The following is a 230686-nucleotide window of genomic DNA, read 5'->3' on the forward strand; positions in this document are numbered from 1 at the left end:
CAGGATGACCTCGATTCGGGAAAGCTCGTGCCGTTGCAGCTTGAAGCCTTCCAACCGTACACGCCTCCGATCGCCATGTTTGCTGTCTACCGAAAGGACACACCGCCTGGCCCAGCTGGCCGTTGGTTCCTCAAGCGCCTAAAAGCCGGGCGCGATAACGAGCGACAGTGACGACCCCGCGCGTCCGCCCTTCCCTTCCGGAAGCAAGGCACCTCGGCTCCCCTCGCGCCCAGCCTATTGCTGATTCGGCGAAACAATCCCGAACCGCTCCATCTGGCGATAGACCGTCGCGCGCGCGATGCCAAGCTCGTGCGCAACGTGGGTGATGCGCCATTTGTTCCGGCGCAACGCAGCCAGCAGGATTTCCCGCTCGTTGTCCGGTGCGGCATCGGCCGCGACTGAAGCTGCGGCAGCCGTAGCGTCCGTCGTGCTTTCAAGAACCTCCGGCGGCAACGCGTCGACATCGATCAGGCCGTCGTCGCTCATGGCCAGCGCAAAGCGCAGCACGTTGCGCAACTGCCGGACATTGCCCTGCCACGGGTAGCTGCGCAGCACCGCCAGCGCAGCCGGCGCGAGTTGCGCGTGCATGTCGAGCTGGCGCGCTTCTTCTTCGACGATGCGGGCGATCAGGTAATCCTTGTCGCAACGCTCGCGCAGCGTGGGCAGGTGCAGCGTTGCGCCGCACAGCCGGTAGTAGAGATCCTCGCGGAAGCGCTGCTCGGCAATGAGCTGGCGCAGGTCACGGTGGGAGGCGGCAATCACGCGCAGGTCGACCGGCGTGGGCTTTTCCGAGCCCAGCGGCATCACTTCGCGTTCGGACAGCACACGCAACAGCCGGCTCTGCAGATGCAGCGGCATGTCGCCGATTTCGTCGAGAAACAGCGTGCCGCCGTCCGATTGGGCGATCAGACCGCGCATGCCCTTGCTGCGGGCGCCGGTGAAGGTGCCCGGCGTGTAGCCGAACAGTTCGCTCTCGATGAGCGACTCAGGAATGGCTGCGCAATTGACCGCAACAAACGCTTTGCTGCGACGCTCGCTCGCGGTGTGCAGCGCCTTGGCCAGGACTTCCTTTCCGGTGCCGGTCTCGCCTTGTACCAGGATGTTGAGTGGCTTGTTGGCCAGACGCTTGGCCTGCAGGATCAGCCGCTGCATCTGCGGGTCGTCGGCGCCGAGCGCCTCCAGGGCGGCACTGGCCTCGGGGCTGGGCAACACCGGCTGAGCTGCCGCCGCAGACGGCATAGACGGCTTGCTGGGCGCGCCCCTCGGCGGAATCCCCGTCGCGTAATACAGCCCGTGATCGAACATCCGAATCGCCGTGCGTTCGGATGACGTGCCAGCGCGGGCGATGCGCCACAGCTCGCTCATGTTTTCGCGAAACACTTCGGTCAGGAGGTGGCCACGCACATCGGCGTGCGGATCGCTCTCAAGCCGCAGCTTGCGCCGGCCACCGCTGTTTATGCCGCGAATCACGCCGTCGGCATCGAAGGCGACCATGATTTCGCTGTCCACATCCACCAGCGACCACGTTGACCCCAACCGCAGGATCCACTGATCGCGGAAGTAGCGCAGGAAGTTCGCGTCTTCGATCTTCTGCGCGTACATGGTGGTCATCTGCAGCGCGAGGTGCTGCCCTTCACGCGGGGCAGGCGCACTCAGTGCAGACACATCGAGCACGCCGAGGAAGTTGCCAGTCGGGTCAAACAGCGGCGCGCTGTTGCAGGTCAGCGTGATGTGGCAAGCGTCGAAATGATCGGTCTGATGACACGTCACCGGGGCCTGCTCGACGATGCAGGTGCCGACCGCACAGGTTCCGGCGCGCGACTCGCTCCAATCCGCGCCCAGGTACAGGCCAGAACGTTTCAGTTCGCGGTCGAGGTTGTCGTTGCCGATGAAGTCCACTGTGACGCCGTAGGCGTCGGTCAGCAGCAGCACGTAGTCGAGGCCGGAGACGCGCTTATAGAGCTGCTCCATGCCGGTACGCGCGACGCTCAGGAAGTCTTCGATCTGGTCCTTGTGTTCGCGCAGGCGCTGCGCCTCGACGATGTAGGCGGGTGTGGGTCGGCTGGGGTCGCGACCGTAGTCGTCCAGGCAGCGCCGCCATGAGCGCTCGATGACGCCTTGCGCCTCGCCCGGCTGCTGCGAGAAGGCGAGCAGCCGCTCGATATGTGCGCGGTGTGCTTTTTGCTGCACGACTGTCTCCTTAGCCGCCGCATTTGAAGGGTGCGATGCCCGCGCCGCCGGTCTTTGCCGGCCTTTGGAGCGAGGGCGGATGCGGTTCTACGCTAATCGATTTACCCGGTTGCCGCAACGTAGCAGCGCTGCACAGGCAACCGGGCTGGCTGGCTCAGATCTCCCTGCGGTTCAATGCCTCGGCAATGTATTCGGCCTGCCGGATCGCCAGGGCCACGATGGTGAGCGTGGGGTTGGCCGCCGAACTCGACGTGAACTGGCTGCCGTCGGAGATGAACAGGTTCTTCACATCGTGTGCCTGTCCCCAGCGGTTGACCACGCCGTCGCTGGCCTTCGCGCTCATGCGGTTGGTGCCCATGTTGTGGCTGGCCGGATAGGCAGGCATGTCGATCACCCGCGTCGCGCCCACCGCCTCGGACACCTTGCGCCACTGCACCAGGCCGTGCGCGGTGATTTTTTCGTCGTTCTCGTGATAGGTCTTGGTAACGATGGGAATCGGCAGACCGTACTGGTCTTTCTCGGTGGGATGCAGCGTGATGCTGTTCTGCTCGCGCGCAAGGTCTTCACCGCACACCCAGACGCAGCTCATGTGGTCGTACATTTCCATGGCCGAGGTGAAGTCGCGCCCCCAGCCGCCCGGCTTCATGAACGCGGCCGTGTAGGGCAGGTGAATGGCCAGACCTTCGAGGTAATAGCCGCCGACAAACCCGCGCTTGGTATTGAGCGGCACCTCATCGGCCACCACGGCCGCAATGTCGAAGCCGCGATACATGTAGACCGGCTTCTTGTGGATGGACACCGCCGCTGCCGTGGCGTGGTTCATGTAGTTCTTGCCCACCTGCCCCGACGAATTGGCGAGCCCGTTGGGGAACATGCTCGACGCCGAGTTCAGCAACAGACGCGGCGACTCGATGGAATTGCCCGCCACACAGACCACCCGTGCCTTCTGCAGCTGCTTGCGGCCCTTGTTGTCGACGTAGAGCACACCATTGGCGCGGCCCTGCTTGTCATGCTGAATCTGCAGCACCATCGATTCGGGCCGCAGTTCGACATTGCCGGTGGCCTGGGCACGCGGCACTTCGGTGTAGAGCGTCGACCATTTCGCGCCGATCTTGCAGCCCTGCATGCAAAAGCCGATCTGCATGCAACCGGGGCGGCCGTCATACGGTTCGGAGTTCGACGCGGCGGGGCGGACGATGTGCTTGTAGCCCACCTTTCTTGCGCCTGCTTCGATCACCTTGTAGTGGTTGTTTGGCGGCATGGGCGGCAGGCCGCTGGCCTTGGTGCCGCACACGCCCATCTTCTTCTCGGCCAGTTCGTAATACGGTTCAAGTTCGGACAGCGTGATCGGCCAATCCAGCACATTGGCCCCCTGGATTGCGCCGTACGTCGTTTTGGTGTGGAAGTCGTGTTCCTGAAAGCGCAATGCCACGCCGGACCAGTGCACCGTAGACCCGCCCACGCCCTTCACGATCCAGGCAGGCAGGTTTGGATACGTCTTGGTGTGATGCCAACCGCCCGCCGAGATGCGTTTGTCCAGCCACGAGATCTTGTTGAACATGGCCCATTCGTCGTTCTCGAAATCGGCCTGCGTGTAGTGCTTCCCGGCTTCCAGCACCACGCATTTGACACCGCGCTGCGCCAACTCGTTGGCGAGCGTGCCGCCGCCCGCGCCCGAACCGACGATCACAACGACGCTGTCGTCGTCGAGGGAAAACCTTGCCTGATCCGTCATGATGGTTGTCTCCGTTTTTTTTATGCGCTGGCGCTCAGAGCCAGTCGATGTCGTCGAAGCCGCGGTGCAGATAGCCGCCCTTCTGCCACGAGGAGCCCTCGTAGCCGAACAGCGGCCATAGCTTCTTGTTGTTGTAGAGGCCGGTGACCAGATCGCCCTGGACCTTCTTGAAGAAGGGCGTGGACTCGATGTCCTTGAGCAGCGCCACACGTTCGTTCTCGGTCTTCACCTGGATGTACGGCACGCCGTAACGCTGCCTTGCGCGTTGGTCCAGGTCGTGCACGCCGTTGATCAGCAGCGTCTTCACTGTCGAATCCTTGCCTGCAGCGGCGTCATAGGGCGCCACGGCCTCCACGTAGAACTTTTCGGCCAACTTGTCGTGCGGATAGATGTCGCGCGCCATGCGCACCAGCGTCCTGCCGGTGGCGGTGCCCAGCAGGGGAAAGCTGTGCTCGACCACGACGTCCTTGGTGACCGCCATGGCCGACGGCACGACCGTGACGCTGATGGCGGCCAGGCCGCTGCCGCGCAGAAAGCCGCGTCGCGACACCTTGGGTTGCTTGTCCAAAACGCGCATGGCAGGGCCAGCGGTTGGCGTGGGTTTCATGTTGGTTGCCTCCGTTATCGGGCGTGCACCGCGCGCGCCTTATCTTGTTGAAATGCACAACGTTGCCTGGCGGCTCATGGTCCCGCCGCGGCGGTCCGGGACACCTGCGACGCATATGGCGCGCCGTGGGAATGACGGGGTTCATTTGTGAGATCGTGCTCGCCAAGCACATCGACCAGCATGTGGTGCAGTCCTTCGGCCAGTACGGTGGCCAATAGCGGCGCGCCCAACTGCTCGGTACAGGACGTCGTACACGCTTGCAGGCGCTCCGCCTGCGCCGGATTCGCTCCCAAAGCCGTGCACAGCAGCGGCCAGTCCGGCGGCGAGACGAGCGTGCCGCACGTCAGCAGCACGCCCGTGCGGCGCCGTACCTGCGCGAGACCGACGATCTTGCGATGCCCGACCACCACTTCCCACGGCGACAGCGAGCCGAAGCAGGCCCACTTGAGCGACGGGGCCGGCGATGCTAACCGCACTTCCTCCGGCGGCACTGCATAGGCCGGAATGCCGAGGTCTCGCAACAGCCCTGCGTGCAGCACGCCCAGCCACCGGTAGCTCGACACCGTGCCGGTCCCCGCGACGAGCGGATGATCGGCGGGCAGCACGATCGATGCCGACAACATCCAGGGCCCGGCCAGCACCGCGCCGCCGCCAGCGTCGCGCACGACCACCGGCGTGGCGCCGCCTGCCATGCCCGGATGCAAGGCCGCCTGCGCACGACCGAGCACGACACCGGGGCCCGCATACGTCCACAGCCGCACCGCTGGCCGCAGGACCGGTTGCGCAAGCTGCGCGCGGTTCCAGTCCTGCTCGTCTGCGCAATGAATTCCATCGGAGAGGAAGGCGGCGGTCAGCATCACAGACCTTCAACGGTTTCCAGCCGCACCTTCAGATCGGTCAGGAAGCGTGCGGCCGGGTAACCGTCCACAGCGCGGTGATCGAAGATCAGATGCAGGCCCATCATTGGCGCGACCACGATGCTGTCGCCCTTGACCACCGCCCGCTTGGCAACACGCGTCACACCGAGGATGGCCACCTGCGGCACGTTGATGATGGGCGTGAAGCTGTCGATGCCCGTCATGCCGAGGTTGGTCACGGTGAAGGTGCCGTGCTGATAGCTGCCGGCGGACAACGTGCCAGCGCGGGCTCCTGCAGCCAGGCGGCGGCTTTCGGCGGCAATGTCGGCCACTGACTGCGCGTCGACATTGCGCAGCACCGGCACCATCAGCCCTTCATCCAGGCTGACGGCCAAGCCGATGTTGACGTCGGGCATCAACTCGATTTCTTTCTCGAGCGCGCGGGCATTCAGGCGTGGATGCTCGCGCAGTGTCAATGCCACCGCACGCAGCACGAAGGCCGTCAGCGTGACCTTGCACTGCGGCCCGAGCTGCTGCTGCAGTGCCTGCACGGCGGCTTCCAACCGGGTGGCATCCACCTCGATCGACTGCGCCACGCGCGGCACCTGCCAGGCAGCGCTCATGGTGCGGGCGATGGCACCGCGCATGCCCGCGAGCGGCACGACACGACGCTCGCCGGCATCGGGCACGAAAGCGACGGCTTGGTTCATGCTTTCGGCTCCAGCCGCGCCAGCACCGCGCCGCGCCCGAAGGTGTCCTGGGCCGCGACCTCCAGTGCGGCGACAACGCCATCGGCCGGAGCCGCCACCTCGTGCGTGGTCTTGACCAGCTCGACCACCGCCAGGGCCTGCCCCGCGCTCACCGCATCACCGGGCTTGACGAGCCAATCCTGCAACAGGGCCTCGGTGCCCTCTTCCACGTCCTGCCAGGCGGCGTCAGACATCAGTACGTCGATCATGCTGCTTCTCGCTTGAGTGAATGGAAAGCCGGTTGGTGCTGCACGAGTGCGCGCACCTGGGTGACGATGCTGTCGACCTGCGGAATGACGAACTGCTCGAGCGGTCGCGAGTACGGAATGGGCACGTCGGGCACCGCCAGCCGCCGCACGGGCGCGCGCAATGCCACGGTGTCGAGGTTCTCCGCCACGATGGCGGCAATCTCGCCTGACAGGCCGAAGCTGAGGTAGTCCTCGTCGGCCACCAGCAGACGGCCCGTCTTGGCCACCGAGCGGAGTACCGCCTGGCGGTCGAGCGGCACGATGGTGCGCAGGTCGATCACCTCGACATCGATGCCCTCGGCGGCGAGCTGCTCGGCCGCCAGCAACGACTTCTGCACCATCTGCGAGAGCGTGACGATGGTCACGTCGCGGCCTTCGCGCGCCACACGGGCCTGTCCGAACGGGATCGTGTAGGCCTCTTCGGGAACCGCGTTCGTGCTGCCCTCGAAGTAGGACATCCACGACAGGCCCATGATGCCCTTGTGGTAGCAGAAGATGACGGGGTTGTCGTCGCGGATGGCCTGGGTCATCAGGCCCTTGGCGTCGTACGCGTTGGACGGTACGACCACCTTCATGCCGGGCATGTGGGCAAAGCTGGCATACAGGCATTGCGAGTGCTGGGCCGCATCGTTGTAGCCCCCGCCGATGCCGGTCGTGATGACGGCGGGCAGCGCGACACGGCCGCCGGACATGTAGGTGTTCTTCGCCAGGTGGTTGTAGATCTGGTCGAAGCACACCCCGAAGAAATCCACGAACATCAGCTCGGCGATGGGACGCAATCCTTCCGCTGCTGCGCCGAGTGCCGCGCCGATGAAGGCCGTCTCTGAAATCGGCGTGTCCATGATGCGATCCGGCCCGAAGCGGTCGAGCAACCCGGTGGTGGCGCTGAAAATGCCGCCGTACTTGCCGATGTCTTCGCCCATGACGAAGACACGCGGGTCGCGCTCCATTTCCTGACCGATGGCTTCGGAAATGGCCTGCGCCATGGTGAGAGTGCGCGCGCCCTGCGCCGCGCCTTGTGAGGCTTGCATGGTGAGTCTCCTGTGATGGCCGCAGGGGCTGCTTAATGAACGAAAACGTGATCCAGCGCTTCGCCGGGTTCCGGATACGGGCTGTTGCGGCCGAAGTCGTAGGCCGCGTCAATGCGTGCCGAGATGGCGGCCCGCAGCGCGCTGTCGGCGTTGTCGTCGAGCAGCCCCGAAGCCCGCAGACTGTTGCCAAGGAGGTTGATGGGATCGGCCTCGCGCAGGTGCTTGGCCTCGTCCTTCGGGCGGTACGTTTCCGGGTCGCCCTGGAAGTGGCCGAGGTAGCGATCGGTCTTGACCTCGATGAGCGTCGGCCCCTCGCCGCGTCGCGCGCGGGCGATGGCCTCGCCGGCCGCGTAATAGACGGCCACGGCGTCGTTGCGGTCCACCAGCACGCCGGGCATGCCATAGCCGGCAGCACGTACATCGTTGGAAGGCACGGAGGTCGAATCGGCCTTCTCGACCGAGATGCCGTACTTGTTGTCTTCGCAGATGAAGACGACAGGCAGCTTCCACAGCGCCGCCAGATTCAACGACTCATGGAACGCGCCCTGATTGGCCGCGCCCTCGCCAAACACCGCAATGGCCACCCAGTCCTTGTTCAGCTTGCGCGCTGCGAGCGCCGCGCCGCAGGCTTGCGGCATGCTCGCGCCGACGATGCCGCTGCACGAGAACTTCGTCTCCGGGTGAAACAGGTGCATGTGGCCGCCCTTGCCGCGGCCGAGCCCCGTTGCCTTGCCGAAGATCTCGGCGGTCATTTCATTCAGGGGCACGCCCTTGGAGATGGCGAAATGGTGGGCGCGGTGCGGGCCAACCACGGTGTCTTCCGGCCGCAGATGCGCACACACGCCCACCGCCACCGGTTCCTGCCCCGCCGACAGATGCATCTCGCCAGGCACTGGCCCGGCGCCAATATCAAAGGCCAGGCCCTTCTGGATTTTCGGCGGCAACTTGCCTTCCAGATAGACCTTCGCCATGGCCTCTTCGTACTGGCGAATCTCGATCATCTTCTCGTACATCCACAGAAGATGTTGCGGTGTGGGGTCCATGCAAAGTCTCCTCTTGCTCTCGTATCGGTGTCCGGCTGCTGGGCCGGCTGACCGGGAATTGCAAGAGGGGTGCCAGCTGCAAGCGCAAGCGGCTCGCGTGCATCGAGAAAGCGCGCAGAGCCTTTAGTGGCAAGGGATTGCCGTCATGCGACCCGCGCTTGCGGCGCACCTGAAGTCGTCTCGTTAGAGACCAGCGGGGCGAGACAGACGTCGCAGCGAATGCGACAGGTGTCTCGCTCAACCGTCATGCGCCGGCAAAAGAAAAAGGGCCCGAAGGCCCTCTGTCTTGATGCAACCGCCAGCCAGATCACGCCGCCGGAATGCGCAGCTTCTGCCCCGGATAAATCTTGTCCGGGTTCGACAGCATCGGCTTGTTGGCTTCGAAGATGGCCGGGTACTTGTTGGCATCGCCGTAGAACTTCTTGGCGATGGCCGAAAGCGTGTCGCCGCGCTCCACGGTGTGCCACTGTGATTCCTGCGACTCGGTATTGACCGACATCTGATCATCGACCGACTTGATGCCTTCGACGTTGCCGCAGCACAGGATGATCTTCTCGCGCGTGGCTTGGTCGGGCGCCACGCCAAACACCTTGGCGGCATCGCCTTCCACCTGCACCGACAGTGCCGTGGCACTCAGGCCTTGTTGCGCGATGTAGTCCTGAATGGCTTGGCCCTTGGCATCGTCGGCTGCCTTGGCGGCACCGGCATCCGCCGGCGCATCGGCCGGGGCGGCTGCGGCGCTGCCGTGGAACAGCTTCTCGCCAGCCTCTTTGATGAAGTCAAAAAAACCCATAACGACCTCCATAAGTACACAACGGGGAACGGGAAAGCCGAAAGGCGAGCCCTGCGAGGCCCGCCCCGCCGCGGCAGTGTAGCCGCTCACCAACGGTGTCTCCATGACAGTCGCGTGCAATTGCAAACTTTCGACCTCGACCGGGCGGCCATGAGGCGCTTCGCCCACTTTGAATGCTGCGTCGCAACAAAATCACTGGCACACTGTCTTACCAAAACCGAAACCACTTGCGACCTCTCGGAATGCACGGGCACCATCGTCCCCATCCGAGCCCCTTTGCCGCCGCCATGCACCGTAATTGGATGAAATCCATCACCCGGCTGGTCGACGCCCTGACCACCCCGGGCTTTGGCCGCCAGTCGTGGCCGCCCAAACCCGTCAAGCCGCTCAAGCCGACCGCCCGCAGGGAAAGCCCACGCCGCGTGCGTCCGACGCCCACCCAGGGCACCTTCGTCCGCGAGCAGTTCATCTACGAACCGGAGTCGCCGGTCGTGGTGGCACGCCGGCCGGAATACTGGCTGTACACACCGCCCACGCGCGGCAGCAAGCCCCCCGCGCTGATGGTGATGCTGCATGGCTGCAAGCAATCGGCAGAAGTGCTGGCACACGGCACGCGCATGAATGCACTGGCAGATCGCGAGGGCTTTATCGTCCTGTACCCGGAGCAGCCGCGCCGCGCGCATCCGCAATGCTGCTGGCACTGGTATGACCCGGAGCACGCTGGCGCCCGCGAGGCGGACGGCATTGCCCAACTGATCGAGCAAACCCTGGAACAGACTGGCGCCGATCCTTCACGCGTGTATCTGGCAGGCTTGTCAGCCGGCGCCGGATTGGCCGGCCTGATCGCATTGCGTCATCCGAAGCTGTTCGCCGCATTGGCGCTGCATTCAGGCCCGGCGCTGGGCGTGGCGCGCTCGCCGGCATCTGCGTTGAACCTGATGCGCCGCGGAGCACGCGTCGACGCCGTCGAGGCGCTCTCCAGCGTGGTGAACGTGGCCGCCTACCCCGGCATGCCGACGATGCTGTTGCACGGCCTGCGCGACGAGGCCGTCAACCCCGCCAACCAAGCGCAACTGGCCGCGCAGTTCCGCGCGCTGAATCATCTAGGCGATGGGGGCACCGTCTCACGCGAAACCGCGCGCGGCGAGGGTTATGTCCTGCGCAACGACATGCGCGACGGCGAATGCATCGTCAGCCTGTGCCAACTCACCACGATGGGCCACGCCTGGAGCGGCGGCGACCCGCGCTACGCCTTCCACGCGCCGGGGCCAGACTCGACGTGGCTGTGGTGGCAATTCGCGCGCCGACACGTTCGCGACGCAGCGCTGGCCGCGTAAGTGCGCGTCAGAGATCGATCGACTGCTGGACGGGGTTCCGCCCCAGCAATTCATCGATCAAGCCATAGCCGCGCGTAAGCCCGGCATCTTCAGCGGCTTCACGCGTGGGCAGCGGGCGCTCGTCATGCGAATGAGCGACAAGAGTTTCGACCGCGGTTGGGTCTGCGCCTGACTCGCAGATGCGCACGACAAAATCCCACTGCGCGGGCCCCTGCCCGCTCCTTTCCGATTTGCGCTCGGCACGCGGAATGGCCAGTACATAGACGTCGAAGTCCTTGTACAGCTCGGTGCGCCAATTCGATTCCATTGTCATGTTGCCTCCCGGACGGCGCCGCTGCCGCTCATCCGGCGATTACGGCGTCGACAGAACTGCCTGCAAAAAACAGGCCGGTACATGAGCGGCCTGTCGTTGCATCATCAGCATTCGCCCTTGCGCGCGTGGCCCGGGGGGCAGTGATAGCGGTCATCGCGATCACGACCGCGCCAGCGGCCGTCGTCACCGCGGTCCCAGCCGCCGTCACGCATTTGCCAGCCGTGCGGCCCCTGCTCCCAGCGCGGCTCGCGCCAGTGGTAACCCGGTCGGCCGTGTTCGCGATAGCCGCGACGCCAGACGTAGCGGCCGTCACGCCATTGCCAGTAACCCGGCACCCAGACGTAGCCCGGCTGCAAGACCGGCACGGGCTCATATTGAGGCGGCGGCGGCGCGTAGGTCGGGCCGATCTGCACACCGATCGACACCTGCGCCTGCGCCGGCAAGGCGATCGAGCCTGCCACACCGGCCGCGGCCAGGCATGCAGCGAGAATCCATGCGTTCTTCTTCATATTGGGGACCTCCTTTTCAAACCCATCGAACTTGAGTGGATCGTAGCACCGGGTTTCGCCCGCGCCTCTAGGGTGTTACGCGGCGTTACCTCCGTTACCGGAAGCCGGAAATGTGTTCACGTTTGCGTGACGTTGCGGCCGTTCCTCGCCCAGCCACGCACAAAATGCCTGCACCACTTCGTCACCGAGATTGCGCGCCGGGCTGTACCAGTAATAGCTGCGCGCGACCAGTGAAAGGTCCGGAAACGGCGCGACGAGGCGCCCCTCCTCAAGATCCTCCGTGACGAGCGCCGATGGCCCCATCGCGACACCCAGCCCATCAATGGCAGCTTGGATCGACAGATAGAAATGCTCGAACGTCAGCGCATGCGCGGGACGCAGGTTCGGCACGCCGGCCAGCACCAGCCAGCTGGGCCATACCGAAGGCAACGTGTCCGAATGCAGCAGCGTGTGATGCCGCAAGTCCGACGGGGCCGCGAGGGGCAAGCGCTCCAGCAACCTCGGGCTGCACACCGGAAAACGGCTCTCGTCCAGAAAGCGCCCCGACTGAAAGCCCGCATGAATCTCCGGCCCGCCGCGGATGATGACGTCGAAATGATCGGGCAGGTCCGCGATCTCTTCGATGGACGTGGTCAGGCGCACCTCGACGCGCGGAAAGCGCATCTGAAACGTGGAGAGCCGCGGAATCAGCCAACGCATCGTGAACGTCGGGATGCTGTTTACGCGGAGGATGCGCACCGCGTCGCGGTCACGCAGCGCCTGGCTGGCCGTGCTGATGCGGTCGAGTGCCACCCCAATCTCGGCCAAGTAGCGCTGCCCCGCATCGGTCAGTTCAACACGCCGATTCAACCTGCGAAACAGCGCCACACCCAGCCACGCCTCCAGCGCCTGGATCTGACGGCTGATGGCGCCATGCGTGACGTTCAGTTCTTCGCCTGCGCGCGTAAAACTCAGATGGCGCGCCGCCGATTCAAAGGCGCGCACGGCATTCAGAGGGGGCAGTTTGCGCATATCGCGTGAGTTTTTTGCACAGATCGAGTCAGTATATATCGATTGTTGATCATGCTTGACGGCGCTACGCTGTCGCTTTCCTGCTCTCGCCGATTCAGCATCGAGTGAGAAAAATCGACTCGATTTTCACTTTCGCGCTCCGCGCACCCCGTCATCGTGACCCCCGCCGTCATCGCCCTGGTTCTCTGCGCCGCCCTGCTCCACGCGTCATGGAATGCGTTGCTGAAAAGCGGCTCCGACCGCCTGCGCGCCATCACGCTGATGACGCTGGCCTCGGGCGTGGCCGCAATACCGATGGCGATTGCATTGCCGTTGCCGGCGCCGGCTGCATGGCCCTATGTGGCGCTGTCCGCGGTGCTGCACGTCGGCTACAACGTGTTTCTGGCGCGGGCGTATCGGTTTGGCGAGTTCGGACAGGTGTACCCGATCGCGCGCGGCTCATCGCCGCTGCTCGTCACGGTGGGCGCGTCGCTCTTCGCGGGTGAAATGCCAGGCGCGATTGCACTCGCGGGCGTGGTGCTGGTGAGTAGCGGCATTCTGAGTCTCGCGCGCGGCCGCAAGGCCGATCTTGGCTCGACGCTGGCGGCCCTCACCACGGGCGTATTCATCGCGTGCTACACGGTGTGCGACGGCATCGGCGCGCGGGCGGCAGGCAATGCAAATGCATACTCGGCTTGGCTGTTCATGCTCGACAGCTTGCCGATGGTGCTGCTCTATCGCATGTGGAAAGGCCCGCTGAACATCGACGTGCGCGACGCCACTACGCTCAAGACGTTTGGCGGCGGCGTGGTCTCGCTCATCGCCTACGGCATCGTCATCTGGGCTGTGACGCTCGCGCCGATGGGGCCTGTGTCAGCCCTGCGCGAAACGTCGGTGGTGTTTGCCGCGCTGCTCGGCCGACTGTTCCTGAAAGAGTCGCTCACGGCGCGGCGCCTGTCGGCCTGCTCCGTCATCGCCTTCGGGGCCTACTGCCTCGGCCACCCGGCCTGAGTAAAAAAACTCACGCTGAGCGCGGCGGATATTTGACCTCGAGGATGTCGATCTGCTCGACGCCGGTCGGCGTTCTCAGCGGCACCGTATCGCCCTCGCGCGCCTTGATGAGCGCGCGCGCAATCGGCGAAATCCAGCTCACGTGCCCGATGTCCAGATCGACCTCGTCCATGCCGACGATGGTGATGGTCGTCTCTTCACCGCGCTGGTTGGCGTAGGTGACTGTCGCACCAAAGAAGATCTGGTCGTTGTCGCCCTGCAAGCTCGCGTCGACAACCTCGGCCTTCTCGATACGGCGCGTGAGAAAGCGGATGCGGCGATCGATCTCGCGCAGGCGCTTCTTGCCGTAAAGGTAGTCGCCGTTTTCAGAGCGATCGCCATTGGATGCGGCCCACGACACGATGCCGACCACCTCGGGCCGCTCGGTGTCGATCAGGTGCATCAGCTCTGTGCGCAAGCGCTCATAGCCCGCTGGCGTGATGTAGTTCTTGGAACCCGGCGGCAAGGGTGCAGCACCCTCGGGCAGATCGTCTTCGTCATCGCCGGAATCTTCCCGGACGAAAGCCTTGTTCATGATGGAAGCCACGGTGGATCAAGGCTCCATTATAGAAAGTTGGTCCCTCTCGAAGAAAAAGTGAAGAAGGGGGTTCACAAGACGGAAAATCTCTGTATAATCTCATTTCTCGGTTGCGGCTGTAGCTCAGTTGGATAGAGTACTTGGCTACGAACCAAGGGGTCGTGGGTTCGAATCCTGCCAGCCGCGCCAACCTAATACGAGAATGAAAAGGGCTTCCAGAAATGGAAGCCCTTTTCTTTTGTCCGCTTCGGACTCGCATACAGCGCTGCGTCAAAGCGATCTCGTCGCTCTACGTGTGCTGCAAGCGGACTACAAACAAAAAAGGCGAAGCCCGGTGGCCTCGCCCTTTCTTTGTTCCACCCGGAAGCATCAATCTCCGCCGCGATCCCGCGCAATGCGAATCACATCCGGGTTGCGTCGCAGCGCGCGCATCACATCGGCCAGGTGCACGCGGTCATGCACCTGAATCAGGAACGTCATGTACGTCGCTTCCTGATCGCCCTCCTGCTCCATCGACACGTGCGCCACGTTGGCATCGGCCGAGGTCAAATCCGCCGCCACGCGCGCGAGGATCCCCTTCGTATTGCGCACCAGCACCTTGATCGACACATCGAAGGCGCGTGTGGTGTGCTCGGCCCACATGACGTCGATCCAATGCTCCGGATCCTTGCCATGCAGGCGCTTGGCCACGCGACATTCCTGCACGTGGATCTGCAAGCCTTCACCCTTGCCGATATAGCCGACGATCGGGTCGCCGGGAATCGGGCGGCAGCATGACGAGAACACCATCGCCATGCCTTCGTCGCCACTCACGGTGACGGCAGGCGCCTCGTCGCCAGCGAAGGTGTGCACGGCCGCCATCAAGGCCTCATCACCGTCGTGACCGCCTTCTTGCAGAAGAATTTCCAGCCGGCGCGCAACCACGGCAGCCACCCGGCGACCCAGCGCCAGATCCGCGAAAACATCTTCACGCGCCTTGTTGCCCGTCCACTGCACGATGCGCTCCCACACCTGGGCCGACACGGCCTTCATGTCGATGCCGATCTGCCGCAGCGCCTGTTCGAGCAGACGCTCGCCCAGTTGAATCGCCTCATCCAGCTTGGCTGTCTTGAGGAAATGTCGGATCGCCGCGCGCGCCTTGCCCGTGCGCACGAACGTGAGCCATGCGGGGTTCGGCTTCGAGTACGGCGCCGTCACCACTTCGACGATGTCGCCGTTCTTCAGCTCCGTGCGCAGCGGCAGCAGCTCGTTGTTGATCTTGACTGCCACGCACTGGTTGCCCAGATCGCTGTGCACCGCGTAGGCAAAGTCCAGCGCCGTGGCGCCGCGCGGCAGTGCGCGGATCTCGCCCTTGGGCGTGAACACGTAGACGGCATCCGGGAACAGGTCGATCTTGACGTGCTCCAGAAACTCCTGCGAGTCGCCCGTCTGGCTCTGAATGTCGAGCAGCGACTGCAGCCACTGATGCGCTTGTTGCTGCGCGCGATCGGGCTCGTCGTGGTGCTGCTTGTACATCCAGTGCGCTGCCACGCCGGCTTCCGCAATCTGGTTCATCTCGCGCGTGCGGATCTGGAACTCGACCGGCGTGCCGAACGGCCCCACCAGCGTCGTGTGCAGCGACTGATAACCGTTGATCTTGGGGATGGCGATGTAATCCTTGAACTTGCCGGGCATCGGCTTGTAGAGGCTATGCAGCGCACCCATCGTCATGTAGCACTGCATCTGCGTGTCGACCACCACGCGAAAGCCATACACATCCAGCACCTGCGAGAACGACAACTGCTTGTCGTGCATCTTGCGGTAAATGCTGTACAGCGTTTTCTCGCGACCCGTCATTTCGGCCGGGATGCCCGCGTCGGTCAGCGCGCGCTGCGCCGTCTCCAAAATGCGGCTCACGACTTCGCGCCGATTGCCGCGCGCGGCCTTCACCGCCTTCTCGAGCGTGGCATACCGGAACGGCGAGCCGATTCGGAAGCTCAGTTCCTGCAACTCGCGATATGTCGTATTCAGGCCAAGGCGGTGCGCGATCGGCGCGTAAATCTCCATCGTTTCGCCCGCAATGCGGCGCCGCTTCTCCGGCGGCACGTGGTCGAGCGTGCGCATGTTGTGCGTACGATCGGCGAGCTTGACGAGAATCACGCGCACATCGCGCGCCATGGCGAGCAGCATCTTGCGGAAGCTCTCGGCCTGCGCCTGCTCGCGGCTCTGGAATTCGAGCTTGTCCAGCTTGGTCAGGCCGTCGACCAGTTCCGCGACCTTGGGGCCGAACTTCTCGGCCAGCTCGCTCTTGGTCACGCCCTGGTCTTCGATCACGTCGTGCAGCAGCGCTGCCATGATCGATTGCACATCCAGCTTCCAATCCGCGCAGATCTCTGCCACGGCTACGGGATGCGTAATGTACGGCTCTCCGCTTTGGCGGTACTGGCCCAGATGCGCTTCGTCGGAGAAGTGGAACGCCTCCTTCACCAGCTTGAGATCCGCCGGCTTCAGATACGACAGTTTCTCAGTGAGCCCAGAGATGGAGACGACTTGCTGCCGAGGCGGCGCTGCCGGCTGCGAGGTCGGGCCGAACAGATGCCGATAGGTCTGCTCCAGCACCGCATCGATGAAGAGCGTGTCGGCACCCTCGGGCCGGGCTGTCGGCTCGGCGGCGTCAGCGCTTGCGCTCTTGTGTAATTTTGGCGGCAGGGCTGCCCGCTCCCCTACCAGGTCGGCACCACGCGGATCAGGCAAGTTCGGCGCGCCCGTACGAGGCGACGCAGGGCCGGAGCCGGAAGCGGAGGACGGCATGGAAACGATGGATGCGGTAGAAGACCCCGAAGGCACCGTGGAGGCGCCCGGCGCAGAACCGGACGACCTCGCGGACGATTCCACCGACGGCACGTTGTGTTCGTGCGTGGCGGAATGTTGGGTCCTGGGCGAAGAAGAAGCGGGCGAGGTAGGCATGCCGGGGTCTAGTGCGTTCGCGGCTTTCACATCCATGAAAGATCGCTAGAACGATCAGTGACCGAGGCAGCGTACCACGCCGGGTAATGCCAAGTAACGCGCGTCAGCTCAGGACGGAACCTTCTTGAGCATCTCGATACCAACCTGGCCCGATGCGATTTCGCGCAATGCGGTCACGGTCGGCTTGTCCTTGGCATCGACCTTGGGCGTGTGGCCCTGCACCAACTGACGGGCGCGGTACGTTGCGGCCAATGCCAGTTCGAAGCGATTCGGAATCTGTTTCAAGCAATCTTCGACGGTAATACGCGCCATGAAAACTCCACCTGGTGGCAAATCTTGTTGATCTCGATATTTTAGCAGCAGCGCAGCACTCCCTTCGGACAGCCCTTGGGCGCAGGCGCTACCACACTTTCGCAGTCGCGCTGAAAAACGCGATTGCGCTGCGTGCTTCAGTGAATGCCCAGCTCGACGAACAGCTCGCCGTGGCGCGCCTTCTGGGCACCGAATCGCAGGCGCGTGGCCTGGACCACCGTGCGCAACTCGGCCAATGCCGTATCGAACACTTCGTTGATGATCACGTAGTCGGCCTCGGGCGCGTGCGCCATCTCCGAGCCCGCCGCCAGCAGGCGACGCACGATCACGTTCGGCTCGTCCTGGCCGCGCTTCTTCAGGCGCTCTTCCAGAGCCGTGAGCGATGGCGGCAGGATGAAGATTTCGACAGCGTTGGAGAAACGCTGATGCACCTGCTGAGCGCCCTGCCAGTCGATTTCGAGCAGCACGTCGGTACCGGCGCGCATCTGTTCCTCGATCCACACGCGCGAAGTGGCGTAGTAGTTGCCGTGCACCTCGGCCCATTCGAGAAACTCGCCGCGGTCACGGCAAGCCTTGAATTCCTCGACGGTCATGAAGTTGTATTCACGGCCGTGCTGCTCGCCCGGGCGCGGCTTGCGCGTGGTGGCCGAGACCGACAGGCGGATCGACGAGTCGTGCGCCAGCAGCGCATTCACCAGCGTCGACTTGCCGGCGCCGGACGGCGCCACGACCATGAACAGGCTGCCCGGAAAATGATTCTCGATGGGCGTATCGACGGCGGAGTGCGCTTGAGAGGATGGCATGTTCTAGTTCTATCGTTTCGAGTTATTCGAGGTTCTGGACCTGCTCGCGCATCTGCTCGATGAGCAGCTTGAGTTCCATCGATGCATCGGCCAGCTCCTTGGCGGCGGCCTTCGAACCGAGCGTGTTCGCCTCGCGGTTCAGCTCTTGCATCATGAAATCCAGGCGCTTGCCGATCTGGCCGCCCTTCTCCAGGATGTGGCGCGTTTCGCGCAGATGTGCCTGCAGGCGCGAAAGTTCTTCGGCGATGTCGATGCGGATGCCGTAGACGGTGGCTTCCTGGCGAATGCGCTCGGAAAGCTCATCGCGCGTCAGCGCCGGCGTGCCTTCGGGCGCTGCCAGGCCAAACGCCTCGCGCAGGCGCTCGGTCAGCTTGTCTTGATGCTGCTGGATCAGAACGGGCACCATCGGCGTGAGCTTGTCGACGATGGCCAGCATCGCGTCAGCGCGGTCAAGCAGCACAGCCTTGAGCGCATCCCCTTCGCGACGGCGCGATTCCAGAAGTTGCTTGAGCGCCTCTTTGGCAGCTTCGATCACGGCATCGCGCAGCGCGTCTTGTGTCAGCTGGGGCTCGGCCAGCACGCCGGGCCAACGCAGAATTTCACCCATGCGCAGCGAACCCGATGCCGGCAGATACCGCGTAACGGCCTGCTCGAGCTTGGCGAGTTGTTGCAGCAGCTCAACATTGAGCGCCGCGACATCGCTGGCAGCTTCCTGGCGCTGCAGATTGATCCGGCATTCCAGCTTGCCGCGCGACAGTGCGCTCATCAGCATTTCGCGCAGGGCCGGCTCGAAGGCTCGGCACTCTTCAGGGGCGCGGAACAGCAGATCGAGGAAGCGGGAGTTGACGGTGCGGAATTCGACCGAGACGGTAGCGACGCTGCCGCTGGGGGCGCCATGGGCATCGGTAAAGGCTGCCTGGCGTGTGGCAACGCCGTAGCCGGTCATGCTGTGGATCATGGAATCGTGGTGTGTTGTTCTTGGTCGAATCGGGAAATCCGGTGGCGGTATTTAACGCCTGGAATTGGCGGGGAATCCCCCACCTTTTGTCGCTTTACAACGTGTGGACTGGTCAGGGAGAATCCGACAGCCATTTCGCCACACAAACCCATGACAGAGTCAAAAGGCTCAGGACAGCCGCGCAGTGCCCCGTTGCCGGTCGGCACCTTGCTGTCCAATTATCGTATTGTAAAGAAGTTGGCCAGCGGGGGGTTCAGCTTCGTCTATCTTGCGACCGACGAGCATGGGACGCCGGTGGCCGTAAAGGAATACCTTCCGTCTTCGCTGGCCCGTCGCGCGCCGGGCGAATTGATTCCTGTCGTGCCCGAAGAAAGCGCGAGTGCGTTCCGCCTCGGGCTCAAGTACTTCTTCGAAGAAGGCCGGTCGCTGGCCAAGATTTCGCACCCCGCTATCGTGCGCGTGCTCAATTTCTTCCGGGAAAATGGCACGGTCTACATGGTGATGACGTATGAGCAGGGTAAAACGCTGCAGGAACACATCCTCACCGCGCGCCAGCAAGGCAAGCTGAAGATGCTGCGCGAGCGCTTCATCCGCCAGGTCTTCCATGACCTGATGAGCGGGCTGCGCGAAGTCCACATCCACAAGCTGCTGCACCTCGACATCAAGCCCGGCAACATTTACCTGCGCGAAGACTTTTCGCCGATCCTCCTCGACTTCGGCGCCGCGCGGCAGACGCTCACCGCCGAGGCCTCGCGCTTCCAGCCGATGTACACGCCGGGCTTTGCCGCGCCGGAGCTGTACCGAAAGCACAACGAGCTGGGCCCGTGGACGGACATCTACAGCATCGGCGCCACGATCTATGCCTGCATGGCCGGCACACCGCCCCAGGAAGCCACGCAGCGCGAAAAAGACGACAAGCTGGAAGAAGGCCTGGAACGCCTGCGCAAGGTCTACACGGCCAGCCTGATCGATCTCGTTGGCTGGTGCCTGAAGATGAAGCCCGAAGAACGCCCGCAGAGCGTGTTCCGCCTGCAAAAGGTCCTGCGCGAAGAAAGCAACGCGCTGACCGAGTTGCAGGCCTTGACCGCCGTTACGCAAGGCGGCCCGGTGCCAGAAGAGAAAGAGGCGTTGACGACACGTTTCATGAGCCGCCTGTTGCGCCGCCGGGACAGTTGACCGCCCAGTCGCCGCCCATAGGCGGAGTATGATTCCAAGATGGTGCAACACAGGGCTCGACTGACCGCCCGCACCGCCTCCCTCACCGAATACTCATCTAGCCGCAATGCGATTCTCGGTTTATCAGGAAAGCAAAAAAGGCGCGCGACGCGTCAACCAGGACCGCATGGGCTACTGCTTCACGCGTGACGCCATGCTGATGGTGCTGTGCGACGGTCTGGGCGGGCATTCCCTGGGCGAAGTTGCGGCCCAGCAGGCGCTGCAGACCATGGCGCGCCAGTTTCAGCGCCACGCACGTCCGTCGATCCGCAATCCGCGCGATTTCCTGCACGAGAGCATCATGCTCGCGCACCGCGACATCCATCGCTATGCCGAGACAAACGGCCTGCCGGACGCGCCACGCACGACCATCGTCTGCGCCCTGGCCCAGCGTGGCTCGCTGCACTGGGCGCATGCTGGCGATTCGCGCATGTATCTGATGCGCAAGGGCGAACTGGTGACGCGCACGCGCGATCACTCCAAGATCGAAAACCTGCTGCAACAAGACCGTGTGCTGCCGATGCAGGTTGCGAACCACCCCGAGCGCAACAAGATCTACAACTGCCTGGGCTCGCCCAATCTGCCGCTCATCGACATCGGCGGGCCGGTCAACCTCGAGCCGGGCGACGTCGCCATGCTGTGCTCCGACGGCCTGTGGGGCAGCGTGCAGGAAGACGAACTCATCGACACCTGCACCAGCTTCTCGGTCACGCAGGCGATTCCCGAACTGATCGCCCGCGCGCTGCGCAATGCCGGCGACACGGCCGACAACACCACCGCCATCTCCATGATGTGGGAGCTGGACGCCGTGACCACCACACAGGATTCGGTGCAGACCGACACCCTGCCCCTGAACGCCTTCACGACGTCGATCCTGGACGCGCCGCAAAGTGAATCGGGGCTGATGTCGGAAGAGGAAATCGAGCGCTCCATCGCTGAAATCCGCGCCGCCATCGACAAGACGAGCAATCTGACGCGCTAAACGCCGTCGCGCAGTCATCGCAGTCCTCGCATTCCCCACCTCCGGCCCGCCCTGCCGAGCGCAGCGCGGGCCGGTATCATGTCGGGCTATCCGTTTTCTTAAGCGAGACCCCACATGCGACCCAGCGGCCGCCAGCCCGACCAACTCCGCCCTGTCACCCTCACCCGCAACTTCACGCGCCACGCCGAAGGCTCGGTGCTGGTGTGCTTTGGCGACACGCAAGTGCTCTGCACGGCCAGCGTGCTGCCCAAGGTGCCGCCCCACAAGAAAGGCAGCGGCGAGGGCTGGGTGACGGCCGAATACGGCATGCTGCCGCGCTCGACCCACACGCGCTCCGACCGCGAGGCCGCACGCGGCAAGCAGACCGGCCGCACGCAGGAAATCCAGCGCCTGATCGGCCGGGCGATGCGCTCGGTGTTCGATCTGCGCGCGCTCGGCGAGCACACGCTGCACCTCGACTGCGACGTGCTGCAAGCCGACGGCGGCACGCGCACGGCCAGCATTACCGGCGCGTTCGTCGCGGCATATGACGCAGTCTCGGTCATGCGCGAAAAGGGTCAGTTGGTCGGCAACCCGATCCGGGATTTCGTGGCCGCCGTATCGGTGGGCGTGGTCGACGGCGTACCGGTGCTCGACCTGGACTACCCCGAAGACTCCGCATGCGATACCGACATGAACGTCGTCATGACGGGCAGCGGCGGCTTTGTGGAAGTGCAAGGCACCGCAGAAGGCACGCCGTTCTCCCGCGCTGAAATGGATGCACTGCTGGGCCTGGCCGACCAAGGCATCCGCACGCTGATCGGCCTGCAAAAGCAGGCGCTGGGCCTGTGATCGACACGGCCATGCGCAAGATCGTCCTCGCATCGAACAACGCCGGGAAGCTGGCCGAATTCAACGCGCTGCTGGGCACCCTTGGGTTTGACGTGACGCCGCAAGGTGCGCTCGGCATTCCCGAGGCGGAGGAGCCCTATGCGACCTTCATTGAAAACGCCCTCACCAAGGCACGCCACGCGAGCGGCGCATCTGGCCTGCCCGCGCTGGCGGACGACTCGGGCATCTGCGTGCATGCACTGGGCGGCGCACCGGGCGTCTATTCCGCGCGCTATGCGCAACTAGCGGGCGGGCCCAAATCGGATGCCGCCAACAACGCCCGCCTCGTCCGCGAACTGGCCGGCAAGGCCGACCGCGGCGCGCACTATGTTTGCGTGCTCGTCTACGTGCGCCACGCAGATGACCCACAGCCAATCATTGCTGAAGGCAACTGGTTTGGCGAGGTGATCGACACACCGCGCGGCGACGGCGGCTTCGGCTACGACCCGTACTTCCTGCTGCCCGATCTCGGCAAGACGGCCGCCGAGCTGACCAAGGCCGAGAAGAACAGCGTGAGCCATCGCGCACAAGCCCTTGCGCAGCTCGTCGAACGGCTGCGCACCTTTGAAAACGCCTGACGTTCCGATGATTCCGATTCACCCCGCCGGCGCAGCCAAGACGCCCTCCGCGACCGCCGCTGAAACCGGTGACAAGGTCACCTCCGTCTTCCTGCAGCCGGGCAAGATCAGCCTGCCCGCTTCGCCGCCGCTGTCGTTGTACGTGCACGTGCCGTGGTGCGTACGCAAGTGTCCGTACTGCGATTTCAACTCGCATGCGGAGCCGGAACAGGGCATCCCGGAGGAGCGTTTTCTGGCCGCCGTGCGGCAAGACCTGGAGGCCGCCCTGCCGATGGTGTGGGGCCGGCATGTGCACACGATCTTCATTGGTGGCGGCACGCCGAGCCTGTTGTCGGCGCAGGGGCTAGACCGGCTGCTGTCGGACATCCGCATGCTGCTCCCGGTCGATGCCGACGCCGAGATCACGATGGAAGCGAACCCCGGCACCTTCGAGGCCGAACGCTTCCGCAGCTATCGCGCCAGCGGCGTGAACCGTCTGTCGATCGGCATCCAGAGCTTCAACGATGCGCACCTGCAGGCGCTGGGCCGCATCCACAGCGCCGCTGAAGCGCGCGCCGCCATCGACATCGCCCGCGCGCACTTCGACAACATCAACCTCGACCTGATGTTTGCCCTGCCCGGCCAGACACTTGCCGAGTGCGAAGCCGACGTGGAGGCCGCGTTGTCGTTCGATACGAACCACGTGTCGCTGTACCACCTGACGCTGGAGCCGAACACGTACTTCGCCAAGTACCCGCCCGCGCTGCCGGATGACGACGCGGCGTTTGCGATGCAGGACTGGATTCACGCGCGGCTGGCGGCGGCAGGCTACGAGCACTACGAGGTGTCGGCATACGCCAAGGCGGGCAAGCGCTGCAAGCACAATCTGAACTACTGGCAATTCGGCGATTACCTTGGCATCGGCCCGGGCGCGCACGGCAAGCTCAGCTTTCCGCACCGGGTCATCCGCGAGATGCGGCACAAGCATCCGGACACGTATCTGCGTCAGGCCGAGACTGCCGGCGGTGCGGCCGTCATGCAGGAGCAGCGCGAAGTCGACGCCGCCGACCTGCCGTTCGAGTTCATGCTCAATGCGCTGCGCTTGACGGATGGGTTCCCCGTCACGCTGTTCCAGGAACGCACGGGTCTGCCGCTGCGCTCGATCGAGCGACAACTCGATGCCGCAGAGCAGCGCGGTTTGCTCACGCGCGACCATGTCGCCATCCGCCCGACCGAGCTGGGGCAGCGATTCCTCAACGATTTGCAGGAATTGTTCTTGGCCGACGACGAAAACTGACAGTACCCGGTGCCAAGTTGCGCCAGGTACCGTTACAATGGCGCCCTTGCTCGCAACGAGCAGCGCAGTACGAAGGAAGCGTGGCCGAGTGGTTTAAGGCAGCAGTCTTGAAAACTGCCGATGGGGTGACCCATCCGTGAGTTCGAATCTCACCGCTTCCGCCAGTCCTTGGTTCCAAGGCGTTCCAGATTCCCCCCTACTCTTCCAGCCCGCGCCGCTTTGTCAGTGCCGCGCCATGGGCCAAAGCACATCGGCGTCTTCTCCGAGCGCCTGGGCAATGGCGAGGCGAACGCGCTTCGCTCCATTGCCCGCGATGGAAGACGACAGCAATTGCGGAGTGACGTCGTCCAAACCCAGTTTTTCCGAGAGCCCACGCAGCGTGGTCTTCCCGAAGCGCTCTTCAAGAAGGCGTTTAACGAGTGGGACAGCGCGGGAAACTTCACGGGGACCAGACGGCAGTCCTCCTGCCGGGCTTCTCTTCTGGCGCTCTTTCGACTTGATGGGGAGATCTGCCGACTGAGGGAGTGGACTCTCGGCCATTGAGCGGCCTAGATTTGTCAAAGCTTCAGCTGCATTACGCCCTGTGCTGGAGCACATGGTGTCCGGTGCGACCAACACCGCAAAATAACGTCCGCGATCTTGGTATAACCTTACCTTGCAAATCAAATCCATATTAATCGGGCGTTAAATCAAAACAGGCTTATTGATTATTCTTTTCTCGAATGGAATAACCTGACGGGCTCTGCTGCGCGTTGCCGCCAATGCCAAGGACAGAAGCGCTGCCCCAAGCCCCCCGGGCTTGGGGTTGGTCAAGCGCATGAAGACGCTCCCCCGTTCTTCAAAGTTGCGGCTCGTTCTTATGAGGTTCCCTCACCAACGATCGGATTGGTGATGGTCCGCGCATCAACGCCGAAGCCATATCGCTGGAACGCCAACTCGCAAAGACGCGGGGAATATCCGCTCACCCCGCGCCGATGAGTCGTGTTTGGCCTGCGACGGCCAGGCGACCTGCTGTTTTCCCCGTTGCCCGCCCTGCGTCGGCTCCATGGAACCGCACGGGCGCTGAACTTTTTATCAGGCCTGATGCTGATGCCGAATATTGTCGGAAACGATAGCAGACGCTATTCTGGCTGGCACCCTGCTAATTAGAGGTATGAACCCGCCAGCAGACGCCGTTCATGCGGCTGCAATTGGGTGCAACGAGCTTAGATCAACATTTTCCAAAGCGCGGCAAGTTCTGGCAGCGCTGTCATATCGCCGCTATCCGGGATGGCGACCACGCATTGGTCATGCGCATTGGCGCTTTGGCATCGGTTCTTTTGTATTGCAACTCAACGCGTCAAACCATGGAAGTCCTCAAGGATGTAAGCGCGATCGCTTTGGCCGATAGTCTTCCGGATGGCGTCTTTCTGGTCGACGAGCGTGGGCGGATCCGTCACGCCAATGCTGCGTGGGAAGACATTCTTGGTTACCGCCCCTCCGACCTGCTTGGGCAAACCATGCTCGAACTCGTGGCGCCTGACGACCGCGACAGAACGCAAAAGCAAGCGGGTCGCGTTCAGGCTGGCGTCAAGTGCACCGGATTTGAGAATCGCTATCGGCACCAGCTTGGCACCGATGTCCATTTGTCGTGGTCCGCACAGTGGAACGTGGAGCATCGGCTCCGCATCGGCGTGGCACGTAACGTCACCGCAACAAGAACGGCGGCCGAGCACAGTCCCTTGGCGCAACTGCAGGCGCGTCTCGCGCCTCATGAATCCAGGGTATTGCAGTTGTTATTGACTGAAGCCGCAGAAAAGCAGATTGCGGAACAGCTCGGTCTGGCCACGTCGACCACGCACTCTTACATCACGAGCGTCTATCGCAAGTTCGGCGTGCGTGGCCGCGCTGGGCTGATGAGCCTGTGGCTCAAAGAGATGCAGAGCCGCTGATACCCGCTTTGTTCATGGCCGGGCCTTGGCAAGGGAGCGTTTGCGCTCGCCGGTTTCCTTTGTCACCGGTACGCCAACCTCGCCTTGTGCCCGGCCACCCCATCGTTGCATCACCATCTGGCACAAATAGGGCATGCCCCCTGGGCTATACTGCGGCCCGTCACGCACACAACGTGACCTCGGATTGGCGTCCGAGAATATCGCAGGCGGGTACGACCGCCGGTTGGCGGTTTTTTTACGCCCGTACATCAAGCGCCTCCTATGGTCGGGCCTTGGTGGGGGAGCGCTCGCGCTCGCCGGTTGCCTGCGATACCGGTACGCCAACTCTACCTTGTGCCCGGCCACCCTGATTGGCGTCAGAGAGCGGGATACCAACCCATCGCAGGAGGCCCCAACGTGCGCCATGCCATCGCTCGCCCCGAGCAATCGCAATCCCCCTCCCCAGACGGCAGCCGTGAACTCCAGCGCGAGTTTGAATCGCTTCAGCAGCAACGCGCCGACCTCGTGCGAGCGTTGGCAGCGGCCGAAGCATCCGTAAGAACATTCCCCATCGGCTCATTGCAACAGGCCAACGCACGGGCTCGCGTCACGCGTTTGCAGAGAGAGTTGCGGCGCTTGAAAGCCGAGCTTGGCACGTCAAAGCGGCATCAGGACGTCGGCGACTTCCTGATCGAGATGTTCCGCGAGCGCGTTTCTTTCAGCGAATGGCAGTGCATCGTGGCCGAGGCGCGACGCCGCCATGATTCAAAGGCGACGGAAGGTCAAATCGGTACGCTGGCTGCGGGGCCGGGCGCACAAAGCTGATATAGTCGCGTCGCCTCCGATTTCTGAACTTTGCGATGTCCCTCGTACTCCGCCGAACCGTCCTCACGTTCGTTGCCGCAGCCTCGGTTGCGGGCGCCGGCCTCGTCCACGCGCAAGTTAGTGCACCACAAGCGCCGGCAGTGTCCACGGCTGCGTCGGGCGGCACCGTCGCTGAACTGCAGCAATTGCTGGCGCAGAAGCGCCTGACCGAACTGCGCACGACCTACAACGGCGACTACGGCACGAGCCTGCTGCTGGTCAACGAAGACACCACGGCCTACGTCGCGCTGTCGTATCGCAAAGAACTGTGGCGTGTGTACAAATTTGCGTCGGTCGCTCCGGCCGAGGGCGCGTACGAAACGCTGGCCGGCCAGACCCGTACCTGGGCCGAAGACGATCTGCGCCGCGCCGTCACGGCGGGCCAGAAAGCGCAACTGGAGCGCGAAGCCCAGGCGGCACAGCAGCGCGCCGCATCCCTGAGCCAGGAAGTGCGCATCATGCAGGCGCAGCGCCAGAAAATGCTGACCGAACAGCAAACCATGCGTCAGGAAACGAAGGCACTGGACATCGAGCGCCGCGCGTACCAGACCCAGGTCGAATCGCTGCAGCAGCAGATCCGCTTGCTGGAAAAACAGCTCAACGATCCGCACTGGTCGCCGGCACCGTAAAGGTCTGCGGCATTCACCTTCCTGGCCTGGCGCAGCTGCGGCGGGCCAGCGACCTCTCCGCCTTTGATGCAGCACGCATCGAGTTAAGACCAATCTGATCGACCACCGTCCATCTGCCGCTTAGCATGGCGCCTGCTCGCGCAGCCAGCTTGGATGCGCGCTGCGGCCATCAGCGGAGACGGACGTGGAATCCCCCAACTTCATCATCGACGGACACCTGCGCCTACCGGGCTTGGTGCGTATGCCGCCGCCCTTCGGGCCTGCACTCGACAGCGCGCCGCCCAGCGCCGCGGCACAGGTCAGCGCATCGTCCGATCCGGTAGCCCACACGTGCGGTGACACCGGCACAGCCGGCCGTGGGCAGTGGCGTCGACGCATGACCGGGCTGTCGATTGGCATGGCGTGCACGTTGGCGGCCGCACTGCTTGGCTGGCAGACCGGGCAACATCGGCAGCCAGCCGCAGGGTTGGATCAAGCAACCGTGGCCGCCATCGCCCCGCAGACCGTACCGTCTCTTCCGCTCGAATATTCTCCTGCGACGTTTGCGGAAACCAGCGAAGCTACAGAATCCGAAGGCGTTACCACAGCCGCGACCAACGTTGTCCAGGCACCCGACATGGCGCTCGACGAAACGGAAGTTGCCGCGCCGGTCCTCGCTGCAGCACCACCAGCCTTGACGCAATTGCCGGTGAAACGAATACGACCGCGAGCATTGCCGCAGCCCGTCGCGCACGCGAAGACGGCGCCCGAATTGCAGCGCTCGCCCGTATTGCACGACGAAGCGCCCGCGGCCATCGAAGTCGAATGGCCCACGACCGACACGGCACCGATCACCTCCGCCTATGCGGCGCCGGGCACGCCGGTGCGCATTGAGCTGCAACGACATACGCGCTTCACGGACTGACCGGAGCGCGTGCCGCCGCGCCGGCTCAGTGCAGCTGGCCGCCGGTTTCCCGTACGTCGTGCAGCGTGCGCAGCGTTGTCTCGATGGCGATGCGCAGCCCGGCGACGATGGTGTCGTGCGCCATGCTCGGTTGCCCCGGGTGCTTGGCCGCCTGCGACGGCAGATACGGGATGTGGATGAAGCCGCCGCGCGTGGGCAGCTTGTGGCGGGCGATGGCGTGCATCAACCCATAGAAGACGTGATTGCAGACAAAGGTGCCCGCCGTCTGCGAAACCGACGCAGGAACACCGCCCGCACGCAGTTCGCGCACGATGGCCTTGATCGGCAGCGTTGAAAAATACGCGGCCGGCCCGTCACTCGCGATGGCGATATCGATCGGTTGCTTGCCGGCGTTGTCGGCAATGCGCGCATCGTCGACATTGATGGCGATGCGCTCGATCGCCATCTCGGCACGGCCACCGGCCTGCCCCACGGCGATCACCACATCCGGCTGCAGCGTCTGCAGCAACTTGCCGAGCACTTTGTTGGACTCGCCAAAAATGGTCGGCAACTGGCGCGCGACGATGTCGGCGCCTGCGATTCCCTGGCCATCGAGGGTGCGCACGGCTTCCCACGACGGATTGATGGGTTCGTTCTCGAACGGATCGAAACCGGTGACGAGGACGGTAGGCATGACGTTCTCCTGCTTGCTGCGTAAGACAAAAACGATGATAAACGTCCGTCGAACATCATGCCCAAGCGCGTTGCGGCGTCAGTTTGCCTTGCTGCGCTTGTTCTCGAAGTTCAACAGGATGTCGACTTCTTCCGTGCCCGCGGTGTGCAGCCATTCACGCGTCAGACGCTCCCCCAGGCGGCGCATGTCGCCTTGCAGGGTCACGTCGGGATTGAGCACGCGCACGCCGGTCTTGGCGAGTTCGGCTTCATCGCGCTCGTAGGTCTGGCGGCTGGAATCCCAACCGCGCGTTTCGTAATCCTTGGCGAGCTTCAGCACCGTCTGCTGCATTGCGGGCGGGAGCTTGGCAAAGCGCGCTTCGTTCACGAACACGGCGTTCTTGGGAATCCACGCATTGACCTTGTAGTAGTAGGTCATGCGCTGGCCGGCCTTCGTCTCCAGACCGGTGGACGGCGAGGTGACCATGGTGTCGATGCGGCCACCGGCAATCGCGGCGGTCAGATCGGCGGCTTCCACCTGCACGGCCTGCGCGCCATACAACTCGGCAATGCGCTTTTGCGCCGCGTTATACGTGCGCAAACGATGTCCCTTCAGGTCAGACAAACGGGCAATCGGTGTTTCGGAATACAGGTTCTGTGGCGGCCAGGGCACGGCGTACAGCAGACGCAATCCGTTGGCCTTCATCAACGCTTCGATGTGGCTGCGCGAGGCATCCCACAGCAGGCGCGCATCGTTGTAGCCCGATACCACGAAGGGGATCGAATCTACGCCGAACAGCGGATCGCGCTGGGCCAACGTCGACAGCATCACTTCGCCCGCCTCGGCCTTGCCGTCCTTGACGCCGTCAAAGATGGCGGCCGGCTTGAGCAGCGTGCCGTTCGGATAGACCTCAAGCTTGAGCCCGCCATTGGTGGCGCTGCTGACGGCACTTGCGAAGGCCTGCAGGTTTTGCGTATGGAAATTGAGGGCCGGATACGGCGTGGCCACTCGGAGCGTTTCCGCACGGGCTTGCGCGGCGGAAATCAACGACAGCGCGCTGGCTGCGAGAACACAAAAAAAGCGGCGTCCCGACATGGAACGGCCGCTCGTCATCTGGCTGCTCATGAATCCCCCCGGAGAAGAGCACGATGCGAGGTCTACGACCGCGTGCCCTTGTCTCGCGGGCAGCGACCGCGCTCGGTGGCGTCTGCCGGCTGAGAACCGCCAGCGTGACGCGCACCGCACGCGTCGCATTAAACACGATTAGTGAAGCATCAGGAAGTACAAGAGCACGATATTGGCTGCAAGCAACAGTAGCGCGGTCGGGACTTGCGCTTTGATCACAGCGTTCTTATCGGACAACTCCAACAGCGCGGCGGGCACGATATTGAAGTTCGCCGCCATCGGGGTCATCAGCGTGCCGCAGTAGCCCGAGAACATGCCGATCGCCGCCATCACGGCGGGGTTGGCATGGAACACGCCCACCAGAATGGGCACCCCCACCCCGCCCGTCATGACCGGGAACGCCGCAAAGCCGTTGCCCATGATGACGGTGAACAACGCCATGCCCACGCAATAGACGATGACCGCGACGAGGCGATAGTCCATGTTGATGTAGGCGGTGGTCAGGTGCGCCACGGCCTTGCCCACACCGGCATCGGCAAAGACGAGACCCAGCATGGCCAGCATCTGCGGCAGCACCAGCGCCCAGCCGAGCGACTCCGTCAGCCGACGCGACTCACGCATCGCCTGCACCGGCGTGTCACGCGTCAACCAGCACGCCAGCGCCAGCGAGATGATGCAGCCCAGGCCCAGCGAGACGAAGGTCTGGTTCTTCGGATCGAGCAGCAAATCGCCGCCGATCTTCACGTCCTTCAGGAATACGCTGCCGATGACGGTGACCAGCGGAATGGTCAGCGCCGGAATGAAGAGGCGGTTGCCCAGGCGCTTGGCGGATGCGCGGCGCTCTTCCGCCGGCAGTTCACCGTGCTTGCCCAGCGTCACGCCGCCCGTGCCGGCCAGCAGTGCCATCACCACGGCACCCACGCCCACCACGATGGGCGGGAGCTTGTCGCCAACAAGGAAGATGACGGCGAAGATCGCCCAGAACAGGCCCGTGGTCCAGCGGCGCGGGTGGTTCTTGTCGGCAAAGGTCATCAGCGCGGTGATCGTCAGGATGATCCCGGCCAGCCAGTACAGATAGTTGATCGACAGAATCATGGCTTACCCCTGCTTGGCCGCAGCCGTGTTGGTATTGCCGGCGGCGCCGCGCTGGTTACCCATTTCACGGGCAAGCCAGCCGTCCAGGCGCTTGAGGCGCACCGAGTGGATCAGGAACGCACAGACCGCAGTCGGGATGCCCCACACGGCGATATGCAGCGGTTCCACGTCGATGCCCGAGCCGAGCAGGAACGTGTGCATCAGCGCGATGGCGCCGAAGGCCACGAAGATGTCTTCGCCGAAGAACAGGCCGACGTTGTCGGTGGCGGCGCAGAAGGCCAGCAGGCGTTCGCGCACCGGCGCCGGCAGCTTGCCGAAACGGTTTTCGGCGGCGCCTTCGGCCATCGGGGCCAGCAGCGGACGCACCATCTGCGGATGACCGCCGAGGCTCGTCAGACCGGCAGCTGCCGTCAGCTCGCGCACGGCGAGGTAGACGATCAGCAGACGGCCAACGGTGGCCGATTGAATGCGCGAAATCCAGTTCTGCGCGTGTTCACGCAAGCCGTGGCGCTCGAGCAGGCCCACCACCGCGAGCGGCAGCAGGATGATCAGCGGCAAGGTCCGCGTCTTGATGATGCCCGTCCCGATCGCCGTCAGGATTTGTTCGATGGACATCGATGCCGCAAAACCGGTGGCGATGGCGGCCACAGCCACCACCAGCATCGGATTGAATCGCAGGATGAACCCCGCGATGATGACGACCACCCCGATCAGCGGCCATAGATTCACTGCCGTACCCATGTGGTGCTTCCCCCCAAGTTAATAAAAAGCCCCGCTGGAAGGACGGGGCCGTGGCTCAGGCGCCGGCACGGACAGCGATGCCTTCGCTGCCAAGCCGTTCCCGAATGCGTCGCGCGAACGCCAGCGCATGCGCGCCGTCGCCGTGCAGACAAACCGTTTCCGCGCGGATCGGAACCCACGTGCCGTCGATGGCCTTCACGCGCTGCTCGCGCACCATCGTCAGCGTCTGGTCCAGCGCGGCATCTTCGCTGTCGATGAGGGCGCCGGGCGTGCCGCGTTTGACGAGCGAGCCGTCCGGGTTGTAACCGCGATCGGCAAACACCTCTTCCTTGGCCTGCAGGCCAAGTTCACGCGCGGCCTTGACCAGCTCACCGCCCGCCAGGCCAAACACCACCAGCGACGGATCGAAATCACGGATCGCGCGCACGATCGCCATGGCCAGCGGCCGATCGCGCGAAGCCTGGTTGTACAGCGCGCCGTGCGCCTTCACGTGCGCCAGCTTGCCGCCCTGCGCACGCACGATCGCCGAAAGGCCACCGATCTGGAACAGCACGCCCGCGTAGATTTCATCCGGCGGGAGGTGCATTTCAGTACGGCCAAAGTTTTCGCGATCGGGAAAGCTCGGATGCGCGCCGATCGAAACGCCCTGGCGCAGCGCCCAGCTCACCGTCTGGCGCATCGTGTTGACGTCGCCGGCGTGCCAGCCGCAGGCGATGTTGGCGGAACTCACCAGGGTGAGGAGCGCCTCGTCGGTATCGCAGCCTTCGCCGAGGTCGGCGTTCAGATCAATTGCAGTCATGATGTTGTCTTCCGGTGCATCAGGCGTTCAGTCGCGTCTTGGCGGTGCGATGCGCGCTCGACAGAATGCCTTGGCGTTGCCAGTCCAGCGCGGTTTCGATTTGCTGCAGATACCGTGCCACGTCGGCGCGGGCGGCTTCGGCCTCTTCCAGCGTCACACGCTCGAAGCGCACGCGCGTACCGAGCGGAATCTGCGCCAGGCGCCATTGGTCGGCCAGGATGACGGAGCCGATCTTCGGATAGCCGCCGGTGGTTTGCGCATCGGCCATTAGCACAATGGGCTGTCCGGACGGCGGCACCTGGATCACGCCCGGCACCACGCCGTGCGAGAGCAGATCGCCGCCGCGCTGCTTCTTGCGTTGGAGTTCCGGCCCCTGGAGGCGAAAGCCCATGCGGTTGCTGTTGGGCGTGAGCGTCCAGTCCGATTCCCAGAATGCGGCTTGTGCGTCGGCAACGAAATCGTCGTATTCAGGACCGGGCAGTACGCGCATGACCGGCGTGTCCTTCTGCGCGCGGTCGAACGTCCAGCGGGCTGCCTTCACGGCAACGATGTCACCGCTGATGTCAGGGGCATACGTCGTATCGGCGGGCAGCACGGGCAGCCTGTCGCCGTCCTTGAGCGGGCGGCCTTCGAAGCCGCCGAAGCCGGCTTTCAGATCGGTGCTGCGCGAGCCCATCATCTCCGGCACATCGATGCCGCCGGCCACGCAGAGATACGCGCGCACGCCGCCCTGCGCCACACGCAATGTCAGCGTCTGACCGCGCTGCACGGGAATGGCGCGCCATGCATGGACCGGCGCGCCGTCGAGCGTGGCGCGGCAATCGGCGCCCGTCAGCGCGATCAATCCATTGGCGTGGAAGCGAAGCGTGGCGTTGCCCAGCGTGAACTCGATGCCCGCGGCATCACTGCGGTTGCCGACCAGGCGGTTGCCGACATACAGCGACAGCGGATCCAGCGCGCCCGACGTGCACACGCCAAAGCGGCGATAGCCGGTGCGGCCCAGGTCCTGCACAGACGCCAGCACGCCGGCCCGCACGATCTCGATCATGGGTTGGGGTTTCGAACTCATGCGCGCACCTTCGAGGCAACAAAGCGGATGCGGTCTCCAGGCGCCAACAGCGTGGGGGGATTGCGCTGCGGCATGAAGAGCGCCGCGTCTGTGCGGCCAAGCAGTTGCCAGCCACCGGGGGATGCGGCCGGGTAGATGCCGGTCTGCTCGCCGCCGATGCCGACCGAGCCAGCCGGCACGGCCATGCGCGGTTCGGCGCGACGCGGTGTGGCGAGCGACTTGTCGAGCCCGCCCATGTAGGCAAAGCCGGGCTGGAAGCCCAGGAAATAGACGATGTATTCCGGCGCAGTGTGGCGGCGCACGACTTCAGCCGTACTCAGGCCGGTGTGCTTGGCGACTTCGCGCAGATCCGGACCTTCGTCACCGCCATAGGCGACTTCGATGTCGACGAGTTTGCCGTCGGCCACCAGCGCCTGGCTTTCGTCCCAGGCTTCGCGCAGTTGGGTGGTCAATCGCTGCGCATCGGCCAGCGGGCCGAACACGAGCGTGAGGTTGTTCATGCCGGGCACCACGTCGACCACGCCCGCCCAGTTGGACGCGCGCGACGCCATGGCCCAGATCCGCTGCTGGCAATTCAGGGTGGCCGGTGGCGGCACTTCGCACAACAGCGCGAGTTCGCCCAGCCGGTGAATCGTGCACTGCAACTTAACCCCCGTCTCGTCTGCACCGTTGGCGGGAAGATCCCGGCAAAACGACGCGCGTTTGAAAACGAAAGCGATACGTTAATAAATTGTCGATAAATTCTGTATAAGAAGTAACCCTTAGTCACTCAGGGCCAAGTCGGTGCTGAACGCGGTCCGGCTGCACTCATCATAGGTGCCGAACACGATCAGCGTGACGGGCATGTTATGCCAAAGTCATATGAAAGGATGAAGACGCCCCTAGAACAAGAGGCGTAGATCGAGACCGGAAGTGAGAGTCAGGCGGCGGGCTCTTCGCGCGTGATGCGCAGGCCCAGAAGGAGCGCGACGATGGCGCACACAGCCATCATGCCCAGCAGCGGCAGTGCGGTCTGCCCGATGGCGGCGACCACCGTGCCCGTCACCATGCCCAGGCCGAATTGCATGGCGCCCATGAGCGCCGAGCCCGTCCCCGCACGCGCGCCCTGCCCCGCCATTGCGAGCGCGCCGGTGTTAGGTGAAATGCAGCCGATCGACGCGATGTAGCAGAACAGCGCCGCGAGCACGAGCGGCAGCGGCGTAAAGCCTGCCGCAGCCGCCGCGGCGGCCAACACGCTCGTGATGGCCGGCACCCACAGCGCCCGCCGCAGCACGCGCGCCGGCGAATACTTGCGCACCAGCCGCACATTGACGCGCGAGGCGGCGATCATCCCGGCCGCATTGCTGCCGAACACCCATGCATAGTGCGACGGGGTCAGCCCGTAACCATCGATCAGCACGAACGACGACACGGTGATGTACGCAAACATGCCCGACAGAAACACCGCCCCGCACCACATATAGGCAGCGTAGTGGTGATCGCGCAGGAGCTCCCAGTAGTCGCGCAGCACGTGGCCGACTGCCAGCTTGCGCGCCTGCTCAGGCGCCAGCGACTCGCGCATCAGGTAATGCACCGCCACCAGCGACAGCACCCCAAATGCCGTCAGCAAGGCGAAGATGACGCGCCACGTTGCGAACTGCAGCACCGCGCCGCCAATCATCGGCGCCAGAATGGGCGCCACGCCCATCACCAGCATCAGCGTCGAATACGCCTGTGCGGCACCGGCCGGATCCATGCGATCGCGCACGGCAGCACGCGCGATGACCATGCCCGCACAGCCGCCAAACCCCTGCACGCCGCGCAGCACGGCCAGCATCGTGGCGTCCTTGGCGAAGGCGCAGCCGATGGAGGCTGCGACGTACATCGCCAGGCCGATGTAGAGCGGCGGCTTGCGGCCAAACCGATCGCTGGCCGGGCCGTAGATGAGCTGGCCGATTGCAAGGCTGATCAGGAAAACGGTCAGCGTGAGCCCCGCCGCAGCCGACGACGTATTCAGATCGCGCGCGATGGTTGGCAGGCTCGGCAGGTACATGTCGACCGACAGCGGGCCGATGGCCGTAAGCGCGCCAAGCAGCAGGAGCCAGCCAGGGATTGGGCCGGGCATGCGGGATCGTGCGGGAGCGGGAGCAGTCATGAAGGGAGAACTTGACGCGCCGGCAGACGGGAGGCCCGCGCCGGAGCAAACCGAGAACTGTAGCGCAAAGCGGCGCGCCGCGTGCGCGCACCGGGCAGGTGCAAGACGGCCTGCGCGCCCCACCCGAGGGCTGCGCGTGCCACCTGCATACGTCGGCATGACAAGCTGCAACCGGCAAATGGCCCCAATGCGCCCGGCACGGGATTTGCACTCCGCCACCCCTCGTACGAGGCAGGCGCAAGCGGGCCGAAATCGCCGCCCGGCGCGATGCCGAACGATATAATTTGCGGCTGATGGCAAGCATCACTCAACCATGATGATTGCTGCGATGCGTCGGCGCGAACCTGCGTCGGCGTTGCCTGTTGTGAAGTGTCGTCAACACCCAAAAAGAGACCGCCTCCGATGCATATCCGCACGGTGAGCGGCACGGAAACCACGAGCCAACTGTTGTGACACCACTCCCACCACGCCTGTCGCTGACGGGCATGACCAAGCGCTACCCGAGCGTGGTCGCCAACGACGGCGTCAGCCTGACTGTCGCGCCGGGCGAGATCCACGCCGTGCTGGGCGAAAACGGCGCCGGCAAGTCGACGCTGATGAAGATCATCTTCGGCGCGGTGCAGCCTGACGCCGGTGAGATGCAGCTCGACGGCCAGCGCGTCGAGATCGCCAATCCGCACCAGGCGCGCGCGCTGGGCATCGCCATGGTGTTCCAGCACTTCTCGCTGTTCGACACGCTCACGGTGGCGGAGAACATCCTGCTCGGCCTGCCCGCAGGCACCGACCTGCGCGACGTGGCTGACCAGGTGCGCAGCACGGGCGAGAAATACGGCCTGCCGCTGGAGCCGCATCGCCATGTGCATACGCTTTCCGTGGGCGAGCGCCAGCGCGTGGAAATCGTGCGCGCGCTGCTCACTAAGCCGCGCCTGCTGATCCTTGACGAGCCGACCTCGGTGCTGACGCCGCAGGCCGTCGAAAAGCTCTTCGTGACGCTGCGCCAGTTGGCCGCAGAAGGCACGAGCATCCTCTACATCAGCCACAAGCTCGACGAGATCCAGGCCCTGTGCCACACCGCCACGGTGATGCGCATGGGCAAGGTCACGGGCGTGTGCGACCCGCGCCAGGAAACGGCGGCGTCGCTGTCGCGCATGATGATCGGTGGCGAGCCTCCGCGCGAATTGCGCCCCCAGACCACACCGGGCGAGGTGCGCATGGAGGTGGCCGGCCTGTCGCTGCCCAAGGCCCACGCCTTTGCGACGGAGCTGCGTGACATCGCCCTGCAATTGCGCAGCGGCGAGATCGTCGGCATTGCAGGCGTATCGGGCAACGGGCAACAGGAACTGCTGGCAGCCCTGTCCGGCGAAGACACCCGCGCGTCGGCACAGACCATCAGCATCGGCAACGAGCCGGTCGCCAAGCTGGACCCGCGTGCGCGCCGCAAGCGCGGGCTGTCGTTCGTGCCGGAAGAGCGCCTGGGGCGCGGCGCCGTGCCCTCGCTGTCGCTGGCAGCGAATACGCTGCTGACGCATCAGCGTGCGCCGCAGGTGCGCGGCGGGCTCATCGACAAGAAAGCCGCCGCCAAGCTGGCTACCGCCATCATCAGCCGGTTTGGCGTAAAGGCTGGCGGCCCCGATGCATTGGCCAAAAGCCTGTCGGGCGGCAACCTGCAGAAATTCATCGTCGGCCGCGAAATCGAATGCGCGCCGCGCGTGCTCATCGTGGCGCAACCCACCTGGGGCGTCGACGTGGGCGCGGCGGCGCAGATCCACAACGAAATCCTCGCGCTCAAGGCGGGGGGCTGCGCCATCCTCATCGTGTCGGAAGAACTCGACGAACTTTTTGCGCTGTGCGATCGCCTGCACGTGATCGCCAATGGGCGCCTCTCGCCCTCCACGCCCACGCACGCCACCGACCGCGAACAGATCGGCCTGTGGATGAGCGGCATGTGGGACAAAGCGTCGGCGCCGGCCGCCGCCAGCTCGGAGGTAGTCCATGGCTGATGTCATGCATGGCAGCCGCCTGGCGCTGCCGGTTTCGCTCGAGCTGCGGGCCATTCCGTCGCGCACCATGGCCTACGCCTCGCCGCTCATCGCGCTGGTGCTGACGATGGTGTTCGGCTTGCTGCTGTTCGCGCTGCTCGGCAAGGATCCGGTGGCGGGCCTGCGCGTGTTCCTGGTCGAACCGCTGGTCAGCAAGCGGGCGATTGGTGAAGTGCTGCTCAAGACCGTGCCGCTGGTGCTGTGCGCGCTGGGCTTGTCGGTGTGCTATCGCGCCAACGTGTGGAACATCGGCGCGGAGGGGCAGCTCATCGTGGGCGGCATCTTTGCAGCGGCCACCATCATCTACTTCGATACGCCGACGCCCGCCATCCCCGGCGGCGTTGCGCTGGTGCTGGCCATCGTTGCCGGCCTCATTGGCGGTGCGCTGTGGGCGGCGATCACCGCGCTGCTGCGCGATCGCTTTCATGCCAACGAAATCCTCGTCTCGCTGATGCTCACCTACATCGCGCAGTTGCTGCTGCTGTACGTGGTCAACGGGCCGTTGAAAGACCCGAACGGCATGAACTTCCCGCAGTCGATCGTGTTCGACAGCGCATTCGTTCTGCCGACGCTCGTGGCCGGCACGCGCCTGCACGTCGGCTTCCTGTTCATGCTCGTGATGACGGCGGCGATGACGTTGTTCGTCTTTCGCAGCTTTGCGGGCTATCGCCTTCAAGTCGGTGGCCTGGCGCCGCAAGCCGCGCGCTATGCAGGTTTCTCGTCGCGGGCGGCGCTGTGGACGGCGCTGCTGGTGTCGGGCGGCCTGGCAGGCGTTGCCGGCGCCTTCGAAGTCACCGGGCCGATCGGGCAACTGCTGCCATCCATTTCCCCCGGCTACGGCTTTGCGGCCATCGTGGTGGCGTTCGTCGGGCGTCTGAATCCGGTCGGCACCGTGCTGGGCGCGATCGTGATGTCGCTCTTCTATATCGGCGGCGAGCTTGCGCAATCGCGCCTGGGGCTGCCGTCGGCCATTACCGGAGTGTTCCAGGGGATGCTGCTGTTCTTCCTGCTCGCCTGCGACACGCTCATCGAATACCGCCTGCGCTGGCGCGCGCACCACTGATATGGAAAGTCTCGCTCCCCTGATCGCCGCGTCGATCAACGCCGGCACCCCGCTGTTGCTCGCCGCCCTGGGCCTCTTGATGAACGAGCGCTCCGGCGTGCTCAACCTCGGCGCCGAAGGGATGATGCTGGTGGCGGCCGTGGTCGGCTTCATGGTCGGCTACCAGACGCAGATTCCGCTGCTGGGTTTTGCTGCCGGCGCGATTGCCGGCATGGTGATGGCGTCCCTGTTTGCATGGCTCGCGCTGGTGCTCGTCACCAACCAGGTCGCCACGGGCCTCGCGCTGTCGATTTTCGGCACCGGGCTGTCGGCCTTCATGGGCCAGCGCTTTGTCGGCATGTCGCTGCCGGCGCAGGCGCACGGCATCCCCGGGCTGGAGTCGATCCCGTTTGTCGGCCCCGCCCTCTTCGCGCACCACTGGATGGTCTATTTCAGCCTGCTGCTGTGCGGCGCGATTGCGTGGTTCCTGTTCAAGACGCGTGCTGGCCTCACGCTGCGCGCGATCGGTGAATCGCCGGAGTCGGCGCATGCACTTGGCTATCCGGTGCGCACCGTCCGCTTTGGCGCGCTGTTGTTTGGCGGCGCATGCTGCGGGCTGGCAGGCGCGTACCTGTCGCTGGTCTACACGCCGATGTGGGTCGAGAACATGGTCGCCGGCCGCGGCTGGATTGCCCTGGCGCTAACCACGTTTGCCACCTGGCGCCCGCTGCGCATCCTGTTCGGTGCGCTGCTGTTCGGCGGGGTGACGATCCTGCAATTCCACCTGCAAGGGATGGGCGTGTCGGTGCCGTCGCAGATTCTGTCGATGGCGCCGTTTGCGGCCACCATCGTCGTGCTGGCCATCATCTCGCGCAATCCGGACTGGATTCGCCTGAACATGCCCGCATCGCTTGGCAAGCCGTTCCGCCCCGGGGCTGCCTAAACTGCATGCAGCCTCAGCTTCTGCATTCCGCTTTTATTTGCTTCAACACAGTCAACGAGCCACACAACAGGAGAAATCGATGAACGTCACTCGCAGGATCACGCTGGCCGCCCTGGCCGCCGGCGCTGCCCTGACCCTCTGGGGTTGCGGCAAGTCCAACGACAACGCCGGCGGCAATGCCGCGCCCGCAGCGTCGTCGGCCCCCGCCGCTGCCGCACCGGCGCCGGCCAATGAGCCGCTGAAGGTTGCGTTCGTCTACGTCGGCCCGGTGGGCGACGCAGGCTGGACGTACGCCCACGACGCCGGCCGCAAGGAGGTCGAAGCCAAGTTCGGCGACAAGGTCAAGACCAGCTTCGTCGAGAGCGTCCCCGAAAGCGCTGCGGACGCCGAGCGCGTGTTCCGCGATCTCGCCACGCAAGGCAACAAGGTCATCTTTGGCACGAGCTTCGGCTTCATGGAATCGATGCTCAAGGTCGCCAAGGAATTCCCGGACGTGAAGTTCGAGCACGCCACCGGTTTCAAGACCGCCGACAACCTCGGCCAGTACGACGTGCGCACGTATGAAGGCGCGTACCTCGCGGGCGTGGTGGCCGGCAAGATGAGCAAGTCGGGCAAGCTCGGCGTGGTGGGTTCGGTGCCCATCCCCGAGGTGATCCGCAACATCGATTCGTTCACGCTGGGCGCGCGCAGCGTCAACCCCAAGGCCACCACCCGCGTGGTGTGGGTCAACAAGTGGTTTGACCCGGGCAAGGAGCGCGAAGCGGCCACCACGCTCATCGGCCAGGGCGTCGACGTGCTGATGCAGAACACCGACTCCGCCGCCGTCGTGCAAACGGCCCAGGAAAAAGGCGTCTACGCCATCGGCTGGGACAGCGACATGACCAAGTTCGGCGAGAAGGCCCACCTGGCCGCCTCGATGAACAAGTGGGGCGTGTACTACACCAAGGTCGTCGGCGACGTGCTCGACAACAAGTGGAAGCCGGAAACCGTGTGGTGGGGCCTGAAGGAAGGCGCCATCGACCTGGGCGCCTACAACGCTGTGGTGCCGGAAGACGTGAAGACGCTGATCGAAACCCGCAAGAAGGGCATCATCGACGGCTCGGCACCGATCTGGAAGGGTCCGCTCAAGGACAACACCGGCAAGGAAGTCCTGCCCGCCGACAAGGTCGCCGACGACGGCTTCCTGCACGGCATCAAGTTCTACGTGGAAGGCGTGGAAGGCAAGATTCCGGGCTAACCTGCCCACGGTCCTGCTGCGCGCGACGGACCTTGAACAGATCCGTCGTGGCAAAAAGCCGGCACCTCGTAAGAGGGCCGGCTTTTTTCATGGACGATGGGGCCCCACCTTGAAAACCGGGCCGTTTCCCCAAGCTGATACGATGGTTTGCTGGCCAAACGCCCTCATGTGACGCCGGCTTTTCATCAAGGAGCCCACGATGTTCGGACGACTTTTCCGCCTGTGGAGCGTGGTGCGCAACGACGTGCGCCTGCTGTGGTTTGCGCTGCGCCATCCCGACAAGCCGTGGTGGCTCGCGCCGGCTGCGCTGCTGCTGGTGGGGTATGTGGTATCGCCGGTCGACCTGATCCCGGATGTCATCCCGGTAATCGGCTGGGTGGACGACATTGTGCTGGTGCCGTTCGCGCTGCACATGCTGCTGCGCGGCCTGCCCCACCGCGTGCGCGAGGATGCGCGCTTTGCCGCCGCCCGGCGGGTGAAGCCCTCCGGGCGGTAACGTCTCAACTTACGGCAGGAGGATCGTCGACCCGGTCGTCTTGCGCGCTTCCAGATCGCGGTGCGCCTGCGCCGCGTTCTGCAGTTCGTAGCGCTGGTGAATCTCGATCTTCACCTTGCCGCTGCTCACCACATCAAACAACTCTGCCGCCATCGGTTCCAGCAGCTCGCGCCGCGCCGTGTACGTCATCAGCGTCGGCCGCGTGATCTTGAGCGAGCCTTTTGCGCTCAGCACGCTGAGGTCAACCGGCGGCACCGGCCCCGATGCGTTGCCGTACGTGACCATCATCCCGCGCGGCGCGAGGCAATCCAGCGAGCCCGTGAACGTGTCTTTGCCAATGCCGTCGTAGACCACCGGCACGCCCTTGCCGCCCGTGATTTCGCGCACGCGTTCGGTGAAGTTCTCGCGCGTGTAGACGATGGTGTGATCGCAGCCGTGCGCGCGGGCAAGTTCAGCCTTGGCATCGCTGCCGACGGTGCCGATCACCGTGGCGCCAAGCGCCTTCAGCCACTGGCAAGCAATCAAACCCACCCCGCCAGCGGCTGCGTGAAACAGCGCCGTATCGCCGGGCTGCACGCGGTAGCTGTCGCGGATCAGGTATTGCGCGGTCATGCCCTGCAGCATCATCGCTGCGCCGGTTTCAAAGTCGATCGCATCCGGCAGGCGCACGAGAATGTCGGCCGGCATCGTACGCACCGCAGCGTAGGCGCCGGTCGGGCGGCCGGCATAGGCGACGCGGTCGCCGGGCTTGACGTGCGTCACGCCCTCGCCCACGGCTTCCACCACCCCTGAGGCTTCCATGCCGATGCCGCCGGGCAGCGGCTGCGGATACAGCCCGGTGCGGAAATAGACGTCGATGTAGTTCAGGCCGATGGCGTGCTGCTTGATGGTGGCCTCGCCGGGGCCGGGCGCGGGCACGTCGACATCGACGTACTGCATTACTTCCGGACCGCCGGTCTCGAAGATGCGGATGGCTTTCGCTTGTGTCATGCGTGGATCTCCTTCGGGTCGGGCGCCACCCGTTGCAGGGCCGACATCACCAGGTCGGCGGTTGCGAGGTTGGTGGCGCAGGGAATGTTGTGGACGTCGCAGGCACGGACCAGCGCGTTGATGTCGGGTTCGTGCGGCTGCGGCGTCATCGGGTCGCGCAGGAAGATGACGGCGTCGACACGGCCTTCGGCCAGTTGCGCGCCAATCTGCAGGTCGCCGCCCCACGGGCCGGACAGCATGCGCTGCACGGTCAGGCCGACTTCCTTCTCCAGCCGGCCGCCGGTGGTGCCGGTCGCCAGCAGGTCGCATTGCGAGAGGAAGGCCTGGTGTGTTTGTGCGAAAGCGACCATGTCGTCTTTCTTGTGGTCGTGTGCGATCAGGGCGACGCGGCGTTTGCGGACTGCGCTTTCGGGCGTAATTGGCGTAAGGGTGGTCATGTCGATTGGCTTAAAAGGTGCCAGGGAAGCTGCCGCCATCCAGCAGGATGTTTTGGGCATTCAGGTAGCCGGCGTGCTGGCTGCACAGGAAGGCACACACGGCGCCAAATTCGGCAGGTTGGCCGAAGCGTCGGGCCGGATTGCCCTGCCGCTTGCGGTCGAAATTCTCTTCTGCGCTGATGCCGGCCGCCTTGGCGCCCGCTTCCAGCGTCTTGGTCAGGCGGTCGGTCTCGAACTGGCCCGGCAGCAGATTGTTGATGGTCACGCCGTGCTTGGCGACTTCACGGGCCAGGCCGGCCACGAAGCCGGTCAGTCCGGAGCGCGCGCCGTTGGACAAACCCAGCACGTCGATCGGCGCCTTGACCGCACCGCTGGTGATATTGACGATGCGGCCCCAGCGGCGCTCGATCATCTTGTCGACGGTGGCTTTGATGAGGTCGATGGGCGTGAGCATGTTGGCGTTGAGCGCGGCATTCCATGCGTCGCGATCCCAATCGCGGAAGTTGCCCGGCGGCGGGCCGCCTGCATTGTTGATGAGGATGTCGGGCGAGCCGCCCAGGCGCTCGCACGCGAGCAGCGCTTCGGCGCGGCCTTCCGGCGTGGTGATGTCGGTCGCCACGGCTTCCACGCGCACGCCATGCGCCGTGCGGATGCGCTCGGCCGCTGCCGACAACGCTTCGGCACCGCGCGCGACAATCACCACGTCCACGCCTTCGGCAGCCAGCGCGTCGGCGCACGCAAAGCCCAATCCCTTGCTTGCGCCGCACACCAGGGCACGCTTGCCTTTCAGGCCCAAGTCCATGTGTCTGACTCCTTGTGATTGTTATTTGGATTATTTCGATCGGCCGCCCGTCAGCCGCGACGGCGTGACAGCAGCGCCATACCGGCAAGCACCAGCGCGCTGCCGGCAATCTGCCAAATCGTGATCGGCTCGCCCAACAGCCACCAGCCCAGCAGCAGCGTCGACACCGGGCCGATCATGCCCGCCTGGGACGCCACCGGCGCACCCACGCGCGCCACCGCCATCATCGTCATCGTGACCGGCGCCACCGTACAGAACACCGAGTTGATGGCCGACAGCCCATACACCTGCCACGGCAACACCAGCGCCGACATCGGCCGCAGCACCAGAAACTGGACGATACAAGCCGCGGTCGACACGCACATCGCATAGGCGACGAGCCGCATCGAACCCACGCGCTTGACCAGCTCACCGCTGGCCAGCAGATAGATACCGTAGCTGACGGCGCTGGCAAGCACCAACCCGCCGCCCAGCCAGACGTTGTTGCCCCCCAGGTTCAGGTCGTGCGCGAACACCAGCACGATGCCGGCATAGGCCAGCGCCAGCGACACCCACTGCAAGCCGGTAATGCGCCGCTTGAATACCGTCGACGTGATCAGCAGCACGAACGACGGCGTCAGAAAGAGGATCAGCCGCTCCAGCCCGGCCGTGATGTACTGCAGTCCGAGGAAGTCGAGAAAGCTGGAGAGGTAATAGCCGATCAGCCCCAAGCCGACGATGCGCCAGCGGTCGGGCACGGTCAGGGGCTCCGCACGGCGCGACTGCCACCACCCCATCGCCATGAACAGCGGCGCGGCCAGCAGCATGCGAAGGGTGATGACCATGACAGCGTCCACCTGGTAGCGATACATCAGCTTGGCGACGATGGCCTTGGCGGAAAACAGCACAGCGCCCGCGGAGGCAAGCAGCAGCCCGCCGGTGTCGGTGGTTCTTGCGGGAGTGGTGGACGCAGAGGACGCGGTGTTCACAGCGGAACGCGGAAGAACCGCGGGCGGTGTTGGAGAGCGTCGTCGATTGTATTGGAATTCAACAAAACGTTCCGGCGCGGGGTGCGCTGCACTTGGCACAGCTTTCGCTTGAGCACGCCGGGGAGCGCCGTACAATCGCGCCTGCATTCCGAATATCTACAACGACAACGGATCCCACATCGACATGAGCCAAACCACCTCTTCCGCCTTTTCCGCGGATGCCGCCGGGGCACCCGACCCGACCCTCTGGAACGAAGACCTCAACCCCACGCCGCCCGCGGCCCGCACCTGGACGGCGACCAATTACGCCGCGCTGTGGGTGTCGATGGTGGTGTCGGTGCCGGCCTACATGCTGGCTTCGGGGCTGATGAGCGAGGGCATGAACTGGTGGCAGGCGGTGCTGACGGTGTTCCTCGGCAACCTGATCGTGCTCGTGCCGATGGTGCTGGTGGGCCACGCTGGCACCAAGTACGGCATTCCCTTTCCTGTGCTGGTGCGGGCGTCGTTCGGCGTGCGCGGAGCGCAACTGCCGGCCATTCTGCGGGCCATCGTGGCGTGCGGCTGGTTCGGCATCCAGACGTGGCTCGGCAGCCAGGCGATCTACACGATCCTCAACGTCGTCACCGACAACATGCTGGTCGGCAGCAACATTCCGGGGCTGGGCATCAACCCCGGCCAGGGATTCTGCTTCCTGCTGTTCTGGGCGCTGCACATCTGGCTGATCACCAAGGGGCTCGAATCGATCAAGCGCTTCCAGGCGCTGGCGACCCCGCTGCTGATCCTGGCCGCGCTGGGCTTGGTCTGGTGGGCGTATGTCCATGCGGGCGGCTTTGGCCCGATGCTGTCGGCGCCGTCGGCGTTTTCTGCAGGCGGCAAGCGCGCCGGCGAGTTCTGGGGCTTCTTCTGGCCGTCGCTCACCGCCATGGTCGGCTACTGGGCCACGCTGGCGCTGAACATTCCCGACTTCACCCGCTTTGCACGCAGCCAGCGCGATCAGCTGGTCGGGCAGGCGATCGGCCTGCCGCTGCCGATGGGGCTGCTGGCGTTGGTGGCCGTGCTGGTCACGTCGTCCACGGTGGTCATCTACGGTCAGGCCATCTGGGATCCGGTCACGCTGGCCGGCAAGATGACCGGCCCGTCGGTCATCGTGGCCCTGCTGGCGCTGATCACCGCCACGCTGATGACGAACATCGCCGCCAACGTGGTCTCGCCGGCGTATGACTTCTCGAACCTGGCGCCGCACCGCATCTCGTTCCGCATCGGCGGCTACATCACGGCGGGCATCGGCCTGGCCATGATGCCGTGGAAGATCCTGGAAACCACGAAGGGCTACATCTTCACGTGGCTGGTTGGTTACGGCGCGCTGCTGGGCCCTGTGGCCGGCATCATGATGGTCGATTACTTCCTGGTGCGCCGCACGGTGCTCAAGACCGGAGAACTGTTCCGCGTAGACGGCCCGTACGGTTACGGCAACGGCTGGAACGGCCGCGCCATCGTCGCGCTCATCATCGGCGTGCTGCCCAATCTGCCGGGCTTCTTCAAGCAGGCCGGGTTCGTCGCCAGCGTGCCGGGCGTGTTCGAAGCGCTGTACACGTATGCGTGGTTCGTGGGCCTCGCGATCTCCGCCGTGGTGTATGTGCTCCTCATGCGCGGCCGCCGCTGAGCGCTTCCAAAATCGACACGGGGTGCGCCGGTACAATGCGCCCCATCTGAGAATCCCTTGCCGCCATGAAACAAGATCCGCGCTTTCCGAACCTGTTCATCCTCAATCACCCGCTGATCCAGCACAAGCTCACGCACATGCGCGACAAGGACACGTCCACGCGCACGTTCCGCGAGCTGCTGCGTGAGATCACGCTGCTGATGGGCTACGAAATCACGCGCAATCTGCCGCTGACCAGCCGCCACATCGACACGCCGATGGGCCCGATGGAAGCGCCCGTCATCGCGGGTCGCAAGCTGGCCGTGGTGCCGGTGCTGCGCGCAGGCGTGGGCATGAGCGACGGGCTGGTGGAGCTGATTCCGTCGGCGCGCATCGGCCATATCGGCGTGTACCGCGATGACCAACACCGTCCGGTGGAATACCTCGTGCGGCTGCCCGACCTGGAAGACCGCACCTTCATCCTGTGCGATCCGATGGTCGCCACCGGTTACTCGGCCGTCCACGCGGTCGACGTGATGAAGAAGCGCGGCGTGCTCGACGAGAACATCCTCTTCCTGGCGCTCGTGGCGGCGCCCGAAGGCGTGGAGGTGTTCCAGCAGGCGCATCCGGGCGTGAAGCTGTTCGTGGCATCGCTCGATTCGCACCTGGATGAAAACGCCTACATCATCCCGGGCCTGGGCGACGCGGGCGATCGTCTGTTCGGCACGAAAAACTGATCGCGCACGGTCTCAGCGCAAACAAAAACAGCCGGCAATGCCGGCTGTTGTCTTTGGTGCGTCGGATGCGCTCAGCGCTTCTTCGATCCGCCCAGAATGCTGCCCAGCACGCCGCGTACGATTTCGCGCCCGACGGTGGAACCGATGGTGCGCATCGTCGACTTGGCCAACGTTTCGACAATCGAATCGCCACGACCGCTGCGGCCCGTGCCCTTCGTGAGGATCGAGCCGACATCGCCCAGCCAACCGCCGCCGCTCTCCTGTTGCGCAGGTGCAGGTCCAGGCGCGGGCACTGAGCCTGTCGATGCCCCGAAGTCCGTGCCGATGGAACCCGGAGCCGGCGCCGATGCCGCCCCGCCCTTCGCCACGCGGCCGCTCAGGATTTCGTACGCCGATTCACGGTCGATTGCCGTGTCGTAACGGCCGGCCACCAACGAATTCGTCATCAGCGTGCGACGCTCGTCGTCCGAGATCGGGCCGATGCGCGACGCGGGCGGGACGACAAACGCACGCTGCGTGATTTCCGGGCGGCCGCCCTCGTCCAGCATGGAGATCAGCGCCTCGCCCACAGCCAGTTCGCCGATGGCCTCTTCGATGCTGAACTCGGGGTTCGCGCGCATCGTGGTGGCCGCGGCCTTCACGGCCTTCTGGTCACGCGGGGTGAAGGCCCGCAGCGCGTGCTGCACGCGGTTGCCGAGCTGGCCGAGCACCGTGTCCGGCACGTCGGCGGGATTTTGCGTCACGAAGTACACGCCCACGCCCTTGGAGCGGATCAGCCGCACCACCTGCTCCACCTTCTGCAGCAGCGACGGCGGCGCATCGTTGAACAGCAGGTGCGCCTCGTCAAAGAAGAAAGCGAGTTTGGGCTTGTCCACGTCGCCCACCTCGGGCAGATGCTCGAACAGCTCGGAGAGCATCCACAGCAGGAACGTCGCGTACAGCTTGGGCGCGTTGAGCAGCTTGTCGGCCGCCAGGATGTTGATCACGCCCTGGCCACGCACGGTCTGCATCAGATCGTTGATGTCGAGCATCGGCTCGCCGAAGAACTGGTCGGCGCCCTGCTCTTCGAGCGCGATCAGGTTGCGCTGAATGGCCCCGATGCTGGCCGACGAGATATTCCCGTACTTGTTCGTGTAGTCCGACGAATGCTCGCCAACGTGCTGGAGCATCGCGCGCAGGTCTTTCATGTCGAGCAGCGCGAGGCCCGCGTCGTCCGCAATCTTGAAGACGAGGTTCAGCACGCCGGTCTGGATGTCGTTCAGGTCGAGCATGCGCGAAAGCATCAGCGGGCCCATGTCGGACACGGTGGCGCGCACGGGGTGGCCACGCTCGCCGTACACATCCCACAACGTGACGGGGCAACCGGCCCATTGCGGCTCTTCCAGCCCGCGCTCCTGCAGGCGGGCCTTGAGCTTGTCGTTTGGCTGGCCGGGCTGCGAAATGCCGGTCAGATCACCTTTCACGTCGGCCAGGAAAACCGGTACGCCAATCTTTGACAGGCCCTGGGCGATGGTTTGGAGGGTGACGGTCTTGCCGGTGCCGGTGGCGCCGGTGATCAAGCCATGCCGGTTGGCGAGCTGGGGCAGCAGCACCAACTCGGCTTTGGCGTTCTTGGCAATCAGGATGGGATCGGTCATGGCGTTTGGACGAGGATCAATCTGGGGGGACGACACACCGCCAAATCGACCGGATGGACGGGGCGGCAGGCGTGTGCAGCATGCTAAAATCCGCGACCGATTATAGAGCGTGCAGGTGGCGTCAAACCGCCATCTGAGCGCCAGATTCCACTGCATTCCGCTCGGAGAGTTTCATGGCCGGTCATTCCAAATGGGCCAATATCAAGCATAAAAAAGCCGCTGCCGACGCCAAGCGCGGCAAGATTTGGACGCGCCTGATCAAGGAAATCACCGTGGCGGCCCGTCTGGGCGGCGGCGATGCCGACTCCAACCCGCGCCTGCGACTGGCCATGGACAAGGCCACCGACGCGAACATGCCCAAGGACAACATCAACCGCGCCATCCAGCGCGGCGTGGGCGGCCTGGAAGGCGCGAACTACGAAGAAATCCGCTACGAAGGCTACGGCATCAACGGCGCAGCCGTGATCGTCGACTGCCTGACCGACAACCGCACGCGCACCGTGGCCGAAGTCCGTCACGGGTTCGACAAGTACGGCGGCAACATGGGCACGTCGGGCTCCGTCGCGTTCCTGTTCGACCACATCGGCCAGTTCATCTTTGCGCCGGGCACGCCCGAAGACAAGCTGATGGACGCCGCGCTGGAGGCCGGCGCAGACGACGTCATCACGCACGAAGACGGCTCGCTCGAAGTCATCTGCCCGCCGCACGATTTCGCCAAGGTCAAGACCGCGCTGGAAGCCGCCGGCTTCAAGGCGGAACTGGCTGAAGTCATCATGAAGCCGCAGACCGAAGTCGTGTTCACCGGCGAAGACGCGGTCAAGATGCAGAAGCTGCTCGACGTTCTGGAAAATCTGGACGACGTGCAGGAAGTCTTCACCAACGCGGTCATCGGGGAGTAAGCCCCGGACGCGCGCATAACGGCGATCGACCTCACGATCGCCGTTTTTGTTTTCCAGATTTCGAATCGGATTTGCAATTTCAGGTAGGTACAGCATGAAAGTGATGGTGGTCGGTTCGGGCGGTCGAGAGCACGCCCTGGCATGGAAGCTGGCACGCTCGCCCAAGGTACAGGTGGTGTACGTGGCCCCCGGCAACGGCGGCACGGCGCTCGACAAGCGCCTGCAGAACCTCCCGATCACGGATCCGGAAGTGCTGGCCGCCTTTGCCGAGCGCGAAGGCATCCACTTCACGGTGGTGGGCCCGGAAGCGCCGCTGGCGGCCGGCATCGTCGACCTGTTCCGCGCCAAGGGCCTGCGCATCTTCGGGCCGACCAAGGCCGCCGCGCAGCTCGAATCGTCGAAGGATTTCGCCAAGGCGTTCATGCACCGCCACGGCATTCCGACCGCCAAGTACCAGACCTTCGGTGATGCTGCGCAGGCACATGCGTACGTTGACCAGGAAGGCGCCCCGATCGTCATCAAGGCCGACGGCCTGGCCGCCGGCAAGGGCGTGGTCGTTGCGATGACGGTCGAAGAAGCGCACAGCGCCATCGACATGATGCTGGCCGACAATCGCCTGGGCGACGCCGGGGCACGCGTGGTGATCGAAGAATTCCTGGCCGGCGAAGAAGCCAGCTTTATCGTCGTGTGCGACGGCAAGAACGTCGTGGCGCTGGCCACCAGCCAGGACCACAAGCGCCTGCTCGACGGCGATGCCGGCCCCAACACGGGCGGCATGGGCGCCTACTCCCCTGCGCCAGTCGTTACGCCCACGCTGCACGCCCGCGCGCTGCGCGAGATCATCATGCCGACCATCCGCGGCATGGAGAAGGACGGCATCCCGTACACCGGTTTCCTGTATGCCGGCCTGATGATCGATGCAGAAGGCAATCCCAAGACGCTCGAATTCAACTGCCGCATGGGCGACCCCGAAACGCAGCCCATCATGGCGCGCATGAAGACCGACCTGTACGACGTGCTCGACCGCGCCATCGACGGCAAGCTCGACGGCATGGAGCTGGACTGGGACCGCCGCACCGCACTGGGCGTGGTCATGGCCGCCCACAATTACCCGGACACGCCGCGCAAGGGCGACGTCATCACCGGCATCCCGAAGGAAACCGAAGACAGCGTCACTTTCCACGCCGGCACCACGCTCAAGGACGGCGTGCTGACCACCAACGGCGGCCGGGTGCTATGCGTGGTCGGCCTGGCCGACACCGTCAAGGCGGCGCAGCGTGCGGCGTACAACGCCATCGAGCAGATCCACTTTGACGGCGCCCAGTACCGTACCGATATCGGACATCGCGCCATCCGCCATTGAGCGACCGCCCGCCGCGCCCATGCCCCACGATGGGGCAGGCGCGGAATCCGTCACCCCGGGTGATCCCCAACTTGCCCGCGCGGCCCGCCCGCTACAATGGTGACAACCGTATGACTCGGCCCGACTCGCCCCTACGAGCGGCCTCCTTCTGATCGCATGGATACCCAAGCCGTCCGCGCCTACCTGCTGGACCTGCAGGACCGCATCACCACTGCCGCCAGCGCGCTGGACGGCGGCACGTTCATCACCGACGCATGGGAGAAGCCGCCCACCGAGCGCCTGCGCGGCAGCGGCCGCACCCGCATCCTGGAAGGCGGCACGCTGCTCGAGCGCGGCGGCGTCGGTTTCTCGCACGTGATGGGCGACACCCTGCCCCCGTCGGCGACGGCCAACCGGCCCGAATTGGCCGGACGCGGCTTCGAGGCGATGGGCGTGTCGCTGGTCTTCCATCCGCGCAACCCGTACGTGCCCACGGTGCACATGAATGTGCGCTGCTTCGTCGCCGTGCGCCCGGACGCCGAGCCCGTCTGGTGGTTCGGTGGCGGCATGGATCTGACGCCTTACTACGGCTTCACCGAAGACGCCTCGCATTTCCACCGCACCTGCCAGGGCGCCCTCGCCCCATACGGCGACGAGCTGTACCCCCGCTTCAAGCAATGGTGCGACGACTATTTCTATCTGAAGCATCGCAAGGAAGCGCGCGGCGTTGGCGGCATCTTCTTTGACGACTTTGCCGAACTGGGCTTCGAGCGCAGCTTCGAGATGATGCGCTCGGTGGGTGACGCCTTCCTGCCGGCGTGGCTGCCCATCGCCGAGCAACGCCACGCCACGCCCTATGGTGAGCGCGAACGCGCCTTCCAGGCCTATCGTCGTGGCCGCTATGTCGAGTTCAACCTGGTATTCGACCGCGGCACGCTGTTCGGCCTGCAAAGCGGCGGCCGCGCGGAATCGATCCTGATGTCGATGCCGCCGGTCGCCAACTGGCGCTACGACTGGCAACCGGAACCGGGTTCGCCGGAAGCCGCCCTGTACACCGATTTCCTGCCGGCGCGCGATTGGGTATGACGCTTCCCACATTCGTGCGCCCCGATCTCGATCGCCCCTACCGGCTTGGTTTGCTGGGCGGCACGTTCGATCCGCCGCATGTCGGCCACATCGCCCTGGCCGAACTGTGCATCGCCCGCCTCGACCTGGATGAGCTGCTGTGGATTCCCACCGGCGTGTCGTGGCAAAAGGCCGCCGACATCACGCCAGCACCGCTGCGCTTCGCCATGACCGAACTGGCCGCCAAAGCGGTACGCGGTGGCCGCGCGCGGGTCCACGTGAGCAGCATGGAAGTCGACCGCCACGGCCCCAGCTACACCATCGACACCGTGCGCGAATTGCGCGGCGTCTACGGCCCGGATACCTCCATGGCGTGGCTGATGGGCGCCGACCAGCTCGTCGGCCTGGACACCTGGCACGGCTGGCAGGACCTGTTCGAATACGTCCACCTGTGCGTCGCCACACGCCCGGGTTTCGACCTCCAGGCATTGCATGTGCCGGTGCAGCGCGAACTCGATGTGCGCCGCGGCGACACGGCATTGATACAATGCGCACCCGCCGGCCACATGTGGATCGACCAGACCCTGGCCGTCGACCTGTCTTCCACCCGCCTGCGCCAGCAGTTGGCGACGGGCGCTCGGTGCGACGCCGACCTGCCCGCCGGCGTGGCCGACCTGATCCAATCGCATTCGCTGTACCGCCGTGCCAATGGCACAGTCAGTGCTTGACCGCGTGATTGACCGCATTCACGCGCTTTTTTGACCTTTTTTCTCGCCCTTTAAACGTTCTTCTCACTCAGTATGGATATTCGCAAACTACAACGCGTGATCGTCGACGCGCTCGAAGACGTCAAGGCGCAAGACATCAAGGTCTTCAATACGACGCACCTAACCGAACTGTTCGACCGCACGGTCATCGCCAGCGGCACGTCCAATCGCCAGACGAAGGCCCTCGCCGCATCGGTGCGTGACGCCGTGAAAGAAGCCGGCGGCCACATCATCGCCGTGGAAGGCGAAGACGTGGGCGAATGGGTGCTGGTCGACTGCGGCGACGCCGTGGTCCACATCATGCAGCCGCAACTGCGCCAGTACTACAACCTCGAAGAAATCTGGGGTGACAAGCCTGTGCGCATCGAACTCGGCGGCACGGGCAAGCGTGGCCTGCCCAAGGCCAGCGAAGGTTACGACGACGAGGAAGACGAGGCCGAAGAGGTCACGCCCGCCAAGCGCCGGACCACCAAGCCGAAGCTGGCAGGCGAGCGCCCGACCAAGGCTGCAGCGCCGGCCAAGAAGGCGCCTGCCAAGACGGCTGCCAAGAAGCCCGCCACCAAGCGCGCGGCCGGTACGGGCAAGACCGCCACGAAGACGGCCACCAAAACCGCTGCAAAAACCGCCACCAAAACGGCAGCCAAGCGCGCGCCGGCCAAGAAGCGCGCAGCGTAACGTCGGGCAGGCTGTCTCGCCATGCAGTTGCTGATCGTCGCCGTCGGGCACAAGATGCCGTCCTGGATCGAAGACGGTTTCTCCGAGTATGCCAAGCGCATGCCGCCCGAACTGCGCATCGAACTACGCGAGATCAAGCCCGAGCAGCGCTCGGGCAGCCGCACCGCCGCCACCGTCATGCAGCTCGAAGCGGCGCGCATTGAAGCCGCGCTGCCCAAGGGCTGCCGCATGATCGCGCTGGACGAGCGCGGCAAGGACCTCACCACCGTCGCGCTGGCTGAGTCGCTCACCGGATGGCAACAGGAAGGCGGTGACATCGCCTTCGTCATCGGCGGCGCGGACGGGCTGGACCCGGCGCTCAAGGCGAAAGCCCGTACGCTGATTCGTCTGTCGAGCCTGACGCTGCCGCACGGCATGGTGCGCGTGCTGCTGGCCGAGCAGCTCTATCGCGCGTGGAGCATCACGCAGAACCACCCGTACCACCGCGTATGACCATGGATGCACCCGGCGCGCCGCACCTCTATCTCGCCTCGCAAAGCCCGCGCCGTCAGGAACTTCTGCGCCAGATCGGCGCGCGCTTCGAGCTGCTGCTGGCCGGCGACGACGAAGACGCGGAAGCGCTGGAAGCCGTACTGCCCAACGAGACGCCCGACGACTACGTCCAACGTGTCTGCGCGTTGAAGGCACAGGCTGCGGTGCGCCGCCGCATCGCACGCAACCTCCCCGCCCTGCCGATCCTCACGTCGGACACCACGGTATGCCTGGGCGGCGAGATTCTCGGGAAACCGTCTGACGCCGCCGATGCCCATCGCATGCTGCGCGCGATGTCCGGCCGCGAGCACCGTGTGCTGACCGCCGTAACGGTCGTCACCGCCAGCGGCACGCCGATGCACGCGCTGTCCATTTCGGACGTGCGCTTTGCCGTGCTGACGGACAACGACATCGCCCGCTACATCGGCAGCGGCGAGCCTTTCGGCAAGGCCGGCGCCTACGGCATCCAGGGCCGTGCAGCCGCCTTTGTGGCCCATATCTCGGGAAGCTATTCGGGTATCATGGGTCTTCCCTTGTTCGAGACCGCCGCACTGCTCGCGCAGGCGGGCATCACGCTGTAACTCGCCCCTGACCGGCCGCTGACGCACGCACCGGGCAGCGTGCGAGAGCCGGTTTCAAGACACGCTTCGGGCGCATACGATCGAGCCCAGAGGCGGGTGCTGAAACCCGCTCTCCTGGTACCTCTCCATGTCCGAAGACATCCTCGTCAATATCACGCCGCAAGAAACGCGCGTGGCCATCGTTCAGCAAGCCGCCGTTCAGGAGCTTCATATCGAGCGCACGCTAACGCGCGGCCTGGTCGGCAACATTTATCTTGGCAAGGTGGTGCGCGTGCTGCCCGGCATGCAGTCGGCCTTTATCGATATCGGGCTGGAGCGCGCCGCGTTCTTACACGTGGCCGACATCTGGCACCCCCGCGACGCCAAGGACGCGCCGCCCACGCCGCAGGTCGCCATCGAGAAGACGCTGTTCGAAGGCCAGGCGCTGATGGTGCAGGTCATCAAGGATCCGATCGGCACCAAGGGCGCGCGGCTGTCCACGCAAGTCAGCATTGCCGGCCGCACGCTGGTGTATCTGCCGCAAGACCCCCACATCGGTATCTCGCAGAAGATCGGCAACGAGGCCGAGCGCGAAGCGCTGCGCGCGCGCGTGACCGCCATGGTCCCCACCGATGAACGCGGCGGCTTCATCGTGCGCACGATCGCCGAAGAGTCGACCGACGAGGAGCTCGCCAACGATGTCGCTTACCTGCGCAAGATCTGGGCGACCATCCGTCACAACGCGACGACCCTGCCCGCGCCGTCGATCCTGTATCAGGACCTCAACCTCGCCCAGCGCGTGCTGCGCGATTTCGTGACGGACGAAACGCGCAGCATCCAGGTCGATTCGCGCGAGAACCATCAGAAGCTCATCGAGTTTGCACAGGAATACACGCCGGCCGTGGTCGAGCGCCTGACGCACTACACGGGCGAGCGGCCCATTTTTGACCTGTACAACATCGAGGCGGAAGTCGAGCGCGCGCTGTCGCGCCGGGTCGACCTGAAATCGGGCGGCTACCTGATGATCGACCAGACCGAGGCGATGACGACAATCGACGTCAACACCGGCGGTTACGTGGGCGCGCGCAACTTCGACGACACGATCTTCAAGACGAACCTGGAAGCGGCGCACACCATCGCGCGGCAACTGCGGCTGCGCAACCTGGGCGGCATCATCATCATCGACTTCATCGACATGGAGTCCGCCGAGCATCGCGATGCGGTGCTGGCGGAACTGCGCAAGGCGCTGTCGCGCGACCGAACACGCATCACGGTCAACAGCTTCTCGCAGCTGGGCCTGGTGGAGATGACGCGCAAACGCACGCGCGAATCGCTCGCGCATGTGCTGTGCGAGCAATGCCCCGTGTGCCAGGGCAAGGGCCAGGTGAAGACGCCGCGCACCGTCTGCTACGACATCCTGCGCGAGATCATGCGCGAGTCGCGGCAGTTCAATCCGCGCGAATTCCGCATCCTCGCGTCGCAGTCGGTCATCGACCTGTTCCTGGAAGAAGAAAGCCAGCACCTTGCGATGCTGGGCGACTTCATCGGCAAGCCGATTTCGCTGCAGGTGGAATCGTCGGCGGCCAGCCAGGAGCAGTACGACATCATCTTGATGTAGTGCTGCACGAACTGGCGGCATAGACGCCGCCTGCGCCCTACTTCTTCTCGCGCGGCACGCGGCCGAGCAGGAAGAACTCGTCATTGGGCCGCATCGAAATCACATTCGCCATGCGGTTCGAGAGGCCGAAGAAGGCCGTGATGCCGGTGATGTCCCAGATGTCCTCATCATCGAAGCCGTGCGCGCGCAGCGCCTCATAGTCGGCGTCATTGACGGTGTGCGATGCGGTGCAGACCTTCATCGCAAAGTCGAGCATGGCCCGCTGGCGCGGCGTGATGTCGGCCTTTCGGTAATTGACGGCCACCTGGTCGGCCACGAGCGGATTCTTCTCGTAGATGCGCAGAATGGCGCCGTGCGCGACCACGCAATACAGGCACTGGTTGGCGGCGGACGTTGCGACGACGATCATCTCGCGCTCGCCCTTGGTGAGGCTGCTGCCTTCGCGCAGCATCAGCGCGTCGTGGTACGCGAAGAAGGCGCGGCATTCGTCGGGCCGATGCGACAGCGCCAGGAAGACGTTCGGCACAAAGCCGCTCTTCTCCTGCACCTCGAGGATGCGCGCGCGAATGTCTTCGGGAATGTCGGCCAGTTCAGGAACGGGAAACCGGCTGATGGGCGGCGTGGTGGTCGTCACGATGTCTCCTTTGATTGAGCGTCCTGAGCACGCCGCCCGCGAGGAAGGGCCTACTGGGTGGCGAACTGGATGCGATGGAGTCCAGCATACAACCCATCGCGCTCGATGAGTTCGCGGTGCGTGCCGGCTTCGGCAATCTTGCCGTGCTCCAGCACGATGATCCGGTCGGCATTTTCGATGGTCGACAGGCGGTGCGCGATCACCAGCGTCGTACGGCCTTCCATCAGGCGTTCGAGCGCCGCCTGCACCTGGCGCTCGGACTCCGAATCCAGTGCGGACGTGGCTTCATCCAGGATCAGGATCGGCGCGTCCTTGTAGATCGCGCGGGCAATCGCCAGGCGCTGGCGCTGTCCGCCGGACAGCTTCGAGCCGTTATCGCCGATATTGGTATCGATGCCCTCGGGCAGGTTGTCGACCACATCGGTCAGGTAGGCCGCTTCGAGCGCGCGGCGCACGCGCGCCATGTCGATCTCGGAGGCGTCCCGCGCGCCATACGCCACGTTGGCAGCGATGGTGTCGTTGAACAGCACCACATCCTGGCTCACGAAGGCAATCTGGCGGCGCAGGTCGTGCAGCGCCAGATCTGCCAGCGCATCGCCGTCGAGCGAGATCGTGCCCGAGGTCGGATCGAAGAAGCGCGGCAGCAGGTTCACCAGCGTGGTCTTGCCGCTGCCCGACGGCCCGACCAGCGCCACGACCTCGCCCGGCTTGACGTGCAGATTGACGTTGTCGAGCGCTGCCCGGCCGTCTTCACCATAGCGGAACGTGACGTTGTCGAAGCGGACATCGCCGCGGGCGCGATCGATCTTCTTGCCGCCCTCTTGCGGTTCGATCGGCGTGTCGATCAGGCCGAAGATGAATTCGGCGGCGGTCAGGCCGCGCTGCAGCGGCTGGTTCACGTCGGTCAGGTGCTTGAGCGGCGAGATCAGCAGCAGCATCGCCATCACAAAGCCGGTAAAGCCGCCGACCGTGGTCTGGTTAGCCTGCGCCTGCAACATGGCAATGGCGAGGATGACCGACAGCGCCAGCGCCGCCAGGAACTGCGTCACCGGCTGGTTCAGGCCGCCCGCCACGGCGACGCGCATGGCGTAACCGCGCAGGCGATTCGTCATGGCATTGAAGCGCAGCGATTCGTACGCCTCGCCACCATGCAGCTTGACGACCTTGTAGCCGCCCACGGCTTCTTCCACCACATAGGCTGCCTGGTTGGTCAGGTTCTGGCTCTCGCGGTTGAGCGAGCGCAGGCGACGGTTGATACGCGACATCAGCAGCCCGATGATCGGCAGGATCACCGCCACTACCAGCGTCAAACGCCAATTGGTATAGAAGAGGAAGACCAGCAGCGCCAGCACCGTCATCGAGTCGCGCACCAGCGTGATGAACACGCCGGTCAACACCTGCAGCACCTGGTTCACTTCAAAGATGACCGCGTTGATGATCGACGCCGCCGTATTGCGCTGATAGTACGAAGCCGGCGCCTGCAGCAACCGCTCGAACATCTTCATCCGCAGATTCAGCAGCACCTTGTTCGAGACGAGGCTCAGCAGATACGTCGACGCAAATTGCGCAATGCCGCGCACCACGGCAATCCCCACCAGCATGGCCGGCACCTGCCACAGCTTGCCGGCGTATTCACCGCCGAAGCCCTGATCCAGCAAATCCTTCACGACCTTGGGGATGATCCCCTCCGTGGCCGCCACCACACCCATGGCGACCATTGCCAGGATGAAGGCGGTCAATTCGGGGCGAAGGTAGCCCCACAACCGCTTGAGCATCGGCTTGGCGGGCGCTGGGTGATCAGACTTTGCTTGTATACTCACGGCGTTTTCAAATGAGGGTGGGCAGCGTGCGTCGCATGGCGATCGCATGGCCGCCATAAAGTGCGTCGCAGCGGCTGTCATCCGACAGACGGGCGACCCGGCATTTTAGCGGCAATCCACCACCCGGCCCATCCTGCTGCGCAATGCCCGGTCCAGACTGGCCGGCGGATCAACTGACGCTTCCGCAATGAGTTCGCGCGTTCCCACGTTTTTCATCAATCTCGATCATGACGCCGGGCGCCGCGAAGCGCTGGAGCGACAACTCGATGCGTTGGGCCTGCCGCATCGCCGCTTCCCCGGTGTGTACGGCAAGACACTTCCCGCCGACGAACTTGCCCGCCACTATGACCACGCACGCGCTACGAGCCAAAGCCGCGAATTGACCGTCGGCGAAGTCGGCTGCGCGCTCAGCCACCTCGGCGTCTACCGCGCAATGATCGAGCAGGACCTGCCCTACGCGCTCATTCTCGAAGACGATGCGAAACTCGGGCCGGATGTGCCCGCCGTGGTCCAAGCTCTGGCACAGAGCGTGTCACCCGACGAACCGGTCGTCACGCTGCTCACGCACATCGACCGTTACTACAAGCGCAGCGCCCGGCCCCTGACGGCGCACCACCGCACGGTCAAACTTGCCAACTATCAGTGGCTCGCGCATGGCTATTTCGTCACGCGCGCCGCGGCTAAACGGATGGTCGAGCAGCTCTATCCTGTGTGGCTGGCCGCAGACTATTGGTACAAGTTCGAGCGCGAAGGCATCGTCCAGATGCGTGCCGTCGTGCCTTATGTGATTGGCGTGCAGAACTTCGATAGCGGCTCGAACCTCGAAGCCGATCGCGCCATCAAAAGCCGTGAAGCCGACAACCGGCTGGGCCTCGGCCACCATCTGCGCCAGATTTTCGTGCGCAAGTTCCTCTATCAGATCTTCGTGCGGCCGTTCCTCGGCATCGTTAAGCAGAAGAAGACTTGGTGAGCATGACGGCGCCCGCTCAGGCGCCTCGCTCTCGCAGTTCTGCAAGCCCCACGTCTGCGCGGATGATGTCGGTATCGCGCCGAGCCATCATGCGTTGATAGTTGGGGCTTTCCTGCTCGCGCGATTGCTCGCGATGCCATAGGTGAAAGACTTCGGTCGCGCAGAAGCCGCGCTTGCGCCGCACACCAGCGTTGTATAGGCGGACCGCCAGATCGGCGTCTTCATGACCCCACCCGACGAAGCTCTGATCGAAGCCGTTCACGCGCTCAAAATCGCTGCGCCAGACGCCAAGGTTGCAGCTCTTGATGCCGCGCAGGCTGGTGTCCTTGAAAGTGCGCGGCACCGGCAAACCCGGCACCAATAGCGGCAAGAATTTGTTGATGCGGCCCGCGCGCCAGGCGGCAAACCAATACGCGCGGTCCTTCAGGTGAATGTCGATCTGCTGGGTGACAACCTCACGCGTCATCGCCTCATTCAGCAGGATGCGACTACCGGACAGCAGGCGACCCCGCTCGGCCAACGCGCGATGCCGGGCAACGAAATCCGGACGCGGCACGCAATCGCCATCGAGAAAAACGAGGTAGTCGGCGTCCGTCGCCAGCACGCCGCGATTGCGGATTTCGCCAGCGCGAAAGCCGTCGTCGGGTTGCCAAACATGGCGCAGGGGATACGGCGCGGTCTTGGCAGCGGTTTCGACCGCCACGCGTGTGTCATCGCGCGAACCGTCGTCGGCGACAATGACGTCGAATGCGCGATCGGTCTGTGCGCCACAGCCGGCCAGTACGCGAATCAGCGCGTCCGGGCGGTTATACGTCGTAACGATGAGGGCGATGCGACGCGGCGGTTCAGCGCTTGCCATGACGATGCAGCATCATCAGCTTGACGTAGCGGTAATACGTGCCCTCGGCGTTCGACACCGCGAGCATGAAGCCCTCCGCGCCATCTAGGAAACCCCGCTGGATGATGTACGTACGGATGAACGCCCACAGCCCGTGGCCGATCGCACTGCCCAACGACGCGCGCTTGCCCTTGGCATAAGCTGCGGCCGCTCCGGCGGTCGAATAATCGTTGGCCTTGTCCAGCGCAGCCTTCAGATCGGGAATCGAATAGTGGATGATCGGTGCGCGGAAGTCGCCCACCGTACCCTCGAAGACCAAGTGGGAGTGCACCGGCGCATCGAAGAACGTCACCTGCTCGCGCTTGAAGAAGCGGCGAATGCGGTCCGGCCACCAACCCGAGTGCTTCATGAAGCGGCCGCAAAAACTGGAGCTGCGCGGCATGGAGTAGACGGTGTGCGGGCTCCCCGATTCGAGTACGGCGATCATCTCGGCACGCAATTCGGGGCTGATGCGCTCATCGGCGTCCAACGAAAGCACCCAGTCGGTACGGGCTTCGCGCAAGGCACGGTTGGACTGCTCCCCGTAGCCGGGCCAGTCGGTCTCGAACACGCGCGCACCGAGCTGGCGGCAGATGTCCTGCGTGCCGTCCGTGCTGCCCGAGTCGAAGACGATGACATCGTCCGCCCAGTCGCGCACCGAGCGGATGCAGTCGCCGATATCAGCGGCTTCATTCTTGGCGACGATGATGACGGCGAGCGTGGCTCGATTGGATGCGGACATGCGAAAGCGATCTCAGAGAACAGGAGCGGCGCCAAGCTGCTGTCGGCGCCGGTGAATATGCGCGGTGAATACGGCCACCATCACGCTGTAGAACACGACCGTCTGCGCGATGATCAGCATCACTTCGGTCAGGCCGAACAGGACGAAACCGACGCATAACGTGAGGCCCATCGCCCCCGTTGTACGCAGGACGCGATCGTCGCACAACGCAGCACGCAGAAAGTACGCGGCGGGTACCAGATACAGCGCCAGCAATGCGCCGATGCCCAGCATGCCAAGCGTGGCGCCATTGTATAGAAACTCGTTGTGGGCATGCTCGAAGGCAGTCGCCTCCTTTGTGATCAGGCCTTCCGCGTGAATCGCCTTGAGGGCGGGTTCGAATTGCCCTCTTCCCACTCCGGCTAGCGGGTGGCGCGTCAGCATCAAGGTCGCGGCTTTCCAGAGTTGGAAGCGGATACCGACCGACGTGTTGGTCTGACCCGCTTGATAGGCGTGCAAATCGCTGACTGCCTGATCGAACCGGGCACGAACCATACTCGACGACACGCATACCGCCGCCAACAGCGCGAAGAACACCAGCAACGCTGCCACTCGCTTCTTCCAGCTCACGTGACGCAGTGTCGCCACGGCGATCAGGAGCAGCACGGGGATTGCAACCCAGCCGCCCCGCGACTGCGACATGTACGACGCAACAAGCCCTGCCCCCCCTCCCAGCAAACGCAACGCAATAAGGGGCCACCCATCTCCTTTAGACCAACCAATGGAAATCAGCGAGAACAGGCCCATCAGCAACGATAGATTGCCGAAAGGGATTGTGTTGGCGAATGCCCCGATCTTGTCGGGCCGTCCGATGCGCAATTCGAGATAAGCCCACACAACGGAGGCCAGCGCGCCGGCAACACATCCCCACTGCACACTCTCCAGCTGTTTAGGCCGCAATTGCAACAGCGCAAACAGCGCCAGCCCGAACAGCCAGAGCCGGCCATAGGCAAACGGCACACTGCGCGGTGCGGCAGGGTTCAGCTGAGCGCTGACCAGCATCGCGGTGGGCATGGCCGCCATGGCGAGAATCAGCCAGCGATGTTCGCGCCACATCGTCCGCAGTCGGCTCAAGACCTCCGCAGGCGCGGCCAGCATCGACCAGAACGCGGCAACCAGCAGCAGGGAAAACGACAGGAACGCCGCACCGCGCACCGACAGCATGAAGGCCGGGAGAACGGCGATTCCGAACACAGCCAGAGCCGCCGGCGCGCTGGATAACAGCGTCCGGCCCCTTTGCGTCAGGCCGCTCATCGCAGTGTCCCTGCGCCGGGCGCAAGCGCCAGGAGAGCATCAATGTGCGCAGCGATGCTCGGGTCATAGCGAAGGTGCTCGCGCGGATTCAGCAGGCGCGCTTGCCCAGCGTGCGCACGCGCTACGACCGTCTCAATCGTGCGGGCCAACGTGGCCGGGTCATCGAGATCGAAGGTGGGCGCCCCTTCTTCCGAGATCACCTCAGTGCAGGCGATATTGGCTGCGAGCACGGCAGGCGTGCCGCACAGGACGGACTCCACACCAATCAGCCCGAACGGCTCGTAGTGCGAAGCGAGGATCGTGTAATCCGCCGCGCGGTAGACGTTTTCGATGTCCTTGCGGTATCCCAGGTAGCGAATGTTGGGCGAGGACGACGACACCGGCCGCCCGATCACCGCCAGCTGCACAGGCAAATCCGTCTTCGAGAAAAACGCCTCCAGCAGCGGATAGCCCTTGCGCTTGTGACTCGACGACGGGAACACAAACGTGACGCGGTCCTTCGCGAAGCCCAACTCATCGCGCAGGCGCTGGCGCTGTGCTTCATCCACCGGCGAGAACTTCGTCTCACTCACGGGGGGGTACACCGTCTTTACCTTGTCAGCCGGAATGTCGTAGTAGTCGAGCACTTCCTGCGCCATCAGTCGGGAGTGCGCAACGACGACGTGCGAGCGCACATAGTCGCGGCGCTCCAGGGCAATCTGCTGGCGATCCCAGAAGGCGGGCTCTTTTGAAAAGCTCTTCAGATAGCCGACGTGGGTACCGCCGCAAATCGCGATATCCGAAGCGCCCGTGCGATTGCAGCCGATCATCAGATCGATGCGCTCGCGCTTGGCCAGATAGCGCACAAGCCAGCCGAACGCGTGGTCATTCAATTTGCCGGGCAGCTTGCGCGTGGGCAATGCAACGGCCTTGACCTGGCGGTATTCGGGAAGCGCCTTGTCCACCATCTTGGCGAAGAACACAGGACGGATGGCGCGCTCATGCAGACCGCGCACCAGGTCCATCGCGTAGCGCTCGCTGCCGCCGCTGTAGCCCAGCGCGTTGCACGAGATTCCGACGTTCATGGATGCTCTAGTAATAATCGTATTGAGACTGCAGTCGTGCCGAGCACCCGCCCGGCAATGGCGCCCCCCGCGCCATCTTCGAACTACTCGTACACCGTTGCCACGTTCTCGGCGTCCAGCGCCTGACGCAGCGCGGCGATTGCCGCTTCGCTCGGAACAATGCGCCATGCGTCGCCAAGCACGGCTTCGCAGCGGGCCTGCTCGCAAACGTAGTTGATGCGTACCGAGACGCCGTTGCCATCTGCCGCCACATGCGGCGAAAGCAGATCGCGCAGCTTGGCCGCTGTCGAATCGCCGTTCATCGACAGCCGAATCGCCCGCGCAAACTTGGCGCGCGCCTGGGTCATGTCCATGACGGATTCGGCGGTCACACGCACACCGCCAGTGAACATGTCATGGCGAGCGCTGCCCTGCACGATCAGCACTTCGTCTTCCTTGAACAGCGCGCGATTGGCCTCGAAGACTTCGTTGAAGACCGTCACTTCGGTGGCTTCGCTGGCGGAGCCGTCGTCGAGCATGACGATCAGCATCTTGCCGCGCTGCGTCATCTGCGTGCGCTGCCCGACAATCACGCCGGCCACCGTCTTGTTACGTGCATCGCGGTTGCCGTAGCCGCCGCCGTTGCCCTTGTCGGTCACTTCGCGAGCCAGATCGGCCAGCGTCGTACGCGCAAAGCGGCGCACTTCGTCGCGGTATTCATCGAACAAGTGGCCAGAGAGATAGAAACCCAGCGCCTGCTTTTCTTCCTGCAGCTTGCGCTTGGTAGACCAGGCCGGCTCATCGACGAGTTCGGGGCGATGCTGCTCGGCATCGTCACCGCTCATCAGATCGAACAGCGACACCTGGTTGGCAGCCGCTGCTTTCTGCTCGGCGGCTTCCATGGCCAGGCCGATCGAGGCGAGCAGCTGCGCGCGGTTGGCGTTGAGGCTGTCGAAGGCGCCGGCGCGCACCAGCGCTTCGATCGTGCGGCGATTGACCTGGCGGCGGTCGACGCGTTCGCAGAAGTCGAACAAGTCCTTGAACGGGCCGTCTTCGCGTGCACGCAGGATGTCTTCGATGGCGCCCTGGCCGCTGCCCTTCACGCCGCCCAGGCCGTAGCGGATGGTCTTGGCGTCGGTCGGTGCAAAACGATACTGGCTGGCGTTGATATCAGGCGGCAGGATGGTCAGGCCGTTCTTGCCTCGGGCATCGTCGTAAAGGATCTTCACCTTGTCGGTGTCGTCCATGGCGAGCGACATGTTGGCTGCCATGAATTCGGCCGGGTGATGCGCCTTGAGCCACGCCGTGTAATACGCCAGCAGCGCATACGCGGCCGCGTGCGACTTGTTGAAGCCGTAGCCCGCGAACTTCTCCATCAGGTCGAAGATTTCATCGGCCTTTTCGGTGGAGAGCCCGTCCTTGGCAGCGCCCGCGCGGAACAGCTCTCGGTGCTGTGCCATCTCTTCGGGCTTCTTCTTACCCATCGCGCGGCGCAGCAAGTCGGCGCCGCCAAGCGAGTATCCGCCCACGATCTGCGCCATCTGCATCACCTGCTCCTGGTAGACCATGATGCCGTAGGTCTCCTTGAGCACCGGCTCGACGCGCGGGTCGGGGTACTCGACCTTCTCGCGGCCGTGCTTGCGCGCGCAGAAGCTCGGAATCAGGTCCATCGGGCCCGGGCGATACAGTGCCACCAGGGCGATGATGTCCTCAAAGCGGTCAGGCTTGGCGTCCTTCAGCATGCCTTGCATGCCGCGGCTTTCCAGCTGGAACACGGCGACCGTGTTGGCCGTCTTCAGGATGTCGAACGCCTTCTTGTCCGTCAGCGGAATGTGGCTGCAGTTCCAATCCGCCTTGGACGGATCGAGCATGCGGATGTAGCGCTCGGCCCAGTCGAGGATCGTCAGCGTGGTCAGGCCCAAGAAGTCGAACTTGACCAGGCCGACGGCTTCCACGTCGTCCTTGTCGTACTGACTGACGACGCCGGCGTCTTCACCGCCTTGCGTGTAGAGCGGGCAGAAATCGGTCAACTTGCCCGGGGCGATCAGCACACCGCCAGCGTGCATGCCGACGTTACGGGTCATGCCTTCGACGCGCTGGGCAAGTTCCAGCAGCTGCTTGACTTCTTCTTCGTTGGCCTCGCGCTCGGCCAGCAGCGGCTCTTCCTTCTTCGCTTCTTCCAGCGTGACGAGCTTGCCCGGCTTGAACGGGATCAGCTTGGCCACGCCGTCTACAAAGTTGTAGCCGAGATCGAGCACGCGGCCCACGTCGCGCACCGCAGCCTTGGCGGCCATCGTGCCGAACGTGGCGATCTGCGAGACGGCGTCCTTGCCGTACTTTTCCTTCACGTACTGGATGACGCGGTCGCGGCCGTGCTGGCAGAAGTCGATGTCGAAGTCGGGCATCGACACACGTTCCGGATTCAGGAAACGCTCGAACAGCAGGTTGTATTTGAGGGGATCCAGATCGGTAATGCCCAGCGCATACGCCACCAGCGAACCTGCGCCCGAGCCCCGGCCCGGCCCCACCGGCACGCCGTTATTCTTGGCCCAGTTGATGAAGTCGGCAACGATCAGGAAGTAGCCCGGGAAGCCCATCTTGATGATGGTGCCGGTTTCGAATTCCAGGCGGGCGTAATACTCGGCGCGTTTGGACTCGCGTACGGCTTCGTCCGGGAACAGCACTTCCATGCGCTTTTCCAGCCCTTCCTTGGCGAGCTGGACGAGATAATCGTCCAGCGACATGCCATCGGGCGTCGGGAACAGCGGCAGCTTGGGCTTGCCCAGTTCCAGCTTGAGGTTGCAACGCTGCGCGATCTGCACCGAATTGGCCAGCGCGGAGGGGATGTCGGCAAACAGCGCGCACATCTCGTCCTGCGTCTTGAAATACTGCTCCGTCGTGAAACGACGGGCGCGGCGCGGATTGGCGAGCAACTCGCCCTCGGCGATGCAGGTGCGCGCTTCGTGGGCCGTGAAGTCATCCGGCGTCATGAATTGCACCGGATGCGTGGCCACCACCGGCAACTGCATCGCCGAGGCCAGCTTCACAGCCTGCTGAATGTAGGCTTCGGTGCCGGCGTGCCCGGCGCGCTGCAGCTCGATGTAGAAAGCGCCCGGAAACACGCGCGACCAGTTCGTTGCCAGCTTGCGCGCCAGCGCATCGTTTCCGTTGGCCAGCGCCATGCCGATATCGCCGGCCATGGCGCCCGAAAGGGCCAGGAGGCCGGTGGCCAGCGGCGCGTTCTCAACGCCCGGCTCATCGAACCATTCGGGGGCGATTTCCGCGCGGCCGCGATGTTGATTGGAAAGCCACGCCCGGGCCAGCAACTGGCACAGGTTCAGGTAACCCTGCTTGTCACGCACCAGCAACAGCAGGCGCGTCGGCTTGTCGCGCTCGTCGTGATTAGTGATCCACACGTCGGCCCCGACGATGGGCTTCACGCCCTTGCCACGCGCTTCCTTGTAGAAACGCACCAGCCCGAAGGCGTTGGCGAGATCAGTCAGCGCCAAGGCGCCCATGCCGTCTTTGGCGGCAGCCTTGACGGCATCGTCGAGACGGACGTTGCCATCGACGACGGAATATTCGGAGTGGAGACGGAGGTGGACGAAGCGCGGCGAATTCATCCGCGTATTGTAACGGGTGACACCTTCCGCAAAGCATTCCGGGCGCGCCCTGTTGACCGGCGACAACCCCGCGCAGCTGCGCGGGCGGCTATAATTTCGGCTTACGAATCAACGGGTTACCCAAGGCGCCAGAAAATGGCGCGGCAGCACATGCAGATCGTCAATATTTCCGCTTACAAATTCGTCACCCTCGATGACCGCGAGACCCTGCGCCCCGCCCTGCTGGCCGAGTGCCAGGCGCGCGGGCTGAAGGGCACCGTGCTGCTGGCGCCCGAGGGCATCAACATCTTCCTGGCCGGCTCGCGTGAGGCCATTGACGGCATCGTCGGCTGGCTGCGCGCCGACCCCCGTTTTGCTGACCTGGCACCGAAGGAAAGCCTGTCCGACCACCAGCCGTTCCGCCGCCTGCTGGTGCGCATGAAGAAAGAAATCATCACCATGCGCCATCCGCTGATCCGCCCCGAAGAAGGCCGCGCGCCGTCGGTCGCGCCGCCGGACCTCAAGCGCTGGCTCGACCAGGGCCACGACGACGAAGGCCGCCCCGTGGTGATGCTCGACACGCGCAACGACTATGAAGTCGCCGTGGGCACGTTCAAGAACGTCGTCGAATACAACCTCAAGAAGTTCACTGAATTCCCGCCCGCCATTGCCGCGCACAAGGACGACTTTGCCGGCAAGACGGTCGTGTCGTTCTGCACCGGCGGCATCCGCTGCGAAAAGGCAGCAATTCACATGCAGGAGATCGGTATCGAGCGCGTCTATCAGCTCGAAGGCGGCATCCTCAAGTATTTCGAGGAAGTCGGCGGCGCCCATTACGATGGCGATTGCTTCGTGTTCGATCACCGCACAGCGCTCAATGCCGAACTGCTGCCGGCTGGGCCGAAACAATGCTTTGCCTGCCGCGCCGTGGTGACGCCGGAAGAACAGCAGTCCCCCGACTACATCCCCGGCCAGCGCTGCCCGCATTGCGCCGGCAACCAAACACGCGCCGCCGCATGAAGTGCCTCGCCGCCCGCCTCCTCGTCACCGCGCTGTGCCTTGCGGCACTGGGCGGTTGCGCAGCGAGTTGCGAGGGCGGATCGAACCGCGGCGTCTTCTGCGGAGCGGGCACGCGCTTCTGACCTTTCGCAGCGCGCCAGCAAAAAAACGCCGGACATGCCGGCGTTTTTCTTTGAGACATCCGTTTTACTGACGGCCGCGCACGAACTGGTTCGTGATGGCAACAATACGTTCACCGAACAGCTTGGCGGTTTCCAGGTCGCCGGGCAGCGGACCTTCTTCCGGGCTCGCATCCGACGGCGACTGCGCAAGCGCGCCGCCAAAACCCGCGAGGTAATTCACATCGTTGCGCGTAGCGGCCTTGCTGTTGGCCGGCATCATGCCCGTGCCGACCCAGATCATTCCGTGCTGCTGCGACAGCGTCCACAGATACTGGATCGACGCGTACTTGTCACCGTTCATCGATGCGGAATTCGTGAACCCCGCAGCGATCTTGTCCTTCCACGCACCGGTAAACCACGCCTTGGACGATGCATCGGCAAACTTCTTGAAGTCGCCGGAAACGCCGCCCATGTAGGTCGGCGCGCCAAAGACGATCGTGTCGACACCGGCGAGCAGCGCCCAGGTATCGTCGTTGACGTCCGTGACGGAGATCAGGTGTGCTTCGGCGCCGGCGCCTTGAATGCCTGCAAATACGGCCTCGGCCTGCTTCTTGGTGTGGCCATAACCGCTGTGATAAACGACTGCAACTCGTGCCATGGGAATCCTCTTGGGGTTAGGGGTACGGCGGGGAACAACGGAAAAGAAAAATGGCGCACAGAGCGTGCGCCATCCACATTACGGCAGATCGAACACCAGCACTTCGCCGTCTTCGCCGCCGGAGAGCATCACCGTCTCTTCCTGCGTCAGCTTGGCTGCGTCGCCGCCGACCAGCGTGCGACCGTTAACGCTCACCTTGCCGCGCACGACGTGCACATAAGCGCGGCGGCCTGCGGCGATCGGCAGGGACGCAGTTTCTGCGCCATCGAACTTGCCGGCGTAGAGCGCCATGTCCTGGTGCACTTTCACCGATCCGTCACGGCCGTCGGCGCTGGCGATCAGGGCCAGCTTGCCGCGCTTGGCCGCCTCGTCGAAATGGCGTTCTTCGTAGCCCGGCGTCAGGTTCAACTGCGCCGGCAGCACCCAGATCTGCAGGAAATGCGTGGTCTGGTCCTGCGCGTGGTTGAACTCGGAGTGACGCACGCCTGTCCCAGCCGTCATGCGCTGCACGTCGCCCCGGCGCAGCACGCTGCCGTTGCCCATGCTGTCCTTGTGCGCCAGCTCGCCATCCAGCACGTAACTGATGATTTCCATGTCGCGGTGGCCGTGGGTGCCAAAGCCCATGCCGGCGGCGACGCGGTCTTCGTTGATGACGCGCAACGGCCCGAATTGAACGTGCTCCGGGTCCATGTAATCAGCAAATGAGAAGCTGTGATACGACTTCAGCCAGCCGTGGTCTGCGTACCCGCGATCTTGAGAGGGGCGGATTTCAATCATTTTGATGAATCTCCTATCCAAATTACTGCGTCGATGTGTGAATGGTACGCAGATTGGCTATAGTTGCGCGGTAAGGCTTTGATTCAATACATCAAAAATTCTGAATATGGCGCTCTCGCTGGAATCTCTAGAAGTGCTGGACGCGATCGAACGCAAGGGCAGCTTTGCCGCCGCAGCGCATGAACTCGGCAAAGTGCCGTCAGCGCTCACCTATGTGGTGCGCAAGCTGGAAGACGATCTCGACGTCCTGCTGTTCGACCGACGCCGCCACCGGGCTGAACTCACACCCGCCGGCCGCGCGCTGCTCGACGAAGGCCGCCATCTGTTGCAGGCGGCCGATGAACTCGCACGCCGCGTCAAACGCCTCGCCACCGGATGGGAAGCCACGTTGACCATCGTAGTCGACGATCTCGTGCACTTCCGCGCACTGATGCCCGTCATCCAGGATTTCTACGCCGAAAACACCGCCACGCGCCTGCGCTTCTGCCGTGAGGTGCTGGCCGGCACGTGGGACGCACTGCTTTCTGGCCGTGCGGATTTGCTGATCGGCCCCGCACAAGTGATGCAGGTGCAGGGCATTCAGACGCGTACGGTGGGCAATATTCCGTTCGTGTTTGCGGTCGCCGCACATCATCCACTGGCGCAAATGGAGGAGCCGCTGCCCGCAACCGCCATCACGCGGCATCGCATCGTTGCCGTGGGGGATACGTCGCGCAACCTGCCCGCACGCACCATCGGCGTGATGGCTGGACAGGACACGCTGGTCGTGCCGTCCATGGCGGACAAGGTGCAGGCGCAGATTCGCGGCCTGGGCTGCGGCTGGCTCCCGGTGCCGTTGGCGCAACCGTATCTCGATTCCGGCGTGCTGATCGCCAAGGAAACCACCGAAGACAAGCGCGCCGGCACGTTTCAGGTTGCCTGGCGCAACAACATGCGCGGCAAGGCACTGCAATGGTGGGTCGACAAGCTGGAAGACCCGCGCCTGGGGCAGGCCTTGATGATGCAGTAGGCGCCTCAGGCCGCCAAATCGCGCACAATAGCGCCATCGACTTCTGCGCCTGGAGCGTTGCGTTGTCCCAAGCCAATCTCGATTTTCCGGAATCCATCAACGCGTCGCGCGGCCAATACCGCGGCCGCTTTGCGCCCTCGCCCACGGGCCCGCTGCATATCGGCTCCCTGGTCACCGCATTGGCAAGCTGGCTGGATGCGCGCGTACACGGCGGCACGTGGCTCGTGCGGATCGAAGACATCGACTTCCAGCGCAACGTGCCCGGCGCCGACCGCGACATCCTCGCCACACTGGATGCGCTCGGGCTCATTCCCGACGAAGCCCCGCAGTGGCAGAGCACGCACCTCCCGCGCTTTGAACAGGCGCTTGAGCAGTTGCAGGCCGTCGGCCGCCTCTACCCGTGCGGCTGCACGCGCCGCGAAATTGCGGATTCCGTCACCAGCATCGACGCGAACGGGCACGTGCGTCACCAGACGCTGATCTATCCCGGCACGTGTCGCAACGGGCTGCACGGCCGCCCCGCGCGCGCATGGCGCGTGCGTGTGCCAGAGGCCGATGCGGCCACGATCTGCTTCGACGACCGCTGGCAAGGCACGCAATGCCAGAACTTGGCTGAAGCCGTCGGAGACTTCGTGCTCAAGCGCGCGGACGGCATGTGGGCATACCAGATTGCGGTGGTGGTGGACGATGCCGCGCAAGGCATCACGGATGTCGTGCGGGGCGCCGACCTGCTCGATTCGACGCCGCGGCAGACCTATCTGCAGCAGCTGTTGGGCCTGCCCGCGCTGCGCTACCTGCACGTGCCCGTGGTCGTAAATGCTGACGGCGAAAAGCTCAGTAAGCAGACGGGTGCACGCGCCATCAACCGCAATCAACCGCTAGCGGCGCTCACCGAAGCGGCGCAGCACCTCGGGCTGGAAATTCGTGCAGAGGATGTGGAGGGGTTCTACCGGGACGCCGTCCCGGCATGGGCCAATCGCTTGGCGCAGCTGGCCTGATGCAATTGACCCGGGCGGCAGGAGCGCCGCCGCTTTCCGTCGACTGACTTAACGCTTGCGCGGCACGCCACCGAGCAAGGCCGCAATCGGCCGCTTGGCGGTGCGCGGGTGTCCGGCGGGCTGTGCCGGCTTGGCGGCCTCCGCCGATTCCGCCGGCACAGACGATTCGTACGGGCGGTTGAAGAACGGATCGTCCGATGGGCGGAACGCCGGGCGTACGATCGTGTGATCGAGCACGCGCGCACCGTTACGCTCATCGCGCTCACGGGCGCGACGGACTTCGCTGCGGACACGCTTTTCGTCGCGCTCGCGGCGTTCACGGTCACGCGCCTGTTCGCCGGTCGGATCGAAATCGGCCAGTTGCTCGCGCGGCAAATTGCGCTTGATCAGCTTTTCGATATCGGCCAGCAGACGTTCATCGCCCGGGGCGAACAGCGACAGTGCGTCGCCCGAAGCGCCGGCACGACCCGTGCGGCCAATGCGGTGCACGTAATCTTCTGCGTTGAACGGCAGGTCGAAGTTGATCACGCACGGCATCTGCGAGATGTCGAGACCGCGCGCTGCCACGTCGGTAGCGACCAGCACATCGACGGTACCTTGCTTGAACGCTTCGAGCGTCTGCATGCGTTCGGTCTGCGTCTTGTCGCCGTGGATGGCGTTGGCGTTGATGCCTTCGCGCTCCAGCGCGCGCGCCAGGCGCGAGCAGCCGATCTTGCTGTTGGAGAACACGATGCACTGGCGCGGCAAGCCTTGCTCGGCGCGCTGCTTCAACAGGTGCACGAGCGCGGCTTGCTTGTGGTTGTCCGGCACCGTGTAGATGACCTGGCGGACATTCTCTGCCGTGGCGTTGCTGCGGGCCACTTCAATGGTCTGCGGATGACGCAGGTAGCTGGCGGCCAGCTTCTTGATCTCCGGAGAGAACGTCGCCGAGAACAACAGCGTCTGGCGGTGTGCCGGCAGCAGGTTGATGATGCGCTGCAGGTCAGGCAGGAAGCCCATGTCGAGCATGCGGTCGGCTTCGTCGAGCACCAGCATGCGCACCTGCGACAGGTTCACGCTGCGCTGTTGCACGTGGTCCAGCAGGCGGCCCGGCGTGGCCACGAGGATTTCGACGCCGCGGCGCAGTTGCTCCGTCTGCGGGTTCATGTCGACGCCGCCGAACACGACGGCGCTGCGCAACGCCGTGTACTTCGCGTACTTGGCGACGTTGTCGTACACCTGGTCGGCCAGCTCGCGCGTGGGCGTGAGGATCAGCGCCCGCACCGGATGGCGTGCCGGCGATGCGCTCGTGTTGGCGTCGGGCAGCAGGTTATGGATGATCGGCAGCGAGAAACCGGCGGTCTTGCCGGTGCCGGTTTGCGCGGCGCCCATGACGTCGCGGCCAGCGGTGACCACCGGAATGGCGGCGGCCTGGATGGGCGTGGGCTTGGTGTAACCGCTTTCGGTCAGCGCGCGGAGGACGTCCGGATGCAGGCCGAAGCTGTCGAATGTCACCGATTCATTGGCCGGCGCTTCTGACGCTTCAGACATCGTTGCAGTATTCATAGGGGAGATGCGGCATGCCGGTTGGCATGGCGGCGCGCCAGACCGAAGCGGAAACCCCGCGTGCGGCTCGCGCAAAGCGTTAAAAATCAAAAGTTTATCACGTGAGAACCGGCCCGGGACGGATGATTGGCACACCCTCGCCAATGCCGGCGTCACACCTGCCTTGACACGGATCAAGTGCGGCAGGCGCGCGCTGCGCCACCATCCAGGCATTCCCATCCGCGCCCTGCCCTCTCCCATGGTCACCACGCTCTATGAATCGCCCGAGCATGTCTGCCTGATGTTTTCCGACCTGGTCGACGATCACGACGACCTGCCGGTGCAGACCAACCAGTTCCTCATCGTCGATCATGGCCACGGCGCGCTGATCGACCCGGGCGGCCAGATGACCTACAACGCGTTGTTTCTGGCGATGAACCGGTACTTCCCGCCCAAGCAGCTCGACTACGTGCTCGCCTCGCATGCGGACCCGGACATCGTCGCTTCGGCGGGACGTTGGCTGACGAGTTCAAGTTGCGACATCCTGATTTCGCGCGTGTGGGAGCGCTTCCTGCCGCATTTCTGCAACGTCGGCAAGACCGACGGCCGCATCGTGCCGATCCCGGATACGGGCATGGCGATTCCGTTGGGGAAATCGCATCTGCTGGCCGTGCCGGCGCATTTCCTGCACTCGGAAGGCAATTTCCAGTTCTACGATCCGGTGTCGCGCATCCTGTTCTCGGGCGATCTGGGTGCATCGATGGTGCACGCCAACGTGGCCGCCAAACCCGTGGACGACTTTGATGCGCACCTGCCGTTGATGGCGCCCTTCCACCGCCGCTACATGAGCGGCAACCGGGTGTGCCGGCTGTGGGCGCAAATGGTGCGGGGGCTGGACATTGAATGGATCGTGCCGCAGCACGGGCAGCCTTTCCGCGGTTCAGCCATGGTCAACCGGTTCATCAATTGGGTCGAAACCCTGGACTGCGGCATCGACCTGATGACGCCGGAGATTTTCCGCCTCCCCGCCTTGCCCAACGCACCAGCGGGCGCGACGCTCAAGACGCGGGCTTAGCTGCGGGGCTCGGGGCGGCGGGCAGGATGATCTTCATCATGGCGCCCGACAGCTCCACCGCCAGCACCTCGGCATCGATGCGCGACGGGTCGTGCCAGGTGTACATGAAACCCATGACGCCGCCCATCGAGTGCGCTGCGACGCGCGCATCGCCAAAATCGAACACACCGGCGCGCTTGCCCTCATCGAGCAGCGCATAGAGATCGCGGTAATACGCCCGCGACATGCCGTGTAGCCACTCCACCGTTTCGGGACGCAGGTATTGCCGATCGCGATACGTCAGCGCAGCGGCGTAATGGCACGCGATGCAACGGCGCGCCATTTCCAGCAGACACGCCTGCAAACGCTCCCGCACGGGCAGCGCCGGATCGGCGGTTTCCCGAATGGCCGACAGGCAGATCTGCGCGGCCTCGCGGCACAGGATGTCGAATATCTCGTATTTGTCGGTGAAGTAGTAGTACACCGCCGGCTTGGTTACGCCGAGCGCGTTGCACAGGTCGCTCATCGTCATGCCGGCATAGCCTTTGGTGAAGAAGAGCTGTGCGGCGGTGTCGAGAATCTGCCGGCGGCGCGCCTCCTGCCGCTCGGCAATGTGCGGGCGCGTGGCCGGCGGTGTGACGCCGGAGGCATCGACGGCGTCGGTTTCAGCAGACGGTTGCACGTCGGAAACGGCAGATTTGCGGACGGTGGACATGACACATATTTTCGCATGTCGCCTGCAGATGCGCCGTGGCATGTGCGCATCCTGGCGACATCTTTGCGCCTCGATGCTTGACGCATCAAAGAACGCTTTCTATATTCATACCCGTTGGTATAAAAAATTACCTCTGAGTATAGACAGTGAGGCGCCACGCTGCGCACGCACTGCACAACCCAACGGAGACAAGCTTTGGCGATGGACGAGTCCGAGTATCTCGGCCGCGTTCGCGCGCTCTGGGCGCGCGCATGGCCGGTCGATACCCCACGTGAGCCGCATTACCCGATCGGGCGCGTTGCCCTCACCGACTATCTGCGGCACTGGGCGCGCACCACGCCAGACAAGCCGGCCATCCACTTCTACGGGCACGACACGACGTTCGCCCAGCTCGACGATCTCTCCGACCGCTTCGCCGCGCTGCTCGCGCAACACGGCATTGGCGCGGGCGACCGGGTGGCGGTCTTCCTGTCGAATTGTCCGCAATTCAATGCGGTGTTCTTCGGCATTCTCAAGCTGGGCGCCGTGTACGTGCCGATCAGCCCGCTGTCACAGCGCGCCGAGTTGATGCATGCGCTGAGCGACGCGACACCGCGCGCCATCGTCACGCTGGACCGTCTCATGCCGCTGGTGCGTGACGTGCGGGCTGAAACGTCGATCGAGCACGTCTTCGTCACACGCTACGCAGATGTGCTCCCCACACAGCCGACGCTGCCGCTGCCGGCCATGCTGACCGAGCCGGCGATGCCCTGCGAAGACGTCATCGACTTGTTGCCGGCACTGGCGCAGACCACGCCGATCCCCCTGCCGCCCGGTTCGCTCGATGCGGTTGCCGCGCTCAACTACACCGGCGGCACGACGGGGCTACCTAAGGGCTGCATCCACACGCAAGGGGACATGGTCGACATGGCGGCTGCGTTCTCGGCCGTGTCGCTGCGCGCGGATGCCGACACCGTCCTGCTCAGCTTCTACCCGCAGTTCTGGATTGCGGGGGAAAACACTGGGCTGATCTTCCCTGCCTTCCTTGGCGTGCCGCTGGTGTTGCTCGCCCGCTGGGATGCCGAGGCCTTCATGGCTGGCGTGCAGCGCTACCGCGTGACCAACGGTTCGATGCTGGTCGACAGTGCGGCGGAGGTGATGGCGCATCCGCGTGTGCATGCGTACAACCTGCGTTCGCTGCGGCATACGGGCGTGTCGTCGTTCGTGAAGAAGCTGAACCCGGAATACCGGCGCGCGTGGCGCGAATTGACCGGCTCGATGATGGCCGAGAGCGCCTGGGGCATGACGGAAACGCAGACCTGCAACAGTTTCACGGTTGGCATGCAGGACGACGATTTCGATCTGCGCTCGCAGCCGATTTTCGTGGGCCTGCCGGTGCCCGGCACTGATTTCAAGATCTGCGATTTCGACACGCACGAACTGATGCCCATCGGCGCCGAAGGCGAACTCTGCGTGCGCACGCCAACGCTGCTGAAGGGCTACTGGAACAAGCCCGACGCCACCGCCCAAACGCTGCGCAACGGCTGGTTCCACACCGGCGACATCGGCTGCATCGACGAGCAGGGCTACCTGCACTATCTCGGCCGCCGCAAGGAGATGCTTAAGGTCAATGGCATGAGCGTATTTCCGGCGGAGATCGAAGCCATGCTCGGCAAGCATCCGGCCATCCTCGGTTCTGCCGTGGTCGGCCGGGCCGACGAGCAGCGCGGCCAGCTTCCCGTCGCCTTCGTGATGCTGCGCCCCGAGGCCGTCGGCACATTGGATGACGCCGCGCTCACCAGCTGGTGCCGCGAGAACATGGCCGTCTACAAGGTGCCCATCGTGCGCATTGTCGATGCACTGCCGCTCACGGCCACCGGCAAGGTGCGCAAGCAGGACCTCGCGCCGCTCGCTGAACAGCTCTAACCCACCTCCGCTCCATGACGTTTCGCAAACTGCTGATCGCCAATCGCGGCGAGATCGCCATTCGCATTGCCCGCGCAGCTGCCACCATGGGCTTGCCCTCCGTCGCCATCTATTCCGAAGACGATCGTGACGCGCTGCATCCGCTGCGCGCCGATGAAGCCGTGCCCTTGCCTGGAACCGGCCCGCGCGCGTATCTCGACGGTGTGGCCATCCTCGACGCTGCACGCGCAGTTGGTGCCGATGCGGTGCATCCGGGCTACGGCTTCCTGAGCGAGAGCGCCGCCTTCGCGCGACAGTGCGCACAGGCCGGCGTGCAGTTCATCGGACCGCCGCCGCGCGTGCTCGATCTCTTCGGCGACAAGGCACGCGCTCGGGCCCTTGCACACGAGGCCGGCATTCCCGTCGTCAGCGGCACGCAAGGCGCGACCACGCTGGAAGAGGCGCGCGCCTTCTTCGCCGCGCTGCCGCCCTCGCACGGCATGATGATTAAGGCCGTATCCGGCGGCGGTGGACGCGGCATGCGCGCCGTGCACGATGCGCAGGCCATTGCCGACGCGTACGCGCGCTGCGTATCTGAAGCGACTGCCGCAGGTGGTGGCGGCGACGTCTATGTGGAAGCGCTGGTGCCCGCGCCGCGCCATATCGAAATCCAGATCGTCGCAGACGCGCACGGCCACGTTACGCACCTCGGCGAGCGTGAATGCAGCCTGCAGCGCCGCCACCAGAAACTGATCGAGATCGCGCCCAGCCCCGCGTTGGACGATGCGCTGCGTGCACGCATTGCCGAGGCCGCCGTCACGCTCGCCAAGGCGGCAGGCTACAGCGGCATCGGCACCTTCGAGTTTCTCGTGGAAGGCGCCGGCACGCCCCACGCCACCTTCTACTTCATGGAGGCCAACCCGCGCGTGCAAGTCGAACACACGGTCACGGAAATGGTGACGGGCGTCGACCTGGTCGCGACACAACTGGCGCTGGCGCAAGGTGCGTCGCTCACGGATTTGGGGCTCGAGCGGCCCATCGCACCGCGTGGCCACGCCGTGCAGGTGCGCATCAATGCGGAGACCCTCGACGCAGGCGGCCAGCCGCACCCGTCCACCGGCACGCTCACCGCATTTGAGCCGCCCAACGGCCCCGGCGTGCGTGTCGACACCTGTGGTTATGCGGGCTACCGCCCGAACCCGCGCTTCGATTCACTGCTGGCCAAATTGATCGTCCACGCGCCGCACGGCACGTATGCGCAGACGCTGACACAGACGTACCGCGCGCTGTGCGAATTCCGCATCGAAGGGCTGGCCACCAACAAGCGGCTGCTGCAAGACCTGCTGCGCGATGCTGACGTGCAGGCCAACGCCGTGCACACGCAGTTTCTCGATGCGAAGCTCGCCGACTTGGCCGCCGGCAACGGCGAAGCGCATCCCGCACTGCACGCCACGTCGGCCGCCACCCCGGACCTGACGCCCGCAACGTCATTCGTCGATGACCTTCCTGACGACGCTGAAGTGCTCACGGCGCCGATGGATGGCGCACTGATCCAGATGCATGCACTAGCCGGTGCCACCGTCGCGCGCGGCGAGGTGCTGGCCGTCATTGAAGCGATGAAGATGGAGCATGTCGTCACCGCACCGGCTGCTGGTCGTGTGTTGCAGGTCTGCGCGCAGTCAGGCGCAACGGTGCGCGAAGGCCAGCCGCTGGCCGTGCTGCAGCCCGCCGACGCACAACATGACACCGCAGCCGCCAATGCCGAAATCGACCTCGACCACATTCGCCCCGACCTGCAAGCCGTCATCGAGCGCCATGCGTTCGGCCTCGACGCGAACCGTCCGGAGGCCGTCGCCCGCCGCCGCAAGACCGGGCAGCGAACCGCGCGCGAGAACATCGCACACCTGTGCGACGCCGACTCGTTCATCGAATACGGTGCACTCGCCATCGCAGCGCAACGCCAGCGCCGCGCACTCGACGACCTGATCCGCTCGACGCCGGCCGACGGCATCATCACCGGCATCGGCACCGTCAACGGCTCGCAGTTCCCCGATCAGGACGCGCGCTGCATGGTGCTCGCGTATGACTACACCGTGCTGGCGGGCACGCAGGGCACCTTCAACCACAAGAAGACCGACCGTGCGCTGGAATTGGCGCAGCAATGGAAGCTGCCCGTTGTGCTGTTTGCCGAAGGCGGCGGCGGTCGGCCGGGCGACACTGAAAAGCGTGGCGTCAGCGGCCTGGACTGCCCGACCTTCATCCACTTCGCGCGTCTTTCAGGGCTGGTGCCGACCGTCGGTATCGTCTCGGGCCGCTGCTTTGCGGGCAACGCTGCGCTGCTCGGCTGTGCAGACGTGATCATCGCCACGCGCGACGCGACCATCGGCATGGGTGGCCCCGCCATGATCGAAGGCGGCGGTCTTGGCGTCTACGCGCCCGAGGAGGTCGGCCCGGTCAACGTGCAGGCGCCGAATGGCGTGATCGACGTGCTCGTCGAAGACGAAACTGAAGCGGTCGACGCCGCGCGCCGCTACCTGAGCTATTTCCAGGGGCCACTCGCCGACTGGGAAGCCGGCGACGTACGCCACCTGCGACACGTGATTCCCGAAAATCGCATGCGCAGCTACGACATGCGCGCCGTGATCGATGCGCTGGCCGATACAGGGTCTGTGCTGGAACTGCGTCAGGCGTTCGGCGTGGGCATCATCACCGCGCTGATCCGCATCGAGGGCCGCGCCTTCGGCTGCATTGCCAACAACCCGCGTCATCTGGGCGGCGCCATTGACTCTGCGGCGGCGGACAAGGCGTCGCGCTTCATGCAGTTGTGCAACGCATTCGATCTGCCCATCGTCTCGCTGTGCGACACACCGGGTTTCATGGTCGGGCCGGAGGCGGAGAAGACGGCCACGGTCCGCCACGTCAGCCGCATGTTCGTAACGGCCGGTAACTTGCGCGTGCCTTTCTTCACCGTCGTGCTGCGCAAAGGCTACGGCCTTGGGGCGATGGCCATGGCAGCCGGCGGTTTTCACGCACCGCTGTTCACCGCGTCGTGGCCGAGCGGCGAGTTTGGCGGCATGGGCATCGAAGGCGCCATCCGTCTGGGTTACCGCAAAGAGCTGGAAGCCGTGGAAGACCCGGCAGAACGAGAGGCGTTATTCCGCAAGATGGTCGATGCCGCTTACGAGGAAGGCCGCGCACTCAACATCGCCAGCTATCTGGAGATCGACGCGGTGATCGACCCGGCCGATACGCGCCGCTGGCTGTTGCGCGGGTTGCAATCGGCGCCGCCCGCCCCGCCGAGGCACACACGCGACCCCGCCACACGCCGCTTCATCGACACCTGGTAGCCGAGAACACACACAAGGAGGAGACATGCCCGCAGCGATCCGCTTTGCCCGTCCGTTGTCCGCATCGGCCTGTGCGGCAGCGTTGCTGTTCGCACCGCAGGCCCATGCCGCAGACCCGGCGCCGATCAAGGTGGCGTTCATCGATCAGCTGAGCGGGCCACTCTCGAATGTGGGCGAGCAGTTTCTAGCGAATCTGAAACTCGGTATCGACGATGCCAACGCGCAGCCGCAAGGCGTGCTCAACGGTGCGCGTTACGAGCTGTCGACCTACGACAACAAGCTCTCGGCGCAAGACAGTCTGTCGGCGCTGCAGAGCGCCATCGACGCGGGGGCGAAGATTGTTTTCACCGGCGGCTCTGGCTCTTCTGTAGTGGCGGCCATGGTGGATGCGGCCACCAAGCACAACGAGCGCAATCCGAACAGCCGTGTGCTGATCATCAACTACGCATCGATCGACCCAGACCTGACGGGCGCGCATTGCAGCTTCTGGCATTTCGCCACCGAGGCCAACACGGCAATGAAGATGCGCGCGCTGGCCAACTTCGTGAAGACGCAGCCCGATATCCGCAAGGTGTATTCGCTGAACCAGGACTACGCGCACGGCCGGCTGTGGGCGTCGCTGGGCAAGCAGATGATCTCGGCCGCGCGGCCCGACGTGCAGTTCACCGGAGAGACACTGCACCCGATCGGCAAGGTGAAGGACTTCGCGCCTTACGTCTCGAAGGCCAAGGCGACGGGCGCAGACACGCTCCTCACCGGCAACTGGGGGCAAGACCTGAACCTGCTCATCAAGGCCGCCGGCGACATGAGCTACGACGTGCGTTATCTGAACCACAGCGGCGCGGGGGCGCCGGGTACGGTGCTCGCCGTCTCGCAGGCCAAGCTCGGCAAGGTGACCTGGGTGTCGGAATGGACGCCGGGCAACGGCAACGCGCAACTGATGCAGATGGATGCGCGCGTGCGGCAGACGCCCGCCGGCGAGCACTTCGCGCCGCGCACCGTGCTGTCGGTCGAACTGGTGACGGACGCCATCCGCAAAGCCAATTCGACCGACCCGTTGAAGATTGCGCTGGCGCTGGAAGGCATGCAGAAGCCGAGCTTTCTCGGCGACGTCACGATGCGCAAGGTCGACCACCAGTTGCTGCTCCCGCAGGTGGTCTCGACCATCGCGCCGGTGGACGGAAAGACCGTCAAGGTCGGCTACGACGGCACCCAATGGGGCCACAAGACCGAGAGCACAACCGCAGCCAAAGACCTGGACCTGCCGACCGTTTGCAAAATGAAGCGGCCGGCGGGCGCTTAAACGGTCGGGCCGAAAATCAATCAGCGCGGTCCGTGCGCAGGGGGCCGTATTCGATTGGCACCCAAGCGAAGGCGTTGCCGTCGCGGCGCACGTGGCCCAGGCCCGGGAACGGCAGATGTGCGCCGGCCACCCAAAGCTTGTCGCGCGCTGCTTCTGCAAACAGCTTGCGGCGCGAGGCGATGGCGGCCTTCTTGTCGACGTCGTATTCAAACGCGACCTCGGGGTGCTGGAACTGCACCGCGTGGCTGTGCACGAGGTCGCCCCAGACGAGCAGGCTGCGTCCCTTCGATGCAAACAGATAGCCGCTGTGCCCCGGCGTATGCCCGTTCGCGACGACCGAGCGCACACCCGGCACCACCTCGTCGCCCGGCTTGAACTGCTTGAGCTTGCCCGCTGCCGCATACGGCGCCACGGAGTCGCGCGCCATCTTGAAGAACGGCTGCATGTCGCTCGGCTTGGAAGCGGCGATCGTTTCGCTGAGCCAGAAATCGGCTTCCGGCGCGGCCACATACACCTGCGCATTCGGAAAGGCCGGCTGGCCTTGCGGCGTCAACAGACCGCACGCGTGGTCCGGATGCAGGTGCGTCAGAAGCACGGCGTCGATCTGCTCGGGCTGGTAGCCGGACGCGCGAACGTTGCCGGCCAGACCGCCCATCGTCGGGCCGAAACACGTGCCCGAACCCGTATCGACGAGGATGCGCTTCGCGCCCGTGTCGATCAGAAAGCCGTTCACCGCCGTCTGCATGCCGGGCGTGTTCGATACAAACATCCGCGCCAGCAGGCTCTGCACGGATTGCGCGTTCAGACCAAGCAGGGTCTTGGCGGGCAGATCGGTGTAGCCGTCGTAGAGCGCTGTGACCACGTCGTCGCCGAGCGCCATGCGGTAATAGCCTGGCACTTGCGTGCGTTGTTGCGTTGGCGCGGCGGCGGCAGATGCTGGCGTCTGGGCATAGGCGGATCCGATGGACGCCACCATCGCTGCGGCCACGGCGACTGAAGTAAGCAAACGCATGTCTTGGCTCCCGTAAAAGGCCGCTGCCCCGGTGCAGCGGCAAAAGCCGGATCATGCCACCGCCTCGGCACATTGCGTTGCCGCCATTGGCGACAGGGGTATTGCCCAGAGGGAAATGCGCCGCATAAAAAGAAACAAGGCCCGACATGCCGGGCCCATGCTTCAGACCAATCGACGGCGGCTGCGCAACCGCGCGTCAACCGGGTACGTGCTTATTGCACGTGGAACTTCGGCGTCGATACCACCGTGCCGCTCACCGTACAGTCCGGCGTGAGCAGTGCGTTGGTAAACGTGAGCGACGAGTTCGGATCGTTCCAGGCCGTCACGACCTTGCTGGGGCCGCAGCTGCCCAGCAGGAACACGTTGACCGCCGCATTGTTGATCGACAGCTGGGTGGTGCTGTCGGCCTGGCCTGTCCACGGGGTCGCGCCGGAGATGAGGCCGCACGTCCCGCCGCCGGTAAACGATGTGGACGTGATGTTGACGATGCCCGAAGGCGTGATCGTGCCGGTGAAGGTCGCTGTGCAATTGGCGCTGATGGAGCCTTTGGACAGCGTGGTCTGGCCGGTGACCGAGAATGGCTCGCCATTCGGGTTCATCGGTTGACCATCGACACGCGAGACGGTGACGGCAAGTGCGGGTGTGGCTGCTACGGTGGCAAGTGCGAGTGCAACTGCAAGAGATACGACTTTACGTGTGCTCATTTATTGCCTCACTAGAACTGACGGTAGAAACCGCCTTAAGAATGCGGCGCAAACCGGTTCCCGCTCGATTCACGCCGCGCCGATTAGCCAGGCGCAGACAGCCGACACCCGGCTAAAACTTGTACGACACCCCAACGAACGTGATGATCGGATTGGCCTTGAGCGTGGTCTTCGTGGTGGCCAGCGTGGTGCCGTCCGCCGCCTTGATGACGGTCGCCGCTTCGGTCTTGAGCGGCAGGTACGACACCGTTGCCGTCAAGGCCCATTGCTTGTTGATCGCGTAGCTCGCACCGAGGTTGAAGATCGGCGCCCACGACGAAGACGATTTACCCTCGACATACGTCGGCCCCGGTTTGCCCGCCCCCGCCGCCAGCACGCTGCCCAGCTCGCGATTCACGGCCGCCGCAAAGTACGGATTCAGCTCGATGTTGGTGAAGAAGCTGTAGACCACACCCACGCCCACGAACGGACGGAAGGTCGACTGCGCGTGCCCGAAGTACCACTGCAGGATGACCCCGGGGCTCCATTGACGCGCCTTGCGCACGGCGGGCTGGTTGGACGGGTCGTCCAGATCGACGTGGCCGAGCGCGCCAGCAGGCCCGGGCGCGCGGATCACGCCATGTCCGGTCAGCTTGAATTCGGGCGGCACGCCGGCGATCGTGGTCAGCGCAATGTTGTCGGTAAAGAAGTGCGTGAGCGTCAGGCCCAGCGTGTTGGCATTACCCACGCGCAGCCCGCTGTTGGGTGACGTGAAGCTGCCGGGCAAGCGCAGCGGATCATTGATCGGCGCATTGATCACGCTCGTGGTCAGGTTGTTGCTCGAGTCCTGCGGCATGATGTGGAACCAGCCCACCGTCGCCACGTTGTCACCGGCCTGCTGCGCCATGGCACCTGCGGATGCGCAGGCCGCCATCAATGCGACAGTCAGTTTCTTCATGATGCTTCCTCCTGTTGTTCTGAGCGGAGCGCGGTTGTCTGTGCCGCGCCCCGTGGCGTGTTATTCCGGAAACGTCACTGCACGAAGGCGCCCACGGTGAAGTACGGGTTCTTCGTATCGCTCATGTCCAGGAAGCCGAAGGTCTTGCCGGTAAAGATCAGCTTGCCCGTCGGGGCCGAGCCGGCCGGTGCGCTGGTCTGCGTGGTGCGGATCACACCCGGGACGGCTTGCGTGAAGTCGAGGTTCAGCGGTCGCGCCAGCGCAGCCTGCGATGCGTTGAACGGATCGAGCATCGTGGCCTGCGCACCGACCAGCGCCGTCGCACGGTAGTTGAACGTGCTGTCCACACCCGTGTATTCGCCGTCTTGCGAGCCCTGCGCGATGTTGCCGACCGGCGCCATGAAGGAAATGCCGGACTCGTCATCCGCCACCGGGGGGCCGGCCGTCAGATCGGAGTTGGCGGCGCCCACGCGAATGAAGATCGGCACGAGCTGGCCATACAGCTTGCCCACGATCATCACGCCCTTGCCTGCCTTGGCCGGGTCGAGCGACGACACCGTTGCCGGCACCTGCGGCTGATAGTTCAGCGTGGTGAAGGCCGGCGCGTCGCCGCGCAGCGTCAGCTTCTGGTTGACCGTCGCGCTTGACGTCAGGCACGCCCCGCCGTTCTTCACGCCGAGGTTGTCGCACTCGGTGTAGGTGCCGTCCGCGTTGATGGTGAAACGCGCATCGACCGCCTGCTGCGAGAAGTTCTGCGACGGCACCTGGTGGTAGCCCAGCTGGTTGTAGTTGCCCGCAATCTTGTTCAGATCGGTCTCGGTGTTCGAGAAGCTGATGAACGGGTAATACGGGAACGTGGTTTGCGCAATCTTGCCCACGCCAACGATGCCGTCGAACTGGATCGTCGCCCCCGGAATCGTGCCGCCCAGCACGCCCTGCCCCAGGAAGAACCGCGCCGGACGGCTCGGATCGAGGCTCGCGTTATTCAGGCGGAACGCGCACTGGTTCAGTTTCTCGGTCGGCAGCGCCGTCTCTTGCGTGAGCGTGCCGGTCTGCACGTTGTTGGGCGCCGTATCGCGGGTGGGCGCCACGGTGCCCGTCTTGACCGGAATCGGCGAGGCCAGATACGTGATCTGGTACGTCATCTTCGTCGTGTCGAGCTGCACCTTCACGAGTTCGCCCGAACCCGACCCGCCAGTGAAGACGGTGTTGTAGTCGATGGCCTGCGGACACAGGCGCTGGATCACCGGAGCGGGCGAATCATCACCGCCGCCTCCGCACGCTGTCACCATCGGTGCGCAAGCGAGCACGACCAACCATTTACGCCATTGCATTTGCGTTTCCTCCGTGTTGTTGTTCCGTCGCGGCGGCGCAGCGTGCACAGGTCACGCACGCCGCCGCATGTGGTTTCGTTGTTGCGCGCCTCACTGGACGAATGCGCCGACCGTGAAGAACGGGTTGTACTTGTTGTTGTTCATGAGCATTGCGTACACGTTGCCTACCTTGACCGCTACGCCGGTGTCGCCGGCCTTGAACAACGCAACGTTGCCGCTGGCGCCCTGCGCGTTGAAGTCGTTCTGCGCGGTCACGATCAACTTGCCCGGCGAGCTTTGCGTGTAGTCGAGCCCGAACTGCGCCGTCACACGTGACGTAAGCGGGTTGATGAAGGCGGCGGTGCCGTTCTGGAACAGCGTGGAGGTGTAGTTGGCGGCCAACGTCGACACGGCCGTGCCATCGCTGCAGTTACCGGCGTTCGCGTGGAAGAAGCCACCGCTATAGGAGCCTGACAGTTCAGGGTGATCGACCGTCGCGTTCAAGCCGTTGCCGCTGGCAGGCGCACCACTTGGCCCGTTGTTGGTGACCACACCGCAAGCCGAGCCGCTGGTCGCACCAACATAGCCGCCCTTGAGCGCGTTGGCCGGGATTGCCGTTGCAGGAGAGAGGATCGAGATACCGATCTGGTCATCCGCCACCGAAGCCAGCAAGTTCGCGGCATCGCTATGCGAGTAGCCCACTCGGATCACCACCGGCACCACCTGCCCGTTGAGCTTGCCGGCAATCAGAATGCCCTTGGCTTGGCTCGGCGCCAGCAGCACCAGCGGCGAGACCTGGCCTACATACGGATACGGCACGCTGCTGCTGGTCGGGTTGCTGACGAACACGTTATCCTGCGAGCCATCGGCGTTCTGACGCAGCGTCCACGGCGTGCCGGTCGTGTGGCAGGAATAATCGATCCCTTCCGCCGTACAGGTGCCGTCGGCATTCAGCGTTTGCGTCCAGTTGACAGCATCGGGTTGCCAGCCTTGCGGTGTGGAGGTCTGATTGCCGGAACCCGTGGGCGTGACATGCACGCCAACTTGGTTGTAGCGCCCCGCGACCTGCGAGAAATCGGTCACGGTCTCGGAGAAGCCCAGGAACGGGTAGAAATCAAACGTCCGCGACGGCACCGCGCCAATCACGACCCCCGGAATCGGCTGGATGCCGTCAAACTGGATAGTCGCCCCCGGAATGCCGCCACCCACGATGCCCTGGCCGACAAACAGCATCGGCGGGTCTTGCGGATTGACCGTGATCGCGTAGCTGTTGTCCGCCGTCTTGCCCGACTGCAGCACGAAAGCGCAGCGGTTCTGCTCGGGCGTCGGCAGGTTCGTCGGATGGACGAACGTGCCATCAATGGTCAACCCCTTGCGCGTCGTATTGACCTGCCCCGCCGAAGTCGGCACCGACGACTCGAGGAACTGCATCTGGTACGTGTTCTTGCTGGTGTCGAATTTGACCTTGATGTACTCGCCGCTGCCGGAGCCGCCGGTGTACGTGGTCGTGTAGTCCAACGCCGCCGGGCAAAGACTTGTCGGCGTGCTGGGCGTGGTGACGGCTCCGCTGGGCGGGCAAGAGCTGCCCGAACACTGCGCCACATCCGACGAGCCGGGGTCGTCCGCCCCACCGCACCCGCCAATAAACGGCATGGCCACTATGCAACTGGTTGCCATGACAACAAAAAGATGACGTCGACTACCCATGGTTGTCTCCTCACGTTTTGAAACTTGTTGTGTTTTGGGCCGGCGAATGTGTGCAACAGCCGGTCAATACCCCCGCCTGCCGGCAAACGACAGCCGACAGCGCACGACCTGCCCCATCGGCAGATCGACCTGCAAACGACAAAAACGACGGACGTGCTTTGGTCGCGTTAACCGACGGCCAGCCGGTCTCACGCAGATCGGCCGGGCGCCGATCCCAAGAACAATCGAGGTAACGTTACTAGCGTGGACCCGCCCCGCCACCGCAGCTGCAGCGACGACGATGGCGATGACGCGCGTGGGCACGCGCAGAAGCGGAATGCTGGAAGGGCCCGTTTTGAATGCGTAACATCCTGTGTCTCCGAAGGGTACGCTACTGGCTATTTACTTATCGTTATGGCCGAAACTATGGTCCGCTCAGAGTATGAAGTAAATAGAGATTTCATTCAAAACAACTCCCGCAATCTCCCGTACAAGCAGGCACGGCGCGGTTCGGCGACTTTTCAAACGAGAGAATGAAACCGATTCGTTTGAAGCGTTTTAAACTCCCCCCTCCAATTGGGGGAAAGCTTACGCACTGAGACGTTATTCAAATATGTCGAAATGAATATATTTCGCCGAAAACTGCAGGCGTAGCAAAATACGATCCCGAACAATAACGCGCGCTAACGAACAGAAGACGGCCATGTGCCATGGGCACGCAAACGCGGATGAACCGAGGGAAAAGGCGGGGGAGCAAAAGATGGTGGGCCGGGTGGGATTCGAACCCACGGTGTCCTTTCGGAGGCGGATTATGAGTCCGCTGCCTGCAACCAGCACGGCGTCCGGCCCTGTCAAACAGGAAAAAAAGAGACCCGGCGCTTAGGCCGGGCCTGGTGCGGGATTTTACCCGAAAGTGGGCGCAAGCCCACTCGGAAAATCGCCTGCCTCGCTAGAATCAGCTTCCCTCGAGGAAGCTCTTCAGCTTGTCGGAGCGGCTCGGATGGCGCAGCTTGCGCAGTGCCTTCGCCTCGATCTGACGGATACGCTCGCGGGTCACGTCGAACTGCTTGCCGACTTCTTCCAGCGTGTGGTCAGTGCTCATTTCGATACCGAAGCGCATGCGCAGCACCTTGGCTTCGCGCGGCGTCAGCGAATCGAGCACGTCCTTCACCACACCGCGCATGGAGCCATGCAGCGCTGCTTCGGCCGGGGCCAGCGTGTTCGTATCCTCGATGAAGTCGCCCAGATGGGAGTCGTCGTCGTCACCGATCGGCGTTTCCATGGAGATCGGCTCCTTCGCGATCTTCATGATCTTGCGGATCTTGTCTTCCGGCATCTCCATCTTCTCGGCCAGCGTTGCCGGATCCGGTTCGTTACCGGTTTCCTGCAGGATCTGACGCGAGATGCGGTTCATCTTGTTGATCGTCTCGATCATGTGCACCGGAATACGGATGGTGCGCGCCTGGTCGGCGATCGAACGCGTAATGGCCTGACGGATCCACCACGTGGCGTACGTCGAGAACTTGTAGCCGCGACGGTATTCGAACTTGTCCACCGCCTTCATCAGGCCGATGTTGCCTTCCTGGATCAGGTCGAGGAACTGCAGACCGCGGTTCGTGTACTTCTTGGCGATCGAGATCACCAGACGCAGGTTGGCCTCGGTCATCTCGCGCTTGGCCTCACGGGCGCGGCGCTCGCCTTCCGACATCTTGCGGTTGACGTCCTTCAGCTCGGTCAGCGGCAGCACCACGCGCGCTTGCAGGTCGATCAGCTTTTGCTGCAGTTCGTGCACGGCCGGCACGTTACGCTCGACGATGGTGCTGTACGGCTTGCCGTCAGCCACCACGGTTTCAATCCACTTCAGGTTCGTCTCGTTGCCCGGGAAGCGCGCAACGAAATCGCCGCGCGGCATGCCGCACTTGTCGACCACGATGTTCAGGATGGCACGCTCAAGCTTGCGCACTTCGTCCACCTGGCCGCGCAGCGTGTCGCACAGCCGCTCGACGTTGCGTGCCGTAAAGCGGATCGTCATCAGCTCGGCCTGGATGGCTTCCTGCGCCTTCACGTAAGGCTTGGACTTGTAGCCTTCCTTCTCGAAGGCACGGCGCATCTTGTCGAACTGCTCGCCGATCACACCAAACTTGACCAGCGCAGCCTGCTTGAGCTCTTCGAGTTGACGGGCCGAAGCTGCCGCAGCGCCGGCACCTTCATCGTCCTCGTCTTCCTCTTCGTCGCCTTCTTCTTCGGCTTCTTCTTCCTCGAACTCCTCTTCTTCCTCGGCAGCAGCAGCGGCCTCGGCTTCAGCGTTCGGGTCGATCAGGCCGTCGATGAATTCGTCGATCTTGGATTCATCGTTGGCCACGCGCTCGCCCATGGCCAGGATTTCCGAAATGGTGACCGGGCAGGCCGAGATGGCCATGACCATGTCTTTCAGGCCGGCCTCGATGCGCTTCGCGATTTCGATTTCGCCTTCGCGCGTGAGCAGCTCGACCGTGCCCATTTCGCGCATGTACATACGCACCGGGTCGGTCGTGCGGCCGAATTCGGAGTCAACCGTCGACAGCGCGGCTTCGGCTTCTTCTTCAGCCTCTTCTTCCGTGGTCACGGAAGGCGCGTTGTCGTTCAGGAGCAGCGTTTCGGCGTCCGGAGCCTGCTCGTACACGGCAACGCCGATGTCGTTGAGCGTGGCAACCAACGTTTCCATCGACTCCACGTCGACCATGTCGTCGGGGAGGTGGTCGTTGATTTCAGCGTAGGTCAGGTAGCCGCGCGATTTGCCCAGCTTGATCAGCGCCTTGAGCTTCTGGCGGCGGGCCTCAAGCTCTTCTTCCGAACCGCCTTGCTGCGAAGCAGCGAATTCCTTGAGCAGGGCTTTTTCCTTGGCCTTGCGGTCACGGGCCTTCAGCTTTTCGGTTTTCGGTGCCGGAGCGGCGGGGGTGTCAAATTCTTCAGTCACGTCCGTGCTGCTGTCATCGTCTGCCTGCGTCTCTGCCTTGGGCTTGCGGCCGCGCTTCTTGGGCTCGGCTGCGACCTCGGCGCGGGGCGCGGGAGGAGTTGTGGGGGTGGCCCCTGCCTGGGCGGTGCGCTTGGTGTCTTCCGCGGTTGCCTTGGCTGGCTTGGCTGCGGTGCTGGTACGAGCGGTACCCGTCTTGGTTGCGCTTGCGCTGGCAGTGGTCTGCTTGCTCTCGACTTCGGTAACTTTCGATTTCGCCACGGTGGTTGTCTTGCCCTTGAGTGCGACGGAAGCGGCTGTGCCGCCAGGTCTGGCGCTCGTGCTCATCGACGTCGAGACCTTGCCTGAGGTTGAAGATTGGATCGCGCCCTTTGTGCGCGCTGTCGGTTTGACAGTCTTGGCGGCGACGGCGATATCGGCGGTCTGGCGCGGCTGGGTTTTCCCCGTCTTTGCCGGCGCAGTGGCCTTCACTCCTGTCGATCCCGCCTGCCCCACATGAGTCCGACCATTCGCGACTTTCGCCGTTCCCGCTGAAGTCTTTCCTCCCCCCGAGCCGCGCGCCGATGAGGATCGCTTGGCAGAATCAGAAGCAGGACTGGCCTTGGAACCGGCCTTCGCGGAGGTCTTCACCTTCACCATGGGCACGCTCACTCCCCCAAAAATGGGAAAAAGGACTTGCAATCCAAACCGGCTATTCTAGCACGCCAGACCCAGCCGGTCTAAACGAAAATCGGGTTTTCGCCTGAAAAATCAAGGGGCTACCCGCAATTGCCCGCCCCGCTTGGAGCTTGCCTCTGCGGCGTGTGCGCTACACGAGCTGTCGACGGCGGCTAATTTCGCCCACCAGCCAGCGCATGCGCTCCTTGTCGTCGTCGCCGGCATGGCCGGCTTCCATCTTGCGCTGCAACATCTCCAGCTCGCGCTTCAGCGGCTCGGCGAGCATCTTTTGTACGGCGGTGTCGAATTCGGACATGGCCGGCTCCAGTTCGATGTCGTCCTGGAGCACGGCCGGACGCAGCCCGGCGAAGGCTTCGGCGTAGGGCGTCTGACCCAAGCGCTCAACAAAGGCGCCGAAGTGCACTTCCGGCCCCGCAGCATCGCATTCAGCCAGCAGCGCCGCCAATACCTCACCTTGGGGCAATTGCGGCGCTGTCAACTGGGCGCGGGCATCGGCGTCGAGCCGAGCGGCCAGCCCGGGATAGCGCATCAGGAGGCGCAGCACCTTCTGTTCAAGCGCCGTAGGTGCGGTGCGCGCCACGCGGGGCCGCTTCTGCGTCATGCGGCCCGCTTGGGCTGGGTCGCTGCGCAAACCGCACAGCGCTTCGATATCGGCGGGTGTGGTGCCGGTCATCTCGGCCAGACCGCGCACGATCTGCAGGCGCAGCCCACCGGCCGGCATGGCATTCAGCAGCGGCTTGGCCTCATATTGGGCGCGGGCACGGCCCTCGGGCTGGCGCAGGTCCAGGTCTTCGGTCACCGCTTGAAGCAGGAAGCGCGACAGCGGCATCGCGTTGTGCACTTCGCGGGCGAACGCCTCGGTGCCCTCTTCACGCACGAAGCTGTCTGGATCGTGCTCCGAGGGCAGGAAGAGGAACTTGATCGTCTTGTTGTCGGTGGCGTGCGGCAGGCAGGCTTCAAGGGCGCGGCGCGCGGCCCGGCGCCCGGCGCTGTCGCCGTCAAACGAAAAGATGACGGTGTCGACCTGCCGCAGCAGCTTCTGCACGTGGACGGGCGTACAGGCCGTGCCCAGCGTGGCCACCGCATTGGCAAACCCCAGCTGCGCCAGCGCGACGACGTCCATATAACCTTCGACGACGAGCACGTAGTCGAACTCGCGGATGGCGTTGCGCGCCTCGAACAGACCGTACAGCTCGGTGCCCTTGCTGAACAGCGGCGTTTCGGGGGAGTTGAGATATTTCGGTTCGCCCTGCCCCAACACCCGGCCGCCGAAACCGATCACCACGCCCTTGGTATTGCGGATCGGGAACATGATGCGATCGCGAAAGCGGTCGTAGCGGCGGTGCGATCCATCGGCGCCCGTCTTCTCGCTTTCGATGACGAGGCCCGCCTCGATGAGCGGTGCCGCAGTGGCGTCTTCGCGATACGGACCGAACACGGCTTCGAGCGATTGCCAGTCGTCCGGCGCATAGCCGAGACCGAAGTGCGCGGCGATCTCGCCGGTCAGCCCGCGGCCTTTGAGGTACTGGATCGCGTTGGGGGCGCTGCGCAGCTGCTTGCGGTAGTGATCGCAGGCGCGGGCCATGACGTCGCCGAGCGCGACGGTCTTGGCTTGCTGCTCAGCCCGCGCGGCGGGCGGCAAGCCACCGCGCTCTTCGGGCACCACCATGCCGACGGACTGCGCGAGGTCCTTGATGGCCTCGACGTACGACTGCCCGGAAAACTCCATCAGGAAGCCGATTGCCGAGCCATGCGCGCCGCATCCGAAGCAGTGATAGAACTGCTTCGTGGGCGACACCGAGAACGACGGCGACTTCTCGTTATGGAACGGACACAGCCCCATGAAGTTGGCGCCGCCCTTCTTCAACTGCACGTAACGGCCCACCACGTCGACGATATCGACGCGGTTGAGCAGGTCGTCAATGAACGGCTGCGGGATCACGCGGAGTGCGCCCCTTCGATGCTGCGAGTGTGCGGATTCAGGCGCCGGTCAGGGCAGCCTTCACGCGGGCCGAGACTTGCGTCATGTCGGCGCGGCCGGCCAGGGCCGGCTTGAGAATGCCCATCACCTTGCCCATGTCCTGCGGGCCCGAAGCGCCGGCCTTGGCCACGGCGTCACGCACCGCGGCATCGACTTCGGCTTCCGTCAGCTGCGCGGGCATATAGACCTGCAGCACAGCCACTTCTGCCGCCTCCTTGGCGACGAGGTCCTCACGGCCGGCTTGCTCGAACGCGGTGATCGAATCCTTGCGCTGCTTGAGCATCTTGTCGATTACGGCCAGCACGGCAGCGTCATCCAGCTCAATGCGCTCATCCACTTCGCGCTGCTTGATGGCGGCCTGCAACAGGCGGATCGTGCCGAGACGATCCATTTCCTTGGCGCGCATGGCCGCCTTCATGTCTTCCGTGATCTGGGCCTTGAGGGACAACTGCGACATTCCGAACTCCGATAAACGGCAAAACCCGCTTGGACAGTGGTCCAGCGGGTTGCAAACTTTGAAAAATGGATCACTGATCGTAGCACAGAACCCGAACAGTTCCAGGACCGATCCGTGGGGGGGTCAGCGAGCGGAAGCGGCCTCTCCCGCCGCGACGGCCGAAGCCCACGCCCACTGGAAGTTGTAGCCGCCAAGCCAGCCCGTCACGTCGACCACCTCGCCGATGAAGTACAGGCCGGGCGCCGATTGGGCCTCCATGGTGGCGGACGACAGCTCGCGCGTATCGACACCGCCGCGCGTCACTTCGGCTTTCCGATACCCCTCGCTGCCGGACGGAGTCAGTTCCCACCGGTTCAGCGCCGCGCCAAGGGTGCGAAGCACCTTATCGGGCAACTCCGCAATCGGGGCGTGCGGGTTGGCACCGTGCGTGGCGCACCACGCCTGCGCGACGCGTTCGGGCAGCCGCTGCGCCAGCACCGTACCGAGTTGCTTGCGCGAGCCGGATTTCTCATCGCACAGCCATTGCCCGGCGTCGGTGTCCGGCAGCAGATCAATAAGCAGCGGCTGACCGGCATTCCAGAAGCTGGAGATCTGCAGCACGGCCGGACCCGACAGCCCGCGATGGGTAAGCAGCAAGTCTTCGCGGAACGTCGTCGCGCTCCCCTTGCGACCGCCCTTGCCCGGCGGCTGCGCAACGGTCACGTCCACTTCCATCGACACGCCCGACAACGCCGAAAACGGCGCCCAATGCTCGGCGTTGAAGGTGAGCGGCACCAGTGCCGGGTGCGTCTCGACGATCTTCAATCCGAACTGCCGCGCAATGCGATACCCGAAATCCGTCGCGCCGATCTTGGGGATGGACAGGCCGCCCGTGGCGAGCACAACCTTGCTGGCAACGATCTCGCCTGCACTGGTCGATAGTCGATAGGCCTCGCCATCCTTGCCGACTTCAGCGATCGAGCAGCCGGTGCGCCAGATCACATTGCCGCGCCCGCATTCCGTTTCGAGCATGCGGATGATGTCTTCCGCGCTGTCGTCGCAGAAAAGCTGGCCCTTGTGTTTCTCGTGATACGGAATGCGGTAGCTGGAGACGAGGCTGATGAAGTCCTGCGCCGTGTATCGCGCCAGCGCCGAACGGCTGAAGTGCGGGTTGTTCGACAGGTAATTGGCGGGGCCCGCATTGACGTTGGTGAAGTTGCAGCGGCCGCCGCCGGAGATGCGAATCTTCTCGGCCAGCTTCGTCGCGTGGTCGATCAGCACCACGCGCGCGCCGCGCTGCCCGGCCACGGCCGCGCACATCATCCCGGCCGCGCCTGCGCCGATCACCGCTACATCGCACCGCATCATGATCGCTGCGCCGCCCTATTCTTGAAGAAACCGCGCATTTTAACTTGTGCTATCTTCGGCGGTCTTCCCATTGCAATTCCTCACGCCCCGCTTGCCATGCTGGTCCTCGGCATCGAATCCTCCTGTGACGAAACCGGCGTCGCCCTGTACGACACCCATGCCGGCCTGCGCGCGCATGCGCTGTATTCGCAGATCGCCATGCACCGCGAATACGGCGGTGTGGTGCCCGAGCTGGCCTCGCGCGATCACATCCGGCGCGTGATTCCGCTGCTGGAAGAGGTGCTGGTCAAAGCGGGGGCGACGCGCGGGGACATCGACGCGATCGCTTACACGAAAGGCCCGGGGCTGGCCGGCGCGCTGCTCGTCGGCGCTTCGGTGGCCAATGCGTTGGCGTTTGCGCTCGGCAAACCGCTGGTGGGCGTGCATCACCTGGAGGGGCACCTGCTCTCGCCGCTGCTGGAGGCGGACCGGCCGGAGTTTCCGTTTCTGGCGCTGCTCGTCTCGGGCGGGCATACGCAGTTGATGCGCGTCGATGCCGTCGGCCAGTACACGCTGCTCGGCGAGACGCTCGACGATGCCGCGGGCGAAGCCTTCGACAAGACCGCCAAGCTGCTCGGCCTCGGCTACCCGGGCGGCCCTGCCGTTTCGCGGCTGGCCGAGTTTGGCAACCCGGGCGTGTTCGACCTGCCCCGACCAATGCTGCATTCGGGCAATTTCGATTTCTCGTTCGCGGGCCTCAAGACGGCGGTGCTCACCCAGGTGCGCAAGCTCAACCTGACCGATAGCGAAACCTGCCACCAGCCGCGCGCGGATCTTGCCCGTGCGTTTGTCGACGCCATCGTCGAAGTGCTCGTCAAGAAGACGCTGCGCGCCGCACGCGAGCATGGCCTCAAGCGCATCGTCGTGGCCGGCGGCGTGGGCGCCAATCGCCAATTGCGCGAAGGGCTGAACGCCGAGGGCAAAAAGCGCGGCCTGCGCGTTTATTACCCCGACCTGCAGTTCTGCACCGACAACGGCGCCATGATCGCCTTTGCCGGGGCGATGCGGCTGCAGGCTGATCCCACCCAGGTGCAGGACGGCTACGGCTACGGCGTCACGCCGCGCTGGGACCTCGAAGACATCCGCATCCACCAGGCATGAAAAAAGCCGCTCGGTTGAGCGGCTTTTTCTTGGGGCAGCGCGTCGATTACTTGTCGGTGCGCTTGTCGCGCTCGATCAGCGCATAGGCGCTGTGGTTGTGAATCGACTCGAAGTTTTCCGCTTCCAGCGTGTAGGCGACGATGCGATCGTCCTGGTTCAGGCGCATGGCGATATCGCGCACCAAGTCTTCCACGAACTTCGGGTTTTCATACGCACGCTCCGTCACGAATTTTTCGTCCGGACGCTTGAGCAGGCCCCACAGTTCGCACGAGGCTTCTTCTTCGGCCATGCGGATCAGCGCTTCGACCGGCGTATCGGCGGCCAGCTCGGCGTCGATCGTGATGTGCGAGCGCTGGTTGTGCGCGCCGTACTGCGAAATCTTCTTCGAGCAGGGGCACAGGCTCGTCACCGGCACCAGCGCCTTCACGCGGACCTTGGTGTGGCCGTCACGCACTTCGCCAATCATCGTCACTTCATAGTCCATCAGCGACTGCACGCCCGACACCGGGGCCGTCTTGCTGACGAAATACGGGAAGTGGACTTCGATACGGCCGGCGTCGGCTTCGAGCTTCTCCAGCATCTTTTCCAGCAGCAACTGGAACTGCGCCAGATTCAGCGGCTCGCGCTCTTCTTCAAGCAGCGCGACGAAGCGCGACATGTGCGTGCCCTTCTGGTCAGCGGGCAGATGCACGTCCAGGTTGTAGGTACCGACGGTGTTCTGCACGCCCGAGGGGGTCTGCAGCGACATCGGGTAACGCACGCCGCGCACGCCAACGCGCTGAATTGGGATCTGGCGGGTATCGTGGCTGGACTGCACGTCCGGCATCGCGAAAGCCGGGTTCATATCGTTCATGATCGGTTTCCTTTACGGTCGCCCGGCCATCGCAGTCGGCCGGTACGCAACGAGTGTGAAACCGCGGAACCTGGCTGACGATGACCACCCCTCAAGTGATCGAATCTGCCCATCCCGCGACTGCGCACACAATTCAGAAATAAGACTGGCGGAGTGTAAAAGAAATTTCCTACCTCTGCAGTCAACTACTCATACCCGTGGATGCAATACGGGTGATTGATTCTGCCTATAGGCCAGCGCCAAAGGTGAATCACGCGACGCGCGGGGCCGCTGCGCGCGGCTGTACGGCAAAACGCTCGCGGATGGATGCGAGGATGCCGTTGGCATCCAGCCCGCATTGCGCCAGCAGCGCAGCGTGATCGCCGTGATCGACAAAGCGATCGGGCAGGCCCAGTTGCAGCACCGGCGTCGAGACGCCAGCGGCAGCCAGCGCTTCTAGGCAGGCGCTGCCGGCGCCGCCCATCACGCAACCTTCTTCCGCGGTGACCACGTAATCGTGCGTGCGCGCCATTTCCAGCACGCAGGCCACGTCGAGCGGCTTGACGAAGCGCATGTTGACGACGGTGGCGTCCAAACGCTCGGCCGCTGCCGACGCCGGGGCCACCATCGAGCCAAAGGCCAGAATCGCAACGCGCTGGCCGGCGGGTGCGGTGGACGTGCGGCGCACTTCGGCCTTGCCTACAGGCAGCGGCTCCAGGGTCGGCTGCACCGCCACGCCCGTGCCGGCACCACGCGGATACCGCACCGCTGTCGGGCAATCCTGCGCGAAGGCCGTGCTCAGGAGTTGGCGGCATTCGTTCTCGTCGGCAGGCGTCATCACCATCATGTTGGGGATGCAGCGCAGGTAGGCAATGTCGTAGGCACCCGCATGCGTGGCACCGTCCGCACCGACCAGGCCCGCACGGTCCAGCGCAAACACCACCGGCAGATTCTGCAGCGCCACGTCGTGAATCAGCTGGTCATAGCCGCGCTGCAGGAACGTCGAATAGATGGCGACGACCGGTTTCAGCCCCTCGCATGCCAGGCCGCCGGCAAAGGTGACGGCGTGCTGCTCGGCGATGCCGACGTCGTAATAGCGGTCGGGAAAGCGCTGTTCGAACTCCACCATCCCCGAGCCTTCGCGCATGGCGGGCGTGATACCCACCAGGCGCTTGTCGGCCGCCGCCATATCGCACAGCCACTGGCCAAACACCTGCGTGTACGTCACCTTGGCCGGACGCCCCGAAGGCTTGATGCCCTCCTGCGGATTGAACTTGCCCGGGCCGTGATAGAGGATCGGATCAGCCTCGGCCAGCTTGTAACCCTGGCCCTTCTTGGTGACGACGTGGAGGAACTGCGGGCCGCCGCCTTCGCGCGCGCGCTGGCGGATGTTCTGCAGCGTCGGCACCAGCGATTCAAGATCGTGCCCGTCGATCGGGCCGATGTAGTTGAAGCCGAATTCCTCGAACATCGTGGCCGGCACGAACATGCCCTTGGTGTGTTCCTCGAAGCGCTTGGCAAACTCGAGCACCGGCGGCGCCACCGACAGCAGCTTTTCCACGCCCTTCTTGGTGGCCGCGTAGAACTGGCCGCTCATCAGCCGCGCCAGATAGCGGTTCAGCGCTCCCACCGGCGGCGAAATCGACATGTCGTTGTCATTGAGCACGACCACCAGCGGCAGGTCTTTATAGACGCCCGCGTTGTTCATCGCCTCGAACGCCATGCCGGCGCTCATCGCACCGTCACCGATGACGGCAATGGCGACGCGGTGTTCACCGTTGGTCTTGGCGCCCAGGGCCATGCCCAGCGCGGCGGAAATCGACGTGGACGAGTGCGCGGTACCGAACGTGTCGTACGGGCTCTCGCTGCGGCGCGGGAAGCCGGAGATGCCGTCCAGCTGGCGCAGCGAGCCCATCTGGTCGCGGCGCCCGGTCAGGATCTTGTGCGGATAGCTCTGGTGGCCGACGTCCCACACGATGCGGTCTTCCGGCGTGTTGAAGACGTAATGCAGTGCGATCGTCAGTTCGACCGTGCCCAGGTTCGACGACAGGTGGCCGCCCGTCTGCGAGACGGAATCGAGCACAAAGGCGCGCAACTCGTCGGCCAGCGGCCCGAGCTGGCGGCGGTCCAGTCGGCGCAGGTCGGCCGGATCGTCGATGGTGTTCAGAAGTTCGTACGTCATGTGGGACCGCCGCTCAGGCGTTTTGGCAAAGACTTCTAACGTCGATGCAATGTTGTTCAGTGGCCACGCCGCACAATCAGGTCGGCCATCTCGGCCAATCGGAGGGTACGGGCCTGGCTCGCTTCACCGCCGATCTCGCGGGCCAGTTGGGCGACCGCCGCACCCGCTGCGGCGTGCAGCTCATCAGCCAGCGCCCGGGCCTTGTCCAACCCGAGGATGGACACGTAAGTCGGCTTGTCGTTGGCCTCGTCCTTGCCGGCGGTCTTGCCCAGCGTTGCAGTATCGGCCGTCACGTCGAGGATGTCGTCGACCACCTGGAACGCGAGGCCGACAGCACCCGCATACGCATCGACATGCTCCAAGGCAGCGGCATTCACGCCAGCACACAGCGCGCCCATCCGCAGGCTCGCCCGCAGCAACGCTCCGGTCTTCATGCGGTGCATCGCTTCCAGCTCGTCTTGCGACAGCGCGATACCCACGCTTTGCAGATCGATGGCCTGACCACCCGCCATCCCCAGCGAACCGGAAGCACGCGCCAATTCACCGACCAGCATCGCCCGCGTTGCGGGGCTTACCGCTCCCAGCTCGGCCAGCACGATGAACGCCTGCGTCTGCAAGGCGTCGCCGACCAGCAGGGCCGTCGCTTCATCATAGGCGCGATGCACGGTGGGGCGGCCGCGGCGCAGGTCGTCGTCGTCCATGCAGGGCATGTCGTCGTGGACGAGCGAATAGGCGTGGATCATCTCCACGGCACAGCTCACGCCGTCAAGCGCCTCCGGCGATGCGTCGCCCAGCGCACCCGCAGCATGTGCCAGCAGCGGACGCACGCGCTTTCCCGCACCCAGCGTGGCATAGCGCATGGCGGCATGCAGACGTTGCGGCGCGACGGTTTCGGCGGGCAAGGTGTGCTCGAGCGCGCTTTCCGTCCGCGCGACCACGGACGCCATCCATTGGGCGAAATCGCTCATGCGTCGCCCTGCTCGTTCGCGTTGGAGTCGTCTCCCAACGGCTTCAGCGCATCGCCGTCCAGCACGCGCACTTGCTGCTCGACACGTTCCAGCACCTGCTGGCAGTACTTGACCAGCTCAGCCCCGCGTCGATACGCCGCAAGCGAGGCCTCCAGCGGCAATTCACCGGATTCCATGCTCGCGACGAGGGTTTCGAGTTCGGCCATCGCCGCTTCATAGGAAGCCGGCGTAGCGGAGGGCGTGGCGGACGCGCTGCTGGAGGCGTCGTTTGAGGCACGGGGCATGCCGGTTGCGAATCAGAAAAGGACAATCCGGCATTTTACGGCAATTCCGCGTGCGTTCTGCGCACATCCCACAGGGTGCGAGATGACGATTCGTGGCTGCGACGCGAGGCATCACCCATCTGACGGTCGAATAGCCGGCGGCGGAAAGGGTTCGAAAATCAGGGACTTATCAATTTCCCTGGGGTACAATCCCCCCCTTTCCTCCAAAGGCCGGGCCGGCGTACGCCGCTCCGCACGATGGTCTGGGTCTGTTGGCCCATTGAACGTATGGTCGTTGGCCCAAGCGGGGGCCGGCAGCGCTCGTTTCCTACCTCAACAGACCCTACGCCACCTGCCGATGGCGTCCTTTCCCAAATCGAATTTTTCATCGAATTTTTCGATGGTTGGGTTGTTCACTGCTTTCACCGTTATTGGGAGTGGGGATAATGTCCAATCTCAGCGCCGCACTGAATCTGGTGCCGTCTGAAACCCAGTTGCCCGTCTCTGCTTACTTCGACGAGGCGCTGTATCAAACTGAAATCGAACGTCTGTTCAAACATGGCCCCGGTTACGTCGGCCATGAGCTGATGGTTCCGGAAGTCGGCGACTATCACACGCTTGCCGCCGAGGCCGAGGGCCGCGTGCTGGTGCGCAATCCGAACGGCGTCGAACTGCTTTCCAATGTGTGCCGGCATCGGCAGGCCATCATGCTCAATGGGCGCGGCAATGCCCAGAACATCGTCTGCCCGCTGCATCGCTGGACGTACGACCTGCAGGGCGACCTGCTGGGCGCGCCGCATTTCGAGAAGCAACCGTGCGTGCATCTGTCGCGCTCGCCGCTGCAGAACTGGAACGGCCTGCTGTTCGAAGGCAAGCGCGATGTGCGCGAAGACCTCGCCCGCTTGGGCGTGGCGCGCGATCTCGATTTTTCCGGCTACATGCTGGATCACGTCGAGGTGCACGACTGCAACTACAACTGGAAGACCTTCATCGAGGTGTACCTCGAGGACTACCACGTGGTGCCCTTCCACCCCGGCCTCGGCCAGTTCGTCTCGTGTGACGACCTGGAATGGGAGTTTGGCGAGTGGCACAGCGTGCAGACCGTCGGCATCCATGCCAATTTGCGCAAACCCGGCACGCCGGCTTACCAGAAGTGGCACGACGCTGTGCTTCGCTTCAACAACGGCGAGATGCCGAAGTACGGCGCAGTGTGGCTGACGTATTACCCGAACGTGATGGTCGAGTGGTATCCGAACGTGCTGGTGGTGTCGACGCTGCACCCGCTCAGCCCGACCAAGACACGTAACGTGGTCGAGTTCTACTATCCGGAAGAAATCGTGCTGTTCGAGCGTGAGTTCGTCGAAGCCGAGCGCGCCGCCTACATGGAAACGTGCCTCGAAGACGACGAGATCGCCGAACGCATGGACGCCGGGCGCTTGGCGTTGCTCAAGCGTGGTACGAGCGAAGTCGGCCCGTACCAGTCGCCCATGGAAGACGGCATGCAGCACTTCCACGAATGGTATCGACGCACGATGAACTACTGAGCGACGACTGAAGGTAGGCATCCGCCCCCTTCCGCGTCACAATAGGAACGGTGCAGCCCTCACAGGCCGCACCGTTTTTTTTCGCCCCCTCCTCGCCATGCCCGCCGACACTGCAACCGCCGCCCAGACTGCCGCCCAGACGGCCGAAAGCTCCTCTCGCCAATCGCTGTGGATGATCCTCGCCGCGTTTGCCTTCTCGGCGATGGGCGTGTGCGTGAAACTGGCCTCGGCGCATTACAGCACCGGCGAGATCGTCTTCTACCGCAGCGTGATCGGCATGACGCTGATGGGCGCCGTCCTCGCCAAGACAGGCGCGGGCATCCGCACGCCCTATCTCGTGGCGCATATCAAGCGCAGCGTGTTCGGGGTGACATCGCTGCTGCTGTGGTTTACGTCGATCAGCCTGCTGCCGCTGGCGACGGCCATGACGCTGAACTACATGTCGCCGGTATGGATTGCGTTGATCATCGGCGCGGGTGCTGCAATGGCCGGCAAGGCCGCGGGTGCCGACAAGAAGATGGTGGCAGCGATCCTGATGTCGTTTGTCGGCGTGCTGTGCCTGCTGCAGCCCAGCGTCGGAAGCGGGCCATCTCAGCTGGCCGGCGGCATGGTCGGGCTGGTCTCCGGCGTGTTCACCGCCCTCGCCTATGTGGAGGTCCGCCAACTGGGCGACCTGGGCGAGAACGAGGCACGCATCGTGTTCTACTTTTCACTGGTGAGCGCAATCGCCGGCGGCGTGTGGATGCTGATTGGCGGCGCCCAGTCGCATACGTGGCATAGCGCCGGCCTGCTGCTGGCGGTCGGGCTTCTTGCGACGCTGGGCCAGACCGCCATGACGCGCGCCTACAAGCGTGGCAACACGCTGCTGACGGCTAACCTGCAATACACCGGCATCGTCTTTGCGAGCGGGTGGGGTATGTTGCTGTGGAATGACCACCTGAACGCGCTGTCGTGGGCGGGCATGGCGCTCATCATAGGGAGCGGCATCGTCACCACCGTCATGCGCGCCCGTCAGTCGGGCAGCGAACATCCGACGCCGCAGACAGCCGTGTCCGGCCCGGAAGCCGAGATTCACCCGGAAGTTTGATCGACCCAGGAGATTGCCGCCATGAGCGAACGCGCTCACTACGCCACCCTCATCACCGCACCGCAACTGGCCGCACTGCAGCAGAGCGCGCCCGAAGCGGTGGTCGTTATCGATTGCAGCTTTGACCTCGCCAACCCCGCCGCGGGGCGGGACGCGTATCACGCGAGCCACGTGCCCGGCGCGTTCTACATGCATCTCGACAACGAACTGTCGGGCCCCAAAACCGGTACCAATGGCCGCCACCCGCTGCCCGACGCAGAGGCACTCGTCGCGCGCCTGCAGGCGCTCGGCGTGAACGACGACACGCAAGTCGTCGCGTATGACCGCCAGGGCAGCATGTATGCGGCGCGCCTGTGGTGGCTGCTGCGCTGGGTCGGCCATGCCGATGTGGCCGTGCTCGATGGCGGCCTGCAGGCCTGGGAAGCCGCGCACTTTCCCGTCGACCAGATCGTGCCCGAAGAACCGCAGCTCAATGCCACGCCCGGCAACATCACGCGCAAGCCGTCGCTCGTGCAGATGGTCACGGCAGATATCGTGCAGAAATACCTCGGCCACGCCGACAAGCCCGTCGTCGACGCCCGCGCCCCCGACCGCTACCGCGGTGAAAACGAAACGCTCGATCCCGTCGGCGGCCACATTCCTGGCGCGCGCAATCGCTTCTTCCGCGACAACCTGCAGGCCGACGGCACTTTCAAGCCGGCAGAACAATTGCGCGCCGACTTTACGGCCGTGCTGGCCGGCGCCAAGCCGCAAGACGCGACGCTGCAATGCGGCTCGGGCGTGACTGCCTGCCACAACGCATTGGCCATGGAGATCGCTGGCCTCACGGGCGCCGCGCTCTACGCCGGCTCATGGAGTGAATGGTGCAGCGATCCGTCGCGACCGGTGGCGACGGGGCCGAACCCGTAATTTGCCAAACCAGCGCGCAACAAAAAGCCCGGCATCGACCGGGCTTTTTTTCTAAGCAGAATGCGTCGCCTCAGTGCGCGTGGCCGTGCAGACCTTCCGTCAGCAGAAAGATCATCGCGATGCCCGCCGCAATCAATGCCACCTGCACCGCCGATTCCTGCCAGCGCGGCCGGCGTTTCATTTGCGGCATCAGATCGCACACCGCGATGTAGATGAAGCTGCTCGACGCCACCACCAGCACGTACGGAATCCACGACGTCAAGCGGTCCAGCAGGTAGTAGCCCAGCACCGCGCCGACCAGCGCACAGACGCTGCAGATCAGGTTGTAGACGAAGGCGCGCGTCTTGGAGAATCCGGCGTTGAGCAGGACCATGAAATCGCCGATCTCCTGTGGAATCTCGTGCGCAGCAATCGCCAGCGCGGTGACGATGCCGACCTTGGTGTCGGCCAGGAACGCCGCGGCAATCACGATGCCGTCCGAAAAGTTATGCAGTCCGTCGCCCACCAGGATCATCAGGCCGCTGCGCCCGGCTTCCTGCCGGTCGTGGCCGTGGTGATGGCCGTGCCCGTCGCCCTCGTGATGATGAGAGTGGCGGATCAGGGAAATTTTTTCCAGCAGGAAGAATCCCAGCAGCCCGGCCAGCAACGTGGCGAACAGCGCATGCGTATTGGGCTCAATGCCGCGATGCGCTTCGAACGCCTCCGGCAGGGAATGCAGCAATGACGTGGCCAGCAGCACGCCCACCGAGAAGCTGACCATCCGCTCGACCATGCGCGACAGCACCGTCAGTGACAGCACGGCAGCGCCTGCCATGCTGCCGATGCCAGACAGCGCGGTGGCCAGGAGAATGCCTAACAGGGTGGTATCGAAGGTCATGCGGACGTAACGCAGCGGAAGCCGATAAACGCAACAGAGTTGCAAGAAGGGCGAATTGTATGCCGCTTTATCAACCTTTGCCAGTGCAGGCAAAAGAAAAAGGCCCCGGGGCGTTTTCCCCAGAGCCTTTCGGTTCGGCGCGTTGAGGTGCTACGCCACGCCGTGTTCCTTGAACCAGGCCAGGCATTTCTTCCAGCCATCTTCCGCGTCGGCCTTCACATAGCTGGGGCGGTAATCGGCATGAAATGCGTGACCGGAATTCGGGTACACGATGATGCGCGATGCGTGCGCCTTGGGGTTCCTGGATTTTTCCAAGGTTTGCTTCATTGCATTGACGGCATCCTGCGTAATGCCAGTGTCCTTTGCACCGTACATGCCCAGCACCGGCGCCTTGAGATCGTCCACTTTATCGATCGGGAAAGCAGGCTGCAGCGCGGTCGGATTGCCTTTTACATGGCCATACCACACCACTGCGGCTTTGATATCCGGGCTGTGCTCCGCAAACAACCACGTCTGGCGGCCACCCCAACAAAACCCGGTAATACCGATGCGCGCCGCATCGCCGCCGTTCTGCTTGGCCCACGCCACCGTTGCGTCCAGATCGCCCGTGACCTGCGCGTCCGGGACCTTCGAAATGATCTTTTCCTGCAGCTCAGCGATGGTTCCGATTGACTGGGGATCGCCCTGGCGCACAAACAACTCAGGGGCAATCGCGAGATAACCGAGCTTCGCAAAGCGCCGGCATATATCGGCGATGTATTCGTGCACGCCGAATATCTCGCTGATGACGATCACTACCGGCAGCTGCGTCCTGCCTTGGGGCTGGGCGCGGTAGGCCGGCATCTTGAAATCGCCCACGGGCACGGTCACCTCGCCGGCCGTCAGCCCATTGAAATCGGTATGGATGGTCTGCGCCGACACCGGCAGCACCGCCGCCGCAAAGGCTGAGCCCAGTGCGGTCTTCATGAAGCCGCGACGGTCAAAGCTGCGGCCGGGTACCAGGCTCTCCACTTCTGCATCAAGCTGCATCGCACTCTCCTCGCGCCCGCGGGCGGTTACGGTGAACGAAGCGGCTAGTCTACCGAAGCAGATGCATTGCTGCCGAGTCAGGCATCCGGCCCAGGTACCAGGGCCGGCCTAGTGCAGCTTGACGCGCGGATTCGTCTTGCTGCGCAGCCAGTGCATCACCGTATCGACCGACATGCGCACCCAACCGTGCAGCGCGAGCACGTGCATGCGATACAGCGACGTATACATCAGCCGCGCCATCAGGCCTTCGATGAACATCGACCCGCCGATCAGTCCGCCCATCAGGCTGCCCACCGCGCTGAAATGGCCCAGCGACACCAGCGAGCCGAGATCCTTGAACGCGAAAGGCTGGACCGGCTTGCCGTCCATACGCTTGCGCAGCGCATCGAAGAGATACGTGGCTTGCTGATGCGCGGCCTGGGCACGCGGCGGCACGCTGGACGACGCCTCCGGCCAGGGGCAGCTCGCGCAATCGCCAAAGGCGTAGATCGAATCGTCACCCTCCACCTGCAGCGTGCGCGAAACGACGACCTGACCCAGCTTGTTCACAGGCAGCCCCAGCTCGCCCAGCACCGACGGTGCGCGGATGCCTGCAGCCCACACGGTCAGGTCCGCCGGAATAGATTTGCCGCTGGCCGTGTTGACGGCGCTGGCAGTGACTTCCGTCACCCGTTCGCTGGTAATGACGTCCACGTCGAGCTTGTGCAGCAACTCCGTGGTCGCAGCCGAAATGCGTTCCTTGAGCACCGGCAAAATACGCGGGCCGCCTTCGATCAGGTGGATGCGAATGTCGTGGCGCGGGTCGAGCTTGTGCAGGCCATAAGCGGCCAACACGTGGGCGGTGTTGCGCAGCTCAGCCGACAGCTCCACGCCCGTTGCTCCAGCCCCCACGATGGCGATGTCCACTTGCGGACGCGCATCGCCCACACCGTTCTGTGCGCGCATGCATGCCGCGATGAGCCTGCGGCGAAAGCGTTCGGCCTGCCATGCGGTGTCGAGCGCAATGGCGTGCTCGGCCGTGCCCGGCACGCCGAAGAAATGCGTCACGCTGCCGATGGACAGCACCAGCGTGTCGTACGAGATGGCGCGCTCGGGCAGGACCTCGGTGCCATCCGCGTCAACGCATCCCGACACGATGATGGATTTGGCGGCGCGGTCGAGGCCCTTCAGTTCACCCTGCTGGAATTCGAAGCCATGCCAGCGCGCCTGCGCAGCGTATTCGAGCTGATGCGTGTTCGGATCCATGCTGCCGGCAGCAACTTCATGCAGCAGCGGTTTCCAGATGTGTGTGGGATTGCGATCAACGAGAATGATCTGTGCCGCGCCGCGCTTGCCGAGCTTGTCGCCCAGCCGCGTCGCAAGCTCCAATCCGCCGGCCCCTCCGCCGACCACCACAATGCGCGGCCCGTTCGTACCGCCTGCGCCATCCGTCTGCCCTGCCATGTGCCTCTCCTGGAGCCATTGAAACTTTTCGATCACTCGATCTGTCAGGTGCAGTCTGCTGCAACGCAAAACCCGCTGCAACCCCGGACGCTTGGATATGGCAAATCATGACAACCACATGCCAACGCGATCCGCAGCCTGCCTTGTCAGGCAAGCGGGCGCCACGCCTTGGTTTATGGCGTGGCGCTCGCGGGGCAAGCGATTGCGTCAGTGCGCTTCTTCCCAGTTTGCGCCCACGCCAACTTCGGCCACCAGCGGCACGCGCAGCGTTGCGACGCTGCACATCAACTCGGGCAGGCCCTCGCGCACCACGGCAAGCTCGTCCTGCGGAACCTCGAGCACCAGTTCATCGTGTACCTGCATGACCAGGCGCGAGCGCATCGCTTCGGCTTCAAGCCAGCCTTGCACTGCCAGCATCGACAGTTTGATGAGGTCTGCCGCCGTGCCTTGCATCGGCGCGTTAATGGCGGCGCGTTCGGCCGCCTGGCGGCGCGGGCCGTTGCCGCCGTTGATGTCCGGCAGCCACAGGCGGCGGCCAAAAACCGTCTCCACGTAGCCGCGCTCGCGCGCGCTCTGCCGGGTTTCGTCCATGTAGCTCGCGGCGCCGGGGTAGCGGGCGAAGTAGCGGTCGATATAGAGCTTGGCCGCATCGCGCCCAATGCCCAGGTTGCTCGCCAGCCCGAACGCGCTCATCCCGTAGATCAAGCCGAAGTTGATGACCTTGGCCACACGGCGCTGGTCGGGTGAGACCTCCAGCGGCGTCACGTTGAACACTTCGGCGGCCGTGGCGCGGTGCACGTCCTGACCTTCTCGGAATGCACGCATCAGGCCTTCATCCTGCGAGAGATGCGCCATGATGCGCAGTTCAATCTGCGAATAGTCGGCCGACACGATCACGCTGCCTTCCGGCGCGATGAACGCCTCGCGGATGCGCCGCCCTTCTTCCGTGCGCACCGGAATGTTCTGCAGGTTCGGATCGGTCGACGCCAGACGCCCCGTCACCGCCGTCGCCTGACCGTAGGTGGTGTGGACGCGGCCAGTGCGCGGGTTGACCATCTTCGGCAGCTTGTCGGTGTAGGTCGACTTGAGCTTGGCCAGGCCCCGGTAATCGAGCAGCAGCTTCGGCAGCGGGTAGTCTTCGGCCAGCTTCTGCAGCACTTCTTCGTCGGTCGACGGCGCACCGCTCGCGGTCTTCTTGATGATCGGCAACTTCATCTGGTTGAAGAAGATGTCGCCGATCTGCTTGGGTGAGCCGAGATTGAACGGCTGCCCTGCAAGCTTGTGGGCCTCGGCTTCCAGATCGATCAGGCGTAGGCCCAGCTCGTTGCTCTGCTTGGCCAGGCGCTCGGCGTCGATCAGCACGCCGTTGCGTTCCATCTTCTGCAGCACGATGGACGTCGGCATTTCGATCTGCTCGTAGACGTAGCGCAGTTTGTCGTCTTCGGACACCTTGGGGAACAGCGTGCGATGCAGACGCAGCGTGATATCGGCGTCCTCCGCCGCGTATTCGGTCGCGCGATCGAGCGGCACCTCGTCAAAGCCGATTTGCGATGCACCCTTGCCGCACACCGCTTCGTAGGTGATCGTCTTCAAGTGCAGCACGCGCTCGGCCAGTGCATCCATGCCGTGATTGCGGTGGGATTCCAGCACATACGATTCGAGCATCGTGTCGTGCTCGATGCCGCGCAGCGCGATGCCGTGATTGGCAAACACATGCGCGTCGTACTTCAGATGCTGTCCGACTTTCTTGCGCGATTCGTCTTCGAGCCACAGCTTCATGCGCGCGAGCACCGTGTCGCGCGAAAGTTGCGCCGCTGCATCGAGCCCCGCCACATCGGGGCCACGATGCGCCACGGGGATGTAGCAAGCCTCGCCCGGCTTCACCGACAGCGAAATGCCCACCAATTGCGCAAGCATCGGGTCGATGGACGTCGTCTCGGTATCGATGCAGACGAGATCCACTTCGTCCAGGCGCTGCATCCACGATTCGAGCTGCGCTTCGGTCGTCACCGTCTCGTATTTGATCTCATCGGGTGGCGCCTCCACATCGAAGAGGTTGGCCTGGGCCTGCAGTTGTGCCGCCTCGCCGGCGTAATTCTTCACGGGCGTCGCGGCCTTGCGCGCGGCACCCACGCTGCGCGTGTCGGGCAGCGCTTCGCCTGAAGCCTCGCGCAGCCAGGTCTTGAAGCCGTAACGCGAGAAGAAATCGACGAGTTTGGATTTGTCTTCGCCGCCGTCGATCAGCGCGTCGAACGTCGGCACTTCCTTGCTGAGGTCGCAGTCGAGCTTCACGGTCAGCAGCTCGCGGCCCTTCGGCAGCCACTCGAGCGTGTTGCGCAGGTTGTCGCCCACCACACCCTTGATCTCGCCCGCGCGTGCCATGACGTTGTCGAGCGAGCCGAACTCCGTCAGCCATTTCACCGCGGTTTTCGGCCCCACCTTCGGCACACCGGGCACGTTGTCCACGGTGTCGCCAATCAGCGAGAGATAGTCGACGATGCGCTCCGGCGGCACACCGAATTTGGCTTGCACGCCGGCCGGGTCGAGCGTTTCGTTCGTCATGGTGTTGACCAGCGTGACGTGGTCATTCACCAGTTGGGCGAGGTCCTTATCACCCGTTGAGACGATGGTCCGAACGCCTTCGCGAGCGGCCCGCTCAGCCAGGGTGCCGATCACATCGTCGGCCTCGACGCCTTCCACCATCAGGATGGGCCAACCCAATGCCCGCACGGCTTCGTGGATCGGTTCGATCTGCGCGCGCAGGTCGTCGGGCATGGGCGCGCGATGCTCCTTGTAGGCAGGATAGAGGTCGTCGCGAAAGGTCTTGCCTTTGGCGTCGAAAATGCAAGCGCTATACTTGGCCGGATAGTCGTTGCGCAGTTTGCGCAGCATGTTCACGATGCCGTAGATGGCCCCCGTAGGAAACCCTTCTCCGTTTCGCAAGTCGGGCAGTGCGTGATAGGCACGGTACAGATAACTCGAGCCATCGACGAGCAACAGCGTTTCTTGACTTTCCGACATTCCCATGGACTCTAATGTGACTGGAACGCCAAAAGGCGTTTCCGATAATGGCGCTTCCGCAGAAGGCGGCGTGGCAAAGCAGGCTGCTGGCGCTTCCTCGGCCGAGGTGTCGGCGGCTGAACTGACCGGAGTGAGCCCCTCGCGCCAGGCCACCACGGCCGACATGGACGTCAACGTGACGGTGGGCGTCGAACACGAGCCCAAGGCTGACGTGTCGCAAGGCCGTACCGATCGCAAGATGATTCCCAGCCTGCGGGCACTCGCCGACGAAGAACGCGCCACCGCAAAGAAAGCGCGCGCCTCCTGGCAGATGTTCACGATTATGGCAGAGTTCATCGAGGCGACGGAGTACCTCTCGGAGATCCGTCCGGCCGTCTCGATCTACGGCAGCGCGCGCCTGCGCGAGGATTCGCCGTACTACGAACGCACCATCGAAATCGCCCGATTGTTCTCGGATGCAGGCTTCGCTGTCATCTCCGGCGGGGGCCCCGGCATCATGGAAGCGGCCAACAAAGGCGCGCATGCCGGCAAGTCGGCCAGCGTCGGCCTGAACATCGAACTGCCGCACGAGCAGCAAGGCAATCGGTACCAGGACATCTCGATGCGCTTCCGCCATTTCTTCACGCGCAAGGTCACCTTCGTGAAGAATTCGGATGCGTTCATCGTCATGCCTGGCGGTTTCGGCACGCTCGATGAGCTGGCTGAAGTGCTCACGCTCGTCCAGACGGGCAAATCGCGCAGTGTGCCGGTGGTCATGTTCGGCAGCCATTTCTGGAAGGGCCTGCTGGACTGGTTCCGCTTTACGCTGCTGCCGATGGGCCTGATTGCGGAGCACGACCTCGACATCATGCGCATCGTCGATGAGCCCAAGGACGCGCTCGATGCTGTCTACGAGTTCTACGAAAAGCGCGAAGGCACCTCGCCGATTCCGCCCAAGGAAGAGATGTTCTATCTGTAACCTCGGGTGTGACATTCGGCGCCACATGAACGGACGATGGCGGGAGGCCGGACTGCTAGAATGTAGGGTCCCAGATCACCCGCCGGAGTCCATGATGGATTCGCTGCTTCACCCGTCCGCCCCTGTCCACTCCGGCTTTGCCACCGCCGCGCGCCTGATGCGCCACGCTGGGTTGCTGGCAGGCGCCGTTTTCTGCCTCGCCCTGCCGGCGCACGCGGAGGTGAACTCCGATAGCGCCGGTCTGGACCTGCCCGACGTCAAGGCGATCAACAATCAGCCGATTTCCAAGCCGACCCGCGGCGCCATCCACAACGAGCGCGTCAAGCCGAGCTTCGATTACCGCGACAACGACGGTACGCAAGTCGAGGAATACCGCTTCCAGAAGGGCCAGGCACCGGACATCCATGTCAAGTCCGGCATGGGCACGTCCTACAACCTCAGCAAGCCCGAAGACAGCTCGCCGCGCATTCGCGAGCGCGGCGATATCGACCGCGTGCCCTCGGTCAACGTCCTGAAGTTCTAAGCCCGTGCCGCAAGCGCGGCGCCTGCAAGCAGGCTCCACGGTGGGCCGGCTGCATTTCCCTCCACCCGTTTCCCGTTCCTGAAGCATGGCTGTTTTCACCCCGGTCTCCGACGCCGAGATCGCTCTCTGGCTGGATCAATACGATGTGGGCGCCGTGCGCGCATTTCGCGGCATCCCCTCCGGGATCGAAAACTCCAATTTCTTCCTGACCACGGAAAAGGATGGGCAGACGCACGAATACGTCGTCACCCTGTTTGAGCGGCTGACGCTCGAGCAACTGCCGTTCTACCTCTATCTGATGCAGCATCTGGCGCAGCACGACATCAGCGTGCCGGCGCCGATTCCCGGCCGCGACGGCGAGATCCTGCGCACGCTCAACGGCAAGCCCGCGACCATCGTGACGCGTCTGGCGGGCCGGTCGAACCTGGCGCCGACGGTGTCGGAATGCGCCATCGTCGGCGACATGCTCGCGCGCATGCATCTGGCCGGACGCGACTATCCGCGCCATCAGCCCAATCTGCGCAGCCTGCCGTGGTGGAACGAAGTCGTGCCTGATGTCGTGCCGTTCGTGCACGGCGACACGCGCGTGCTGCTCGAAAGCGAACTCGCGCACCAGCAACGCTTCTTCGCCAGCGCCGACTACGCTGCGCTGCCCGAAGGCCCCTGCCACTGCGACCTCTTCCGCGACAACGTGCTGTTCGAGCCGGCCGCGGACGGCCAGCCGGAACGCCTCGGCGGCTTCTTCGACTTTTACTTTGCCGGTGTCGACAAGTGGCTCTTCGACGTGGCCGTCACCGTCAATGACTGGTGCATCGACCTGGCCACCGGCGTGTTGGACGCCGAGCGGGCACGTGCGATGCTGGGCGCGTATCACGCTGTGCGCCCGTTTACCGACACGGAAGCGCGGCACTGGCAAGACATGCTGCGTGCCGCGGCATACCGCTTCTGGGTCTCGCGCCTGTGGGATTTCTATCTCCCGCGCGATGCCGAACTGCTCAAGCCGCATGACCCCACCCACTTCGAGCGCGTGCTGCGCGAACGGGTGGGCGCCGGCGGCCTGACTCTGGATCTTCCCCAACCATGCAACTGATTGAAGTACCGGCCAAGCAAGGCTACGTCTGGCTGCGCCAGGGTGCGTGGCTGTTTCGCAAGAACCCGATCGGGTTCTTGCTGCTGCTGTTCATCTACCTGTTTGCGGTCAACCTGCTGATGCTGCTGGTGCCGCCGATTGGTGTGTTTGCCATCCTGCTGGTGAATCCAGCCATCTTCGTGGGCTTCATGTCAGCCTGCCGCGATACGGTCGCAGGCAAGCGCGTCGGGCCTGCGTCGCTCATCGCCGGCTTTCGTGCGTACGGCAAGGATGCGATGCGCAGCCTGCTCAAGCTCGGCGGCATCTATGGCGTGCTGGTGCTGGTGGTCAGCGGCGTGCTGATGACGATGGTGGACGTCGACACGCTCATGACCGTCGTCAGCGACAAACCGCTCACCGCTGACGCCATCCGCGAGTTCTATCTCGCCATGGTGATGGGCTCGGTGCTGTACATCCCGGTGGCGGTGCTGTTCTGGTTTGCGCCGTTGCTGGTAGCGTGGCACGGCATTCCCGTGGGCAAGGCGCTGTTCTTCAGCTGGATGGCCGTATGGCGCAACCGCGCCGCGTTCATCGCGTACGGCGTCTTGGTGGCAATCCTGCTGATCGCGGTGCCGCTGTTCATCGATGCGTTGTTCGCGTCGAGCGGTGCCAACAATATCGCTCCCATCATCGCCACGCCGTACCGGATTCTGGTGATGGCGGTGCTGTACTGCTCGTTCTACGCCACCTACCGCGGCTGCTTCAACGTGACGCAAGCGGCCGGCCAAACGACTGACACGACGGCCTGATCGGGCCCAACGACGCGATCAGCGCTCAGTTGATCGGGTCGAGCTTGGCGATGCCCAGCGCCAGCGTCTTCACCCCGTGGCGGTTGAATTTGATCTGGGCGCGCGCCTCGGCGCCCTCGCCTTCCAACGTCGTGATGACGCCTTCCCCGAACTTGTTGTGAAACACCGATTGGCCGACGCGGAAGCCTGTGGCCTCCGCGCGCTTGGCGTCGGCGTAGTTCTTGCCGGTGTCCATGCCGCCGGTCGGGCGGCCGGTGTAGGCGTCGTCATCGCCGCGCTCGGGGCGCTTGAACCAATCCTTGCCCCACGCGGAATCGCCTTGCACTCGCCGCGTGGCCTGATAGCCAGAATGCTGCGGCGTCAGCCACTTCAACGTGTCTTCGGGCAGTTCGTCGAAGAAGCGTGAGCGGATGTGGTAGCGGATCTGGCCGTGCAGCACACGGCTTTGCGCGAACGACAGGTACAGCCGCTCGCGGGCCCGGGTAATCGCCACGTACATCAGGCGGCGCTCTTCCTCCAGGCCGTCCTTTTCCATCTGGCTGTTTTCGTGCGGGAACAGACCCTCTTCCAGCCCGGTGATGAAAACGACATGGAATTCCAGCCCCTTCGCCGCATGCACGGTCATCATCTGCACGGCATCCTGGCCTGCCTGGGCCTGGTTGTCGCCAGCTTCCAGAGAGGCATGCGTGAGAAACGCAACGAGCGGCGTCATTTCTGCAGGCGTTTCGTCGGCGACGAGTTCAGAAGCGGTATCGATCTCGCCGCCTTCGATGCGCAGCATGGCGTCGTGGCGCACGGGCAGCGCGGTCGCAATCGCATCCACGCCGTAGCCTTCTTCAGCGACGAAGGCTTGGGCGGCGGTCACCAGTTCCTGCAAGTTCTCGATGCGGTCCTGGCCTTCCTTCTCGCCCTGGTAATACGTGATCAAACCGCTGGCGTGAATGACGTGCTGGACGATTTCGGGCAGCGTCATCTGGCGCGTGTCGGCACGCATCTGCTCGATCAGACGCACAAACGCCGACAGCTTGGTGCCCGCGGCCCCCGTCAGATACGGCACCGCCGCCGCGAGCGAAATGCCATAGAGCCGCGCCGCATCCTGCAACTGCTCCAGCGAGCGCGCCCCGACGCCGCGCGCAGGGAAATTCACCACACGACCAAACGCCGCGTCGTTATCGGGATTCTCCAGAAGCTGAAGATACGCAAGCGCGTGCTTGATTTCCGCACGCTCGAAGAAGCGCAGGCCGCCGTACACCTTGTACGGGATGCCGGCCGAGAACAGGGCATGCTCGATCACCCGCGACTGCGCGTTGCTGCGATACAGGATGGCGATTTCCGAGCGCGACATGCCGGTGGCAATCCGGTCGCGGATCTCATCGACAATCCAGCCGGCTTCCTGCCCATCCGTCGCGGCCTGGTAGACGCGCACCGGCTCGCCATGGCCGGCGTCGGTGCGCAGGTTCTTGCCCAGCCGACGCGTGTTGTGCGAGATCAGGTGGTTGGCGGTATCCAGGATGTGGCCGTGCGAGCGGTAGTTCTGCTCCAGCTTGATGCGGTGCTCCACGCGGAATTCGCGCTCAAAGTCGACCATGTTGCCCACGTTGGCGCCACGAAACGCGTAGATGCTCTGATCATCGTCGCCCACGGCAAAGATGGCGTTGGGCGTGACACCAGGCTCGCCCAGCCCGGCCAGGATCTTCAGCCAGGCGTATTGCAGCTTGTTCGTATCCTGGAATTCGTCGACCAGGATGTGCTTGAAACGCCGTTGATAGTGCGCGCGGATGGCATCGTTGTAGCGCAGCAGTTCGTAGCAGCGCAGCAGCAGCTCGGCAAAATCGACCACGCCTTCGCGCTGGCATTGCGCGTCGTAGGCAGCGTAGAGATCGGCCATGCGGCGGTCGTACTCGTTGGCGATTTCCAGATCGCCCGCGCGCAGGCCCTGCTCCTTGGCCCCGTTGATGAAGTACTGGACGTTCTTGGGCGGGAATTTCTCGTCGTCGATATTGAGCGACTTCAGCAGGCGCTTGACGGCGGACAGCTGGTCTTGCGTATCGAGGATCTGGAACGTCTGGGGCAGACCGGCATCGCGGAAATGCGCGCGCAGCAGCCGGTTGCACAGACCGTGGAACGTGCCGATCCACATGGCGCGCGTGTTGATCGGCAGCATGGCCTGGAGGCGCGCCGTCATTTCCTTGGCCGCCTTGTTCGTAAACGTGACGGCCAGCACACCTGAGGGCGACACCCGCGCACTCTGGATCAGCCAGGCGATGCGGGTGGTCAACACGCGCGTCTTGCCGCTGCCCGCCCCCGCCAGGATCAGCGCCGATTCATCGGGAAGCGTGATGGCAGCGCGTTGTTCGGGGTTCAGATTGGCGAGCAGGTCGGACATGCGGGAGGAGCCTCGGCAGAATCCTGAAATTATACCGGCCGCAATAGCCGCTTCGCCCGTGCCGGACATCGACACGCCGTATAATTCCAAGCTTTCGCCCGCCATTTTCCTGGGCCAAACGTCTTTTTGCGCCCATTGCGCCCTGTCAGCATGACCGATCAAAACCAGTCCCTCGCCAAGAGCTTCGAACCCGCCACCATCGAGCAGAAGTGGAGCGCGGCGTGGGAAGCGATGGGCGTCTCCCGCGCGACGCTCGAAGCCGGCAAACCCGACTTCTGTATCCAGCTTCCGCCGCCGAACGTGACAGGCACGCTGCACATGGGCCACGCGTTCAACCAGACCATCATGGACGGCCTGACGCGCCACGCGCGCATGTCGGGCGCCAACACGCTGTGGGTACCGGGCACCGACCACGCGGGCATCGCCACGCAGATCGTCGTCGAACGCCAGCTGGATGCCCAGGGCATATCGCGCCACGACATGGGCCGCGAGAAGTTCGTCGAAAAGGTGTGGGAATGGAAGGAGCAATCGGGCTCGACCATCACCCGCCAGGTGCGCCGCATGGGCGCCTCGATCGACTGGGAGCGCGAATACTTCACGATGGACCCGAAGATGTCGCGCGCCGTCAGCGACGTCTTCGTGCGCCTGTATGAGCAAGGCCTGATCTACCGCGGCAAGCGCCTCGTCAACTGGGATCCGGTGCTCGGCACTGCCGTGTCCGACCTGGAAGTGGTGAGCGAAGAAGAAGAGGGCTCGCTGTGGCACATCCGCTATCCGCTGGCCGAGCCGGATGCCTTGCATGGCCTCACGCACCTGACGGTCGCCACCACCCGTCCGGAAACGATGCTCGGCGACACGGCCGTGATGGTGCACCCTGAGGACGAACGCTACGCCCACCTCATCGGCAAGTTCGTCCACCTGCCGCTGACTGATCGCAAGATTCCGGTGATTGCCGACGAGTACGTCGACCGCGAATTCGGCACCGGCGTGGTCAAGGTGACGCCGGGCCACGACTTCAACGACTACGCGGTCGGCCAGCGCCACAAGCTGCCGCAGTTGTCGATCCTGACGCTCGACGCGAAGATCGTTGCCGATGCCCCGGCCGCCTACGCAGGCCTGGATCGCTTCGACGCGCGCAAGAAGATCGTCGAGGACCTGGAAGCGCAAGGCCTGCTGGCCGAGGTGAAGAAGCACACGCTGATGGTGCCGCGCGGCGACCGCACCGGCGTGGTCATCGAGCCGATGCTGACCGACCAGTGGTTCGTCGCCATGAGCAAGCCGGCGCCGGAAGGCACGCGCTTCCCGGGCCGCTCCATCGCTGAAGTCGCGCTGGACGCGGTGCAGAGCGGCAAGATCAAGCTGGTGCCGGAGCAGTGGGTCAACACGTACAACCAGTGGCTGAACAACATCCAGGACTGGTGTATTTCGCGCCAACTGTGGTGGGGCCACCAGATTCCGGCGTGGTACGACGACGCGGGCAATGTATACGTCGGCCGCACGGAAGAAGAAGCCAAAGCACAAGCAGCCGCCAGGGGCTACACCGGCGCGCTCACGCGTGACGACGACGTGCTGGATACGTGGTTCTCGTCGGCGCTGGTGCCGTTCTCGTCGCTGGGCTGGCCGGCCGATACGCCGGAACTGAAGCATTTCCTGCCCTCGACCGTGCTGGTCACGGGCTACGACATCATCTTCTTCTGGGTGGCGCGCATGGTCATGATGACCCTGCACTTCACCGGTGAGGTGCCCTTCCACACCGTCTACGTGCACGGCCTGGTGCGCGATTCGGAAGGCAAGAAGATGAGCAAGTCCGAAGGCAACACGCTGGACCCGGTCGACCTGATCGACGGTATTGCGCTGGAGCCGCTGCTGGCCAAGCGCACGACCGGCCTGCGTCGCCCGAAGGACGCGCCCAAGGTCGAGAAGCGCACGCGCAAGGAATTCCCCGAAGGCATTCCCGCATTTGGCGCCGACGCGCTGCGCTTCACGTTCGCATCGCTCGCCACACTGGGCCGCAGCATCAACTTTGACCCCAGCCGCTGCGAGGGCTATCGCAACTTCTGCAACAAGCTCTGGAACGCCACGCGCTTCGTGCTGATGAACACCGAAGGCCAGGACTGCGGCATGCAGGAATGCGTCGGTGATTGCGGCCCCGAAGGCCATCTGGACTTCTCCCAGGCCGACCGCTGGATCGTCTCGCTGCTGCAGCGCGTGGAAACCGAAGTGGAAAAAGGCTTTGCCGACTACCGCTTCGACAACATCGCCAACGCCATCTACAAGTTCGTCTGGGACGAATACTGCGACTGGTACCTGGAACTGGCCAAGGTGCAGATCCAGACCGGCACGCCGGCGCAGCAGCGCGCCACGCGTCGCACGCTGTTGCGCGTGCTCGAAACGGTGCTGCGCCTGGCGCATCCCATCATTCCGTTCATTACCGAAGAACTCTGGCAGAAGGTTGCGCCGATGGCCGGCCGCGCCAAGGGCGACGGCACCGAAAGCCTCGCGCTGCAGGAATATCCGCGCGCGGTGCTCACCAAGATCGACGAACAGGCCGAGCAGTGGGTCCAGCAGTTGAAGGCGCTGGTCGACGCCTGTCGCAACCTGCGCGGCGAGATGAACATCTCCCCCGCGCAACGCGTGCCGCTGTACGTCAACGGCGACGCCGAATTCCTGCAGGTGGCTGCGCCGTACGTGCAAGCGCTGGGCAAGCTGTCTGAGGTGAAGGTCTACACGGACGCGGCCGCCATGGAACAGGACGGCGCCGGCGCACCGGTCGCGATCGTCGGCGAGAACAAGCTGCTGCTGAAGATCGAAATCGACGTGGCCGCCGAGCATGCGCGCCTGTCGAAGGAAATCGACCGCCTGCGCGGTGAGATCACCAAGTGCGAAGCCAAGCTCGGCAACGAATCGTTCGTCGCCCGCGCACCGGCCGCCGTGGTCGAACAGGAACAAAAGCGCGTGACCGACTTCAAAGCCACGCTGGCCAAGCTGGAAGCCCAGATTGCACGGCTGCCGGTGCAGGCTGCCTGAGCGCCCCGAACAATCGATAATCGATACCAAGGAAACCACGATGCAACGCGTCACCAAAGCCGTTTTCCCCGTCGCGGGGCTCGGAACCCGCTTTCTGCCGGCCACAAAGGCCAGCCCGAAGGAAATGCTGCCGGTCGTGGACAAACCGCTGATCCAGTACGCCGTAGAAGAAGCCATGGCTGCCGGCATCACCGAGATGATCTTCGTGACCGGCCGCAGCAAGCGCGCCATTGAAGACCACTTCGACAAGGCCTACGAACTCGAAGCCGAACTCGAAGCGAAGCAGAAGACCGCGCTGCTCGAAGTTGTACGCTCGATCAAGCCGTCGCATGTGGATTGCTTTTACGTGCGCCAGCCTGAAGCGCTTGGCCTGGGCCACGCGGTGCAATGCGCTGAAAAGCTCGTCGGCGATGCGCCGTTTGCCGTCATCCTGGCCGACGACCTGCTGGACGGCGAGCCGCCCGTCATGAAGCAGATGGTCGACCTGTACGACCACTACAACTGCTCGGTGATCGGGGTGGAAGAGATCGACCCGGAGCAGAGCCGCTCGTATGGCGTGGTCGATGGCCGCCCGTGGGAAGAAGACGGCAGCGTGATCAAGATGTCGGGCATCATCGAGAAGCCGGCGCCCGAAAATGCGCCGTCCAACCTCGGCGTGGTCGGCCGCTACATCCTCACGCCGCGCATCTTCGATCACATCCGCAACCTCAAGCCGGGCGCGGGCGGTGAGCTGCAGCTGACGGATGCCATCCAGTCGCTGCTGTCGGCCGAGCAGGTGCTAGCGTACCGCTACAAAGGCGTGCGCTACGACTGCGGCAGCAAGCTGGGCTACTTGAAGGCCACGGTGGAATTGGCGCTCAAGCACAAGGAAGTCGCTGACGAATTCCGCGCCTATCTGGCGGCACGCGGCTGAGCTGGACGCGCTCGTCGCCATAGAAAAAAACCCGCGCAGCGTGAGCTGACGCGGGTTTTTTGTTGCCGGATCGTGTCCCGTCCGTCCGGCGCGGAGTCCCACCCTTTTGCGAGGAGAGGCTGCAGCCTCTTCTTATTGCGGTGCCGTCAGCGGTTTGATGGTGTTGTTCAGCAGGCTCCAGTACGAACTGGTGCTGTACGGCAGCATCTGCTCAACGTAGTTCCACCAGAAGTAGCCGCCGATGAAGCGCGGATCTGCTGCCATCGTGGTGGTACCCATCGGGTAGTACGACTTGATCAGATTCTGCTGCACGGACAGCGGCGCCGACGTACTGGACGTACCGATCTCACCAAAGCCCACCTTCGCGATCGGGAAGATGCTCTCAAGCAACTTGAAATCGTTTGCCCACGTCGGATTCAGACCCGGGCAGTCCTGGTACGGGTAGTAGCTGAACAGCGCATAGTCCGCACCCTGGCGCACACGGGAGGGCAGGAAGTTCGTTGCCCAGGTACGCCACGAGTCCATCGGCAGCTCGTAGCAGTTCGTGCCCTTGCCGTCGTCGTTGTAGTACATCGTCACCGACACCAGGCCACCCGCGCCCTTCACGATGTCGTAGGCATTGCCGACCATCTGACCGATCTGCTGTTCCTGCGACGTTGCCGTCGCGGTCGGACCGCTCGGGTTGGCACGCAACCATTCGCCGTTGATCTCATTGGCGATTTCCCATACGTCCACGACATTCTTCAGCGTGCTCACCAACTCGTTGGTGCGCGCACTGTAGGTCGTCGGGTCGACCGGGAAATAGTACGAATCCATCACTTCGCCCATCACGTAGGCGACTTGATGAAGCTTGACCAGCGGTGCGTAGTAGTCGGCTGCCGATGTACCCGGGTCAAAGACCACGCGCACGGTGGGCTTGTACGGCAGGTGCGTGAGCGACGCCACGATCGCGTTGATACTGCTGACGTCATCAAGCGTGACGCCGTAGATAGGTGCCTTCGGACGCGTGGCCTGCGCCGAGGCGGTTTGTGTTCCCAGGCCTGTCAGCGTTGCCGCCGCCGTCAGACCCACCAAAGCGCGCAGGCTCATGCGCGCCGCCCTCTGTGCTGCTTTTTTGGTTTCCAACATTGTGGTTTTCTATTCCCTCGGACGCAAAACGTTACGCCCAGTACTTCGATGGACAAGCGCCGTCCTACCTGTGCGGTATCCCGATGTGGTGTGACTCCTGTGACACACTGAACACCGAACGGGTGCGAGCGTCAGATGACGCCCCGGTCGGCGAATGGACGCGCGATTGGAGGTCCTGCTGAGTCGATGGATCGATCAGCGGCCGTGCGCTTATTGATGGACTGGTACAGCTGGCGCGGTCATACCCGGAGGCTGCTCGCGGCTTGAAAATATGACAAGCCCTGCACTTCAGTTGGCTGCCAACTGCGTTCCCCCCGTCGACAGCCAAGCGGGATGATACCGGATGTTACCGGGAGATCAACGAAATTTAACGCTGCTTACGCAACAATAATAAAAAAACCGCGGGTCTGCAGGACACGCGGTTTCTTTGAAACGCCCGCTGGACGGACGTCTTGGCGGCACAGCCGTTTTTACTTGTGCCGGTAGTTGATGCGACCCTTGGTGAGGTCGTACGGCGACATTTCCAGCTTCACGCGGTCGCCCGCGAGAATGCGGATGCGGTGCTTCTGCATCTTGCCGGATGCGTAAGCCCAGATTTCCACGCCGTTTTCCAACTGCACGCGAAAACGATTGTCGGGCAGTGCTTCAGACACCACCCCTTCAAATTCAATCAGTTCTTCCTTGGCCAAACTCGTTCCTTTGTATGCAGCACGCGGCTGCGCCGATGGTTGCAATGATGTGATGACCCACCCGAACCACGCCACACGCCTGGAACGGCATGCAGCGGTACGCCGCGATCATCTGCCCGGACTGCGGGCTTGGGGGGTACCGAGTTGTACGAAACACAAATCGCGCCCGCCGATGGCGTGCGCCGCTTCGTACAAGCGAGAGCGAGGATGGGTGGCGGTCGCAGATGCGCGCCGCCCGACTCGGCGCGGGGTATTCCCCGGTGCTGGACTCAGCTGCCACCGGCCCTGACAGGCCCGGCGGCGAGCCGGATTCGCCCGCTATTCTACCACGGGCGTTTTCCGCGGTTTCAGGCGCCGTCGGCAGGAAGCGACAGTTCAGGCACGTCGCCATCGATGATGCTCTCAGCGAAGCGCAGTGCTGCAATGCGCGCAGCCCCTACATTGCTGAATTGCCGGTCCCCCGAGAGGCGGAAGACCTGGGTCTGTCCGGGTTCGGGCGACTCCCCCGCCCGGCAGATCATCACGGCCGCGTTGTAGCTGCGGTCTTCCCTGGCCTCGGGCCAGCGTGCCGTGCGTTCATGTTGGAAAGCCAACGGATAAATGTCGAAGCCTTTGTATTGGCCCGCCGGCGAAGTGTCCATCTGAAATGCCCCCTTCTTGAACGTCGAGTGCTGTCTGACTATACACCCGTGCGTTTTGCGTGGCGATGAAAGCGACGGCAACGTTTGACTGCGGGCACGGCACAGCATGCGCACGCTGATGAGCCACAGCAAAGGCTTCGGTGCAAACACCAACGCTGGTCTAAATACGTTTCGGCACGTCACCCGTCCACAGCAGGGTGCGGCGCGATCCGATTGTGCTAGCTTGGATTGGTGCTTGCCGTGGCATCCAAACGGATGTGCAGGTTTGCGTGAGGCCCCCCGAACTTTTCGAGAAACCACAATGCGCCTGATTTCTCCGGTTGCCCTGGCGTGTGCCGGGCTGATGCTGTCTGCCTGCGGTGGTGGCGACGGCGGTTCATCGTCGAGCCCGCAAGCCGCCGACACTTCCAATGCCGCGATTGGCGGGTCAAAAACCGCGACCGCAACGGCCACAACCACCAGGCCTGTTTGCGGCATCAACGGCATCTCGCCGCTGGCCGGCGTGCAGACTTGGATGTATCAGTTGCAGGGCATGACAACGAGCGCGCAAATCGACGTGCTGGACGCGCAGCCGTACGACATGCTGGTGATCGAGGCCAACAACACCGTCAAGGGACTCGAGAACTTCAACACGGTCGACATGGTGGCGCGCCTGCGCACCAAGCCCGACGGCTCCGCCCGCAAGGTGCTCGCCTACATCGACATTGGCGAGGCCGAAGACTTCCGCACCTATTGGACGTCGAGCTGGAAGGCGCCCACAGCCGACGGCGCCGGCACGCCCGACTTCATTATCAAAGCCGACCCCGATGGCTGGGCCGGCGACTACCCCGTGGCGTTCTGGGACCCGCGCTGGCAAGCGCTTTGGCTCGGGCCGAACGGTGCCGTTGCGCAACTGGCGCGCGAAGGGTTCGATGGCGTCTATCTGGATTGGGTCGAGGCGTATGCCGAGCCTTCTGTGGCAGACGCCGCCCAGGCGGCAGGCATCGACCCCGCGCGGGCCATGGTCGATTTCATCGCCAAGATTCGTGCTGCCGGCCGCGCCATCAATCCGCAATTCGCAGTGATCCAGCAGAACGCACCCTCGTTGATTGACGACGGCGGTGCATCAACGCTGCTGGCAACGATCGATGGCATCTCGCAGGAAGACACGTGGTTCGGCGGCAGCGCCGGCGCCGCATGGAGCAGCGCCTCCGGTGGCGACAAGGCTGCAAGCGCCGTCGACACGCAATGGACGATCGAGCAGTTGCAGAAATACTGCGCCGGCAACGTGCCCGTCTTCACGATCGACTACGCGCTGAAGACCGCCAACGCGCAGAAGGTCTACACGGCTTCGCGCGCGCAAGGCTTCCGCCCGCTCGTGTCCCGCATTGCGCTGTCCAAGCCGACGACTACGCCGCCCTGGAACTACTGACCACGCTCAACGACGCCCCGGCGGGCGCATCGGCAAACGGCAGGCCGACGTAGTTTTCGGCCAGCACGCGCGCGCCGGCAGCCGAGCTGGTCACGTAGTCCAGCTCGGCGCGCTGCAGCTTCTGCATGAACGGTGTGTGGTCGTCAAAGCGATGCAGCATCGACGTCATCCACCACGAGAAATGTTCGGCACGCCAGACGCGTTGCAGGCAGCGTTCGGCGTAGCTTGCAAGCTGGGCGGTGTCGCCTTGCTTGTAGCGTGCCGTAAGCCCCTGAGCCAGGACGCGCACGTCCGCGACGGCTAGGTTCATGCCCTTCGCGCCGGTCGGCGGCACGATGTGCGCGGCATCGCCCGCAAGGAAGAGGCGCCCATACTGCATCGTCTCGCAGACAAAGCTGCGCATCGGCGTGACGCTCTTCTGCAGGATCGGACCTTCCTTCAGCCGCCAGCCGTCGTTGTTTTCCAGCCGCGTGTGCAGCTCATCCCAGATGCGCGCATCGGACCATTCGGCCAAGTCTTCATCCGGCTTGCACTGCAGGTAAAGCCGCGTGATCTTGGGTGAGCGCATGCTGAACAGCGCAAACCCCCGATCGTGGTTCGCGTAGATCAGCTCTTCCGCCGCAGGCTCCGCTTCCGCCAGGATGCCGAGCCATGCAAACGGATACACGCGCTCGAACACCGATTGCCGCTGTGCCGGAATCGCCTGCCGGCAGATGCCGTGGAAGCCATCGCATCCGGCGATGTAGTCGCAATGCAATGTCTGCGGCACGCCGTCGTGAACGAACTGCACCGAAGGCGTGGCCGACTCGATATCGTGCACCGACACATCGCTCACATCGAACAATAGCGGCGCGCCCTGCTCCACGCGTGCGGCAATCAGATCTTTCACCACCTCGTGCTGCCCATACACGGTGATCGAGCGGCCGCCAGACATCGCCGTCAGGTCGATGCGATGACGCTTGCCGCCGAACAGCAAGTCGATACCGTGGTGCACGAGCCCCTCGCGCCGCATGCGCTCGCCCACGCCCGCTTCGTTGAGCACGTCGACCGTGCCTTGCTCCAGCACGCCGGCGCGGATGCGTTCTTCAACGTACGTGCGGCTCTTGGTTTCGAGGATGACGGCGTCGATGCCGTTGCGGTGCAGAAGCTGCCCGAGCAGAAGGCCTGCCGGGCCCGCGCCGATGATGGCGACCTGGGTGCGCATGGTGTTGTCTCCGGATGGATTGGAATCGTTCTGGCAACCATTGTTGGCGCACACCTTGATATCGCACAATGCAATATTGGCGATAAACTCTATCGCTGATTCAGATAATCCATCGCCATGTCTACGCTGCCCGACTTTGATCTGAACCTGTTGCCGATTCTGCTGGCGTTGCATGACGCGCGCAGCGTGAGCATGGCGGCGCAGCAGCTCGGGATGAGCCAGCCGGGCGTGAGCACTGCGTTGGGCAAGCTGCGCACTGCGTTCGACGACCCGTTGTTCGTCCGCACCTCGCGCGGCATGGAGCCGACGCCGCGGGCGCTGGCGCTCATTCCTGCAGCGCGCGACGTCCTGGCCCGTGTGCGGGAAGGCATTCTGGAGACCGGCGCGTTCGATCCGGCCACGACCACGCACACGTTCTCGATCTCGCTGTCGGACGTGGGTGAAATGGTCTTCCTGCCGCGCATTGTCGAGGCGATGGCGCGGCAGGCGCCGCACGCGTCCATACAATCCGTATCATTGCCTCCAGCGCAGCTCGAACGCGCGCTGGAGACCGGCTCGCTCGACCTTGCGGTGGGCTACTTCCCCGACCTGAAGAAGAACAACTTCTTCCAGCAGCGGCTGTTCACGCACTACTTCACCTGCATCGTGCGGGCCGATCATCCCGTCACGCGCGGCGGCAACAAGAAGCTGTCGATGGCGCAGTTTCTGGAATACGGGCACGCCGTGGTGCGCGCTGAGGGGCGTAGCCAGGAACTGTACGAGCGCTTCCTTGAACGCAAGCGCATCCGCCGCACCCCTGCGCTGCTCACGCCGCATTTCATGAGCATTCCGTTCATCCTCGCACGCACGGACTTGATTGCGACGGTACCGCACGCCGTGGGGCTGTCGTTCATGCAATCGCACGCCAACATCTGCGTGATGGAGCCGCCGCTGGAGCTGCCGAGCTTCGATCTCAAGCAGCACTGGCATCGCAAGTTCCATAACGACGCACGCAGCCGGTGGTTTCGCGCGCTCGTGTCGTCTCTGTTCAACGACGAGGCGGACGAGTGGCGCGAGCCCGGCCATCCACCCGCCAAACGCAAGAACACGAAATAATCGTGCGGCCGCCCGCTGTTCACAGTCCGAACACTCGATTGCATTGCGAACACGGAGCCTTTAGGATCGCTGGCACGCGCAGGCGACGCCGTTGCGGTGTCTCTCGGCTCACGCTTGCCGATCAACCTTTGGAGACCTTCATGAAACGTCGTGTGCTGCTGCTCACCGCCGTTGCCGGTGCGCTCACGATCGGCCTGCCCGCCTTTGCGGAAGAGCCGATCAAGATCGGCCTGATCGCGCCCTTCTCCGGCCCCTTTGCCGACTATGGCAAGCAGATGGAAGACGGCATCAAGGCGTATCAGAAGCTGCACGGTACGACCGCCGGCGGGCGGCAAGTGCAGATCATCGTAAAGGACACGACCGGCCCCGTGCCGGACGTCGCCAAGCGCCTCGCGCAGGAACTGGTGGTGCGCGACAAGGTGGATTTCCTCGCGGGCTTCGGCCTGACGCCCGAAGCGCTGGCTGTGGCGCCCATCGCGCAGCAGGCCAAGAAGCCGATGGTGATCTTCAATGCAGCGTCGTCGTCGATCACGACCAAGTCGGACTATGTGACGCGTGTGTCAATGACGTTGCCGCAAATCTCCACGCCGATCGCCACGTGGGCGCTGAAGAACGGTATCAAACAGGTAGCCACCGTAGTTGCCGATTACGCGCCGGGCATTGATGCGGAGAACGCGTTCAAGCAGACGTTCACAGCCGGCGGCGGCCAGGTCATGGAAGCCGTGCGGGTGCCGCTGCGCAATCCCGAGTTCGCGCCGTTCATCCAACGTGTGAAAGATGCCAAGCCGCAAGCCGTGTTCGTCTTCCTGCCGGCCGGCGAGCAAGGTGTGGCATTCATGAAGGGCTTCCGCGAGCGGGGGCTGGCGCAGGCCGGGATCAAGGTCATCGCGACAGGCGATTTGACCGACGACCACGTGCTGCCAGCCATGGGCGACTCGACGCTGGGCGTCATCACGTCGTTCCACTACTCGGCCGCGCACGACTCGCCGCAGAACAAAGCCTTCCTGAAGGCCTTCGCCGAGGCGAACCCGGGCGCCGGCCGCCCGAACTTCATGGCGGTGGCCGCGTATGACGGCATCGGCGCGATCTACAACGTGATCAACAAGCTCGGCGGCAAGATCGACGGCGAGAAGGCCATGGCCGCCTTCAAGGGCATGAAGATCGACAGCCCGCGCGGGCCGATCACCATCGACCCGGCCACGCGCGACGTGGTGCAGACCGTCTACATCCGCAAGGTGGAGAAAGTCGGCAACGAGCTGTACAACGTCGAGTTCGACAAGTTTGCCGACGTGAAGGACCCGGGCAAATAAGCACTACGCAACCGCCACGAGCCGTTGCAGCAACGGCGCATCGGCCAGCAGATCGGCGCTGGCGGATGCGTGCACGATCCGGCCTCGATCGAGCACCACCGCGCGCTGCGTGAGTTGCAGCGCCAGACGCGCATGCTGCTCCACCACGATCACGGCCATGCCGCCCTCCTCAACGAGCGCGCGGATGGCGCGGCCAAGCTCCTGCACGATGATCGGCGCGAGGCCTTCCATCGGTTCATCCAATAGCAGCAGCGCGGGATTCGTCATCAGCGCGCGGGCGATGGCGACCATTTGCTGCTCCCCGCCCGACAGCTGATTGCCGAGATTGCGGCGCCGCTCCTGCAAACGCGGAAACGTCTTGTAGACGCGCGCCACATCCCAGGCGCCGGGTCGCGCCACGGCGGTCAGATGCTCTTCCACCGTCAGCGACGGAAACATCCATCGCTCCTGCGGCACCCAGCCGAGCCCCGCACGGGCACGCCGGTGCGGCGGCACCTTGGCGATATCCGCGCCTTGCCAGCGGATACGCCCACCGTGCAGGCGCGTAAAGCCCATCAGCGTGGCGAGCAGCGTGGTCTTGCCGACACCGTTGCGACCCAGCAGCGCGAGGCTGCCGCCGGTCTCCAAGGCGAACGACACATCATCCAGCACGACTGCATTGCCGTAGCCGGCGGTCACATGTTCGAACGACAACAGTTCACGCATGCTCAGCCTCCCCCAGGTAGACCTCACGCACCCGCGGGTCGGCGGCGATCTCCTGCGGCGTGCCTTCGGTCAGCACGCGCCCGGCGACCAACACGCTGATGCGCTCGGCAAAGCGGAACACGAGGTTCATGTCGTGCTCGATGAAGAGGATCGTGATGTCGCGTGGCAGGCTGGCGATGACCTCGAACAGCTCGGTGCTTTCTCCGCTCGGGATACCGGCGGCTGGCTCGTCGAGCAGCAGGATGCGCGGCTGGGTCGCGAGCGCCAGGGCGATTTCCACCAGACGCTGTTTGCCGTAAGGCAACGCATGCGTGGGCAACAGCGCGTCGGCGCCGAGTTGCAGGCGGCAGAGCAATGCCATCGCCTCGTCGCGGGCATCCTTGTGCGACGCGACGGTACGGTGCCAATGCCACGACGCGCCCGTGCGCTCGAAGATGGCGAGCATCACCGATTCCAGCACCGTCAATCCCGGAAACAACGTGTTGATCTGGAATGTGCGCGTGATGCCGCGCTTGACGCGCTGGTGCGCGGGCAGCCGGGTGATGTCTTCATTGTCCAGCAGCACCTGGCCCGCCGTGGGTGCGAGCGTGCCGGTGAGCAGATTGATGAAGGTCGTTTTGCCGGCGCCGTTCGGGCCGATCAGAGCGTGGCGTGCGCCGGGCGCAAAAGACAGCGAGATATCGGAATTGGCGTGAAAGCCGCCCCAACGCCGGGACAGGCTCCGCGTGCTCAATGTGGGCGGAGGATGGATCGCGGGTGCAGTCATGACGCACCTCCCTTGCGAGCACCGCGCGCCTTGACTGCAGATACGACAGCCTCCAGCCCGCCGAGAATGCCGCCGCGCGCAAACAGCACAATCATCATCAGCAGCAGGCCGATCCAGAACTGCCAATAGACAGGATTGATGCCGGCCAACACGTCCTGCGCAATCATGAACACCGCTGCGCCGATCAGCGCCCCGTACAACCGCCCGGCGCCGCCCAGCACGAGCATGATCAGCAGCTCTGCCGAACGCGAGAAGCCCAGCGAATCCAATCCGACAAATTGCGTCGTCTGCGCGAGCAAGGCGCCTGCGATACCGGCAATCGCCGCACTCACGGTAAACGCCGCAACCAGCCGCATGCGAACATTCGCGCCGATGGCTGGCATGCGCTTCGGCCCCTGCTGAATGCCGCGCAGCGACAACCCGAACGGCGAGCGCACCAGGCGACGCAACCCTACAAACACCAGAAACAGCACGACCAGGCTGTAGGCGTAAGCCGTGCGCCCCTCCAGGTCGAACTCGAACGTGCCGAGCAGGTTGCGCATCGTCACACCGGAAAGGCCATCAACACCGCCCGTGAGAAACGCCATCTTGTTGGCCGCTTCATACAGCATCAGGCCGATCCCGAGCGTGACCATCAGTCGCGTCAGATCCTGGCCGCGCACGACGAGAAAGCTCACACAGAAGCCGGCCAGCGCGGCGACGACAGCGCCTGCAGCCAGACCGCTGAGCGGTTCACCCCAGCCATGCGCTGCGAGCAGTCCGGCGGTGTAGGCGCCCAGCCCGAAGAAGCCTGCATGCCCCAGCGACACGATGCCCGCATAGCCGAGCACCAGATCGAGCGACAACGCAAACAGCCCGACAATCAGCACCTGGCTGCCGAAGACAAGGTAATCGGGAAGGAGAAAGAACACCGCAATCGGCACGCACCAGAACGCGATCTCGAACGGTGACCACCGTGCTTCCGGCAGCCCGTGTGTGGCGGAGCCCTCGACAGGCCGGGCTGAACGCCTCAACTGCTGCAGCACACTCATGCGCGCCTCCCCAGCAAACCGCTCGGGAACAGCACGAGCAGCACGACCATCAACCCGTAGATGACGAACGCGCCCACGTCGGGCACGTAGTACTTGCCGGCTACGTCGAACACGCCGAGCACAAGCGCCGCCAGCAATGTGCCCTTGATTGAACCGGCACCGCCGACTGCTACCACGAGCAGGAAGTACACCATGTATTTGATCGGGAAGGCCGGGTCGAGCCCGAGCACGTCGATGCCCAATCCGCCGCCTAGCCCTGCCAACCCCGAGCCCAGCGCGAACGTGACGGAAAACACGAGGCTCACGTTGATGCCCAGGCCTGCAGATGCCTGCTGGTTGTCCACGGACGCCCTCACCTGCGCGCCGAAGCGCGTGCGCTCGACCAGCCACGCGAGCAGCGCCGTCAGCGCAATCACGACGCCAATCAGGAACACGCGATAGCGCCCGACTTCCAATCCGCTATCGAAAACCCGCCATTGCCCGCGCAGCATCTCGGGCAGTTCAACCGGTTGCTGCGACGGGCCCCACACGTAAGTCGCCCCCGCCATCGCCATGAAAACGAGCGCGATGGAGAACAGCACCTGATCGAGCGGGCTCGCGCGATAGAGCCGCCGATACAGCGTGCGCTCCAGCACAAAACCGATGGCTGCGGTGACAAGGAAAACGATGGGCAGCGTCGCCAGAAACGGCACGCCGAGGCGGTTCATCAGCACCACGCACACATAGCCGCCCGCCATGGCGAAGGCCCCGTGGGCGAGGTTGATGAAGTTCATCAGGCCCATCGTGACCGACAGGCCGATGCTGATCAGGAACAGCAGGCTGCCGTAGGCCAGCCCGTCGAACAACACACCCAATGCGCTGAGCATGGGTCTCCTCCTTGGGCTTTTTTCCAGCTCGGCGGCCGGTTTGCCCGGTGTGTTGCGTGGCGTCTCTGCGGAGACGGCGGTGTTACTTCTTCGCAGCGCCCTCCGCATCCATCTCGGCAAACACCGTCTGCGCGAGATGGAAGGCATGGTTGGCAGCCGGCACGCCGCAGTAGATGGCGGTCTGCAGGAGCGTTTCCTGGATCTCGTCGCGCGTGACACCGTTGTTGGCGGCGGCGCGCAGATGCAAACGCAACTCGCCGTCGCGGCCGAGGGCGACCATCATGGCGATCGTCAGCAGGCTGCGGGTGTGGCGCGGCAAGCCGGGGCGCGTCCAGATTTCGCCCCAGGCGTAGCGCGTGATGAGGTCTTGAAACGGAGCCGTCAGATCGGTCTGCGCGGCATTGGCACGGTCGACGTGGGCATCGCCCAGCACAGCGCGGCGCACTTCCATGCCCGCGGCGTAGCGTTCGCGATCATCCATGGGCAACCTCGCGCACCACGCCGGTCGTCAAGAAGCTGACCAGCGCTTCGGTGTAGCCGTCAGCCTGCTCCCAGTTGGCGAGGTGGCCGGCAGACAGTTCGATGTACTGGGCGCCGGGCACGCCGTCGGCAATGAGCTTGGTCTGTGCAGCCGGCGTGGAGATATCGTGCGTGCCGCCGATCACCAGCATCGGCACGCGGATGTTCTGCAGTTGCGCGCGCAAATCCGCATCGCGAATGGCTGCGCAATTGCCGTTGTAGCCGGCGTCCGGCGTGGACAGCAACATCGCCTTGACGATGTCGACGCGGCTTGCGTTGGCATCGCGGTAGCCCTGCGTGAACCAACGCTCCAGCACCGTTTCCGTAATGCTGGCCATGCCGCCCTGCTCGACCTGCGCGATACGCGTATTCCAGCTTTGCTGCGTGCCGATCAGCGCGGCGGTGTTCGTCACGACCATGCGCGGGAAACGCTCGCCGTGATGCGCGGCCAGCCACAGGCCGGTCAGCCCGCCCATCGACAGGCCGCAGAACAGCGCCAGCTCAATGTTGTAGTGGTCGAGCAGCGCAAGCACATCACCGCCGAGTTGCGCGACGCCAAACGGCGCGTCCGGCACGCTCGATTGCCCGTGGCCGCGCTGATCATAGCGCAGCAGGCGGAAGTGCTGGCGCAACGCGTCGAGCTGCGGCTCCCACATGCCGAGGTTGGTGCCAAGCGAATTCGACAGCACCAGCACCGGCTTACCTGTGGCGGGCCCATCGTCGAATTCGTGATACAGGCGGACGTTGTCGTGTTCAAGCCAGGGCATGGTGTCTCCGTGGAATGCGTTTTCAGGGATGGCGGCAGGCATGCTCTGCGAGCACGCGGTCGACAGCGGCGCCCGCATCGCCAAGGTAATGAGTGGGGTCGAGCAGCGCGCTCAGCCGTTGCGGCGCGGTCGCACCCCAGATGCGAAGAACGTCGGCATCCTGCGCCAGTACGTCATGCAGCGTCTTGTTCTCTTGTACCGCTTTGCGGCTGGCAGCTTCGACCACATGGTGCGCCTGCAGGCGGCCAAGCTCCGCGCCCAGCGCCAGCATTACGGCTTCACCGAGGATCAGCCCGTGCGTAAGGTCCAGATTCGCGCGCATGCGAGCAGCGTCGACTTGCAACCCTCCGACAATCTCGCACATCCGATCGAGCGCGCCGGCCGCGAGACAGGCCATTTCGCGCAACGTCGCCCACTGCGCCTGCCAACCGCCGAGCGCGCGTTCGTGCTCCTGCGGTAGCGCGGCCAGCAGCGTGCTGGCCAAACCCGGCATGCGCGTGGCCGCAGCCAGCACCGTCGCGCAGCCAACCGGATTGCGCTTATGCGGCATGGTGGAAGAACCACCCTTGCCGGCACCGGACGGCTCCGCTACTTCGCCAACCTCGGTCTGCATCATCAGCGAGAGATCGCGCGCGAAATGGCCCAGCGTGCCCGTCAGCAACGCGAGCGTCGTGCCGATGTCGGCGATTCGATCCTGCTCGCCGTGCCAAGAGAGTGCTGGCAGCGGCAGATCAAGTTCGTGCGCCAGCGTTTGAGCGACGGCGCGTGCGTGTTCACCCAGGCTGGCAAGCGTGCCCGCCGCCCCGCCAAACTGCAGCGCGGGCACATGCACGCGCAGCGCGGCAAAACGATCCTGCGCGCGATGCACTGCTTCCAGCCAACCCGCAACCTTGCGCCCAAACGTCGTCGGCAGGGCCTGCTGCAACCACGTGCGCGCCACCATCGGCGTATTGCGATGACGTTGCGCCAGTGCAGCGAGCGCGTCGGCCAGCTTCTGCAAATCCGCTTCGAGCAACGCAGCCGATTGCCGCCACTGCAGCATCAGACCGGTATCGATGACGTCCTGGCTGGTCGCGCCCCAGTGCACGTAGCGCGCGGCGTTTTCATCGTGCCGTGCGACAGCGGCGGTGAGTTGCTTGACCAGTGGGATCGCCAGGTTGCCTGCGCTGGCAGCGGCATTGCCGAGCGCTTCCAGGTCCAACGTCGCCTTGGCGCACACCGCGCGAATCGGTGCAACGGCTTCCGCCGGGATCACACCAACCGCGCCTTCGGCCTGCGCCAGCGCGGCCTCCACATCTAGCATCGCGCGCACGGTGGCCGCATCGGACCACACCGCCAGCATGGCCGGTGTGGAGAAGGCGCGATCGAGCAATCCGCTGGTCATGGCCGTATCAAACTCAAACGCGTTCGATGACCAGTGCAATGCCCTGACCCACGCCAATGCACATCGTGCACAGCGCGTAGCGTCCACCGGTGCGTTGCAGCTGATACATCGCCGTGGTCACCAGGCGCGCGCCACTCATGCCGAGCGGGTGACCCAGTGCGATGGCGCCGCCGTTCGGGTTGACGCGCGGGTCGTCATCACGCAGGCCCAGTTGACGCGTCACGGCCAAGCCCTGCGCGGCAAACGCCTCGTTCAGCTCGATCACGTCCATCTGGTCGATCGTCAGGCCCAGCTGCTTGAGCAGCTTTTGCGACGCCGGTGCCGGACCAATGCCCATTACGCGCGGCGGCACGCCGGCCGTTGCCATGCCGACGATGCGTGCACGCGGCGTCAGACCAAAACGCTTGGCAGATTCTTCGTTGGCAAGGAGCAGCGCACAGGCGCCATCGTTCACGCCCGACGCATTGCCGGCCGTCACCGTGCCATCCGGACGCACCACGCCCTTGAGCTTGGCGAGCGCTTCCATGGTTGTCGCACGCGGATGCTCATCACGGCTGACAACGATGGCATCGCCCTTCTTCTGCGGGATCGTCACCGGCGTGATTTCCTGCGCGAGCGTGCCGTCTTCCTGCGCACGTGCGGCGCTCGCCTGGCTGCGCAGCGCGAAGCGGTCTTGATCTTCGCGGTTGACCTTGTAGTCGGTGGCGACGTTCTCGGCGGTTTCGGGCATCGAGTCGACGCCGTATTGCGCCTTCATCAGCGGGTTGATGAAGCGCCAGCCGATGGTCGTGTCGTAGATGGCAGCATCGCGCGAGAAGGCGCTGGCCGCCTTGCCCATCACAAACGGCGCGCGGCTCATGCTTTCCACACCGCCCGCGATCATCAGCCCGGTTTCGCCCGAGCGGATGGCGCGCGCAGCGGTGCCGGTGGCGTCCATGCCCGAGCCGCACAGGCGGTTGATGGTCGAGCCCGGCACGCTGTCGGGCAACCCGGCCAGCAACGACGACATGCGCGCCACGTTACGGTTGTCTTCGCCCGCCTGGTTGGCGCAGCCGAAGATCACGTCGTCGATGGCTGTCCAGTCGACCTGCGGGTTGCGCGCCATCAGCGCCTTGAGCGGCACGGCACCCAGATCATCCGCGCGCACGGCGGACAGGCTGCCGCCGTATCGGCCGATGGGGGTGCGGATGGCGTCGCAGATAAAGGCTTCGGTCATGATGATTCTGTCTCCAATGGTTCTAGGCACGGCGCAACGGCGCGGCCGTCATCGTCTGCAGCGTATCGAAATCGAGGCCATCGGCCATCTCGCGCACCACCAGCCCCTCGGGCGTGATCTCGATCACGGCAAGGTCGGTGTAGATGGTATCGACACAGCCGATGCCCGTCAGCGGGTACGTGCACGACGGCACGATCTTGCTTTCGCCCTGCTTGGTCTGGTGCTCCATCATGACGAAGACGCGCTTGGCACCAATGGCCAGGTCCATCGCGCCGCCCACGGCGGGAATCGCATCCGGTGCTCCGGTGTGCCAGTTGGCCAGGTCACCCGTGGCCGACACCTGGAAGGCGCCGAGCACGCAATAGTCGAGATGGCCGCCCCGCATCATGGCAAACGAATCGGCGTGATGGAAGAACGAGGCACCCGGCTTGATCGTGACCGGCTGCTTGCCGGCGTTGATGAGGTCTTCGTCTTCTTGCCCGGGCGCGGGCGCGGGGCCCATGCCCAGCAGGCCGTTCTCGGTGTGCAGGATGATTTCGCGATCGGCCGGCAGCTGGTTCGCCACCAGCGTCGGCAGGCCGATGCCGAGGTTGACGATCGACCCATCGGGAATATCACGCGCCACACGGGCAGCGATCTGATTGCGCGTCCAGCGCTGGATCTTGGCGGTAGTTTCGGCGCTCATGCTGCCTCCTTGGCGGGTTGCGCGGAGACGAGCTTCACGACGCGCTTCACAAAAATGCCCGGCGTGACGATGTGCTCGGGGTCCAGCTCGCCCAGTTCCACCGTCTCGCTGACCTGCGCGATGGTGCACTTGGCCGCCATGGCCATCACCGGCCCGAAGTTGCGAGCGGTCTTGCGATAGACGAGATTGCCCCAGCGGTCAGCGCGCAGGGCCTTGATGAGGGCGTAGTCCGCCGTGAGCGGCAGCTCGAACACGTACGGCTTGCCGTCGATGATGCGCGTTTCCTTGCCTTCGGCCAATTGCGTGCCGTAGGCGGTCGGGCAGAAAAACCCACCAATGCCGGCACCTGCGGCGCGGATGCGCTCGGCCAGGTTGCCTTGCGGCACGAGCTCCAGTTCGATCTCGCCGGCGCGGTAGAGCGCATCGAATACATACGAATCGGCCTGGCGGGGGAACGAGCAGACGATCTTGCGTACGCGGCGCGCCTTGAGCAGCGCGGCCAGGCCCGTCTCGCCGTTGCCGGCGTTGTTGTTGATGATGGTCAGCTCACGCGCGCCGTGCGCGATCAGCCCGTCGATGAGTTCCGAGGGCATGCCGGCGGTACCGAACCCGCCGATCATGATGGTGGCACCGTCCGGGATATCGGCCAGAGCGGCCTCCACAGACGGACAAAGCTTGTTGATCACGTGCATTCTCCGGCAAGGGCGCCGCACATTCTCGATGGCTGGCGCAGGTCGGAGCATCGCGGGGGCCGGACATGGCCGAACCGCAACCGGGCGGCCTGCGAGTCTCCTGTTGACGATCGGATCGACACAGGCCTTTGCTGTCCGGCCCGGGCTTACCTTGCCTCTCGTTTGTTCGCTATTAGAACCAACGTTCGATCCAAGAACGAATCTACGCCTCCCCTCCCGAGCGTGTCAAGGCGTACGCATCCCGATCGGGTGTTCGAGTGGCGAAACCTGGGCAATGCCAGTAGTCTTGAGGCCACTGCACCGCTTTTGCCTGTCTTTGCATGTCTGCCGCCGAACTGCCTACCGAAAAACCCAGCGATTCCTACGTCCAGTCCTTTGCGCGAGGGCTGTCGGTCATCCGCGCGTTCAACGCCGAACGCCCGGAGCAGACGCTTTCCGAAGTCGCCGAGGCCACGGGCCTCACCCGCGCCGGCGCCCGGCGCATCCTCCTCACGCTGGTCAGCCTCGGCTATGTCAGCTTTGAAGGCCGCCTTTTCCGCCTCACGCCCAAGATCCTCGACCTTGGGTTCGCCTACCTCACCTCGATGCCGTTCTGGAACCTCGCCGAGCCGGTGATGGAAGAGCTCGTGCAGACGGTGCACGAAAGTTGCTCTGCGTCGGTATTGGATGGGACGGAAATCGTCTACGTTCTGCGCGTGCCCACGCAGAAGATCATCGCGCTGAACCTGTCGGTCGGCAGCCGCCTGCCGGCGTTCTGTACGTCGATGGGCCGCGTGCTGCTGTCGGGCCTGCCCGAGGATCAGTTGGACATCGCACTGCGCGAGTCGGACCGCCGCCCACGCACGCAGCGCACCATGACAGACGTCGACGCACTGAAGGAAGTCATAGCCGGCGTGCGCCAACAGGGTTGGGCGCTGGTCGACCAGGAGCTTGAGGAAGGGCTGATTTCGCTATCGGCGCCGATCCGCAATCGTGCAGGCGATATCATCGCCGCCATGAACATCAGCGGGCAGGCCAACCGGACTTCAGGCAAACAGATGACGAAGCAGTTTCTCGGTCCGCTGCAGCAGGCGGCCGAGCGCATTTCGGCCATGGTGCGGGTACGCACCTGATCTGAGTTAAAAGCGGCAGTGCCCGGTGCGCTGCGCGCCTCGCATCCCGACAGTTTTTTCAATAAAATTGTGGCTCCGTGGGCAAAGAGGATGTCTGTGACTCAACACACCGCCATTCACACCGGTCTGGATGTGAAAGGCCGCCATCGCCGGGCGCATGCGTCGTGCATCCTGGCGCTTGCCCTGCCCTTGCTGTCCAGCCCTGTGTGGGCACAATCGACGCCGCTGGCGACCGCCATGCAGGAGCTGACGCCACTGGCCCGCATGCTGGTAGGCGCCGCCACGGGGCGCAGCACGGCCGCCGCCGGCGTGCCGGCCCTCACGGGCCCCGCCCGCAATGCAGACCGCGCCCTCGCCCAGGCCTGCGCCGAAATCAACCGCTTCACCCCTGTCCCGCTCGACCGCGAGACCTCCTTGGCGCAATGCTCGCTGGCGCAGAAGAAGAACCTCGTCTTCGTCATCACGCTGACCAACTACGCGGCGCACTCGGCCGCATCGCAGGGCTTCCGGCTGAATTTCGTGCCGATCCTGCAGAAGAACATCTGCAACAACGGCGACGTGCGCATCCTCACGCGCCTGGGCTTGAGCCTGGTCTACCGCTATCGCGGCAACGATCACGAGACCGTGGGCGACGTGCCCATCAACGAATCGATCTGCGGCGCGCTGTAGGCCCACGTTCCGCCCCGGGAATCCCCTGATGGAGTGCAGTCGGCTGCCATGTCATTAATGGCAGACAAAGTCTCATTTCATCCAACGTCTGCCGGGCCCCTGCCTTGCTGCGCCAGCCTCATCGGGCTGCACGCATCCAACCCCGGCAACCCAAACATCCCGCCTGTGCACTGCACCCCGCCCTGCCTGCCAACCGCTCTCTGCGCCGTATCGGCATGGACTATAGTTGGGCGTTCCGCTCGCCGTCATATGGTTATCCGAAGTGCGCGCATGCAAAGCGCGCATATGCCGGTATGCTCGCGGGCGATCCCCGATCCGAACTCGATTCGCACACTGTTCACCACCGAAGTCGTCAAGGAGGAAATCCGATGAAAACAAACCGACGTCTGACGCAATTTGCGGGTGCCGCCATCCTGGCCGCGGCAACCCTGGTCGCCGCCACTGCGCACGCTGATCAAGTTTCCGACATCAAGAAGAAGGGCGAGCTTGTCTGCGGCGTGCTCGGCACCGACGAGCCGTTCAGCTTCCTGAAGGACCCGATGAGCCGCGAGATCGTCGGCTACGACGTCGACATGTGCGACGCCATCGCCAAGAGCCTGGGCGTCAAGCCCGTGCTCAAGCAACTGGCCGTGGCCGCCCGCCTGCCCGAACTGCAGCAAGGCCGCGTGGACCTGCTGGCCGCCTCGCTCACGCACAACAAGGAGCGCGAGGCGCAGATCGACTTCTCGGTGTCGACCTTCATCACCGGCCAGAAGGCCATGGTGAAGAAGAGCAGCGGCATCACGTCGCTCGCCCAGCTTGATGGCAAGAAGCTCCTGACGGTCAAGGGCTCGACCATGGAAGCCAACATTGCCAAGACCATCAAGAACGCCGACGTTGTCTCGTTCGACAACAGCCCGCAGGCGCTGCTGGCCCTGCAGCAAGGCAAGGGCGTCGCCTACGTGAACGACGAAACCACGCTGATCGGCAACATGGCCAAGATGGGCCCGGCGGCCAAGGATTACGCGCTGCTGCCACAAAACCTGTCGACCGAACACCTGGCACTGGGCATCCGCAAGGGCGAGCCGGCCTTCAAGAAGCAGGTCGACGACGTGCTGCTCGGCATGGAAAAGAGCGGCGAGGCGCAGAAGCTGTTCGACAAGTGGTTCGGCCCGAATACGAAGATGGCCTTCCCGCAGCGCACCTTCAAGATTTCTACCGACAAGATCGATTAATCGCTAAAGGTCGGGCCGCCCGGACCGGTATCTGAACTGCGTCCGGGCGGTGAATCTCCATGCCCCATTTTGATTTGTCGATGCTGCTCTCGGGGCAGTATCACCAGTGGCTCGTCAGCGGTTTCTTCCTGTCGATCAAGCTTTCCGTGCTGGCTTTCGTGCTGGCGCTGCCGCTTGCCATCGTGGTGGCGCTGCTGCGCCTGTCGCCCGCCGCACCATTGCGCGGCATCGGCCAGACCTATGTCGAAGCCATCCGCAACGTGCCGCTGCTCGCCCACATGCTGTTCTGGTATTTCGGCGCGCCGCAGATCCTGCCGGAGTTCATCCGGGACTGGCTGTACAGCATGAACTACGAGGCCGCGAGCGCCGTCATTGCGCTTGTGCTCTACACGGCCGCGTACATGGCGGAAGACATCCGCAGCGGCATCCGCTCGATCCCGAAGGAACAGCTTGAGGCCAGCCGCGCGCTCGGACTCTCGTTCCTGCAGGCCATGCGACTGGTGGTGCTGCCGCAATCGCTGCGCGTGACGGTTCCGCCGCTGGTCAGCCAAACGTTGAACCTGTGGAAAAACTCCAGCATCGCCATGGTGATCGGCGTGGCCGAATTGATGTACCAGGCGCAGCAGGTAGAGTCCGCCACCTTCCGCGGCTTTGAGGCGTTTGCGTTTGCCACCGCGGCCTATCTGACCATCTCGATCGCGATCACGGTGTTCTCCGCCTGGTATCAGCATCGCTACCCCGTCCGGACGCTGTAGCCATGCTCGATCTCATCCAAACCTACGGTATCTATTACCTGATCGGCCAGTACCCGAACGGGCCGCTGGGCGGGTTGGCGCTGACGTTCCTGCTGGCGTCCGCAGGCCTTGTGCTGGCGCTGCCGGTGGGCATCATCCTCGGCCTGTGCCGCGTCAGCCCGATTGCCGCGCTGCGCTGGCCGGCCACGGCACTGGTCTATGTCGTGCGCGGCACGCCGCTGCTGATGGTGATCTTCTGGGCGTATTTCCTGCTGCCGTCCGTTACCGGCCAGCGCACGGACCAGTTCAGCACCATGCTGACCGCGCTGGTGATCTTCGACGGCGCCTATCTGGCGGAGATCGTGCGTGCAGGCATCCAGGCGTTGCCGCGCGGGCAAATGGAAAGCGCACGCTCGCTGGGCCTGTCGTACATGCAGGCGATGCGCCGTGTGATCCTGCCGCAGGCGCTGCGCAACATGCTGCCGTCGCTCGTCAATCAGCTCGTGTCGACCATCAAGGAGACCTCGCTGGGCTACATCATCAGCCTGCCCGAGGTGTCGTTCGTGGCCGGGCAGATCAGCACCGCCGTAATGGTCAAGTCCGCCGAGGTGTACGGCCTGCTCGGCATCAGCTACTTCATCATGTGCTTCAGCCTGACGCGCGTGGCGTTCTACCTTGAGCGCCGCCTTGCAGCTAGTGCCCCGTCCAAACCATGAACATGATCACGATCGAACACGTCGACAAGTGGTACGGCGATTACCACGCGCTGGTCGACATCAACGAAACCGTTGCCAAGGGCGAAGTGGTGGTCGTGTGCGGGCCGTCGGGCTCGGGCAAGTCGACGCTCATCCGCACGCTGAACCGGCTCGAGGCCATTCAGAAAGGCCGCATCGTCGTGAACGGCCACGAGGTGCATGCGCCAGGCGTGGACGTCAACCAACTGCGCAGCGGCATCGGCTTCGTGTTCCAGCAGTTCAACCTGTTTCCGCACCTGACCGTCATGCAGAACTGCACGCTGGCGCCGGTGCAGCTCAAGCGCATGCAGCCGCAGGAAGCGAAGGACTTTGCGATGAGCCTGCTCGAACGCGTGGGCCTGCCGCACAAGGCCGGCGCCTACCCCGGCGAGCTGTCCGGCGGGCAGCAGCAGCGCGTAGCCATCGCGCGCGCCCTGGCCATGAAGCCTCCCGTCATGCTGTTCGACGAACCCACCTCCGCGCTGGACCCGGAGATGGTCAACGAGGTGCTGCTGGTGATGAAGGATCTCGCCCGCGACGGCATGACCATGGTCTGCGTCACGCACGAAATGGGCTTCGCGCGCGAAGTGGCCGACCGCGTCCTGTTCATGGACCAGGGTCAGGTGCTGGAACGCGCCACGCCCGAAGATTTCTTCCAGCGACCGCAGCACCCGCGGGCGCAGCGCTTCCTGGCCGACATCCGCTCGCCGTGGAGCGAACCTGCCTGAACCGTCGGACAGCGGCCCAATAAAAAAACGGGGAACACTGTTCCCCGTTTTCTTTGGATGCACGGCAACGCGGCTTATTGGATCGCCTTGTCGTTCGGATGCGCGTACAACTCCTTCATGCCGGCCGTCATCGGGTAGTTCAGGTTCAGACCCTTCGGCGGAATCGGCGACAGGAACCACTTCTTGTACAAGTCATTCGCCTTGCCCGACTTCATCAGGTCGGCAATCACGTCGTCGGCCACTTTCTTGAACGCCGGATCGTCCTTGCGCATCATGCAGGCGTAGGTTTCGGTCTGCAGCGGCGTGCCCGTGACCACCCAGTCGGCCTGGTTCTTGGCCTTGGTGCGCTCGCCGTACAGCAGCGGCTCATCCATCACGAATGCCACGGCGCGGCCCGATTCCAGCGTCAGGAATGCCTGGCCGTGGTCCTTCGCCAGGATCAGGTTCATCTTGTCGGCGTCCTTGGCCTCGCCATTCATCTTCTGCAGGATGCGGTCTTCCGTCGTGCCGGCGGTGGTCACCACGGTCTTGCCCTTCAGGTCGGGGAAGTCCTTGATGCCCGAATCCTTCTTCACCAGCATCAACATGCCGTAAATGAAGATGTTGTTCGAGAACGCGACCTGCTTCTGGCGCTCGAGGTTGTTGGTGGTCGAGCCGCACTCGAAGTCGATCGTCCCGTTCTGCAGCAGCGAGATGCGGTTCTGCGACGTGATCGGCGTGAGTTTGACCTGCAGCTTCTTGCCCACTGCCTTTTCCACGCCGGCAACGATCATGTTGGAGATTTCCTGCGAATAGCCGGTGATGGTGTTCGCGTCGGCCTGGTACGAGAACGGAATCGACGACTCGCGATAGCCCACCGAGATCACGCCCGATTGCTTGATCTTTGCCAGCGTGTCGGTCGACTGCGCCTGCGCACCGGTCGACAGCACGGCCAGCGCGCCGGCCGCAGCCAGCGTCAGGCCCGACAGAATACGTTTGGTCGAATGCAAGGTCTTCATGCTTCCCCTCCTATGGGTGTGTTCGCTCCAGACTGCTTTGGTTACCAATTGGCGCGGGCCAGATACGCATCATCAAGCCAGCGCGCTCGGTCTTTGAATCTCGTTCTGAATCTCGTTCTTGTGTCACGCGGCCAGCGCATACGGCACTGGGGAAATCGCGGGCTTGCGGCCGGCAATCAGATCCGCCAACAAGCCTGCACTGCCCAGCGCCAGCGTAAAGCCCAGCGCTCCGTGACCAACGTTCAACCACAACCCTTCCACCGGTGATGCCCCGACCACCGGCACGCCGGTTGGCGTTGCAGGCCGCATGCCCGCCCACGGCGCCGCATCGGCACCCGCGTCGTTGGCCCGCATGGCCCCCGGAAACAGCGCGCGGGTTTCGTCATACAGCGTCTGGGCGCGGCGCGTGTCCAGCGCCGCCGACCAGCCCACCAGATCAGCCATGCCCGCCACACGCAACGTCTGCCCGATGCGGGCGTAGACGATCTTGCGCGCGGCATCCGTCACGCTGATGACCGGGGCAACATCGCCCTCCCCCAGCGGCAGGCTGATGCTGTAACCCTTCAGCGGATACAGCCCGGCGTCGATGCGCAATGGGCTGAGCAGCCTGGCGCTCGTCACGCCCGCGGCCATCACCACGGCGTCGGCGGCAACCTGCTCGCCACCGGCCAGTTTGAGACCCCGCACACGGCGGCCTTCGGTCCACAACGCATCCACACCGGTATTGAAGCGCAGCGTCACGTTCGGCATCGCGCGCAGCCGGTTGAACAAGCCGACGCAGAGTTGATGGCAATCGGCCACATCTTCGTCGGGCGTGTAGATCGCGCCGACGATCTGGTCGCGCACGCCGGCAAGCGCGGGCTCGTGGGCGACCGTTTCCTCAGCGGACAACGCATGCTGTTCGCAACCGAGCGTGGCCTGATAGCCGACCTGCGCGCGGGCCGATTCAAACGCCGCAGCATCGCGGTGCACCACGAGCTTGCCGCGACGCGCAAAGCTGAACGCCAGATCCGGCGCCGCTTCCCGCAACGCTTCCATGCGTGCGCGGCTGTAGAACGACAGCGCCAGCAGCTCACGCGTCGTGCGATCGGCACGGTCACGATTGCAGGCCGCGATAAAGCGCAGGCCCCAGCGCAGCAACGCCGGGTCCAGCGACGGCTTCAGCCGCAGCGGCGAATCGCGGCGCAGCAGCCAGCCCGGCACATGTGAAAGCACGCCGGGGCCGGCCAGCGGCGCCACATAGCTGTAGCTCAACTGGCCGCCGTTGGCGTAGCTGGTGCCCTCGCCCGGGCCCGGATGTCGCTCGACCAAGGTGACCTGATGGCCTTCCTGAGCCAGCGCATAGGCCGTGCTGATGCCGATAATGCCGGCGCCGACTACTGCAATTTGCATGAAGAAGCTGCGAGATTGGAAATGTCGGGTGCAGCTTAAGGAGCCTGGCGGTGGTTGGGCAAATGCGGAGTTGTTGGGGGGGATGTTGTGGGGCTATGGGTTTTTGGTTTGGGTTTTTGGTTTGGTTTTTTGGACTGGGTGGTCCATCCCTGTTTCATCCCCTGCCGGGGCTGACTCACTTTCTTTGTCTTGCCAAAGAAAGTAAGCAAAGAAAGGCGCGCCCGAGATGGCGAAGGATTCCTTGAATTTCTGTCGCAGAGAGGGAGAGGAGGCAAACTCGCTTCGCTCAAACGGCCTCCCCTCTTTTTCCTCTCTGCAACAGAAATTCAAGGCGCCATCTAGGGCAGGAACGGACAAACCGGCTGTGTGCGAAGTCAACGCGGAGCAACAGTGCAGCGATATGCCGACGCGTCGAACTGGCGGCTTAGGGATTGTCGCGGCGACTGAGGCAAAAAGAGTCGTGTGCCGGGTGCCAAACCCCAACCGCCGAGTCAAAAGCTCCGACCGCCGAGCTCAGAACTCCATCCGCCGAGCAAAAAGCTCCAACCGTCGAGCTCAGAGCTCCATCCGCCGAGTAAAAAGCTCCAACCGTCGAGCTCAGAGCTCCACCCGCCGAGCAAAAAGCTCCGACCGTCGAGCTCAGAGCTCCATCCTCCGAGCAAAAAGCTCGGAACGCCGAGCTCGGAGCCCCATCCGCCGAGCAAAAAGCTCGGAACGCCGAGCTCAGAGCTCCATTCGCCGAGTAAAAAGCTCCGACTGCCGAGCTCAGAGCTCCATTCGCCGAGCAAAAAGCTCGGAACGCCGAGCTCGGAGGCCCGATGACGGAGCAAAAAGCCTCGCGGCTGGCGCTTGGAGCGCGGTGCGCGAGGCTTGAAGGGTCATGAACGGGGGTTGAGCTGTCGCGGGCGGGGTTCCGGACGGCAGCGGAGGGTGTCGGCCAGCCTTACTGCAACATGAATGTCTCGTACTCCAGCCGATCCAGCTTCCGGTCGAGGATCACCAGGCTGGCCATCACCACCAGCAGCAGCGATACGGCAAATCCGTATCCGTACCAGGCCGGGCCGAGCTGCAACGTAATCCACGTCAGCAGGCCGTTGAGCGCCACGAACGCCGCCGTCAGCGCCAGCACCACGCGGCGCCGGTCCAGGTAGAAGAAGATGTTCACCACGCCCAGGAACACCACCTGCAAGCTCGCGGCAATCGTGTCGACATACAGCAGCGGCAGGTACAGCTCGGAAATCTGCAGCACCCGCAGCACCGCCGCGCCCACGGCAAACAGCACCAGGGCGGCCATTGCCTGGATCTTCACGATCTCGTACAGGCCCGCGCGGATGGTCTGGACCATCGTGTTGCGCATGTCCTCGATGTGCTCGAGCGATGCGCCGCCCCGCACGGCGTTGTAGAACGCGTCGTAGTACTCGACAAAATCCGTCTCGATGCGCACGAGGAATACGGCCATGCCGGGGATGATGCCGAGGTAGGCCAGGAACACCGGAATGTCATAGATGACCGATGCATTCAGCGGGCCGATCACCTGCTGCCCCGTCCCAGGCGCATACCAGAACATGAACTTGTCGAGCCAGATGCCGAGGTTGTACAGCAGCCCGATCAGCATGAGCGACGGATACGCGAACCGCCGGTCGAACACCTCGAACGACAGGAAGCGCCGGCCGCTGAAGTTCCGGTAGATGAGCGCGGCCATGCCGATCAGCAGGCACAGCTGCCCCGTGACAAAGCCGAGCAGCAGCCCTTCCAGCCCGAGCCGGTTGAACAGCAGCGCCAGCAGCACGGTCAGCGTGTAGCCGATCAGGAAGATCCACACGATCGACTTGTACTGCTTCATGCCCGACAGGAAGATCACCGCGATCCAGATGTTGGCCATGACCACGAAGCCGGCCAGCATCAGCAGCCGGTAGATGGCGGACTGCTGCGGAAACGCAAACAGGATGACGAGCAGCCCCAGCCCGCCCGCGACCAGCGTCATCACGAGCGAGACGGCATGGTAGTTGGGCAGGATCAGGTCGTCGCGCTTCTCGAACAGGCGGTCGGAGGTAAAGCGCGTGAAGGCAAGCTGCAGCGGCCCGGTCAGGATCAGGCTCACCGCGATCAGGTAGGTGACCGACACCTGGAACTGCGTGATGAGCGAGCCGGGAACCACGAACGGCAGGCTGAGGATACCGATCAGCAGAATCCCGACGATGGAAAGAATCCACGGCCCGGAGCTGATGATGCCGGCGTAGGTGTAGGCACGCAGCAGCCCGACCAGGCTGTCGCGCTTGAGCATCTTGCGCAGCTCAAAACCAATGCCGGCCATCAGCGGGCTCCCTCATGTGGCTTGCTCTGCGGCTTGCTCTGCTGGGCGTGGTGCGGGCAGGCCGCCGCAGCGGCGGAGGCAGCCTTGGCGCCGTGCTCGGTACTCAGATCGGGCAAGGTCTGCAGGCGCGTGTACAGCTCGCGGTAGCTTCCGACCATCATCTCTTGCGTGTAGTAGCGCTCGACGCGGGCGATGCCGGCGGCCTGCGCCGCATACCAGCGCGTTTCATCGCGCAGCAGCGTCAACACTTCCGCCGCCAGGGCGGCCGGGTCGGCAATGCGCACCACGGCGCCGGCCGCGCCCAGTGCCGCGTCTTCGCCTTCCAGGCCGAACAGCAGTTGCCGGCACGAACCCACATCCGTGGTGACGGACGGCACGCCTGCGGCAAACCCTTCCAGCACCACCAGCGGCAGCGCCTCGCTGATGGAACTCAGCACCAGCACGCCCACCTTGGGCAGGATGTCGTCGATCTTCTGGAAGCCCAGGAACTTGATGCGCCCGCCCAAGCCGAGGCTTTCGGCCAGGCTGTGGCATTCCTGCGCGTATTCCGGGTCTTCGTCTTCCGGGCCGGCAATCCAGCCTTCCGCGTCGGGCATCTCCCGCGTGACGGTCAGCATGGCGCGGATGAACGTCTTCACGTCCTTGATGGGCACCACCCGGCCGATCAGGCACATCACGTGCGGCACGCTGGCCTGCCGCTTCTCGCGCAGCGCGGCCAGGCGCGGCAGGTTGATGCCGTTCGGGATGCTGCGTGTCTTCTCGGCCGGCGCGCCGTCAATGACCTGCCGCTGCCGGTTGCCTTCGTACAGCGCAACGATGTCTTCGGCCGCGTCATAGCAGACCCGGCCCATGGTCTCGAAAAAGCGCACCCACAAGTCGCGGAAGTAGCTGATCTGCGCGATGTCCTTTTCGAAGATGCTGCGGTTGTCCCGAATCCACTGGCTCTGGAACAGGTCGATCTTGCGTTCCTTGGTGTAGATGCCGTGCTCGGACACCAGCAGCGGACGCCCGCGCTTGTAGCGCAGCAGCGCGCCCAGGAACCCCGCATAGCCGGTCGAGATGGTGTGGAACACCTTCACCGGGATGAGGTTTTCGGCAATGCGCACGAGCTGCCACAGCGGCTTGTGCATGATGCGCACGGTCCAGAAGTAGTCGGTGAACGACGGGTCGGTGCAATAGCGCCGATAGTAGTCCGTCATCATGTCCCACGCGCGGTGGCTGTGGAGGAACTGCTCTTCGGCCAGCGGGCCGTCGTCGCGCAGGTCGGCAATCGAGGCGCGGATCAGCTCGGCCGTCTCTTCCTTGTTGGCCGGATTGCGCAGCGCGTCGTGCAGCTTGCGCGAGCGCTCGAATGCAGCGGCATCGCCACTGCTGGCCTGCACCAGCGGCGGCGGCGGAAAGTCGTACAGGTAGTGGCACTCCAGGTGCACCACGTTGTCGGGAATGGCGTAGACCGGCTTGCCGTAATCCTCGCGGCGGCTGCCGATGAAGACGACGGCAAAGCGGATGTCCGGAAACGCCCGGATCATTTGGTTGACCCAGCTCGACACCCCGCCGCTCACGTAGGGAAACGTCCCTTCGAGCAGCAGCGCAACGTCGGCGGACTCGGCGCGAGGAAAGTGGTCGTTGCTCATGATGTCCAGTAGCGCAGCAGCGGGCGCAGCAACGGCAGCGGCGAACGGCTGGAGAACTGCGCCAGCGCCGCGCGTGCACCGGCATAGTCGCGGCGCAGGTAGCAGGCTTCAGCCAGCGGAGGCAGCAGGCGGTCACGCGGGAAGCCGAGGGATTCGGCGCGGCGCAGGTGCGACTCGGCCACATCGGGCTCGCGGCGCGACAGAGCAAGCCGGCCGCGCATGTACCACAGGGCGGCGTTGTCGGGCTGGATATCGAGCGCGGCGCTGGCATAGCGCTCGACCTGCTCGGCGGTGTAGCGATACACGTCGCCTTGCACGAGGTTCTGGTAGATCAGCTCCCAGTACAGATCGGCCAGGCGCTTGTTGATGTCGTAGCGTGCTTCGGGCGTGGTGGCTTCCTGCAGGCGCGGCAGCTCGGCGAGGATCTTCTGCGTGAGGACCTTTTCGGCGTTGTCGAGCATGCCGTAGGCCAGCAGGCGGATATCGTCCACCGGGTCGGCCAGCAGGTCGCGCAGCACGGGGCTGGCGGTGCGCGTCGGCATCGACTGCATGGCCACCAGCGCGGTCATGCGGCTTTGCACCGGCGCGCGCTCGTTGTTGAGCTGCGCACGCAGCCGCGCCCCGCCCCCGTGCGTCACGCGCGAAATCAAATGCGCCACGAACACCGGCAGGCCGACATCGGCGATGTCCTTGTCGTCTTCGGGCTTGGGAAACAGCTTGGCGAGCAGCAGGCTGCCGACCACCAGCAGCCCGCCCGCCACCGGCACGAAAAAGCACAGCGCCGTCAGGTAGCCATACGTCCACACGAACGGCACGCGATAACGGCGCGGCAGCAGGCGCCATGCAGCCAGGCCGATCAGCGCCGCGGCGGTGCCCTGCAGCATCAGGCACGACAGCAGCAGCCCGAGGCTGTTGCCGGCATGCAGTGCCATCGCCACTGCCGCGATCTGGGCCGCGATGCCGCCGAGCGTGAGCTTAAACATGGTCCCCCCGCATGCCTATGCGCCCCTATGCATCGAGATGGCAGCGCGAGAGGAAGCGCTGCAGCGCCTCGCCCGGATGCTCGCCGGTCACATGCAACGTCTGCACGCTGATGTGCCCGCCCTCGAAATCGACACCGAACTGCGCGCGCAGGCTGTCTTCGATGCGCACCAGATACGCAGACACGGCGCCCGCGCCCGACAGCGGCATCAGCGTGATGAGCGCGCGGCGGCCCTTGCCGCTCGCCTGCCAGACAACGTCCAGCGCACGGCGGCTGCGCACCACGCTCTCGAACAGCGCATCGCTGGCCTCGTCCTGGTCGAAGATGAGCGCCACCACCGACGAATCGATGCCGGTGTCGCGATGCAGGCGCGCCAGCCGCCCAAGGTCGAGCGCGAACTCGTACGGCGCGTCGGGCACGAGATCCAGGATCTCGGAGCTGACGGTGAGGTGGCGCACGCCGTCGGCGTAGTAGCCGAGCAGCACGAGCAGGAACTGCAGGTTCTCGTACGACAGCGAGAGGAACGGCATCTGGTGCACGACCACCAGGCCGATCAGCTCATCCGCACCCGACAGCACGGGCGCGCATGCCACGTAGCGCGAGCTGTCTTCCGGGTTGTTCACATTCCGCAGCTCGGGCGCCTGCGGGTGGCCCAGCGTGTGGGTGTCGATGCAATGGCGGATCAGCGGGTCATCGGCAACGATGTCGAAGGGCGCCCCAACGCGGGCCACCGGTTCGGTATCGATGCGGTTGCCCGTCACGCGCACCATGGCCGCCACTTCCAGTTGGCAGGCCTGTGCCGTCCATTGCAGGAACGGCACGGCGCCGGGCAGTTGCGCTACGTCGGGGGCGTTGTCAGCCGAGCCGTGCTCGCGCGCGGCCAGCGCGATATTGCGCAGCTGCGTGAGCGTGTCGCGCAGCGTGGTCGGCTTGGCCAGCAGGTCGTTTTCCAGGCGCTCGTGCGAGAGGCGCAGCAGGAAGTGGTTCTTGGTGAGCGCCGCCAGCCGGTCGTTCAGGTAGCCGTTGACGGTGCGGGCGCGTGACAGCCGCGCGCCCCAGATGTCGCCGTACTGCCCGCCAACCAGCACCAGCATCAGGCCGCCCAGGAAGTACATGCGCGGGAAGCTGCCGGCGGCAGCCGTCTGCCCGTAGAACACGGCCCAGGCGCCCAGCACCACCAGCGCGGCCAGCGCGCCGAGCAGCGTGCCGTAGCGCAACGCCAGGATGAGCGGCACCAGCCAGATCCACGGAAAGCCGTAGCCGAGCAGCAGCGGGTTGTCCGGCGAGAACACCCAGACGATGCCGATGGCCACCACCACCGCGCCCAGCGTTTCGAGCACAGCGCTCGGGCTGGACACGGCAGGCGCAATCAGCCGCCCATACCAGGTCGACGCGCCAATGCCTTGCGCGTTGCGCCGGCGGTCGGTTCGCCCGGTCTGGCCGCGCGCATCGGCGGTGGCGCGGCCGGCCGATTGGGCGGAACCTGCGGACTCGGTCTTCATCAGCCCCGGCCCAGCGGCGAAAGCAGTTCGCGCAGCAGCTTCTGCGCCACCGCCGACACGGCATCGCGGCTCCAGCCGGTGCGGCTGCCGGCTGCGCTCCAGATCACGTTGCCGGTCTGCACGTCAATCACCTGCAGCGTGATGCCGACGGCGGGCTCGCCGTCCACGCCGACCTTGTAGCGCCATTCATCCACGGCGCCGGTCAGCGCGTAGCGCGCTTTCTCCCCGCGCGCCCAATCGAGCGCACGCGATACGGCCTCGCGCTCGGCAGGCTCGAACAGCGATTCGCTGTTCAGGTTGGCCGGATATTGCTTGAGGTTGGAGAAGCCGCGCGCCTTCAGGATGCTGGCCGCAATCGTCTCGGCACGCAGTCCGGCCTGCGGCGTTTCGGTGTAGTTGACGATGGGCAGCACGACCCATGCATCCGACGCGCTGGTTGCCGGCGCGCGGCCGCTATCGACCACCGCACAGGCGGACAACGCCAGCGCCGCCCCAACGCCCGCAGCCATTGCCAGCCAGCGCCGGCGGCCGGCTTTCATCGTGTTGATCAAGGGTGTCATCGCGTTCTCCCTGGAGTCTTCCGTTGTGTGCTTCATGTCGTTGCTTCCCCGTTGTCTTGTTCTTGCTTGTCGTCAGTAGAGCCAGCGGTAGCGCAGGCCGATCTCTGTCATGGGTGAGGTACCGGCGCGCGTGATGGAGGCATGGCTGAACACCAGCGCCAGATGGTCGTTGCCGAACACGCTGCCCGCCACCCCGAGCTGGAGTTGCGTGCCCCACCCTTCGCGGTTGTCGTGCAGCAGCCCGACATCCATGAACGGCCGCCACGCACGCGTATAGCGATCAAGATAGTCCGTGCCAAAGCCGAACAGCAGGCCGAACTGCGTGAACGACTGCGGCATGAAGGCGGTGGCATCGGGCGGCGTATCCCCGGTGGCGGCCGCAGGCAAGAGCCGCCCGAGCAACGCGCTTGGCGCGCCCGAGGCGCTGTAGTTCGCACGCGTGCCGACCACGCGGATCGTGTAATCGGGGTATTCCACGCGGAAGCGGTAACCGGCTTCGGCGTCGAACACCATGCCGCTGCCCAGGAACGAGCGGTCCTGTCCGTAGAAGCGGTTGCCCTCGATGCGCGCGCGGATGTATTCGCGCTGCGTCAGGCGCCAGTTGCCCCCGATCGACACCAAGTCCTTCATGCCGCCCACGCGCAGTTGCGTGGTTTCGTCGGCGGGCTGGTTGCGGCCGACCGACAGCTCGGTGCCGAACGGACCGGTCTGCCCCAGCAGGCCATCCAGCCGGAACGCGTAGAACGACGCCAGCCCCTGGCGCCAGCCCACCGTGCCCTTCCACTGGCTGTCTTGCGTCTGGTACTGCGAGATCCAATCGACGCGGCGGTCCTGCGCGGGCACGCCGGTCAGTTGCGTTTCGTCGGTCGAGCGCTGGTTCCGCTGCGTGGCGCGCACCAGCATGCTGTAGTGATCGGTCAGGCGGATGCCGGCAGCCGCGCTGCTTTCAAAATACGTGAGCGGCGCCTGCTTGAACCACGTTTCGCGCGGCTCCAGCGCCTGCGCGTTCGTCAGCAGGGTTTCCTGCAGACGCTGGTGGATCTGCTCGTCGTCGGGTGCGGTCGTCAGACCTTCGAACGACAGGCGCTGCGCCTCGCCCAGGCGGTCCGTAAGCGTGTTCGCATCGATGCGGTTGTAGAGCGGGATGCGGTCGGGCGTGTCGTCCAGCAGGCGGTTGAGCGTTTGCAGATCGCGCTCGGCCAGGGCGATGGAGATCTCGGCATAGGCCGGGCGCGTCATGCGGCGCGTGTATTGCTGCAGCAGCCACGCACGCGCCAGATCGTTCGCCTCCTGCGACAGCGCCCAGCCCAGTGCGGCTTCCTTGGCGACGGCAGAAACGAGCTGGTCGCTCACGCGGGCGTTCTTGCGCTTGTCTGCCGGGTCTTCGGGCGGCTCCGGCGGCAGCGCATCGATGTCGCCAAGCTCGGATTTCTGCACGGTGGCGCTCCCGCCTTCGCGGGCCTGCCGCGTCGCGCGGCGGTCATCGCGCAGCAGCTCGATCAGCAAGCGCTGTGCAAGATCGCCCGAGCCGAACGTCTGCGCCAGTGCAACGCGGCGGGCACGCAGTTCGGTGCGGGCGCCGTCTTCAAGCGGTACGGCATCGTTGCCTGCCCCGTTGCTGCCTACGACGACACGCGTGCCGACGCGGCGGCCGGCGGGGGCCTTGTCCTTGGTGTTTGCAGCGTCCGCGCCGGCACCCTCACCACCCTCGGCACGCCACAGCAACCACCACGCTTCGCGGCGCAGGCGCCAGGCGGCATCGGCTTGCCCGGCCATTTCACGCGCATCGGCAAAGGCCAACAGCCAGAGCGGATCGTTGCGCATCGCGTTGCCCTGGCGGCCAAGGAAGCGCAGCGCGAGGTTGGCGTCGAACAGCTGCAGGCCGGCAGCGGCATACGCGCCCCAGTAGGCAGAATCGCTTTCGGCTTCGCCACGCCACAGGGTCAGCGCACGCTTGAGTTCATCGTTCTGGCCGGAATCGAGCAGGCCCCACAGGAAGGCGGCTTTCACGTCGCTGCCGGCATCGGGCAACGAGACGGCGCGGCGCAGATCGCGCATGGCGAGATCCCACTGGCCGTTCTGGCGGTAGTACTCGGCGCGGGCGCCCAGCACGCCGGGGGATTGCTCAGCGGCGCGGCGTTGTTCCGGCGTGAGCGAGGCCAGCAGCCCGTCGATGCGGCGGAAGGCGCGGGCGCGCGTGTAGTAGTAGATGGCCTGCTGCAACGAGGCCATCGTGCCGCTCTTGTGGAAGGCCAGTTCAGCCAGGCGGCCGGCATCGATGGGGCTGGCGTCGTAGAAATCGATCATGGCCGACAGGTCGTCGGGCTGTGCATTGCCGCCGATCAGCAGCTGGCGATACGCCTCGCGCGACAGGTCGTCGCGCTGGTTCAGGCGTGCGAGCTGCGCGAACGTGCGCCAGTAGAGATCGTCCGTCGGCGAGGCCACCTTGCTGGCGGCTTCCATGGCCGACAGCGCCTGCTCGAACTGCGCGCGCACGTAGAGCATGTTGGCGAGCTTGAGCGCGTAGCGCGCATTCGGGCCGAATTCCTTCTGCAGGCGCACGTAGGTGTCGTAGGCCTGATCGTCCTTGCCGGCGCGCTCGGCCAGCATGGCGTAGCGCTCCAGGACGGCTTGCCGATGGGGGCCGCGCGCAATGCCGTTCAGATAGGCCAGCCCTTCCAACGGCTCGCCCAGGCGCTCATATGCGGCAATGACCTGATCAAGGAGCTTCATGTCGCCGGGCTGGCGGCTGGCCTTGTAGCGCAAGCCGGCCAGATAGGCGTGGTCTTCGTTCAGGGCAGGCGCCAGGCGCAGCACGTTCTGCCAGGCCGCGTCGTCGCCCGTTGACTGCGCGTAGGCCAGCCAGTACTTCAGCGCGGACATCGGCTGGCGGTTCCACTCCGATACCTGCGCGGCGCGCTCGGTCCAGATCTTCAGGTCCGGGCGCTGGCGCACGGCGGCTTCGGCCACGCGCATGGCGTCGTTCAGGTTGCCGCTGCTCATGAAGACGCGGTACGCGAGGTCGTAATCGTCGGCATTGAACGGCGCAATGCCGCGCGCGATGGCCTCGGTGCCGGTGGGCTGTGCGGTGGGAGCGGCGGGGGCGGTGCCATCGCTTACCTTGTCCGCCACGCGGCGGATGCGTGTAACGTGGCGCTGGCGGCGGGCCAGCCCTTCCGGCCCGTCCATGAACACTGCATCCGTGGGGGATGGCAACGGCTCCGGCCGGCCCGCGAAGGTCCAGTCATGCCGCGCGGCACCCGCCGCAAGCGCAATGCCGGCCTCCGTCTGCCGCCACGACAGATGCAGCAGCCGGCGCGCGTACTGATCGGCCAGATCCGGCCGGTTGCACGCCAGGGCCAGTCGCGTAAGGAAGCGCAGCGTTTCGGTGTCGTCGAGAAGCGGCCCTGCGCGGCGCTGCGCTTCGGTCATGGCGTCGTCGAGCAGGTTGCCGCCCTGCAGCGCCTTGAGCCCGGCGATGAAGTAGTGGCGCTGTTCGTCGAGCGATTTGGCGCTGGCCTGTGCGGCAAAGTTGGCGGCGGCGGCGGCACGGTATTCGCCCACGCCCAGCGCAATCTCGGCGGTGCGGGCCTGCCATTGCGCGGCGCGCGCCACGTCCTGCTTGGCCAGGCGCTGGTAGAACTGCACGGCAATCGCGCCCTGATCCAGCGCACGCGCCTTGCCGGCCAGGATTTCCAGCTCGGCGGCGGTCCAGCGGTAGTCCAGCGCCTGCTTGAGCAGGCCGCGCAAGTCATTCAGGATCGACGCGCGCTGCGGGTCTTTTGGCTGCAGCGCATAGGCGCGCTGCTCGCGAATCGCAATCTCCAGCAGCAGCGCTTCACGCTCGAGCGTCTTGTCGTGCAGCGCGCGCATGCGGTTGAGCATGGCTTCGGCTTCGTTCAGACGCCCGGTGCGCACGTACTGCGCGGCCAGGACGCTCAGGAATTCGCCGTCATTCGGGCGCACGCGCAGCCAGGCTTCGAGATACGCCACCGAGAGGGCATCGACCTTGCCGCCTTCCAGCAGGCGCGCTTCCAGCCGCTCACGCGGAAACATCAGGGCGAGCGCCAGCCCGATCAGCGCGCCAAGCGTGCCGATCAGCCAGGGCGGAAGCAGCCGTTCGCGCGGGGTCAGGTCAGCAGACCACATCGATGCGTTGGTAGGTCACGGATTGGGCGGCAGTGCCGTTCAAATCCACGCGCACCGTATCGCCTTGTGCACGGGTGGTGTGGGCCGGCGCGCCGTTGACCTTCACGCGGCACGCGCCAACGTTGGCCAGGCGGACAAACGGCTTGTAATAGCCGCCGGCTTCGAACGACAGGCCGTTGCCGCTGCGCGAGAAATCACGCACAAAGGCTGCGGCTTCGGCAATGTAGGCCGGCTTGGCCGGCTCGCCGGCGGGCGCCATGGCAAAGCGTGCCGCGCCATCGTCCAGGTGGATGTAGATACCGCCCGCTGCCTTGTCGTAGCCGACCACGCCCTGGGCATCGGCCAGGCGCGGCGTGCCGGGCGCCATCCACCGCAGTTCGCGCAAGTCGCCGTTGCCGCGCACGACCCAGTTGTCATCATCGCGGGCGATGGCCATGTCGCGGAAGTCCATGACCTTCGAGACGTATTCCGTGGTGTAGATGGGAAACACCGGTTGCGAGAGCGCGTAGTCGTAGTCCTTTTTCAGGGCCTTGAGCGACGCAAGCTTGGTGCCCGAATACATGTGGTAGTAGATGTTGATCGGCTTGAAGCGGTACGGCGCGTCGGTCATCTGCATCGTTTCAATCAGGCGTTCAAAGCCGTAGTAAGGCCCCGTCCAGTCATTGGTATAGACGTTTTCGTTCTGATTGGGCGCAAACACCTGGTAAGCACCGGGGCCCTTGTCGATGCCGATGGGCGCAATGTCCGTCCACGACGGCGAGCTGCGCGTGATGATGGTGTCGCCGCCGTTGATGTTGACCACACCGGCCTGCCACGCCATGCGCACGGCCACGTCGGGCGGCCGGCAGTCGCCCGACCACTGCAGGACCTTCACGCGCTTGCCCGGCGGCGCCAGGCGCTCGTCGATGTAGCGGATGGAGCCGGCGATCTCGCGGTCGAGGCTGAACTTGTAGCCGGGAATGGTCAGCGTGAAGGCGGTATCGCCGCCGCCCGCGTCCTTGCCGGGGCCCGCCGTCGGGCTTTGGACCGTGCGGCTCCAGTCGAATGGGTGCGAATACGTATGGGAGCCCAGTTCGACATACGGCAATGCAAACATCTTGCGGGCAACGCCTTCCAGCCGCGGCGAAATCTTCGGGTACAGGCCCGTCGGGCCCACCTCGCCTTCAATGACGGAAAGCGTGGTCGGAATGCGGTACTTGTCCCACACCTCCTGCAGCAACACCTCGCCCGAATATTCGGGGCCCGGGAATTCCGCACGGGAGGCAAAGCCGTCGCCGTCCACGTGCACGAGCATCAGGCGGCGGCCGTTCTCGCTGGTCAGGTCGGGGATGGGCATGTCGGGCAGCGCCAGCGCGCGGCGCAGAAACTCGATGGGCTGCACCACCCAGCGCGCCTGGTCGATGGTCTCCATCGAGAACACCGCGAACGGATACATCACGTAGCCGCCCCAATCCGTGATGGCCGCGGCGTCAAACTCCTGGTTGCCTGACTTCAAGCGCAACAGCGATTGCGCCGAGGCGCCGGCCCGGACGGGCACCGTCTCGTTCACCAGCGGCCGGGGCGGCATCTCGAAGCCCATGATCCTGTCTTGCGACACTACCGACACCGGCCCGCCATTGCGGGCACCGGCATTGGCCATGCCGCGCACGTATTGCAGGTGCAGCATGTCGGCCAGGCTGCCGTCCACCGGCAGGCCGAACCGGTTCATGAAGGCAATGCGCACGCCGTCGCGCATGCGGGCACGCACCCATGCATTGAGCGCCGCGACCTGCTTGACCGGACTCGTATTCACCCACACCACCACCCCGGCATAGCGGTCGGGCGGCACGTCGGCGGGCAGCGGTTGATTGATGTCGGCGTATTCGACGTCGTAGCCCAGAAAATTGAGCGGCATGGCGACAAAGCGCACGCCCTCGCTGGTCTCGACGGTGGTGCGCGGGGCGCGTTCCTGCAGGATCAACACCTTGCGCGGCAGCACCTCGATCCGCCCGACCCCGATGGTCTTCAACGCTGGATCGGTCACATACGGGATCAGCCCCTGCGCCTTGATGCGCTTGGCGGTGTCGCGTGCGCAGGCACGGTCAGCCGGCGGGCAGTAGTCGATCGAGATGACCGGAAGGTGGTATTCGTCGCGGATCTTGCGTGCCTGGCCCATCAGCCAGTCGCGGTCGGCGTCGTTCACCGTCTTGTATTGCTTGGCGCCCTGGTCCCAGCCGCGATACAGCGATTCAAACGCCACCGCATACGCCTGGTCGTGCACCTGCGGCAAGATCTCGAAGCCGCGGTTGAGCATCAGCTTGGCATCCGGATAGCGCGCCTTGATCGCGCGGATCACGCGCACCATGCCGGCCTCCTGCGCCGCGCGCGAGGCGTCGTCCTTGGCGACGAGCTGGTACGAGTCGAGCGTATCCAGGAAAAACCCGCGGTAGCCCTTGTCCCACAGCGGCTTGATGACGTGCTCGACATAGAACGCCGGCCACTCCGGCTGGGCCTGGTCGACCACGCGGGAGGACCACGCGGCGTTGTCGCCGAGCAACCACGCCTTGGGCAAGGCCTTGAACCAGCTGCGGTCGGGCGTGACCTCGCCCAGGCTCACGTAGGCGAACCACTGCGTGCTGGGCGTCTTGAACTGCGATGGGTCGAAGCCGTGGCCGGGCTCGACGACGACGGCATCAAAGGCGCGCAACTGCGCCACGGGCGGTTTGTCGCCGTAGTACCACGCGATGTTCGGCGCGCTGGCCGAGACGGTAGATGCAACCCCAGACGCACCGGACCCGGTGGTGGCAGGCGTTTGCTGCGCAAACGTCGTACAAGGCATCGATACGGCAACTGCGGCAAAAAGCCCAGCCAACCGTGCGATCGTCCCCGCCGTATTCCCCCGTTTCCCCCCGGTGCGCCGCTGTAAACGGCTGAGAACCCACATGAACTGGCACTCCGCTATGCAACTATGTGCATCAATTAGGCCGATCTGCGCCGGCACTGAAGATCGGCGCCTCTCATCACGCCGTCCGGGAACCGCTTTTTTCTTCCCGGTCGCCGCCCGCAAACGCAGGCCCCGCAAGGCATCCCGAGACAATGTGTCCGAAGGTGAAGTATCGCCGATGCCATGGGTACACAGCAAACCACATTTTTGATGACCGCCCACCCCTCTCGGACATAAACAATTGTTTGAGATCAGCCGCGCACGCCGTGGTTTGACAAAGCGATCAGGGCTGCACCATGATCAGCCGAAGCCACATTCCACGCGACCGTGCAGTTGTCGCTGCGCAACGACGCGACTTGCCCGGACGGCCCCGCCACCATGTCCGCCCTCCTCCTTGCCCTGCTGATCCTGATCAGCGCCTTTTTTTCCGCTTCCGAAATCGCCCTCACGGCATCGCGGCGCACGCGCCTGCAAACCCTGGCCGACGACGGCGACACCCGCGCCCTGCGCGTGCTGCAGCTCAAGGACATGCCCGGCAACTTCTTTACGGTGGTGCAGATCGGGGTGAATGCCGTGGCCATCCTGGCCGGTGTCATCGGCGACAGCCAGATCTCGGGGCCGCTGGCCGCGGCGCTGAGCGACTGGCTCCCCGCTGCGCGCGCCGAACGGATCGCCAGCATCGCCGGCTTCATCATCGTGACGGGGCTGTTCATTCTCTTTGCCGACCTGCTGCCCAAGCGCCTGGCCGTGCTTTACCCCGAGCGCTGCGCGATGTCGATCATCGGCCCGATGCAGTCGTGCCTGCGCGTGCTGCGGCCCGTGGTGTGGCTGTTCAACGGCGCGGCCGACATGTTCCTCAAGCTGTTTGGCGTGCCGACGCACCGCGTCGACCAGATCACCACCGAAGACATCGCCGCCATGGTGGGCGCGGGTGCCGAGGCCGGTGTGCTGCGCAAGCACGAGCTGGCGGTGATTGAAAACGTGTTCGAGCTGGAATCGCGCACCATCACTTCGGTGATGACCGTGCGCGACGAGGTGATCTACTTCACGGTGGACGAGCCGCTTGAGTCGATCAAGATGAAGATCATTGCGCAGCCGCACGCCGAATACCTCGTCTGCCGCGAAGACATCGACTCGGTGCTCGGCTTCATCGCGTCCAAGGACATCCTGCAGCAGATCCTGTCGGAGGAATCCTCCGCCGTGATCCGCAACATCAGCAAACACTACGACAAGAACCTGCTGGTACTGCCGGATACGCTGAACCTGTCACAGGCGCTCACGCGCTTTCGCGAAATGCACGAGCGCTTTGGCGCGGTCGTCAACGAATATGGGCTGGTGGTGGGCGTGGTGACGCTCGACGATATTGTCGGCGCGGTGATGGGCGACATCCTGTACCTGGGCGAAGACGAGCAGATCGTGCGCCGCGATGACGGCTCGTGCCTGATCGACGGCGTCACGCCGCTGGGCGACGTCAAGCGCGCCTTCGACCTCGACGACCTGCCCGGCGAACACCACGTCGAAACGCTTGCCGGGCTGGTCATCTACGCGCTCAAGCGCATTCCCAAGAAGAGCGAGACCGTCGATATCGGGCCGCTGCACATTGAAGTGCTCGACATCGACAACCACCGCATCGATCAGTTGCTGGTGTCGCGGCGCATCGACCCGCCGGCAGCGACCGTGCCTTCGGCGTCGTGAGCGGCAAACACTTCCTTGGCGGCAAACATGCCGTTGAGTGCGGCCGGAAAGCCCGCGTATAGCGCCATCTGCAGGATGGTCTCGGTGATTTCCTTGCGCGTGAGCCCCACGTTGAGCCCCGCCGCAATGTGCACCTTCAACTGCGGTGCCGCGTTGCCCAGCGCCGTGAGCGCGGCAATGGTGGCAATCTCGCGCTCGCGCAGTGTCAGGCCCGGGCGGCAGTAGACGTCCCCAAACCCGAATTCGACGATGTAGCGGCCGAGGTCCGGCGCGATGTCGGCCATGGCCTCGACCACGCGCTCGCCGGCCACATCATCGACTTCCTTGAGCTTTTGCCAGCCCCGAGCGTAGCGGTCGTCCTGCAGGTTGGCGTGGTTTGCGGCTTGTGCGGTGTGGGTGGTCGGGGTCATGTGCGTCCTCGTTCGGTTGGCGTTTCGGCTTGTGCTTCGATTTGAGAGATGAGGAAGCAGAGCCCTTCGCGCCTTCCGTGGCCTCCGTGCCTTCCGTGGCTTTCGCGGCTTCAATCCGCGCCCGGATGCCGTCGTAGACAACGAGTTTGACGCGCAGCACGGCCAGCGTTTCGGCCCGCGCGCGCAGCTCCGCTTCCAGCGCCGCCGCATGCAACTCCAGCAGGCGTTGGCGCGCCGACACACTCTCCAGACTGTCGCCCTGGCGCCGCAGCGCGGCGTACGCCTGCATCTGCGCGATCGGCATGCCGGTATCGCGCAGGCGCAGCAGGAACTCGAGCCACGTCATGTCTTCGGCACGGAAGACACGATGGCCGTTATCCCGCCGCTGCACGCTGTCGAGCAGGCCGATGCGCTCGTAATAGCGCAGCGTATGCGTCGACAGGCCGGTGGCTTCTGCAACTTGGGCGATGGTCAGGAATGTGGTCATGAACGGAGCTTAGAAGTTAGAGCGCACTCTAAGTCAAGCGACTTTACGCGAATTCTTCGGGGTCGCCCAAAACAAAGCGCCGGCCCCTTTTCGGAGGCCGGCGCCCGGGTGTGCAGAAAAATCGGCGGGCTACCGCAGATCAGCCGCCTACGCCGTACGCGCTCTTGTCCTGCTGCTTCGGACGGTGGTCGCGTTTCTTTTTCTTCTTGTGATGCTGTGCCTTCTTCTCGCCTGCGGCCGGAGCCGAGGCTTCAGGTGCCGGCGCAGCGGCGGCGGGCGCAGCGGGTGCCGTCGGGGCGGAAGCCTGCGCAAATGCGCCGGCGCTGAAGACTGTAGCCACGAGGGCAGCCAGGAGCTTGTTCATCGTGTTGTCCTTATAGAAGAGACTGGTTTGTGGCGCGTTCCGGTATCGGGTGGAGCGTGACCCAAAGCGCTCCCGCACCTGCTGTGCAATGCGCGGCCCGACATCGAAACGAGCCGCGCATCATCACGCAGTGTGGTGTAGGCCCTACCGGTTGTCCACCCGAAGCCTGACAGTACGCTCATGCGCACGGCATGGCCTTGATGTGTCTCAACCCAATCGCAACAGACTTTTCAGTCGCCGAGAAACGCGCCTTGTTACGCGCGCTTACACCGTGGGCAGAACGCTTACAAACGGCAGTCATCGCGCCCGCAATGTCAGGCGTTTTTGGAGGCATGGATCGCAAATGGGACGAGATCCATGTATCTGGAGTCCCAATATCCCGCTTGAACCTGTTTAAGGAGTCTCACATGAAAGTCGCTCAATCCCTGGCCGCTCTGATCGTTGCTGGTGCCTTCGCAGCCCCCGTGTTCGCAGCTGGCACCGCCTCCGCACCGGCCGCCGCACCTGCACCGGCTGCGACCGCTGCAGCGACGACCACCGATGCCGCTTCGGCACCGAAGGCTGAAGCCAAGCACGAGAAGAAGCGCGCCCACAAGAAGGCCCACAAGGCTGCAGCCAAGTCGGAAGCCAAGACCGACGCAGCTTCGGCACCGAAGGCCGATGCGCCCGCCAAGCAATAAGGCTGTCGCGTCATGAAGAACGCCGGGACCCTCCCGGCGTTTTTTTTGCCTGTTTCCCAGCGCATCCACGCAGATACCCCTGGAGCTTCCCCTCCTAGATCGGGATCCCGCGCTCCGACGGTTCCACTAGAATGGCGTGCCCGCCGTTTCCGTTGCACACATTTCTTTCGAATTCCCGTCCTCTCATGCCGCTGTCTTCGCGCGCCCTGCCCCGCTTTGCGTTCTTCCTTCTGATGACCATCGGCGCATTGAGCAGCGCCGCCAACGCTGAAGGCAGCACCGAAGTCAGCGACTGGAGCATCGCTGCCGGCCCCGCGATCTACATGTCGCCCAAGTATCCGGGCGCGAAATCGAGCTTCGTGTTTCCGTGGATCGATCAGGAAATCGAATACAAGCACCAGTTCTTTTCGAAAGGGATGGACTTTGCCGGCGTGTACCTCGCCAACGACGACACGTGGCAGGTGGGCGGCAACTTCCAGTTCGATCCGACGTGGCGCCATGCGCATGACGACGCGCGCCTGAATGGCCTCGGCAATGTCAACGCCACGGTGCGGGCAAAGGCATTCGCGCAATACACGGTGTCGTTCCTCACGCTGTCCACCGATGCGGAGCAGGACATCCTTGGTAACCGCCAGGGGTTGATCGCCAATGCCGATGTCTACGCAAGCGCGCCGGTCGGCCGCTGGCTGTTCAGCCTCGGCACCGGCGTGTCATGGACGAACGGCCAGTACATGCGTACCTTCTTTGGCGTGGACGATGGGCAGAGCGCGCGCTCGGGCCTGCCGGTATTTGCCACGCATGCAGGGCTGCGCGACATCCACTTCAACGCCATCGTCACATGCAAGCTCGATGACCGGTGGACGGCCAATGGTTCGCTTACCGTGGCGCGACTGCGTGGCGATGCGGCTGACAGCCCGATCACGCAGCGCCGCCAGCAGACCACGGCGATGGCCTCGCTCACGTACCGGTTCCGCTGACATTTCCGCCAGCATCGGGCGCCGCGATGTGCGCAATCGCTTGCGCATGGAGGTGACGGTTGCCTCGCAAACCTGTGCACACGAGGCAATCCGCTTATGAGACCAGAAGTTGCCCGGCGCGCCTCTCACCCAAACGGACCATGCTTCCTTTTCACAACAGGCATGCGCGTGGACTAGCGCAATCGCCCTGCTTTTTTTGCTAGTCTGTTTCGCAAGCGGCGATCACTTCCGATCAATGCGCGGGCAGTGAACGGTGTCTTCCCACCGGCGGCGGACACCGCAAGACAGGAGGGCTTGACCATGTTGCGGTGGATTGCAAACTGGGCCTTGAGCCACGCACCCTCTCCCGAGAAGCAGGCCGAACGCGCGCTAAGCGAATTGCGCATGGAGCTGTACCAGGCAGAGCAGCGCGTGATGGATGCACAAATGCACGCGGACTATTACCGCGCCCGTATCACGTTCCTGGAAGACGTCGTCAAGAAAGGCATCGAGCGCGTCTCCGACCAGCGCAAGGGCAAACAGGAAAGCGCCCACGCATTGCGCGCCGGTCTCAAGTTCACGGCCGAGCTGTGGCGCGAATCGCAATCGCGCGACTCGCACATGCTCAAGCGGCGCACGGCGATGTCGTTCATCGAACCGCACGACGCGCAGGCCGACGACTCGCACGCGCCGAAGATCCACCACTTCTCGAAGATCCCCGTGGATTCGGCGTTCGACGACAACGTGAGTGCGCTGCCCTCCAAGCACGCCGCGGCGGAGAAGGCGTAACACGTGAGCTGGCCGGCGCGGCCAGTCCACAGTGCCAGTGCATCAAGTACGTTGACACGTCGGCTCTCCGTGTACAGGCGGTGGCGCCTACGGTGCCACCATCGACACGCCGTACTGCGCAAAGATGCGCTGCAGCTCGCCGCTGGCGCGCAGTGCATTGAGCGCGCTTTCGAGCGCCTGCGCCAGTTCACGCTGATCTGCCTTGACGGCCATGCCGACCGCCCAGCCGCGGGCTGGCAGCAGCGGCGACTGCAGTTCGGTCGCGACAAAGCGGCTGGCAGGTTGATTCTGCGTCTTCAGCGCGCTTTCGTATTGCGCCCGCGTGACCATTGCCGCCGCAATCTGGCCGGAGAACAGCGCACGCAGCGCTTCGTTGGCTTCCGGATAGATCTTCACCTTGTCGCGCAGGGCGCCGCCGGCGCTGGAGAGCAGCGCGCTTGCGCCGCCTGATCCCTGTTCCGCGCCGGTCGCCTGGCCGGCGAGGTCTTCGAAACTGCTGACCTTGCCGACGCGCTCGCTGTCGTACACCAGCACGTAGCCTTCGCGGAGGTACGGCGCGAAGATCAGCACCTGGCCGTTCTGGCGAATGAAATTCGGGTCGACCGGCACATGCAGCATCACATCGGCGGGACCATACCCGAGGTAATGCCCTTTCCAGACCATGTTGCGCAGGTCACCCGACATGCCGTCGTCATCCGCATCGAATGGCAGCAATGAGGTCGACAACCCCATCTGCTTGCCGAGCGCATTGGCAAGCGCCACGTCGATGCCGCTGAATTGCCCCCCGACGTTGTCGGAGAACGGCGGCAGGCCTTTGTACAGCGCGACTTTCAGGGCACCGCTCTGGCGGATCTTCGCCATGTCGGCATGTGCCGGCACGGCGCTGATCATGGCTGCCGCGGCAAGCAGGAGGCCGGCAAGGCGGCGAAAAGCCCCGACCGCGGCCAACCGAAAACGGGCGTTCATGAGACGTCTCCTGGCGGGAAAAAATGTGCGAACCGATGCACACGAAGGCGGGGACAGCATCGGCTCGCCAAGCTGCCAACGGGGGCAGGCCGACCTACTACTCTTGGACGCGGCGCGATTCGAGATACGTCTTGATTGACCAGACCGCTTCCTGGCTCAGCACGCCTTCAAATGGCGGCATGTAGACGCGGCCGTCGCGGGTGCGGCCGTGGCGGACCGTGGCCGTGAAGTACTGCGACACCTCGCCGTAGCAGGCCTCCTTCTTCTTGGGGTTGGCCAGCGACATGCAGTCGGTGTCGAGCTTGCGCAGGTCAGGGGCGATGCCTCCGGAGATGGCCTCCAGCCCATGGCAGCGCGCACAGTTCTGGTTGAACGCGGAGGAGCCGATCCGCAATGCTTCATCGTGTGCGGGGCCCGTCCGGTATGGATTGTCCTGACGCCAATCGGCGCCCAGTTGCGGTAAGGTGTGCGTGTCTACGGCTTGCGGTGTGACATCGCCGTGAGCGGATGCGGCTGCGGGCAATCCCCCGGCCAGAAGTGCGCAGGCAGACAGCAGCGCGAGCAAGTTGCGAGGCGTTTTCAAGAGTGTCTCCTAGTTGTCGTTGAAACGATTTTTGGAGGCATTTCTGCAAGAGCCATACCAAGGCGCGAACCTGTCGCCAATCCCGGTCTGCATCGGCCAGACGCTCTGGAGATCCGATGGGTGGGTTGGCACAGGTGCTCAGGAATGCAACACCCTGGCAAGGGTCTTGCTTCATGGCGCAACACTTCCGGTTCGTCCGCTGGTTAAATGAGGCGATCCGGGCGACCCGCACACAGATTGCGGGCGAGGTTTAAGGAGACATACACCATGACCCCTCACGCGGCAGCCGACCTGCGCGCTTCCGAGAACGCCCCGGCCACGCTCGGTGACACCCCGAACGATCAGCCCGAGCTGATCGCGCAGTCCCACGAGCGATCCAAGTCCTATGGCTTGCGGCCGTACGAGTCGCCCGACTTCTGTCCGGTGCTGCACAGCGAGCTGAAGACGGAGATCGAGCGCAGCCAGTCGCTGTTCACGCACGCGCTGCCGGTGATGGAGACGCTCTACAGCCAGATCGTCAACACGCAGAGCATGGTGATCCTGACAGACACGTCGGGCCTGATCCTGCATTCGATGGGGGACGACGATTTCCTCGCTCAGGCCAGCAAGGTGGCGCTGCAGCCCGGCGCGCTGTGGTCGGAAGCGAGCCGCGGCACCAACGCCATCGGCACGGCGCTGGCTGAGAGCAAACCCACGCTGGTCCACGGCTCGGAGCATTACCTGCAGGCCAACCAGTTCCTCACCTGTTCGTGTGCGCCGATCTTCGATCCGTACGGCGCCACCGTGGGCGCGCTGGATGTGACGGGCGATCATCGCGGCTTCCACAAGCACACCATGGCGCTGGTGCGCATGTCGGCGCAGATGATCGAGAACCAGTTGTTTGCCAACACGTTCCAAGACGTGGTGTGCATCCACTTCCACTCGCGACCGGAATTCATCGGCACGCTGGTCGAGGGCATTGCGGCCTTCACGCCGGCGGGGCGCTTCCTGTCGGCCAACCGCAGCGGCGAATTCCAGCTGGGGCTGTCGATCCGCGCGCTGCATGCGCATACCTTTTCGTCGCTGTTCGGCCTGTCGATGTCGCAGTTGATCGACCGGGAACGCAGTGCGGCGGCAGGCATCGTGCAGTTGCAGCTGCCCAGCGGCGTCAAGGTGTTTGCGCGCGTGGAGTGGAAGCAACCGGCCAACCGCATGGTTGGCGGCGCGATCGGGGCCGATCTGTCGACCGACCGCGACACGGCACCGCGCCGGGCCTACATCGAGCCGTCTCGGCAGCCGGCCAGCCTGGAGGCACTGGACACCGGCGACGCACAGATCCAGACCGTGATCGGCAAGCTGCGCAAGGTCATCGGCAAGGACATTCCCGTCATGATTCTCGGCGAAACCGGCACCGGCAAGGAACTGCTCGCGCGCGCCATCCACGCCGACAGCCCGCGCCATGCCGGCCCCTTCGTCGCCGTGAATTGCGCGTCGATTCCGGAAGCGCTGATTGAATCCGAACTGTTCGGCTACGAAGAAGGCGCCTTTACGGGCGCGCGCAAGAAAGGCGGCATCGGCAAGATGGTGCTGGCCAATGGCGGCACGCTGTTCCTCGACGAGATCGGCGACATGCCGCTGCACCTGCAAGCCCGCCTGCTGCGCGCGCTGCAAGAGCGTGCGGTGTCGCCGCTGGGCAGCAACAAGCTGATCCAGGTGGATGTGACCGTCGTGTGCGCGACCCACCGCAACATGCGCGAGATGGTGGCCAGCGGGCAGTTCCGCGAAGACCTGTATTACCGCCTGAACGGGCTGGTCGTGCGCCTGCCGGCATTGCGCGAGCGCACCGACCTGGACGTGGTGGCCAACAAGCTGCTGAAACTCGAGCAGGCCGACGCGCCGCCCATCAGCGAGCCCGTCATGCAGATGTTCCGCAGCTACCACTGGCCGGGCAACATCCGCCAGCTCGGCAATCTGCTGCGCACGGCCCGGCTCATGGCCGAAGGCGCTCCGGAAATCACCGAAGACCATCTGCCCGACGACTTTCTTGAAGACTGGCAGGCCCGCCATGGCGACCAGCCGGCTACGGACACTGCGGCGTCGGGAGCATCGGCAGCAGCTGCAACGCCTGTCACTCAAAACGCCGGCGGCACGCAGCCCAAGCGGCTTGCCGATGTGGAAAGCATGACGATCATGGCGGCCGTGAAGGCGCACAACGGCAACATCTCTGCCGCTGCGAAGGCGCTCGGCATTTCACGCAACACGATCTACCGCAGGATCGACGAAGCCGGCGGCTTGCCTTCAGATACCGACTGACCACGCCGACGCGCTGATGGCGGCGCGCAGCGCCTGCGCCATCTCTCCCACCGCCAGGTGCCCGCCTGGCACCCACACCAACCGCGCATGCGGTATCGCTGCAGACAATCGCAGCGCATTCCCGGGCCGGCAAACGTTGTCTTCCTGCCCATGCAGCAGTGTCACGGGCAAACCTCTCGCGCCGATGCGCGCCGCCGCTCTCAACAACGCGGATTTCCCGAGCCCCGCTCGCCGATACAGGTAGTGCGCCTGCAACTGGTACTTGCACGCCAGCGTCAGTTGTTCTGGCCAGGTTTGGCGGCGTGCCTGCGGCCGCAGCCCCAACAACCGATGCTCCGCACGCTGCCACGCACGGGCGATGTTCAATTTCTGAACAGTTGTACCAGGCTGCAACATGTCTGTTGCAACGAGAAGGCGACCACGGGCCGCGGGAAAACCCTCACCGCGCCTGCCGATGCCTCGCAAGAGATCACGACCGGCACCGCGCGCGTTGAACAGCGCCTGCACATCGTCGAAACCGGTCAGGAAGGTGCCGCGCAGCACCAGCGCCGATACCGCATCGGGAAAACGATCGGCGTAGGCCAGCGCCAGCGCTGCGCCCCATGACCCGCCGACCACGCCCCAGCGCGCAATGCCGAGCGCCATGCGCAACTGCTCCAGATCGGCCAGCAGCGCGCTCACCGTATTGCGCCGTAGCGTGCCGGCAGGTCGCGAACGCCCCGCGCCGCGCTGGTCCGGCAGCACAGCGCGATGCCGCAGCGGATCGAACCACGCGGCCATTGACGGCGCGCAGCCACTGCCCGGCCCGCCATGCAACACAAGCCACGGTTCGCCGCTGTCGGGCCCGCATTGGCGCACATGCAGACAGTGGCCGTCCGGCGTGCGCAGGTTGAAGCAGGCGGAGGTGGTCGGCCAGTCGGAAGTGGGCATGGATGTTGCCTTGATGGCGATGCGGCTGCGCCCGGCAAACGCCTGCACAGCCGCTGAACAACGCAGTGCACTCACTAACTATGCCAACCCTCAAGGAGGAGACATGAACTGGACGACGCCCGCCTACACCGAACTGCGACTCGGGTTCGAAATCACCATGTACATCGCCAACCGCTGATGCTGCGCGGCTGAGCACGCAAGGCTCCACGAGCCCGCCGGTTCTTCACGGCGGGCTTCTTTTTTTTCGGCGCGCGGCGCGCATGCCTTAGCGCCGTGCCCTGGCCGACTTCTTGCTCAATCCGCCCGACACGTTGGATTTGCATCATGACCATACTCAGGGTTCTCGGCTCGGCCGCCGGCGGTGGCTTCCCGCAGTGGAACTGCAACTGCCGCAACTGCGACGGTGTGCGGCGCGGCACCGTGCGCGCCACCCCGCGCACGCAGTCTTCCATCGCACTCGGCGACGGCCAGCACAACTGGATCGTGGTGAACGCCTCGCCGGACATCCTCGCGCAACTGCGCAGCTCACCGGCGCTGCAACCGGCGCGCGCGCCGCGTGATACGGGCATCGTCGGCGTCGTACTGATGGATGCGCAGATCGACCACGTGACCGGCCTCCTGATGCTGCGCGAACATCGGCAAGCGCTTCCCGTCTATGCCAGCGCAGCGGTCATCAGCGATCTGTCGACCGCCTTTCCGCTCACGCGCATGCTGTCGCACTACTGCGGGCTCGACACGCGCGCGCTGGCCCTGGACGGCACGGCGTTCTCGGTGCCGCCACTCGACGACGTGGCGTTGACGGCGATCCCGCTGGAGAGCAAGGCGCCGCCCTACTCGCCCAGCCGCAACGCGCGCCGCCTGGGCGACAACATCGGCTTGCGCATCGTCGACCGCAAGAGCGGCCGGCGTGCGTTCTACGCACCGGGTCTGGCGCGCGTCGAGCCGCATGTGTTCGACGAACTGGGCGCGGCTGACGTGGTGCTGGTGGACGGCACGTGCTGGCAAGACGACGAGATGCTCGCCCTGGGTTTTTCCACCAAGACGGCCGCCGACATGGGCCACCTCGCACAATCCGGCCCCGGCGGCATGATCGACGTGCTCGACCAGCTGCCCGCAACGCGCAAGGTGCTCATCCACATCAACAACACCAACCCGATCCTCGATGAAGATTCGCCGCAGCGCCGCGAGCTGGAGGCGCACGGTATCGAGGTGGCTTACGACGGCATGGAAATCTCGCTATGACACATCCTGTTGCCTGGACCGCCGAAGACTTCGAAGCGCGGCTGCGCGCGAAGCAGGCGGGCTATCACATCCATCATCCGTTCAACCTGCGCATGCGCGCCGGCGAATGCACGCCGGAAGAAATCCGCACCTGGGTGGCGAACCGTTTCTATTACCAGGTCAACATCCCGCTCAAGGATGCAGCCATCCTGTCCAACTGCCCTGACCGGGCAACACGCCGTGAGTGGATCGTCCGGATCCATGACCACGACGGCGACGACGTGCAGCCGGGCGGCATCGAGAGCTGGGTGCGGCTGGGCGAAGCCGTTGGCCTCACGCGCGACGCACTGTGGTCGCACCGGCATCTGCTGCCGGGCGTGCGCTTTGCGGTGGATGCCTACGTGAACTTTGCGCGCCGTGCGCCGTGGCAGGAAGCGGTGTGCTCCTCCCTCACGGAGATGTTCGCGCCGGACATCCACAAGGAACGGCTCGCGGGCTGGCCCGAGCACTATCCATGGGTGCAGCCGGAAGGGCTGGCGTACTTCCGCTCGCGCATTCCGCTGGCCTCGCGCGACGTGGAACACGGCCTGCGCGTGACACTCGACTACTTCCGCACGCCCGAGCAGCAACAGCGTGCACTGGACATCCTGCAGTTCAAGCTCGACATCCTCTGGTCGATGCTCGATGCCATTCAACAGGCCCACGCATATGAGCCCTCCCTTGCCTGATCCGGCCCACCCCATGCTGCACCGGACCTTCCGGCTGCAGTGGGAAGACATGCAGCAGAGCTGGGTGCTGCTGTACCCCGAAGGCATGGTCACCCTCAACGACAGCGCCGCCGCGATCCTGCAGCGCTGCGACGGCGCCCATACCCTCGACATGCTGATCGACGACCTGCAATCCGCCTTTGGCGTGCAGGGCATCGCTCCGGAGGTCCACGCCTTTGTCAAACATGCATTCGAACGCGGCTGGCTCGTTTGAAGCCGAATCGCTGCTGGCGCCCGCAGCGACGCCGGTGCCCGGTCCGCCGCTCTGGCTGCTGGCCGAGCTGACCTATCGCTGCCCGCTGCATTGCGCCTTCTGCTCCAACCCCGTCGACTACACGCTGCACGATCAGGAGCTCACCACCGAGCAGTGGTGCGATGTGTTCACCCAGGCCCGGGCGCTGGGCGCCGTGCAGCTCGGGCTGTCGGGCGGCGAACCGCTGTTGCGCAAGGATCTCGAAACGCTGGTCGCGCATGCGCACGGGCTGGGGTTCTACGTGAACCTCGTGACGTCAGGGGTTGGCTTGACCGATGCGCGGCTCGGGGCGTTGCGGGCCGCGGGGCTCGACCATATCCAGCTGTCGTTCCAGGACTCCACGCGCGAGCTGAACGACTTTCTCTCCAGCACGCGCACCTTTGACCTGAAGCGCCGCGTGGCCGATCTGATCAAGGCCCATGGATATCCGATGGTGATGAACTGCGTGATGCACCGGCACAACCTGCCGCACGTGGGGGCCATCATCGACATGGCACTGGAGATCGGCGCCGAGTACCTCGAACTTGCGAACACGCAGTACTACGGCTGGGCATGGGAGAACCGCCTGGCGCTGATGCCCACCCTGGAGCAGCTGCGCGAGGCCGAGGCTGTGGTGAACGACTACCGGACGCGCATCGGCGGCCGATGCCAGTTGCTCTACGTCGTGCCCGACTACTTTGAGCAGCGCCCGAAGAAGTGCATGAACGGCTGGGGTACGACGTTTCTCGGCATTGCGCCGGATGGCGTTGCGCTGCCCTGCCACTCCGCGCGCATGCTGCCCGGGCTGGAGCTGCCCAACGTGCTCAGCCAGCCGCTGCGCGACATCTGGCGAAGCAGCGACGCCTTCCAGCGCTTTCGCGGCACGCACTGGATGCCCGAGCCGTGCCAGTCATGCGAGTCGCGCGAGGAAGACGCGGGCGGCTGCCGCTGTCAGGCTTATCTGCTGACCGGCGACGCGGCGCGCACGGATCCGGTGTGTGGAAAATCGGCAGATCACGGCGCGCTGCAGAAGGTGGTCCTGCAAGGCCGGATGGCTGCGATGAACGGGTTCGGGCAGATGCGCGACACGCGCACCGGAGAGGTTCCCATCGTCTTCCGGACCGATGCCAATTCGCGCCAGCTCACGCAGCCATAGCGCGCAATCCTGCAAATGAGAGAGGGCCGGTCATTGCCGGCCCTTTCTCATTTGCGAACACCGTAGAAACTCACGAGCCTGAACTCAGTACCCAGGCCACCAGTTGCTTCGCCTCATCTTCCTTGAGGTTCGGATGCGCGGGCATGGGGATGCGGCCCCACACGCCCTTGCCGCCGTCGCGCACTTTCTGGGCAAGCCGCGCGGGCGCTTCTGCGTCTCCCTTGTACTTTGCGGCTACATCAATAAAGGCCGGCCCAACGATCTTGGTCTGCATGCTGTGGCACGAGAAGCATCCGTTCTTCTCGGCGATGGATTGCATATCGGGGGCGGCATAGACGGCCGTCGACGCAAGCGCCAACAGCGAAAACATTCCCTTGTACATCATGACTTTCTGGACTCCATAACGCTGTGGGCCGGCGCAGAACCGGCCATGCGGGCTGTGCGCGGTTGGGAGCGCACAGCCCGGCACAGACAGACTTAGTTTTTATGCAGCTTGAACACCCAAACCGAACCGCCCTGCTCCAGGAAGTTCACGCGCTTGGCCACTTCACCGCCCCACAGAGGCACGGCTCCGCCCCAGCCGGACACCACGGCGACGAACTGCTCGCCGTTGTCTTCCCACGTGACGGGCGGCGCGACGATGCCGCTGCCGGTCTGGAATTGCCACAGTTCCTTGCCGGTCTTGGCATCGGCCGCCTTCAGATAGCCTTCGGGCGTGCCCCAGAACACCAGACCGCCGGCAGTCGTCATCACACCGCCCCACAGCGGCGCGTTGTTCTTGATCTGCCATTCGATCTTGCCGGTCTTCGGGTTGATGGCGCGCAGCGCGCCGATGTAGTCCTCATTGAGCGGCTTGATGGTGAAGCCGGCACCCAGGTAAGCGGCGCCCTTCTTGTAGCTGACGGGTTCGTTCCAGATGTCCATGCCCCACTCGTTGGCGGGCACGTAGAACAGGCCGGTCTGCGGGCTGTATGCCATCGGCATCTGGTTCTTGCCGCCCAGGAAGCCAGGCTCCGCAAATACCGCCTTGCCCTTCTTCTCTTCACCCATTGCTTCGGCCGGATCCCCCGGACGGTGGTCAGGTGCGTAGTTCGGACGGCCGGTCTTGAGGTCGATGCTGGTGGCCCAGTTGACCTTCACGAACGGGAACGCGTTGAGCAGCTTGCCGGTCTTGGCGTCGTTCACGTAGAAGAAGCCATTGCGGTCGGCCTTGCCGCCGACGCGCCTGCCGTCCATGTCGAACGTCACGAACTCGTTCACGCCGTCGAAATCCCAGCCGTCGTTTGGCGTGTTCTGGTAGTGCCAGACGATCTTGCCGGTGTCCGGGTTGATGGCCAGCGTGGAAGACGAATACAGGTTGTCGCCCTTGCGCAGATGGCTGTTCCACGGGCCCGGGTTGCCGGTACCGAAGTACACCAGGTTGGTCTGCGGGTCATAGGTCCCGCCCAGCCACGTCGATGCGCCACCGGTCTTCCACGTCTCGCCGGGCCAGCTGGCGTTGAGCGTGCCCGTCATGCCGTTCTCGGTCTTGTTGCCGTCCTTGTCGTACTTGTAGCCCATGTGGCCTTCGACGGTCGGGCGCGACCAGATCAACTGGCCGGTCTTGGCATCGCGCGCTTCCACGCGGCCCACCACGCCAAACTCGCCACCCGACACGCCCGTCAGCACCATGCCTTTCGCGATCAGCGGTGCAGCGGTCGTGGAGTAGCCCGCGGCGTAGTCCTCGATCTTGTCTTTCCAGACGATCTTGCCGGTGTCCTGGTTGAGCGCGATCAGCTGCGCGTCCAGCGTGGAGAAGATGACCAGGTTGTCGTACAGCGCGGCGCCGCGGTTGACGACGTCGCAGCAGGGCATGATGCCTTCCGGCAGACGCTGCTCGTATTTCCACAGCTTCTTGCCGGTCTTCAGGTCGATTGCGTAGATGCGCGAATACGACGCCGTGACGAACATCTTGCCGTTGTAGATCAGCGGCTGGGCCTCCTGCCCGCGCTGCTTCTCACCGCCAAACGAAAACGACCATGCCGGTACCAGCTGGCTGACATTCTTCGTGTTGATTTTGGTGAGCGACGAGAAGCGCTGCCCTTGCGTACCCATGCCCCAGGTCAGCACGTCGTTCGACGATTTCGCGTCGTTCTCGATCATGGCATCGGTAACGGGGGGCGTTGCCGCGTGCACGGCAACACTTGCTGCCGCCATGGCAGCCGCAAGTGCAATCACTCGTAGTGTCCTCATTCTTGTCTCCTCTACCTCTCTTTATGGTCCAGGTCCGGCAGTGTGATGTCACACCGGTCGGACTCAGGGCAAATCCCGTGCCATCGAAAAACGCCGTAAAACCGGGGTTTCAGGCGACTTGCAGTGCGGTGTTGCGTGCCATACCGCAACACATCGTTTGTTCTGTTGCGAAATGGAGCAACGCCATGAACGCGGCCCGCGCAAAGCCCACGGCTTACAGCGCGCGCGTGCGCCGGGCCGGCAACATGCGCTGCACACACCGCTGCGCGTCAAACCATTGGTGCTTGATCACCCCGGCAACGTGCAGCACCACCAGGCAGAGCAGCAGGTCCGCCGTCGTGCTGTGCACCGTGTAGAACATGTGTTGCAGCGCGCTGTCGACCCAGCCCCAACGCGGTAGCGGCACGCCCCAGAAGCGCGTTCCGTATTGATTGAACGAAGACCCGAGATAGCCCGACACCGGCATGACGACCATGCACATGTAGAGCAAACGGTGCGTGATGCGCGCAAGCTCCGTCTCCCAGCAGTGCAGCCCCGGAATGGACGGTGGCGCAGCACGGCGGACGCGCACAACCACGCGCCACGCGATCACCAGCGCCGCCGTCAGGCCGAGCGATTTGTGCAGATTCACCAAGGCGGACTTCCCGGGCGCGCCCTTGGCCAGACCTGTCATGTAGAAGCCCAGCGCGAACAGGCTGCAAAGCAGCAGCGCACTCACCCAATGCAAGGCGATCGGCAGGCCCGCGTAGGCGGGGGCGAGCGCATGGGCGGCTCGATCAGCGCGGCGCATCGAGGCTGCCCACCGATGTCGGATACGTCACCACGCCCCACGGCAGCTTGTAGCCCGGCAGCGCATCGACAACCTCGCGCTTCTGCGGGTCGATCACCTGCACACTGTTCGAGCGGCCGCACGCGAGTAGCAGCTTCTGATCCCCCGGAGTGAAGCTGAAATGCCAGCAGCGCTTGCCGACCGGAATGGCAGCCACCGGCGCAAAGGTGCGGGCATCGAACACCTGCAGCTGATCTGCGCGGCTCGCGGCCACCCAGAGATATCGGCCCTCCCGGTCGAACGCGACACCGTATGGCCCCTGGCCCGTCGGCACGGTCTTGATCGGATTGAAACCGGCATCCAGCAACAACAGGTTGTTCGAGTTTTCCAGCGTCACCACATAGGTCTTTCCGTCCGGCGCGATCTTGATGCCGCGCGGCCGATTGCCGAACGGTGCGACATCCACTCGCCGGATCTGCTTGAGCGTCGACAGCTCATAAACGCCGACCGTGTTGTCTCCCTCATTGGCCACCAGCAGCAACGTGCCGGCCGGGGAAAACTCGATGGCTTCGGTCTCGCGCGCGGCTTTGATGCGGCCGACGACCGCCCACTGGCTGAGATCGATGATCGCGACTTCAGCAGCGGCTTCGTCTTTCTCATCGTTCTCGTCTCTCTTGCCTGGGTTGTTCTTGCCCGGCGGCCCGCCTTCCGACGAAGGCTCGTAGGTCACGAATGCCCGGCGGCCATCGGGCGAGATGCGCATGAACTCGACATTCCTGCCGACCGCGATGCGCCTGACCTCTTTGCGTGTTGTCGTATCGACCACCGACACATCGGCGCTGCCCTGGTTGGCTGTCAGCAGCCAGTGGCCGTCGGGCGTGACAGCGAGGCCGCGCGGGTCCTTGCCCACGGCAATCTCGTCGACCCGTTTGAGCGTGCGTGCATTCAGCACCGTGACGCCACCGCCCTGATTGGTGACGTAGGCAACGGGGTCCGGCACCTCGGCGAGCGCCTGCAGGGTGGATACCAGGCCCACGCAGATCAACGTGGCAATCCGGCTGTAGTAGGTCAGTGCATTCATGATCGTCTCTTCTGCGGGGGCTCAGTCCTTGTCGGCATCGGAGGCCTTGCCTCCAAACGAATACGTCAGCCCAATCCAGATCGCACGCGGCGGCGCGGGCGTCATGAATTGCTGCGTCGCGAGCGTGTAGATGCTCCGCATGCCCGACAGGCCATACGTGGAATAGCGCTTGTTGAACAGGTTGCTGATGTAGGCCGAAATCTCGAGATGTTTCGTCGGCTTGTAATGCAGGTTCAGATTGACGAGGCCATAGCCAGGCACCTCGCCGTTCGGGTCGGCATTGCTTTCGTTGCCGTGCGCGATCTGCTTGCTGACCAGGATCGCGTTCCCGCCCATCGACAGGTTCGGGCTGAAGGCGTACGACGCGCCGAGCTTGAGCGTCTTCGCGGGGATGCCGGGAATCTTGTTGCCGCTGACCACGTTCTGCCCGCTCGCCGTGGTGAATGCCGACTTGTAGATCGCATCGACGTAGCCGAAGTTGGCCGACAGCGACCACCTGTCGATCTTCGTGCTTGCGCCCAGCTCAAAGCCGCGCCGCTCCGTCTTGCCGACGTTGGCGAAGTAGCCGTACGTGTTTGACGTGGCGATGAACTGGATGTCATTGCTGAGCCGCGAGTCGTAGACAGACGCGCTCCAGTAGGTCGACTTGCCCAGCTTGCCGCGGCCGCCGAACTCGATGGTTTTGGCCACCACCGCTTTCAGGTCCGGATCGCCGTTGAACCCGGTTGGCAGCGAGCATGGGCTGTTCGGATCAGCGCAAGACAACTCGATCGATGTCGGTGCGCGCATCGATTCGCTATAGCTGCCGAAGATGCCCTGCCCCGCCCCCAGGTCGTAGTTGAACCCCAGCGCAGGGTTGAACCGGTGGTAATGGTGCGAGCCGGCCAGGCTGTTGGTTTCTGGGCCGGCCACTGCCCCTGCCGGAACGCCGTTCGGCGCTGTTGCCGCGCCCGATCCCGCGTTCGAATACCGATACGCGTTTGCGTAGCCGGGGTTGTAGTACGACACGCCCGAGACTTCGTCCGTCCAGGAATAACCGCCGTCTTCGTTCAGGTACCGGTTGTTGGCGCCGCCCTGGTTGAGCGTGGTGTAGTTGAAGCTGCCCGATGCAGTCACGCTCAGCTTGTCCGTCACGCTCAACGTATCGGTGAAGTACAGGCTGAAGTTGTTGACGTTCGACGACAGGTTGACCGCACCGATGACGTTGCTGCCAGTGAACAATGCCGGGTTCGATGCCGACGGCGCCAATCCATTGGCGGTGAATCCGTACGCCTGATTGGGCGTCACCACGGCCTGGTAGTCGATCAACCGTGCGAGGTAGGTGGTCTGGTCGTACGTGATGCGTGAATGGTCGAACGCACCACCGACGGTGAACGTATTGTTGCGTCCCGCCAGTTGGCTGAAATTCGACCACTGCAGGGACGTACCCACCGTGTCCTCATGCGTGGCCGAGTCGACGACGCTCGTGTTGATGGCGTTGCTCCAGCGGCCGTAGCCGAGCGCCAGCGCATTCGCGCCGGTCACGGCATTCACCGCTGTGCCGTTGGGCGCCTTGTTCGCGCATTTGTACGTGCTGACGCCGCCAGCGGTGGCCGTTGCCAGCGATCCGTCGTCGTTGAAGCAGCCATCGTCGAGCTGCGCATTGCTGTTGACGTTGTGAAGGCTCGCCTTGCGGTAGTAGACGCTGCCGGCGAACTGGTTGGTGTCGTTCAACCAATGACTGCCCTTCAGGTTCAGCAGCGCCATCCGGTTTGAGATGGTGTCGGGCCACGTATAGGCGGCGCTGCGGTTGGCCATCATGTCCATCGGCAACGACTGCGTGCCGCTCAGCGAGGTATCTGCGAGTGCAGCCGACAGCTCCAGCTGGGTAGCACCATCGTTGCCGTGCCACCGCGCCTTTCCGTACAACTGCTTGACGTTCGAACCCGAGTGATCGCGAAAGCCGTCCTGGCGGTCGATGTTGCCGGCGACGAAGTAATCGGTGCTGTGGGCTTTGTCGACGATACCGGTCTCAAAGCTCAGCGCACGGCGGCCAAACGAACCGCCCAGCACCTCGATTGACGTGCCGGCGTTGTCCTTTCCGTTCTTCGTGTTGACGACAAGCGCCCCGCCCAGGGTGTTGAGGCCGAACATCGGGTTGGAGCCCGGCAGGATGTTGACGCTGGACATCGCGTTCATGGGAATCAGATCCCAATTCACGATGGAGCCGAAGGGCTCGTTCATCCGCACGCCGTCAAAGTAGACCGACACGCCAATGGGCACGCCCAGCAGCGAAGACACCTGAAACCCACGGTAGTTGATGTCGTTCTGGTACGGGTTGCCCGCTCCGTTGCTGATGCTGACCTGGCCGAGGTTGTCGTTCAGCAAGTCAGCCAGGTTCGAGCTGCGTTGCTCGCGGGCATCCGTTGCGCTCACGCGCTGGGCATTGGCAGGAAATTGCGACAGCGGCACGCCAATGCTGTCGATCGGGGTCGAGCCGACGACCTGGGCGGTGGGCAACGCCACCGCGACGATCTGGTCTTCCGCAAACGCCGGCGCGCAAAGCCCCACGGCAGCAAGCGCAGCCACCCCGCCAGCAAGGCGCGGCGCGGCATTGCGCGCACGGCACGCGCGCTTCCCCGAACGGCTGGTATTCGAATGCACGAAGTGCCTCCCTGGTGTTTCACGCTCGCCGTGCCCGGGCGCGTCAATGGCGCGTCTCCAGGAACAGGCGTGGCGATGGCGATTCCCCGCAGGGAATCAGCGGCAATGGGGTAGACACCTGCGCGCGTCGCGGCAGTGCATGTGTGGGCGCATGGCCATGTCTCCTCTTCTTTTTTCGCCTGCGGGGTCGTTGCCTCGCAGGTCAGCGGCTGGCGCACGGGTGTCGATGACCGTGCGCCAGCCGTCCTGCTACACCATCAGAAGAAGCCCAGCGGCTTGGTGTCGTAGCTCACCAGCAGGTTCTTCGTCTGTTGGTAGTGGTCGAGCATCATCTTGTGGGTCTCGCGGCCCACGCCCGACTTCTTGTAGCCACCGAACGCTGCATGCGCCGGATACAGGTGGTAGCAGTTCGTCCACACGCGCCCTGCCTTGATGGCACGGCCCACGCGATAGGCGCGGTTGATGTCGCGCGTCCACAGACCGGCGCCCAGGCCGAAATCGGTGTCGTTGGCGATCTGCAGGGCCTGCGCTTCATCCTTGAACGTCGTCACGGCAATCACCGGGCCGAAGATCTCTTCCTGGAACACACGCATGCTGTTGTCGCCCTTGAGCAGCGTCGGCTTGATGTAGTAGCCCTTCGACAGATTGCCGGGCAGCACTTCCACATCGCCGCCGACCAGGCATTCGGCGCCTTCTTCCTGCGCGATCTCCAGGTAGCTGCGGATCTTGTAGAACTGCTGCTCCGAAGCCTGCGCGCCGACCATCGTGTCGGTGTCGAGCGGGTCACCGCGCTTGATGGCGGCCACCTTGGTCATCACCGCATCCATGAAGCGGCTGTAGATGGATTCCTGCACCAGCGCGCGCGACGGGCACGTGCACACCTCGCCCTGGTTGAAGAAGCCCAGCACCAAGCCTTCGGCAGCCTTTTCGATGAAGCTCGGCTCGGCCTGCATGATGTCTTCGAAGTAGATGTTGGGCGACTTGCCGCCCAACTCCACCGTCGACGGGATGATGTTCTCAGCCGCGCACTTCATGATGTGCGAGCCCACCGGCGTCGAGCCCGTGAAGGCGATCTTCGCGATGCGTTTGCTGGTAGCCAGGGCCTCGCCAGCTTCCTTGCCGTAGCCGTGCACGACGTTAAGCACGCCCGCCGGCAGCAAGTCGCCAATCAGTTCCATCAGCACGCAGATGCCCAGCGGCGTCTGCTCGGCCGGCTTGAGCACCACGCAGTTGCCGGCAGCCAGTGCGGGCGCCAGCTTCCATGCAGCCATCAGCAGCGGAAAATTCCACGGAATGATCTGGCCGACCACGCCCAGCGGCTCGTGGATGTGATACGCCACGGTGTGCTCGTTGATCTCGGCAGCGGAGCCTTCCTGCGCGCGGATGCAGCCCGCGAAGTAGCGGAAGTGGTCGACGGCCAGCGGGATGTCGGCATTCAGCGTTTCGCGCACAGGCTTGCCGTTGTCCCACGTTTCGGTCACGGCCAGCAGTTCGAGGTTCTGTTCGATGCGGTCGGCGATCTTCAGCAGGATCAGCGAGCGGTCCTGCACCGAGGTGCGCCCCCACGCGTCAGCGGCAGCATGCGCGGCGTCGAGCGCGCGGTCGATGTCTTCAGCGGTCGAGCGCGGGAACTCGCCGATCACCTCGCCCGTCACCGGGGTGGTGTTGGTGAAGTACTGGCCCTTGACCGGCGACACGAACTCGCCACCGATGAAATTGCCATAGCGCGGCTTGAATGAAACGATGGCGCCGGGAGTGCCGGGATGAGCGTAACGCATGGGTTGTCTCCTGATGTTTGAGTGATGACCGCAGCGTCGTTGTCTGCGCTGTGTCCGGTCGTCATCTGCAAAACCCGGGCCATCCCCTGCGGCGGATGCTGCATGCCCTTCGAATCAACTGTTCACGCCATTCCGCTTGTGAGACTGCTCCAGAATGGAACACTGGGTGTTGCAAAGCTCAACGCCCCATCGCCTGAACAGCCGATGGAGGCGCATGTGCCCACACGACGCGCATGGCACGACTTTCGCAACGCGGGGCTCTCATCCAAACCTTGCTAGACACACGATGAGAACGGCTCCCCTCCATGCCGCTGCCGCGCTGGCCGTTGCGTGCCTGTCCTGGCAGGCCTGCGCCGACACAGACATCGACCCCGCCGGCTCGCCGCTGTGGCCGACGATTCGTCAGGAGATGTTTGGCACGGCGCGGACGACGTTCGACAACCGCATCCGCATCACGGGGCCGGCATTTGCGGAAGACGCGATGCAGGTGCCGATTGCGTTCGACGCGTCGGCGCTGGGCAAGGTGGAGCGCATTGTCGTCGCGGTCGACCGCAACCCGATCCGCAAGGTGCTGGAATTCGCGCCGACGCACGTACGCCCGGCGCTGTCGTTCCGGTTCAAGCTGCAGGAGGCTTCTCCGGTGCGCGTAGCCGCACGCACGCCGGACGGTGTCTGGCATGTCGGCACCTTTCAGGTGGACGCCACCGGCGGTGGCTGCACGCTGCCCGGAGCCACCCGCCAGAACGCCACGTGGAGCACCACGCTGAACCAGGTCGAGTCGCGTGTGTTTCCTGGCTTCAACGGCGCTGGCAGCCGCATCCGCGTGCGCGTGATGCACCCAATGGACACCGGCCTCGTGGCGGGCATTCCGTCCTTCCATATCGAGCAGCTCAGCCTGCTCGATGCCCGGCGTCAGCCCATGCTTGAAATGGCGCTGTACGAGCCGGTGGCCGAGAACCCGATCTTCTCGTTCGATCTGGACGGTCCTGTTGAGCGCGGCATCAGCGTGGCTGGCGTCGACAACAACGGCAACCGCATCCGCGCGCAGGTGACACGATGAGCCGACGCCACCAACGGTTTGGCCTCCTCCTGTGTCTTGCGATGTTGACCGCCATCGCGCGCGCGCAGGATCCCGATTACCACCTCGTACCGCACGCGGTTGCGCCCGACGTCTGGGTGCTCGAAGGCGCCAACGCGGATTTCTCTGCGCGCAACGGCTGCAACATCATCAACACCGGCTTCATTGATACCGGCGACGGTGTGCTCGTCATCAACACAGGACCATCAATGCTGTACGGCGAGCAGCAACGCCAGGCCATCCGCACGGTCACATCGGCGCCGGTGCGCTGGGTGTTCAACCTGAACCTGCACCCCGACTATTTCTTCGGCAACCAGGCCTATGCGGATGTCGGCGCCCAGGCGCTGCCCGGCACCATCGCCGGTGCGCAACGCGAAGGCGCGGCCTATGCCGACAATCTCTACCGCATCTGCGGCGCCTGGATGCAGAACACGGTGTCGACACCGCCCGGCACGCCATTGACGCCCGGCACTCGCACCATGGGCAGCCATCACATCGACCTCATCCGCCTCGACGGACATACCGATGACGACCTCGTGGTTGTGGACCGGACCAGCGGTGTGGTTTTCGCAGGCGGCGTTGCCTTTCGAGACCGGATTCCCACCACGCCGCACGCCAACATTGCGCATTGGCTGGCGAGTCTCGATCGGCTGCAGAAGATCGTTGCCGACAGCGGCGCGCGCGTGTTGATTCCCAGCCACGGGCCGGCGCTGGGCAAGGCAGATGCCATCGCGCAGACACGTCAGTACCTGCAGTGGCTCGATGCACGCATGCGCCGCGCAGCGGCGGAAGGACGCGACCTGGCGGAGGTGATTGCGATGCCGGTAGACGCGCCCTACGCGCAGTGGGGTGGCATGCCCGCGGAGTACGTGCGCAACGTGACCCGCTTCTACCCACGTTACGAGAACGCCGCGCTGGCGCCCTGACATGGCGCCAGACCCCGCGCGGCGACGCTGGATGCGCATCATGCTTGCGACCCTGATCAATCCGGCCCAGATGGTGTCGGCGTCTCCCGCGCGCGTCACGCTGTTGCGGCTGCAGGACGGTCTCTACGCTGCGCGCGCCGCCAACGCAGAAGCCGCGCGCGCGAATGCCGGAGAAGTCGTGCCCACGCTGGTGCACACGACAGGCAATGGTGTACTCGTGGTCGACCCCGGCCCGCACGCGCGATGGGGACACCATCTGATCGCGGCCATCCGGCACATCACGGCGGAGCCCATTCGCTGGGTCATCAACACGCACGCACACCCCGAGCACGTGCTGGCCAACGCGGCCTTCGCACAACTGCAGCCGCGTCCTGCCTTCCTGGCGTCCGCCGCCACTGCCGACCTGATGCGCCAGCGTTGCGAAACGTGTCTGGCACGCCTGACCGCCATGCTGGGCGCGCGCGTCATGCATGAAACGCAGATCGTCTATCCGGAACCCGCACTGCGCGATGGCGATTGGCTGCACACCGGCAAGACAGCGTGGCAAGTCCGCATCTGCACGGCTGCGCACAGCGCATCCGACACGGTGCTGTACGCGCCGCGGCGCGGGGTACTGTGCACGGGTGGTCTGGCATATCGGCAGCGCATTCCGGACCTGCAGGAGGGTTCGCTGGTCGGGTGGCGGCATGCGCTGCATGCGCTTGTGCAACTGCCCGCCCACATCGTCGTCGGCACTGCCATTGGCACGCCTGCACAGATGTTGCGGCCGACGCTGGCCTATCTCGACATGCTGGACAGCGCGATCTCGCGCGCCATTGAAGCCGGCGGCGACGCAGCCCGCGCGCTCGACTACGTCCCGGGCGACGCTTATCGCGACTGGCGCAACTTCCGCCCGCGCCATGCGCTGAACGTCGGACGCGCATGGCGCGAGCTTGAAGATCGCTGGATGCAAAGCGCCCCAAGCGCCTGATCGCGGATGCTCCATTGCTGAACAGACGGCGGACATGTGTTGCATCGACTGTCCCGCCACGCTACATCCCACGCACGGCCCCGGGTATCCGCAAACGTTAATCAACGGGCTGCAACTCCGTGCAATGCGCTGCAAACGTCGTGGTATGCATATTGCAAAGTCCCGCCGGCGTTGAGCGCGCCCCCGCGTGTTTGGCGCCAACACCGCATGCGTCCGAGCCAATTCAGTGGACGCATCAGACAACGACAATACGGAGACAACATGCAGAACTCACGCCTTCGACCCTGCGTCCTGACCGCCATTGCAGCCGCCCTCGGCTGTGCAGCGAGTGGCGCCATCGCACAATCGTCGGTCACGATTTACGGCACCGTCGATGCCGGACTCCAGTATCAAAACCGCAGTGCAGCCGGCGGCAGCATCACGGAAATGCATTCCGGCGGCATCAGCCCAAGCATCTGGGGCCTCAAGGGGTCTGAAGACCTGGGCAGCGGCATGAAGGCCAACTTCAACCTTGAAGGCCATTTCAGCAGCGACACCGGCACGCTGACCACGGGCCCGGGATTCAGCTCGGAACTGTTCCGCCGGCAAGCGAACGTCGGCCTGAGCGGCAACTGGGGCGCCATCACGCTGGGGCGTCAGTACAGCCCGGCGCTCATCGGCACGATCGGCACGGAAGCGCGTGGCTTCAAGGAGCAGTTCTCGAACCTGTACGGCTGGGCCTACAACCAGCTCCCCGCACCGGGCAACGCGATGGGCGCCGGCACCAACCCCGGCAACGACGTGGGCGTGTTCATCGGCAATGCGCTGCAGTACTCCAACAACTTCGGCCCGGTGTGGCTGGGCGTTGCCTATTCATTTGGCGAGACCGCCGGCAGCTTCAAGCGCGGCAATGAGCTGTCGCTGGGTGCCACGTACACGGGCCCGCTCACAGTCGGTCTCGGCTATCAATCGACCGCAGACAGCGGCACGGGCGAGACCCTCAGCCGCCTGTGGAGCGCAGGCGTGGCCGTGCCGTTCAATGCCTTCACGGGCCGTGTTAACTACATCGGCGTCACCAACAACGCGCCGACCGGACAGCGCGTGTCGGACGTCAAATCGATCGGCGTCGGGCTCGACTACAAGTGGAGCCCCGCCAATACCGCCACGCTGGCCGGCTACTACAGCAAGTACGAAAGCAGCGCCCACGACAGCTCGACCAAGTCGGTCGTGCTGAGTAACGACTACGCGTTCTCGAAGCGCACCACGCTGTATGCCCAGCTGGTGTACGTCAGTGCAGGCGCGGTAGGCACGGCCGATCCGCTGGAAGGTCTCAAGACCTCCATCGTTGCGGGCGGGACGGCGTCAGGCGCGAAGACCGTGTTGGCGGGTGTGGGGCTGAAGCATTCGTTCTGAGATTCGTTCTGAGCAGCACCCGAGCAGGAAGAAAAACCCTTGGCCAACACCAAGGGTTTTTTTGGGCCTGGCGATACGAAGCATGAATCCTGACGCAGCGCATGGTCTGGACAGACGATCCGCGCTACGCTGAAATATTCGCAACGTCACGATTCCTGCCTGCCGAACCCACGCGGCGGCGCTCATTGGAGGTGCCTTGATTCGCGTCCTGCCTGCCTTTGTCCTCGGCACGCTCAGCTCAATCCTGCTGGCCCTGAACACCCTGTTCTGGAGTGTGCCATTGTTCGCGCTGTCGGCGTTCAAGCTACTGGTGCCGGCAACCGCGGTGCGCCGCCGGATCGATCCCATGCTCAACTGGGTCGCCACGTGCTGGATCGGCTGTAACAACGCCTGGATCGGCGTGCTGCAGCGCGAGCCCTGGAACGTGGAAGGCGCCGACAACCTGCGCTACGCGGGCTGGTACCTGGTCAATTGCAACCATCGATCCTGGGTGGACATTTTCGTGCTGCAGCGTGTGTTGAACCGGCGTATCCCGCTGCTGAAGTTCTTTCTCAAGCAACAGCTGATCTACGTGCCGGTCATCGGCCTGGCCTGGTGGGCGCTGGATTTTCCGTTCATGCGGCGGCACTCCAAGGCGGCGCTGCGCAAGCACCCGGAGCTGCGCAATCAAGACCGCGAAACCACGCGTCGCGCCTGCGCCAAGTTCGCCCACGTGCCGACCAGCGTCATGAACTTTGCCGAAGGCACGCGGTACACGCCGGCAAAGCACCGGACGCAGTCGTCCCCCTATCGCCATCTGCTCAAGCCGAAGGCCGGCGCGCTGGCCCTGACGCTCAACGCCATGGGAGAGCGGTTCCAGTCGCTGCTCGATATCAGCATTGCCTACCCGGACGGCACGCCGAGCTTCTGGCAACTGGCCTGCGGCCAAGCCGGCCGCGTGATGGTGCACATTCGCGAACTGCCGATCCCGTCGGATTTCTGCACGCACGACTACAGCACCGACGCCGCCTTCCGCAGCGATTTCCATCGCTGGCTTGCTCAGCTCTGGGAGGAGAAAGATCAGCAGATTGAGAACATGCTGGCGCGGGCCGGCCAGCGGCGCAGCGTGACCACCGGTGCCGACGTTTTTTCGCCAGACCAAATCTAGACGCCAAACAAAAAGCCCCTTGGTCGTAAAACCAAGGGGCTTTTGCTACTGCTGGCGGAGAGGGTGGGATTCGAACCCACGGTACCGTCGCCGGTACGCCTGATTTCGAGTCAGGTACATTCGACCACTCTGCCACCTCTCCGGTAACTGGGTCGCTGAATCGCGAAACCGCGAGTATAACAAAAATTTTCCGACCTGATCAAGAGGGTCGGCACAACTAATCAAACTGCCGGTTTCAGCACTTCCTGGCCGCCCAGATACGGGCGCAGCACCGTCGGCACCGTGACCGAGCCATCCGCGTTCTGGTAGTTCTCCAGCACGGCGACCAGGGTACGGCCCACGGCGAGGCCCGAGCCGTTGAGCGTGTGGACCAGTTCCGGCTTGCCCTGCGCGTTGCGGAAACGCGCTTGCATGCGGCGCGCCTGGAAATCGCCCATGTTGGAGCACGAGCTGATTTCGCGGTACGTGTTCTGCGCCGGGATCCACACCTCGATGTCGTACGTCTTGGTGCTGCCGAAACCCATGTCGCCGGTGCACAGCACGACGGTGCGGAACGGCAGTTCCAGCTTGCGCAGGATGTTCTCCGCGGCGTTCGTCATGGCCTCCAGCGCGTCGAACGACGTATGGGGCTGCACGATCTGCACCATCTCGACCTTGTCGAATTGATGCTGGCGGATCATGCCGCGCGTGTCCTTGCCGTACGAGCCGGCTTCGGAGCGGAAGCACGGCGAATGCGCCGCAAACATCATCGGCAGCGCATCGGCGGCCACGATCTCATCGCGCACGAGGTTCGTGAGCGGCACTTCGGCGGTCGGGATCAGATAGAAATTCTCGACGCGCTCGCCGTCTTCGCCTTCGGCGCTGTGCCCCATCTTGCGCGGCACGCGGAACAGGTCTTCCTCGAACTTCGGCAACTGGCCCGTGCCACGCATCGACGCAGCGTTGACGATGTACGGCACGTACGCTTCGGTGTAGCCGTGCTCAAGCGTGTGCGTATCGAGCATGAACTGCGCGAGTGCGCGATGCAGACGCGCCACCTGCCCTTTCAGGACGGTGAATCGCGCGCCGGACAGCTTGGCGCCCGCATCGAAATCCAGCCCCAGCGCGGCGCCCAGGTCCACGTGATCCTTGACGGGGAAGTCGAACGCACGCGGCGTGCCTTCGCGGCGCACTTCCACGTTCTGCGTCTCGTCGCGGCCGGCCGGCACGCTTTCGTGCGGCAGGTTCGGGATCGACAGCATCAGGTCCTGCAACTTCGCCTGCACCACGTCGAGTTGCGCGGCAGACGCCTTCAGCTCGTCGCCGATGCCCGACACCTCGGCCATCACGCCTGATGCGTCCTCGCCCTTGCCCTTGAGCATGCCGATCTGCTTGGACAGGCTGTTGCGGCGGGCCTGCAGCTCTTCGGTGCGGGTCTGGATGGCCTTGCGTTCCACTTCGAGCGCGGCAAAGCCGGCCACGTCGAGCACGTAGCCGCGATCTTTGAGGCGCGCGGCGACGGCGTCGATGTCTTTGCGCAGCAGTTGGATATCAAGCATGTTGGGAAAAGGAAACCGAAGATTGCGAGCGGTCTGAACGACCGAAAAGGCCGATTTTATCGTACCGGCCCGTGGGGCTTATTTGTTGCGGGAGGATTTGTCGTGCTGGGCGTGCCACTGCGCATCCAGCTCGCGCAGGTGCCGCAGCTTCTCGCCAATCTTGCCTTCCAGGCCGCGCGGCGTCGGCACGTACCAGTTCTGCGGGGGCAGATCGTCGGGGAAGTAGGTTTCGCCGGCGGCGTAGGCCTCCGGCTCGTCATGCGCATAGCGGTAGGCATGGCCGTAGCCGAGTTCCTTCATCAGCTTGGTGGGCGCATTGCGCAGATGCACGGGCACGTTGCGCGACTTGTCCTGGCTGACGAAGGCGCGCGCCGCGTTGTAGGCGTTATAGCCGGCGTTCGACTTGGGCGCGATGGCCAGGTAGATCACCGCCTGAGCCAGCGCCAGCTCCCCTTCCGGCGAGCCCAGGCGTTCGTACGTCTCGGCGGCGTCGAGCGTGATGCGGCCGGCGCGCGGGTCGGCCAGGCCGATGTCTTCCCACGCCATCCGCACGATGCGGCGCGCGAGATAGCGCGGGTCTGCGCCGCCATCGAGCATGCGGCAGAACCAGTACAGCGCGCCGTCCGGATCGGAGCCGCGCACGGACTTGTGCAGCGCGCTGATCTGGTCGTAGAAGGCGTCGCCGCCCTTGTCGAAGCGGCGCAGGTTTTCCGACAGCGCGGAGGCCAGCAGCGCCTCGTCGATCACCGGAACGGTATTGCCCTCGGCCTGCGAACGCGCCGCGCGGGTGACGATTTCCACGTTGTTGAGAAGCTTGCGGCCATCGCCGTCGGCCGACACGACGATGGCGTCGAGTGCGGCGGGCGTCCACTCCAGCCCGCCCAGCTCCTGGCGTGCGCGTTCGGCAAGCTGCTTCAGCTCGTCGTCCGACAGGCTCTTGAGCACGTACACGGCGGCACGCGACAGCAATGCGCCGTTCACTTCGAACGAGGGGTTCTCCGTCGTCGCACCGATAAAGGTGAACAGCCCGCTTTCCACGTGCGGCAGGAAGGCGTCCTGCTGGCTTTTATTGAAGCGATGGACTTCGTCGACGAAGACAAGCGTACGGCGGCCATTGGCGCGAAACTGCTCCGCACGCTCCACGGCCTCGCGGATGTCCTTGACGCCGGAGAGGACCGCGGACAGCGCGATGAATTCTGCGTCGAACGCATTGGCCATCAGCCGCGCCAGCGTGGTCTTCCCGACGCCGGGCGGCCCCCAGAGGATCATCGAATGCGGCTCGCCCGACGCGAAGGCCACGCGCAGCGGCTTGCCCGGGCCCAGCAGATGCTGCTGACCGATCACTTCATCGGCGGAATGGGGGCGGAGGCGCTCGGCCAGCGGCATGTGGGCGGGCGCGTCCGGGAAGAGAGAGGCGGAAGCGTTCATGCGAGGATTGTCGCAGAATCCGCTCGCCGACCGCTTCCCACGGCAGCGTCAGGCGGCGCGTGCGTCCAACGCCGGCTCGTCTGCGACCGGCCTGCTCCGGCCGATCAAAAGCACGCAGCTCAGCGACAGCGCCGCAAAACCGGCATAGAAGATCGCCATCGGCCACCACAGCGGGAAAAAGCGATCTGCCAGCACCGTCGCAAGCAGCGGTGTCAGGCCTCCCGCAAAGGCGCCGCACACCTGATACGACAACGAGATCGCTGTGTAGCGGATGCGCGCCGCAAACATGCCGCTGACGAAGCCCGCGATGATCGCGTAATAGCCAGACTCGGCCAGCGTTGCGATGGCCACCCCCGCAAACACGGTGTGCGACTCGCCCATGCGGACCAGCGGGAGCATGATGAACGGCACGACCACCGCGAAGGCCGCGAGGATGACCAGCATGCGGCGTGTTCCGAAACGGTCGGCCAGCGTGGCCGCACCAAGCTGCACGAAGAACTGCAGCACGGCCACCCAGAACATGCAGTCGAGAATCATCGCGCGATCGAGCTGCAGGTACTGCGTGGCATACGAAATCATGAAGATATTGCTGAAGTACACGCCCGCGATGCCGTACACGTTGGCGCCGATGGCCAGCGCGATCAGCGGCCACGCCTTGAACGCCTCCGCCAGCGGCTGCTTCGCCACGTCGCCGGAGGCCTGCATCGCCTCGAATTCCGGCGATTCGTTGACCGACATGCGGATCACAAAACCCACGGCCAGCAGCACCGCACTCGCCAGGAACGGCAAGCGCCAGCCCCACGCCATGAAGGCCTCCGGCTCGAGCCGGCTGACAGCAGAAAAGGCCAGCATCGACAGGATCAGGCCACCGGCGCTGCCAAGCTGCGCGAACGAGGCGAAGAACGTACGCCGGCCTTTCGGCGCATGCTCGCCGGCCAACAGCACCGCGCCACCCCACTCGCCGCCCACGGCAATGCCTTGCAGCACACGCAACGCTACCAGCGCGACCGGCGCAATCCATCCGGCCTGCGCATAGGTGGGCAGACAACCGATCAGCACGGTGGCCACGGCCATGAGGGTGAGCGTGCCCATCAGCGCGCGCTTGCGGCCAAGCTTGTCGCCGATGCGGCCGAACAGCACGCCGCCGATGGGCCGGGCAAGAAATCCGATGGCGAACGACCCGAACGAGGCCAGGAGCCCCAGCAAGCGGCTCTCTCCCGGAAAGAACAGCGGCCCAAAGACGAGCGCCGCAGCCGTGGCGTAGCTGTAGAAGTCGTACCACTCGATGGTGGTGCCGATGAACGATGCCATCGCCGCACGGCGCGGCTGGGCAGTCGATTGCGTTGCTTGCATGGGGTCTCCTCTCCGTTCTTATGGGTGTCGCGTCAGGCCCGGTATTCGACGCCGGGCAGCACGCACAGCATCTCGAACGCGAGGTTGGCGCCGAGCAACGCCGTCGTCCCGAACGGGTCATATGGCGGGGACACCTCGACCAGATCCGCACCGACGATGTCGAGACCGCGCGCACCGCGCACGATCTCCAGCGCCTGCGGCACGGTCAGGCCGCCAATCTCCGGCGTACCGGTACCCGGCGCATAGGCGGGGTCGATGCCGTCGATGTCGAAGCTGATATAGACGGGGCCACCCTGCACGCGGGCGCGCACCTCTTCCATGAGCGGCGCGAGCGATCGGTGCCAGCATTCCTCGGCGGTCACCACGCGAAAGCCCTGTTCCCGGCACCAGTCGAAATCCTCGGCCGCGTAGCCCGTGCCGCGCAGGCCGATCTGCACGACGCGGTTGCAATCGAGCAAGCCCTCTTCCACCGCGCGGCGAAATGGCGTGCCGTGCGCGATCTTCTCGCCGAACATCGTGTCGTTGACGTCGGCATGCGCGTCCACGTGGATCAGGCCGATGCGGCCGTACTTGGCATGCATCGCGCGCAGGATAGGCAGCGTGACGGTGTGGTCGCCGCCCAGGCCGATCGGGCGGCAGCCGTCGGCGATGACCTCCCGGTATGCGGCCTCGATGCGCGAGATCGAGTCATGCAGGTTGTACGGATTGGTCGGCACGTCGCCGATGTCGGCCACGCGCAGCGAGTCGAACGGCGCTGCGCGCGTGGCCATGTTGTACGGCCGCAGGAGGACAGATTCTGCGCGGATCTGCCGTGGCCCGAGCCGCGCGCCGTTGCGGTTGGACGTGCCAAGGTCGAACGGCACGCCGACAAAGCAGGCGTCCAGCCCCGCGGCTGACGTGGCGGCAGGCAGCCGCATCATGGTGGCAATGCCGCCAAAACGCGGCATGGCGTTGCCCGAAGCGGGCTGGAAGAGGTGGGCGCGGTCGTTCATGGCAGTCGCATGGTCACATCGTCCAGAGGCGATGTAAGGAGTGTCGATACGCTGCATTCTTGCCGATGGATTCCGCACGTAGAATGCGAAATCTCCGAATCAAACATCGATATAGAGCGATGTATCGACCACCGTGCTGGGACAAGCTTCCGATCTTGATCTGCGACTGATCCGCGTATTTCTCGCCGTGGTCGACGCGGGCGGCATCACCCCTGCCCAGGCAACGCTGAACGTGGGGCAATCCACCATCAGCACGCAGCTGTCCACGCTCGAGACGCGACTGGGCTACCGGCTATGCGAGCGTGGCCGCAGCGGCTTCCGGCTCACCGCGCGCGGCGAACGCTTCGTCGATTCCGCGCGCAAGCTGCTGGGCGCACTCGACGTCTTCAGCGCGGAGGCCCGCAAGGTGGGCCGCACGCTGGTCGGCACGTTGAATCTCGGATTGATCGGCCATGCGCCCGTCAATGCGAATGCACGCATCAGCCAGGCCATCGAGCGCTTTCGGCAACGCGATGAATCCGTGCATTTCACGGTGTCGGTCCGCCCGCCCGGGGAGCTGGAAGGACTGCTGCTCGACAACAAGATCCATATGGCGATCGGCTATTTCTGGCACCGCGTGCCGGCGCTGGACTACACGACGATCTTCCACGAGACGCAGCTTGCGTATGCGGGGCGCGGCCATCCGTTGTTGAGCAAGGCTGGGGACGTGACGCCCGCGCAGGCGCTGGCGCACGCGTGGGCGTGGCGCAGCTATCCGCTGCCGGAAGCGGCGGGGTCGCCGGCCGAGCGGCCGGTCACTGCGGTGGCAGACAACATGGAAGCGGTAGCAATGCTGGTGCTGTCAGGCCGGCACCTGGGTTACCTGCCGGAGCACTTTGCGGCGCCCTATGTGGCCCAGGGCCTGCTGACGCCACTGGCACCCGCTGCCATGCGCTACGAGGTGCCGTTCGACATGGTGGTGCGCCGCGATGCCCGGCGCAATGATCTGCTGGCCGCCTTCATTGCCGACATGAAAGCGGCCCACGCTTAGACGACGGTCATGCCGTCAGTTCGACGCGCGCTGCACCAACCCCATAAACGCCTTGGCCTGCAACGGCCCATGGCACGACTGCGTCCCGTTGGACGCGCGCAGCAGCAGCCAGACGTTCTCGCTGGCTGGCGGCTGAATCACGAACGGCTGACGCGCCGAAGCCTCAGGCAGACGCGGATCAACCGGCGCCTGGATCGGCACGACCTGCCCCGCGTGGCCTTTCACCAATGCGCTGCACTCGGCGCTGGGCAGCTCGGTCGCATGCAGGAAATCCTTGTTGACCAAGGCCTCGGCCAGCACCGTGTCTGGCGCGGTGAGGAACGAATCGACGTCAAAACGGGACGCACCGGTGGAGGCGCATCCCGCAAAGACGGCCGCCGCTGACGCCGCAACGGCAACAGCGGCGGCTCGGTGCAGCGACGTGGTGAACGGCAAAGGCATGGTCGGTCTCCTGATCGAAAACCGGCCTCTACGCGTCATTGCTTGATGACGTCGGCCCCTTTGGGCGGCGTAAAGCGGAACACGTTGGCCGGCAGTTGCGGATTCTTCTGGATGTTCGAGAACGTCAGCAGGGTGGTGTTCCCGAAGGCGTCACGCAGCTCCATCCCCTGCAGCTCGCCGCTGCGAAAGCCGATGGCGATGCGCTCGAACTGGGTGTCCTTCGCTTTGGGCGTGAGTTCGGCCCAGTCGATGCCGTCCTTGGTACCACCTTCCTTGAGCGTGAAATTCTTCGCCAGATCGTTGCTGCCGAACAGGATGGCGGCCGGGCTGGAACCCAGCGACGCATCGAGCTTGCGCTCCGTGATCTGGTTCAGGTCCTTGTCGAAGATGTAGAGCGTCTGGCCGTCGGCCGAGAGCTGCTGTTCGTAGGGCTTCACATAGCGCCAGACGAAGCGACCCGGGCGCGAGAAGACGAAATCGCCGTTGGACGTGCCGGCCACGCGGAGCGGGCTGCCGTTGGTGCCGCCCTTCACTTGCCGCTGCACGAACTCGCCGCGCGCAGTGCTGACATTGCTCACGAAGGCGTTGAGCTGTTCGACCGCCCCTGCGTAGGCGCCGGCAGACCATGCCGCCAGCGAGACCAGCCCGGCGGCCATCAGGTGACGTGCTTTCAACACAAACATAGGGATCCCGGTTTCAGTTGATCTTGTTGTTAGTGGCCGGCCGCGCCGGAACATTCCGCCCGCGCGGTAACGCGATGTAACTGCAAATGCGCGCGCCATGCGGGCAGCGTCATTCCTCTTCGACGACGTTGCCGTTGCGATTGGGCGCCAGGATTTCGCGGTTGCCGTTGCCCGACATGGCTGACACGAGCCCCGCCTTTTCCATGTCTTCGAGCAGGCGTGCGGCGCGGTTGTAGCCGATGCGCAGATGACGCTGCACCAGCGAGATCGACGCGCGGCGATTCTTGAGCACCACGTCGACCGCCTGGTCGTACAACGGATCGGCCTCGCCGCCGCCCGCACCGACAAGGCCAGCGCCGCCGCCAAAACCATCGCCGCCGCCCTCGCCGTCGGCCACGCCGCCTTCGAGAATGCCTTCGATGTAGTTCGGCTCGCCCTGCGCCTTGAGGTTATCGACGATGCGGTGAACTTCCTCGTCCGACACGAACGCGCCGTGCACGCGCACCGGCAAACCGGTGCCGGGCGCCAGGTACAGCATGTCGCCCATGCCGAGCAGCGCTTCGGCGCCCTGCTGGTCAAGAATCGTGCGCGAGTCGATCTTGCTGCTGACTTGGAACGCAATCCGCGTCGGCACGTTGGCCTTGATCAGGCCCGTGATCACGTCCACCGACGGACGCTGCGTCGCCAGCACCAGGTGGATGCCGGCCGCACGCGCCTTCTGCGCAATCCGCGCGATCAGCTCTTCGACCTTCTTGCCGACCACCATCATCAGGTCGGCCAGTTCGTCGATCACGATGACGATCATCGGCAGCTTGTCGAGCGGCTCCGGCGCGTCGGGCGTGAGACTGAACGGGTTGGGAATCTTCTCTTCGCGCGCGGCGGCTTCTTCGATCTTCTTGTTGAAGCCGGCCAGGTTCCGCACGCCCATCTTGCTCATGAGCTTGTAGCGGCGCTCCATTTCGCCCACCGCCCAGTTCAGCGCGTGGCCCGCTTGCCGCATGTCGGTCACGACCGGGCACAGCAGGTGCGGAATGCCTTCGTAGATGCTCAGCTCCAGCATCTTCGGGTCGATCAGGATCAAGCGCACTGCGTCGGCCTTCGCCTTGTACAGCAACGACAAGATCATCGCGTTGATCCCGACCGACTTACCGGAACCCGTGGTACCGGCCACCATGCAGTGCGGCATCTTGGCCAGGTCTGCCACCACCGGCTTGCCGGCGATGTCCTTGCCCAGCGCCAGCGTGAGCTGCGATGCGCTCTCGTTGTAGACCTGCGAGCCGAGAATCTCCGACAGGCGGACCGCCTGGCGCTTCGGGTTCGGCAGTTCCAGACCCATGTAGTTCTTGCCCGGAATCGTCTCCACCACGCGGATCGACACCAACGATAACGAACGCGCCAGGTCCTTGGCCAGGTTGACGATCTGACTGCCCTTCACGCCCGTGGCGGGCTCGATCTCGTAGCGCGTGATGACCGGGCCCGGATAGGCCGCCACCACCTGCACTTCCACGCCGAAATCCTTGAGCTTTTTCTCGATCAGGCGCGAGGTGAATTCCAGCGTCTCGGCGCTCACGGTTTCGACGACCGGCGGGATCGGATCGAGCAGCGCCAGCGGCGGCAGGTCGGAATCGTGAATGTCGACAAACAGCGGCTGCTGCTTCTCGCGCTCCACGCGCTCGCTCTTGACCACGGCGGTCGGGCGCACGATCTGCACGGGCGGCGATTCTTCAATGCGCACACGGCGCGTTTCGACCACTTCTTCGCGCTCAACCTTGGCGGCCTCGCCGATGGCCCGATCCTGTTTGCTCTCGCGGCGCGTCTTGAAGCCGACGAACAGCATCTCGACGCCGGCGCCGATCTGCTCGGCCAAGTTCAGCCACGAAAAATGGAAGAACAGCGACAGCCCGACCAAGAACGTGAACAGCAGCGCCAGCGTGCCGCCAGTGAAGCCCAGCGAATGCTGCATCGCCCCGCCGATCACATCGCCCAGCACGCCGCCAGGCGCACGGGGCAGCTTCATGTGCAGCGAATACATGCGGATGGCTTCCAGACCCATGCTGGAGGCCAGGATCAGCGCAAAGCCGATCCACGTGACACTGGCGTCAACGCGCGGCATGGCCGTACGCGGCAGACGTTCGTCCGACATCAGCTCGCGCCAGCCGCGCCAGACCTTGCGCACCAGCAGCACCGCCCACCAGTAAGCGGACGCGCCAAAGACAAACAGCAGCAGATCGGCCAGCCACGCGCCCACGCGGCCGCCGAGGTTGCGAATTTCGTCGACCTGGCTGGCGTGGGTGAAACCGGGGTCGGCCCGGTTGTATGACAGGAGAATGATCAGGAAGGCGATGGTCACCGCCAGCAACAGGAACCAGCGGACCTCCCCGAGCAGCCGCCCAATGCGGGACGGCAGTGCGGATGGGTCAGTGCGGGTTGTCGGAGTGGTGGAAGCTCGAGCCATGCGGGAGACGCGGAGAGACGGATGTGCCGCTTGGGCAAGGCCACGCGGCTTGGGACAGCACAAATACGATGCCGAGGATTGTAACGCGGCCCTATCACTGCCATTGGAATTTACAACCGGGCGGACGAGGGGGTGCCACTTTATAATGGCGCCCATCACCCTCACCTAGCCTGCACGGCGGCGCTCTATCCCTCGTGCCGCGCACACTCAGAACGCATCATGGCAAAACACGCAAAAGTGCTGATCCTTGGCTCCGGCCCCGCCGGCTACACGGCCGCGATTTACGCTGCCCGGGCCAACCTGAACCCCGTGCTGGTCACCGGCCTGGCGCAGGGCGGCCAGCTCATGACCACCACCGACGTGGAGAACTGGCCCGCTGACAAGGAGCACTTGCAAGGCCCCGAATTGATGCAGCGCTTCCTGGAGCACGCCGAACGCTTCAAGACCGAAGTGCTGTTCGACCACATCCACACCGCGCATCTGAAGGAAAAGCCGATCCGCCTGGTAGGCGATTCGGGCGAATACACCTGCGACGCGCTGATCGTCTCCACCGGCGCGTCGGCCCAATACCTGGGCCTGCCGTCGGAAGAAACCTTTGCCGGCCGCGGCGTGTCTGCCTGCGCAACGTGCGACGGCTTCTTCTACAAGGGCCAGGAAGTGGCCGTGGTGGGTGGCGGCAACACCGCCGTGGAAGAAGCGCTGTACCTGGCCAACATCGCCAGCAAGGTCACGCTCATCCACCGCCGCGACAAGTTCCGCGCCGAGCCGATCCTGATCGACCGCCTGCATGAGCAGGAGAAGAAAGGCAAGATCGAAATCAAGACCAACATGGTCCTCGACGAGATCCTGGGCGACGACTCCGGCGTGACGGGCGCCCGCCTGAAGGGCACGAACGAGAACGAAGGCAAGGTCGAAGAGGTCAAGGTGGCTGGCGTATTCATCGCCATCGGCCACAAGCCGAACACCGACATCTTCCGCGGCCAGCTCGACATGAACGACACGGGCTACATCCGCACGAAGAGCGGCCTGGACGGCATGGCCACGGCCACCAACATCCCGGGCGTGTTCGCCGCCGGCGACGTGCAGGACCACATCTACCGCCAGGCCATCACCAGCGCCGGCACGGGCTGCATGGCCGCGCTGGATGCCCAGCGCTACCTGGAAAGCCTGGAATAAGCTTTACCGCCCCGGGTTTCCCGGGCGCAAACAACGCGGCCGATGGGTAACCATCGGCCGTTTTGCCATGTGCGGCGCCTTCGTATAATCGACAGACGCTCCATCCGACGTGCTCGCCCGCCCTTCACCATGAAACGCGCTTCCTCCCCCGCCAACAAGCTCAGCCTGACCGATCTGGCCGGCCTGCGTGACCAGCTCAAGCACGAAACGGAGGCACGCGAAGCCGAACGCCAGCGCGCCGAAGCCGCCGCACGCAAGGCCGCCGAAGAAGCCAACGTGTTCCGCGCCTGCATCGGCGAGGTGAGCGCCCTGCGCCAGAACAAGCGCGTCGAACATCCGCGCAATCCGCCCGCGCCGGACCCTGTGCATTCGCGCGCCGAAGAGCAGACCGTCCTGCGCGATTCCCTGTCGGATGAATTCGACGTGGACAACTTGCTCGAAACCGACGACACGCTGTCCTACCGTCGCCCGGGCATCGGCGACGACGTGCTCAAGAAGCTGCGCCGCGGCGAGTGGGCCACGCAAGATCAGATCGACCTGCACGGCATGCGCCGCGAAGAAGCCCGCGAGGCGTTGGCCGCCTTCCTGCGCCGTGCCGTGCAGCGCGGCATCCGCTGCGTGCGCGTGATCCACGGCAAGGGCCTCGGCTCACCCGACAAAACGCCCGTGCTCAAGGGCAAGGTTCGTTCGTGGCTGGTACAGAAGGAAGAGGTGATCGCCTTCGTCGAGCCGCGCAACACGGCGGGCGGCGCGGGCGCGGTGCTCGTGCTGCTGCGCCAGCCGTACGGCTCCTGACGCGCAGGCGGACAGCACACACATGCAAGTAACGCGCCTGCAGTTGGTGATGCACTGGGTGGAGATCCTCGCGGTCTTCTCGTTTGCCATCTCGGGGCTGGCCGAGGCTAAACGGCGGCGCCTCGATGCCGTGGGCGCGTTCATCGTCGCGTTCCTGACCGCGTTTGGCGGCGGCACGCTGCGCGATCTATTGCTGGATCGGCGGCCCTTCTACTGGATCGAGCACGAGCAATACCTGCTCGCACTCTTCGTGATGAGCCTGTTTGCCAATTGGGTCATCCGGCTGGTGAGCCAGCTGGTGTCCGACCGCGTGCTGATCGTGGCCGACGCCATCGGCATGGGGCTCTTTGGCGTGCTTGGCACGCAGCTGGCGCTCGATGCAGGTGTGCCGGTCTTCGTGTCGGCGATGATGGGCGTGATCACGGCGGCCTTTGGCGGCCTGCTGCGCGATGTGGTCTGCAATGAAGTGCCCATGCTGCTGCGGGACAATCACCCGTACGCAACGTGCGCGTTTCTCGGGTGCTTCCTCTACGTCGGGCTGACACACACGGACTTGCTGCCGAGCGTGTCCGTGGTGATCGCCACGCTGGCGATCGTGATCGGGCGACTGGTGACGCTGCGCTGGAACATCACCCTGCCGCGTTGACCAACGCTGACCGGCGCGAGCGCGCCGGCCACAGGCGGCGGCTTCAGACTGCGGCTTCGTCCTTCTCGCCGGTGCGGATGCGGATCACCTGTTCCACCGGCATCACGAAGATCTTGCCGTCGCCGATCTTGCCGGTCTTGGCAGCTTTGACGATCGTGTCGATCACGTTTTCGACCTGGCTTTCGGCCACCACCACCTCGATCTTGATCTTCGGCAGGAAGTCGACCACGTATTCTGCACCGCGATACAGCTCGGTGTGACCCTTCTGGCGGCCGAAACCCTTGACCTCAGTGACGGTCAGGCCGGTCACCCCCACGTCGGCGAGCGACTCGCGCACTTCGTCCAGTTTGAAGGGCTTGATGATGGCGGTGATTTGTTTCATGGGTGTCTCGCTCACTAGTTGGTGAAGTATTCAAGCGTCCAATAATACTGGAGCCGGTTAATGCGCACATCCCGGGCGATGCCGGACACCGTCTGCAGCAGCGTCGGATCGTCGGGAAAATTCTTCAGCACGTCGTGCTCGCTGCCGTCACGCAGGGGGCGACGCTGCCACGTATTGCCATGTTCGTCGTTGTAGGCAATGGGCGTGCTCGAGCCAAACACATACTGGTTATCGAACCACAGCACGCGCACGCCGGGCCCCAAGGCGCGGTGCAGCCCTTCGACATGCCGGCGCAAATGCTGCAGCGGCACATGCGACCACCAGCAGCCCGCCGTCATCACGTCGAAGGTGCCGGGCGCGAACGGCAGCGCATCGTTGTCTGCGCGCACGAACGACGCCCCGGCGATGCCCTTGCCGCGTGCAATGCGCAGGACGGTGTCGTTGTAATCCGCGCCGACGATGCTGCGCGCGTCGGTCATCGCCTCGGTCCAAAAACCGGTACCGCACGCGAGATCCAGCACCCGCGCGCCGCGCGTCACGTCGCGCACGCGCGCCTTCAACCACGCCAAATCGCCCTGCCGCTCGGGCTTCGTGTAGATGCGCTCGTATTCGGGGGCACGTTTGGCGTAGTAGTCGAGCATGGCGGCGACCTATTCCTTGAAGCGCGACGTGATCGGATACCGCCAGTCGCGCCCGAACGCCCGCTGCGTCACGCGAATGCCCACTGGCGCCTGACGCCGCTTGTATTCGTTGATCTTGATGAGACGCACGATCTTCTGCACGTCGGCCTCGGCAAAGCCGGCCGCGATGATGTCCGCCACCGGCTGGTTCTGCTCCATGTAGCGCTGCACGATGGCGTCGAGCGCATCGTATTGGGGCAGGCTGTCCTGGTCGGTCTGGTTTTCACGCAGCTCGGCCGACGGCGCCCGCGTCAGGATGCGCTCCGGAATCACTTCCGACAACGCATTGCGGTAGCGGCACAGGCGATAGACCAGCGTCTTGAAGATGTCCTTGATGACGGCAAAACCGCCGGCCATGTCGCCGTACAGCGTGCAGTAGCCGACGGCCATTTCGCTCTTGTTGCCGGTGGTCAGCACGATCCGGCCGCTCTTGTTGGACAGCGCCATCAGCAGCGTGCCGCGAATGCGCGCCTGGATGTTCTCTTCCGTCGCATCTTCCGGCAGCCCGCGGAACTCCTCCGCCAATGCGCCCTTGAACGCGTCGAACATCGGGCTGATGGCGATTTCGTCGTACTGCACGCCCAGGCGGGCGGCCATGTCGCGCGCATCGACCCACGAGATATCCGCCGTGTAACGCGAGGGCATCATCACCGCGCGCACACGATCGGCGCCGAGCGCATCGACGGCAATCGCCAGCACCAACGCTGAGTCGACACCGCCTGACAAGCCGATGATCGCACCCGGAAAGCCATTCTTGCCGAGGTAATCGCGCACGCCCAGCTTGAGTGCCTCATACACCTGGGCTTCCAGCGGCGCCTCCGGCACGACCGTGCCCGGCAACGCGCGTCCACCGTCGAACTGCACGTAGCCGACGCCTTCAACGAACTGCCCCATCCGAACGACGACGTTGCCTTCGGCATCAAGCACGAACGAGCCCCCGTCGAACACCAACTCATCCTGTCCGCCGACGAGGTTCGCATACACATGCGGCAAGCCCGATTCCTTCACGCGCGCACCGATGATCCGCTCGCGCAGGTCTTCCTTGTCCAGGTGATACGGCGACGCGTTGGGGATCAGCACCACCTGCGCGCCGGCCGCCTTGGCGTAGGCCGTGGCCGTGGCATACCAGGCGTCTTCGCAGATGACGACGCCGAAGCGCGTGCCGTCCACTTCGAACACAAACGGCTCGGTGCCGGGCTGGAAGTAGCGCTTCTCGTCGAAGACTTCGTTGTTGGGCAGTTCGAGCTTGTTGTACCGGCCGATCACGCGGCCATCCACGGCAACGGTGGCGCTGTTGGTGGGCTTGGGCAGCACCCCGGGCGCCGGCGCTTCCAGCGAGAGTTGCGGGTGCCCGATCAGCACGTGCAAACCCGGGAAGGCCGCCAGTTCGGCGATCAGCGCATCGAGCGCGCGCGCACTGGCATCGATAAACGCCGGGCGCAGCAGCAGGTCTTCGGGCGGATAGCCCGTGAGCGACAGTTCCGGCGTGAGGAGAATGCGCGCACCAGCCTGGTGCGCTTCGCGCGCAGCGGCGACGATGCGGGCAGCATTGCCGGCGAAATCGCCGACGGTGCAGTTGATCTGGGCGAGAGCGACAGAGACGGTCATGGGGGCAATATGGATTGCAAGCGCGCCAGTCAAAGCTGGAATTAGAATCGGCGGCATGACCTCTCGCCCCCTTGTTCCCGAGCCTCAAGCGCGCGCTGGTTCGCGACACGAATTGGCCAATTATCGCACGCGACTTGTGACCGATCTGCGCGACATCGGCCGCGACGCGTGGGATGCCCTGCTCGCCCTGCAGCCCGAAGCGACGCCTTTTCTGCGCTTCGATTTCCTGCACGCCCTGCATGAGAGCGGCAGCGCATCGCCCGACACCGGCTGGTCGCCGCAATACCTGACGCTGTGGCAAGACGGCCCCGACGGCGAAGTGCTCGCCGCGGCCGTGCCGCTGTACGTGAAGGGCCACTCCTACGGCGAGTACGTCTTCGACTGGGCGTGGGCCAATGCGTATGCGCAGCACGGGCTGGAGTACTACCCGAAATGGCTGTCCGCTGTGCCGTTTACGCCGGTGCAGGGCGCGCGCTTGCTGGCGCGGGATGCGACGGCACGCGCGGCGCTGGTCGACACAATGCTGGCGGTGGCGCGGCAGAGCGAGCTGTCATCGCTGCATGTGCTGTTTCCCACCGCCGATGAAGCCGAGCAACTGCGCGCCGCCGGCATGCTGCTGCGACAGGGCGTGCAGTTCCACTGGTGCAATCCGGGCTTTGCCAGCTTCGACGACTTTCTGGCCGCGCTGGAACAGAAGAAGCGCAAGAACATCCGCGCCGAGCGCCGACGCGTGCACGACGCAGGCATCACCTTCCGCCACGTGCCCGGCGCAGCCGCGACGGACGCGGACTGGCGCTTCTTCCACCGCTGCTATCGCACTACCTACCGCGAGCATCACTCGTCGCCGTATCTGAACCTGGAGTTTTTCCGCCAGATCGGCCGGACGATGCCGGAAAACCTCCTGCTCGTGATCGCCTCGCGCGACGGCACCGACATTGCGAGTGCGCTGCTGGTGATCGACACGCGGCCCGAGGCGTCCGTCATGTACGGCCGCTACTGGGGCGCGATCGAGCATCACCCCTGCCTGCACTTCGAGACGGCGTATTACCAGCCGCTGACGTACTGCATCGCGCACGGCATCCGCACGTTTGAAGGTGGCGCGCAAGGCGAACACAAGATGGCACGCGGCTTCGAGCCCGTGGCGACGCTGTCGGCACACTGGCTGGCGCACCCCGCATTTGCCGATGCAGTGGGCAGGTTCCTCGACCGCGAAACCGCCGGCATGGAAGCGTATCTGGACGAGCTGACGGACCGCTCGCCTTTCAAGCAACGGTCAGGATCGGACTAGGAGGGGAAAACGGCGGGAGCAGGAAAGACGGCGTCCGCACGAACGGCGGACGCGGGGGTGAAGCTCAGTGCGCGGCAGGCTTCTGCTGGGCAATCACGCAGTGGGCAGCGTTCGAATCAACAGCCATGGAGGCCGATGCGACGGCACGCTCGCCGGCGTGGGCTGCATCCGGCGGGCCCACCAGCAGCGCCCACACGGTGAATGCGGCCATGGCCACGGCGGAAAGCACGGGAACGACAACGGTCTTGTTCAACATCGCAGTACCAAGGGTTGGAGTCAAACTTGACGGGGAGTCTAGAGCGGTCGTTTCCGGTGGGCAAATGAGCGTTTCTTAAATCTCTGTGTAGCAGAACTACCGGGCGGTAAGTATGCAAATTCCGTGATGGATATCAAAAAACGCATACAAGATCCCATCCGGGCGCAGATGGCGAGCTGACGCGAGGCGGCGCATTTCCGAGCATCACGCCGATGACCAATTCGCAAAGAAAAAATCCCGGCGCTCCATCCGGAGGCCGGGATTTGTCAGACATGCCGTACGGCGAAATCCTGAAATCGCTTACTTCTTATAGTTGGCAACGCCGTCGACGATTTCCTTGTGGGCTTCCTCAATGCCGCCCCAGCCTTCGACCTTGACCCACTTGCCGGCTTCCAGCGCCTTGTAGTGCTCGAAGAAGTGCTTGATCTGATCCAGCAAGTTCTGGCCGACGTCCGACAGGTCGGTCATGTGGGCCGTGGCCGGGCTCAGCTTGTTGACAGGCACGGCAACCAGCTTGGCGTCCACGCCCGATTCGTCCGTCATCTTCAGCATGCCCAGGGCACGGCAGCGCACCACGCAACCATGGATGAGCGGGAACGGCGTGACGACGAGCACGTCGACCGGGTCACCGTCGCCCGACAGCGTCTGCGGGATGAAGCCGTAGTTGGCCGGATAGCGCATGCCGGTACCAACGAAGCGGTCCACGAACAGCAGACCGGTTTCCTTGTCGGCTTCGTACTTGACCGGGTCGCTTTGCGCCGGGATCTCGATGATGACGTTGAAGTCGTTGGGGATGTCCTTGCCCGGCGAGACGTTGTTGAAGCTCATGGAAATGCTCCGGAATGCGCGAACTGCGTAAAAACGCGACGCAAATGGTTGGAAAGAAGCGTAAAAAACTGTCGGCGGGCATTATAGCCCCTCACACCCGGCCGCTTGCCCTACCCGGCGCGCGCCCGTGCGAAAATCGCGCGTTGCCGATCTTTTGCAGGAACCCCCCATGCATGCCCAGCACTTCATCGCCAACCGTCTGATGTCGCCCGATTCGGGAATGCGCATCAAGGTGTTCGATCCGTCCGACGGCCAGTCCTTTGCCGAGATTGCGCGCGGCAACGCCACCGACATCAACGTGGCCGTGCATGCCGCGCGGCGTGCGTTCGAAGGCGTGTGGGGCCAGTTGGCGCCGGCCGAGCGTGGCCGTGTGCTGATGCGCGTGGCCCTGCGCCTGGCCGATCACGAAGAAGAACTGGCCCGTCTGGAAGCCCGCGACACCGGCAAGCCCATGCGCCAGGCGCGCGCCGATGCCCGCGCCGTCGCCCGCTACTTTGAGTTCTACGCCGGCGCGGCCGACAAGCTGCACGGGCAGACCATCCCCTACCCGGCCGATACCACCGTGCTGACCGTGCGCGAGCCGCATGGCGTGACCGCGCACATCATCCCGTGGAACTACCCGATGCAGATCTTCGGGCGCAGCGTGGGCGCTGCGTTGGCGGCGGGCAACGCCTGCGTGGTCAAGCCCGCGGAAGATGCGTGCCTGTCGGTCCTGCGCGTGGCCGAGCTGGCCGCCGAAGCCGGCCTGCCCGATGGCGCACTCAACATCGTCACCGGCTATGGCCACGAAGCCGGTGCGGCTCTAGCGGCGCATCCCGGGGTCAACCATGTGTCGTTCACGGGCTCCCCGGAAACAGGCAAGGCGATTGTCCGCGCGGCGGCGGAAAACCACGTGCCCGTCACGCTGGAGCTGGGCGGCAAATCCCCTCAGATCGTGTTTGCAGACGCCGATCTGGAAGCGGCCATCCCCGCCGTGGTGAACGGCATCATCCAGAACGCCGGACAGACGTGCTCCGCCGGCAGCCGCGTGCTGATCGAGCGCAGCGTGTATGAGGCGATGCTGGATCGGCTGGCAACGGTGTTCGAATCCATCAGGGTCGGCCCGTCGTCGCTGGACCTGGATTGCGGCCCGCTCATTAACCCCAAGCAGCAGCAGCGCGTGTGGGATTTCGTCTCGGATGCGCAGCACGCCAACATTCCGGTGATGGCGCAGGGCCAAGTGGTGCCCGAAGCGCCCGAGACCGGCTATTACCAGGCGCCGATGCTGCTGCGCGATGTGCCGCACACGCACCGCCTCGCGCAGCAGGAAGTGTTCGGCCCGCTGCTGGCCGCCATGCCGTTCGACACCGAAGCCGAAGCGCTGGCCCTGGCCAACGGCACCCCTTACGGCCTGGTAGCCGGCGTGTGGACGAACGACGGCGGCCGCCAGATGCGCCTTGCGCGCAAGCTCAGGGCAGGCCAGGTCTTCATCAACAACTACGGCGCAGGCGGCGGCGTTGAACTGCCCTTCGGCGGAACGGGCCAATCGGGGCACGGGCGCGAAAAGGGCTTCGAAGCGCTCTACGGCTTCACCACGCTCAAGACCATCGCCATCCGTCACGGCTAAGGCACAACGCAGCATTCCACCCACAACACGAGGAGACACCATGCGGCTTGCCGGCAAGATTGCCATCGTCACGGGCGCGGGTTCAGGCTTTGGCGAGGGCATCGCCAACACCTTTGCCCGCGAAGGCGCGCGCGTCGTCGTCAACGACTTGAATGCGGAGGCCGGTGAACGCGTGGCCAGCGCCATTCGCGTGGCCGGCGGCGATGCGCATTTCGTGCAGGCCGACGTCTCGAATGGCGATTCCGTTGCCAAGCTGCTGGGCGCCACGCTGGCGCGCTATGGCGATCTGCACATCGTCGTGAACAACGCCGGCACCACGCACAAGAACAAGCCGCTGCTGCAGATCACCGAAGACGAGTTCGACCGCGTGATGGCCGTCAACGTGAAGAGCATTTACTGGACGGCGCATCACATCGTCCCGCACTTCCGGGAGCGCGGCGGCGGCGTGTTCGTCAATGTGGCGTCTACTGCCGGCATCCGGCCGCGGCCGGGCCTGGTCTGGTACAACGCCAGCAAGGGCGCCGTCATCACAGCCAGCAAGGCGATGGCGGCCGAGCTGGGCCCGGACAACATCCGCGTGAACTGCGTGAACCCCGTGATGGGCGCCACGGGCCTCATCGAGCAGTTCATGGGCGTACCCGACACTCCGGAGAACCGTGCACGCTTCCTGGCGACGATCCCGATGGGGCGGCTGTCCACGCCGCAGGATGTGGCCAACGCATGCCTGTATCTGGCGTCGGACGAGGCCGAGTTCATTACCGGCACGTGTCTGGAAGTGGACGGCGGGCGCTGCGTATAAACCCTGCCGGCGAGCGTCTTGGCGCGCCCGCCCGAGAAGCGCAGAATGCTGTGGCGGTTTTCCAGGCCGAGGTAGGTAACGAGGAGCACTCGGCCTGAACTCACAATAACGCTGGAGACCTGATGGCCATCACCACCCCACCCACCTCACCGGTCGGCGGCGCAGGCACGCTGACGAGCCAATCCACAAGTGCATTTGAAGAAGCCACCTACCGCAAGGTGACGTGGCGACTGGTTCCGTTCCTGCTGCTGTGCTACGTGGTCGCGTACCTCGATCGCGTCAATGTGGGCTTTGCCAAGCTGCAAATGCTCAACGACCTCAAGTTCAGCGAGACCATCTACGGCCTCGGCGCCGGCATTTTCTTCATCGGCTACTTCCTCTTTGAGGTGCCGAGCAACGTGATCCTGCACCGCGTGGGCGCGCGCATCTGGATCGCGCGGATCATGATCTCGTGGGGCATCATCTCGGCGGCCATGATGTTCGTCACCACGCCGGCCATGTTTTACGTCATGCGCTTCCTGCTGGGCCTGGCAGAAGCGGGCTTCTTCCCAGGCATCATCCTGTACCTGACGTACTGGTATCCGGCGCAGCGGCGCGGGCGCACCACCACCTTCTTCATGACGGCGATTGCGCTGTCGGGCGTGATCGGCGGCCCCATCTCGGGCTGGGCGATGAAGGCGTTTGCCGGCGTCTACGGCCTGGCCGGCTGGCAGTGGATGTTCCTGATCGAAGGCATTCCGTCGATCATCGTGGGCATCTTCGTGCTGGCGTATCTGGACGACCGCATCACCCACGCGAAATGGCTGACCGACGAAGAGAAAGCGCTGCTCGCCCGCAACATCGCCGCGGAAGACGCCGAGAAGGAAGACCCGCCCATCCGCACTGTCATGGCCAGCCCGCGCGTGTGGCTGATGAGCCTGATTTACTTCAGCTTCGTGATGGGCCTGTATGGCGTGAGCTTCTGGCTGCCGACGCTGATCAAGCAGACCGGCGTGGCAGATCCGCTCTCGGTGGGCTTGCTGACGGCAATCCCGTACGGCGCGGCAGTCGTCGCGATGGTGTTGGTGGCCCGCAGCGCCGACCGTCTGCGTGAGCGCCGCTGGCACATCGCGATTCCAGCAGTGGTGGGCGCGGTCGGACTCGTACTGTCGGCCGTCTGGCACACCGACACCACGCTGGCCATGGCCGCGCTCACGCTCGGCACGATGGGCATCCTGACCACGTTGCCACTGTTCTGGAGCCTGCCGACCGCGTTCCTGGCCGGTACCGGCGCTGCCGCCGGCATCGCGCTGATCAACTCGCTGGGCAATCTCGCGGGCTTCCTGAGCCCCTACGCCGTCGGCTGGCTGAAAGACGCCACGCAGAGTACCGATTCGGGCATGTACATGCTGGCCGCATCGATGGTGCTGGGCGCGATCCTGACGCTTTCCGTGCCGGCACGGATGGTGAACAAATAGGCTTGATCAGCAGCAACAAAAAGGCCGGGATGATCCGGCCTTTTTTCATTTCACGGCAAGCAATGCACTTTGCCGGTAATGTCGCTGGGCGTCTTCCACCCGCTCCGTCTGCTCGAACATCTGGGCAAGCGCCAAGTGCGCATGGGCGCGCAGGTTGCCGGAGTGATCGGCGTCGGCGTACTTGAGCGCAGACTCCAGGTTCGACTGCGCCTTGCCCCAAAGCTGCTCCTTGAAGCACAGCATGCCGAGCGTGTAGAACAGGTCGGCATCCACCGGATGCTGGCCAAGCCATTTCTCGGCTTGCTGGATCAGCGGCAGCGCCTTGCCCGGCACCGCGCAATCGGCGTAGCGACGGATGAGGCGGCTATCCCAATGCGTCTTCAGACCGTCTTCGACGATGCGCTTGGCATCATCGGTACGGCCAAGCTGCGCGAAATACAGCGCCGCCTGCGAAGCGATGCGCGGCGAGCGGCGCTCTTCGGTCGTCAGCTCGCGCCAGAAGCCGTTCAGGGCATCGGCATCGTGGCGGCGCTCGGCCAGCAGCGTTTCACACGCCATCTGCTTGAGGCGTGCAGCCAGCACAGAATGGATGGCATTGCGCTTTTCCAGGGCGCGCGTGAGGCGCAGCACCTCGCCCCAATTCTTCAGATGCTGATGCGCGCGCAAGGCAATGCGCTGCGCCTGAATCTGTCGCGAACCCTGCGATTGCAGCTGTGCGATCTTTTCCAGCGCGCCTTCCGCATCGCGTGCGTCAACCAGCAATTCGGCCATCGACACGAGCTTCGCCTGCTCGCGATCGGGCGAGGTGACTTCTGCCATCCACGCATCACGGCGCTCGGTTTCCTGCATGCGGTGCGCTGCGCGGGCGCCGATCAGCGCGGCCGTCTCGCGCTGGGGCTCCCAGGCCTGGGCCTCTCGCGCTTGGCGCTCCGCATGGCCGAAGCGCCCGGCAAACAGGCTTTCCATCGCTTCACGCAGCGCGGCGGATGCCTTCAGGATGCGGTTGCGCTCGCGATACGCCGCAGCACGCGCCGGCATACCGGCTACATGGTGGAAGAGCCGCATCACAAGATGCAGCACCACGAAGGTCGCCAGCAGCGCAGCCAGCACGAAGTTGAGCGACATCTCCACCCGGTACGGCGGGTAGAACAGCACGACGTTGCTCAGGTTCAGTTCCGTAAACAGCGCCAGCCCGACGGCGGCGGCAAACAGGAGCGCGACCCAGAATACCCAGCGCATGCTCACTCCTTGCCCGAACCGCGCACCGCGGCAAGGCTGTCAGCCAGCGTCGGCACCTGCAGCGTGCCAACCGTCGCGCGCACTTGCGATAGTTGATTCTGCACCGTGGTCACGCGCGGAGACTGCGTATCGAAGTAGCGCGCGAGCAGCGTATCGGCACGACCGAGATCGGCGCGGAACACGGCGTCATTGCGCGAGAGCAACGCCAGGCGCGCGTTCATCAAGCGCAGCTTGAGGTTTTCGCGCAGGAACCACGCTTGGTCGGAAGACAGCAGCAGCGCCTCGGTCTGATCGACGCGGCGGACCTGCACGATCTGGCCGAGTTCGCCGCGCACGTCGTTCCACAAACGCCCCCACCAAGCGCGCACGCCAGCCGACCATCCGGCGTTTGGTTGCGTCGATGCAACCGGGGCTGACGCAGCCGCAGCCTGCGCCTTGGCATTCTTCGTGGGCTTCACGGCAGCATGCGGCGCCTGCGCAACCTGTTCCACCTCCAACGGCTGGGCCGACGAGATGAGCGGCAGCGTATCGACCGCGTTGATGGCGTCGTCCAGCCGCAGCGCGGCACCGGCCAGATCCAACAACGGCATCGCCTTGAGCTTGGCCATGTCACGCGATACCGCGCGGCGCACAGCGTTGAACTGCGGCTTGTCGAGCGTAGCCAGGCGCGCATCGACCGTTTGCAGCGCCGCCAGAGCACCGGCGACATTGCCCGTCAGTTGCAGTTGCTCGGCGGTGACTTCCAACGAACGCTGGATCTCGGCGCGCTGCCAGTCATCGCGGTTGCGCAGCAGGTCTTGATTGGCCTGCTCCAGGGCGGCCTGGCGGTCGCGCGTTTCTGCGGTGCGGGCATCCAGCGCGCCGAATTTCTGCTGCAACTGGGAAACCGAATCCTGATCCGCACGCCACAGCACGCGCATCTCCTGCGCCAGGGCTTCGTTCGTCTGGGCGTGCTGGCGGATCTCGCGTGCAAGGCGCTCGTTGCGCACCTGCAGCGCGGCCACCGCCGCCACGACGGCGACCAGCACCATCCAGATCAGCCAACCGCCGCGGCGCGGCGCATGGTTGACCGTCATGGTGGGGGCAAACGCGGCCGGCGGGGCAGCGGGCGCAGGGGCAGGACTCGGCTTGGCCGCTGCGGGGGCTGGTGTCGGAGCAGGAGCGGACGAGGGAACGGGAGTCTGCGTCACAGTGGAAGAAGAAGTAGACGGATTGGGTTCAGCCGGCACTGTTGGCGAGCCATGCTCGGGAGCGGATATCGGCCCGGCCCAGGCGAGCACGCTGGCGAGGAGCCGGTCATCGCCTGCGCCGGTCAGCGTCACGTCGCGAAAACCCAGCGATTCGGCCTGCTCGACGATGCGTGCGTGCGAAGCAAAGCACGGCGCACCGTGCAGCGTATCGAGATCAGCAGGCGACAGATTGGCACGGGCCAGCTCATCGAGATTGCGGACAGCCTCGGAGCTGGTGAGCGTCCAGGCGTGGCGCGCCGAAAGCACGGCGCGCAAGGCGAGCCACGCAGCGGCATCGGGCACCGGCACGCTGCGGCGATAGGCTTCCACCGTACGGACCGATGCGCCGGCTTCGCGCAGTTGATCGGCCAGCCATTCGCGCCCGCCGTTGCCGCGCACGATCAGCACTTCACGGCCGCTCAACGATGGCACATCCAGCCGTGCGTACAGCGCCTCGGAATCCTGGCGCGCGTCGTCGGCATGCGTGTCGGGCTTGATCACACGATGCGCGGGCGGTGCGACTCCGTGTGTGGCAAGCGCCTGTGCGCTCGCGGGGCCGACCACCGCCACCGGCACTTCCTGCGGCCAGCGGAACCCCTCGGGCATCGCGGCAAATGCCTGCTGCACGGCGTTGGGGCTCACGAATACGACAAGCGCATAGCGCGACGGATCGCTCAGCGCGGCGCGCAAGTCGTCGAGATTGGGCGTCGGCGCAATGTCGAGCAGCGGAAACTGGTGCGTGCGCAGGCCGTGGCGCTCCAGCGCCGCCACCAGCATGGGCGCCTGCGCGCGCGGACGCGTGACCACCACCACGGGCGGGGGTGCCGTTTGAACAGGCGGCGTGCTGGATGCGGGCGACGATGGTGACAAGCGCGGTGGCAAGTGGTCGTCCATGGCGAGCCGTGGGAGTTAGGTAGCAGGCGGCGCGTCGGCGCCCAGCATGGCAAGAATGTCACGTGCCCCGCCGGCCAGCATCTGCTGGGCGACGCGCACACCCAGTGCGTCCGCTTCGGCCAGCGTGGATGGCGTGGCTTCGCCATCCACGGCAAGCTTGCGGGTGCCGTCCTGCGACGCGACAAAGGCGCGCAGGCGCAGCGTGCCGGTGTCCGACCACTGCGCGAACGAGGCCAGCGGCACCTGGCACGAACCGCCGAGAATGCGCGACACGGCGCGTTCAGCAGTCACGGCCAGCGCAGTGGGATCGTCGTGCAGCGGGGCGAGGCACGCTCGCACATCTGCACGATCGGCGCGGATCTCGATGCCAAGCGCACCCTGCCCTGCTGCCGGTAGCGATTCTTCCGGCGCGATGGTCGAGCGGATGCGATCGGCGAGCCCCAGGCGCTTGAGCCCGGCAGCGGCGAGGATGATGGCGGCGTAGTCGCCACGGTCAAGCTTGCCTAGCCGCGTATCCAGGTTGCCCCGCAGCGGCTGGATGACCAGATGCGGGAAGCGCGCGCGCAGCGAAGCCTCGCGGCGCAGGCTGGAGGTGCCCACGACGGCGCCGGCCGGCAGCGAAGCCAGATCGGCGTAGTCGTTGGAAACAAAGGCGTCGCGCGGGTCTTCGCGTTCGAGGATCGCGGAAAGCGCAAAGCCTTCCGGCAGTTCCATCGGCACGTCCTTGAGCGAATGCACGGCCAGATCGGCGCGCCCCTCGGCCAGCGCGACTTCCAGTTCCTTCACGAACAAACCTTTGCCCCCCACCTTCGCGAGGGAGCGGTCGAGAATCTGGTCGCCGCGCGTGGTCATTCCAAGGATGGACACGTCGCACGCGGGATAGTATTTTTGCAATGCAGCACGCACGTGTTCGGCTTGCCAGAGGGCAAGCCGGCTTTCGCGCGAGGCAATGACCAGCTTGGTCGGCGCCTGGGCTGCAGGAGTCGTTGCAAGCTGGGATTGACGGGAAGTCGGGCGGGCGTTTGAAGACATGCGGCAATGGTAGCACGCAGCTTTTTCGCGACAGTCCGGCTATCACGTTGAAGTGATACAGAAACGAGGGCCCTTCAGGCACCTTCGAGCACCCAACCTAGGAGACACCATGACGCAGCCCGCCGCGCGCCGAGCTTCCTCGCGCGCGACCACCGCCCGCAAGGCTTCCGCCGCCCCCGCCAAGACCAGCAAGGCCCCCAAGGCCATCAAGACTGCCAAGCCAGCCGCCAAACCGGTGACCAAGGCAAACGGCGCGGACGAAGCCAATGGCGCATCACTCGGCCCCACTTCCCGGCGCTCGTCGGGTAGCGCCGCGGCCAAGGATCAGCCGCTGAAGGAAGACATCCGCTTCCTCGGGCGCCTGCTGGGCGACGTGCTGCGTGACCAGGAAGGCGGCACCGTCTTCGAAACCGTCGAGACCATCCGCCAGACCGCCGTGCGCTTCCGCCGCGACGGCGACCGCCAGGCCGAGCAGGATCTCGACCGGCTGCTGAAGACGCTGTCGCGCGACCAGACCACGTCGGTGGTGCGGGCCTTCAGTTATTTCTCTCACCTGGCGAACATCGCTGAAGACCAGCACCACAATCGCCGCCGCCGCGTGCATGCGCTGGCCGGATCGCCGCCGCAGCCGGGCAGCCTGATGCGCGCGCTGCTGTCTGCGGCAGACGAAGGCCTGTCGGGCGACGTGCTGCGCCGATTCTTCGAGACCGCACTGATCGTGCCGGTGCTGACCGCACACCCGACCGAGGTGCAGCGCAAGAGCACGCTCGACGCGCAGCGCGAAATCGCCCGCCTGCTGGCCGAGCGCGACGCACCGCTCACCACGCGCGAGCGAGAGCGCAACACCGCGCTGCTGCGTGCCCACGTCACCAAGCTGTGGCAAACGCGCATGCTGCGCACCACGCGCCTGATGGTGGCCGACGAGATTGAAAACGCGCTGTCGTACTACCAGACCACTTTCCTGCGCGAGATCCCGGCGCTCTACCGCGAGCTGGAAGAAGACATCGCGACGGTCTTCCCGCGCCGCGGCGCACGCGGCGAACCGGCACCGCTGCCGCCCTTCTTCCAGATGGGCTCGTGGATCGGGGGCGACCGCGACGGCAATCCGTTTGTCACCGCGACGACGTTGCGCGACGCTGCACGGAAGCAGGCCAGCGTGATCCTGGCGTGGTACCTGGAAGAGATCCACGCGCTGGGTGCGGAGCTGTCGATGTCGACGTCGCTCGTGGATGTGAGCGCCGAGCTGCAGGCGCTGGCCGAGCGCTCGCCCGATCATTCTGAACATCGCGTGGACGAGCCATACCGCCGTGCGCTGATTGGCGTGTATGCGCGCCTGGCTGCAACCTGCCGCGAGCTGACCGGCGAAGATGCGGGCCGCCACGCCGTCGGCCCGGCACCGGCTTACAGCAACGCAGAGGAACTACGCGCCGACATCCAGATCGTCATCGATTCCTTGGCGGCGCACCACGGTGAAGTGCTGGCCGATGCGCGGCTGGCATCGCTGGCGCGCGCGATTGACGTGTTCGGCTTCCACCTGTCGTCGATCGATTTGCGGCAGGTGTCGGACGTGCACGAAGCGACCGTCGCTGAGCTGCTGAAGGTGGCCGGTGTGGAAGGCGCCTATGCGGCGCTGTCCGAGGCCGACAAGCGCACGCTGCTGCTGCGCGAGTTGCAGCAGCCGCGCGTGCTGACGCTGCCGTTCCACGCGTACAGCGAGCAGACCACGTCGGAAATCGACATCTTCCGCGCCGCGCGCGAGGTGCGTGCCCGCTACGGCAACCGCATCGTGCGCAACTACATCATTTCGCACACCGAGACGCTGTCCGACCTGCTCGAAGTGATGCTGCTGCAGAAGGAAGCCGGCATGTTCCGCACGGGCGCCAATGGCAGCGGCGGGGCCGCGCTGGACGTGATGGTGATCCCGCTGTTCGAAACCATCGAAGACTTGCGCAACGCCCCGGAAATCATGGGCGACCTGCTGGCCCTGCCCGGCTTCGATGCCGTGCTGGCCGCGCAAGGCAACGAGCAGGAAGTCATGCTCGGCTACTCGGACTCCAACAAGGACGGCGGTTTCCTCACCTCCAACTGGGAGCTGTACAAGGCCGAGCTGGCGCTGGTGGAACTGTTCGAGCGCAAGGGCGTGCGCCTGCGCCTGTTCCACGGCCGCGGCGGCACGGTGGGCCGGGGCGGTGGCCCGACGTACCAGGCCATCCTGTCGCAGCCGCCGGGCACCGTGAACGGCCAGATCCGTCTGACCGAGCAGGGCGAAATCATCTCCAGCAAGTTCGCCAACCCCGAGATCGGCCGGCGCAACCTGGAGACCATCGTCGCGGCCACGCTGGAAGCAACGCTGCTGCCTACCCGCAACCGCCCCAAGGGCCTGGAGGAGTTCGAAGCCGCCATGCAGGCGCTGTCGGACAACGCCTTTGCCGCGTACCGCAACCTCGTCTACGAAACCCCGGGCTTCAAGGACTACTTCTTCGCCACCACGCCGATCACCGAGATTGCCGACCTGAACCTGGGTTCGCGCCCGGCCTCGCGCAAGCTGATGGACAAGAAGCACCGCCGCATCGAAGACCTGCGTGCGATTCCGTGGGGCTTCTCATGGGGCCAATGCCGTCTGCTGCTGCCGGGCTGGTTCGGCTTTGGCAGCGCGGTGCAGCGCTGGTTGGACGACGCTGGCAACGCCAAGGCCCGCGCCGCGCGCCTGACCACGCTCAAGCGCATGCACAAGCAGTGGCCGTTCTTTGCGAACCTGCTGTCGAACATGGACATGGTGCTGTCCAAGGCGGATCTGAACGTGGCGTCGCGCTACGCGCAGCTCTGCGACGACCGCAAGCTGCGTAACGCGGTCTTCTCGCGCATCTCGGCGGAGTTCACGTTGACCGAGCAGATGCTGGCCGCCATCACGGGCCAGTCGGAGCGCCTGGCCGACAACCCGCTGCTGGCGCGTTCCATCAAGAACCGCTTCCCGTATCTCGACCCGCTGAACCACTTGCAGGTCGAGCTGCTCAAGCGCTTCCGCTCGGGCAAGGCCGGCAGCGACGATGCACGCGTGCGGCGCGGCATCCATCTGTCCATCAACGGGATTGCCGCAGGCCTTCGCAACAGCGGCTGATCAGGCAGCCAGCGCGGTGGCGGCCGGGCGACGGCTGATCCACGCCATCGCCATCGCGCCGGCATACGACAGCGTCATCAGGCCAAACACCATCGGCGAGGCGTGCGCCAGCTCGGGCACCACCGTCACGACGGCACCCGCCGCTGCCACGCCCAGCAAACTGCCCGTCTGCCGCGCGGCGTTGAGCAGGCCCGATGCCGTGCCGGCCAGCTCGCCCGGCGCCGCCGACAGGATCGTCGAGGTCATCGGCGCAATCGCCAGCGCGGTACCGCCGCCGTAAGCCACCATCGTCGCACTCACCACCCACAGATGCACATGGCCCGTCAGCGCGGCCGACGTTGCCAGCAAACCCGCTGCGCCGATCACGAGGCCGCTCAGCATCATGGCCGGCGTGGAAAAACGCGCCATCAGCTTGCCGGCGAAGATGTTGCCCGCCGACAGGCTCACCGCCATCGGCAGCATGACGAGCCCGGTCTGCCGTGCGCTGAGATGCTCGACGTTCTGCAAATGCAGGCTCAGCACGAACAGGGCACCGTAATAGCCGAAATTCAATAGGAACCCCACGCCGTTGACCGCGCCCAGCGTGCGATGCCCCAGCCAGGCCAGCGGCACGAGCGGCGCGCGCGCACGGCGTTCGGCCACAACGAACAGCGCACCGGCCGCCACCGTCAGCAGCGCGGCACCCCACACCCAGGGCGACAGCGTGCCGCGCACCGGCCACTCGATCGCGGCAAAACACAGCGCCGCGAGCATCACCGCGCTCGTCACCTGCCCCGCCCAGTCGAACGGCTTCGCCCGTGCCGGCTGTACATTGCGCACGATCATCCACGTGCCCAGCATGCCGACCACGCCCAGCGGCACGTTGATCAGGAAGGCGCTGCGCCAGCCGTATGTGTCGACCAGCACGCCGCCCAGCGCCGGCCCCACGGCCGCGGCAGTCGCGACGATGGCGCCCCACAGGCCGATGGCCCAGGCGCGCTCGCGCGGGTCCTCGAACGTACTGCGGATGAGCGATAGCGAGCTGGGCAGGAACATCGCTGCGCCCACGCCTTGCAGGATGCGTGCTGCGATCAGCGTGGTCACTGAAGGCGCCAGCCCGCAGCCGGCCGAGGCCACCATGAAGACGGCCATCCCCGCCATGAACACGGTGCGCGCGCCAATGCGATCGCTCAGCAAGCCACCCGTGAGGATGAAGGCGGCGAAGGCCAGCGTATAGGCGTCAACGATCCAGGCAAGTTCGGCGACGCTGCTGTGCAGGCTGTCGCGCATGGCGATGAGCGCCACGTTGACCACGGTGGTGTCAAGCACCGCCATGAACACACCCGACGTGAGAATGCCCAGCGTGGCATTGCGGCGCCACCGGCTGAGGTCGGGTTGCAAGTCGGCCCGGGGAGCGGCATCCATAGTGTTGGCGTTGCACGAAGACATGGTGGAACCATTTGGCAATTTCATGCAGCCAAGTGTAGGCTGGAGACCGCATGCAAAAAAGCAGCGTTTTTGCATTGCACCGCTGCAAATTTGCATCGCACATCTACGAAGACTCGGAGCCTGACGTGAACTGGGACAACGGACGCTTCTTCCTGGCCGTGGCGCGCACGTGCACGCTGCGCGGTGCGGCACAGCGCCTGGGGGTGGATCAGGCCACGGTGGGCCGCCGCATTGCCGCGCTGGAAGAGGAGCTATCGGCCAAGCTCTTTCTGCGTACGTCAACCGCGCTGGTGCTCACACCTGCCGGCGAAGCGCTGATCGGCCCAGCCGAAGCGATGGAGCAGGCGGCTCACACCATCGAGCGCCGCGTTGCCGGCATCGACGATCAGTTCGCCGGCACGATCCGCGTGGCCACGACCGACACGATGGCTGCCACCTTTGTCCTGCCGGCCATCGCGCAACTGCGGCAGCGGCATCCAGGCATCGACGTGGTCTGCATGGCTTCGAAGAGCATTGCCAACCTGACCAAGCGCGAAGCCGACGTGGCGGTGCGCACGGTGCGGCCCGATTCGCCGGACCTCATCGCGCGGCGCATCGGACAAATGGAAACCGGTATCTATGCGAGCCGCAGCTACGTGGCCGCGCGCGGCGAGCCCGAGGAAGGGACAGCCTTTGCCGGGCACGACCTGGTGCTCTATCCGCGCAACGAAGTGCCATGGATGTGGGAAGACCTCTGCGGCGAGCCTATTACGCGCGGGCGTGTCGTCTTGCAGAGCAACTCCGCGCTGGCGCTGTTCGAGGCGGTGGCCGCCGGCATTGGGATAACTGAACTGGTGTGCAGGCGTGCGCAGGCCTATCCGCAGCTTCTGCGTGTGTTGCCCAATCGGCGCAGCATGCAGGACGTCTGGCTCGTGACGCACGCCGATCTGCACAAGACCGCGCGCGTGCGTGCCTTGCTCGATTGCATCGTCGAAGCGTTCGATGCGCCCAAAAAAACCGCCACACCGTAACGAGCAGCCGGTGTGGCGGCCCAACAAACCGCTTAGCTGATGAATGCCACCGGCACCGGGTCTTCACCCAGCACCGAAAGCAGCACCGCCCAATGCATTGCCTCATCACCCAGGATGCTGGCGGCGGCCTTGGTCAGATCGCGCGTGTAGAAATTCGGCATCACACCCAGATACGCCGAAGTGGCGCCCTTCTCGAGCCCGGCGGCAAAACGCAGCACGTCGGCCTGCGTCTTGAGCTGACTGACCGGGAAGTTGTATTCGGCCACCTTCTTTTCCATGACCGGCGTACCGCCAAGCTTGGAGACCGTGCCCGCCAGCACCGATGCATGTGCCTTGTGATGGCCCTGGAACTTCACGGCCGTCTCCAGCACCGGCTTTTGCAACAGGCCGCTCTCCGCGCCCACCTGATAGGCGGCGATGGCCTGGTACTCCAGCCCGAGCGCCACGTTCAGGATGTTGATGTCGTCTTTCACGCTGCCCGACTGGTTCTGCGCCCAGGCCGGCATCGATTGCCCGAGGGACACCGCTGCCAGCGAGCCCAGCGCCATCAGCCCCGGCGCGCGCAGCAGCACACGGCGGCGCGCATCAATGCGCGGGTTCTCATCCTCGAACAGTTCCATCTCGTTGGTCGTATTCATCGTCGGTCTCCTTGCATATGTTGGGAAGAAGCACGACCCACGTGCTGCCGAGGTGCGGATCGCGGGCGTTTGTCCGGCGCCTGACCGCTTATACGAAGGGCGTGCCCAACTGGATGCAAATACCTCCGCACTTTTCACGTGAATTCCCCCGGCAACCACGGTTTCTACCTACACTTTGGGCAGAACCGTCCACAAAAAGCTGCCCACGTGCTCACCTTCCAGCGCACTGCCGAAGACCACGCCGCGCAAGACGCCGATCCGCCGACGGCGGCGGCAGCCCGCCCTCAGAGCGCCGACGCGGAAGAGCTGGCGGCGTTGCTGCAGCGCATCGGCCTGGGCGACCGCGACGCCCTGCGCACGCTATATGCGCGCTGCGCGCCGAAACTGTTTGGGCTCGCGCTGCGTATCTTGGTCAGGAAAGACTGGGCCGAGGACGTCTTGCAAGAAAGCTTCGTCAACATCTGGCGCCATGCCGGCGATTACCGCCCACATCTGGCCGCCCCCATGACCTGGATGACGACCATCGTCCGCAACCGTGCACTCGATTGTCTGCGCCGCCAGCACGCCGAACGCGTGCAGGAATCCGTGCCCCTGGACGACACCTACGCCGATGTCCTGGCCGACCACGCCCCGGGGCCGGCGGACCTCGCGCTTGCCGGCCAGCAAGCCCGCGCGCTGGCCGAATGCCTGAAGCGTCTGGACCCGAAGCAGCGCGAAGTCATATCGCTCGCCTATCTGCGTGACCTGTCGCACACCGAGCTGGCGCAAGCGCTGTCGCTGCCGCTGGGCACCGTCAAATCCTGGATGCGGCGCGGTCTGGACCGCCTGCGCGAATGCCTCGGAGCACCGTGATGGACCCGCGCCGCCACCCCGATCTCGTCGACAAGCTGGCCGCCGAATATGCGGTTGGAACACTGCGCGCCGGCGCACGCCGCCGGTTCGAGCAGATCATTCGCCACGACGACGCCGTGCGCGCCACGGTCGAGCGCTGGCAGCGGTATCTGGCCGACCTGCCCGCGCTCCAGCCGGCCACGGCGCCGCTGCCGGAAATCCTCTGCCGCGTCGAAGTCCAACTCGGCTGGCGCGAGCCGGCGCCGCCGCGGCTGGCGCTCTGGCAACGGCTTTGGCAAGGCACCGGCTTCTGGCGCGGCGCCACGGCGGTCGCGGCGGTTGTCGCGGCGGTCGCGATCGGGCTGAACCTGCGGCTGGCGCAGCAATTGCGCGAAGCGCCTGTCGCCAACGCCGTGGCCGTGCTGCAGGACGCGCAGGCCCAGGCGGCCGTCCTCATCACCTGGGATGCGCGCACCGGCACGCTGTCGCTCAAGCGGCTGGATGCGACGCCGCTCAATACCGAACAGGCCTTGCAGCTCTGGGCGCTGCCGCCCGGCGGGCATCCTCAGTCACTTGGGGTGATCGGGCACCAGCGGGCGGTACGCCTGACGGTCGCGCAGCCGTTGCGGCAAGTGCCGGCGCTCGCCATCAGCGTGGAACCGCGTGGCGGCTCGCCCAATCCGGAGGGGCCGACGGGGCCGGTGGTCTTCAAGGGCGCGCTGATCGACAGCACGCTGTAGCCGGCCGTGGCGCGGGGGCTGAAAGGCTCGGCGGGCGATATAATCGCGGTTTCCTGAATTTGCGGCCGGCGCCTTGCCGGCCGCGCTCCTCCTGCTGTCCGCCCATGACCTCCCAACTCGCCAAGAAGGCCGAAGCGTGGTCCGCCCGCTTTAACGAGCCGGTGTCCGATCTCGTCAAGCGCTATACCGCGTCGGTGTTCTTTGACAAGCGCCTCGCGCTGTTCGACATCCAGGGCTCGCTCGCGCACGCCGCCATGCTCGCCAAGCAGGGCATCATCGCCGAAGCCGACCGCGCTGCCATCGAAAAAGGCATGGCGCAGATCCGCCAGGAGATCGAAGCCGGCACGTTCGAGTGGAAGCTGGACCTGGAAGACGTGCACCTGAACATCGAAGCGCGCCTGACCGCCATGGCGGGCGACGCCGGCAAGCGCCTGCACACGGGCCGCTCGCGCAACGACCAGGTCGCCACCGACATCCGCCTGTGGCTGCGCAGCGAGATCGACAACATCGTCGGTCTGCTCAAGGCCCTGCGCAGCGCGCTGCTGGACTTGGCGGAGCAACACACCAACACCATCGTCCCGGGCTTCACGCACCTGCAGGTCGCGCAACCGGTGGTGTTCGGCCACCACCTGCTGGCCTACGTCGAAATGTTCACGCGTGACACCGAGCGCATGCTCGACGCCCGCAAGCGCGTCAACCGCCTGCCGCTGGGCGCCGCGGCGCTGGCCGGCACGAGCTACCCGATCGACCGCGAATTCGTCGCGCAGCAACTCGGCTTTGACGGCGTGTGCCGCAACTCGCTGGATGCCGTGTCCGACCGGGACTTCGCCATCGAATTCTGCGCCGCCGCCGCGCTTGTCATGACGCACATCTCGCGCTTCTCTGAAGAGCTGGTGCTGTGGATGAGCCCGCGCGTGGGCTTTATCGACATTGCAGACCGCTTCTGCACCGGCAGCTCCATCATGCCGCAGAAGAAGAACCCGGACGTGCCCGAACTGGCGCGCGGCAAGACCGGCCGCGTCAACGGCCACCTGATCGGCCTGCTCACCCTGATGAAGGGCCAGCCGCTGGCGTACAACAAGGACAATCAGGAAGACAAGGAACCGCTGTTCGACACCGTGGATACGGTGGTCGACACGCTGCGCATCTTTGCCGACATGGTGCCGGGCATCACAGTCAAGGCCGACGCCATGCGTGCCGCCGCGCTGCAGGGCTACGCCACCGCCACCGACCTGGCCGACTACCTGGTCAAGCGCGGCCTGCCCTTCCGTGATGCGCACGAAGCCGTGGCCCACGCCGTGCGCGCGTGCGACGACCTGCGTTGCGACCTGGCGGACCTGTCGGTTGCGCAACTGCGTGACATCTGCGGCCTGGGCGACAAGTCCGACTTGATCAGCGACGATGTGCACGCCGTGCTGACGCTGGAAGGCTCGGTCGCTTCGCGAAACCACATCGGCGGAACGGCGCCGGAGCAGGTGAAGCAGGCCATTGCGTTTGCGCGCGCTGCGCTGGCTGAATAATCAGCCACACCCTTCAAACAAAAACGCCGCGCTGAGTTGATCAGCGCGGCGTTTTTGCTTGTGACGCACGCTGGCGTGGTCTAACCGAATTGCCGATATTTGCGAAGGACGGCTATGCTGCACGCCAACGCGCACAAGAGGGCCATCCTTGAACGACCAGACGACCGTTGTCGCCCAGCTGGCCGAGTCCCTTGCCGGGGACGCTACTGCCGAGAGGGCGGAACAAGAAAAGCGATACCTGAAAAGCGACCTCCGCTTCATCGGTGCTTCCGTGCCAGCCGTGCGACGTGTGGCCCGCAGCTTTGTCGCCGACCACCCTGCCCTTACTGTGGAAGACCTCAAGGGGCTGGTCGAGGCTCTCTGGAATACGGACACCCATGAGTTGCGATCTGTTGGAATCGCGGTGCTTGAACTTCGGAGCGACCTGCTCCGCAAATCGGATGTCAGATGGTTGCAGGCCCTGATCAATTGCAGCACGACGTGGGCCCATGTCGACTGGCTTGCGATCAAAGTGGTTGGCGCACTGGCCGCCCGGGTGCCAGCGGTCGAGGCGGACCTGGACGAATGGTCCGCACATACGAATTTCTGGGTGCGGCGCAGTGCACTGTTAGCCAGTCATGACCGACTCGCGGCCGGCCAAGGTGACTTCGAGCATTTCGAACGGCGCGCCGTTCCGATGCTGCAAGAGCGCGAGTTTTTTATCCGAAAGGCGATCGGATGGGTGCTGCGCTCGACCTGCAAAAAGACGCCATTGCGAACGGTTGGCTTCGTGGAGCGGCATGCTGGCGAGATGTCGGCTTTGACTTTCAGAGAAGCGACCCGAGCGCTGGAGCCATCGCAGCAGCAGCGGCTGCAACGCCTCCGGGCGGCCCGATAGCCCACTTTTTTGCCTTGCAGCGGTCGGTAGCACTTCGTGCGGCCAAATGCGTCCCAGAAGCGCCAAACAAAAAAAAAAGCCGCCCGATACTCTCGCGCGGCTTTTTCTCGGTACGACTGAAACTCAGCGCACGCAGTCGACGAAATACCCCATCTTGCCGTCGACCTCTTCCTCGACCAGGCCGTGAATGTCGGTCTCGAAGCCCGGGAACAGCTTGTTGAACTGACGTGCGAATTGCAGGTACTGCACGATCGTCTTGTTGAAGCGTTCGCCCGGGATCAGCAGCGGAATGCCCGGCGGATACGGCGTCAGCAGGATAGCCGTGATGCGGCCTTCCAGATCGTCGATTGCCACGCGCTCGGTTTCACGGTGAGCCATCTTGGCCCAGGCGTCCGACGGCTTCATCGCCGGTTCCATGTTTGACAGGTACATCTCGGTCGTCACGCGGGCCACATCATTGGCCTGGTAGACGCTGTGGATGCTGTCGCACAGCTCGCGCAGCCCGATGCGCTCGTATTGCGGATACTGGCGCACGAACTCCGGCAGCACGCGCCACAGCGGCTGGTTGTTGTCGTAATCGTCCTTGAACTGCTGCAGCTCGGTCACCATCGAGTTCCAGCGGCCCTTGGTGATGCCGATGGTGAACATGATGAAGAACGAGTACAAACCGGTCTTCTCGACGATGATGCCGTGCTCGGCGAGGTAACGCGTCACGATGGCGGCAGGAATGCCGGAGTCGCTGAACTTGCCGTCCACGTCCAGGCCCGGGGTGATGATGGTGGCCTTGATCGGGTCAAGCAGGTTGAAGTCTTCGGCCAGGTTGCCGAAGCCGTGCCAGCGCTCGTTGGCCTTGAGCATCCACGCTTCGCGGTCCTCGATGCCTTCGTCGGACAAGTCGTTCGGGCCCCAGACCTTGAACCACCAGTCGTCGCCGCGTCCATTGCCGCCGTTCGTGCCGACGTATTCCTGCTCCACCTTGCGCATGGCGCGGCGAAAGTCCAGCGCCTCGGCAATGCTCTCCTCCACCAGCGCAGTACCGCCCGGCGCTTCCATCATCGCCGCGGCGACGTCGCACGACGCAATGATCGAGTACTGCGGGCTCGTCGACGTGTGCATCAGATACGCCTCGTTGAAGCGGTACGTATCGAGCTTGCGCGTTTCCGAATCCTGCACGAGGATCTGCGAGGCCTGCGACAGGCCGGCCAGCAGCTTGTGCGTGCTCTGCGTGGCGAACACCAGCGCGTCCTTGCTGCGCGGGCGGCCGTGGCCAATGGCGTGCATGTCCTCGTAGAACGGGTGGAACGACGCATGCGGCAGCCACGCTTCATCAAAGTGCAGCGTGTCGATCTCGGTCGACAGCATGTTCTTGATCATCTCGGCGTTGTAGAGCACGCCGTCGTACGTGCCCTGCGTGATGGTCAGAATGCGCGGCTTCTTGTTCTTGGCTTGGCTGGCAAACGGGTGATCGGCGATCTTCTTGGCGATCGTTTCCGGCTCGAACTCGCTCTTCGGGATCGGCCCGATGATGCCGAAATGGTTGCGCGTCGGCATGAGGAACACGGGGATCGCGCCCGTCATCATGATCGCGTGCAGGATCGACTTGTGGCAGTTGCGGTCCACCACGACGATGTCGCCGGGGGCCACGTTGGCGTGCCACACCATCTTGTTCGACGTCGACGTGCCGTTGGTCACGAAGAACATGTGGTCGGAGCCGAAGATACGCGCAGCGTTGCGCTCCGACGCGGCGACCGGGCCCGTGTGGTCGAGCAGTTGGCCGAGTTCCTCCACGGCGTTGCAGACGTCGGCGCGCAGCATGTTCTCGCCGAAGAACTGGTGGAACACCTGCCCCACCGGGCTCTTGAGGAACGCCACGCCACCCGAGTGGCCCGGGCAATGCCACGAATACGAGCTGTCCTGCGCGTAGTCGATCAGCGCCTTGAAGAACGGCGGCGGCAACGAATCCAGGTAATTGCGCGCTTCACGAATGATGTGTCGGGCCACGAACTCCGGCGTGTCCTCGAACATGTGGATGAACCCGTGCAGCTCGCGCAGCACGTCGTTCGGCAGATGGCGCGAGGTGCGCGTTTCGCCGTACAGGAAGATGGGGATGTCGGCGTTGCGGCGACGCACCTCGGCCACGAAGGCGCGCAGGTTTTCGACCGCTTCGGGTTCCGGCTTGTCGTTGTCCGGGTTGATGAACTCGTCGTCGTCGATCGAGACGATGAAGGTGGACGCGCGGCTCGACTGCTGAGCGAACGACGTCAGGTCGCCATAGCTGGTGAGGCCGATGACCTCCATGCCTTCGGTCTCGATGGCCTGGGCCAGCGCGCGAATGCCCGACCCGGAGATGTTCTCGGAGCGGAAGTCCTCGTCAATGATGATGACGGGAAAGCGGAATTTCATCGTGGTTCCTTATGGATGAAGCTAAAGGCCCCGCTCCGGATACGCCTGAACGCGCGGAAACGGACTACAAAAACTAGGTCTTGGGCAGCGTGACACCGTGCTGGCCCTGGTACTTGCCACCACGATCCTTGTACGAGGTTTCGCACTCCTCGTCGCTCTCGAAGAACAGCACCTGCGCGCAGCCTTCGCCGGCATAGATCTTGGCCGGCAGCGGCGTGGTGTTGGAGAACTCCAGCGTCACGTAGCCTTCCCACTCGGGCTCGAACGGCGTGACGTTGACGATGATCCCGCAGCGCGCGTACGTGCTCTTGCCCAGACACACCGTCAGCACGGTGCGCGGGATGCGGAAGTACTCCATCGTGCGGGCCAGCGCGAACGAGTTCGGCGGGATGATGCACACATCGCCCTTGAAGTCGACAAACGACTTCTCGTCGAAGTTCTTCGGATCGACGATGGTGCTATTGATGTTGGTGAAGATCTTGAATTCGTCGGCGCAGCGGATGTCGTAGCCGTAGCTCGACGTGCCGTAGGAAACGATGCGGCGCCCTTCGGATTCGCGCACCTGACCGGGCTCGAACGGCTCGATCATGCCGTGCTGCTCGGCCATGCGGCGGATCCACTTGTCAGATTTGATGCTCATGGAGCGTCCAGATACCTTGGATGAACAAATGGGGGCAGGCTTCGCGGTGCGAAAACTGTCCCCATTTGGTCATGCCAGCCAGGCCGTCGATCTTTGGCCCGGTTTTGGAACGCGGATTGTACTCCCAAACCTGTGACGGAAAACCCCGTGGCGGCCGATGGCTTGCGCTGGCCTTATCGAACCCGCCGAACAGATCAGCGGCCGGATTCCGCCGCCTGAGGCAACTCTCCGCGCGGCCCCACGGTGCCTGCCACCTCCGGCTCGGCTACGAACCGGTCGCGCCCCGTGTAGAGCAGAAAGTGCCGCCCAGTGCACCGCGCAAACAGCGTCAGGTTGACGCGCTCGGCCATCTGGTGGCCCATCTGTGTGACGCCCGAGCGCGACAACAGGAACGGTATGCCCATCTGCGCGCCCTTGATGACCATCTCGGAGGTGAGACGGCCGGTGGTGTAGAAGATCTTGTCGCCGCCATCCATGCCCGCCAGCCACATGAGGCCGGCGATAGCATCCACGGCATTGTGGCGGCCCACGTCTTCGATGAAGTGCAGCAGCCCGCCGTGCGCATCGAACAGCGCGCAGCCATGCACCGAGCCCGCTTGCTTGTAGATCGACTGCTGCAGGCGGATGGTGTCGACCACGCGGTACAGCGTGGTCTGCGTCATGCGCGCGTCGGGCGGCAGGCGGATGGCGTCGATCTCGTCCATCAGCGAGCCGAACACGGTGCCCTGGCCGCAGCCGGTCGTCACGGTGCGGCGGGCGGTCTTTTCGTCCAGGTCGGCAATGCCGGCGCGCGTGGTGACGGCAGCCGATTCGGTTTCCCAGTCGACCTGGATGGAGGCGATGTCTTCGATGCTGCCGATCAAGCGCTGGTTGCGCAGATAGCCCAGTACGAGCGCTTCGGGCGCGCCGCCCAGCGTCATCAGCGTGACGAGTTCGCGCTTGTCGAGGTACACCGTGAGCGGGCGCTCACCGGGAATGTAGACATGGCGTGCGCGGCCCAGCTCGTCGAGCACTTCAACCTCGTCGAGCAGTGGAACGGAAGCGTTGGTCAGTTCGGGGCGCAGCGGCATCAATGTCTTCGTTCAAATAAAAATGCGCACGGCAAGCGTGCGCATGGTGCGGCTGGTACCTGCGCGAGAGCAGGTACCGCGTGCGGGCGATCAGTTCGCCACGATCACGCCGCAGGCGATGCGCCCGCCGGAATTGCCGGTGGGCTGGGTCGTGTAGTCGTCCTTGCCTGCGTGGACGATCAGCGCGCGGCCGACCAGGCTCGTGGGCCCGGGCGACAGCGTCACGCCGGAAAGAACGATCGAGCCGACGGCCTTGCCGTTGGCATCGGATTGCAGCATCGGAATGTCGCCGGCGTGGTGCGCGCCGTGGCGCGGATCACCATGCTGCTGGCCCGTCGGGTTGAAGTGGCCGCCAGCGCTGTTGCCATCTGCCGACGAGCAATCGCCCTTCTCATGCACGTGGAAACCGAACATGCCGTTGGCGGGCAGACCCGAAATATCCACGGCGATGGCAACCCGATTGTCGCCTTGCTGCGCGAGCTTCACGCTGCCTTGCACGGTGCTGCCGCTCTTGGGTGCCAGCACGGCCGAGGCCGCCATGGCGCCGTCACCGGCATTCGCCGCCTTGGCCGTCGACGCTGAGTTCGATGCGCAGCCGGCCATCAGGCCGATCGCGGCGAGTGCAATCACGAGTTGCTTCATGTGTCACCTCCAGTCAGGGTTCACTCGGGGAGCGGACGATTGTACTGCCGGATGATGAACACGCAACATTAGCAACAACGGTTCACCCTTTGGCCGCCGGTGCAGATGCTGGTGGCACGGGCGCGACAAAGGGCCCCGGATCAACGCACGGCGCGCCCGGCTGCGTATGCGCAGCCTTGCCACCGGCCTGGTATGACGCCGCCACCTTGTCCTGGGCCTTGCACGTCTGGAACGCGGCTACCTTGTCGCCCCAGGCTGCTTTGGCCTTCGCCAGGTCCGCCTGTGCCTTCTGTTCTTCCGTCGGTGCCGGCAGCTTGGCGCCGGCCAGTCCGCTTGTCAGGCTCAGCATGGCGACAGCAAGTGCCATACCTGCGGCGCGGCGCAGAGCGGATGCGTGCATGGTGAGATTCCTTGAATCGGTGGGCGTCGATGGCGTCATGGCTTGGCGGGCTGCTCGCTGGGCGACGGCGGTGCTGGCGGCTGGGAACGTTGCGCGGGGATCTTGCCGGCCTTGATGTCGTCGTACCAAAGCTCGTGGTGCTCTTTCGCCCAGGCCTCGTCGACATAACCATCGCGCATCGCGCGGTACGCCCCTTCCATGCCGATGGTGCCCATGTAGATGTGCCCGAGCGACATGCAGATCATGCCCACTGCGGCAATCGCGTGAATGACTTCAGCGAGTTGCATCGTGCTGCGGTAGTAATCCACGCCCGGGACGATGCGATCGAGCGTCCAGCCCGAGGCCGACAGGATCAGCCCAAACACAACAAGCCCGCCCCAGAACCAGAGTTTCTCGCCAGCGTTGAAACGGTGCGATGGCACTTCGGCGCCGTGCTCTCCGGAAAACAAGCCGCCAAGCTTCAGCAGCCAGTTCATGTCGCCACTGCGAGGCAGGTTGTCCCGCACCCACATCACGAAGGCCACGATGATGCTGACCGTGAACAGCGGCCCCACCAAGTTGTGGAGATTCTTCAAGATGTACGTCAACCAGCCGAACAACTGGTGGCCGAGGATCGGCAGCAGGAAATGCTTGCCCCACAGCATGACGATGCCCGACACGCCGAGCGTGACAAAGGAGATCGCCATCGTCCAATGCACATAGCGTTCGGTGGGCGTGAACCGCTCGATCTTGCGGCCGGTGGGCGCTTCCTTCAGGGGAATCGTGCCGCGCCACAGGAAAAAACCCAGGATGAGCAGCGGCACCAGCACCATGAGCCAACCGCCCCACACGGTGATCACGCCATTGCGGAACAGCCGCCATTTTTGCCCGGTACGCTGAATCAGCACGCCGGCCTCCAGCCCCGGAATGCTTGCGTAATGCGCCTGGTCTGAGTTCACTTCACGCCAGACGGGCGCATTGTTGCCCGGCTGCGTGGCGCGGCGTGCGGCCTGGTCGTGCGCCTCTTTGGAAAGATCGCGTTTCTGCAGATCAAACACATTCTCCGAGACGATGTTGGAGAACGGCTGTGCCGGCTGCACGGCCGGATTGACCGGGGCGGCGTCGGCCGCGGGCGCACTGGCCGGCTGCTGCGCGCTCGCCAACGCTGCTGCGCCGCCCAGCAACACGGCCATCACAAGATGTTTCCAGGAAGTGCCCATGGACGAACCTCCGCTTGCGCGCGTCATGGCGTCTTGTTGTACTCGTTCTGGTATTGGCCGCGCGCGCGGATCTGGTTCTGCCAGCTCGTGCGGTCACCGGGTGTCCAGTTCTTTGCCATGAACGGATCGCCTTCCGCTCCCTTGTATGCGGGCGCGTCGTCCTTGCGGTGCGAAGCGAACGCGGTTTGCGGGCGCTCGCCGCAGGCGCCCAGCAGCAGCACGGCGCCAAGCGCGACCAGCAGGCCGGTCGATCGTGCCCGGGCGATCATGATTGCGCTCCCGGCGCAGAAGCCGGCGTGGCCGGTGCGGCCGGTGCCGCCTGACCGCCCTTGCCCTGCGCGCCGCCGTAGGCCGTGCCCCATCCGAACAGCTCCGCGCCCTTCCCGCGTTTCATGACGCGGTTACGCAGGATGTCGGAAATCACATCGCCATCGCCGCCGAGCAGCGCCTTGGTCGAGCACATCTCCGCGCACAGCGGCAGCTTCCCTTCGGCCAGGCGGTTGCGGCCGTACTTCTCGAACTCTTCCTCGCTGCCGTTCTTCTCGGGGCCGCCCGCGCAGAATGTGCACTTGTCCATCTTGCCGCGCACGCCAAACGTGCCCTGGCTCGGGAACTGCGGCGCGCCGAACGGGCACGCATACGAGCAATAGCCGCAGCCAATGCAGACGTCCTTGTCGTGCAGCACCACACCGTCTTCGGTGCGGTAGAAGCAGTCGACCGGGCAGACCGCCATGCACGGCGCATCGGAGCAATGCATGCAGGCCACGGAGATGGATTTCTCCGCGCCGATCATGCCGTCGTTGATGGTGACCACCCGGCGACGATTCACGCCCCAGGGCACCTCGTGTTCGTTCTTGCAGGCCGTGGCGCAGGCGTTGCATTCGATGCAGCGCTCGCTGTCACAGATGAATTTCATGCGTGCCATGTTGATCTCCCCGTCCTTATGCGAACCGCTCGATCTGGCAGACCGTCGTTTTCGTTTCCTGCATCATCGTCACCGAGTCGTAGCCGTAGGTGGTGGCCGTGTTGACGGCCTCGCCACGCACGATCGGGTGGGCGCCTTCCGGGTAGTAATCGAGCAGGTCCTTGCCCTGCCACCAGCCCGAGAAGTGGAACGGGATAAAGGCGTGGTCGACCCCCACGCGCTCCGTCACCAGCGCGCGCACCTTGATCTGGGCGCCGGTCGGCGTCTTGACCCAGACGAAATCGTTGTGTCGGATGCCGCGATCAGATGCGGCCTTCGGGTTGATCTCGACAAAGTTCTCCTGCTGCAACTCGGCAAGCCACGGGTTGGAGCGCGTCTCCTCGCCGCCGCCCTCGTATTCGACAAGGCGGCCGGACGTGAGGATGATCGGGAATTTCTCGTAGACCTTGTTCTCGATATTGCGCTGCTGCACCGTCTTGTACAGCGTCGGCAGGCGCCAGAAGGCTTTCTTGTCGTCGTGCGTCGGGTACTTGGCGACCATGTCGGGCCGCGTGGAATACAGCGGCTCCCGGTGCTGCGGAATGCCGTCGGGGAAGTTCCACACAATGGCGCGCGCCTTGGCGTTGCCGAACGGATGGCAGCCATGCTTCATCGCCACGCGCTGGATCCCGCCGGACAGATCGGTCTTCCAGTTCTTGCCTTCGGCGGCCTTCTTCTCGGCGTCGGTGAGGTCGTCCCACCAGCCGAGTTTCTTGAGGAAGACGTGGTCGAACTCGGGGTAGCCCGTGGTCAGCTCCGAGCCGAGCGAGAACGAGCCATCTTCGGCCAGCAGGTTGACGCCGTCGCGCTCCACGCCAAAGTTGGCGCGGAAGTTGCCGCCGCCATCCATCACGTGCTTGCTGGTGTCGTACAGATTGGGCGAGCCGGGGTGCTTGAGTTCCGGTGTGCCGTAACACGGCCACGGCAGGCCGAAGTAATCGCCGGTGAGGTCGTAGCCGGTTTCGGCATCCTTGCCGCCCTTGCAGCGCAGCGTGCGCACATCAAACAGGTGCATGTTGCGCATGTGAGCCTTCAGGCGTTCCGGCGATTGGCCCGTGTAGCCGATCGTCCAGTTGCCGCGATTGATCTCGCGCAGGATCGATTCGATCTCGGGCTCGCGCCATGTCATGCCGGCACGCTTGTATTCCGTGATCTTGTAGTTCTTCGACAGCTCCTTGCCGAAGCCCAGGCGATCGGCAAAGGCCTGCATGATCACGTGGTCGGGCTGCGACTCGAACAGCGGGTCGATGACCTTCTCGCGCCATTGCAGCGAGCGGTTCGATGCGGTGCACGAGCCGGACGTTTCGAACTGCGTGGCCGCCGGCAGCAGATAGACGGCGCGATTCGGATTCGGAGGCGTGCCATCGGCGGCGGGCATGTTGGCCATCGCCGCGGTGGCTGACGGATACGGATCCACCACGACCAGCAAGTCGAGCTTGTCCAGCGCGCGCTTGATATCCATCCCGCGCGTTTGCGAGTTGGGCGCGTGCCCCCAATAGAAAACGGCGCGGACGTTGTTGTCCTGATCGATCAGGTCGTTCTTCTCCAGCACCGCGTCGGCCCAGCGCGAGACGGTGGTGCCCGACTTCTCCATCATGGCCTGCGAAGCAAAGCGGCCCTTGATCCAGTCGTAATCCACGCCCCAGACGTTGGCGAAGTGCTTCCACGCCCCGGCAGCCAGGCCGTAGTAGCCAGGCAACGAATCGGGGTTCGGGCCGACGTCGGTCGCGCCCTGCACGTTGTCGTGGCCGCGGAAGATATTGGCGCCGCCGCCCGACTTGCCGATATTGCCGAGCGCCAGCTGCACGATGCACGATGCGCGCACGATGGCGTTGCCGATGGTGTGCTGCGTCTGGCCCATGCACCACACCAGCGTGCTGGGGCGGTTCATCGCCATCATCTCGGCGACCTTGTGGACCTGCGCTTCCGGCACGCCGCACACCTCTTCGACCTTGTCCGGCGTCCACTTGGCGAGCACTTCCTCGCGCACCTTGTCCATGCCGTAGACGCGGTCGTGGATGTACTGCTTGTCTTCCCAGCCGTTCTTGAAGATGTGATACAGCACGCCGAAGAGGAACGCGATGTCGGTGCCCGAGCGGATGCGCACGTATTCATCGGACTTGGCCGCCGTCCGCGTATAGCGCGGGTCGACGACGATGACCTTGCAGCCCGTTTCCTTGGCATGCAGCAGGTGCAGCATCGACACCGGATGCGCCTCGGCCGCGTTCGAACCGATGTACAACGCGCACTTGGCGTTCTGCATGTCGTTGTACGAGTTCGTCATCGCACCGTAGCCCCACGTGTTGGCCACGCCGGCGACGGTGGTGCTGTGGCAGATACGTGCCTGGTGGTCGCAGTTGTTGGTGCCGAAGAAC

The 230686-nt window shown here is 64.5% G+C and carries 206 protein-coding genes and 4 tRNA genes (2 of these 210 running past the window's edge); 87 read left to right on the forward strand and 123 right to left on the reverse strand.

The features are described from left to right. A protein-coding gene (locus R2669_RS07570) for a LysR family transcriptional regulator (protein ID WP_147214675.1) crosses the window boundary here: on the forward strand, positions 1-171 show its 3' end. The gene continues 738 nt to the left of window position 1, outside the view; 171 of the gene's 909 nt are visible here — the last part of the coding sequence; its start codon lies off the left edge, out of view; its stop codon occupies positions 169-171. A gap of 63 nt (positions 172-234) precedes the next feature. On the opposite strand, the gene R2669_RS07575 is transcribed toward R2669_RS07570, so the two are convergent. From R2669_RS07575 to lysM, 9 genes are all read right to left on the reverse strand, one after another. Then, positions 235-2190, reverse strand: a complete 1956-nt coding sequence (locus R2669_RS07575; protein ID WP_316899467.1) for a sigma-54-dependent Fis family transcriptional regulator — start codon at positions 2188-2190, stop codon at positions 235-237. A 154-nt stretch (positions 2191-2344) separates the two neighbouring features. Continuing rightward, a complete protein-coding gene (locus tag R2669_RS07580; protein ID WP_316899469.1) occupies positions 2345-3925 on the reverse strand; it encodes a GMC family oxidoreductase in 1581 nt (526 codons plus the stop codon). A gap of 34 nt (positions 3926-3959) precedes the next feature. Continuing rightward, positions 3960-4532, reverse strand: a complete 573-nt coding sequence (locus R2669_RS07585; RefSeq protein WP_316899471.1) for a twin-arginine translocation signal domain-containing protein — start codon at positions 4530-4532, stop codon at positions 3960-3962. Positions 4533-4606: 74 nt separating this feature from the next. Beyond that, entirely contained in the window at positions 4607-5389 is a 783-nt protein-coding gene (locus tag R2669_RS07590; protein WP_316899473.1) for a lipoate--protein ligase family protein, read from the reverse strand. Then, positions 5389-6099, reverse strand: coding sequence for a dihydrolipoamide acetyltransferase family protein (locus R2669_RS07595; RefSeq protein WP_147214670.1), 711 nt, complete (start codon positions 6097-6099; stop codon positions 5389-5391). The genes R2669_RS07590 and R2669_RS07595 overlap by 1 nt, the downstream gene beginning before the upstream one ends. After that, a complete protein-coding gene (locus tag R2669_RS07600) occupies positions 6096-6347 on the reverse strand; it encodes a lipoyl domain-containing protein (RefSeq protein ID WP_102066446.1) in 252 nt (83 codons plus the stop codon). The genes R2669_RS07595 and R2669_RS07600 overlap by 4 nt, the downstream gene beginning before the upstream one ends. Then, the gene (locus R2669_RS07605) at positions 6344-7417 is read right to left on the reverse strand and encodes an alpha-ketoacid dehydrogenase subunit beta (protein ID WP_102066447.1); all 1074 of its coding nucleotides are present in this window, start codon (positions 7415-7417) and stop codon (positions 6344-6346) included. The genes R2669_RS07600 and R2669_RS07605 overlap by 4 nt, the downstream gene beginning before the upstream one ends. A 32-nt stretch (positions 7418-7449) precedes the next feature. Further along, complete coding sequence (locus R2669_RS07610; protein ID WP_316873239.1) at positions 7450-8460, reverse strand: thiamine pyrophosphate-dependent dehydrogenase E1 component subunit alpha; 1011 nt, start codon at positions 8458-8460, stop codon at positions 7450-7452. A 307-nt stretch (positions 8461-8767) separates the two neighbouring features. Next, complete coding sequence (gene lysM, locus R2669_RS07615) at positions 8768-9253, reverse strand: peptidoglycan-binding protein LysM (RefSeq protein WP_316899475.1); 486 nt, start codon at positions 9251-9253, stop codon at positions 8768-8770. A gap of 302 nt (positions 9254-9555) precedes the next feature. On the opposite strand from lysM, the gene R2669_RS07620 reads away from it, so the two are divergent. Continuing rightward, entirely contained in the window at positions 9556-10590 is a 1035-nt protein-coding gene (locus R2669_RS07620; protein ID WP_316899476.1) for an extracellular catalytic domain type 1 short-chain-length polyhydroxyalkanoate depolymerase, read from the forward strand. A gap of 7 nt (positions 10591-10597) precedes the next feature. Here the strand turns inward: R2669_RS07620 and R2669_RS07625 are convergent, their stop codons facing one another. The 3 genes from R2669_RS07625 to gcvA form a co-directional block, all read right to left on the reverse strand. Continuing rightward, the gene (locus R2669_RS07625) at positions 10598-10903 is read right to left on the reverse strand and encodes a hypothetical protein (protein WP_147214666.1); all 306 of its coding nucleotides are present in this window, start codon (positions 10901-10903) and stop codon (positions 10598-10600) included. Positions 10904-11007: 104 nt separating this feature from the next. Next, positions 11008-11412 (reverse strand): YXWGXW repeat-containing protein, encoded by a 405-nt coding sequence (locus R2669_RS07630; RefSeq protein WP_147214665.1) that lies wholly within the window; start codon positions 11410-11412, stop codon positions 11008-11010. Between the two features lie 75 nt (positions 11413-11487). Then, a complete protein-coding gene (gcvA, locus tag R2669_RS07635; protein WP_316899479.1) occupies positions 11488-12423 on the reverse strand; it encodes a transcriptional regulator GcvA in 936 nt (311 codons plus the stop codon). 156 nt (positions 12424-12579) lie between these two features. Here gcvA and R2669_RS07640 point away from each other — a divergent pair, with 156 nt between their 5' ends. Then, positions 12580-13413 carry an EamA family transporter gene (locus R2669_RS07640; protein WP_316899481.1) on the forward strand — a complete coding sequence of 278 codons (834 nt, stop codon included), beginning with the start codon at positions 12580-12582 and terminating at the stop codon, positions 13411-13413. A 10-nt stretch (positions 13414-13423) separates the two neighbouring features. Here the strand turns inward: R2669_RS07640 and greB are convergent, their stop codons facing one another. Continuing rightward, entirely contained in the window at positions 13424-13987 is a 564-nt protein-coding gene (greB, locus tag R2669_RS07645; RefSeq protein WP_027680979.1) for a transcription elongation factor GreB, read from the reverse strand. Positions 13988-14102: 115 nt separating this feature from the next. On the opposite strand from greB, the gene R2669_RS07650 reads away from it, so the two are divergent. Then, positions 14103-14179 (forward strand) — tRNA-Arg (locus tag R2669_RS07650). Positions 14180-14359: 180 nt separating this feature from the next. On the opposite strand, the gene R2669_RS07655 is transcribed toward R2669_RS07650, so the two are convergent. Beyond that, a complete protein-coding gene (locus R2669_RS07655) occupies positions 14360-16780 on the reverse strand; it encodes a RelA/SpoT family protein (RefSeq protein ID WP_316899482.1) in 2421 nt (806 codons plus the stop codon). Here R2669_RS07655 and R2669_RS07660 point away from each other — a divergent pair. Then, positions 16779-16985 (forward strand): hypothetical protein, encoded by a 207-nt coding sequence (locus R2669_RS07660; protein WP_186829261.1) that lies wholly within the window; start codon positions 16779-16781, stop codon positions 16983-16985. The genes R2669_RS07655 and R2669_RS07660 overlap by 2 nt on opposite strands. A gap of 59 nt (positions 16986-17044) precedes the next feature. On the opposite strand, the gene rpoZ is transcribed toward R2669_RS07660, so the two are convergent. From rpoZ to R2669_RS07675, 3 genes are all read right to left on the reverse strand, one after another. After that, entirely contained in the window at positions 17045-17248 is a 204-nt protein-coding gene (gene rpoZ / locus R2669_RS07665) for a DNA-directed RNA polymerase subunit omega (RefSeq protein ID WP_004630929.1), read from the reverse strand. 137 nt (positions 17249-17385) lie between these two features. Next, positions 17386-18051 (reverse strand): guanylate kinase, encoded by a 666-nt coding sequence (gmk, locus tag R2669_RS07670; protein WP_147214660.1) that lies wholly within the window; start codon positions 18049-18051, stop codon positions 17386-17388. 22 nt (positions 18052-18073) lie between these two features. Beyond that, entirely contained in the window at positions 18074-19009 is a 936-nt protein-coding gene (locus tag R2669_RS07675; RefSeq protein ID WP_027680975.1) for a YicC/YloC family endoribonuclease, read from the reverse strand. Between the two features lie 150 nt (positions 19010-19159). Between R2669_RS07675 and R2669_RS07680 the strand changes: the two genes are divergently transcribed. The 6 genes from R2669_RS07680 to R2669_RS07705 all read left to right on the forward strand — a co-directional run bounded on the left by R2669_RS07680 (position 19160) and on the right by R2669_RS07705 (position 24094). Continuing rightward, positions 19160-20185: a serine/threonine-protein kinase gene (locus R2669_RS07680; protein ID WP_147214659.1), complete on the forward strand. Its 1026-nt coding sequence runs from the start codon at positions 19160-19162 to the stop codon at positions 20183-20185. Positions 20186-20291: 106 nt separating this feature from the next. Next, complete coding sequence (locus R2669_RS07685) at positions 20292-21206, forward strand: PP2C family protein-serine/threonine phosphatase (protein WP_147214658.1); 915 nt, start codon at positions 20292-20294, stop codon at positions 21204-21206. Positions 21207-21320: 114 nt separating this feature from the next. Further along, on the forward strand, positions 21321-22037 hold the full coding sequence (rph, locus tag R2669_RS07690; RefSeq protein ID WP_012762362.1) for a ribonuclease PH: 717 nt from the start codon (positions 21321-21323) through the stop codon (positions 22035-22037). Between the two features lie 11 nt (positions 22038-22048). Continuing rightward, on the forward strand, positions 22049-22654 hold the full coding sequence (gene rdgB, locus R2669_RS07695; protein ID WP_316899484.1) for an RdgB/HAM1 family non-canonical purine NTP pyrophosphatase: 606 nt from the start codon (positions 22049-22051) through the stop codon (positions 22652-22654). Between the two features lie 7 nt (positions 22655-22661). Next, positions 22662-23930 (forward strand): radical SAM family heme chaperone HemW, encoded by a 1269-nt coding sequence (gene hemW, locus R2669_RS07700; RefSeq protein ID WP_316899486.1) that lies wholly within the window; start codon positions 22662-22664, stop codon positions 23928-23930. A 74-nt stretch (positions 23931-24004) separates the two neighbouring features. Further along, positions 24005-24094 (forward strand) — tRNA-Ser (locus tag R2669_RS07705). 58 nt (positions 24095-24152) lie between these two features. Here the strand turns inward: R2669_RS07705 and R2669_RS07710 are convergent. Next, entirely contained in the window at positions 24153-24281 is a 129-nt protein-coding gene (locus R2669_RS07710; protein ID WP_316899488.1) for a hypothetical protein, read from the reverse strand. An 827-nt stretch (positions 24282-25108) separates the two neighbouring features. On the opposite strand from R2669_RS07710, the gene R2669_RS07715 reads away from it, so the two are divergent. The 4 genes from R2669_RS07715 (at position 25109) to R2669_RS07730 (ending at position 28237) form a co-directional block, all read left to right on the forward strand. After that, the gene (locus tag R2669_RS07715) at positions 25109-25861 is read left to right on the forward strand and encodes a PAS domain S-box protein (RefSeq protein WP_316899490.1); all 753 of its coding nucleotides are present in this window, start codon (positions 25109-25111) and stop codon (positions 25859-25861) included. A gap of 396 nt (positions 25862-26257) precedes the next feature. Continuing rightward, the gene (locus tag R2669_RS07720) at positions 26258-26665 is read left to right on the forward strand and encodes a hypothetical protein (protein ID WP_316889597.1); all 408 of its coding nucleotides are present in this window, start codon (positions 26258-26260) and stop codon (positions 26663-26665) included. 35 nt (positions 26666-26700) lie between these two features. Further along, positions 26701-27333, forward strand: coding sequence for a DUF2968 domain-containing protein (locus R2669_RS07725; protein ID WP_316899492.1), 633 nt, complete (start codon positions 26701-26703; stop codon positions 27331-27333). A gap of 184 nt (positions 27334-27517) precedes the next feature. Next, positions 27518-28237 carry a ribonuclease E gene (locus tag R2669_RS07730; RefSeq protein WP_316899493.1) on the forward strand — a complete coding sequence of 240 codons (720 nt, stop codon included), beginning with the start codon at positions 27518-27520 and terminating at the stop codon, positions 28235-28237. 25 nt (positions 28238-28262) lie between these two features. Here R2669_RS07730 and pcp read toward each other — a convergent pair whose 3' ends face one another. From pcp to R2669_RS07770, 8 genes are all read right to left on the reverse strand, one after another. Next, positions 28263-28910 (reverse strand): pyroglutamyl-peptidase I, encoded by a 648-nt coding sequence (gene pcp / locus R2669_RS07735; protein WP_316899495.1) that lies wholly within the window; start codon positions 28908-28910, stop codon positions 28263-28265. 78 nt (positions 28911-28988) lie between these two features. Then, on the reverse strand, positions 28989-30014 hold the full coding sequence (locus tag R2669_RS07740; protein WP_260771743.1) for a TRAP transporter substrate-binding protein: 1026 nt from the start codon (positions 30012-30014) through the stop codon (positions 28989-28991). Between the two features lie 138 nt (positions 30015-30152). Next, positions 30153-31109 carry a DUF979 domain-containing protein gene (locus R2669_RS07745; protein WP_027680963.1) on the reverse strand — a complete coding sequence of 319 codons (957 nt, stop codon included), beginning with the start codon at positions 31107-31109 and terminating at the stop codon, positions 30153-30155. A gap of 3 nt (positions 31110-31112) precedes the next feature. Continuing rightward, a complete protein-coding gene (locus tag R2669_RS07750) occupies positions 31113-31850 on the reverse strand; it encodes a DUF969 domain-containing protein (protein ID WP_316899496.1) in 738 nt (245 codons plus the stop codon). 55 nt (positions 31851-31905) lie between these two features. Further along, positions 31906-32649 carry a 5-oxoprolinase subunit PxpA gene (gene pxpA / locus R2669_RS07755; RefSeq protein WP_316899498.1) on the reverse strand — a complete coding sequence of 248 codons (744 nt, stop codon included), beginning with the start codon at positions 32647-32649 and terminating at the stop codon, positions 31906-31908. Between the two features lie 19 nt (positions 32650-32668). After that, the gene (locus R2669_RS07760) at positions 32669-33718 is read right to left on the reverse strand and encodes a 5-oxoprolinase subunit C family protein (RefSeq protein ID WP_316899500.1); all 1050 of its coding nucleotides are present in this window, start codon (positions 33716-33718) and stop codon (positions 32669-32671) included. Then, positions 33715-34362 carry a 5-oxoprolinase subunit PxpB gene (pxpB, locus tag R2669_RS07765; protein ID WP_316889604.1) on the reverse strand — a complete coding sequence of 216 codons (648 nt, stop codon included), beginning with the start codon at positions 34360-34362 and terminating at the stop codon, positions 33715-33717. Before pxpB ends, R2669_RS07760 begins: the two co-directional genes overlap by 4 nt. A 275-nt stretch (positions 34363-34637) precedes the next feature. Further along, positions 34638-35852, reverse strand: a complete 1215-nt coding sequence (locus R2669_RS07770) for a multidrug effflux MFS transporter (protein WP_316899502.1) — start codon at positions 35850-35852, stop codon at positions 34638-34640. A gap of 485 nt (positions 35853-36337) precedes the next feature. On the opposite strand from R2669_RS07770, the gene R2669_RS07775 reads away from it, so the two are divergent. The 5 genes from R2669_RS07775 to R2669_RS07795 all read left to right on the forward strand — a co-directional run bounded on the left by R2669_RS07775 (position 36338) and on the right by R2669_RS07795 (position 41609). Beyond that, complete coding sequence (locus R2669_RS07775) at positions 36338-37852, forward strand: ABC transporter ATP-binding protein (protein WP_316899972.1); 1515 nt, start codon at positions 36338-36340, stop codon at positions 37850-37852. Beyond that, positions 37845-38954, forward strand: a complete 1110-nt coding sequence (locus tag R2669_RS07780; RefSeq protein ID WP_316899504.1) for an ABC transporter permease — start codon at positions 37845-37847, stop codon at positions 38952-38954. The genes R2669_RS07775 and R2669_RS07780 overlap by 8 nt, the downstream gene beginning before the upstream one ends. A 1-nt stretch (position 38955) precedes the next feature. Beyond that, positions 38956-39876, forward strand: a complete 921-nt coding sequence (locus R2669_RS07785) for an ABC transporter permease (protein WP_102066471.1) — start codon at positions 38956-38958, stop codon at positions 39874-39876. Between the two features lie 79 nt (positions 39877-39955). Then, positions 39956-41113, forward strand: coding sequence for a BMP family ABC transporter substrate-binding protein (locus R2669_RS07790; RefSeq protein ID WP_316899506.1), 1158 nt, complete (start codon positions 39956-39958; stop codon positions 41111-41113). A 199-nt stretch (positions 41114-41312) separates the two neighbouring features. Continuing rightward, the gene (locus R2669_RS07795; RefSeq protein ID WP_102066472.1) at positions 41313-41609 is read left to right on the forward strand and encodes a YkvA family protein; all 297 of its coding nucleotides are present in this window, start codon (positions 41313-41315) and stop codon (positions 41607-41609) included. 9 nt (positions 41610-41618) lie between these two features. On the opposite strand, the gene R2669_RS07800 is transcribed toward R2669_RS07795, so the two are convergent. From R2669_RS07800 to R2669_RS07815, 4 genes are read right to left on the reverse strand one after another with little or no spacing between them, the layout of a single operon-like run. Further along, the gene (locus R2669_RS07800) at positions 41619-42599 is read right to left on the reverse strand and encodes a quinone oxidoreductase family protein (RefSeq protein WP_316899508.1); all 981 of its coding nucleotides are present in this window, start codon (positions 42597-42599) and stop codon (positions 41619-41621) included. Then, on the reverse strand, positions 42596-43036 hold the full coding sequence (locus R2669_RS07805; protein ID WP_037027174.1) for a methylglyoxal synthase: 441 nt from the start codon (positions 43034-43036) through the stop codon (positions 42596-42598). Before R2669_RS07805 ends, R2669_RS07800 begins: the two co-directional genes overlap by 4 nt. A gap of 10 nt (positions 43037-43046) precedes the next feature. Beyond that, a complete protein-coding gene (locus tag R2669_RS07810) occupies positions 43047-43838 on the reverse strand; it encodes an SDR family oxidoreductase (RefSeq protein ID WP_147214644.1) in 792 nt (263 codons plus the stop codon). A gap of 50 nt (positions 43839-43888) precedes the next feature. After that, positions 43889-44806: a DMT family transporter gene (locus tag R2669_RS07815; RefSeq protein WP_316884043.1), complete on the reverse strand. Its 918-nt coding sequence runs from the start codon at positions 44804-44806 to the stop codon at positions 43889-43891. Positions 44807-44990: 184 nt separating this feature from the next. Here R2669_RS07815 and R2669_RS07820 point away from each other — a divergent pair, with 184 nt between their 5' ends. Then, the gene (locus R2669_RS07820) at positions 44991-46469 is read left to right on the forward strand and encodes an NCS1 family nucleobase:cation symporter-1 (protein WP_027680949.1); all 1479 of its coding nucleotides are present in this window, start codon (positions 44991-44993) and stop codon (positions 46467-46469) included. Positions 46470-46534: 65 nt separating this feature from the next. Further along, positions 46535-47185: a uracil phosphoribosyltransferase gene (upp, locus tag R2669_RS07825; RefSeq protein WP_147214641.1), complete on the forward strand. Its 651-nt coding sequence runs from the start codon at positions 46535-46537 to the stop codon at positions 47183-47185. Between the two features lie 71 nt (positions 47186-47256). Here upp and R2669_RS07830 read toward each other — a convergent pair whose 3' ends face one another. Next, the gene (locus tag R2669_RS07830) at positions 47257-48822 is read right to left on the reverse strand and encodes a helicase HerA-like C-terminal domain-containing protein (protein ID WP_316899511.1); all 1566 of its coding nucleotides are present in this window, start codon (positions 48820-48822) and stop codon (positions 47257-47259) included. 173 nt (positions 48823-48995) lie between these two features. Here R2669_RS07830 and R2669_RS07835 point away from each other — a divergent pair, with 173 nt between their 5' ends. The 8 genes from R2669_RS07835 to rng all read left to right on the forward strand — a co-directional run bounded on the left by R2669_RS07835 (position 48996) and on the right by rng (position 56279). Continuing rightward, positions 48996-49721, forward strand: coding sequence for a YebC/PmpR family DNA-binding transcriptional regulator (locus R2669_RS07835; protein ID WP_147214640.1), 726 nt, complete (start codon positions 48996-48998; stop codon positions 49719-49721). A gap of 94 nt (positions 49722-49815) precedes the next feature. Further along, on the forward strand, positions 49816-51084 hold the full coding sequence (gene purD / locus R2669_RS07840; protein WP_147214639.1) for a phosphoribosylamine--glycine ligase: 1269 nt from the start codon (positions 49816-49818) through the stop codon (positions 51082-51084). Between the two features lie 156 nt (positions 51085-51240). Continuing rightward, the gene (gene hemF, locus R2669_RS07845; RefSeq protein ID WP_147214638.1) at positions 51241-52149 is read left to right on the forward strand and encodes an oxygen-dependent coproporphyrinogen oxidase; all 909 of its coding nucleotides are present in this window, start codon (positions 51241-51243) and stop codon (positions 52147-52149) included. After that, complete coding sequence (locus R2669_RS07850) at positions 52146-52856, forward strand: nicotinate-nucleotide adenylyltransferase (protein ID WP_316873184.1); 711 nt, start codon at positions 52146-52148, stop codon at positions 52854-52856. Before hemF ends, R2669_RS07850 begins: the two co-directional genes overlap by 4 nt. 72 nt (positions 52857-52928) lie before the next feature. After that, a complete protein-coding gene (gene rsfS / locus R2669_RS07855; protein ID WP_027680942.1) occupies positions 52929-53570 on the forward strand; it encodes a ribosome silencing factor in 642 nt (213 codons plus the stop codon). A 21-nt stretch (positions 53571-53591) separates the two neighbouring features. Further along, the gene (gene rlmH, locus R2669_RS07860; RefSeq protein ID WP_027680941.1) at positions 53592-54062 is read left to right on the forward strand and encodes a 23S rRNA (pseudouridine(1915)-N(3))-methyltransferase RlmH; all 471 of its coding nucleotides are present in this window, start codon (positions 53592-53594) and stop codon (positions 54060-54062) included. Next, a complete protein-coding gene (locus R2669_RS07865; RefSeq protein ID WP_147214636.1) occupies positions 54059-54682 on the forward strand; it encodes a Maf family protein in 624 nt (207 codons plus the stop codon). Before rlmH ends, R2669_RS07865 begins: the two co-directional genes overlap by 4 nt. 127 nt (positions 54683-54809) lie before the next feature. Continuing rightward, positions 54810-56279, forward strand: a complete 1470-nt coding sequence (rng, locus tag R2669_RS07870) for a ribonuclease G (protein WP_147214635.1) — start codon at positions 54810-54812, stop codon at positions 56277-56279. 37 nt (positions 56280-56316) lie between these two features. Here rng and R2669_RS07875 read toward each other — a convergent pair whose 3' ends face one another. Beyond that, positions 56317-56913: a peroxidase-related enzyme gene (locus R2669_RS07875; RefSeq protein ID WP_316889630.1), complete on the reverse strand. Its 597-nt coding sequence runs from the start codon at positions 56911-56913 to the stop codon at positions 56317-56319. A 50-nt stretch (positions 56914-56963) separates the two neighbouring features. Then, positions 56964-58688 carry a lipid A export permease/ATP-binding protein MsbA gene (gene msbA, locus R2669_RS07880; RefSeq protein ID WP_037027171.1) on the reverse strand — a complete coding sequence of 575 codons (1725 nt, stop codon included), beginning with the start codon at positions 58686-58688 and terminating at the stop codon, positions 56964-56966. A gap of 232 nt (positions 58689-58920) precedes the next feature. Between msbA and R2669_RS07885 the strand changes: the two genes are divergently transcribed. Further along, on the forward strand, positions 58921-59703 hold the full coding sequence (locus tag R2669_RS07885; RefSeq protein WP_316899513.1) for a glycosyltransferase family 25 protein: 783 nt from the start codon (positions 58921-58923) through the stop codon (positions 59701-59703). 16 nt (positions 59704-59719) lie between these two features. On the opposite strand, the gene R2669_RS07890 is transcribed toward R2669_RS07885, so the two are convergent. From R2669_RS07890 to dnaE, 5 genes are all read right to left on the reverse strand, one after another. Then, positions 59720-60562, reverse strand: a complete 843-nt coding sequence (locus R2669_RS07890; protein ID WP_316899515.1) for a glycosyltransferase family 2 protein — start codon at positions 60560-60562, stop codon at positions 59720-59722. Further along, complete coding sequence (locus R2669_RS07895) at positions 60549-61322, reverse strand: glycosyltransferase family 2 protein (RefSeq protein WP_316899516.1); 774 nt, start codon at positions 61320-61322, stop codon at positions 60549-60551. Before R2669_RS07895 ends, R2669_RS07890 begins: the two co-directional genes overlap by 14 nt. Before the next feature lie 12 nt (positions 61323-61334). Continuing rightward, positions 61335-62615, reverse strand: a complete 1281-nt coding sequence (locus tag R2669_RS07900; RefSeq protein ID WP_316899517.1) for an O-antigen ligase family protein — start codon at positions 62613-62615, stop codon at positions 61335-61337. Then, a complete protein-coding gene (locus R2669_RS07905; protein ID WP_316899519.1) occupies positions 62612-63679 on the reverse strand; it encodes a glycosyltransferase in 1068 nt (355 codons plus the stop codon). The genes R2669_RS07900 and R2669_RS07905 overlap by 4 nt, the downstream gene beginning before the upstream one ends. A gap of 83 nt (positions 63680-63762) precedes the next feature. Next, complete coding sequence (gene dnaE / locus R2669_RS07910; RefSeq protein WP_316899521.1) at positions 63763-67281, reverse strand: DNA polymerase III subunit alpha; 3519 nt, start codon at positions 67279-67281, stop codon at positions 63763-63765. A 150-nt stretch (positions 67282-67431) separates the two neighbouring features. On the opposite strand from dnaE, the gene R2669_RS07915 reads away from it, so the two are divergent. Then, complete coding sequence (locus tag R2669_RS07915) at positions 67432-68280, forward strand: sulfurtransferase (RefSeq protein ID WP_316899522.1); 849 nt, start codon at positions 67432-67434, stop codon at positions 68278-68280. 186 nt (positions 68281-68466) lie between these two features. Here R2669_RS07915 and R2669_RS07920 read toward each other — a convergent pair whose 3' ends face one another. Both R2669_RS07920 and R2669_RS07925 read right to left on the reverse strand, forming a co-directional pair. Beyond that, positions 68467-69039: a flavodoxin family protein gene (locus tag R2669_RS07920; protein WP_027680925.1), complete on the reverse strand. Its 573-nt coding sequence runs from the start codon at positions 69037-69039 to the stop codon at positions 68467-68469. A 78-nt stretch (positions 69040-69117) separates the two neighbouring features. Beyond that, a complete protein-coding gene (locus R2669_RS07925) occupies positions 69118-69816 on the reverse strand; it encodes a pirin family protein (RefSeq protein ID WP_316889639.1) in 699 nt (232 codons plus the stop codon). Positions 69817-69922: 106 nt separating this feature from the next. Here R2669_RS07925 and R2669_RS07930 point away from each other — a divergent pair, with 106 nt between their 5' ends. Both R2669_RS07930 and gluQRS read left to right on the forward strand, forming a co-directional pair. Next, entirely contained in the window at positions 69923-70825 is a 903-nt protein-coding gene (locus tag R2669_RS07930) for a LysR family transcriptional regulator (RefSeq protein ID WP_316873166.1), read from the forward strand. A gap of 62 nt (positions 70826-70887) precedes the next feature. Next, positions 70888-71823 (forward strand): tRNA glutamyl-Q(34) synthetase GluQRS, encoded by a 936-nt coding sequence (gluQRS, locus tag R2669_RS07935; protein WP_316899524.1) that lies wholly within the window; start codon positions 70888-70890, stop codon positions 71821-71823. A 48-nt stretch (positions 71824-71871) separates the two neighbouring features. On the opposite strand, the gene R2669_RS07940 is transcribed toward gluQRS, so the two are convergent. Further along, positions 71872-73353, reverse strand: coding sequence for a DEAD/DEAH box helicase (locus tag R2669_RS07940; RefSeq protein ID WP_430708773.1), 1482 nt, complete (start codon positions 73351-73353; stop codon positions 71872-71874). A 253-nt stretch (positions 73354-73606) separates the two neighbouring features. Here R2669_RS07940 and R2669_RS07945 point away from each other — a divergent pair, with 253 nt between their 5' ends. After that, positions 73607-74422 carry an oxygen-binding di-iron domain-containing protein gene (locus tag R2669_RS07945; protein WP_316873712.1) on the forward strand — a complete coding sequence of 272 codons (816 nt, stop codon included), beginning with the start codon at positions 73607-73609 and terminating at the stop codon, positions 74420-74422. On the opposite strand, the gene R2669_RS07950 is transcribed toward R2669_RS07945, so the two are convergent. Further along, complete coding sequence (locus R2669_RS07950) at positions 74406-75116, reverse strand: TetR/AcrR family transcriptional regulator (RefSeq protein WP_147214623.1); 711 nt, start codon at positions 75114-75116, stop codon at positions 74406-74408. The two genes, R2669_RS07945 and R2669_RS07950, sit on opposite strands and share 17 nt — an antisense overlap. 201 nt (positions 75117-75317) lie before the next feature. Between R2669_RS07950 and R2669_RS07955 the strand changes: the two genes are divergently transcribed. Genes R2669_RS07955 through R2669_RS07965 form a run of 3 tightly spaced genes read left to right on the forward strand, consistent with a single transcriptional unit; the run spans position 75318 to position 81650 of the window. Beyond that, the gene (locus tag R2669_RS07955) at positions 75318-77021 is read left to right on the forward strand and encodes an AMP-binding protein (protein WP_316899528.1); all 1704 of its coding nucleotides are present in this window, start codon (positions 75318-75320) and stop codon (positions 77019-77021) included. 14 nt (positions 77022-77035) lie between these two features. Next, complete coding sequence (locus R2669_RS07960) at positions 77036-80347, forward strand: carboxyl transferase domain-containing protein (protein WP_316899531.1); 3312 nt, start codon at positions 77036-77038, stop codon at positions 80345-80347. 25 nt (positions 80348-80372) lie between these two features. Continuing rightward, the gene (locus tag R2669_RS07965) at positions 80373-81650 is read left to right on the forward strand and encodes a branched-chain amino acid ABC transporter substrate-binding protein (RefSeq protein ID WP_316899533.1); all 1278 of its coding nucleotides are present in this window, start codon (positions 80373-80375) and stop codon (positions 81648-81650) included. A gap of 16 nt (positions 81651-81666) precedes the next feature. Here R2669_RS07965 and R2669_RS07970 read toward each other — a convergent pair whose 3' ends face one another. The 7 genes from R2669_RS07970 to rpoD all read right to left on the reverse strand — a co-directional run bounded on the left by R2669_RS07970 (position 81667) and on the right by rpoD (position 90582). After that, a complete protein-coding gene (locus R2669_RS07970) occupies positions 81667-82662 on the reverse strand; it encodes an MBL fold metallo-hydrolase (RefSeq protein WP_102066503.1) in 996 nt (331 codons plus the stop codon). 212 nt (positions 82663-82874) lie between these two features. Further along, positions 82875-83366 (reverse strand): hypothetical protein, encoded by a 492-nt coding sequence (locus tag R2669_RS07975; protein WP_027680914.1) that lies wholly within the window; start codon positions 83364-83366, stop codon positions 82875-82877. Between the two features lie 112 nt (positions 83367-83478). Next, complete coding sequence (locus R2669_RS07980; protein ID WP_147214618.1) at positions 83479-84303, reverse strand: OmpW/AlkL family protein; 825 nt, start codon at positions 84301-84303, stop codon at positions 83479-83481. Between the two features lie 74 nt (positions 84304-84377). Then, positions 84378-85637, reverse strand: a complete 1260-nt coding sequence (locus R2669_RS07985; RefSeq protein WP_316889649.1) for a DUF2957 domain-containing protein — start codon at positions 85635-85637, stop codon at positions 84378-84380. A gap of 90 nt (positions 85638-85727) precedes the next feature. After that, on the reverse strand, positions 85728-87323 hold the full coding sequence (locus tag R2669_RS07990) for a DUF2957 domain-containing protein (protein ID WP_147218037.1): 1596 nt from the start codon (positions 87321-87323) through the stop codon (positions 85728-85730). Between the two features lie 740 nt (positions 87324-88063). Next, positions 88064-88151, reverse strand: a tRNA-Ile gene (locus R2669_RS07995). Positions 88152-88257: 106 nt separating this feature from the next. Then, positions 88258-90582: an RNA polymerase sigma factor RpoD gene (rpoD, locus tag R2669_RS08000; protein WP_316884090.1), complete on the reverse strand. Its 2325-nt coding sequence runs from the start codon at positions 90580-90582 to the stop codon at positions 88258-88260. Here rpoD and R2669_RS08005 point away from each other — a divergent pair. Next, positions 90575-90754 (forward strand): hypothetical protein, encoded by a 180-nt coding sequence (locus R2669_RS08005; protein WP_258035456.1) that lies wholly within the window; start codon positions 90575-90577, stop codon positions 90752-90754. The genes rpoD and R2669_RS08005 overlap by 8 nt on opposite strands. 309 nt (positions 90755-91063) lie before the next feature. Here the strand turns inward: R2669_RS08005 and dnaG are convergent, their stop codons facing one another. The 3 genes from dnaG to R2669_RS08020 all read right to left on the reverse strand — a co-directional run bounded on the left by dnaG (position 91064) and on the right by R2669_RS08020 (position 94718). Further along, positions 91064-92875, reverse strand: coding sequence for a DNA primase (dnaG, locus tag R2669_RS08010; protein ID WP_147218033.1), 1812 nt, complete (start codon positions 92873-92875; stop codon positions 91064-91066). A 37-nt stretch (positions 92876-92912) separates the two neighbouring features. Further along, positions 92913-93362: a GatB/YqeY domain-containing protein gene (locus R2669_RS08015; protein ID WP_316873711.1), complete on the reverse strand. Its 450-nt coding sequence runs from the start codon at positions 93360-93362 to the stop codon at positions 92913-92915. Positions 93363-93494: 132 nt separating this feature from the next. Beyond that, a complete protein-coding gene (locus R2669_RS08020) occupies positions 93495-94718 on the reverse strand; it encodes a BaiN/RdsA family NAD(P)/FAD-dependent oxidoreductase (protein ID WP_316899537.1) in 1224 nt (407 codons plus the stop codon). A gap of 96 nt (positions 94719-94814) precedes the next feature. Here R2669_RS08020 and tsaD point away from each other — a divergent pair, with 96 nt between their 5' ends. Further along, positions 94815-95858: a tRNA (adenosine(37)-N6)-threonylcarbamoyltransferase complex transferase subunit TsaD gene (gene tsaD / locus R2669_RS08025; RefSeq protein ID WP_316899539.1), complete on the forward strand. Its 1044-nt coding sequence runs from the start codon at positions 94815-94817 to the stop codon at positions 95856-95858. Between the two features lie 46 nt (positions 95859-95904). Here the strand turns inward: tsaD and folE2 are convergent, their stop codons facing one another. The 4 genes from folE2 to R2669_RS08045 form a co-directional block, all read right to left on the reverse strand. After that, positions 95905-96711, reverse strand: a complete 807-nt coding sequence (gene folE2, locus R2669_RS08030) for a GTP cyclohydrolase FolE2 (RefSeq protein WP_102066512.1) — start codon at positions 96709-96711, stop codon at positions 95905-95907. A 250-nt stretch (positions 96712-96961) separates the two neighbouring features. After that, on the reverse strand, positions 96962-98872 hold the full coding sequence (gene dxs / locus R2669_RS08035; RefSeq protein ID WP_316899541.1) for a 1-deoxy-D-xylulose-5-phosphate synthase: 1911 nt from the start codon (positions 98870-98872) through the stop codon (positions 96962-96964). A gap of 56 nt (positions 98873-98928) precedes the next feature. Beyond that, positions 98929-99840: a polyprenyl synthetase family protein gene (locus R2669_RS08040; RefSeq protein WP_316889657.1), complete on the reverse strand. Its 912-nt coding sequence runs from the start codon at positions 99838-99840 to the stop codon at positions 98929-98931. After that, complete coding sequence (locus R2669_RS08045; RefSeq protein WP_027680903.1) at positions 99837-100124, reverse strand: exodeoxyribonuclease VII small subunit; 288 nt, start codon at positions 100122-100124, stop codon at positions 99837-99839. The genes R2669_RS08040 and R2669_RS08045 overlap by 4 nt, the downstream gene beginning before the upstream one ends. Before the next feature lie 425 nt (positions 100125-100549). On the opposite strand from R2669_RS08045, the gene R2669_RS08050 reads away from it, so the two are divergent. The 3 genes from R2669_RS08050 (at position 100550) to R2669_RS08060 (ending at position 103643) form a co-directional block, all read left to right on the forward strand. Further along, complete coding sequence (locus R2669_RS08050; RefSeq protein WP_102066516.1) at positions 100550-101647, forward strand: aromatic ring-hydroxylating oxygenase subunit alpha; 1098 nt, start codon at positions 100550-100552, stop codon at positions 101645-101647. Between the two features lie 97 nt (positions 101648-101744). Next, a complete protein-coding gene (locus R2669_RS08055; protein WP_316899543.1) occupies positions 101745-102734 on the forward strand; it encodes a DMT family transporter in 990 nt (329 codons plus the stop codon). A gap of 21 nt (positions 102735-102755) precedes the next feature. Further along, the gene (locus R2669_RS08060; protein WP_102066518.1) at positions 102756-103643 is read left to right on the forward strand and encodes a sulfurtransferase; all 888 of its coding nucleotides are present in this window, start codon (positions 102756-102758) and stop codon (positions 103641-103643) included. 70 nt (positions 103644-103713) lie between these two features. On the opposite strand, the gene R2669_RS08065 is transcribed toward R2669_RS08060, so the two are convergent. The 4 genes from R2669_RS08065 to polA all read right to left on the reverse strand — a co-directional run bounded on the left by R2669_RS08065 (position 103714) and on the right by polA (position 110013). Next, complete coding sequence (locus R2669_RS08065; RefSeq protein ID WP_147218021.1) at positions 103714-104520, reverse strand: ZIP family metal transporter; 807 nt, start codon at positions 104518-104520, stop codon at positions 103714-103716. A gap of 150 nt (positions 104521-104670) precedes the next feature. Next, positions 104671-105549 carry a dienelactone hydrolase family protein gene (locus R2669_RS08070; RefSeq protein WP_316899545.1) on the reverse strand — a complete coding sequence of 293 codons (879 nt, stop codon included), beginning with the start codon at positions 105547-105549 and terminating at the stop codon, positions 104671-104673. A gap of 108 nt (positions 105550-105657) precedes the next feature. Then, positions 105658-106992, reverse strand: a complete 1335-nt coding sequence (locus R2669_RS08075; protein ID WP_316899548.1) for an NAD(P)/FAD-dependent oxidoreductase — start codon at positions 106990-106992, stop codon at positions 105658-105660. A gap of 207 nt (positions 106993-107199) precedes the next feature. Continuing rightward, positions 107200-110013, reverse strand: coding sequence for a DNA polymerase I (gene polA / locus R2669_RS08080; RefSeq protein ID WP_316899550.1), 2814 nt, complete (start codon positions 110011-110013; stop codon positions 107200-107202). Positions 110014-110017: 4 nt separating this feature from the next. Between polA and R2669_RS08085 the strand changes: the two genes are divergently transcribed. The 4 genes from R2669_RS08085 to R2669_RS08100 all read left to right on the forward strand — a co-directional run bounded on the left by R2669_RS08085 (position 110018) and on the right by R2669_RS08100 (position 113372). Continuing rightward, positions 110018-110971 (forward strand): LOG family protein, encoded by a 954-nt coding sequence (locus R2669_RS08085; RefSeq protein ID WP_147218014.1) that lies wholly within the window; start codon positions 110018-110020, stop codon positions 110969-110971. Between the two features lie 94 nt (positions 110972-111065). Then, complete coding sequence (locus R2669_RS08090) at positions 111066-111494, forward strand: hypothetical protein (RefSeq protein ID WP_147218012.1); 429 nt, start codon at positions 111066-111068, stop codon at positions 111492-111494. Positions 111495-111579: 85 nt separating this feature from the next. Next, entirely contained in the window at positions 111580-112584 is a 1005-nt protein-coding gene (locus R2669_RS08095; protein WP_147218010.1) for a homoserine kinase, read from the forward strand. Continuing rightward, positions 112575-113372, forward strand: a complete 798-nt coding sequence (locus R2669_RS08100; protein WP_147218008.1) for a BPSS1780 family membrane protein — start codon at positions 112575-112577, stop codon at positions 113370-113372. Before R2669_RS08095 ends, R2669_RS08100 begins: the two co-directional genes overlap by 10 nt. A 25-nt stretch (positions 113373-113397) precedes the next feature. On the opposite strand, the gene R2669_RS08105 is transcribed toward R2669_RS08100, so the two are convergent. Continuing rightward, positions 113398-115758, reverse strand: a complete 2361-nt coding sequence (locus tag R2669_RS08105) for a UvrD-helicase domain-containing protein (RefSeq protein ID WP_316899552.1) — start codon at positions 115756-115758, stop codon at positions 113398-113400. Between the two features lie 150 nt (positions 115759-115908). Here R2669_RS08105 and R2669_RS08110 point away from each other — a divergent pair, with 150 nt between their 5' ends. Together R2669_RS08110 and galU are read left to right on the forward strand one after the other, a co-directional pair. Continuing rightward, positions 115909-118785: a valine--tRNA ligase gene (locus tag R2669_RS08110; protein WP_316899554.1), complete on the forward strand. Its 2877-nt coding sequence runs from the start codon at positions 115909-115911 to the stop codon at positions 118783-118785. A 40-nt stretch (positions 118786-118825) separates the two neighbouring features. Beyond that, positions 118826-119698 carry a UTP--glucose-1-phosphate uridylyltransferase GalU gene (gene galU, locus R2669_RS08115; protein WP_027680889.1) on the forward strand — a complete coding sequence of 291 codons (873 nt, stop codon included), beginning with the start codon at positions 118826-118828 and terminating at the stop codon, positions 119696-119698. Between the two features lie 132 nt (positions 119699-119830). On the opposite strand, the gene R2669_RS08120 is transcribed toward galU, so the two are convergent. The 3 genes from R2669_RS08120 to R2669_RS08130 form a co-directional block, all read right to left on the reverse strand. Beyond that, the gene (locus R2669_RS08120) at positions 119831-120826 is read right to left on the reverse strand and encodes a hypothetical protein (protein ID WP_316899556.1); all 996 of its coding nucleotides are present in this window, start codon (positions 120824-120826) and stop codon (positions 119831-119833) included. A gap of 470 nt (positions 120827-121296) precedes the next feature. After that, the gene (infA, locus tag R2669_RS08125; protein ID WP_004631109.1) at positions 121297-121515 is read right to left on the reverse strand and encodes a translation initiation factor IF-1; all 219 of its coding nucleotides are present in this window, start codon (positions 121513-121515) and stop codon (positions 121297-121299) included. A gap of 347 nt (positions 121516-121862) precedes the next feature. Then, complete coding sequence (locus R2669_RS08130) at positions 121863-122156, reverse strand: hypothetical protein (RefSeq protein WP_004631110.1); 294 nt, start codon at positions 122154-122156, stop codon at positions 121863-121865. Between the two features lie 301 nt (positions 122157-122457). Between R2669_RS08130 and R2669_RS08135 the strand changes: the two genes are divergently transcribed. After that, the gene (locus tag R2669_RS08135; protein ID WP_316899558.1) at positions 122458-123567 is read left to right on the forward strand and encodes a glycoside hydrolase family 191 protein; all 1110 of its coding nucleotides are present in this window, start codon (positions 122458-122460) and stop codon (positions 123565-123567) included. Here R2669_RS08135 and pobA read toward each other — a convergent pair. After that, entirely contained in the window at positions 123545-124771 is a 1227-nt protein-coding gene (gene pobA / locus R2669_RS08140) for a 4-hydroxybenzoate 3-monooxygenase (RefSeq protein WP_316899560.1), read from the reverse strand. The genes R2669_RS08135 and pobA overlap by 23 nt on opposite strands. Positions 124772-124888: 117 nt before the next feature. On the opposite strand from pobA, the gene R2669_RS08145 reads away from it, so the two are divergent. Together R2669_RS08145 and R2669_RS08150 are read left to right on the forward strand one after the other, a co-directional pair. Next, positions 124889-125866, forward strand: a complete 978-nt coding sequence (locus tag R2669_RS08145) for a LysR family transcriptional regulator (protein WP_316899562.1) — start codon at positions 124889-124891, stop codon at positions 125864-125866. A gap of 140 nt (positions 125867-126006) precedes the next feature. Beyond that, positions 126007-127176 (forward strand): ABC transporter substrate-binding protein, encoded by a 1170-nt coding sequence (locus R2669_RS08150; protein WP_316899564.1) that lies wholly within the window; start codon positions 126007-126009, stop codon positions 127174-127176. Between the two features lie 3 nt (positions 127177-127179). On the opposite strand, the gene R2669_RS08155 is transcribed toward R2669_RS08150, so the two are convergent. The 10 genes from R2669_RS08155 to R2669_RS08200 all read right to left on the reverse strand — a co-directional run bounded on the left by R2669_RS08155 (position 127180) and on the right by R2669_RS08200 (position 135801). Next, positions 127180-127881, reverse strand: a complete 702-nt coding sequence (locus R2669_RS08155; RefSeq protein ID WP_147217995.1) for an ABC transporter ATP-binding protein — start codon at positions 127879-127881, stop codon at positions 127180-127182. Beyond that, complete coding sequence (locus tag R2669_RS08160) at positions 127874-128647, reverse strand: ABC transporter ATP-binding protein (protein ID WP_316899566.1); 774 nt, start codon at positions 128645-128647, stop codon at positions 127874-127876. Before R2669_RS08160 ends, R2669_RS08155 begins: the two co-directional genes overlap by 8 nt. Then, positions 128644-129678, reverse strand: coding sequence for a branched-chain amino acid ABC transporter permease (locus tag R2669_RS08165; protein WP_316899569.1), 1035 nt, complete (start codon positions 129676-129678; stop codon positions 128644-128646). Before R2669_RS08165 ends, R2669_RS08160 begins: the two co-directional genes overlap by 4 nt. After that, positions 129675-130544: a branched-chain amino acid ABC transporter permease gene (locus tag R2669_RS08170; RefSeq protein WP_316899571.1), complete on the reverse strand. Its 870-nt coding sequence runs from the start codon at positions 130542-130544 to the stop codon at positions 129675-129677. The genes R2669_RS08165 and R2669_RS08170 overlap by 4 nt, the downstream gene beginning before the upstream one ends. An 82-nt stretch (positions 130545-130626) precedes the next feature. Beyond that, positions 130627-131025 (reverse strand): 4-carboxymuconolactone decarboxylase, encoded by a 399-nt coding sequence (pcaC, locus tag R2669_RS08175; RefSeq protein ID WP_027680879.1) that lies wholly within the window; start codon positions 131023-131025, stop codon positions 130627-130629. Beyond that, complete coding sequence (pcaD, locus tag R2669_RS08180; protein WP_316889681.1) at positions 131018-131830, reverse strand: 3-oxoadipate enol-lactonase; 813 nt, start codon at positions 131828-131830, stop codon at positions 131018-131020. Before pcaD ends, pcaC begins: the two co-directional genes overlap by 8 nt. Positions 131831-131852: 22 nt before the next feature. Then, positions 131853-133214, reverse strand: a complete 1362-nt coding sequence (locus R2669_RS08185) for a 3-carboxy-cis,cis-muconate cycloisomerase (RefSeq protein ID WP_316899573.1) — start codon at positions 133212-133214, stop codon at positions 131853-131855. A gap of 13 nt (positions 133215-133227) precedes the next feature. Then, on the reverse strand, positions 133228-134430 hold the full coding sequence (gene pcaF / locus R2669_RS08190) for a 3-oxoadipyl-CoA thiolase (RefSeq protein WP_316899574.1): 1203 nt from the start codon (positions 134428-134430) through the stop codon (positions 133228-133230). Positions 134431-134452: 22 nt separating this feature from the next. After that, the gene (locus R2669_RS08195; RefSeq protein ID WP_316899576.1) at positions 134453-135115 is read right to left on the reverse strand and encodes a CoA transferase subunit B; all 663 of its coding nucleotides are present in this window, start codon (positions 135113-135115) and stop codon (positions 134453-134455) included. Further along, positions 135112-135801: a 3-oxoacid CoA-transferase subunit A gene (locus tag R2669_RS08200; protein ID WP_102066906.1), complete on the reverse strand. Its 690-nt coding sequence runs from the start codon at positions 135799-135801 to the stop codon at positions 135112-135114. Before R2669_RS08200 ends, R2669_RS08195 begins: the two co-directional genes overlap by 4 nt. A gap of 326 nt (positions 135802-136127) precedes the next feature. Between R2669_RS08200 and R2669_RS08205 the strand changes: the two genes are divergently transcribed. The 6 genes from R2669_RS08205 to R2669_RS08230 all read left to right on the forward strand — a co-directional run bounded on the left by R2669_RS08205 (position 136128) and on the right by R2669_RS08230 (position 140998). Beyond that, on the forward strand, positions 136128-136919 hold the full coding sequence (locus tag R2669_RS08205; RefSeq protein ID WP_316899578.1) for an IclR family transcriptional regulator: 792 nt from the start codon (positions 136128-136130) through the stop codon (positions 136917-136919). A gap of 90 nt (positions 136920-137009) precedes the next feature. Continuing rightward, positions 137010-137588 carry a hypothetical protein gene (locus tag R2669_RS08210; protein ID WP_147217979.1) on the forward strand — a complete coding sequence of 193 codons (579 nt, stop codon included), beginning with the start codon at positions 137010-137012 and terminating at the stop codon, positions 137586-137588. 368 nt (positions 137589-137956) lie between these two features. Further along, positions 137957-138802, forward strand: a complete 846-nt coding sequence (locus R2669_RS08215; RefSeq protein WP_232040659.1) for an ABC transporter substrate-binding protein — start codon at positions 137957-137959, stop codon at positions 138800-138802. Between the two features lie 59 nt (positions 138803-138861). Further along, complete coding sequence (locus tag R2669_RS08220) at positions 138862-139557, forward strand: amino acid ABC transporter permease (RefSeq protein ID WP_147214037.1); 696 nt, start codon at positions 138862-138864, stop codon at positions 139555-139557. 2 nt (positions 139558-139559) lie between these two features. Beyond that, entirely contained in the window at positions 139560-140252 is a 693-nt protein-coding gene (locus R2669_RS08225) for an amino acid ABC transporter permease (protein WP_316899581.1), read from the forward strand. Next, positions 140249-140998, forward strand: a complete 750-nt coding sequence (locus R2669_RS08230; protein ID WP_316869946.1) for an amino acid ABC transporter ATP-binding protein — start codon at positions 140249-140251, stop codon at positions 140996-140998. Before R2669_RS08225 ends, R2669_RS08230 begins: the two co-directional genes overlap by 4 nt. Positions 140999-141072: 74 nt before the next feature. On the opposite strand, the gene R2669_RS08235 is transcribed toward R2669_RS08230, so the two are convergent. The 9 genes from R2669_RS08235 to R2669_RS08275 all read right to left on the reverse strand — a co-directional run bounded on the left by R2669_RS08235 (position 141073) and on the right by R2669_RS08275 (position 157347). Then, complete coding sequence (locus R2669_RS08235; protein WP_316873095.1) at positions 141073-141996, reverse strand: glutamate/aspartate ABC transporter substrate-binding protein; 924 nt, start codon at positions 141994-141996, stop codon at positions 141073-141075. 123 nt (positions 141997-142119) lie between these two features. Continuing rightward, on the reverse strand, positions 142120-143388 hold the full coding sequence (locus R2669_RS08240; protein ID WP_316889689.1) for a D-amino acid dehydrogenase: 1269 nt from the start codon (positions 143386-143388) through the stop codon (positions 142120-142122). A 943-nt stretch (positions 143389-144331) separates the two neighbouring features. Then, the gene (pelG, locus tag R2669_RS08245) at positions 144332-145702 is read right to left on the reverse strand and encodes an exopolysaccharide Pel transporter PelG (RefSeq protein ID WP_147214047.1); all 1371 of its coding nucleotides are present in this window, start codon (positions 145700-145702) and stop codon (positions 144332-144334) included. Beyond that, positions 145702-147336 (reverse strand): GT4 family glycosyltransferase PelF, encoded by a 1635-nt coding sequence (gene pelF, locus R2669_RS08250; protein WP_316899583.1) that lies wholly within the window; start codon positions 147334-147336, stop codon positions 145702-145704. Before pelF ends, pelG begins: the two co-directional genes overlap by 1 nt. After that, the gene (locus R2669_RS08255) at positions 147333-148319 is read right to left on the reverse strand and encodes a tetratricopeptide repeat protein (RefSeq protein ID WP_316899586.1); all 987 of its coding nucleotides are present in this window, start codon (positions 148317-148319) and stop codon (positions 147333-147335) included. The genes pelF and R2669_RS08255 overlap by 4 nt, the downstream gene beginning before the upstream one ends. 25 nt (positions 148320-148344) lie before the next feature. After that, positions 148345-149820, reverse strand: a complete 1476-nt coding sequence (locus R2669_RS08260) for a PelD GGDEF domain-containing protein (RefSeq protein WP_316899588.1) — start codon at positions 149818-149820, stop codon at positions 148345-148347. Next, positions 149820-150380, reverse strand: a complete 561-nt coding sequence (locus R2669_RS08265) for a penicillin-binding protein activator LpoB (RefSeq protein ID WP_147214051.1) — start codon at positions 150378-150380, stop codon at positions 149820-149822. The genes R2669_RS08260 and R2669_RS08265 overlap by 1 nt, the downstream gene beginning before the upstream one ends. Positions 150381-150452: 72 nt before the next feature. Then, complete coding sequence (locus R2669_RS08270) at positions 150453-154529, reverse strand: tetratricopeptide repeat protein (RefSeq protein ID WP_316899591.1); 4077 nt, start codon at positions 154527-154529, stop codon at positions 150453-150455. Further along, complete coding sequence (locus R2669_RS08275; protein WP_316899593.1) at positions 154516-157347, reverse strand: bifunctional glycoside hydrolase/polysaccharide deacetylase family protein; 2832 nt, start codon at positions 157345-157347, stop codon at positions 154516-154518. The genes R2669_RS08270 and R2669_RS08275 overlap by 14 nt, the downstream gene beginning before the upstream one ends. A 483-nt stretch (positions 157348-157830) precedes the next feature. Here R2669_RS08275 and paeA point away from each other — a divergent pair, with 483 nt between their 5' ends. Continuing rightward, complete coding sequence (gene paeA, locus R2669_RS08280) at positions 157831-159147, forward strand: polyamine export protein PaeA (protein WP_316899596.1); 1317 nt, start codon at positions 157831-157833, stop codon at positions 159145-159147. Here paeA and R2669_RS08285 read toward each other — a convergent pair. The 3 genes from R2669_RS08285 to R2669_RS08295 form a co-directional block, all read right to left on the reverse strand. Next, entirely contained in the window at positions 159087-159557 is a 471-nt protein-coding gene (locus R2669_RS08285; RefSeq protein ID WP_316873084.1) for a carboxymuconolactone decarboxylase family protein, read from the reverse strand. The two genes, paeA and R2669_RS08285, sit on opposite strands and share 61 nt — an antisense overlap. Next, on the reverse strand, positions 159460-160044 hold the full coding sequence (locus R2669_RS08290; protein WP_147214056.1) for a MerR family transcriptional regulator: 585 nt from the start codon (positions 160042-160044) through the stop codon (positions 159460-159462). Before R2669_RS08290 ends, R2669_RS08285 begins: the two co-directional genes overlap by 98 nt. A 139-nt stretch (positions 160045-160183) precedes the next feature. Continuing rightward, positions 160184-160408: a signal peptidase gene (locus R2669_RS08295; RefSeq protein ID WP_186829241.1), complete on the reverse strand. Its 225-nt coding sequence runs from the start codon at positions 160406-160408 to the stop codon at positions 160184-160186. Positions 160409-160815: 407 nt separating this feature from the next. Between R2669_RS08295 and R2669_RS08300 the strand changes: the two genes are divergently transcribed. The 3 genes from R2669_RS08300 to R2669_RS08310 all read left to right on the forward strand — a co-directional run bounded on the left by R2669_RS08300 (position 160816) and on the right by R2669_RS08310 (position 162833). Then, positions 160816-161088, forward strand: coding sequence for a hypothetical protein (locus tag R2669_RS08300; RefSeq protein WP_316899598.1), 273 nt, complete (start codon positions 160816-160818; stop codon positions 161086-161088). A gap of 233 nt (positions 161089-161321) precedes the next feature. Then, positions 161322-162065, forward strand: coding sequence for a MipA/OmpV family protein (locus R2669_RS08305; RefSeq protein ID WP_316899974.1), 744 nt, complete (start codon positions 161322-161324; stop codon positions 162063-162065). 327 nt (positions 162066-162392) lie between these two features. Further along, positions 162393-162833: a hypothetical protein gene (locus R2669_RS08310; RefSeq protein WP_316873078.1), complete on the forward strand. Its 441-nt coding sequence runs from the start codon at positions 162393-162395 to the stop codon at positions 162831-162833. Between the two features lie 87 nt (positions 162834-162920). On the opposite strand, the gene R2669_RS08315 is transcribed toward R2669_RS08310, so the two are convergent. Both R2669_RS08315 and pedF read right to left on the reverse strand, forming a co-directional pair. After that, positions 162921-163799: a substrate-binding periplasmic protein gene (locus R2669_RS08315; RefSeq protein WP_316899600.1), complete on the reverse strand. Its 879-nt coding sequence runs from the start codon at positions 163797-163799 to the stop codon at positions 162921-162923. 97 nt (positions 163800-163896) lie between these two features. After that, entirely contained in the window at positions 163897-164382 is a 486-nt protein-coding gene (gene pedF / locus R2669_RS08320) for a cytochrome c-550 PedF (RefSeq protein WP_147214061.1), read from the reverse strand. 267 nt (positions 164383-164649) lie between these two features. On the opposite strand from pedF, the gene R2669_RS08325 reads away from it, so the two are divergent. Then, positions 164650-166674 carry a sigma-54-dependent Fis family transcriptional regulator gene (locus R2669_RS08325; protein ID WP_316899603.1) on the forward strand — a complete coding sequence of 675 codons (2025 nt, stop codon included), beginning with the start codon at positions 164650-164652 and terminating at the stop codon, positions 166672-166674. Here the strand turns inward: R2669_RS08325 and R2669_RS08330 are convergent. Then, complete coding sequence (locus tag R2669_RS08330) at positions 166660-167604, reverse strand: alpha/beta fold hydrolase (protein WP_316899605.1); 945 nt, start codon at positions 167602-167604, stop codon at positions 166660-166662. The genes R2669_RS08325 and R2669_RS08330 overlap by 15 nt on opposite strands. Before the next feature lie 103 nt (positions 167605-167707). On the opposite strand from R2669_RS08330, the gene pqqA reads away from it, so the two are divergent. The 5 genes from pqqA (at position 167708) to pqqE (ending at position 170980) form a co-directional block, all read left to right on the forward strand. Then, positions 167708-167782, forward strand: a complete 75-nt coding sequence (gene pqqA / locus R2669_RS08335; protein ID WP_009277446.1) for a pyrroloquinoline quinone precursor peptide PqqA — start codon at positions 167708-167710, stop codon at positions 167780-167782. A gap of 146 nt (positions 167783-167928) precedes the next feature. Beyond that, entirely contained in the window at positions 167929-168846 is a 918-nt protein-coding gene (gene pqqB, locus R2669_RS08340) for a pyrroloquinoline quinone biosynthesis protein PqqB (RefSeq protein ID WP_316899607.1), read from the forward strand. Further along, positions 168843-169553, forward strand: a complete 711-nt coding sequence (gene pqqC / locus R2669_RS08345) for a pyrroloquinoline-quinone synthase PqqC (protein ID WP_147214065.1) — start codon at positions 168843-168845, stop codon at positions 169551-169553. Before pqqB ends, pqqC begins: the two co-directional genes overlap by 4 nt. Further along, positions 169534-169806 carry a pyrroloquinoline quinone biosynthesis peptide chaperone PqqD gene (pqqD, locus tag R2669_RS08350; protein WP_092969117.1) on the forward strand — a complete coding sequence of 91 codons (273 nt, stop codon included), beginning with the start codon at positions 169534-169536 and terminating at the stop codon, positions 169804-169806. Before pqqC ends, pqqD begins: the two co-directional genes overlap by 20 nt. Further along, positions 169778-170980 (forward strand): pyrroloquinoline quinone biosynthesis protein PqqE, encoded by a 1203-nt coding sequence (gene pqqE / locus R2669_RS08355; RefSeq protein WP_316899609.1) that lies wholly within the window; start codon positions 169778-169780, stop codon positions 170978-170980. The genes pqqD and pqqE overlap by 29 nt, the downstream gene beginning before the upstream one ends. A gap of 70 nt (positions 170981-171050) precedes the next feature. Here pqqE and R2669_RS08360 read toward each other — a convergent pair whose 3' ends face one another. The 6 genes from R2669_RS08360 to exaC form a co-directional block, all read right to left on the reverse strand. Then, complete coding sequence (locus R2669_RS08360) at positions 171051-171362, reverse strand: c-type cytochrome (RefSeq protein ID WP_147214096.1); 312 nt, start codon at positions 171360-171362, stop codon at positions 171051-171053. Between the two features lie 95 nt (positions 171363-171457). Then, on the reverse strand, positions 171458-173212 hold the full coding sequence (locus R2669_RS08365) for a PQQ-dependent methanol/ethanol family dehydrogenase (RefSeq protein ID WP_316899611.1): 1755 nt from the start codon (positions 173210-173212) through the stop codon (positions 171458-171460). Between the two features lie 214 nt (positions 173213-173426). Then, positions 173427-174002, reverse strand: a complete 576-nt coding sequence (locus R2669_RS08370) for a cytochrome b (RefSeq protein WP_316899613.1) — start codon at positions 174000-174002, stop codon at positions 173427-173429. Next, a complete protein-coding gene (locus tag R2669_RS08375; protein WP_316899614.1) occupies positions 173989-175062 on the reverse strand; it encodes a beta-propeller fold lactonase family protein in 1074 nt (357 codons plus the stop codon). The genes R2669_RS08370 and R2669_RS08375 overlap by 14 nt, the downstream gene beginning before the upstream one ends. 21 nt (positions 175063-175083) lie before the next feature. Continuing rightward, positions 175084-177705: a TonB-dependent receptor domain-containing protein gene (locus tag R2669_RS08380; RefSeq protein ID WP_316899616.1), complete on the reverse strand. Its 2622-nt coding sequence runs from the start codon at positions 177703-177705 to the stop codon at positions 175084-175086. A 257-nt stretch (positions 177706-177962) separates the two neighbouring features. Continuing rightward, on the reverse strand, positions 177963-179483 hold the full coding sequence (exaC, locus tag R2669_RS08385; RefSeq protein ID WP_024972380.1) for an acetaldehyde dehydrogenase ExaC: 1521 nt from the start codon (positions 179481-179483) through the stop codon (positions 177963-177965). A 286-nt stretch (positions 179484-179769) separates the two neighbouring features. On the opposite strand from exaC, the gene R2669_RS08390 reads away from it, so the two are divergent. The 5 genes from R2669_RS08390 to yihG all read left to right on the forward strand — a co-directional run bounded on the left by R2669_RS08390 (position 179770) and on the right by yihG (position 184996). Further along, positions 179770-180543, forward strand: a complete 774-nt coding sequence (locus R2669_RS08390) for a quinoprotein dehydrogenase-associated SoxYZ-like carrier (RefSeq protein ID WP_316899618.1) — start codon at positions 179770-179772, stop codon at positions 180541-180543. Continuing rightward, the gene (locus tag R2669_RS08395; RefSeq protein ID WP_316899620.1) at positions 180540-181487 is read left to right on the forward strand and encodes a quinoprotein relay system zinc metallohydrolase 1; all 948 of its coding nucleotides are present in this window, start codon (positions 180540-180542) and stop codon (positions 181485-181487) included. Before R2669_RS08390 ends, R2669_RS08395 begins: the two co-directional genes overlap by 4 nt. Before the next feature lie 40 nt (positions 181488-181527). Beyond that, positions 181528-182457, forward strand: a complete 930-nt coding sequence (locus tag R2669_RS08400; RefSeq protein ID WP_316899622.1) for an MBL fold metallo-hydrolase — start codon at positions 181528-181530, stop codon at positions 182455-182457. 261 nt (positions 182458-182718) lie between these two features. After that, on the forward strand, positions 182719-183849 hold the full coding sequence (locus R2669_RS08405; protein ID WP_316873059.1) for a porin: 1131 nt from the start codon (positions 182719-182721) through the stop codon (positions 183847-183849). A gap of 196 nt (positions 183850-184045) precedes the next feature. Continuing rightward, positions 184046-184996, forward strand: coding sequence for a 1-acylglycerol-3-phosphate O-acyltransferase, YihG family (yihG, locus tag R2669_RS08410; protein ID WP_316899624.1), 951 nt, complete (start codon positions 184046-184048; stop codon positions 184994-184996). A 52-nt stretch (positions 184997-185048) separates the two neighbouring features. Here the strand turns inward: yihG and R2669_RS08415 are convergent. The 5 genes from R2669_RS08415 to speB form a co-directional block, all read right to left on the reverse strand. Beyond that, a tRNA-Ser gene (locus R2669_RS08415) sits at positions 185049-185138 on the reverse strand. A gap of 79 nt (positions 185139-185217) precedes the next feature. Continuing rightward, positions 185218-186534, reverse strand: coding sequence for a serine--tRNA ligase (gene serS / locus R2669_RS08420; protein WP_316899626.1), 1317 nt, complete (start codon positions 186532-186534; stop codon positions 185218-185220). Positions 186535-186612: 78 nt separating this feature from the next. Beyond that, on the reverse strand, positions 186613-187920 hold the full coding sequence (locus R2669_RS08425; RefSeq protein ID WP_316899976.1) for a replication-associated recombination protein A: 1308 nt from the start codon (positions 187918-187920) through the stop codon (positions 186613-186615). 90 nt (positions 187921-188010) lie between these two features. Beyond that, positions 188011-189315 carry an MFS transporter gene (locus tag R2669_RS08430; RefSeq protein ID WP_316889714.1) on the reverse strand — a complete coding sequence of 435 codons (1305 nt, stop codon included), beginning with the start codon at positions 189313-189315 and terminating at the stop codon, positions 188011-188013. A gap of 32 nt (positions 189316-189347) precedes the next feature. Then, positions 189348-190307 (reverse strand): agmatinase, encoded by a 960-nt coding sequence (gene speB, locus R2669_RS08435; protein ID WP_316889715.1) that lies wholly within the window; start codon positions 190305-190307, stop codon positions 189348-189350. A gap of 133 nt (positions 190308-190440) precedes the next feature. On the opposite strand from speB, the gene R2669_RS08440 reads away from it, so the two are divergent. Further along, on the forward strand, positions 190441-191337 hold the full coding sequence (locus R2669_RS08440; protein WP_316899627.1) for a LysR family transcriptional regulator: 897 nt from the start codon (positions 190441-190443) through the stop codon (positions 191335-191337). 15 nt (positions 191338-191352) lie between these two features. Here R2669_RS08440 and R2669_RS08445 read toward each other — a convergent pair whose 3' ends face one another. The 3 genes from R2669_RS08445 to R2669_RS08455 all read right to left on the reverse strand — a co-directional run bounded on the left by R2669_RS08445 (position 191353) and on the right by R2669_RS08455 (position 194916). Continuing rightward, the gene (locus R2669_RS08445; RefSeq protein ID WP_316899629.1) at positions 191353-191778 is read right to left on the reverse strand and encodes a hypothetical protein; all 426 of its coding nucleotides are present in this window, start codon (positions 191776-191778) and stop codon (positions 191353-191355) included. A gap of 35 nt (positions 191779-191813) precedes the next feature. Then, positions 191814-192461, reverse strand: a complete 648-nt coding sequence (lolA, locus tag R2669_RS08450) for an outer membrane lipoprotein chaperone LolA (RefSeq protein ID WP_012762530.1) — start codon at positions 192459-192461, stop codon at positions 191814-191816. 109 nt (positions 192462-192570) lie between these two features. Beyond that, on the reverse strand, positions 192571-194916 hold the full coding sequence (locus R2669_RS08455; protein WP_147214079.1) for a DNA translocase FtsK: 2346 nt from the start codon (positions 194914-194916) through the stop codon (positions 192571-192573). A 219-nt stretch (positions 194917-195135) separates the two neighbouring features. Between R2669_RS08455 and trxB the strand changes: the two genes are divergently transcribed. The 3 genes from trxB to R2669_RS08470 all read left to right on the forward strand — a co-directional run bounded on the left by trxB (position 195136) and on the right by R2669_RS08470 (position 197533). After that, entirely contained in the window at positions 195136-196092 is a 957-nt protein-coding gene (trxB, locus tag R2669_RS08460) for a thioredoxin-disulfide reductase (protein ID WP_316899631.1), read from the forward strand. A gap of 129 nt (positions 196093-196221) precedes the next feature. Further along, positions 196222-196887: a Smr/MutS family protein gene (locus R2669_RS08465; RefSeq protein ID WP_316899633.1), complete on the forward strand. Its 666-nt coding sequence runs from the start codon at positions 196222-196224 to the stop codon at positions 196885-196887. A 22-nt stretch (positions 196888-196909) separates the two neighbouring features. After that, positions 196910-197533, forward strand: a complete 624-nt coding sequence (locus R2669_RS08470; protein ID WP_316899635.1) for a trimeric intracellular cation channel family protein — start codon at positions 196910-196912, stop codon at positions 197531-197533. Positions 197534-197576: 43 nt separating this feature from the next. Here the strand turns inward: R2669_RS08470 and R2669_RS08475 are convergent, their stop codons facing one another. The 3 genes from R2669_RS08475 to R2669_RS08485 are packed head-to-tail and all read right to left on the reverse strand — an operon-like array spanning position 197577 to position 200203. Next, entirely contained in the window at positions 197577-197915 is a 339-nt protein-coding gene (locus R2669_RS08475) for a P-II family nitrogen regulator (protein ID WP_004631293.1), read from the reverse strand. 14 nt (positions 197916-197929) lie between these two features. Continuing rightward, on the reverse strand, positions 197930-198556 hold the full coding sequence (locus R2669_RS08480) for a class I SAM-dependent methyltransferase (RefSeq protein ID WP_316899637.1): 627 nt from the start codon (positions 198554-198556) through the stop codon (positions 197930-197932). 9 nt (positions 198557-198565) lie between these two features. Then, the gene (locus tag R2669_RS08485; RefSeq protein ID WP_316899638.1) at positions 198566-200203 is read right to left on the reverse strand and encodes an NAD+ synthase; all 1638 of its coding nucleotides are present in this window, start codon (positions 200201-200203) and stop codon (positions 198566-198568) included. Between the two features lie 55 nt (positions 200204-200258). Here R2669_RS08485 and R2669_RS08490 point away from each other — a divergent pair, with 55 nt between their 5' ends. Continuing rightward, the gene (locus R2669_RS08490; protein ID WP_316899640.1) at positions 200259-201491 is read left to right on the forward strand and encodes a GNAT family N-acetyltransferase; all 1233 of its coding nucleotides are present in this window, start codon (positions 200259-200261) and stop codon (positions 201489-201491) included. A gap of 64 nt (positions 201492-201555) precedes the next feature. On the opposite strand, the gene R2669_RS08495 is transcribed toward R2669_RS08490, so the two are convergent. Both R2669_RS08495 and ppa read right to left on the reverse strand, forming a co-directional pair. Beyond that, positions 201556-201747, reverse strand: coding sequence for a hypothetical protein (locus R2669_RS08495; RefSeq protein ID WP_027680822.1), 192 nt, complete (start codon positions 201745-201747; stop codon positions 201556-201558). Positions 201748-202047: 300 nt separating this feature from the next. Further along, the gene (gene ppa / locus R2669_RS08500; RefSeq protein ID WP_316889728.1) at positions 202048-202575 is read right to left on the reverse strand and encodes an inorganic diphosphatase; all 528 of its coding nucleotides are present in this window, start codon (positions 202573-202575) and stop codon (positions 202048-202050) included. Between the two features lie 169 nt (positions 202576-202744). Here ppa and R2669_RS08505 point away from each other — a divergent pair, with 169 nt between their 5' ends. The 3 genes from R2669_RS08505 to R2669_RS08515 all read left to right on the forward strand — a co-directional run bounded on the left by R2669_RS08505 (position 202745) and on the right by R2669_RS08515 (position 206437). Further along, positions 202745-204181: an aldehyde dehydrogenase family protein gene (locus R2669_RS08505; RefSeq protein ID WP_147214084.1), complete on the forward strand. Its 1437-nt coding sequence runs from the start codon at positions 202745-202747 to the stop codon at positions 204179-204181. A 40-nt stretch (positions 204182-204221) separates the two neighbouring features. Beyond that, on the forward strand, positions 204222-204980 hold the full coding sequence (locus R2669_RS08510; protein WP_316899642.1) for an SDR family oxidoreductase: 759 nt from the start codon (positions 204222-204224) through the stop codon (positions 204978-204980). Positions 204981-205102: 122 nt separating this feature from the next. Continuing rightward, on the forward strand, positions 205103-206437 hold the full coding sequence (locus R2669_RS08515) for an MFS transporter (RefSeq protein WP_316899644.1): 1335 nt from the start codon (positions 205103-205105) through the stop codon (positions 206435-206437). A gap of 45 nt (positions 206438-206482) precedes the next feature. Here R2669_RS08515 and R2669_RS08520 read toward each other — a convergent pair whose 3' ends face one another. The 3 genes from R2669_RS08520 to hemC are packed head-to-tail and all read right to left on the reverse strand — an operon-like array spanning position 206483 to position 210831. Beyond that, positions 206483-207676: a heme biosynthesis protein HemY gene (locus R2669_RS08520; protein ID WP_316889735.1), complete on the reverse strand. Its 1194-nt coding sequence runs from the start codon at positions 207674-207676 to the stop codon at positions 206483-206485. 2 nt (positions 207677-207678) lie between these two features. Then, entirely contained in the window at positions 207679-209799 is a 2121-nt protein-coding gene (gene hemDX / locus R2669_RS08525) for a fused uroporphyrinogen-III synthase HemD/membrane protein HemX (protein ID WP_316899646.1), read from the reverse strand. Between the two features lie 15 nt (positions 209800-209814). Further along, entirely contained in the window at positions 209815-210831 is a 1017-nt protein-coding gene (gene hemC / locus R2669_RS08530; RefSeq protein ID WP_316889737.1) for a hydroxymethylbilane synthase, read from the reverse strand. Between the two features lie 109 nt (positions 210832-210940). On the opposite strand from hemC, the gene ppc reads away from it, so the two are divergent. After that, positions 210941-213949 carry a phosphoenolpyruvate carboxylase gene (gene ppc, locus R2669_RS08535; protein ID WP_316899648.1) on the forward strand — a complete coding sequence of 1003 codons (3009 nt, stop codon included), beginning with the start codon at positions 210941-210943 and terminating at the stop codon, positions 213947-213949. Here ppc and R2669_RS08540 read toward each other — a convergent pair whose 3' ends face one another. After that, a complete protein-coding gene (locus R2669_RS08540) occupies positions 213950-215353 on the reverse strand; it encodes an MFS transporter (RefSeq protein ID WP_316899650.1) in 1404 nt (467 codons plus the stop codon). 149 nt (positions 215354-215502) lie between these two features. Here R2669_RS08540 and R2669_RS08545 point away from each other — a divergent pair, with 149 nt between their 5' ends. Continuing rightward, positions 215503-216387, forward strand: coding sequence for a LysR family transcriptional regulator (locus R2669_RS08545; RefSeq protein ID WP_316890115.1), 885 nt, complete (start codon positions 215503-215505; stop codon positions 216385-216387). Positions 216388-216419: 32 nt separating this feature from the next. Here R2669_RS08545 and R2669_RS08550 read toward each other — a convergent pair whose 3' ends face one another. Then, on the reverse strand, positions 216420-217025 hold the full coding sequence (locus tag R2669_RS08550; protein WP_147214090.1) for a ferritin-like domain-containing protein: 606 nt from the start codon (positions 217023-217025) through the stop codon (positions 216420-216422). Between the two features lie 207 nt (positions 217026-217232). On the opposite strand from R2669_RS08550, the gene R2669_RS08555 reads away from it, so the two are divergent. The 4 genes from R2669_RS08555 to R2669_RS08570 all read left to right on the forward strand — a co-directional run bounded on the left by R2669_RS08555 (position 217233) and on the right by R2669_RS08570 (position 220993). After that, positions 217233-217877: an RNA polymerase sigma factor gene (locus R2669_RS08555; RefSeq protein ID WP_316899652.1), complete on the forward strand. Its 645-nt coding sequence runs from the start codon at positions 217233-217235 to the stop codon at positions 217875-217877. After that, complete coding sequence (locus R2669_RS08560) at positions 217877-218596, forward strand: anti-sigma factor (protein WP_147214098.1); 720 nt, start codon at positions 217877-217879, stop codon at positions 218594-218596. The genes R2669_RS08555 and R2669_RS08560 overlap by 1 nt, the downstream gene beginning before the upstream one ends. Before the next feature lie 104 nt (positions 218597-218700). Further along, the gene (gene argH, locus R2669_RS08565; RefSeq protein WP_027680809.1) at positions 218701-220116 is read left to right on the forward strand and encodes an argininosuccinate lyase; all 1416 of its coding nucleotides are present in this window, start codon (positions 218701-218703) and stop codon (positions 220114-220116) included. 148 nt (positions 220117-220264) lie between these two features. Beyond that, the gene (locus R2669_RS08570) at positions 220265-220993 is read left to right on the forward strand and encodes a DNA alkylation repair protein (RefSeq protein ID WP_316889741.1); all 729 of its coding nucleotides are present in this window, start codon (positions 220265-220267) and stop codon (positions 220991-220993) included. A gap of 123 nt (positions 220994-221116) precedes the next feature. Here the strand turns inward: R2669_RS08570 and R2669_RS08575 are convergent, their stop codons facing one another. From R2669_RS08575 to R2669_RS08615, 9 genes are all read right to left on the reverse strand, one after another. Further along, positions 221117-223396: an arginine/lysine/ornithine decarboxylase gene (locus R2669_RS08575; protein WP_147216361.1), complete on the reverse strand. Its 2280-nt coding sequence runs from the start codon at positions 223394-223396 to the stop codon at positions 221117-221119. A gap of 73 nt (positions 223397-223469) precedes the next feature. Beyond that, the gene (dcd, locus tag R2669_RS08580; protein ID WP_012762552.1) at positions 223470-224036 is read right to left on the reverse strand and encodes a dCTP deaminase; all 567 of its coding nucleotides are present in this window, start codon (positions 224034-224036) and stop codon (positions 223470-223472) included. Between the two features lie 194 nt (positions 224037-224230). Beyond that, a complete protein-coding gene (locus R2669_RS08585) occupies positions 224231-225106 on the reverse strand; it encodes a formate dehydrogenase accessory sulfurtransferase FdhD (protein ID WP_316899654.1) in 876 nt (291 codons plus the stop codon). Between the two features lie 90 nt (positions 225107-225196). After that, on the reverse strand, positions 225197-225748 hold the full coding sequence (locus tag R2669_RS08590; RefSeq protein WP_147216357.1) for a superoxide dismutase family protein: 552 nt from the start codon (positions 225746-225748) through the stop codon (positions 225197-225199). Between the two features lie 82 nt (positions 225749-225830). Then, positions 225831-226148 carry a hypothetical protein gene (locus tag R2669_RS08595; protein WP_147216355.1) on the reverse strand — a complete coding sequence of 106 codons (318 nt, stop codon included), beginning with the start codon at positions 226146-226148 and terminating at the stop codon, positions 225831-225833. Between the two features lie 35 nt (positions 226149-226183). Beyond that, positions 226184-227347, reverse strand: a complete 1164-nt coding sequence (locus R2669_RS08600; protein ID WP_316899656.1) for a formate dehydrogenase subunit gamma — start codon at positions 227345-227347, stop codon at positions 226184-226186. Positions 227348-227370: 23 nt separating this feature from the next. Beyond that, positions 227371-227616, reverse strand: coding sequence for a hypothetical protein (locus R2669_RS08605; protein WP_027680803.1), 246 nt, complete (start codon positions 227614-227616; stop codon positions 227371-227373). Beyond that, positions 227613-228272 (reverse strand): formate dehydrogenase FDH3 subunit beta, encoded by a 660-nt coding sequence (fdh3B, locus tag R2669_RS08610; protein WP_316899658.1) that lies wholly within the window; start codon positions 228270-228272, stop codon positions 227613-227615. The genes R2669_RS08605 and fdh3B overlap by 4 nt, the downstream gene beginning before the upstream one ends. A 16-nt stretch (positions 228273-228288) precedes the next feature. Further along, positions 228289-230686, reverse strand: partial view of a molybdopterin-dependent oxidoreductase gene (locus tag R2669_RS08615; protein WP_316899660.1) — the 3' portion only. 608 nt of this gene lie beyond the right edge of the window; the window shows 2398 of its 3006 coding nt (coding positions 609-3006); its start codon lies beyond the right edge, outside the window; its stop codon occupies positions 228289-228291.

This window comes from Ralstonia edaphi (assembly GCF_958350185.1).
In the GTDB taxonomy this organism is placed as follows: domain Bacteria; phylum Pseudomonadota; class Gammaproteobacteria; order Burkholderiales; family Burkholderiaceae; genus Ralstonia; species Ralstonia edaphi.

Bases quoted from the DNA above. Each gene is read 5' to 3' on its own strand.
- R2669_RS07580 (WP_316899469.1), bottom strand. From the start codon at position 3,925: ATGACGGATCAGGCAAGGTTTTCCCTCGACGACGACAGCGTCGTTGTG.
- R2669_RS07585 (WP_316899471.1), bottom strand. From the start codon at position 4,532: ATGAAACCCACGCCAACCGCTGGCCCTGCCATGCGCGTTTTGGACAAG.
- R2669_RS07590 (WP_316899473.1), bottom strand. From the start codon at position 5,389: ATGCTGACCGCCGCCTTCCTCTCCGATGGAATTCATTGCGCAGACGAG.
- R2669_RS07595 (WP_147214670.1), bottom strand. From the start codon at position 6,099: ATGAACCAAGCCGTCGCTTTCGTGCCCGATGCCGGCGAGCGTCGTGTC.
- R2669_RS07600 (WP_102066446.1), bottom strand. From the start codon at position 6,347: ATGATCGACGTACTGATGTCTGACGCCGCCTGGCAGGACGTGGAAGAG.
- R2669_RS07605 (WP_102066447.1), bottom strand. From the start codon at position 7,417: ATGCAAGCCTCACAAGGCGCGGCGCAGGGCGCGCGCACTCTCACCATG.
- R2669_RS07610 (WP_316873239.1), bottom strand. From the start codon at position 8,460: ATGGACCCCACACCGCAACATCTTCTGTGGATGTACGAGAAGATGATC.
- lysM (WP_316899475.1), bottom strand. From the start codon at position 9,253: ATGGGTTTTTTTGACTTCATCAAAGAGGCTGGCGAGAAGCTGTTCCAC.
- R2669_RS07620 (WP_316899476.1), top strand. From the start codon at position 9,556: ATGAAATCCATCACCCGGCTGGTCGACGCCCTGACCACCCCGGGCTTT.
- R2669_RS07625 (WP_147214666.1), bottom strand. From the start codon at position 10,903: ATGACAATGGAATCGAATTGGCGCACCGAGCTGTACAAGGACTTCGAC.
- R2669_RS07630 (WP_147214665.1), bottom strand. From the start codon at position 11,412: ATGAAGAAGAACGCATGGATTCTCGCTGCATGCCTGGCCGCGGCCGGT.
- gcvA (WP_316899479.1), bottom strand. From the start codon at position 12,423: ATGCGCAAACTGCCCCCTCTGAATGCCGTGCGCGCCTTTGAATCGGCG.
- greB (WP_027680979.1), bottom strand. From the start codon at position 13,987: ATGAACAAGGCTTTCGTCCGGGAAGATTCCGGCGATGACGAAGACGAT.
- R2669_RS07660 (WP_186829261.1), top strand. From the start codon at position 16,779: ATGGAAACGATGGATGCGGTAGAAGACCCCGAAGGCACCGTGGAGGCG.
- R2669_RS07655 (WP_316899482.1), bottom strand. From the start codon at position 16,780: ATGCCGTCCTCCGCTTCCGGCTCCGGCCCTGCGTCGCCTCGTACGGGC.
- rpoZ (WP_004630929.1), bottom strand. From the start codon at position 17,248: ATGGCGCGTATTACCGTCGAAGATTGCTTGAAACAGATTCCGAATCGC.
- gmk (WP_147214660.1), bottom strand. From the start codon at position 18,051: ATGCCATCCTCTCAAGCGCACTCCGCCGTCGATACGCCCATCGAGAAT.
- R2669_RS07675 (WP_027680975.1), bottom strand. From the start codon at position 19,009: ATGATCCACAGCATGACCGGCTACGGCGTTGCCACACGCCAGGCAGCC.
- R2669_RS07680 (WP_147214659.1), top strand. From the start codon at position 19,160: ATGACAGAGTCAAAAGGCTCAGGACAGCCGCGCAGTGCCCCGTTGCCG.
- R2669_RS07685 (WP_147214658.1), top strand. From the start codon at position 20,292: ATGCGATTCTCGGTTTATCAGGAAAGCAAAAAAGGCGCGCGACGCGTC.
- rph (WP_012762362.1), top strand. From the start codon at position 21,321: ATGCGACCCAGCGGCCGCCAGCCCGACCAACTCCGCCCTGTCACCCTC.
- rdgB (WP_316899484.1), top strand. From the start codon at position 22,049: ATGCGCAAGATCGTCCTCGCATCGAACAACGCCGGGAAGCTGGCCGAA.
- hemW (WP_316899486.1), top strand. From the start codon at position 22,662: ATGATTCCGATTCACCCCGCCGGCGCAGCCAAGACGCCCTCCGCGACC.
- R2669_RS07715 (WP_316899490.1), top strand. From the start codon at position 25,109: ATGCGGCTGCAATTGGGTGCAACGAGCTTAGATCAACATTTTCCAAAG.
- R2669_RS07725 (WP_316899492.1), top strand. From the start codon at position 26,701: ATGTCCCTCGTACTCCGCCGAACCGTCCTCACGTTCGTTGCCGCAGCC.
- pcp (WP_316899495.1), bottom strand. From the start codon at position 28,910: ATGCCTACCGTCCTCGTCACCGGTTTCGATCCGTTCGAGAACGAACCC.
- R2669_RS07740 (WP_260771743.1), bottom strand. From the start codon at position 30,014: ATGAGCAGCCAGATGACGAGCGGCCGTTCCATGTCGGGACGCCGCTTT.
- R2669_RS07745 (WP_027680963.1), bottom strand. From the start codon at position 31,109: ATGATTCTGTCGATCAACTATCTGTACTGGCTGGCCGGGATCATCCTG.
- R2669_RS07750 (WP_316899496.1), bottom strand. From the start codon at position 31,850: ATGGGTACGGCAGTGAATCTATGGCCGCTGATCGGGGTGGTCGTCATC.
- pxpA (WP_316899498.1), bottom strand. From the start codon at position 32,649: ATGACTGCAATTGATCTGAACGCCGACCTCGGCGAAGGCTGCGATACC.
- R2669_RS07760 (WP_316899500.1), bottom strand. From the start codon at position 33,718: ATGAGTTCGAAACCCCAACCCATGATCGAGATCGTGCGGGCCGGCGTG.
- R2669_RS07770 (WP_316899502.1), bottom strand. From the start codon at position 35,852: ATGACTGCTCCCGCTCCCGCACGATCCCGCATGCCCGGCCCAATCCCT.
- R2669_RS07775 (WP_316899972.1), top strand. From the start codon at position 36,338: ATGACCAAGCGCTACCCGAGCGTGGTCGCCAACGACGGCGTCAGCCTG.
- R2669_RS07780 (WP_316899504.1), top strand. From the start codon at position 37,845: ATGGCTGATGTCATGCATGGCAGCCGCCTGGCGCTGCCGGTTTCGCTC.
- R2669_RS07785 (WP_102066471.1), top strand. From the start codon at position 38,956: ATGGAAAGTCTCGCTCCCCTGATCGCCGCGTCGATCAACGCCGGCACC.
- R2669_RS07790 (WP_316899506.1), top strand. From the start codon at position 39,956: ATGAACGTCACTCGCAGGATCACGCTGGCCGCCCTGGCCGCCGGCGCT.
- R2669_RS07795 (WP_102066472.1), top strand. From the start codon at position 41,313: ATGTTCGGACGACTTTTCCGCCTGTGGAGCGTGGTGCGCAACGACGTG.
- R2669_RS07800 (WP_316899508.1), bottom strand. From the start codon at position 42,599: ATGACACAAGCGAAAGCCATCCGCATCTTCGAGACCGGCGGTCCGGAA.
- R2669_RS07805 (WP_037027174.1), bottom strand. From the start codon at position 43,036: ATGACCACCCTTACGCCAATTACGCCCGAAAGCGCAGTCCGCAAACGC.
- R2669_RS07810 (WP_147214644.1), bottom strand. From the start codon at position 43,838: ATGGACTTGGGCCTGAAAGGCAAGCGTGCCCTGGTGTGCGGCGCAAGC.
- R2669_RS07820 (WP_027680949.1), top strand. From the start codon at position 44,991: ATGAGCCAAACCACCTCTTCCGCCTTTTCCGCGGATGCCGCCGGGGCA.
- upp (WP_147214641.1), top strand. From the start codon at position 46,535: ATGAAACAAGATCCGCGCTTTCCGAACCTGTTCATCCTCAATCACCCG.
- R2669_RS07830 (WP_316899511.1), bottom strand. From the start codon at position 48,822: ATGACCGATCCCATCCTGATTGCCAAGAACGCCAAAGCCGAGTTGGTG.
- R2669_RS07835 (WP_147214640.1), top strand. From the start codon at position 48,996: ATGGCCGGTCATTCCAAATGGGCCAATATCAAGCATAAAAAAGCCGCT.
- purD (WP_147214639.1), top strand. From the start codon at position 49,816: ATGAAAGTGATGGTGGTCGGTTCGGGCGGTCGAGAGCACGCCCTGGCA.
- hemF (WP_147214638.1), top strand. From the start codon at position 51,241: ATGGATACCCAAGCCGTCCGCGCCTACCTGCTGGACCTGCAGGACCGC.
- R2669_RS07850 (WP_316873184.1), top strand. From the start codon at position 52,146: ATGACGCTTCCCACATTCGTGCGCCCCGATCTCGATCGCCCCTACCGG.
- rsfS (WP_027680942.1), top strand. From the start codon at position 52,929: ATGGATATTCGCAAACTACAACGCGTGATCGTCGACGCGCTCGAAGAC.
- rlmH (WP_027680941.1), top strand. From the start codon at position 53,592: ATGCAGTTGCTGATCGTCGCCGTCGGGCACAAGATGCCGTCCTGGATC.
- R2669_RS07865 (WP_147214636.1), top strand. From the start codon at position 54,059: ATGACCATGGATGCACCCGGCGCGCCGCACCTCTATCTCGCCTCGCAA.
- rng (WP_147214635.1), top strand. From the start codon at position 54,810: ATGTCCGAAGACATCCTCGTCAATATCACGCCGCAAGAAACGCGCGTG.
- msbA (WP_037027171.1), bottom strand. From the start codon at position 58,688: ATGCTCAAGCGGTTGTGGGGCTACCTTCGCCCCGAATTGACCGCCTTC.
- R2669_RS07885 (WP_316899513.1), top strand. From the start codon at position 58,921: ATGAGTTCGCGCGTTCCCACGTTTTTCATCAATCTCGATCATGACGCC.
- R2669_RS07890 (WP_316899515.1), bottom strand. From the start codon at position 60,562: ATGGCAAGCGCTGAACCGCCGCGTCGCATCGCCCTCATCGTTACGACG.
- R2669_RS07895 (WP_316899516.1), bottom strand. From the start codon at position 61,322: ATGTCCGCATCCAATCGAGCCACGCTCGCCGTCATCATCGTCGCCAAG.
- R2669_RS07900 (WP_316899517.1), bottom strand. From the start codon at position 62,615: ATGAGCGGCCTGACGCAAAGGGGCCGGACGCTGTTATCCAGCGCGCCG.
- R2669_RS07905 (WP_316899519.1), bottom strand. From the start codon at position 63,679: ATGAACGTCGGAATCTCGTGCAACGCGCTGGGCTACAGCGGCGGCAGC.
- dnaE (WP_316899521.1), bottom strand. From the start codon at position 67,281: ATGAATTCGCCGCGCTTCGTCCACCTCCGTCTCCACTCCGAATATTCC.
- R2669_RS07915 (WP_316899522.1), top strand. From the start codon at position 67,432: ATGCAGATCGTCAATATTTCCGCTTACAAATTCGTCACCCTCGATGAC.
- R2669_RS07920 (WP_027680925.1), bottom strand. From the start codon at position 69,039: ATGGCACGAGTTGCAGTCGTTTATCACAGCGGTTATGGCCACACCAAG.
- R2669_RS07925 (WP_316889639.1), bottom strand. From the start codon at position 69,816: ATGATTGAAATCCGCCCCTCTCAAGATCGCGGGTACGCAGACCACGGC.
- R2669_RS07930 (WP_316873166.1), top strand. From the start codon at position 69,923: ATGGCGCTCTCGCTGGAATCTCTAGAAGTGCTGGACGCGATCGAACGC.
- R2669_RS07940 (WP_430708773.1), bottom strand. From the start codon at position 73,353: ATGTCTGAAGCGTCAGAAGCGCCGGCCAATGAATCGGTGACATTCGAC.
- R2669_RS07945 (WP_316873712.1), top strand. From the start codon at position 73,607: ATGGTCACCACGCTCTATGAATCGCCCGAGCATGTCTGCCTGATGTTT.
- R2669_RS07950 (WP_147214623.1), bottom strand. From the start codon at position 75,116: ATGTCCACCGTCCGCAAATCTGCCGTTTCCGACGTGCAACCGTCTGCT.
- R2669_RS07955 (WP_316899528.1), top strand. From the start codon at position 75,318: ATGGACGAGTCCGAGTATCTCGGCCGCGTTCGCGCGCTCTGGGCGCGC.
- R2669_RS07960 (WP_316899531.1), top strand. From the start codon at position 77,036: ATGACGTTTCGCAAACTGCTGATCGCCAATCGCGGCGAGATCGCCATT.
- R2669_RS07965 (WP_316899533.1), top strand. From the start codon at position 80,373: ATGCCCGCAGCGATCCGCTTTGCCCGTCCGTTGTCCGCATCGGCCTGT.
- R2669_RS07970 (WP_102066503.1), bottom strand. From the start codon at position 82,662: ATGCGTTTGCTTACTTCAGTCGCCGTGGCCGCAGCGATGGTGGCGTCC.
- R2669_RS07975 (WP_027680914.1), bottom strand. From the start codon at position 83,366: ATGAGCACACGTAAAGTCGTATCTCTTGCAGTTGCACTCGCACTTGCC.
- R2669_RS07980 (WP_147214618.1), bottom strand. From the start codon at position 84,303: ATGAAGAAACTGACTGTCGCATTGATGGCGGCCTGCGCATCCGCAGGT.
- R2669_RS07985 (WP_316889649.1), bottom strand. From the start codon at position 85,637: ATGCAATGGCGTAAATGGTTGGTCGTGCTCGCTTGCGCACCGATGGTG.
- R2669_RS07990 (WP_147218037.1), bottom strand. From the start codon at position 87,323: ATGGGTAGTCGACGTCATCTTTTTGTTGTCATGGCAACCAGTTGCATA.
- rpoD (WP_316884090.1), bottom strand. From the start codon at position 90,582: ATGAGCACGAGCGCCAGACCTGGCGGCACAGCCGCTTCCGTCGCACTC.
- R2669_RS08020 (WP_316899537.1), bottom strand. From the start codon at position 94,718: ATGATGCGGTGCGATGTAGCGGTGATCGGCGCAGGCGCGGCCGGGATG.
- tsaD (WP_316899539.1), top strand. From the start codon at position 94,815: ATGCTGGTCCTCGGCATCGAATCCTCCTGTGACGAAACCGGCGTCGCC.
- folE2 (WP_102066512.1), bottom strand. From the start codon at position 96,711: ATGAACGATATGAACCCGGCTTTCGCGATGCCGGACGTGCAGTCCAGC.
- dxs (WP_316899541.1), bottom strand. From the start codon at position 98,872: ATGACGTACGAACTTCTGAACACCATCGACGATCCGGCCGACCTGCGC.
- R2669_RS08040 (WP_316889657.1), bottom strand. From the start codon at position 99,840: ATGAGCGATTTCGCCCAATGGATGGCGTCCGTGGTCGCGCGGACGGAA.
- R2669_RS08045 (WP_027680903.1), bottom strand. From the start codon at position 100,124: ATGCCCCGTGCCTCAAACGACGCCTCCAGCAGCGCGTCCGCCACGCCC.
- R2669_RS08050 (WP_102066516.1), top strand. From the start codon at position 100,550: ATGTCCAATCTCAGCGCCGCACTGAATCTGGTGCCGTCTGAAACCCAG.
- R2669_RS08055 (WP_316899543.1), top strand. From the start codon at position 101,745: ATGCCCGCCGACACTGCAACCGCCGCCCAGACTGCCGCCCAGACGGCC.
- R2669_RS08060 (WP_102066518.1), top strand. From the start codon at position 102,756: ATGAGCGAACGCGCTCACTACGCCACCCTCATCACCGCACCGCAACTG.
- R2669_RS08065 (WP_147218021.1), bottom strand. From the start codon at position 104,520: ATGACCTTCGATACCACCCTGTTAGGCATTCTCCTGGCCACCGCGCTG.
- R2669_RS08070 (WP_316899545.1), bottom strand. From the start codon at position 105,549: ATGCAGCTTGATGCAGAAGTGGAGAGCCTGGTACCCGGCCGCAGCTTT.
- R2669_RS08075 (WP_316899548.1), bottom strand. From the start codon at position 106,992: ATGGCAGGGCAGACGGATGGCGCAGGCGGTACGAACGGGCCGCGCATT.
- polA (WP_316899550.1), bottom strand. From the start codon at position 110,013: ATGTCGGAAAGTCAAGAAACGCTGTTGCTCGTCGATGGCTCGAGTTAT.
- R2669_RS08085 (WP_147218014.1), top strand. From the start codon at position 110,018: ATGGACTCTAATGTGACTGGAACGCCAAAAGGCGTTTCCGATAATGGC.
- R2669_RS08090 (WP_147218012.1), top strand. From the start codon at position 111,066: ATGGATTCGCTGCTTCACCCGTCCGCCCCTGTCCACTCCGGCTTTGCC.
- R2669_RS08095 (WP_147218010.1), top strand. From the start codon at position 111,580: ATGGCTGTTTTCACCCCGGTCTCCGACGCCGAGATCGCTCTCTGGCTG.
- R2669_RS08100 (WP_147218008.1), top strand. From the start codon at position 112,575: ATGCAACTGATTGAAGTACCGGCCAAGCAAGGCTACGTCTGGCTGCGC.
- R2669_RS08105 (WP_316899552.1), bottom strand. From the start codon at position 115,758: ATGTCCGACCTGCTCGCCAATCTGAACCCCGAACAACGCGCTGCCATC.
- R2669_RS08110 (WP_316899554.1), top strand. From the start codon at position 115,909: ATGACCGATCAAAACCAGTCCCTCGCCAAGAGCTTCGAACCCGCCACC.
- galU (WP_027680889.1), top strand. From the start codon at position 118,826: ATGCAACGCGTCACCAAAGCCGTTTTCCCCGTCGCGGGGCTCGGAACC.
- R2669_RS08120 (WP_316899556.1), bottom strand. From the start codon at position 120,826: ATGTTGGAAACCAAAAAAGCAGCACAGAGGGCGGCGCGCATGAGCCTG.
- R2669_RS08130 (WP_004631110.1), bottom strand. From the start codon at position 122,156: ATGGACACTTCGCCGGCGGGCCAATACAAAGGCTTCGACATTTATCCG.
- R2669_RS08135 (WP_316899558.1), top strand. From the start codon at position 122,458: ATGCGCCTGATTTCTCCGGTTGCCCTGGCGTGTGCCGGGCTGATGCTG.
- pobA (WP_316899560.1), bottom strand. From the start codon at position 124,771: ATGCGCACCCAGGTCGCCATCATCGGCGCGGGCCCGGCAGGCCTTCTG.
- R2669_RS08145 (WP_316899562.1), top strand. From the start codon at position 124,889: ATGTCTACGCTGCCCGACTTTGATCTGAACCTGTTGCCGATTCTGCTG.
- R2669_RS08150 (WP_316899564.1), top strand. From the start codon at position 126,007: ATGAAACGTCGTGTGCTGCTGCTCACCGCCGTTGCCGGTGCGCTCACG.
- R2669_RS08155 (WP_147217995.1), bottom strand. From the start codon at position 127,881: ATGCGTGAACTGTTGTCGTTCGAACATGTGACCGCCGGCTACGGCAAT.
- R2669_RS08160 (WP_316899566.1), bottom strand. From the start codon at position 128,647: ATGACTGCACCCGCGATCCATCCTCCGCCCACATTGAGCACGCGGAGC.
- R2669_RS08165 (WP_316899569.1), bottom strand. From the start codon at position 129,678: ATGAGTGTGCTGCAGCAGTTGAGGCGTTCAGCCCGGCCTGTCGAGGGC.
- R2669_RS08170 (WP_316899571.1), bottom strand. From the start codon at position 130,544: ATGCTCAGCGCATTGGGTGTGTTGTTCGACGGGCTGGCCTACGGCAGC.
- pcaC (WP_027680879.1), bottom strand. From the start codon at position 131,025: ATGGATGATCGCGAACGCTACGCCGCGGGCATGGAAGTGCGCCGCGCT.
- pcaD (WP_316889681.1), bottom strand. From the start codon at position 131,830: ATGCCCTGGCTTGAACACGACAACGTCCGCCTGTATCACGAATTCGAC.
- R2669_RS08185 (WP_316899573.1), bottom strand. From the start codon at position 133,214: ATGACCAGCGGATTGCTCGATCGCGCCTTCTCCACACCGGCCATGCTG.
- pcaF (WP_316899574.1), bottom strand. From the start codon at position 134,430: ATGACCGAAGCCTTTATCTGCGACGCCATCCGCACCCCCATCGGCCGA.
- R2669_RS08195 (WP_316899576.1), bottom strand. From the start codon at position 135,115: ATGAGCGCCGAAACTACCGCCAAGATCCAGCGCTGGACGCGCAATCAG.
- R2669_RS08205 (WP_316899578.1), top strand. From the start codon at position 136,128: ATGTCTGCCGCCGAACTGCCTACCGAAAAACCCAGCGATTCCTACGTC.
- R2669_RS08210 (WP_147217979.1), top strand. From the start codon at position 137,010: ATGTCTGTGACTCAACACACCGCCATTCACACCGGTCTGGATGTGAAA.
- R2669_RS08215 (WP_232040659.1), top strand. From the start codon at position 137,957: ATGAAAACAAACCGACGTCTGACGCAATTTGCGGGTGCCGCCATCCTG.
- R2669_RS08220 (WP_147214037.1), top strand. From the start codon at position 138,862: ATGCCCCATTTTGATTTGTCGATGCTGCTCTCGGGGCAGTATCACCAG.
- R2669_RS08225 (WP_316899581.1), top strand. From the start codon at position 139,560: ATGCTCGATCTCATCCAAACCTACGGTATCTATTACCTGATCGGCCAG.
- R2669_RS08230 (WP_316869946.1), top strand. From the start codon at position 140,249: ATGAACATGATCACGATCGAACACGTCGACAAGTGGTACGGCGATTAC.
- R2669_RS08235 (WP_316873095.1), bottom strand. From the start codon at position 141,996: ATGAAGACCTTGCATTCGACCAAACGTATTCTGTCGGGCCTGACGCTG.
- R2669_RS08240 (WP_316889689.1), bottom strand. From the start codon at position 143,388: ATGCAAATTGCAGTAGTCGGCGCCGGCATTATCGGCATCAGCACGGCC.
- pelG (WP_147214047.1), bottom strand. From the start codon at position 145,702: ATGGCCGGCATTGGTTTTGAGCTGCGCAAGATGCTCAAGCGCGACAGC.
- pelF (WP_316899583.1), bottom strand. From the start codon at position 147,336: ATGAGCAACGACCACTTTCCTCGCGCCGAGTCCGCCGACGTTGCGCTG.
- R2669_RS08255 (WP_316899586.1), bottom strand. From the start codon at position 148,319: ATGTTTAAGCTCACGCTCGGCGGCATCGCGGCCCAGATCGCGGCAGTG.
- R2669_RS08260 (WP_316899588.1), bottom strand. From the start codon at position 149,820: ATGAAGACCGAGTCCGCAGGTTCCGCCCAATCGGCCGGCCGCGCCACC.
- R2669_RS08265 (WP_147214051.1), bottom strand. From the start codon at position 150,380: ATGACACCCTTGATCAACACGATGAAAGCCGGCCGCCGGCGCTGGCTG.
- R2669_RS08270 (WP_316899591.1), bottom strand. From the start codon at position 154,529: ATGTGGTCTGCTGACCTGACCCCGCGCGAACGGCTGCTTCCGCCCTGG.
- R2669_RS08275 (WP_316899593.1), bottom strand. From the start codon at position 157,347: ATGCCTTGTACGACGTTTGCGCAGCAAACGCCTGCCACCACCGGGTCC.
- paeA (WP_316899596.1), top strand. From the start codon at position 157,831: ATGTCCGCCCTCCTCCTTGCCCTGCTGATCCTGATCAGCGCCTTTTTT.
- R2669_RS08285 (WP_316873084.1), bottom strand. From the start codon at position 159,557: ATGACCCCGACCACCCACACCGCACAAGCCGCAAACCACGCCAACCTG.
- R2669_RS08290 (WP_147214056.1), bottom strand. From the start codon at position 160,044: ATGACCACATTCCTGACCATCGCCCAAGTTGCAGAAGCCACCGGCCTG.
- R2669_RS08295 (WP_186829241.1), bottom strand. From the start codon at position 160,408: ATGAACAAGCTCCTGGCTGCCCTCGTGGCTACAGTCTTCAGCGCCGGC.
- R2669_RS08300 (WP_316899598.1), top strand. From the start codon at position 160,816: ATGAAAGTCGCTCAATCCCTGGCCGCTCTGATCGTTGCTGGTGCCTTC.
- R2669_RS08305 (WP_316899974.1), top strand. From the start codon at position 161,322: ATGACCATCGGCGCATTGAGCAGCGCCGCCAACGCTGAAGGCAGCACC.
- R2669_RS08315 (WP_316899600.1), bottom strand. From the start codon at position 163,799: ATGAACGCCCGTTTTCGGTTGGCCGCGGTCGGGGCTTTTCGCCGCCTT.
- R2669_RS08325 (WP_316899603.1), top strand. From the start codon at position 164,650: ATGACCCCTCACGCGGCAGCCGACCTGCGCGCTTCCGAGAACGCCCCG.
- R2669_RS08330 (WP_316899605.1), bottom strand. From the start codon at position 167,604: ATGCCCACTTCCGACTGGCCGACCACCTCCGCCTGCTTCAACCTGCGC.
- pqqB (WP_316899607.1), top strand. From the start codon at position 167,929: ATGACCATACTCAGGGTTCTCGGCTCGGCCGCCGGCGGTGGCTTCCCG.
- pqqC (WP_147214065.1), top strand. From the start codon at position 168,843: ATGACACATCCTGTTGCCTGGACCGCCGAAGACTTCGAAGCGCGGCTG.
- pqqD (WP_092969117.1), top strand. From the start codon at position 169,534: ATGAGCCCTCCCTTGCCTGATCCGGCCCACCCCATGCTGCACCGGACC.
- pqqE (WP_316899609.1), top strand. From the start codon at position 169,778: ATGCATTCGAACGCGGCTGGCTCGTTTGAAGCCGAATCGCTGCTGGCG.
- R2669_RS08360 (WP_147214096.1), bottom strand. From the start codon at position 171,362: ATGTACAAGGGAATGTTTTCGCTGTTGGCGCTTGCGTCGACGGCCGTC.
- R2669_RS08365 (WP_316899611.1), bottom strand. From the start codon at position 173,212: ATGAGGACACTACGAGTGATTGCACTTGCGGCTGCCATGGCGGCAGCA.
- R2669_RS08370 (WP_316899613.1), bottom strand. From the start codon at position 174,002: ATGCGCCGCGCTGATCGAGCCGCCCATGCGCTCGCCCCCGCCTACGCG.
- R2669_RS08375 (WP_316899614.1), bottom strand. From the start codon at position 175,062: ATGAATGCACTGACCTACTACAGCCGGATTGCCACGTTGATCTGCGTG.
- exaC (WP_024972380.1), bottom strand. From the start codon at position 179,483: ATGCGTTACGCTCATCCCGGCACTCCCGGCGCCATCGTTTCATTCAAG.
- R2669_RS08390 (WP_316899618.1), top strand. From the start codon at position 179,770: ATGAGAACGGCTCCCCTCCATGCCGCTGCCGCGCTGGCCGTTGCGTGC.
- R2669_RS08395 (WP_316899620.1), top strand. From the start codon at position 180,540: ATGAGCCGACGCCACCAACGGTTTGGCCTCCTCCTGTGTCTTGCGATG.
- R2669_RS08400 (WP_316899622.1), top strand. From the start codon at position 181,528: ATGCTTGCGACCCTGATCAATCCGGCCCAGATGGTGTCGGCGTCTCCC.
- R2669_RS08405 (WP_316873059.1), top strand. From the start codon at position 182,719: ATGCAGAACTCACGCCTTCGACCCTGCGTCCTGACCGCCATTGCAGCC.
- serS (WP_316899626.1), bottom strand. From the start codon at position 186,534: ATGCTTGATATCCAACTGCTGCGCAAAGACATCGACGCCGTCGCCGCG.
- R2669_RS08425 (WP_316899976.1), bottom strand. From the start codon at position 187,920: ATGCCGCTGGCCGAGCGCCTCCGCCCCCATTCCGCCGATGAAGTGATC.
- R2669_RS08430 (WP_316889714.1), bottom strand. From the start codon at position 189,315: ATGCAAGCAACGCAATCGACTGCCCAGCCGCGCCGTGCGGCGATGGCA.
- speB (WP_316889715.1), bottom strand. From the start codon at position 190,307: ATGAACGACCGCGCCCACCTCTTCCAGCCCGCTTCGGGCAACGCCATG.
- R2669_RS08445 (WP_316899629.1), bottom strand. From the start codon at position 191,778: ATGCCTTTGCCGTTCACCACGTCGCTGCACCGAGCCGCCGCTGTTGCC.
- lolA (WP_012762530.1), bottom strand. From the start codon at position 192,461: ATGTTTGTGTTGAAAGCACGTCACCTGATGGCCGCCGGGCTGGTCTCG.
- R2669_RS08455 (WP_147214079.1), bottom strand. From the start codon at position 194,916: ATGGCTCGAGCTTCCACCACTCCGACAACCCGCACTGACCCATCCGCA.
- trxB (WP_316899631.1), top strand. From the start codon at position 195,136: ATGGCAAAACACGCAAAAGTGCTGATCCTTGGCTCCGGCCCCGCCGGC.
- R2669_RS08465 (WP_316899633.1), top strand. From the start codon at position 196,222: ATGAAACGCGCTTCCTCCCCCGCCAACAAGCTCAGCCTGACCGATCTG.
- R2669_RS08470 (WP_316899635.1), top strand. From the start codon at position 196,910: ATGCAAGTAACGCGCCTGCAGTTGGTGATGCACTGGGTGGAGATCCTC.
- R2669_RS08475 (WP_004631293.1), bottom strand. From the start codon at position 197,915: ATGAAACAAATCACCGCCATCATCAAGCCCTTCAAACTGGACGAAGTG.
- R2669_RS08480 (WP_316899637.1), bottom strand. From the start codon at position 198,556: ATGCTCGACTACTACGCCAAACGTGCCCCCGAATACGAGCGCATCTAC.
- R2669_RS08485 (WP_316899638.1), bottom strand. From the start codon at position 200,203: ATGACCGTCTCTGTCGCTCTCGCCCAGATCAACTGCACCGTCGGCGAT.
- R2669_RS08490 (WP_316899640.1), top strand. From the start codon at position 200,259: ATGACCTCTCGCCCCCTTGTTCCCGAGCCTCAAGCGCGCGCTGGTTCG.
- R2669_RS08495 (WP_027680822.1), bottom strand. From the start codon at position 201,747: ATGTTGAACAAGACCGTTGTCGTTCCCGTGCTTTCCGCCGTGGCCATG.
- ppa (WP_316889728.1), bottom strand. From the start codon at position 202,575: ATGAGCTTCAACAACGTCTCGCCGGGCAAGGACATCCCCAACGACTTC.
- R2669_RS08505 (WP_147214084.1), top strand. From the start codon at position 202,745: ATGCATGCCCAGCACTTCATCGCCAACCGTCTGATGTCGCCCGATTCG.
- R2669_RS08510 (WP_316899642.1), top strand. From the start codon at position 204,222: ATGCGGCTTGCCGGCAAGATTGCCATCGTCACGGGCGCGGGTTCAGGC.
- R2669_RS08515 (WP_316899644.1), top strand. From the start codon at position 205,103: ATGGCCATCACCACCCCACCCACCTCACCGGTCGGCGGCGCAGGCACG.
- R2669_RS08520 (WP_316889735.1), bottom strand. From the start codon at position 207,676: ATGCGCTGGGTATTCTGGGTCGCGCTCCTGTTTGCCGCCGCCGTCGGG.
- hemDX (WP_316899646.1), bottom strand. From the start codon at position 209,799: ATGGACGACCACTTGCCACCGCGCTTGTCACCATCGTCGCCCGCATCC.
- hemC (WP_316889737.1), bottom strand. From the start codon at position 210,831: ATGTCTTCAAACGCCCGCCCGACTTCCCGTCAATCCCAGCTTGCAACG.
- ppc (WP_316899648.1), top strand. From the start codon at position 210,941: ATGACGCAGCCCGCCGCGCGCCGAGCTTCCTCGCGCGCGACCACCGCC.
- R2669_RS08540 (WP_316899650.1), bottom strand. From the start codon at position 215,353: ATGGATGCCGCTCCCCGGGCCGACTTGCAACCCGACCTCAGCCGGTGG.
- R2669_RS08550 (WP_147214090.1), bottom strand. From the start codon at position 217,025: ATGAATACGACCAACGAGATGGAACTGTTCGAGGATGAGAACCCGCGC.
- R2669_RS08560 (WP_147214098.1), top strand. From the start codon at position 217,877: ATGGACCCGCGCCGCCACCCCGATCTCGTCGACAAGCTGGCCGCCGAA.
- argH (WP_027680809.1), top strand. From the start codon at position 218,701: ATGACCTCCCAACTCGCCAAGAAGGCCGAAGCGTGGTCCGCCCGCTTT.
- R2669_RS08575 (WP_147216361.1), bottom strand. From the start codon at position 223,396: ATGAAATTCCGCTTTCCCGTCATCATCATTGACGAGGACTTCCGCTCC.
- dcd (WP_012762552.1), bottom strand. From the start codon at position 224,036: ATGAGCATCAAATCTGACAAGTGGATCCGCCGCATGGCCGAGCAGCAC.
- R2669_RS08585 (WP_316899654.1), bottom strand. From the start codon at position 225,106: ATGCCGCTGCGCCCCGAACTGACCAACGCTTCCGTTCCACTGCTCGAC.
- R2669_RS08590 (WP_147216357.1), bottom strand. From the start codon at position 225,748: ATGAAGCAACTCGTGATTGCACTCGCCGCGATCGGCCTGATGGCCGGC.
- R2669_RS08595 (WP_147216355.1), bottom strand. From the start codon at position 226,148: ATGCACGCATCCGCTCTGCGCCGCGCCGCAGGTATGGCACTTGCTGTC.
- R2669_RS08600 (WP_316899656.1), bottom strand. From the start codon at position 227,347: ATGGGCACTTCCTGGAAACATCTTGTGATGGCCGTGTTGCTGGGCGGC.
- R2669_RS08605 (WP_027680803.1), bottom strand. From the start codon at position 227,616: ATGATCGCCCGGGCACGATCGACCGGCCTGCTGGTCGCGCTTGGCGCC.
- fdh3B (WP_316899658.1), bottom strand. From the start codon at position 228,272: ATGGCACGCATGAAATTCATCTGTGACAGCGAGCGCTGCATCGAATGC.